189 protein-coding genes, 3 pseudogenes and 2 riboswitches (2 of these 194 cut by a window edge) are annotated in these 230,686 nt (G+C 71.1%); of the genes and pseudogenes, 115 read left to right on the forward strand and 77 right to left on the reverse strand.

The genetic code is table 11. The features are described 5' to 3' along the window. Positions 1 to 5,471, reverse strand: partial view of a LamG-like jellyroll fold domain-containing protein gene (locus tag K7G59_RS04170; protein ID WP_225830438.1) — the 5' portion only. Its footprint begins 691 nt before the window's first position; the window shows 5,471 of its 6,162 coding nt (coding positions 1-5,471); its start codon is at positions 5,469 to 5,471; its stop codon lies beyond the left edge, outside the window. 411 nt (positions 5,472 to 5,882) lie between these two features. Between K7G59_RS04170 and K7G59_RS34935 the strand changes: the two genes are divergently transcribed. From K7G59_RS34935 to K7G59_RS04190, 4 genes are all read left to right on the forward strand, one after another. Then, positions 5,883 to 12,524 (forward strand): RHS repeat-associated core domain-containing protein, encoded by a 6,642-nt coding sequence (locus K7G59_RS34935; protein WP_308294990.1) that lies wholly within the window; start codon positions 5,883 to 5,885, stop codon positions 12,522 to 12,524. A 1-nt stretch (position 12,525) separates the two neighbouring features. Beyond that, positions 12,526 to 13,236 carry a hypothetical protein gene (locus K7G59_RS04180; protein WP_225830439.1) on the forward strand — a complete coding sequence of 237 codons (711 nt, stop codon included), beginning with the start codon at positions 12,526 to 12,528 and terminating at the stop codon, positions 13,234 to 13,236. A gap of 64 nt (positions 13,237 to 13,300) precedes the next feature. After that, positions 13,301 to 13,444: riboswitch (cobalamin riboswitch) on the forward strand. A gap of 36 nt (positions 13,445 to 13,480) precedes the next feature. Continuing rightward, positions 13,481 to 13,702: a CbtB-domain containing protein gene (locus tag K7G59_RS04185; protein ID WP_225830440.1), complete on the forward strand. Its 222-nt coding sequence runs from the start codon at positions 13,481 to 13,483 to the stop codon at positions 13,700 to 13,702. 20 nt (positions 13,703 to 13,722) lie between these two features. Further along, complete coding sequence (locus K7G59_RS04190; protein WP_225830441.1) at positions 13,723 to 14,475, forward strand: CbtA family protein; 753 nt, start codon at positions 13,723 to 13,725, stop codon at positions 14,473 to 14,475. A 127-nt stretch (positions 14,476 to 14,602) separates the two neighbouring features. Here K7G59_RS04190 and K7G59_RS04195 read toward each other — a convergent pair whose 3' ends face one another. The 3 genes from K7G59_RS04195 to K7G59_RS04205 form a co-directional block, all read right to left on the reverse strand. Further along, complete coding sequence (locus K7G59_RS04195; RefSeq protein WP_225830442.1) at positions 14,603 to 15,184, reverse strand: histidine phosphatase family protein; 582 nt, start codon at positions 15,182 to 15,184, stop codon at positions 14,603 to 14,605. Between the two features lie 118 nt (positions 15,185 to 15,302). Then, positions 15,303 to 16,106: a helix-turn-helix domain-containing protein gene (locus K7G59_RS04200; RefSeq protein WP_225830443.1), complete on the reverse strand. Its 804-nt coding sequence runs from the start codon at positions 16,104 to 16,106 to the stop codon at positions 15,303 to 15,305. Positions 16,107 to 16,338: 232 nt separating this feature from the next. Then, entirely contained in the window at positions 16,339 to 17,043 is a 705-nt protein-coding gene (locus K7G59_RS04205) for an SDR family oxidoreductase (protein WP_308294991.1), read from the reverse strand. A gap of 146 nt (positions 17,044 to 17,189) precedes the next feature. Here K7G59_RS04205 and K7G59_RS04210 point away from each other — a divergent pair, with 146 nt between their 5' ends. Next, positions 17,190 to 17,666: a MarR family winged helix-turn-helix transcriptional regulator gene (locus K7G59_RS04210; protein WP_225830444.1), complete on the forward strand. Its 477-nt coding sequence runs from the start codon at positions 17,190 to 17,192 to the stop codon at positions 17,664 to 17,666. Between the two features lie 10 nt (positions 17,667 to 17,676). Here the strand turns inward: K7G59_RS04210 and tsaA are convergent, their stop codons facing one another. After that, positions 17,677 to 18,150 carry a tRNA (N6-threonylcarbamoyladenosine(37)-N6)-methyltransferase TrmO gene (gene tsaA / locus K7G59_RS04215; RefSeq protein ID WP_225830445.1) on the reverse strand — a complete coding sequence of 158 codons (474 nt, stop codon included), beginning with the start codon at positions 18,148 to 18,150 and terminating at the stop codon, positions 17,677 to 17,679. A 130-nt stretch (positions 18,151 to 18,280) separates the two neighbouring features. Here tsaA and K7G59_RS04220 point away from each other — a divergent pair, with 130 nt between their 5' ends. After that, complete coding sequence (locus tag K7G59_RS04220; protein WP_225830446.1) at positions 18,281 to 19,258, forward strand: FAD-dependent oxidoreductase; 978 nt, start codon at positions 18,281 to 18,283, stop codon at positions 19,256 to 19,258. Positions 19,259 to 19,495: 237 nt separating this feature from the next. On the opposite strand, the gene K7G59_RS04225 is transcribed toward K7G59_RS04220, so the two are convergent. Then, complete coding sequence (locus tag K7G59_RS04225) at positions 19,496 to 20,533, reverse strand: 3-oxoacyl-[acyl-carrier-protein] synthase III C-terminal domain-containing protein (protein ID WP_225830447.1); 1,038 nt, start codon at positions 20,531 to 20,533, stop codon at positions 19,496 to 19,498. Between the two features lie 361 nt (positions 20,534 to 20,894). On the opposite strand from K7G59_RS04225, the gene K7G59_RS04230 reads away from it, so the two are divergent. Genes K7G59_RS04230 through K7G59_RS04240 form a run of 3 tightly spaced genes read left to right on the forward strand, consistent with a single transcriptional unit; the run spans position 20,895 to position 23,541 of the window. Then, positions 20,895 to 21,980 (forward strand): energy-coupling factor ABC transporter permease, encoded by a 1,086-nt coding sequence (locus K7G59_RS04230; RefSeq protein ID WP_225830448.1) that lies wholly within the window; start codon positions 20,895 to 20,897, stop codon positions 21,978 to 21,980. Positions 21,981 to 21,982: 2 nt separating this feature from the next. After that, positions 21,983 to 22,744 (forward strand): cobalt ECF transporter T component CbiQ, encoded by a 762-nt coding sequence (cbiQ, locus tag K7G59_RS04235; RefSeq protein ID WP_225830449.1) that lies wholly within the window; start codon positions 21,983 to 21,985, stop codon positions 22,742 to 22,744. Continuing rightward, a complete protein-coding gene (locus K7G59_RS04240) occupies positions 22,732 to 23,541 on the forward strand; it encodes an energy-coupling factor ABC transporter ATP-binding protein (RefSeq protein WP_225830450.1) in 810 nt (269 codons plus the stop codon). The genes cbiQ and K7G59_RS04240 overlap by 13 nt, the downstream gene beginning before the upstream one ends. Here the strand turns inward: K7G59_RS04240 and K7G59_RS04245 are convergent. After that, positions 23,527 to 24,000: a MarR family winged helix-turn-helix transcriptional regulator gene (locus tag K7G59_RS04245; protein ID WP_225830451.1), complete on the reverse strand. Its 474-nt coding sequence runs from the start codon at positions 23,998 to 24,000 to the stop codon at positions 23,527 to 23,529. The two genes, K7G59_RS04240 and K7G59_RS04245, sit on opposite strands and share 15 nt — an antisense overlap. Before the next feature lie 296 nt (positions 24,001 to 24,296). Here K7G59_RS04245 and K7G59_RS04250 point away from each other — a divergent pair, with 296 nt between their 5' ends. Genes K7G59_RS04250 through K7G59_RS04260 form a run of 3 tightly spaced genes read left to right on the forward strand, consistent with a single transcriptional unit; the run spans position 24,297 to position 26,917 of the window. Further along, positions 24,297 to 24,914, forward strand: coding sequence for an aldehyde dehydrogenase family protein (locus K7G59_RS04250; RefSeq protein ID WP_225830452.1), 618 nt, complete (start codon positions 24,297 to 24,299; stop codon positions 24,912 to 24,914). 54 nt (positions 24,915 to 24,968) lie between these two features. After that, entirely contained in the window at positions 24,969 to 26,267 is a 1,299-nt protein-coding gene (locus tag K7G59_RS04255) for an MFS transporter (RefSeq protein WP_225830453.1), read from the forward strand. Beyond that, positions 26,264 to 26,917 carry a class I SAM-dependent methyltransferase gene (locus K7G59_RS04260; RefSeq protein WP_225830454.1) on the forward strand — a complete coding sequence of 218 codons (654 nt, stop codon included), beginning with the start codon at positions 26,264 to 26,266 and terminating at the stop codon, positions 26,915 to 26,917. Before K7G59_RS04255 ends, K7G59_RS04260 begins: the two co-directional genes overlap by 4 nt. Positions 26,918 to 26,976: 59 nt before the next feature. Here K7G59_RS04260 and K7G59_RS04265 read toward each other — a convergent pair whose 3' ends face one another. Further along, positions 26,977 to 27,450 carry a MarR family winged helix-turn-helix transcriptional regulator gene (locus tag K7G59_RS04265; RefSeq protein ID WP_225830455.1) on the reverse strand — a complete coding sequence of 158 codons (474 nt, stop codon included), beginning with the start codon at positions 27,448 to 27,450 and terminating at the stop codon, positions 26,977 to 26,979. Positions 27,451 to 27,636: 186 nt separating this feature from the next. Here K7G59_RS04265 and K7G59_RS04270 point away from each other — a divergent pair, with 186 nt between their 5' ends. The 11 genes from K7G59_RS04270 to K7G59_RS04320 all read left to right on the forward strand — a co-directional run bounded on the left by K7G59_RS04270 (position 27,637) and on the right by K7G59_RS04320 (position 37,529). Then, positions 27,637 to 28,848 (forward strand): Glu/Leu/Phe/Val dehydrogenase dimerization domain-containing protein, encoded by a 1,212-nt coding sequence (locus K7G59_RS04270; protein WP_225830748.1) that lies wholly within the window; start codon positions 27,637 to 27,639, stop codon positions 28,846 to 28,848. Continuing rightward, on the forward strand, positions 28,845 to 30,293 hold the full coding sequence (locus tag K7G59_RS04275; protein WP_225830456.1) for an adenylosuccinate lyase family protein: 1,449 nt from the start codon (positions 28,845 to 28,847) through the stop codon (positions 30,291 to 30,293). The genes K7G59_RS04270 and K7G59_RS04275 overlap by 4 nt, the downstream gene beginning before the upstream one ends. After that, positions 30,290 to 30,874 (forward strand): hypothetical protein, encoded by a 585-nt coding sequence (locus K7G59_RS04280; protein ID WP_225830457.1) that lies wholly within the window; start codon positions 30,290 to 30,292, stop codon positions 30,872 to 30,874. Before K7G59_RS04275 ends, K7G59_RS04280 begins: the two co-directional genes overlap by 4 nt. A gap of 117 nt (positions 30,875 to 30,991) precedes the next feature. After that, complete coding sequence (locus K7G59_RS04285) at positions 30,992 to 31,699, forward strand: FmdE family protein (RefSeq protein WP_225830458.1); 708 nt, start codon at positions 30,992 to 30,994, stop codon at positions 31,697 to 31,699. Positions 31,700 to 31,729: 30 nt separating this feature from the next. Beyond that, positions 31,730 to 32,638 carry an NmrA family NAD(P)-binding protein gene (locus K7G59_RS04290; protein ID WP_225830459.1) on the forward strand — a complete coding sequence of 303 codons (909 nt, stop codon included), beginning with the start codon at positions 31,730 to 31,732 and terminating at the stop codon, positions 32,636 to 32,638. Continuing rightward, a complete protein-coding gene (locus K7G59_RS04295) occupies positions 32,635 to 33,171 on the forward strand; it encodes a DUF2231 domain-containing protein (RefSeq protein WP_225830460.1) in 537 nt (178 codons plus the stop codon). Before K7G59_RS04290 ends, K7G59_RS04295 begins: the two co-directional genes overlap by 4 nt. A 12-nt stretch (positions 33,172 to 33,183) precedes the next feature. Then, the gene (locus K7G59_RS04300) at positions 33,184 to 33,465 is read left to right on the forward strand and encodes a MoaD/ThiS family protein (RefSeq protein WP_225830461.1); all 282 of its coding nucleotides are present in this window, start codon (positions 33,184 to 33,186) and stop codon (positions 33,463 to 33,465) included. A gap of 1,039 nt (positions 33,466 to 34,504) precedes the next feature. Further along, positions 34,505 to 35,725 carry a Glu/Leu/Phe/Val dehydrogenase dimerization domain-containing protein gene (locus K7G59_RS04305; RefSeq protein WP_225830462.1) on the forward strand — a complete coding sequence of 407 codons (1,221 nt, stop codon included), beginning with the start codon at positions 34,505 to 34,507 and terminating at the stop codon, positions 35,723 to 35,725. Then, the gene (locus tag K7G59_RS04310) at positions 35,722 to 36,264 is read left to right on the forward strand and encodes a hypothetical protein (protein ID WP_225830463.1); all 543 of its coding nucleotides are present in this window, start codon (positions 35,722 to 35,724) and stop codon (positions 36,262 to 36,264) included. The genes K7G59_RS04305 and K7G59_RS04310 overlap by 4 nt, the downstream gene beginning before the upstream one ends. Positions 36,265 to 36,267: 3 nt before the next feature. After that, complete coding sequence (locus tag K7G59_RS04315; protein ID WP_225830464.1) at positions 36,268 to 36,843, forward strand: hypothetical protein; 576 nt, start codon at positions 36,268 to 36,270, stop codon at positions 36,841 to 36,843. 20 nt (positions 36,844 to 36,863) lie between these two features. Next, positions 36,864 to 37,529: an FmdE family protein gene (locus tag K7G59_RS04320; RefSeq protein WP_225830465.1), complete on the forward strand. Its 666-nt coding sequence runs from the start codon at positions 36,864 to 36,866 to the stop codon at positions 37,527 to 37,529. A gap of 87 nt (positions 37,530 to 37,616) precedes the next feature. Here K7G59_RS04320 and meaB read toward each other — a convergent pair whose 3' ends face one another. From meaB to K7G59_RS04340, 4 genes are all read right to left on the reverse strand, one after another. Further along, positions 37,617 to 38,606, reverse strand: coding sequence for a methylmalonyl Co-A mutase-associated GTPase MeaB (meaB, locus tag K7G59_RS04325; RefSeq protein WP_225830466.1), 990 nt, complete (start codon positions 38,604 to 38,606; stop codon positions 37,617 to 37,619). Positions 38,607 to 38,613: 7 nt separating this feature from the next. After that, entirely contained in the window at positions 38,614 to 40,788 is a 2,175-nt protein-coding gene (scpA, locus tag K7G59_RS04330) for a methylmalonyl-CoA mutase (protein WP_225830467.1), read from the reverse strand. Further along, the gene (locus K7G59_RS04335; protein ID WP_225830468.1) at positions 40,788 to 42,593 is read right to left on the reverse strand and encodes a methylmalonyl-CoA mutase family protein; all 1,806 of its coding nucleotides are present in this window, start codon (positions 42,591 to 42,593) and stop codon (positions 40,788 to 40,790) included. Before K7G59_RS04335 ends, scpA begins: the two co-directional genes overlap by 1 nt. Before the next feature lie 85 nt (positions 42,594 to 42,678). Then, entirely contained in the window at positions 42,679 to 43,179 is a 501-nt protein-coding gene (locus K7G59_RS04340; RefSeq protein ID WP_225830469.1) for a MarR family winged helix-turn-helix transcriptional regulator, read from the reverse strand. Between the two features lie 112 nt (positions 43,180 to 43,291). On the opposite strand from K7G59_RS04340, the gene K7G59_RS04345 reads away from it, so the two are divergent. After that, on the forward strand, positions 43,292 to 43,807 hold the full coding sequence (locus K7G59_RS04345; RefSeq protein WP_225830470.1) for a YceI family protein: 516 nt from the start codon (positions 43,292 to 43,294) through the stop codon (positions 43,805 to 43,807). Between the two features lie 4 nt (positions 43,808 to 43,811). Here the strand turns inward: K7G59_RS04345 and K7G59_RS04350 are convergent, their stop codons facing one another. Continuing rightward, on the reverse strand, positions 43,812 to 45,491 hold the full coding sequence (locus K7G59_RS04350; protein ID WP_225830471.1) for a hypothetical protein: 1,680 nt from the start codon (positions 45,489 to 45,491) through the stop codon (positions 43,812 to 43,814). A gap of 350 nt (positions 45,492 to 45,841) precedes the next feature. Here K7G59_RS04350 and K7G59_RS04355 point away from each other — a divergent pair, with 350 nt between their 5' ends. The 15 genes from K7G59_RS04355 to K7G59_RS04425 all read left to right on the forward strand — a co-directional run bounded on the left by K7G59_RS04355 (position 45,842) and on the right by K7G59_RS04425 (position 61,981). Continuing rightward, positions 45,842 to 46,231: a cell division protein SepF gene (locus K7G59_RS04355; protein WP_225830472.1), complete on the forward strand. Its 390-nt coding sequence runs from the start codon at positions 45,842 to 45,844 to the stop codon at positions 46,229 to 46,231. Between the two features lie 305 nt (positions 46,232 to 46,536). After that, complete coding sequence (locus K7G59_RS04360) at positions 46,537 to 47,751, forward strand: ATP-binding protein (protein ID WP_225830473.1); 1,215 nt, start codon at positions 46,537 to 46,539, stop codon at positions 47,749 to 47,751. Continuing rightward, positions 47,748 to 48,083 (forward strand): nucleotide pyrophosphohydrolase, encoded by a 336-nt coding sequence (locus tag K7G59_RS04365; protein ID WP_225830474.1) that lies wholly within the window; start codon positions 47,748 to 47,750, stop codon positions 48,081 to 48,083. The genes K7G59_RS04360 and K7G59_RS04365 overlap by 4 nt, the downstream gene beginning before the upstream one ends. A 190-nt stretch (positions 48,084 to 48,273) precedes the next feature. Beyond that, positions 48,274 to 48,744 carry a DUF6099 family protein gene (locus K7G59_RS04370; RefSeq protein WP_225830475.1) on the forward strand — a complete coding sequence of 157 codons (471 nt, stop codon included), beginning with the start codon at positions 48,274 to 48,276 and terminating at the stop codon, positions 48,742 to 48,744. 271 nt (positions 48,745 to 49,015) lie between these two features. Further along, on the forward strand, positions 49,016 to 49,939 hold the full coding sequence (locus K7G59_RS04375; protein ID WP_225830476.1) for an LLM class F420-dependent oxidoreductase: 924 nt from the start codon (positions 49,016 to 49,018) through the stop codon (positions 49,937 to 49,939). A gap of 310 nt (positions 49,940 to 50,249) precedes the next feature. Then, complete coding sequence (locus tag K7G59_RS04380) at positions 50,250 to 50,774, forward strand: CbrC family protein (RefSeq protein WP_225830477.1); 525 nt, start codon at positions 50,250 to 50,252, stop codon at positions 50,772 to 50,774. A 67-nt stretch (positions 50,775 to 50,841) separates the two neighbouring features. Then, a complete protein-coding gene (locus K7G59_RS04385) occupies positions 50,842 to 52,350 on the forward strand; it encodes a 3' terminal RNA ribose 2'-O-methyltransferase Hen1 (protein ID WP_225830478.1) in 1,509 nt (502 codons plus the stop codon). After that, positions 52,347 to 54,911 (forward strand): polynucleotide kinase-phosphatase, encoded by a 2,565-nt coding sequence (locus tag K7G59_RS04390; protein ID WP_225830479.1) that lies wholly within the window; start codon positions 52,347 to 52,349, stop codon positions 54,909 to 54,911. Before K7G59_RS04385 ends, K7G59_RS04390 begins: the two co-directional genes overlap by 4 nt. Positions 54,912 to 55,024: 113 nt before the next feature. After that, the gene (locus tag K7G59_RS04395; protein WP_225830480.1) at positions 55,025 to 56,248 is read left to right on the forward strand and encodes an arginine deiminase; all 1,224 of its coding nucleotides are present in this window, start codon (positions 55,025 to 55,027) and stop codon (positions 56,246 to 56,248) included. 148 nt (positions 56,249 to 56,396) lie between these two features. After that, a complete protein-coding gene (argF, locus tag K7G59_RS04400; RefSeq protein ID WP_225830481.1) occupies positions 56,397 to 57,425 on the forward strand; it encodes an ornithine carbamoyltransferase in 1,029 nt (342 codons plus the stop codon). Positions 57,426 to 57,534: 109 nt separating this feature from the next. Then, entirely contained in the window at positions 57,535 to 58,992 is a 1,458-nt protein-coding gene (locus tag K7G59_RS04405) for an amino acid permease (RefSeq protein WP_225830482.1), read from the forward strand. A 505-nt stretch (positions 58,993 to 59,497) separates the two neighbouring features. Beyond that, positions 59,498 to 59,734: a hypothetical protein gene (locus tag K7G59_RS04410; RefSeq protein ID WP_225830483.1), complete on the forward strand. Its 237-nt coding sequence runs from the start codon at positions 59,498 to 59,500 to the stop codon at positions 59,732 to 59,734. 61 nt (positions 59,735 to 59,795) lie between these two features. Beyond that, a complete protein-coding gene (locus tag K7G59_RS04415; protein ID WP_225830484.1) occupies positions 59,796 to 60,344 on the forward strand; it encodes a SigE family RNA polymerase sigma factor in 549 nt (182 codons plus the stop codon). Next, positions 60,341 to 61,033: a hypothetical protein gene (locus tag K7G59_RS04420; protein WP_225830485.1), complete on the forward strand. Its 693-nt coding sequence runs from the start codon at positions 60,341 to 60,343 to the stop codon at positions 61,031 to 61,033. Before K7G59_RS04415 ends, K7G59_RS04420 begins: the two co-directional genes overlap by 4 nt. 198 nt (positions 61,034 to 61,231) lie before the next feature. After that, complete coding sequence (locus K7G59_RS04425) at positions 61,232 to 61,981, forward strand: transposase family protein (protein WP_225830486.1); 750 nt, start codon at positions 61,232 to 61,234, stop codon at positions 61,979 to 61,981. A gap of 23 nt (positions 61,982 to 62,004) precedes the next feature. Here K7G59_RS04425 and K7G59_RS04430 read toward each other — a convergent pair whose 3' ends face one another. After that, positions 62,005 to 62,655, reverse strand: a complete 651-nt coding sequence (locus K7G59_RS04430) for a hypothetical protein (RefSeq protein WP_225830487.1) — start codon at positions 62,653 to 62,655, stop codon at positions 62,005 to 62,007. Between K7G59_RS04430 and K7G59_RS04435 the strand changes: the two genes are divergently transcribed. The 3 genes and pseudogenes from K7G59_RS04435 to K7G59_RS04440 all read left to right on the forward strand — a co-directional run bounded on the left by K7G59_RS04435 (position 62,645) and on the right by K7G59_RS04440 (position 64,616). Then, complete coding sequence (locus tag K7G59_RS04435) at positions 62,645 to 62,863, forward strand: hypothetical protein (protein WP_225830488.1); 219 nt, start codon at positions 62,645 to 62,647, stop codon at positions 62,861 to 62,863. The two genes, K7G59_RS04430 and K7G59_RS04435, sit on opposite strands and share 11 nt — an antisense overlap. Before the next feature lie 432 nt (positions 62,864 to 63,295). Beyond that, positions 63,296 to 63,631, forward strand: a pseudogene (locus tag K7G59_RS35245) (IS5/IS1182 family transposase); the annotation flags it as partial. After that, positions 63,615 to 64,616, forward strand: coding sequence for a LuxR C-terminal-related transcriptional regulator (locus K7G59_RS04440; protein ID WP_225830489.1), 1,002 nt, complete (start codon positions 63,615 to 63,617; stop codon positions 64,614 to 64,616). The pseudogene K7G59_RS35245 and the gene K7G59_RS04440, both read left to right, overlap by 17 nt. A 321-nt stretch (positions 64,617 to 64,937) precedes the next feature. Here the strand turns inward: K7G59_RS04440 and K7G59_RS04445 are convergent, their stop codons facing one another. After that, positions 64,938 to 65,390, reverse strand: coding sequence for an ATP-binding protein (locus tag K7G59_RS04445; protein WP_225830490.1), 453 nt, complete (start codon positions 65,388 to 65,390; stop codon positions 64,938 to 64,940). Between the two features lie 242 nt (positions 65,391 to 65,632). Here K7G59_RS04445 and K7G59_RS04450 point away from each other — a divergent pair, with 242 nt between their 5' ends. Beyond that, positions 65,633 to 66,460, forward strand: coding sequence for an enoyl-CoA hydratase family protein (locus tag K7G59_RS04450; RefSeq protein WP_225830491.1), 828 nt, complete (start codon positions 65,633 to 65,635; stop codon positions 66,458 to 66,460). Position 66,461: 1 nt separating this feature from the next. Beyond that, positions 66,462 to 68,783, forward strand: coding sequence for a bifunctional salicylyl-CoA 5-hydroxylase/oxidoreductase (locus K7G59_RS04455; protein WP_225830492.1), 2,322 nt, complete (start codon positions 66,462 to 66,464; stop codon positions 68,781 to 68,783). Between the two features lie 466 nt (positions 68,784 to 69,249). Here K7G59_RS04455 and K7G59_RS04460 read toward each other — a convergent pair whose 3' ends face one another. Both K7G59_RS04460 and K7G59_RS04465 read right to left on the reverse strand, forming a co-directional pair. Beyond that, positions 69,250 to 70,062 (reverse strand): PaaX family transcriptional regulator C-terminal domain-containing protein, encoded by an 813-nt coding sequence (locus tag K7G59_RS04460; RefSeq protein ID WP_225830493.1) that lies wholly within the window; start codon positions 70,060 to 70,062, stop codon positions 69,250 to 69,252. After that, on the reverse strand, positions 70,059 to 71,669 hold the full coding sequence (locus K7G59_RS04465; RefSeq protein ID WP_225830494.1) for an AMP-binding protein: 1,611 nt from the start codon (positions 71,667 to 71,669) through the stop codon (positions 70,059 to 70,061). The genes K7G59_RS04460 and K7G59_RS04465 overlap by 4 nt, the downstream gene beginning before the upstream one ends. A gap of 176 nt (positions 71,670 to 71,845) precedes the next feature. Between K7G59_RS04465 and K7G59_RS04470 the strand changes: the two genes are divergently transcribed. Both K7G59_RS04470 and K7G59_RS04475 read left to right on the forward strand, forming a co-directional pair. After that, entirely contained in the window at positions 71,846 to 72,988 is a 1,143-nt protein-coding gene (locus tag K7G59_RS04470; RefSeq protein WP_225830495.1) for an acyl-CoA dehydrogenase family protein, read from the forward strand. Further along, positions 72,985 to 73,407 (forward strand): RidA family protein, encoded by a 423-nt coding sequence (locus K7G59_RS04475; protein ID WP_225830496.1) that lies wholly within the window; start codon positions 72,985 to 72,987, stop codon positions 73,405 to 73,407. The genes K7G59_RS04470 and K7G59_RS04475 overlap by 4 nt, the downstream gene beginning before the upstream one ends. Before the next feature lie 119 nt (positions 73,408 to 73,526). Here K7G59_RS04475 and K7G59_RS04480 read toward each other — a convergent pair whose 3' ends face one another. Next, on the reverse strand, positions 73,527 to 74,261 hold the full coding sequence (locus tag K7G59_RS04480) for a GntR family transcriptional regulator (protein ID WP_225830497.1): 735 nt from the start codon (positions 74,259 to 74,261) through the stop codon (positions 73,527 to 73,529). Between the two features lie 232 nt (positions 74,262 to 74,493). Here K7G59_RS04480 and K7G59_RS04485 point away from each other — a divergent pair, with 232 nt between their 5' ends. The 6 genes and pseudogenes from K7G59_RS04485 (at position 74,494) to K7G59_RS04510 (ending at position 80,535) form a co-directional block, all read left to right on the forward strand. After that, positions 74,494 to 75,777: an extracellular solute-binding protein gene (locus K7G59_RS04485; protein WP_225830498.1), complete on the forward strand. Its 1,284-nt coding sequence runs from the start codon at positions 74,494 to 74,496 to the stop codon at positions 75,775 to 75,777. Between the two features lie 59 nt (positions 75,778 to 75,836). Next, positions 75,837 to 76,835, forward strand: coding sequence for a carbohydrate ABC transporter permease (locus K7G59_RS04490; RefSeq protein WP_225830499.1), 999 nt, complete (start codon positions 75,837 to 75,839; stop codon positions 76,833 to 76,835). Next, positions 76,832 to 77,662, forward strand: coding sequence for a carbohydrate ABC transporter permease (locus K7G59_RS04495; RefSeq protein WP_225830500.1), 831 nt, complete (start codon positions 76,832 to 76,834; stop codon positions 77,660 to 77,662). The genes K7G59_RS04490 and K7G59_RS04495 overlap by 4 nt, the downstream gene beginning before the upstream one ends. Positions 77,663 to 77,669: 7 nt before the next feature. Next, positions 77,670 to 79,190 (forward strand): glycoside hydrolase family 3 protein, encoded by a 1,521-nt coding sequence (locus tag K7G59_RS04500; protein WP_225830501.1) that lies wholly within the window; start codon positions 77,670 to 77,672, stop codon positions 79,188 to 79,190. Between the two features lie 326 nt (positions 79,191 to 79,516). Further along, positions 79,517 to 79,879 (forward strand): hypothetical protein, encoded by a 363-nt coding sequence (locus K7G59_RS04505; RefSeq protein ID WP_225830502.1) that lies wholly within the window; start codon positions 79,517 to 79,519, stop codon positions 79,877 to 79,879. Continuing rightward, positions 79,876 to 80,535 (forward strand): annotated as a pseudogene (locus K7G59_RS04510) (nucleotidyl transferase AbiEii/AbiGii toxin family protein). Before K7G59_RS04505 ends, K7G59_RS04510 begins: the two are co-directional and overlap by 4 nt. A 32-nt stretch (positions 80,536 to 80,567) precedes the next feature. Here the strand turns inward: K7G59_RS04510 and K7G59_RS04515 are convergent. Next, the gene (locus K7G59_RS04515) at positions 80,568 to 81,020 is read right to left on the reverse strand and encodes an ATP-binding protein (protein WP_225830503.1); all 453 of its coding nucleotides are present in this window, start codon (positions 81,018 to 81,020) and stop codon (positions 80,568 to 80,570) included. A gap of 173 nt (positions 81,021 to 81,193) precedes the next feature. Between K7G59_RS04515 and K7G59_RS04520 the strand changes: the two genes are divergently transcribed. Both K7G59_RS04520 and K7G59_RS04525 read left to right on the forward strand, forming a co-directional pair. Continuing rightward, a complete protein-coding gene (locus tag K7G59_RS04520; RefSeq protein WP_225830504.1) occupies positions 81,194 to 82,099 on the forward strand; it encodes a helix-turn-helix transcriptional regulator in 906 nt (301 codons plus the stop codon). Next, positions 82,096 to 82,287 (forward strand): DUF397 domain-containing protein, encoded by a 192-nt coding sequence (locus tag K7G59_RS04525; protein WP_225830505.1) that lies wholly within the window; start codon positions 82,096 to 82,098, stop codon positions 82,285 to 82,287. Before K7G59_RS04520 ends, K7G59_RS04525 begins: the two co-directional genes overlap by 4 nt. Before the next feature lie 88 nt (positions 82,288 to 82,375). Here the strand turns inward: K7G59_RS04525 and K7G59_RS04530 are convergent, their stop codons facing one another. Further along, a complete protein-coding gene (locus K7G59_RS04530) occupies positions 82,376 to 82,948 on the reverse strand; it encodes a hypothetical protein (protein WP_225830506.1) in 573 nt (190 codons plus the stop codon). Positions 82,949 to 83,330: 382 nt separating this feature from the next. Here K7G59_RS04530 and K7G59_RS04535 point away from each other — a divergent pair, with 382 nt between their 5' ends. Beyond that, entirely contained in the window at positions 83,331 to 84,206 is an 876-nt protein-coding gene (locus tag K7G59_RS04535) for a PhzF family phenazine biosynthesis protein (protein WP_225830507.1), read from the forward strand. A gap of 118 nt (positions 84,207 to 84,324) precedes the next feature. Here the strand turns inward: K7G59_RS04535 and K7G59_RS04540 are convergent, their stop codons facing one another. After that, positions 84,325 to 85,374, reverse strand: coding sequence for a LacI family DNA-binding transcriptional regulator (locus K7G59_RS04540; RefSeq protein WP_225830508.1), 1,050 nt, complete (start codon positions 85,372 to 85,374; stop codon positions 84,325 to 84,327). A gap of 417 nt (positions 85,375 to 85,791) precedes the next feature. After that, a complete protein-coding gene (locus K7G59_RS04545) occupies positions 85,792 to 86,712 on the reverse strand; it encodes a LysR family transcriptional regulator (RefSeq protein WP_225830509.1) in 921 nt (306 codons plus the stop codon). Positions 86,713 to 86,969: 257 nt separating this feature from the next. Here K7G59_RS04545 and K7G59_RS04550 point away from each other — a divergent pair, with 257 nt between their 5' ends. The 3 genes from K7G59_RS04550 to K7G59_RS04560 all read left to right on the forward strand — a co-directional run bounded on the left by K7G59_RS04550 (position 86,970) and on the right by K7G59_RS04560 (position 89,833). After that, positions 86,970 to 87,728, forward strand: a complete 759-nt coding sequence (locus tag K7G59_RS04550) for a gamma-glutamyl-gamma-aminobutyrate hydrolase family protein (protein WP_225830510.1) — start codon at positions 86,970 to 86,972, stop codon at positions 87,726 to 87,728. 346 nt (positions 87,729 to 88,074) lie between these two features. Then, positions 88,075 to 89,331 (forward strand): SLC13 family permease, encoded by a 1,257-nt coding sequence (locus K7G59_RS04555; protein WP_225830749.1) that lies wholly within the window; start codon positions 88,075 to 88,077, stop codon positions 89,329 to 89,331. 4 nt (positions 89,332 to 89,335) lie between these two features. Then, positions 89,336 to 89,833 carry a universal stress protein gene (locus K7G59_RS04560; RefSeq protein WP_225830511.1) on the forward strand — a complete coding sequence of 166 codons (498 nt, stop codon included), beginning with the start codon at positions 89,336 to 89,338 and terminating at the stop codon, positions 89,831 to 89,833. A 106-nt stretch (positions 89,834 to 89,939) separates the two neighbouring features. Here the strand turns inward: K7G59_RS04560 and K7G59_RS04565 are convergent, their stop codons facing one another. Then, on the reverse strand, positions 89,940 to 90,293 hold the full coding sequence (locus K7G59_RS04565; RefSeq protein WP_225830512.1) for a hypothetical protein: 354 nt from the start codon (positions 90,291 to 90,293) through the stop codon (positions 89,940 to 89,942). A 24-nt stretch (positions 90,294 to 90,317) separates the two neighbouring features. Continuing rightward, positions 90,318 to 90,845 carry a TetR/AcrR family transcriptional regulator gene (locus K7G59_RS04570; protein ID WP_225830513.1) on the reverse strand — a complete coding sequence of 176 codons (528 nt, stop codon included), beginning with the start codon at positions 90,843 to 90,845 and terminating at the stop codon, positions 90,318 to 90,320. A gap of 119 nt (positions 90,846 to 90,964) precedes the next feature. Between K7G59_RS04570 and K7G59_RS04575 the strand changes: the two genes are divergently transcribed. From K7G59_RS04575 to K7G59_RS04590, 4 genes are all read left to right on the forward strand, one after another. Further along, on the forward strand, positions 90,965 to 91,648 hold the full coding sequence (locus K7G59_RS04575; protein WP_225830514.1) for a flavin reductase family protein: 684 nt from the start codon (positions 90,965 to 90,967) through the stop codon (positions 91,646 to 91,648). Continuing rightward, positions 91,645 to 92,445 carry an alpha/beta fold hydrolase gene (locus K7G59_RS04580; RefSeq protein ID WP_225830515.1) on the forward strand — a complete coding sequence of 267 codons (801 nt, stop codon included), beginning with the start codon at positions 91,645 to 91,647 and terminating at the stop codon, positions 92,443 to 92,445. The genes K7G59_RS04575 and K7G59_RS04580 overlap by 4 nt, the downstream gene beginning before the upstream one ends. Before the next feature lie 282 nt (positions 92,446 to 92,727). Next, positions 92,728 to 92,850: riboswitch (cobalamin riboswitch) on the forward strand. A gap of 60 nt (positions 92,851 to 92,910) precedes the next feature. Beyond that, positions 92,911 to 93,309 carry a hypothetical protein gene (locus K7G59_RS04585; protein WP_374114189.1) on the forward strand — a complete coding sequence of 133 codons (399 nt, stop codon included), beginning with the start codon at positions 92,911 to 92,913 and terminating at the stop codon, positions 93,307 to 93,309. 121 nt (positions 93,310 to 93,430) lie between these two features. Continuing rightward, complete coding sequence (locus K7G59_RS04590; protein ID WP_225830516.1) at positions 93,431 to 94,513, forward strand: enoyl-CoA hydratase/isomerase family protein; 1,083 nt, start codon at positions 93,431 to 93,433, stop codon at positions 94,511 to 94,513. Positions 94,514 to 94,553: 40 nt separating this feature from the next. Here the strand turns inward: K7G59_RS04590 and K7G59_RS04595 are convergent, their stop codons facing one another. The 4 genes from K7G59_RS04595 to K7G59_RS04610 form a co-directional block, all read right to left on the reverse strand. Then, positions 94,554 to 97,421 (reverse strand): AfsR/SARP family transcriptional regulator, encoded by a 2,868-nt coding sequence (locus K7G59_RS04595; protein WP_225830517.1) that lies wholly within the window; start codon positions 97,419 to 97,421, stop codon positions 94,554 to 94,556. A 192-nt stretch (positions 97,422 to 97,613) separates the two neighbouring features. Then, positions 97,614 to 98,024 (reverse strand): SRPBCC domain-containing protein, encoded by a 411-nt coding sequence (locus K7G59_RS04600; RefSeq protein WP_225830518.1) that lies wholly within the window; start codon positions 98,022 to 98,024, stop codon positions 97,614 to 97,616. 180 nt (positions 98,025 to 98,204) lie between these two features. Continuing rightward, positions 98,205 to 102,425, reverse strand: a complete 4,221-nt coding sequence (locus K7G59_RS04605; RefSeq protein ID WP_225830519.1) for a bifunctional nitrate reductase/sulfite reductase flavoprotein subunit alpha — start codon at positions 102,423 to 102,425, stop codon at positions 98,205 to 98,207. 663 nt (positions 102,426 to 103,088) lie between these two features. After that, complete coding sequence (locus K7G59_RS04610; protein ID WP_225830520.1) at positions 103,089 to 104,618, reverse strand: UDP-N-acetylglucosamine 1-carboxyvinyltransferase; 1,530 nt, start codon at positions 104,616 to 104,618, stop codon at positions 103,089 to 103,091. A gap of 275 nt (positions 104,619 to 104,893) precedes the next feature. Here K7G59_RS04610 and acnA point away from each other — a divergent pair, with 275 nt between their 5' ends. Next, positions 104,894 to 107,611, forward strand: a complete 2,718-nt coding sequence (gene acnA / locus K7G59_RS04615) for an aconitate hydratase AcnA (RefSeq protein WP_308294992.1) — start codon at positions 104,894 to 104,896, stop codon at positions 107,609 to 107,611. 58 nt (positions 107,612 to 107,669) lie between these two features. Here acnA and K7G59_RS04620 read toward each other — a convergent pair whose 3' ends face one another. Both K7G59_RS04620 and K7G59_RS04625 read right to left on the reverse strand, forming a co-directional pair. Next, positions 107,670 to 110,375 (reverse strand): SpoIIE family protein phosphatase, encoded by a 2,706-nt coding sequence (locus K7G59_RS04620; RefSeq protein WP_225830522.1) that lies wholly within the window; start codon positions 110,373 to 110,375, stop codon positions 107,670 to 107,672. 756 nt (positions 110,376 to 111,131) lie between these two features. Then, a complete protein-coding gene (locus tag K7G59_RS04625) occupies positions 111,132 to 114,872 on the reverse strand; it encodes a GH92 family glycosyl hydrolase (RefSeq protein WP_225830751.1) in 3,741 nt (1,246 codons plus the stop codon). A 412-nt stretch (positions 114,873 to 115,284) separates the two neighbouring features. On the opposite strand from K7G59_RS04625, the gene ngcE reads away from it, so the two are divergent. The 9 genes from ngcE to K7G59_RS04670 all read left to right on the forward strand — a co-directional run bounded on the left by ngcE (position 115,285) and on the right by K7G59_RS04670 (position 127,348). After that, positions 115,285 to 116,730, forward strand: coding sequence for an N-acetylglucosamine/diacetylchitobiose ABC transporter substrate-binding protein (gene ngcE / locus K7G59_RS04630; protein ID WP_225830523.1), 1,446 nt, complete (start codon positions 115,285 to 115,287; stop codon positions 116,728 to 116,730). A 29-nt stretch (positions 116,731 to 116,759) separates the two neighbouring features. Further along, positions 116,760 to 117,686: a carbohydrate ABC transporter permease gene (locus K7G59_RS04635; RefSeq protein ID WP_225830524.1), complete on the forward strand. Its 927-nt coding sequence runs from the start codon at positions 116,760 to 116,762 to the stop codon at positions 117,684 to 117,686. 5 nt (positions 117,687 to 117,691) lie between these two features. Continuing rightward, entirely contained in the window at positions 117,692 to 118,615 is a 924-nt protein-coding gene (locus K7G59_RS04640) for a carbohydrate ABC transporter permease (protein ID WP_225830525.1), read from the forward strand. Positions 118,616 to 118,861: 246 nt separating this feature from the next. Then, the gene (locus tag K7G59_RS04645) at positions 118,862 to 120,073 is read left to right on the forward strand and encodes an ROK family transcriptional regulator (protein ID WP_225830526.1); all 1,212 of its coding nucleotides are present in this window, start codon (positions 118,862 to 118,864) and stop codon (positions 120,071 to 120,073) included. Between the two features lie 134 nt (positions 120,074 to 120,207). Next, on the forward strand, positions 120,208 to 121,308 hold the full coding sequence (locus tag K7G59_RS04650; protein ID WP_225830752.1) for a substrate-binding domain-containing protein: 1,101 nt from the start codon (positions 120,208 to 120,210) through the stop codon (positions 121,306 to 121,308). 190 nt (positions 121,309 to 121,498) lie between these two features. Continuing rightward, a complete protein-coding gene (locus K7G59_RS04655) occupies positions 121,499 to 122,290 on the forward strand; it encodes an ATP-binding cassette domain-containing protein (RefSeq protein WP_225830527.1) in 792 nt (263 codons plus the stop codon). Then, positions 122,287 to 123,591 carry a sugar ABC transporter permease gene (locus K7G59_RS04660; protein ID WP_225830528.1) on the forward strand — a complete coding sequence of 435 codons (1,305 nt, stop codon included), beginning with the start codon at positions 122,287 to 122,289 and terminating at the stop codon, positions 123,589 to 123,591. Before K7G59_RS04655 ends, K7G59_RS04660 begins: the two co-directional genes overlap by 4 nt. A 145-nt stretch (positions 123,592 to 123,736) precedes the next feature. Further along, positions 123,737 to 125,677: a 1-deoxy-D-xylulose-5-phosphate synthase gene (gene dxs / locus K7G59_RS04665; protein WP_225830529.1), complete on the forward strand. Its 1,941-nt coding sequence runs from the start codon at positions 123,737 to 123,739 to the stop codon at positions 125,675 to 125,677. 162 nt (positions 125,678 to 125,839) lie between these two features. Further along, positions 125,840 to 127,348 carry an amino acid permease gene (locus K7G59_RS04670; RefSeq protein ID WP_225830530.1) on the forward strand — a complete coding sequence of 503 codons (1,509 nt, stop codon included), beginning with the start codon at positions 125,840 to 125,842 and terminating at the stop codon, positions 127,346 to 127,348. Between the two features lie 141 nt (positions 127,349 to 127,489). Here K7G59_RS04670 and K7G59_RS04675 read toward each other — a convergent pair whose 3' ends face one another. Then, on the reverse strand, positions 127,490 to 127,903 hold the full coding sequence (locus K7G59_RS04675; protein WP_225830531.1) for an NTP pyrophosphohydrolase: 414 nt from the start codon (positions 127,901 to 127,903) through the stop codon (positions 127,490 to 127,492). Between the two features lie 12 nt (positions 127,904 to 127,915). After that, a complete protein-coding gene (locus K7G59_RS04680; protein WP_225830532.1) occupies positions 127,916 to 128,884 on the reverse strand; it encodes a hypothetical protein in 969 nt (322 codons plus the stop codon). Positions 128,885 to 128,904: 20 nt separating this feature from the next. On the opposite strand from K7G59_RS04680, the gene K7G59_RS04685 reads away from it, so the two are divergent. From K7G59_RS04685 to K7G59_RS04710, 6 genes are all read left to right on the forward strand, one after another. Beyond that, a complete protein-coding gene (locus tag K7G59_RS04685) occupies positions 128,905 to 130,125 on the forward strand; it encodes a CapA family protein (protein WP_225830533.1) in 1,221 nt (406 codons plus the stop codon). A 271-nt stretch (positions 130,126 to 130,396) separates the two neighbouring features. Beyond that, positions 130,397 to 132,715 (forward strand): HAMP domain-containing protein, encoded by a 2,319-nt coding sequence (locus K7G59_RS04690; protein ID WP_225830534.1) that lies wholly within the window; start codon positions 130,397 to 130,399, stop codon positions 132,713 to 132,715. Positions 132,716 to 132,721: 6 nt separating this feature from the next. Continuing rightward, positions 132,722 to 134,473 (forward strand): poly-gamma-glutamate synthase PgsB, encoded by a 1,752-nt coding sequence (pgsB, locus tag K7G59_RS04695; RefSeq protein ID WP_225830535.1) that lies wholly within the window; start codon positions 132,722 to 132,724, stop codon positions 134,471 to 134,473. Continuing rightward, positions 134,470 to 134,952 (forward strand): poly-gamma-glutamate biosynthesis protein PgsC/CapC, encoded by a 483-nt coding sequence (locus K7G59_RS04700; protein WP_225830536.1) that lies wholly within the window; start codon positions 134,470 to 134,472, stop codon positions 134,950 to 134,952. The genes pgsB and K7G59_RS04700 overlap by 4 nt, the downstream gene beginning before the upstream one ends. Before the next feature lie 36 nt (positions 134,953 to 134,988). Next, on the forward strand, positions 134,989 to 136,044 hold the full coding sequence (locus K7G59_RS04705; RefSeq protein WP_225830537.1) for an NlpC/P60 family protein: 1,056 nt from the start codon (positions 134,989 to 134,991) through the stop codon (positions 136,042 to 136,044). Positions 136,045 to 136,100: 56 nt separating this feature from the next. Then, a complete protein-coding gene (locus tag K7G59_RS04710) occupies positions 136,101 to 137,117 on the forward strand; it encodes a hypothetical protein (protein WP_225830538.1) in 1,017 nt (338 codons plus the stop codon). A gap of 263 nt (positions 137,118 to 137,380) precedes the next feature. Here K7G59_RS04710 and K7G59_RS04715 read toward each other — a convergent pair whose 3' ends face one another. The 5 genes from K7G59_RS04715 to K7G59_RS04735 form a co-directional block, all read right to left on the reverse strand. Next, entirely contained in the window at positions 137,381 to 139,510 is a 2,130-nt protein-coding gene (locus K7G59_RS04715; protein WP_225830539.1) for a 3-hydroxyacyl-CoA dehydrogenase NAD-binding domain-containing protein, read from the reverse strand. Next, a complete protein-coding gene (locus tag K7G59_RS04720) occupies positions 139,507 to 140,724 on the reverse strand; it encodes an acetyl-CoA C-acyltransferase (protein WP_225830540.1) in 1,218 nt (405 codons plus the stop codon). The genes K7G59_RS04715 and K7G59_RS04720 overlap by 4 nt, the downstream gene beginning before the upstream one ends. A gap of 262 nt (positions 140,725 to 140,986) precedes the next feature. After that, positions 140,987 to 142,276: a ribonuclease D gene (locus K7G59_RS04725; RefSeq protein WP_225830541.1), complete on the reverse strand. Its 1,290-nt coding sequence runs from the start codon at positions 142,274 to 142,276 to the stop codon at positions 140,987 to 140,989. A 311-nt stretch (positions 142,277 to 142,587) separates the two neighbouring features. Continuing rightward, on the reverse strand, positions 142,588 to 143,247 hold the full coding sequence (locus tag K7G59_RS04730) for a response regulator transcription factor (protein ID WP_181808392.1): 660 nt from the start codon (positions 143,245 to 143,247) through the stop codon (positions 142,588 to 142,590). Between the two features lie 260 nt (positions 143,248 to 143,507). Continuing rightward, positions 143,508 to 144,218, reverse strand: coding sequence for a DUF3000 domain-containing protein (locus tag K7G59_RS04735; RefSeq protein ID WP_225830542.1), 711 nt, complete (start codon positions 144,216 to 144,218; stop codon positions 143,508 to 143,510). A gap of 98 nt (positions 144,219 to 144,316) precedes the next feature. Here K7G59_RS04735 and hemE point away from each other — a divergent pair, with 98 nt between their 5' ends. Continuing rightward, the gene (gene hemE, locus K7G59_RS04740; RefSeq protein ID WP_225830543.1) at positions 144,317 to 145,384 is read left to right on the forward strand and encodes a uroporphyrinogen decarboxylase; all 1,068 of its coding nucleotides are present in this window, start codon (positions 144,317 to 144,319) and stop codon (positions 145,382 to 145,384) included. Position 145,385: 1 nt separating this feature from the next. On the opposite strand, the gene K7G59_RS04745 is transcribed toward hemE, so the two are convergent. Genes K7G59_RS04745 through K7G59_RS04755 form a run of 3 tightly spaced genes read right to left on the reverse strand, consistent with a single transcriptional unit; the run spans position 145,386 to position 148,684 of the window. Then, the gene (locus K7G59_RS04745) at positions 145,386 to 146,210 is read right to left on the reverse strand and encodes a rhomboid family intramembrane serine protease (protein ID WP_225830544.1); all 825 of its coding nucleotides are present in this window, start codon (positions 146,208 to 146,210) and stop codon (positions 145,386 to 145,388) included. A 25-nt stretch (positions 146,211 to 146,235) separates the two neighbouring features. After that, positions 146,236 to 147,630: an FAD-dependent oxidoreductase gene (locus K7G59_RS04750; protein WP_225830545.1), complete on the reverse strand. Its 1,395-nt coding sequence runs from the start codon at positions 147,628 to 147,630 to the stop codon at positions 146,236 to 146,238. Between the two features lie 37 nt (positions 147,631 to 147,667). After that, the gene (locus tag K7G59_RS04755) at positions 147,668 to 148,684 is read right to left on the reverse strand and encodes a DUF4349 domain-containing protein (protein WP_225830546.1); all 1,017 of its coding nucleotides are present in this window, start codon (positions 148,682 to 148,684) and stop codon (positions 147,668 to 147,670) included. Positions 148,685 to 148,842: 158 nt separating this feature from the next. Between K7G59_RS04755 and hemG the strand changes: the two genes are divergently transcribed. After that, positions 148,843 to 150,306 (forward strand): protoporphyrinogen oxidase, encoded by a 1,464-nt coding sequence (gene hemG / locus K7G59_RS04760; RefSeq protein WP_225830547.1) that lies wholly within the window; start codon positions 148,843 to 148,845, stop codon positions 150,304 to 150,306. Positions 150,307 to 150,311: 5 nt separating this feature from the next. Continuing rightward, positions 150,312 to 151,043: a hydrogen peroxide-dependent heme synthase gene (hemQ, locus tag K7G59_RS04765; RefSeq protein ID WP_225830548.1), complete on the forward strand. Its 732-nt coding sequence runs from the start codon at positions 150,312 to 150,314 to the stop codon at positions 151,041 to 151,043. Positions 151,044 to 151,063: 20 nt separating this feature from the next. On the opposite strand, the gene K7G59_RS04770 is transcribed toward hemQ, so the two are convergent. The 5 genes from K7G59_RS04770 to K7G59_RS04790 all read right to left on the reverse strand — a co-directional run bounded on the left by K7G59_RS04770 (position 151,064) and on the right by K7G59_RS04790 (position 156,845). Then, on the reverse strand, positions 151,064 to 152,728 hold the full coding sequence (locus K7G59_RS04770; protein ID WP_225830549.1) for an alpha/beta hydrolase: 1,665 nt from the start codon (positions 152,726 to 152,728) through the stop codon (positions 151,064 to 151,066). Positions 152,729 to 152,902: 174 nt separating this feature from the next. Then, on the reverse strand, positions 152,903 to 153,688 hold the full coding sequence (locus tag K7G59_RS04775; protein ID WP_225830550.1) for a TIGR04222 domain-containing membrane protein: 786 nt from the start codon (positions 153,686 to 153,688) through the stop codon (positions 152,903 to 152,905). Positions 153,689 to 153,784: 96 nt separating this feature from the next. Then, entirely contained in the window at positions 153,785 to 154,519 is a 735-nt protein-coding gene (locus K7G59_RS04780; protein ID WP_225830551.1) for a DUF4142 domain-containing protein, read from the reverse strand. A 99-nt stretch (positions 154,520 to 154,618) separates the two neighbouring features. Beyond that, positions 154,619 to 156,007: a DUF692 domain-containing protein gene (locus K7G59_RS04785; RefSeq protein WP_225830552.1), complete on the reverse strand. Its 1,389-nt coding sequence runs from the start codon at positions 156,005 to 156,007 to the stop codon at positions 154,619 to 154,621. A gap of 121 nt (positions 156,008 to 156,128) precedes the next feature. Next, on the reverse strand, positions 156,129 to 156,845 hold the full coding sequence (locus K7G59_RS04790; protein ID WP_225830553.1) for a peptidyl-tRNA hydrolase: 717 nt from the start codon (positions 156,843 to 156,845) through the stop codon (positions 156,129 to 156,131). Between the two features lie 68 nt (positions 156,846 to 156,913). Here K7G59_RS04790 and K7G59_RS04795 point away from each other — a divergent pair, with 68 nt between their 5' ends. Next, positions 156,914 to 157,867 (forward strand): ATP-binding cassette domain-containing protein, encoded by a 954-nt coding sequence (locus K7G59_RS04795; protein ID WP_225830554.1) that lies wholly within the window; start codon positions 156,914 to 156,916, stop codon positions 157,865 to 157,867. Continuing rightward, complete coding sequence (locus K7G59_RS04800; RefSeq protein ID WP_225830555.1) at positions 157,864 to 158,472, forward strand: ABC transporter; 609 nt, start codon at positions 157,864 to 157,866, stop codon at positions 158,470 to 158,472. Before K7G59_RS04795 ends, K7G59_RS04800 begins: the two co-directional genes overlap by 4 nt. A gap of 17 nt (positions 158,473 to 158,489) precedes the next feature. Here the strand turns inward: K7G59_RS04800 and K7G59_RS04805 are convergent, their stop codons facing one another. The 8 genes from K7G59_RS04805 to zapE form a co-directional block, all read right to left on the reverse strand. Beyond that, positions 158,490 to 159,344, reverse strand: a complete 855-nt coding sequence (locus tag K7G59_RS04805; RefSeq protein ID WP_225830556.1) for a polysaccharide deacetylase family protein — start codon at positions 159,342 to 159,344, stop codon at positions 158,490 to 158,492. A 90-nt stretch (positions 159,345 to 159,434) separates the two neighbouring features. Further along, entirely contained in the window at positions 159,435 to 160,292 is an 858-nt protein-coding gene (locus K7G59_RS04810) for a PPK2 family polyphosphate kinase (RefSeq protein WP_225830557.1), read from the reverse strand. Beyond that, on the reverse strand, positions 160,289 to 160,912 hold the full coding sequence (locus K7G59_RS04815) for a YbhB/YbcL family Raf kinase inhibitor-like protein (RefSeq protein WP_225830558.1): 624 nt from the start codon (positions 160,910 to 160,912) through the stop codon (positions 160,289 to 160,291). The genes K7G59_RS04810 and K7G59_RS04815 overlap by 4 nt, the downstream gene beginning before the upstream one ends. After that, positions 160,887 to 161,861, reverse strand: coding sequence for a slipin family protein (locus K7G59_RS04820; protein WP_225830559.1), 975 nt, complete (start codon positions 161,859 to 161,861; stop codon positions 160,887 to 160,889). Before K7G59_RS04820 ends, K7G59_RS04815 begins: the two co-directional genes overlap by 26 nt. 10 nt (positions 161,862 to 161,871) lie before the next feature. Then, positions 161,872 to 163,389 carry a SulP family inorganic anion transporter gene (locus tag K7G59_RS04825; RefSeq protein ID WP_225830560.1) on the reverse strand — a complete coding sequence of 506 codons (1,518 nt, stop codon included), beginning with the start codon at positions 163,387 to 163,389 and terminating at the stop codon, positions 161,872 to 161,874. 29 nt (positions 163,390 to 163,418) lie between these two features. Beyond that, positions 163,419 to 163,997: a carbonic anhydrase gene (locus tag K7G59_RS04830; RefSeq protein ID WP_225830561.1), complete on the reverse strand. Its 579-nt coding sequence runs from the start codon at positions 163,995 to 163,997 to the stop codon at positions 163,419 to 163,421. A gap of 85 nt (positions 163,998 to 164,082) precedes the next feature. Further along, positions 164,083 to 164,478: a hypothetical protein gene (locus K7G59_RS04835; protein ID WP_225830562.1), complete on the reverse strand. Its 396-nt coding sequence runs from the start codon at positions 164,476 to 164,478 to the stop codon at positions 164,083 to 164,085. A 203-nt stretch (positions 164,479 to 164,681) separates the two neighbouring features. Next, complete coding sequence (gene zapE / locus K7G59_RS04840; protein WP_225830563.1) at positions 164,682 to 165,794, reverse strand: cell division protein ZapE; 1,113 nt, start codon at positions 165,792 to 165,794, stop codon at positions 164,682 to 164,684. 37 nt (positions 165,795 to 165,831) lie between these two features. On the opposite strand from zapE, the gene K7G59_RS04845 reads away from it, so the two are divergent. The 7 genes from K7G59_RS04845 (at position 165,832) to K7G59_RS04875 (ending at position 173,550) form a co-directional block, all read left to right on the forward strand. After that, on the forward strand, positions 165,832 to 166,653 hold the full coding sequence (locus K7G59_RS04845; protein WP_225830564.1) for a pyrimidine reductase family protein: 822 nt from the start codon (positions 165,832 to 165,834) through the stop codon (positions 166,651 to 166,653). 80 nt (positions 166,654 to 166,733) lie between these two features. After that, on the forward strand, positions 166,734 to 167,204 hold the full coding sequence (locus K7G59_RS04850) for an indole-3-glycerol phosphate synthase (protein ID WP_225830565.1): 471 nt from the start codon (positions 166,734 to 166,736) through the stop codon (positions 167,202 to 167,204). A 46-nt stretch (positions 167,205 to 167,250) separates the two neighbouring features. Continuing rightward, positions 167,251 to 167,799, forward strand: a complete 549-nt coding sequence (locus tag K7G59_RS04855; protein WP_225830566.1) for a GNAT family N-acetyltransferase — start codon at positions 167,251 to 167,253, stop codon at positions 167,797 to 167,799. Positions 167,800 to 167,902: 103 nt separating this feature from the next. Further along, the gene (gene murC, locus K7G59_RS04860) at positions 167,903 to 169,294 is read left to right on the forward strand and encodes a UDP-N-acetylmuramate--L-alanine ligase (protein ID WP_225830567.1); all 1,392 of its coding nucleotides are present in this window, start codon (positions 167,903 to 167,905) and stop codon (positions 169,292 to 169,294) included. Between the two features lie 14 nt (positions 169,295 to 169,308). Continuing rightward, a complete protein-coding gene (msrB, locus tag K7G59_RS04865; RefSeq protein WP_225830568.1) occupies positions 169,309 to 169,716 on the forward strand; it encodes a peptide-methionine (R)-S-oxide reductase MsrB in 408 nt (135 codons plus the stop codon). 131 nt (positions 169,717 to 169,847) lie between these two features. Then, positions 169,848 to 170,501: an SLATT domain-containing protein gene (locus tag K7G59_RS04870; RefSeq protein WP_225830569.1), complete on the forward strand. Its 654-nt coding sequence runs from the start codon at positions 169,848 to 169,850 to the stop codon at positions 170,499 to 170,501. A 652-nt stretch (positions 170,502 to 171,153) separates the two neighbouring features. After that, on the forward strand, positions 171,154 to 173,550 hold the full coding sequence (locus tag K7G59_RS04875; protein ID WP_225830570.1) for a hypothetical protein: 2,397 nt from the start codon (positions 171,154 to 171,156) through the stop codon (positions 173,548 to 173,550). Between the two features lie 13 nt (positions 173,551 to 173,563). Here K7G59_RS04875 and K7G59_RS04880 read toward each other — a convergent pair whose 3' ends face one another. After that, the gene (locus K7G59_RS04880) at positions 173,564 to 174,886 is read right to left on the reverse strand and encodes a hypothetical protein (protein ID WP_225830571.1); all 1,323 of its coding nucleotides are present in this window, start codon (positions 174,884 to 174,886) and stop codon (positions 173,564 to 173,566) included. A 639-nt stretch (positions 174,887 to 175,525) separates the two neighbouring features. Between K7G59_RS04880 and K7G59_RS04885 the strand changes: the two genes are divergently transcribed. The 4 genes from K7G59_RS04885 to K7G59_RS04900 all read left to right on the forward strand — a co-directional run bounded on the left by K7G59_RS04885 (position 175,526) and on the right by K7G59_RS04900 (position 179,000). Further along, positions 175,526 to 176,650 carry an ABC transporter ATP-binding protein gene (locus tag K7G59_RS04885; RefSeq protein ID WP_225830572.1) on the forward strand — a complete coding sequence of 375 codons (1,125 nt, stop codon included), beginning with the start codon at positions 175,526 to 175,528 and terminating at the stop codon, positions 176,648 to 176,650. After that, complete coding sequence (locus K7G59_RS04890) at positions 176,647 to 177,300, forward strand: ABC transporter permease (protein WP_225830573.1); 654 nt, start codon at positions 176,647 to 176,649, stop codon at positions 177,298 to 177,300. The genes K7G59_RS04885 and K7G59_RS04890 overlap by 4 nt, the downstream gene beginning before the upstream one ends. Then, positions 177,297 to 177,965, forward strand: coding sequence for an ABC transporter permease (locus K7G59_RS04895; RefSeq protein WP_225830574.1), 669 nt, complete (start codon positions 177,297 to 177,299; stop codon positions 177,963 to 177,965). The genes K7G59_RS04890 and K7G59_RS04895 overlap by 4 nt, the downstream gene beginning before the upstream one ends. A gap of 114 nt (positions 177,966 to 178,079) precedes the next feature. After that, positions 178,080 to 179,000 (forward strand): ABC transporter substrate-binding protein, encoded by a 921-nt coding sequence (locus tag K7G59_RS04900; RefSeq protein ID WP_225830575.1) that lies wholly within the window; start codon positions 178,080 to 178,082, stop codon positions 178,998 to 179,000. A gap of 203 nt (positions 179,001 to 179,203) precedes the next feature. Here K7G59_RS04900 and K7G59_RS04905 read toward each other — a convergent pair whose 3' ends face one another. Next, positions 179,204 to 179,671, reverse strand: coding sequence for a DUF6114 domain-containing protein (locus K7G59_RS04905; RefSeq protein ID WP_225830576.1), 468 nt, complete (start codon positions 179,669 to 179,671; stop codon positions 179,204 to 179,206). Positions 179,672 to 179,674: 3 nt separating this feature from the next. Continuing rightward, the gene (locus K7G59_RS04910; protein WP_225830577.1) at positions 179,675 to 180,376 is read right to left on the reverse strand and encodes a DUF6230 family protein; all 702 of its coding nucleotides are present in this window, start codon (positions 180,374 to 180,376) and stop codon (positions 179,675 to 179,677) included. A gap of 593 nt (positions 180,377 to 180,969) precedes the next feature. On the opposite strand from K7G59_RS04910, the gene K7G59_RS04915 reads away from it, so the two are divergent. The 3 genes from K7G59_RS04915 (at position 180,970) to K7G59_RS04925 (ending at position 183,918) form a co-directional block, all read left to right on the forward strand. Then, positions 180,970 to 181,620 carry a Tat pathway signal sequence domain protein gene (locus K7G59_RS04915; RefSeq protein WP_225830578.1) on the forward strand — a complete coding sequence of 217 codons (651 nt, stop codon included), beginning with the start codon at positions 180,970 to 180,972 and terminating at the stop codon, positions 181,618 to 181,620. A 429-nt stretch (positions 181,621 to 182,049) separates the two neighbouring features. Continuing rightward, positions 182,050 to 182,697 carry a ScbR family autoregulator-binding transcription factor gene (locus tag K7G59_RS04920; RefSeq protein ID WP_225830579.1) on the forward strand — a complete coding sequence of 216 codons (648 nt, stop codon included), beginning with the start codon at positions 182,050 to 182,052 and terminating at the stop codon, positions 182,695 to 182,697. A gap of 21 nt (positions 182,698 to 182,718) precedes the next feature. After that, complete coding sequence (locus tag K7G59_RS04925) at positions 182,719 to 183,918, forward strand: damage-control phosphatase ARMT1 family protein (protein ID WP_225830580.1); 1,200 nt, start codon at positions 182,719 to 182,721, stop codon at positions 183,916 to 183,918. Here the strand turns inward: K7G59_RS04925 and K7G59_RS04930 are convergent. Further along, the gene (locus K7G59_RS04930) at positions 183,895 to 185,157 is read right to left on the reverse strand and encodes a cytochrome P450 (protein ID WP_225830581.1); all 1,263 of its coding nucleotides are present in this window, start codon (positions 185,155 to 185,157) and stop codon (positions 183,895 to 183,897) included. The genes K7G59_RS04925 and K7G59_RS04930 overlap by 24 nt on opposite strands. Further along, positions 185,154 to 185,963 (reverse strand): alpha/beta fold hydrolase, encoded by an 810-nt coding sequence (locus tag K7G59_RS04935; protein WP_225830582.1) that lies wholly within the window; start codon positions 185,961 to 185,963, stop codon positions 185,154 to 185,156. The genes K7G59_RS04930 and K7G59_RS04935 overlap by 4 nt, the downstream gene beginning before the upstream one ends. A 186-nt stretch (positions 185,964 to 186,149) precedes the next feature. On the opposite strand from K7G59_RS04935, the gene cyc2 reads away from it, so the two are divergent. Then, on the forward strand, positions 186,150 to 188,312 hold the full coding sequence (cyc2, locus tag K7G59_RS04940) for a germacradienol/geosmin synthase Cyc2 (protein ID WP_225830583.1): 2,163 nt from the start codon (positions 186,150 to 186,152) through the stop codon (positions 188,310 to 188,312). 66 nt (positions 188,313 to 188,378) lie between these two features. Here cyc2 and K7G59_RS04945 read toward each other — a convergent pair whose 3' ends face one another. Then, positions 188,379 to 189,101: a hypothetical protein gene (locus K7G59_RS04945; protein ID WP_225830584.1), complete on the reverse strand. Its 723-nt coding sequence runs from the start codon at positions 189,099 to 189,101 to the stop codon at positions 188,379 to 188,381. A gap of 94 nt (positions 189,102 to 189,195) precedes the next feature. Between K7G59_RS04945 and K7G59_RS04950 the strand changes: the two genes are divergently transcribed. From K7G59_RS04950 to K7G59_RS04965, 4 genes are all read left to right on the forward strand, one after another. Then, a complete protein-coding gene (locus tag K7G59_RS04950; RefSeq protein ID WP_225830585.1) occupies positions 189,196 to 190,062 on the forward strand; it encodes a LysR family transcriptional regulator in 867 nt (288 codons plus the stop codon). A gap of 120 nt (positions 190,063 to 190,182) precedes the next feature. Continuing rightward, entirely contained in the window at positions 190,183 to 190,737 is a 555-nt protein-coding gene (locus K7G59_RS04955) for a PDZ domain-containing protein (protein ID WP_225830586.1), read from the forward strand. Between the two features lie 156 nt (positions 190,738 to 190,893). After that, positions 190,894 to 192,021: an aminopeptidase P family protein gene (locus K7G59_RS04960; protein WP_225830587.1), complete on the forward strand. Its 1,128-nt coding sequence runs from the start codon at positions 190,894 to 190,896 to the stop codon at positions 192,019 to 192,021. A 70-nt stretch (positions 192,022 to 192,091) separates the two neighbouring features. After that, the gene (locus K7G59_RS04965; protein ID WP_225830588.1) at positions 192,092 to 193,021 is read left to right on the forward strand and encodes a phosphotransferase; all 930 of its coding nucleotides are present in this window, start codon (positions 192,092 to 192,094) and stop codon (positions 193,019 to 193,021) included. Between the two features lie 90 nt (positions 193,022 to 193,111). Here K7G59_RS04965 and treZ read toward each other — a convergent pair whose 3' ends face one another. Beyond that, a complete protein-coding gene (gene treZ, locus K7G59_RS04970; protein WP_225830589.1) occupies positions 193,112 to 194,857 on the reverse strand; it encodes a malto-oligosyltrehalose trehalohydrolase in 1,746 nt (581 codons plus the stop codon). A gap of 176 nt (positions 194,858 to 195,033) precedes the next feature. On the opposite strand from treZ, the gene K7G59_RS04975 reads away from it, so the two are divergent. After that, positions 195,034 to 195,588 (forward strand): DUF1707 and FHA domain-containing protein, encoded by a 555-nt coding sequence (locus K7G59_RS04975; protein WP_225830590.1) that lies wholly within the window; start codon positions 195,034 to 195,036, stop codon positions 195,586 to 195,588. Positions 195,589 to 195,661: 73 nt separating this feature from the next. Further along, positions 195,662 to 196,075 (forward strand): SSI family serine proteinase inhibitor, encoded by a 414-nt coding sequence (locus K7G59_RS04980; protein WP_225830591.1) that lies wholly within the window; start codon positions 195,662 to 195,664, stop codon positions 196,073 to 196,075. 143 nt (positions 196,076 to 196,218) lie between these two features. Here K7G59_RS04980 and K7G59_RS04985 read toward each other — a convergent pair whose 3' ends face one another. Beyond that, positions 196,219 to 197,469 carry a M14 family zinc carboxypeptidase gene (locus tag K7G59_RS04985; RefSeq protein WP_225830592.1) on the reverse strand — a complete coding sequence of 417 codons (1,251 nt, stop codon included), beginning with the start codon at positions 197,467 to 197,469 and terminating at the stop codon, positions 196,219 to 196,221. Positions 197,470 to 197,611: 142 nt separating this feature from the next. After that, positions 197,612 to 199,015 carry a dihydrolipoyl dehydrogenase gene (gene lpdA, locus K7G59_RS04990; protein WP_374114190.1) on the reverse strand — a complete coding sequence of 468 codons (1,404 nt, stop codon included), beginning with the start codon at positions 199,013 to 199,015 and terminating at the stop codon, positions 197,612 to 197,614. Between the two features lie 144 nt (positions 199,016 to 199,159). On the opposite strand from lpdA, the gene K7G59_RS04995 reads away from it, so the two are divergent. Continuing rightward, a complete protein-coding gene (locus K7G59_RS04995) occupies positions 199,160 to 200,089 on the forward strand; it encodes a LysR family transcriptional regulator (RefSeq protein WP_225830594.1) in 930 nt (309 codons plus the stop codon). 56 nt (positions 200,090 to 200,145) lie between these two features. On the opposite strand, the gene K7G59_RS05000 is transcribed toward K7G59_RS04995, so the two are convergent. From K7G59_RS05000 to K7G59_RS05020, 5 genes are all read right to left on the reverse strand, one after another. After that, positions 200,146 to 201,261 (reverse strand): glycosyltransferase, encoded by a 1,116-nt coding sequence (locus K7G59_RS05000; RefSeq protein WP_225830595.1) that lies wholly within the window; start codon positions 201,259 to 201,261, stop codon positions 200,146 to 200,148. A 457-nt stretch (positions 201,262 to 201,718) separates the two neighbouring features. After that, positions 201,719 to 202,537 carry an N-acetyltransferase gene (locus K7G59_RS05005; RefSeq protein ID WP_225830596.1) on the reverse strand — a complete coding sequence of 273 codons (819 nt, stop codon included), beginning with the start codon at positions 202,535 to 202,537 and terminating at the stop codon, positions 201,719 to 201,721. Positions 202,538 to 202,613: 76 nt separating this feature from the next. Further along, positions 202,614 to 203,942 carry an MATE family efflux transporter gene (locus tag K7G59_RS05010; RefSeq protein WP_225830597.1) on the reverse strand — a complete coding sequence of 443 codons (1,329 nt, stop codon included), beginning with the start codon at positions 203,940 to 203,942 and terminating at the stop codon, positions 202,614 to 202,616. 30 nt (positions 203,943 to 203,972) lie between these two features. Then, entirely contained in the window at positions 203,973 to 204,941 is a 969-nt protein-coding gene (locus tag K7G59_RS05015; RefSeq protein ID WP_225830598.1) for a dimethylarginine dimethylaminohydrolase family protein, read from the reverse strand. Between the two features lie 20 nt (positions 204,942 to 204,961). Continuing rightward, positions 204,962 to 205,711 carry a phosphatidylserine decarboxylase gene (locus K7G59_RS05020; protein ID WP_225830599.1) on the reverse strand — a complete coding sequence of 250 codons (750 nt, stop codon included), beginning with the start codon at positions 205,709 to 205,711 and terminating at the stop codon, positions 204,962 to 204,964. Between the two features lie 472 nt (positions 205,712 to 206,183). On the opposite strand from K7G59_RS05020, the gene K7G59_RS05025 reads away from it, so the two are divergent. Next, positions 206,184 to 206,681 carry an ATP-binding protein gene (locus K7G59_RS05025; protein WP_225830753.1) on the forward strand — a complete coding sequence of 166 codons (498 nt, stop codon included), beginning with the start codon at positions 206,184 to 206,186 and terminating at the stop codon, positions 206,679 to 206,681. Between the two features lie 177 nt (positions 206,682 to 206,858). Here K7G59_RS05025 and treY read toward each other — a convergent pair whose 3' ends face one another. Together treY and glgX are read right to left on the reverse strand one after the other, a co-directional pair. Then, a complete protein-coding gene (gene treY / locus K7G59_RS05030) occupies positions 206,859 to 209,228 on the reverse strand; it encodes a malto-oligosyltrehalose synthase (RefSeq protein ID WP_225830600.1) in 2,370 nt (789 codons plus the stop codon). Positions 209,229 to 209,359: 131 nt separating this feature from the next. Further along, positions 209,360 to 211,468 carry a glycogen debranching protein GlgX gene (gene glgX, locus K7G59_RS05035; RefSeq protein WP_225830601.1) on the reverse strand — a complete coding sequence of 703 codons (2,109 nt, stop codon included), beginning with the start codon at positions 211,466 to 211,468 and terminating at the stop codon, positions 209,360 to 209,362. 312 nt (positions 211,469 to 211,780) lie between these two features. On the opposite strand from glgX, the gene K7G59_RS05040 reads away from it, so the two are divergent. From K7G59_RS05040 to K7G59_RS05060, 5 genes and pseudogenes are all read left to right on the forward strand, one after another. Beyond that, positions 211,781 to 212,593, forward strand: coding sequence for a Tat pathway signal sequence domain protein (locus K7G59_RS05040; protein ID WP_225830602.1), 813 nt, complete (start codon positions 211,781 to 211,783; stop codon positions 212,591 to 212,593). Between the two features lie 157 nt (positions 212,594 to 212,750). Beyond that, entirely contained in the window at positions 212,751 to 214,070 is a 1,320-nt protein-coding gene (locus tag K7G59_RS05045) for a copper amine oxidase (RefSeq protein ID WP_225830603.1), read from the forward strand. A gap of 112 nt (positions 214,071 to 214,182) precedes the next feature. Beyond that, positions 214,183 to 215,421: an SAV2148 family HEPN domain-containing protein gene (locus K7G59_RS05050; protein WP_225830604.1), complete on the forward strand. Its 1,239-nt coding sequence runs from the start codon at positions 214,183 to 214,185 to the stop codon at positions 215,419 to 215,421. 102 nt (positions 215,422 to 215,523) lie between these two features. Next, positions 215,524 to 215,787 (forward strand): annotated as a pseudogene (locus K7G59_RS05055) (3'-5' exonuclease); the annotation flags it as partial. Between the two features lie 74 nt (positions 215,788 to 215,861). After that, on the forward strand, positions 215,862 to 216,575 hold the full coding sequence (locus K7G59_RS05060) for a 3'-5' exonuclease (protein WP_225830605.1): 714 nt from the start codon (positions 215,862 to 215,864) through the stop codon (positions 216,573 to 216,575). A 95-nt stretch (positions 216,576 to 216,670) separates the two neighbouring features. Here the strand turns inward: K7G59_RS05060 and K7G59_RS05065 are convergent, their stop codons facing one another. From K7G59_RS05065 to K7G59_RS05075, 3 genes are all read right to left on the reverse strand, one after another. Next, positions 216,671 to 218,674, reverse strand: a complete 2,004-nt coding sequence (locus K7G59_RS05065) for a hypothetical protein (protein WP_225830606.1) — start codon at positions 218,672 to 218,674, stop codon at positions 216,671 to 216,673. Between the two features lie 230 nt (positions 218,675 to 218,904). Beyond that, positions 218,905 to 219,768, reverse strand: coding sequence for a phosphotransferase enzyme family protein (locus K7G59_RS05070; RefSeq protein ID WP_225830607.1), 864 nt, complete (start codon positions 219,766 to 219,768; stop codon positions 218,905 to 218,907). A 154-nt stretch (positions 219,769 to 219,922) separates the two neighbouring features. After that, positions 219,923 to 222,169, reverse strand: coding sequence for an MMPL family transporter (locus K7G59_RS05075; RefSeq protein ID WP_225830608.1), 2,247 nt, complete (start codon positions 222,167 to 222,169; stop codon positions 219,923 to 219,925). 387 nt (positions 222,170 to 222,556) lie between these two features. On the opposite strand from K7G59_RS05075, the gene K7G59_RS05080 reads away from it, so the two are divergent. The 4 genes from K7G59_RS05080 (at position 222,557) to K7G59_RS05095 (ending at position 225,933) form a co-directional block, all read left to right on the forward strand. Continuing rightward, the gene (locus tag K7G59_RS05080; protein ID WP_225830609.1) at positions 222,557 to 223,117 is read left to right on the forward strand and encodes a DUF1697 domain-containing protein; all 561 of its coding nucleotides are present in this window, start codon (positions 222,557 to 222,559) and stop codon (positions 223,115 to 223,117) included. A gap of 64 nt (positions 223,118 to 223,181) precedes the next feature. Then, positions 223,182 to 224,234, forward strand: a complete 1,053-nt coding sequence (locus K7G59_RS05085) for a ketopantoate reductase family protein (RefSeq protein WP_225830610.1) — start codon at positions 223,182 to 223,184, stop codon at positions 224,232 to 224,234. Positions 224,235 to 224,432: 198 nt separating this feature from the next. Next, positions 224,433 to 225,113, forward strand: coding sequence for a DsbA family protein (locus K7G59_RS05090; RefSeq protein ID WP_225830611.1), 681 nt, complete (start codon positions 224,433 to 224,435; stop codon positions 225,111 to 225,113). A 511-nt stretch (positions 225,114 to 225,624) separates the two neighbouring features. Continuing rightward, positions 225,625 to 225,933, forward strand: a complete 309-nt coding sequence (locus K7G59_RS05095) for a hypothetical protein (protein WP_225830612.1) — start codon at positions 225,625 to 225,627, stop codon at positions 225,931 to 225,933. Positions 225,934 to 225,978: 45 nt separating this feature from the next. Here the strand turns inward: K7G59_RS05095 and K7G59_RS05100 are convergent, their stop codons facing one another. From K7G59_RS05100 to K7G59_RS05125, 5 genes are all read right to left on the reverse strand, one after another. Next, positions 225,979 to 226,728 carry a sirohydrochlorin chelatase gene (locus K7G59_RS05100; protein WP_225830613.1) on the reverse strand — a complete coding sequence of 250 codons (750 nt, stop codon included), beginning with the start codon at positions 226,726 to 226,728 and terminating at the stop codon, positions 225,979 to 225,981. Positions 226,729 to 226,734: 6 nt separating this feature from the next. Beyond that, complete coding sequence (locus tag K7G59_RS05105; protein ID WP_225830614.1) at positions 226,735 to 227,661, reverse strand: ABC transporter permease; 927 nt, start codon at positions 227,659 to 227,661, stop codon at positions 226,735 to 226,737. After that, positions 227,648 to 228,427, reverse strand: a complete 780-nt coding sequence (locus K7G59_RS05110; RefSeq protein WP_225830615.1) for an ABC transporter ATP-binding protein — start codon at positions 228,425 to 228,427, stop codon at positions 227,648 to 227,650. The genes K7G59_RS05105 and K7G59_RS05110 overlap by 14 nt, the downstream gene beginning before the upstream one ends. A gap of 35 nt (positions 228,428 to 228,462) precedes the next feature. After that, complete coding sequence (locus K7G59_RS05115) at positions 228,463 to 229,575, reverse strand: aliphatic sulfonate ABC transporter substrate-binding protein (RefSeq protein ID WP_225830616.1); 1,113 nt, start codon at positions 229,573 to 229,575, stop codon at positions 228,463 to 228,465. A gap of 220 nt (positions 229,576 to 229,795) precedes the next feature. After that, positions 229,796 to 230,686, reverse strand: partial view of a sulfate adenylyltransferase subunit 1 gene (locus K7G59_RS05125; protein ID WP_225830618.1) — the 3' portion only. 444 nt of this gene lie beyond the right edge of the window; the window shows 891 of its 1,335 coding nt (coding positions 445-1,335); the start codon falls outside the window, past its right edge; it ends in the stop codon at positions 229,796 to 229,798.

Below are 230,686 nucleotides of genomic sequence, written 5' to 3' on the forward strand. Positions count from 1 at the left end.
TCCGCCTCGCTCGCCGTCATCGCGTACGGGTAGACCTGTACGTCCGACACGGAGCCGGGGAAGGGGTTGTACGGCGTGGTCGCGTCGGGGGTGTTGACGCAGCCGCCGATGGTCAGCGGCAGGGAGGAGTCGTACTGCGGCGTGAGGTTGGTGGTGGTCCCCATCAGGGTGCCGTTCTGGTAGATCGACATCACGCCCGTGCCGGAGTCACCGTCGACGGGTGCCGTGTAGGTGACCAGGAGGTGGGTCCAGGTGCCCACGGTCCCCGTGCCGTAGTCCCCTTCGGCGGTGGGCCATTGGGCGTTGTCGTCGTTGGTGGTCGTGGTCTGGAACATCCAGCCCTTGTTGCCGCTGTCGTAGCCGATGTAGAACGCCTGGTGGTGGCTGGTTCCCTGGCAGACGGCCGTCGCGTTGCTCGTCGGCGAGTCGAGCTTCACCCAGGCGGAGACGGTGTAGTCCCCGAGGGTGTTGACGGCTGTGTGATCGCTCTTGAGGAAACCGGTGCCGCCGTCGAAGGACGTGGCGCCCGCGGGGGCGTTGACCGCGTCCGGTCCGGCCGCGTTGAAGGTCGCCCCGCCGACCGCGGTGAATGGGTTGTCCCCGCGCTGGTCGGTGCCGTCGGCGGCCAGGTCCCACTCGTTGTCGGGGGTGTCGCCGCCGGTGGCGAGCGGGACGATCAGGTTCGGCGCGATGCTGACGACCTGGGTGTTGGTGTCGTTGAGATACCGGGCGGCCAGGTCGGCGTAGTACGCGTCGGACGGGTTGCCGTTGTAGAGGTCGGCCGCCTTCACGGTCGAGGAGGTGGCCGTGCCGTCGGTCGAGACCGCCGCGGCGAAGTCGATCACCTGGGACGGGAAGTTGCTGAGCAGATAGCCGTTCACCTGCTCGCGCGCCGCCTCCTGCGTCGCCGTGCCCGGGTGGGCGGCGGTGAACGGCGCGATGGTGGCGAGGTAGACGGTGATGTTGGCGTTCTGCGTGACGGGCTGCCCGTTGATGTAGGTCTGCCCGTCGTCGGTGTAGTAGGAGCTGAGCTGGCTGTTGAGCGAGGCCAGTCCGTTCTCCACCTTCGTGGCACAGGTGTTGGCGTCACTGGTGCAGTTCAGCAGGTCGGTGGCGCCGGTGGAGACGAGGACGGTGCGCACGTTGCCCTGGGCCAGCACGTTGCGGTCCAGCGGGTTCAGCGCATTGGTGGGGTAGCCGCTGTTGGTGATCTGCGGCAGCAGGTTGTTGCTGAGGCTCCAGCTGTTGGTGCCGGCGTTGAGTACGCCGTAGTCCACGGTGCCGTCCCCATTGGGGTCGTCGACGACCGCGCTGGTGATGGCGTCGCTGAGGTGGTGCTTGCCGTCGCCGCTCGCGGTGTCCCCGTTGATGCTCTGGTCGCCGTAGAGGACCAGCGAGCCGGTGGGGGCGGAGGCGGGCGTGGTGACGTCGATGCCGGACAGGTACGGCAGACCGTTGTACGTCGTCTGCGTGAAGTTGGTGGCCGCGGTGTCACCGGTGCGGTTGGCGGCGTCGCTGACCCATACCGGGGTCTGCGCCGACGCGTGACCGGGCATGGCGGACACCGAGCCGTGCACCTGCACGCTGACCAGCGCGGTCGCCTGCTGTGCGACGGCCAGCGTCACCGGGTCGCTGGTGACGTCGCCGCCCGCCGGGACGGTGACGGAGACGGCGCCGCCGTTGAAGGTCAGCGGGACCGGTGCCGCGGCCGTCGTCGCGCCGCCCGCGGTGCCGTCCTGAAGGGCGACGGAGGCCGCGTCGAAGGTCACCGGCGTGGTGCCCATGGCGTTGGACAGATGGATGCGGACGCCGTTGCCGTCGTCGGTGCCGATGCTGACGTGCGCCGGGATGCGCAGCGTCTGCCCGTTGACGGTGGCGGTGCTGCCGCTGGACAGCTGCACCTTGGCGGTGTCCTGGACGGAGGACCAGGTGCCGACCCAGTGCTTGGCGCTCGTTCCGCTGCCGGTGGCGGTCAGCGGCCGTACTCCCATTCCGAGGATGTGCAGGGAGGGCTGGCCGGACTGGACACCATTGGTGAACAGGGGCAGGGTGACGCTGCTGATCACCGATCCCGGGCAGACCAGCGGGACGCTGAAGGCGTAGACCTTGACGCCGCCGCTGGGGCTGGTCTGGGTGTTGTTGCTGTGGTTCTGGTGGACCAGGGTCACCGCTGCCGCGGAGGCGGCCCCGCTGCTCCAGTCGGGCACGGTGTCCAGCTGGTAGGACTGGTCGGCAGGGGCGCCGTTGGGATCCAGACAGTTGTTCTTGGCGTAGGTGATGGTGCCGGTGGCTCCCTTGGCCGCGCCGCCGGTGGCGAAGCCGAGGAACACCACGGCATCACCGGTGTTCACCACGCCGCTGTCCGGCACGGTGACGGTCTGACCGGAGGCGAGCATGTTGTCGTAGGTGCCGGTACCGAACTTCGGCAGCGCGATGCCGGTGCCGTCGACGGTCACCGTCTTGCCGCTCTGCCAGCCCGCCGTGCTCAGGTCGCCGGAGTTGATGCTGTTGCCGGAGCCGTCGGCGTCGGACGGGCTGGTCGTGGTGGAGAAGGTGCTGGTGGCGGTGTTGTTCAGGCAACTGTCGGTGCTGTTGATCGCGCAGTTCAGCGCCGGGGCGAGCCGCAGCACGTCGATGCCCGCCTGGTAGCCGGTGGAAGCGGGGTTCTTGCCGGTCAAAGTGAGGGTCAGCGTGTGCGCGCCCTGCTTGAGGGTGAGCAGCCGGCCGTTCGCGTCCTTGGGCATGCCGAGGTTCACGAACCGCGTGGTGACATAGGAGTTGTAGGCGTCGAAGCCGCTGAGCAGGGTGGACTCGGTGGGCTTGCCCGCGTCCAGGACCAGGCGGTAGATGCCGTAGTCCTTGGCCTTGGTCAGGTTGACCCCGAAGCTCCAGGGGCCGTCCTTCGGGATGTCGAAGCCGAAGGTGGCGCTGTCACCGGCGGCGACCTTGGTGGTGCTGCTCTTGTCGGCGAGCATGGCCTGGTAGCCGTCGGCGAACTCGTAACCGCTGTAGGCGGGCTGGCTGATCAGCTGCCCGCCGGTGCTGGTCGTGGTCGCCTTGGGCACCACGGTGGTGGTGCTGTCCGCGTTGGTGGCCGTCCAGCCGCTGATCATCTTGTCGCCGTAGGCGTACGTCGGCGTGCTGGTGCCGGCGTAGAACGCGTAGGACGTCTGGGTGAGGGACGTCGAACCGGCCTGGTCCACGGACTTGGCGTACAGGGTGTGCGGTCCCGCCTTCGCGGGAGCGAAGGCGGGGGAGGCGCTGCCGTTGATGACCGAGGTTCCGGTGCCGGAGGCGTTGTCGGAGCTGACGTAGTACACATGGCCGGGCACGATCGCCGTGGACGTCGTCCAGTGCGTGACGCTGCTGGTGTAGACCGTGTTGCCGAGCGTGCCGTCCAGCGAGAAGAGGTAGCCGGTGATGTTGTTGGTGCGGTTGTTGCTCAGCGTGAAGGTGCCCTTGTCGCCGAACGCGGCACCGATCTGCTTCGCCGGGAACTGACTGGAGGTCACCGTCGGCGCGGGTGGCGCACTGGTGTCGACCGTGAAGGTCTGGGTCTTGGTCCAGATGCCAGAGCCGGGACCGACCCAGTAGCCGGCCGCGTTCTGGGCGGTGGCCCTCCAGGTGTAGGTGCCGTCCGGCAGGCTCGGGGTGGTCCAGTCGCTGCCGTTGGTGTTGTACCGGGCGCGCTTCTGGGAGTCCAGGTTGGGCCCGAAGCCCTGACCGACCAGGGTCCCCGAGGAGTTGAAGACGTTGTAGTCGATACGCACCAGCTCACTGCCGCCGGCCAGGTCCGGGTCGACGGCGCGCGCGGACAGCGTCGGGGTGTGGGTGGTGGTCATCGTCTTGCCCATGCTCACCGTGGACGGCTTGAGGGCGGGGTCGCCGGTGCCGTCCTTGAGCTTGGGCCGGAAGCTGTAGGTGACCGACATGGTGGCGCCGCCACCGTACGCGAACTGCTTCCACTGCGTCGCGTCGTTCATGTCGGGCGACTGGACCATCAGCGTCATGCTCTTCCAGCCGCCTGATGCCGCGCTCTTCGCCCGGGAGGTCACGTCGAACGCCAGTGACGGCGGGCTGACCCAGGAGTTGCGGCCGTCGGTGACCGGGCAGGTGCCGGCCTCGTGGCTGACGGGGTTGGTACCGAGAGAGCCGGTGCGTCCACCGGGCTCGTGGCCCCAGTACAGGGAGGAGGAGCTCCATCCCGCGGGCCGGTCGGTGCCGTAGACGGCGGCCGGGGTGTCCGCGCAGGAAGCGGCGGAGAGCTGCTTCACGTAGAACGAGGCGTGGATGATCTCGGCGCCCCGGATGCCGCTGGTGTTGATCTGGTAGTAGGTGCGGGCTCGTTCGCCGTTGCCGGGGTAGTAGTTGTCCCACCCCTCGCGCGCGTTGGTCGCGCCCGTGGTGGACGTCGAGTTGTAGACGTTCCAGCCGTTGTCGGAGATCCGCGCCCAGTCCAGCTGGGACGGGTTGCCGCTCCACTCCGGGTCCACGTAGACCGGGTAGGCGGTGCTCTTTGCGGTGAGCAACTTCTTGTCCAGGCCCAGAAGTTGCCTGCCGCCCTTCAGGCTCACCCGCACCTGCGCGCGGTGCCCGCCGACCTTGCCCGCCGCCTTGTGCTCGGCCCGGGCGGCCGAGACGGTCCTGGTGTGGCCCGGGGTTGTGCCGCCGGCCCGGTGACCGGCGCTGTCCCACATCAGCGCGGTGTCGCTGTGGAACACCGTCCTGCCCGTGAGCTTGTCCGTGGCCTGCGCACCACCGTCACGGGTGGGGCTCAGCCTGACGTTGGCCGACGTGGTGTCGAACGCCAGGCGCTGCAGGCGCGGATCGGCCGCCGCCTTCGCTGACTTGACCACGAGAATCGAGGAGTAACCGGAGGCGTCCGCGGTCAGCTGGAGATCGACCTGGGGCAGCACGTCGGGGTAGGTGGCGGTGTCACCGGAGATCACGGGCTTCGGCAGTGCTCCCGGCCAGGCGAAGCCCAGCCGGTGCGCGCCGCTGCGCATCGTGACGAGTGCGCCGGAGCCGCCGCCGGAGAAGGTCACGTCCGTGACGGCGGCCTTGGGCGCCCAGGTCCCGTCCGCCCGCCGCGTCAGCGTGGTGTCGATCGGCACCCACTTCCCGTGCTGCAGGGTGCGCTGGGGCATGGAGGACTGGGTGCGGGTGAAGGTGCCGTCCGGGTTGGCCACCACCAGCGTCCCCGTGTCGGTGAGCTGGTCGACGGTCACCGGCTTGCCGGTCGCCTTCGCGCGGGCGGAGGCCGACTCCGTCGGGTTGAGGCGCCGGGCGGCCGACTGGGAAGACGTGCTGTGCGCCCCCGCCCGAGACGATCGGGCGGGGGCGGCCTGCGCCGCGTGGGCCGTCGCCGTGGCGGTCAGGGACCCGGCGGCCAGGGCCGCGACCACGGCGACGGCGATGGGTCTGGACGCGGGACGTCTGGACGCACGTATGGGTGCGCGAAAGGCGGACATCGAGGTTGGGATTCCTTTGCGGGTCTCAGGCGGTCCCCCCGTGGGCCCGCAGCGCTGTGCATTCTGGAGGGCGGTTTTGATCAGGTCCATGGCAATGCGATCGCCAACTGCCTTGAGGACGGCCGTTTTTGAGCGATGCGTGTCAAGTTGCCCTTCGGCCAAGGTGATTTCTTTGTGATTCTTCTGCGAAGTCTTTACCGAGAGGGGTCAGGTGAAGCCCTAGCGTGACCCCTGCGGGGGGCCTGGTCGATCTGTGCTCCCCTTCTTGACGTGCACTCAACAACAGCGGGTTCCTCCGGTGGTCTGGGTGCTTCTCTTGCGGAGGGGGTCGCACACATGGTGCGAAGAACGGGGCGGAGACGCCGTTGGGGGGCTGGGCACTCCCGATACCTGCGTCACCGTACGGCGCTCGTGACGGCCGGAACCCTGCTGCTGACGGGGCTGCTTCCCGTCCAGCTGGCCACCGCGGCGTCCGCGAAGCACCATGTGCCGGCTCCGCAGGTTCCGCACGACAAGCACATCCCGTTCACCCGCGCCACGCCTCACAAGGGCCACGCGCACAAGGCGTTCAAGCACTACGACCCCACCGCGCACGTGAAGCTGCCCCGGCCGGGCAGTGCCGAGGTCGTCCTGCCTGTCGCCCCCGCCTCCGCGCGGCTGACCGCCAAGGCGATCCAGGTACGTGCCGGAAGTACTCCGGTGCTGCTCGCTGCCGGCGCTGCCGCCCAGCCCCAGGCGGGGGCGGTCACCGGATCGCAGCGCGTGCGGGTGACCGTGCTGGACCAGAAGGCCGCGCGCGCCGCCGGTGTCCACGGTGTCCTGTTCACGCTGCGGCGCACCAGCCCGGGAGGCGGGAAGGTCGCCGTGCAGGTGGACGACTCGTCGTTCCGCTACGCCTTCGGCGGTGACTTCGCCTCCCGCCTGCACTTGGTCCAGCTGCCGCAATGCGCCCTGCACACGCCTCAGCTGGCGAAGTGTCAGAAGCGGTCACCAGTGCGCGCCACGCCCAGTGCGCCGCTGTCCGCCCAGGTCTCCGTGCCGGGGATGCCGACGGGCGTGGCTTCCGCTCGCTCGGCGAAGACTGGTCCCATGCTTGTCATGGCCGCAACATCGGGTACCTCGGGCTCAGCCGGCGACTACTCCGCGACGAGCCTCTCCCCGGGCGGCTCCTGGTCGGCCTCCGGGAACACCGGGGCGTTCACGTACACGTACCCGATCACGGTCCCCGCTGCGATCGGCGGCTCGGCGCCGAAGGTGGACCTGTCGTACGACTCCTCCAGCCAGGACGCGCGCACGGAGGGGACGAACAACCAGTCGTCATGGCTGGGTGACGGCTGGTCCTCGACGGAGAGCTACATCGAGCGCACGTACAAGGCGTGCAAGGACGACTCGTCCTCGGGCGCGCCCGCCAACGACGGGGACCAGTGCTGGGCGGGGCAGATCCTGACCCTGTCGCTGAACGGCAAGTCCACGCGGATCGTCTACGACGACACCACCAAGACCTTCCACCCGGCCCAGGACGACTCCACCACGAAGATCGAGGACCTGACCGGGGCCACGAACGGCACCGACAACAAGGAGTACTTCAAGGTCACCCAGGGCGGTGTGCAGTACTTCTTCGGCTACAACCGGCTGCCGGGCTGGGTCAGCGGCAAGGACGAGACGAAGTCGGTGTGGACCGTGCCGGTCTACCACGCCCACGGCGGGGTCGCGGCGTGCCCGGACAGCACGGACTTCGCCGCCACCTCGTGCACGCTGGGGTACCGGTTCAACCTGGACTACGCGGTGGACCTGCACGGCAACGCCACCGCCTGGTACTACACCCCGGAGACGGGCTACTACGGCGCGGACATGAAGGACACCGCGGTCTCCTACATCCGCGGCGGCACCCTCTCCCGTATCGACTACGGCATGACCTCGTCGAGCATCTACTCCGGGACCGCCCCCGAGCAGATCGTCTTCGACACTGCCGAGCGCTGCATCCCGGGCACCCCGACGGGCAACACCTGCGCGGACAGCCAGTTCACGGCCGCCAACGCGGCGTACTGGCCGGACGTGCCGATCGACCTGAACTGCACCTCGGGATCGAGCTGCACCAACCATGCGCCGAGTTTCTGGTCCCGCAAGCGCCTGACCGCCATCACCACGCAGATCCAGACCGGCGGGGTCACCAAGCAGGTCGACAAGTACAGCTTCACCCAGTCCTTCCCCGACGGCGGCGACCACGCCCCCACGCTGTGGCTGGACTCGGTGCAGCGCACCGGCCTGGACACCCTGGGCGGCGCCTCCGGCAGCTCCTCGACGCCGGCGGTGAGCTTCGACCCGCCGCTGCAGCTGCCGAACCGGGTCGGCACGATCCCGCAGATGCCGCTGATGTACCACGACCGGATCCAGACGGTCACCAGCGAGACCGGCGCGGAGGTGACGGTCACCTACGACCGGCCCGACTGCTCCAGTGCCCCGGCCAGCGATCCCAACGACCCGACGGACGCGGCGGCCAAGACCTTCGCCTCCACCAACACCCTGTCCTGCTTCCCGGTGTACTGGACGCCCTACGGCCAGCCGTCGCCGTGGATGGACTGGTTCTACAAGTACAAGGTCACCTCGGTCGTCACCACGGACCCGCACAACTCCTACCAGGACGGCACCCAGCCCAAGCTGGAGACCGACTACAGCTACAAGGGCACCCCGGGCTGGCACTACGACGACAACGAGGTCGTCAAGGCGAAGAACCGCACCTGGGGCCAGTTCCGGGGCTATCCGGAGGTCGATGTCACCACCGGTGACCCCAGCGTCTTCCACTACACCGACGGCACCAAGGTCTACGACCAGAAGACGCTGACGAAGACGTACTACTTCCTGGGCATGAACGGTGACACCCTGCCCGACGGCAAGACCCGCTCGGTGCCCAACCTCACCAGCCAGGACGGCACCACATCGGTCGCGGACGACAACGCACTGGCCGGCCAGACCTTCGAGACCGACACCTACACCGGTGCCGGCGGCAGCCTGAACAAGGCGGCCGTCACCGTCCCCACGATCATCGGCCCCACGGCCACCCGCGGCCGCAGCGGCCTGCCGGACCTGACGGCGCAGATGGTCCGCTCCGCCAAGACGCTCACCCGTCAGGCCGTGTCGTACGGCTGGCGCAAGACGGAGACCGACACCTTCTACGAGACGACGCTGGGCAAGCCGACGACCGGTATGCCCGTGCAGGTCGACGACCGTGGTGAGAGTGCCGACAGCAACAACGTCGCCAAGTGCACGTACACCCGCTACCTGTCGAACCCCGACCTGTCGCTGACCCTGTCCGCCGAGACCATCACCACGGCCCAGGACTGCTCCAGCGCCGGAGCGACCCCCAGCGGGACGCTGCTCTCGGACAGCCGCACCTCCTACGACGGCCACGCCTTCGGATACGACGGCGACGGCCGGCAGAACCCCGCCCTGCCCACGAAGGGCGACGCCACCCTGGTGCAGGCCGCGTCGGCGGCGAGCGGCGCGAGCGCGACCTCGTTCATCGACCAGGCCGCCACCAGCTACGACTCCTACGGCCGTGTCACGAAGGCCACCCGCACCCCGGGCTCCACCTCCCCGGACGGCAAGAGCCTGTCCCAGAGCGTCTTCACCTCCTACAGCCCGGTCAGCGGCGAACTGCCCACGAGCACCACGACCGTCACCCAGGTCACCCCGGGCACGGACTGCTCCACGGTCACCGTGTCCTCCAAGGACTGCCGGCTCGCCACCTCGGCCCAGGACCCGGCCCGGGCCCTGCCCACCGCCAAGACCGACGCGGCCGGCCTGCTCACCTCGCTCACCTATGACGCCCTCGGCCGCCTGACCGCGGTCTGGCTGCCCAACGAGATCAAGGCCAACAGCGCACCGGCGAACACGACCTACACCTACAGCCTGTCCCAGACCGCGCCCTCGGTCGTGACCACCAACACCCTGCTGGACAACGGCAGTCGCAAGACCAGCGAGACGCTGTACGACGCGATGCTGCGCACCCTGCAGACGCAGACCACCGCCGAGAACGGCACGGCCACCGTCTCGGACACGCAGTACGACTCACACGGCTGGACGGTCGCCACCAACAACGCCCACAACGTCTCGGGCAGCCCCGGCAGCAAGCTGGTCTCGGTCTCCCAGGTGTCCATCCCGGACACCACCGTCACCGACCACGACGGACTGGGACGCGCCGACCTGCTCACCGAGGAGCACAACGGCGTCAGGACCTGGGCCACGACCACCGCCTACGCCGGGGACCGGACCACCGTCCTGCCGGCCAAGGGCGGGGTGCCCACCACCACGGTCACCGACGCCCGCGGCCAGACCACGGAACTCGACCAGTACACCGCGCCGCCCACCCTGAGCGGGTCCGCCGCGTCCGGCTTCACCGCCTCCGGCGGCACCACCTCGGCCACCACCTACGGCTACAACGCCGCCGGACAGCGCAGCCGGGTGACCGGTCCCGACAAGACCGAGTGGACTTTCGGCTACGACCTGCTCGGCCGCAAGACCTCACAGACCGACCCCGACGCGGGCGGCAGCAGCTACGGCTACGACGACGCCGGCAACATGGTCTCCACCACGGACGCCAAGAAGGTCGAGCTCGACTACACCTACGACCTGCTCGGCCGCAAGCTCACCGCCACGGACAAGGCCAAGGCCAACTTCCAGTTCGCGTCCTGGACCTACGACACCCTGCGGATCGGCCTGCCGACCTCCTCCACCCGTTACGTCCAGGGCGTCACCGGCGGCTACACGGTCGCCACCACCGGCTACACCACCCTCGGCAAGCCCACCGGCACGAAGATCACCCTGCCCACGTCGGAGGCACCGCTGCCGTCGACGTACACCACGACCTACACGTACTCGGTGAACACCCAGACGCTGGCCACGCAGAGCGACCCGCGCACCCAGGGCCTGCTGAACGAGACCATCACCTACGGCCACGACGCGCTGGGCAACCCGACCACCACGAGCAGCAGCATCAACACCTACGTGGGGGCCACCGTCCTCACCAACTACGGTGAGCCGTCGCAGGTCACCATGGGGGCGTCGACCAACCCGGCCTGGGTCACCTACAGCTATGACGACCAGACGCGCCGGCTGACCGACCGCGTGATCAGCCGCACGCAGGCGCCCGGCCCGACGGTCGACGAGACCAAGTACACCTACGACGCATCCGGCAACCCCACGTCCACCACCGACCAGCAGTCGGAGACCGGTAACACGGTCACCGACCAGCAGTGCTACGGCTACGACACGCTGGACCGGCTCACCGGCGCCTGGACGGCCAACGACAACTGCGCCGCCAACCCGCCGACCTCGGCCACGCTGACCAGCACGGCCGGCTCGTACTGGCAGTCGTTCAGCTACGACGCCATCGGCAACCGCAAGCAGAGCGTCGACCACGCCATCGGCGGCTCGGGCACGACCTCCACCACCACCTACACCGACGGCTGCGCCGCCAACTGCAACTCCACCGGCGCGCAGCCGCACACCCTGACCGCCACCACGGGCGGCACCAACCCGACGGCGTTCGGCTACGACGAGGACGGCAACCTGCACACCCGGACCCCCACCAGCGGCCCGGGCCAGACCCTGACCTGGGACGACGAGGGCCATCTGGCGCAGGTGGACGTCGCCGGCTCCAGCCCGTCGACCACCAAGTACCTGTACGACGCCGACGGCAACCAGCTCATCCGCCGTGACCCCGGCCAGAGCACGCTCTTCGCCGGCGACACCGAGATCGTCGTCAACACCAGCGTCAGCCCCAACGTGCTGCTGGGTGCCGTGCGCACCTACGTCCACGGCGGTGGCGCCGGTGTGCCCATGGCGGTCCGCTCAAGCCTGGCCGGTGGCGGGCTGAAGTACCTCTTCGGTGACCCGCACGGCACGGCGACCCTGTCCATGGACGCCACCACCCAGCAGGTGGCCCGGCAGCAGTACACCCCCTACGGTCAGCCACGGGCCAGTGCGAACACCACCGCCTGGCCCGACCCCACCCACTCCTACCTCGGTAAACCCCAGGACACGAGCACCGGTTACACCGACGTCGGCGCCCGCAAGTACGACCCTTCCCTGGGCAGCTTCATCAGCGTCGACCCCGTCTTCGAGGCCGACAAGCCGCAGGAACTGGGCGGCTACACCTACTCCGCCGACAACCCGGTCACGAACAGCGACCCCACCGGCCTGGAGAGCTGCTACCCGGTGTACTGCGGCGGGGACCACGGCACGTACGGCAACCTGCCCCCGATCCCGCCGAGCGGCAGCGGCAGCGGCGATGGCAGCGGCAGCGGTGGCGGCGGTAACGGTGGTGGCGGCCACGGCGGCGGTGGCGGCGGCTGCGACTCCGCCTGCCAAGCGGCCCTGGAAGCGCTGCAGCACCACGTCTGGAAGGACGACTCGAACGAGAAGCTGGTGCACTCGTCGCTCGCGGTCCAGCTCAAGGCGTACGTCATGGCCATCGCGGGCAACACGCACCCCTGCCAGGCGGGCGCGAGCGTCGCGTCCGGCACCATGGCCGCCTGTGACTATCTGGGCGGCAACTCACCCCAGCTGAGCTGGCAGGATCTGCTCAAGCTCTGGGCGGGTGGCAAGGGCGCGAACGTCCCGTTCGACGCCGGCAGCCCGCTCACCCAGCAGCTGGCGACGGACAAGCACAACGTGGGCATCATGCGGAGGCTGAAGGAGAAACTGGAAGCCGACGACTACACCTCCGACATCAATGCGCTCGGCGGTCAGGACGACTACGTCGACGGCAAGAACCTCGGGGAGAAGCTCCTCAACTTCCCGAAGGACATGACCGGTATGGCGACCAACGGCCGCCACGGCACGGAGACTCCCGACGCCTTCACCGGCGGCTACGACGTGGTGTACCAGGTGGTCAACGAAAACCGCAGCAGTCGCAGTTTCACGGTGGCGTTCGCGGCCTTCAACGACACCGGGACCGCGTCCCTGATCCACTTCGGGATGCCGGACGTCAAGCAGGGCTACGGCGGTGCCAGTGTGTACCAGACCTATTACTGGACCGTGGAGGTGCACTGAGATGACGCAGCGCCTCAGCGCAGTGCCGGGCGCCCGGAGCGACCGGGTCTGGCGTCCGGCCCGCTGGGCGCTGCTCCTGGTCCTGCTGCTGTCGTTCGTCACCACGCTGCTGCGCGTCGTACCGGCCTCCGGTTCGACGCGCGCGCTGGTGGCGGACATCAAGGCCGGCCGCACGCACGCGGTGCGCATGGACGCCGAGGGTACGGACGTCACGGTGCGCTGGAGCACCGGCCCGTTCAGCGAACATTCCTACGTCTACCGGCCGGCCGGCTTCGTCGCGGGCACCGACGAGGCCGCCCGCGACTTCACGGCGACCGTGACCCGGGCGGCGGGCGCGTCGGCGCAGCGGATCCGGTTCAGTGACTTCGACGCCGGCTACGGCGCCGGAGGCCTGACCCTGCTGGTGCCCGTCGCCTACGTCCTGCTCACGCCGTGGACGTGGCTCAGGCTCCTGGCGATCCTCACGGGGGCGGTCGTCCTGGCCCGCATGCTCACCGCACGCCGGCACCGCCTGGCCGACGGCCCCGCCTGGGCCCTGGCCGGGCTCGTCACCGGCGCGGGCCTGCTGGCCTACCTGTGGGCCGAGTCCGGGGCCGAGGAACCGGCTGCCGGGACCCCCCGCTGGTGGCGTGCCTGGCCGGCCGCGCTGGCCACCGGAGCGGGCATGGGGGTGCTCGGCGCCGTCGTCCTGCTCGCGGCGGGCCGCCTGTGACCCCCTGCCGCTCGTTCGCGGCAAGGAGAAGAAGATCACGTCCGCGGCTGCGCTCTTGGCCATGCACGCGTCACGCGGTACGGTCTGTCCGATATCGACGACGGTACGACGGAAGCCGGTGGGAATCCGGCACGGTCGCGCCACTGTGTGCGAGGCGGCCCTCGGGCGGCTCGCGAGTCAGACCCGTGACTGTCGTCCTGTGCACCACCGAGAGGGGACGCGAGCTCCCCAAGGAGGTTCTGCCATGGCGCAGACCGTCGCCCAGCCGACCACCACCACCCCCGATGTCCCCGCCACGCTGCCGCTGAAGGCCATCGCCCCCTGGGCGGTCTTCTTCGGCGTCCTGATGCTCGTCCTGCTGTACTTCGTCGGCGCCGAACAGGGCGCCTCCTCCGTGTTCAACGGCACGGAGGTCCACGAGTGGGTGCACGACGCCCGTCACCTGCTCGGATTCCCCTGCCACTGACGCGGAGGGGCACAGCACCCATGAACTCCGCAACAGTGAGGAATCTCCTCGTGCGGGGCATGCTCGCCGGCCTTGCGGCCGGCGGGCTCGCCCTGCTCGTCGCCTACTTCCTCGGTGAGCCGGACATCGACAGGGCGATCGCCTACGAAGACGCCCACTCCCACGGGCACGAGATGGAGGTCGTCTCCCGCTCCCTGCAGTCCACCGCGGGCCTCGCCACCGGAGTCCTGGTCTACGGGGTGGCCTTCGGCGGCATCGCCGCGCTCGCCTTCTGCTTCGCGCTCGGCCGTGTCGGCTCCTTCTCCCCGCGGGCGACCGCGCTGCTGCTGTCCGGCTGCGCGCTGCTCGCGGTGTACGTCGTCCCGTTCCTGAAGTACCCGGCAGGCCCGCCCTCGGTCGGTGACCCCGACACCATCGGCAAGCGGACGAGCCTGTACTTCCTGATGATGCTGCTCAGCGTGCTCCTCGCGATCGCCGCCGTGATCTTCGGCAAACGGCTCGCGCCCTCGCTGGGCACCTGGTACGCCACCGTCGCGGCGGTCACCGCCTACGTCCTCGTGACCGGGCTGGCCTTCGCCTTCCTGCCCGCCGTCAACGAGGTGCCGAAGGACTTCTCCGCCACCCTGCTGTGGCGGTTCCGGCTCTCCGCCCTGGCCGTCCAGACCACCCTGTGGGCGGGCTTCGGCCTGCTCTTCGGCGAGCTGGCCCAGCGGCTGCTGCCGACCGGGCCCGCGGCCTGCGCTGCGGAGCGGCCGGTTCCCGCCGCGCACTGATCGCCCGCGCACTGATGGGCCGCGGTCTCATCGCCCGCGGTCTGATTGCCGGCGGTGCAACCACGGGCAGGCAGGGCCCTTGAGGAAAGCGCCGGCTTTCGAGGGCCCTGCAGCCCGGTTGCGGGCTTCATCGAGCCGGCAGGGTCCCGAGTGCTTGTCCCAGGCGCAGGTTCCACCGGCCGGACCGACCGGTGATCTCGCTCGCCGTGAGCGGCGGTACGTCGATGCGCCAGAACGACGACCCCGGCGCGCCCAGGAGGTTCACCACCACCGCGCGCACCACCTCCGGCTCGACCACGGCCACCGTCCGCCCGTCGGCCCGGCCGCAGGTCTCCAGCCATCGTGCGACGCGTTCGCACAGGTCCCGCACCGACTCCCCGCCGTGCGGCGCGGCGCCCGGGTCGGCCAGCCAGCGGGCCACCGCTTCCGGTTCGGCGGCGCCGACCTCCTCCAGCGTCCGGCCCCGCCACCGGCCCACGTCCAGACCAGCGGGTCCCGGTTCCGCCGAGGCGCCGAGACCGAGCGCCGAGGCCGTCTCCCGGCAGCGGACGGTGGGGGAGACGAGGACGCGTCCGGCGGCGGGCAACCGCCCTGCCGCCGCTGCCGCCTGCGCCGCCGCGCCGTCGTCGAGCGAGTCTCCGTCGTCGAACCGGGCCCGCCGCAGGGACGGGGTGGTCGCCGGAGAGATGAGGGTGACGCGGCTGGTCACGCGGGCGGTGCTCCTGTCTCGCTGTTTCGCTGCGGTACGACTGTGCTCGTACCGTACGGCCGCGGCGACCGGGTACTCCAGGGGCCCCCGGGTTTCGGGACGGGCCGTGGGGTGTCTCTCAGGCGCTGCTCGGCACGGCGGGCGCGCGCCGGCCCGCGGGATGGAACACCGGCAGCAGAGCGCCTTTGACCCCCGGGACGGCCGACAGTATGGGCGGCCGGGTCCAGTCGAAGGGCCGCAGGGACAGGTCCACGGTGACCTGGGCTCCGGCCGTGATCCGCAGCGGGCCGGCCATGTCGACCAGCAGCGGCGGCTCGGTGTGCGCCTCACCCGGCCACGCCGCCGCCGAGTGGGCCACGGCATGCAGGTACCACGTGCCGGGCGGCACGTCGCACATCCGGAACTCGTCCGTGGCGAACGCGGCGGCGACGGGCCGGCCCTGCATGATGGGGCTGCTGAACAGCCCCAGGTACACGGCGGACAGGGGCCGTTGCTGGGTGCGGACGGTGCCGGTGAGCGAGGCGGTCGCGGCGGCCGTGGTCGTCTCCGGCGGTCGGTCCGCCCCGGCGTGGGCCTGCGAACCGTGCATCGTCTCCGCCTCCGCGCAGTCGAGCTGGCGGTACTGGGTGGGGGAGACTCCGACGGACTCGCTGAAACGCCGGGAGAACGTGCCGGTGCTGGCATAGCCCACGCGGACGGATATCTCCGCCACGTTGAGCGTCGTGGTGAGCAGCAGCCGCTGCGCTTCGTACAGCCTTACGGCACTTAAGAAACGCCCCGGGGTCACACCGGTGACACGGCTGAAGAGGCGCAGGAAGTAGAACTTGCTCATCATGGCCGAACGCGCCAGGTCGTCCAGGCTCAGTGGTTCGTGGAAGCGCTCGCGGATGGTCATCACGGATCGCTGAACCAGATATTCCATATATCCCCCCGTATGGAAAAGAGGCGGAGGGAGCTCCCCCTCCCCTCGCCTCATGTGGCGGCAGGGCCCGTCCAGCGATAACCGAGCATGCAGCATTCGGTTCACGCTGTCTTCTTCGTGGTTGCTCAGTCGTGCCATGAATGGGTCAAGGGGCGTATCCGACCGGCGCGCGGCGCGGGTTCTAGGCCCCCGCTCCTGCGGACCTCATGCCCCCGGCCCGTAGGGCCCTGTGTCAGCGGGTCGGAATGACACCGCCGTCCACGCGGAGCACCTGCCCGGTGATGTAGCGGGCTTCCGGGGAGGCGAGGAAGCGGACGGTCTGCGCGATGTCCTCGGAATGTCCGACCCGGCCCACCAGGGTTTCCTCCAGACGGACCTTCCGGAATCCCTCGGTACGGGTGCCGCCGAGGAACTCGGTGTCCTCGATGCAGCCGGGGGCGACCACGTTGCAGGTGATGCCGCGCGGGCCCAGCTGCCGGGCGAGGGCGGTGTTCCAGCTGCTCATGGCCGCCTTGGCCGTGCCGTGCGAGCCCGCGCCACGGTCGGCGGCGAAGGAGTTGATGTCCACGATCGCGGCGCCGCGCACGAGCAGTCCGCCGACGGCCGCCGTGGTGAGCACGGCACCCATCAGGTTGGACTCCATGTCGGCGCGCCGGCTGTCGGCCAGGGCCCGCAGTCCGCGTGGCGGCGTGGCGCCCAGGCCCCGGTTCACGCCCGCGTTGTTCACCAGCACGTGGAGTTCGCCCGGAAACTGCCCGGCAATGGCCTGGAGTTGCTCCACATCGGTGATGTCGCAGGGCAGGGCGGTCACCTGGGATCCCGGCTCCTTGGCCGTCCGCTGCAGGACCTCCGCGCGCCGGCCGGTGATGAACACCCGGTCGCCGCAGGCCGCGAAGGCCGCCGCCGCCTTGCCTATGCCTGTTCCACCGTCGGTCACCAGAACGATCCCGGGTCATCTCCGCACTCCTCATGGGGGTCGCCCTTGGCCCGAGCGCGCTCAGTTGATACACTGATTGTCAATTGTGCTGACGAGTTGGAGTATGTCGGCCACTCGATAGCGACGTCAAGGGATGGTGTGAAGAAATGGCGACGCAGAGTGACGCCGCGGCCGGCGCGGCCTCGAGCCAGGACCCACCCTTCCTGGTGACGCTACCCGACTCCGTGAAGGAGTCCTACCCCTTCCTGTTGCGCAAGGCGTCCCAGCGGATCACCGAGCGCGCCCACGAGGCGCTCGTTCCCTTCGGCCTGACACTGCGCCACTACGGCGTGCTGAACCTCGTCGGCCTGGAGGAGGGACAGATCCAGCGAGTCGTGGGCGCCCGGCTGGGCATCGACCGCACGACGGTCGTGGGGCTCGCGGACGACCTCGAGGACGCGGGCCTGCTGGAGCGCCGCCGCGGCCCTGACCGGCGTTCCTTCGCGCTGTATCTGACCGAGCGGGGAGTGGCCCAGCTGTGGCAGCTGCGGCGCCTGATCGACCTGGTGCAGGAGGAGTTCCTCGCTCCGCTGTCGGAGGACGAACGCGAGGAACTGCGCGGGCTGTTGTTGCGCGTGCTCTAGCCGCGCCAGGTCACCCCTGCTCCCCGGAGGGCGGTGTGTCGGAGCCGTGCGAGTACGGCTTGATGTCGAGCACCGGGGTGCCGTCGACAAGGTCGACGCCTTCGAAGTCCAGTGCCGCGGCGTGCACTTCGCGGATCCGTACGAGGCTCAGGCCGATGCGGTTGTGGCGGTTCGGTGTGCGCGTGGAGTAGACCCCCGTGGTGCGCCCGGTGCCCGCCCAGCCCCGTGGTGTCAGCTTCAGCGGGGCCGCCTCCTGGTCCGTCTGGCTGTGCAACCAGCTGAGCAGCCAGACGTGTTGCCCACTGAACAGCCCCTCCAGCCCCCCGGCGAACCGTTCGAAGACGACGACCCGGCCCCGGCTGCCGTAGGCCATGGTGGCCTGTGGCGGTGCTTCCTGCGGCCGTTGGAAGTCCGTCGTGACATAGCCGATCGGTGACACGGACATGGTCATGTCGGTGTCGGGGTGTACGGGCGCGTTCTTCACCAGGCCTCCTTGCGGTACGTCCGGCCCCTGCCGACCGGCGTAGATGATGCCTCGAAGCTAATTGACAGACGACTGACAATCAAGAACGCTGACCTATTCGGGTGACATCGAGGACGAGAGGTGTAGTTGCGTGACAGAGCGAACCGAAGCGCTGGTCATCGGCGCCGGAGTGGCCGGGCTGACCACCGCGGTGTGCCTGGCGGAACAGGGCCGCGCGGTACGGGTCCTGGCCGAACGGCCGCCTCGCGAGACCACCTCGGCGGTGGCCGGCGCCATCATCGGCGGACCCCTGGTCTCCGACGAGGCGGAGGCGACGGCCAAGTTCTCGCCGGTCGACGTCACCGGCGCCTGGCAGCGGGCCAGCCTGACCGAGTTCACCGCCCTGGCCGACCGGCCCGGCACCGGCGTCCACACCGCCCGCGGGCGACTGGTCAACCAGAACGCCGACGGCGGACGGCAGTTGGCGGAGAGCCTGCCCGGCTTCGAGGTCTGCGACGAGAAGGAGAGCGCCGGCTTCGCAGTTGCGTGCTGGGCCACGATGCCGATCATCGACATGCCGGTCTACCTCGACCACCTGGCCGAGCGCGTCCGGGCGGCCGGCGGCAGTGTCGAGACCGGTACGGTGACGTCGCTGGCCGAGGCCGCCGCCCAGGCACCGCTCGTCGTCAACTGCGCCGGTGTCGGTGCCCGCGCCCTGGCCGAGGACCCCACGGTGGTCCCGGTGCGCGGCCAGCACGTCATCGTGGAGAACCCCGGCGTGGAGGAGTTCTTCTACGAGCAGAACGCCGGCGGGAAGGCCACGAGCTTCTTCCCGCACGGCTCCCGCCTGGTGCTCGGCGGCACCGCCACCCGCGAGGACTGGAGCCTGGAGCCCGATCCGGCCCAGACGCAGGAGATACTCAGCCGCTGCATCGCCGTCGAGCCGCGGATCGAGGGGGCCCGGATCACGGGCGTCGAGGTCGGCCTGCGCGCGTCGCGCAAGCAGCTCCGGCTCGAGGCGGAGACCGTCGGCGGCTCCCGGATCATCCACAACTACGGCCATGGCGGCATCGCCGTCGGCCTGTCCTGGGGCTGTGCACGCGTCGTCCTGGACCTGGCGGCCGGATGAAATTCCCGGGCTGACCGAAGACCGAAACCGGTGCCGGCCCCCTTCCCGGGAGGCCGGCACCGGCCGTTGTGCGCATGGTTGCGCGGGTTTCTCAGGAAACCGGAATTCGGCGCTTCAGGTTCCGTTTCCGGCTCTGTTGCGAATTCCGTCTTTCTCCGGCCGGCCGTGAGGCGCCCAGGCCCCTCGATGCCGGTCCGGGGCAACCGTCAGCACGCTGACGATCCGGCGGCCGCTCCCTCACCCGACCGCCCGCACGGCGATGCACGACCAGCTGAAGCCGCCGCCCAGGCTCAGCAGGAGGGCGATGTCGCCTTCCTCCAGCCGCTTGTCGGCGTACAGGTCGGCGAGGTTGGCCGCCGAGTCCCCGGCACCGAGGTGCCCGGTGCCGCCGCCCAGGGCGAGGATCTCGGTCCGGCCCAGCCCGAGCCGGTCCATCGCGGGCCGGAAGAACTCCTCCAGCGTGGAGCTGCCGAGCCGGGGCAGGGTGAGGAAGCGCAGCCGCGGCTCCTCGGGCGTGAGGCCCGCGTCGGCGATCGCCGCCCGTACGGCCTCCCCCACGGCCTCGGTCATCGTCGCGGCGAACCGCTCCTTGCCGCCGGAGGCCACGAAGGCGCGCTTGGTGCGGCGCACGTCCAGCGGCAGGGTGCGCGGTGCCGGGCTGAATGCGGCCTCGTCCCGGTGCATGATCTCGTACTCGGAGCGGGCGACGGTCGCCACCGAGAGCAGTTCGTAGGGACCCTCGTGGCGGTCGACCAGCAGGGCGGTCCCGGAATCGCCGTAGGCGGTCTCGTAGTCGCCCTGCCAGCGGTCGAAGTCGGGGGCGAGGAAGCGGTCGGCGGTGGTCACCGCGCAGCGCTCGACGCGGGGATCGGCGATCATCCGCGCCACCGCGGTCTCCAGCGCCGCCGCGCCGCCGTTGCACATCTGCTGCACGCCGAGGGCGAGCGCTCTGGAAGCGCCCATGTGGTGGGCGACGTAGCTGGCCGGCGACCAGAAGTCGTGGCCCTGGTGGCAGATCCAGGCGTGGGCGACCAGGTCGACACTCGCACCGTCCCAGCCTGCCGCGTCGAGCGCGTCCCGGGCGGCGCGGACCGCCATCTCGGGCGGGGCGAGGTCGAGGCTCTCCGTGAGCTCGCGGTACCCGAGGCGGGTGGCCGTCTCCCCGTCGACCCGCCCGGCCGCCAGGGCGGCCTCGGCGGTGTCGCGACGGGCCGGCAACCAGAGGCTCGCAGCCGCGATCCGCAGGGGGTCGGCCAGGGGAGGTGACAAGCGCACGGGCCCTCCATGTGCGAAGTATCATCAGTAGTGCAGATAATCAGCTACAGTCTGTTACAGGCGTGGAGTACGAGTCAAGGGAGCGCCGGAGCGGGCCCCGTGCGCCCCTCGGGCACCGGGGTGAGTCTTGAGGAATGCTGGAGAGACCTCCTGCAAAGACCGGAGGTTGGCGTCTTCCCGTCATTCTTCGGGCGACCTGCGGAATCCGTGATCCTCTACTGCATCGCTCCGTCAGCTGCGTACGTGAATCGTCTGCCTCATTGACTTACCTGTAACTAGTCAGCTCTTGCGACCAATTCGCAATCAGGTGCACCATCGGACGCCAGACGATGCGGACGAGCCGCAGGAAACGGAGCTGTCCATGCATGTTCCGGACGGATTCATCGATCCCCCCGTCTCGGCCGCCGCCGGAGTGATCGCGGCGAGTGCCGTCGCCGTCTCGCTGCGCGGCGCACAGCGCGAACTGGACGAGCGGACCGCCCCGTTGGCCGGGCTCGTGGCGGCGTTCATCTTCGCCGTGCAGATGCTCAACTTCCCGGTGGCGGCAGGCACCAGCGGCCACCTGCTCGGCGGGGCGCTGGCCGCGATACTCGTCGGCCCCTACACAGGCGTCCTCTGCGTCTGTGTCGTCCTGCTCATGCAGGGCGTGCTCTTCGCGGACGGCGGCCTGACCGCCCTCGGCGTGAACATCACGGACATGGCGCTGACGACGACCGTGGTGTCGTACTTCGTCTTCCGCGCCCTGGTGCAGGTGCTGCCGCGCTCGCGCCGGTCCCTCGTGGTGGCGACCTTCACCGGGGCGCTGATCTCGGTGCCGGCCGCGGCGGTCGTCTTCACCCTCTTCTACGCCGTCGGCGGCACGACGGACGTGTCGATCGGCAAGGTCGCCGTGGCGATGATCGGCGTCCACGTCCTGATCGGCATCGGTGAGGCCGTGATCACCGCCCTCACGGTGTCCGCCGTCGTCGCCGTGCGGCCCGACCTGGTGTACGGGGCGCGCGGCCTGAACCAGCCGTTGAAGCTGCGGGTGGCCGGCCAGTTGGTGGACGCCGCCCCGACCGCCGCGACCGCGGGGACGTCGCGCTCGCGCCGCGCCGTGTGGGGCGCCGGACTTGCGGCGGCATTCGTTCTCGCGGGCTTCGTCAGCTACTACGCCTCCACCAACCCCGACGGCCTGATGAAGGTCGCCCAGGACAACGGCATCGACAAGAACACCAAGAAGCACGCCACCGCGGACTCCCCGCTCGCCGGCTACGGCGTCAAGGACGTGACCGACGGCCGCGTCTCCAAGGGCCTCGCGGGCGTGATCGGCGTCGGCGTGACCCTGGTCGCCGGCAGCACCGTCTTCTGGGTCGTGCGCCGCCGCCGGAGGGCGGGGACAGACCCGGTGAACATCGAGTCCGCGGTCGAGGCGTCCGCCGCGGCCGTCGCGGAAGAGAGGTCCTGACCATGGGTGCGGGTCACGCACACCGGCTCTACCGGCACGCCCATTCCCCGGTGCACGCCCTGCCGTCGCACGCGAAGCTGACCGCCGTCTTCAGCTTCGTGGTCGTGGTGGTCGCCACGCCACGGGAGGCGATGTGGGCGTTCGGCCTGTACGCGCTGCTGCTCGCCGTGGTGGCGCAACGGGCCCGGATACCGGCCGGCTTCCTGCTCAAACGCCTGCTGATCGAGGTCCCGTTCGTGACCTTCGCCGTGCTCATGCCCTTCGTCTCGGAGGGCCACCGCGTGCACGTGCTGGGCATGTCACTGAGCGAGAGCGGGCTGTGGGGCGCGTGGAACGTGCTGGCCAAGGGGACGCTCGGGGTCGCCGCATCGGTCCTGCTCGCCTCCACCACCGAACTGCGTGAACTGCTGCTCGGGCTCCAGCGGCTCCGGCTGCCCTCGATGCTCGTGCAGATCGCCTCGTTCATGATCCGCTACTCGGACGTGATAACCGACGAGATGCGGCGGATGAAGGTTGCCCGGGAGTCGCGCGGATTCGAGGCGAACGGCGTGCAGCACTGGGGCGTCCTCGCCAAGTCCGCGGGCGCCCTGTTCATCCGCTCCTACGAGAGGGGGGAGCGGGTGCACCTGGCGATGGTCAGCCGCGGATACGCCGGGTCGATCCCGGTCATCGACGAGGCCGTCGCCTCCCGGGCGCAGTGGACCTACGCCCTCGCCCTGCCCCTCGCCGCCCTTGCCATATGTCTCACGGGATGGACGCTGTGACCGAATCGCTCGTACCGCCGACGTCGCCCACGCCGCCCTCGCTGGAGGTCGACGGCCTCGCCTTCGCCTATCCGGACGGGCATCAGGCGCTGTTCGGTGTGAACCTGACCATCCACCGCGGGGAGCGGGTGGCGTTGCTGGGCCCGAACGGCGCCGGCAAGACCACGCTCGTCCTGCACCTGAACGGCATCCTCACCGGCGGCGCGGGGACGGTGAAGGTCGCCGGACTGCCCGTCAGCCGGCAGAACATGGCGGAGATCCGGCGCCGCGTCGGCATCGTCTTCCAGGATCCCGACGACCAGCTGTTCATGCCGACCGTCCGCGACGACGTGGCCTTCGGCCCGGCCGCCGCCGGACTGCGGGGTGCCGAGCTGGACGCGCGGGTGCGCAAGGCGCTGGCGCTGGTCGGCATGGAGGAGTTCGCCGACCGGCCGCCGCACCACCTGTCGTTCGGTCAGCGGCGCCGGGTCGCCGTCGCGACGGTGCTCGCGATGGAACCGGAGATCCTGGTGCTGGACGAGCCCTCGTCCAACCTCGACCCGGCCTCGCGCCGCGAACTCGCCGATATTCTGCGCTCGTTGGACGTGACCCTGTTCATGGTCACGCACGACCTGCCGTACGCGCTGGAGCTGTGTCCCCGGTCGGTGATCCTCACCCAGGGCGCCATCACCGTCGACGGCAAGACCCACGACCTGCTCAGCGACGCGGATCTGATGGCTGCCCACCGCCTGGAGCTGCCCTACGGCTTCGTCCCGGCGCCGGTCGCCGCTGCGGGGGGAGTGTCACAGCAGCCGTAGCAGCAGGGAACGCAGCGCCGCTCGCTCCCGCTCGTCGAGCGGGGCGAGGAAGTCCTCCTGCGCCAGCTCGACCAGCCGGCGCAGCTGGCGCAGTTGGGCCGCCCCGGCGGGGGTGAGGTACAGCTCGTAGGCGCGCCGGTCCGTGCCGCGGCGGCGCTCCAGCAGCCCCGCTCTCTCCAGGTCGTCGGTGATCGTCACGATCGAGGTGCGGTCGATCCCGAGCCGTGCCCCGACGGTCCGCTGGATCTGACCCTCCTCCATGCCGACCAGGTTGAGCACGCCGAAGTGGCGCAGGGTGAGGTTGAACGCGCCCAGCGACTCGTGCGCCAGATCCGAGATGCGCTGTGCCCCCTGCCCGAGCAGGAAGGGGAACGAGGTCCTCATCGCCTCGGGGAGGTCCGTCCCGGACGGGCCGTCCGCCGTTGCCGTGCCCTTCCCGGCATCGCGCTTCGTAGTCATGTCGTGCATTCCCTGGACCTTGACGCTCTTGCGGCAATCCTACAACTCCCGATTACGTCAGTGATGCTGATGATCGCGCGATGACGGGCGTCGCGCGCAGCGTACCCGCCGCCCTGACGACCTGGCGGCCTGCACCTTCCGGTCCTACTTCCCCGGCACCGTGGTCGAGACTCCCTGGAGGACAGGGCGCGGACCTTCGCGGACGTCGGGGCCCGGGTCGCCGCCGAGCGCCCCGCCGGGGTCGGGCACATGCTCGCTCCCGGCGAGATCTCCGGGGTCTGGCTGGCCGCGGCGATGTGCTCGCGGTCATCGCGCCCAGCAACAACCCGGCACCCCACACCCAGTGGCTCACCGCGCCGGCGTGCGGATACGCGCTCGTGGTGCGCCCGGGCAGCCGCGACCCGTTCACCCCCGCCCGGATGATCGAGGCGCTGCTCGCGGCCGGGGTGGAGCCCTCCCTCTCCCTGCTGACTGGCGACCACGCCACCGGCGACGCGCTGGTGGAGGCGGCCGACTTCAGCCCGGTCTTCGGCGGCGACGCGGCGGCGCGGGGACGCGCAGGTACGGCAACGACCGCCGGGGTCAACCTGCGCGGACCCGGGCCGCTCCGAGCTGCTGCACAGCGGGCCGTCACCGATGAGGTGCTCGACGTGGTGCGCGACTCGGTCGGGTACGACGGGGGCACGCGTCGCACCGACGCCACCGCGGTGTTCACCGACGCCGATCCCCGCGCGTTCGCCGAGGCCGTGGCCGAGCGACTGGCCCGGCTGACCCCGGCCCTGCCGGAACGGGACGAGGCGGGCCCGCCGGTGCTGCTGGCGGAGGCCGTCGCCGTGCGCGAGCATCCGGCGAGCCGGCGACCGTCAAGACCTGCCTTCGGCGACGGTCACCTTCCTGATGGACAGCTATACTGACTGTCAGTTGTGCTTACTGACTGCAGACTTCGGCATCCCTGGGAGGGAAGAACCGTGAAACGCTCCGTGCCGCCCGCCGACGGCAGCCACGCGCGTCGGGACGCGCCGCCCCCGGCTCCCAAGCAGGGCCAGGGGGTCGTGCGCGTGCTCACCGACCGGAACTTCGGTCCGTACCTGGTGGGCAATCTGGCCTCGAACTGCGGGTCCTGGTTCCAGAACATCGCGCAGGCCCTGCTCCTCTACCGCCTCACGCACTCGACGATGCTGGTAGCGGTGGCGAACTTCGCCCAGTTCGCGGGCGTACTGATCCTCGCCCCCTGGGCGGGCCGGGTGGCGGACCGCTTCGACCGACGCAAGCTGCTGCTCGTCGTCCAGGTGGCGTCGCTGGTCGTGGCGCTGACGCTCACGCTGGTGGCCTACGCCGGCGGGGACGACGTCCCGGTGATCATGGGGGCCGCACTGCTCCTCGGGCTGGGGACCGCCTTCGCCACGCCCTCGATGCAGGCGCTGGTGCCGGGCCTGATCCGGCGCGAGGACATGCCCACGGCGGTCGCCATGAACACCGTCACGTTCACCCTGGCCCGCTCGGTGGGGCCGGTGCTCGGCGCCCTGGTCGTGGCGAACTGGGGCATCCCGGCCGCGTTCGCCGTCAACGCGTCCAGCTACGTGATCCTCATCCTCGCCCTGCTTGTCGTCCGGCCGCGTTCGACCGGCCCGCGCCCTGCGACGGGGCGCTCGACGCTCCGGGCGACCTGGCGGTCGCTGCGGACGGACCAGACGGTGGTTCTGCTGTTGGCCGTGGTCGCCTGCGTCGCGATCTCCGGCGACCCCGTCAACACGCTCACCCCCGCCCTCGCCACCCAGGTCTTCCACCTGCGCGACACCACGGTCGGCATACTCATCGGGGCATTCGGTCTGGGGTCCGTGGTGGCGGCGTTCGTCAGGCAGCCCGACGACATCCGTCGCCTGGCAGCGCTCATGACGGTGATGGGCGCGGCGACGATAGCCGTCGGCCTCTCCGTCGACCTGGCGATGGCACTCGTGGCCTTCTTCGTGGCGGGCTTCGGCTTCCTCTCGACGCAGACCGCCGCCACTGTGCGCCTGCAGATGCGAGTGAGCGAGGCCGAACGGGGCCGGGCGATGGCCCTGTGGAGCATGGCCTGGCTCGGCACTCGGCCGCTCGCCAGCCTGGTCGACGGGGCGATCGCGAGCATGGCGGGCGTGCGCGCCGCAGCCGCCGCCATGGCGCTGCCCGTGCTCCTCGGCAGCGTGCTGGTGCTGGCCGTCTTCCGGCGGCCGACGCCCTCGGCCACCATCGAGCCCGCCTCTCTCGGACAGGAGGAGCGACTGTGAACGACGGCTCATCACAGGGCGGCGACGTGCCCGACGACTCACGTGTGCGTTGGACCCGCCGCTATGCCGGCGACGTGCCGGAGTGGATGCTCGTCCCCCATCCGGTGGTGATCGGCGAACTGAACGAGCTCGACCCGTCGGCACATCCGGCCGACGCCGCCCTCGACCTGGGGGCGGGCGCGGGCCGGCACGCCCTCTGGCTGGCGGCCCGCGGCTGGCGGGTCACCGCCGTGGACTTCGTCGTCGACGCGCTGCACGTTGCCGAGCGACGCGCCCGTGCGAGCGGACTGCGCATCCGGGCGGTCGAGGCGGACTTGGCCCGCTACCGCCCGCAGCCGGCCAGCGTGGGTCTGGCACTCGCCGCCTTCGTCCATCCCGAGCCGGAGGCACGGCGCGAGATGCTGACCCACGCGGCGCGGGCACTGGCCCCCGAGGGGGTTCTGGTCCTGGTCGGCTACCACCCGGACGCGGTGGGCCGGGGCTACGGCGGTCCGAACCGGCGCGCCTGCGCCTACGACCCGGAGGAGCTGCGTGGCGAACTGGTCGGCCTGCGGATCGACCGGTGCGAGCGCGTCGGCCACCCGGCGACCCGGTCGGACGGCCATCCGGGGAGCGTGGGCCTGACGGTCGTGCGCGCCGCACGGGACTGACCGACCGCGCGTGGCGGTACCCGTCGGAGCCCTGGACGTCCAGGACCCGACGGGTGTCGTCACTCGTCCTGCGCGCCGCCGTCGTCCACCAGGTGCATCAGCAGGCTGCGCAGCGTGGCCGCCTCGTCCGCCGAGAGCGGCCCCAGGAATGCCTGGTGGACCTGCGCGAGTGAGTTCCGGGCCTGGTCGATCAAGACCTGCCCCCGGTCGGTCAGGTGCAGGGCGAAGGTCCGCCGGTCCGAGCCGCGCCGACGCTCGATCAGCTCCGCCCGCTCGAGGTCGTCGACGAGCGAGACGATGGTCGTCCGGTCGATCCGCAGCTTGCCGCCCACCACACGCTGGTTCAGGCCCGGCTCCGTGGCGACGACGCTCAGGATGCCGAACTGGCGCAGCGTGATCCCCAGCCGAGCCAGCCTGGCCTCGGCCATCTCAGTCACCCTCTGCGACGCCTTGCGCAGGAGGAAAGCGTGCCAGACCTGCAGTTCCTCGAAGAGGGGCTGGCTCCGCTGGTCGGACTCTTCATGGATCGTCATCAACTATCGCCTCCGGTTTACCGACCCCAGCCTAAGCGGCGCGGTGGGCCGGACAGCCCCTTGACGCCAACCGTCCGCACATGCTCAACTTCGACAGTCGATTTGACTATCGCCTCAGCGGATTATCCACCTCACGGTTGGTTCCGTTATTGCTATGTGTCAGCAGGGGGATGCTTCGTGAAAGTCATGGAGTACTACGACCCGAAAGAGCGATGTAGAGGCTGGCTTGTCTACGACGGTGTCGGGGCCCGCCTGGCTGCCGGCGGCTGCCGGATGGACGCGGACCTCACGCAGGACACTTTGAAAGCCCTCGCCCAGCGGATGACGCTCAAACAGCGGGTCCTGGGCCTCAACGTCGACGGTGCGACGTGTGGCATCGCCTACGACCCCCGTGGCCCCCACCGCCGTGAAGTCCTGCACCGCTTCATGGCCTTCCTCCGGGACGAGCTGCGCACCCGCTTCAGCATGGGCTGCGACATGGGCACTCGTTTCGGGGAACTCGAAGAGATCGCCCTGGAGTTGGGCATCGGCTCGCCCAAGGCGGCGATCCAGGCGGCCCAGGGCATCCCCGCGGACGAGTTCCGCAGGCGGATGGACCTGCTGCGGGTCCCGGTGGGCGTCCTGACCCTGGGCCGGCGCCGGGCCGGGCACGTCGTCGGCCACGCCGCCCTCCAGGCGGCCCAGCAGGCCGACCTGGATCCGGCCACCATGAGCGTGACCCTCCAGGGCTTCGGCAACCTCGGCCGGGCCGCGGCGCTGGCGCTGCTGGACGCGGACGTGCGGGTGACCGCGGTCGGCGACGCGTTCGGCTCGATCGTGGACCCGCACGGGCTCGACCTCGGCCGGATGCTGGAGATCGAGCAGCAGCGCCCCGTGCACACCCTGCTGCCGAGCGCGATGCGCCTGCCCCGCGGCGGCGTCCTCGACCTGCCGACCGACGTCCTGATCCTCGCCGCCGGCGAGGACGCCCTCACCCCGCAGCAGGCCGCCGTCCTGCCGGCCAAGGCCGTGGTCGTCGGCGCGAACTGCGGGCTGAGCCCGAACGTCGAGCAACTGCTCCACGACCGCGGCGTGCTGGTGGTCCCCGGCTTCATCGGCGGCATCGGCGGCTCGGCCTCCATGGAGGCGCTCTTCGGCCCGGTCCGAACGCCCACCGCCCCAGAGGTCCTCGACGGCGTCGCCGCGATGACCAGGGAGCTGGTCCACGACGTCCTCGACGCCAGCAGGACCCGCGGCATCAGCCCTCGTCAGGTTGCCTTCGACATCGCCGCCTGCGCCGTGACCGACCCCGGCGCCCCACCCTACGGCAAGAGCCCGTACCGCCTCCGCGGACCCGCTCCGCGCGGCCGCCGCAACGCGCCGGCCGTCCTCCTCCAGACTTCGAAGGGCACGGCATGAGCATCGCCGCAACGAATCCGGATCCGAGCGCCTCCCACACACCGTCCGAGGAGGCCGCGGACTGCACCCACCGCCGAAGCCACATCACCGACTCGCACTTCTACGGACACCGCTACAGCACCCCGGAGAGCCACCGGATCTTCTGCGACCAGTGTCGCTACCAGCGCTGGCTCGACGTCGAGGCGGCGCTTGCCCTGAGCCAGGGCGAGCTCGGCATCATCCCGGCCGAGGCCGCACAGAAGATCGCCGCCGCCGCCCGGGTGGAGCTCCTGGACCTGGAGGCGCTGCGTGCGGACATCCGCCGCACCGGCCACTCCCTGGTCGCCTTCCTGCGCGCCTTCCAGGCAGCCTGCCCGGACGGCTCCGGGGAGTACGTCCACTACGGCACCACCACCCAGGACATCCAGGACACCGCCCAGGCCCTGGAGATGCGCGACGTCCTGGACCAGATGGAGAAGCAACTGCGGCTCCTGGCAGGCCAGTTAGTCAATCTCGCCGAATCCACCGCGAACACCGTCTCGCTGGCGCGCACCCACGCACAGCCGGCCCTGCCGATGGGATTCGGCGTCAAGGTCGCCGGCTGGCTCGACGAGATCACCCGCCACCTGGAGCGCATCGACCAGATGCGCCCCCGGGTCCTGGCCGCCCAGCTGTTCGGCGCGGTGGGGACCATGGCCGGGCTGGGCGACCAGGCCCTGCCTCTGCTCGACTCCTTCGCCGCCCGCCTCGGCTTGACGGCGCCGGCCGTCTCCTGGCACGTCTCCCGGGACCGCGTCGTCGAGTTCGTGGTCACGATCGCCATGGTCGCGGGCACCATGGGGCGCATCGGCGACGAGGTGCGCCTGCTCTCCCGCCCGGAGTTCGGCGAGCTCGAACTGGGCTGGCGGCACGGCCAGGTCGGCAGCAGCACGATGCCGCACAAGCGCAATCCCGAGGCGTGCGAACAGGCCGTGGTGATGGCGCAGCTGACGGCGGCCCAGGTCGCCAACGCGCTGGCCTGCCTCGGCGGCGACAACGAGCGTGACTCCCGCACCCTGCGCCTGGAGTGGGCCTGCGTCCCGGACGCCTCGCACTACGCCCTCTCCGCCTGCTCCATCGTCGAGCACATCCTCTCCGAGCTCGGGGTGTGCGAGGAGCGGCTGCGCGACAACGTGGCAGGGGTGGCCGAGCAGATCGCCACCGAGAAGCTGATGCTGGCCCTCGGCCGGCACCTCGGCAAGCAGACCGCGCACGAGCACGTCTACGAGTTGTCGCAGCGGGCCCGCCAGGAGGGCTCCTCACTGCGCGCGCTGGTGGAGGACGACCCGCAGACCGCCGGCCTGCTGAGCAAGGCGGAGCTCGACACCGTCTTCGACCCCTCCGCCTACCTGGGCCGATCGGCCGAGCTCACCGCCCGCGCTGTCGCCCACACCCGCGAGCTGCTCGGCGAGGAGGGCGCGCGGTGACCTCCGCGGCCCTCGACCTGACCGCCGCCGACCTCTCGCAGGTCACCGAGATCGTGCTGGCCCGGTCGCTCTGGACGCACATCGTCGCGCACGCCGTCCGCAAGCTGACGGGCTACTACCTGGAGGGCGAGTACCAGGAGCGCAAGGCCTTCGGCATGCTGGCCGGGCGCCAGACCGGCACCCGGCTGCAGGTCACCGCCGTCTTCCCGCTGCTGAGCAACCTGCGCCACGACAGCGATCACCGCGGCGACATGGACCAGGCCGTCCAGGCCCACGCGATCCCCTCCGAGACCCCGCTCGACCAGCGGGGCTGGATGGCGGACCCGCGGGAGCTGTTCCAACTGGAGCGCGCCTGCCGCGGAACGGACTGGGTCATCTTCGGCAACTACCACACGCACCGCGTGCCCTGGCCGCACGACCCGGTCCGCGACAGTTGCACGGACCTGGACCGGGTGCTGGCCACCGGCTCCGGCCAGTGGACCTTCATCCTGTCCGCCGTCGATCTGCACACCCCCCGGTTGCGGGCCTTCTTCGAGGGCGACAACGGGCGCGAAGCCCCCATCAGCATCCTGCCGGGCTGACGCACGTCCGGCCGGCGGGCGTCCCAGCCTGCATCCGTGAACTGCACGGTGGCGCCCGCGCGCCATGGTGCCCGCACGCCATCACCAGCGCACGACCTCAGGGAGGAACACCACGTCATGGATCGCAAGGCCGCTTTCGAGGACGTCATCCGCTTCCACCAGCACTCGTGTCCGGGAGCCGCGTTCGGCGTCCGCGTTGCCGAGGCGGCGCTGTCGGAGCTCGGTATCGAGACGCCGACCAGCTCGCTGGTGCTGCGCAGCGAGACCGACACGTGCGCTGTCGACGCCCTACAGGTGCTGACCGGCTGCACCTTCGGCAAGCGCAACCTCATCCACGAGGACGCCGGCCAGAACGTCTTCACCTTCTGGGAGCGCAACGGCACGCAGGGCGTGCGCATCCGTGCCGTCCCGGACAGCGTCGTCTACCGCAGCGAGGAAATCTGGGCGCTGGCCAACCGCATCGAGGAGGGCACCGCCAGCGTCGAGGACGAGGCCGCGTTCGCGACCGCGCAGACCGACCGGATCGACGCGATCCTGAACGCCCCGGTCGAGGAGATCCTCGTCATCGAGAAGATCGAGACCGAGGCCCCCCGGCCCAAGCCGCTCGCCCCGGTCGACCTGTGCCAGAAGTGCGGCGAGCCGACCAGTGTGGAGACCCTTCACGACCACCGCGGCCAGATGGTCTGCCCGGCCTGCCACCTCGCCGCCCACGGCGGAGTACTGCCGGCCGACCACGCGGACCACGGGCACCACCCGAAGAGCCACCGACACCAGCACGGCGACCACGGCCACAACCACGGCCACCAGCACAGCCACCAAGCCTGAGCCCCGCGGACCCGCAGGAGAGCGACCCCTATGTCCATATTCATCGTCGGAGCCTCCGGCAACATCGGCCAACGCGTAGTGCGCGCGCTCATCGCGCGCGGAGTCTCGGTGACCGCCCTGGTACGGGACGCCGAGGGGGAGCTGCCCCCGGACAGCGCGCTTGCGCACCCCGAGGTCCGGCTCGTCCGCGGTGACCTGCGCGACACCGCCCCGCTGCGCGCCGCCGCGCGGGGCAGCGAGTCGATGTTCGTGCTGACCCCGCACAACCCCGAGCAGATCCAGCTCCAGAACGCCGCGGCCGACCTGGCCGCGGACGTGGGCGCCCACGTGGTCAAGGTCTCCTCCTGGGGGCCCGCCGTCCACGAGGACAGCCCGGTCCCCGGTGCGCGGCGGCACTGGATCACCCAGCAGCACATCATCAGCCGAGGGCTGCCACACACCTTCCTGTGTCCGAACTACTTCATGCAGGTCCTCATCAACCGCTACGCGGGCGAGGTCCGGCGCAGCGGCGTCCTGGTCAGCCCAGCGGGCCTGCGCGGCATCAGCATGGTCGACGCGCAGGACGTGGCCGACGTCGCCGCGTGCGTGCTGACCGAGCCGGAGAAGCACGACGGTCGCACCTACACCCTGAGTGGTCCCGCGGCGGTCACCTACCCGGAGATCGCCGCTCAGCTCTCCGCCCTCCTCGGACGCGAGGTGCGGTACCACGACCAGACGGAGGAGGAGTTCGCCACCTGGATGGCCTCCGAGAACCGGCTGGACTGGGAGACGGACCACGCGGCAGCGATCTTCCGCCTCTACCGCGAGGGAATCGGTGAGCAGGTCACCGACCACGTGCGGAGCGTCACGGGGCACGCCCCGCGGACCTTGACGGATTTCCTCGACAACAACCTGCACCACTTTCTCACGCCCGACCCGAAGGAGGTCCCCGCGTCATGACCGGGACTGTCAAGGAACAGAGCATCTCTCGCACCCACCCGGCCTGGAGCCCGATCCACCCGCCTATCGCCCACGTCGCGGTGGGCGCCTACACGACGGCAACCGTCTGCGACATCCTCTCCGTCGCCGGCACCGGGGGGGACGGCACCGCACACGACCTCTTCCGAGCCGGGACCTTCTCCCTGATGATCGCCACCGGCGCTCTCTTCCTGGCGGTGATCGCGGGGTTCTACGAGCGGAGCCGGATGACCGCGCCGGGCAGCGCGGCTCGTGCGGGCTCCAACATCCATGCCGCCATCATGAGCGTGCTCGGCGCCGTCGCCATCGTCGACATCGTCATCCGCCGACACGCTGCGGACGACGCGGTGCACACCCCCACCCGCAATCTGATCCTCACCCTGGTCCTCTTCGTCCTGCTCTTCGTCGGCGGTCGACTCGGTGGCCGTCTCGTCTACAAGCTCGGCGTGGCAACGGCCGTGGCGACCGCCCCGGCTCCTCCGGCAGAAGAGAGCCGTCTTACCCCGAACCCCTGAGTGGAGGCATCCGTGAGCGTCACGGTCCACATCCCGACCATCCTGCGTTCCCTGACGGCCGGATCGGCCGACGTCGTGGTCTCCCCTCAGGAGGCGACCGTGCAGGGAACGATCGACGCGCTGGAGACCGCGCACCCAGGAATCCGCGCCCGCCTGCTGGACGAGTCCGGCACGGTGCGACGGTTCGTCAACCTGTATGTGGGCGATGAGGACATCCGCTCCTGCGGCGGACTGGCGGCGGCGGTGCCCGCCGGCGGCGACATCTCCATCATCCCCGCGGTCGCCGGCGGGTAGACGGTGAACGCTGCCACCCGGATCACCGCCTCCAGACCGGGTGGCCGCTCTCGACCCGTGGGCCGCGTGTCCACGGGGTTCGCGCCGCCGGAGGCATCCTCCTCGACCTGCGCAGCCGGCACGAGGAGGACGGCGGCGGCCTCACGCAGTCCCTCATCCGCACCGGCGTCACCTGGTCGACGCCGCGACTGCGCGGGCATGTCCGCCGGGAGTTCCCCGAGGACGAGTTCCTGACCGTCACCTCCGAAAGCTCGGCGCCCATCCCGGCGCGCCGCACCTGGGTGGCCACCCGCTCGATGGCGCGGAGCGCTTCGGCCGGTTCGGCGATCCGCAATGGTCCGTTGATACCGCACCGCGCTGAGACGGACGACGAGGCCGCTCTCCCCGCCGACTACCACCGGATCCTGGCGAGAAGACCGGCTCCAGGTGGCGGGCCCTGCCCGCGGGGAGGATCGCCGGCATCGTGCCGGCGGTGCCGCGCTGTGACCAGCGGCCCGGCGACCTGGCAGGCGGCAACGGGATACACCCGCCACGAGTCGATGGAGGCGCGCGCGGCTACGGCGCGCCGGGCGCCGTACGGTGCGCCCCCAGGAGACGGCCGTCCCGGCCCGACGGGCGGCGGGCACGCACACGGAGCCGCGACCGCGAGGCGGGAGCCGCAGTCGCGGCTCCCGCCTTTCGCGTGTTCGGGCCGCGTCGGGCCGCCGTACGGACGACTTGTTGCACAGGGCTCGCAATTGCCAGTAATCGTCAGTACGAGTGACGATTATTGATCCGTGAAATAACTGGCGTGACCGGGGGAGCGTGGTGCTCGGTCCTTGTCGCGACCGCGGTATCCCATCTTGCTCTCTCTCGTCCTGACGTTGAGATTCGCGCAGGTCGGCGGTTAGGTGTAAGTCAGCCGACCGGTTGGGTCTTGACGGTGCGTCGGACCTCACGGGATGCTCGGCCGCACAAATCAGTAGTGCCGATGGTCAGTTTCACTGTCTACGTGTGGTGGGGCTAAGCGCCACTGCCGATTCATGCCAACGGGGGCATCATGGTCCGAGTCATCGAGTACCGCGATCCTGTCGAGAACTGTCCCGGCTTCCTCGTCTACGACGAGACCTCCTGCCGACTGGCCGCCGGCGGCTGCCGGATGCAGTCCGGTCTCACCGCCGACACCCTGCGCACCCTCTCGGCCCGCATGACGCTGAAGCAGCGGGTGCTGGGCATCAACGTCGACGGCGCCAAGTGCGGCATCGACTACGACCCCGCCGGCCCCGCACGCGAGGCCGTGCTGGGCCGCTTCCTGGAGTTCCTGCGGGACGAGCTGACCTCCCGCTACAGCATGGGCGCCGACATCGGCACCCGCTTCGAGGAACTGGACCGGCTCGCCGCACTGACGGGTGTCGGCTCCGTGAAGTACGCGGTCAGCGTCGCCCAGCAGCTCGCGGAGCCGGAGTTCTACGCGAGGATGGCGCTCCTCGACGCCCCGGTCGGCCTGCTGACGGTCGGTCAGCGGCGTGCCGGGCACGCGCTCGCCCACGCGGCCCTGGCCGCCGCCGAGCACGCCGGACACCCCGTCGCCGGACTGACCTGCAACCTTCAGGGCTTCGGCAACCTGGGCCGGGCCGCGGCCCTCGCCCTGGCCGAACAGGGCGTGCGGGTCACCGCCGTCGCCGACGAGTACGGCTGCATCGTCGACCCGCGCGGCCTCGACCTCGACAGGATGCTGTCGGCGGACCTGCGCCGCCCGGTGCCTGGACTGCTGGACAGCGCGCTGCGACTGCCGAGCGAGGCGCTGTTCGACGTACCAGCCGACGTGCTGATCCTGGCCGGCGGCTCGGACGTGATCTCCGTCGATCAGGCCGGACTGCTGCCCGTCCCGGTGGTCGCGGTCGGCGCCAACTGCGGTCTCGGCGCCGAGTCCGAGCGGCGGCTCGCCGAGCGCGGCGTGGTCGTGGTGCCGGACTTCATCGGCGGGATCGGCGGATCGGCGTCGATGGAGGCGCTGTTCGGCCCCGACCGGACCCCGGAGCCGGAGCAGGTGCTCGACACCGTCGTCGGCATGATGCACGAACTCGTCGGAGACATCCTGGTGGGCGCCCGCGACCGTGGCCTGATGCCGCGCGAGGTCGCTCTGTCCATCGCCCGGTCGGCGCCCGTGTCCCCCGAGGAACGGCCGTACGGCCACAGCCCGTATCGCACGACCGGCCCGGCGCACGGCAACCGTGTGGCGCTGCGTACTGCCGCCCGCACGTACAAGGAGAACAGATGAACGCGCAGGCCGATTCCGCCGGGTCGACCCGGCTGTCCGGCACGGCGGCCGAGGACTGCTCGCACGAGCGGAGCAACCTCAGCGACTCCGCCTCCTACGGCCACCGCTACAGCACCACCGCCGGCCACCGGATCTCCTGCGACCACTGCCGCTACCAGCGCCGGCCCGACGTCGAGGCGGCGCCGGCCCTGAGCCAGGCGGACCTCGAGCGCCTGAAGGCGGACCCCGACCGGGTGCGGGACAACACGCGTGTGGTCGCCGACCAGATCGCCACCGAGAAGCTGATCCTCGCCATCGGCACCCACCTCGGCAAGCAGAGCGCGCACGAGTACGTCTACGCAATGGCCCAGAGCGCAGGGGAGTCCGGTCAGTCGCTGCGCGACCCGGTGATCCGGGACGGATACGCGGGCGCCTCCCTGGACACCGCCGAGCTGGACCGGATCTTCGACCCCGCCCACTACCTCGGCCAGCCCCAGGTCCTGGTCGCGCTCGCCGCGAAGCGGGCACGGGCCTGGCTGCCGGCCACCGAAGAGGAGTGAGCCATGGACCTCGCAGAGGCCAAGGAGATCATCTTTCCCCGGACGCTGTACGCGAGCGTGATCGCCCACGCGGTGCGCAAGTTCACCGACCACTACCTGGAGGGCGAGACGCGGGAACACAAGGCGTTCGGCATGCTCGCCGGAAGCGTCACGGGCCCGAGCATCGCCGTCCGCGCGGTCTACCCGCTGATCACCAACCTGCGCCACGAGGGCGGCACCCAGGGCGAGATGGACGAGATCGTCGGCGCCCACGCGATCCCGTCCCAGACCCCCAACGCGCAGCGCGGCTGGGTCGCCGACCCGCGCGAGCTGATGGACATAGAGCGCGCCTGCGACGACACCGACTGGGTGGTCTTCGGCAACTACCACACCCACCGCGTGCCATGGGACCACGACCCGCTGCGCGACACCTGCACCGAACTGGACCGCGTCCTGGCACGCGAGACCAGCCAGTGGACCTTCATCCTCTCGGCCGTGGACCTGCACCGGCCCAGGCTGCGTGCCTTCTTCGAGGGCGACAACTCCCGCGAGGCGGCCGTCCGTGTGCTGCCCGCGGTCCCCGCGACCACCACCCCGTGACCCCAGCAAGGAGTTCGTACATGAACCGCAAGCAGTCCTACGACGACGTCGTCGCCTTCCACGGGCACGAGTGTCCCGGTGCCGCCTTCGGGGTCAGGGTCGCCGAGGTGGCCCTCGCCCGCCTGGGCGCGTCCGCCGACGGCCTGGTGGCCGTGGCCGAGAACGACACCTGCGCGCTCGACGCCATCCAGGTCCTGACCGACTGCACCTTCGGCAAGCGGACCCTCATCCACCAGGACAACGGCCGCAACGTCTACACCTTCTGGGACAGGACCGCCGGGAAGGGCGTGCGGATCCGCGCCAAGGCGGACAGCGTCGTCTACCGCTCCGAGGAGATCTGGGAGCTGGCGGAGAAGGTCGAGGACGGCAGCGCCACCCAGGCCGAGCAGGAGCGGTTCGCCGTGCTGCAGGCCGAGCGGGTCGGCAAGCTCCTCGAACTGCCCGAGGAGGATTTCCTGTCGGTGGACGAGATCGAGGCCGAGGTGCCGGCCACCAAGCGGGTCGCCCGCGTGGACCTCTGCGTGGAGTGCGGCGAACCCACCAGCGTGGAGACCCTGCACGAGCACCGGGGCCGCATGCTCTGCCCGGCCTGCCACCTCGACGCGCACGGCGGCACCCTGCCCGCGAACCACGGCGACCACGGCCACCACCCGCACAGCCACGCCCACCAGCACCACAAGCACTGAGCGGCCCGAGGCCTCACCGACCAGGCCGCCGCACCCCTCGGACAGGGGGTGCGGCGGCCTGGTGCGGCTGCCGGGCACCGGCAACGCTCAGCCGGCCGTGCCCCCGAACGCCTCCAGGATGCGTTCGGCCGCCAGGGTCGCCGTCAACGAGCCGTCCCTGACCTGCCGTTCGAGCAGGGGCGCGGCCTCGCGCACCGCCGGGTGGGCGTGCAGACGGCCGAGCAGTTCGTCACGGACCATCGCCCAGGTCCAGTCGACCTGCTGGTCGCGCCGCTTGGCGGCCAGCCGCCCGGTGGAGTCCAGCAGCGTGCGGTGCTGCTCCAGCCGGTCCCACACCACATCCAGACCCGCCGACTCACGGGCACTGCAGCTGAGTACCGGCGGGGACCAGAACGCGTCCCTGCCGTGCATCAGCCGCAGGGCGCCCGCCAGCTCACGGGCGGCGGCCTTCGCGTCCCGCTCGTGTGGACCGTCCGCCTTGTTGACGGCGATCACGTCCGCGAGTTCCAGGACGCCCTTCTTGATGCCCTGCAACTGGTCGCCGGTGCGGGCCAGGGTCAGCATCAGGAACGAGTCGACCATGTCGGCGACCGCGGTCTCCGACTGGCCCACGCCGACGGTCTCCACCAGGATCACGTCGTAGCCCGCCGCCTCCATCACCACCATCGACTCCCGGGTGGCCTTCGCGACCCCGCCCAGCGTGCCCGCACTGGGGGAGGGGCGGACGAAGGCCGCCGGGTCGACCGCGAGACGCTCCATCCGGGTCTTGTCGCCCAGGATGGAGCCGCCGGTGCGGGTCGAGGACGGGTCCACGGCAAGGACGGCGACCCGGTGCCCCAGCGAGGTCAGCATGGTGCCGAACGCGTCGATGAACGTCGACTTGCCGACACCCGGCACTCCGCTCACGCCGATCCGCCGGGCCCGGCCGCTGTGCGGCAGCAGCCGCGTCAGCAGCTCCTGCGCCAGCGCCCGGTGCTGCGGCCGGGTGGACTCGACGAGCGTGATGGCGCGGGCCACGACGGCCCGCCTGCCGTCGAGCACACCCTTGACGTACGTGTCGAGATCGATCGCTGCCATCGCGGCTCTACAGCTCGTGGCCCAGGTCGGCCGACAGCCGCTTGACCAGGTCGTAGGCCGCGTCGGGGATCACCGTCCCGGGCAGGAACACCTCCGCCGCGCCCATCTCCAGCAGCGTCGGCACGTCCTGCGGCGGGATCACCCCGCCGACCACGATCATGATGTCCTCGCGGCCCTCCTCGGCGAGCTTCTCGCGCAGCGCCGGGACGAGCGTGAGGTGCCCGGCGGCCAGCGAGGACACCCCGACCACGTGCACGTCCGCCTCGACGGCCTGGCGGGCGACCTCCTCCGGGGTCTGGAACAGCGGGCCGACGTCGACGTCGAAACCGAGGTCGGCGAAGCCGGTCGCGATCACCTTCTGGCCGCGGTCGTGGCCGTCCTGGCCCATCTTCGCGACCAGGATGCGCGGCCTGCGGCCCTCGGCCTCCTCGAAGGCGTCCACCAGGGCGCGGGTGCGCTCCACGGACGGGGACTGGCCTGTTTCGTTGCGGTACACGCCGGAGATCGTACGGATCTGGCTCGCGTGCCGGCCGTACACCTTCTCCAGAGCGTCCGAGATCTCGCCGACCGTGGCCTTGGCACGGGCCGCTCGCACGGCCAGCTCCAGCAGGTTCTCCTTGCCGGCGGCGGCCCGGGTGAGCGCGTCCAGCGCGTCCTGGCAGGCCCGTTCGTCCCGCTCCTCGCGCAGCCGCCGCAGCTTGTCGATCTGCTGGGCGCGCACGGCGGAGTTGTCGACCTTGAGGACCTCGATCTGCTCGTCGCTGTCGACCCGGTACTTGTTCACGCCGATCACCGGCTGGCGCCCGGAGTCGATGCGGGCCTGGGTGCGGGCCGCCGCCTCCTCCACGCGCAGCTTCGGGATGCCCGCGTCGATGGCCTGCGCCATGCCGCCCGCCTGCTCGACCTCCTGGATGTGCGCCCATGCCTTGCGCGCGAGGTCGTACGTCAGCCGCTCCACGTACGCGCTGCCGCCCCACGGGTCGATGACCCGCGTGGTGCCCGACTCCTGCTGGATGAGCAGCTGGGTGTTGCGGGCGATGCGCGCCGAGAAGTCGGTCGGCAGGGCGAGCGCCTCGTCGAGCGCGTTGGTGTGCAGCGACTGGGTGTGGCCCTGGGTCGCCGCCATGGCCTCCACACACGTGCGCGTGACGTTGTTGAACACGTCCTGCGCGGTCAGCGACCAGCCCGAGGTCTGCGAATGGGTGCGCAGCGACAGCGACTTGGTGTTCTTCGGCTCGAACTGGCCGACCAGCTTCGCCCACAGGAGCCTGGCGGCCCGCAGCTTGGCGACCTCCATGAAGAAGTTCATGCCGATCGCCCAGAAGAACGACAGCCGGGGCGCGAACGCGTCCACGTCCAGGCCGGCCTCCTGCCCCGCCCGCAGGTACTCCACGCCGTCCGCGAGCGTGTACGCCAGCTCCAGGTCGGCGGTGGCACCGGCCTCCTGGATGTGGTAGCCCGAGATGGAGATGGAGTTGTAGCGGGGCATCCGCTGCGAGGTGTACGCGAAGATGTCGGAGATGATCCGCATCGACGGCTTCGGCGGATAGATGTAGGTGTTGCGGACCATGAACTCCTTCAGAATGTCGTTCTGAATGGTCCCGGCCAGCTTCTCGGGCGGTACGCCCTGTTCCTCCGCCGCCACGATGTACAGCGCCAGCACCGGCAGCACGGCGCCGTTCATCGTCATCGACACCGTCATCCTGTCGAGGGGAATCCCGTCGAACAGCTGCCGCATGTCGTAGATCGAGTCGATCGCCACGCCCGCCATGCCGACGTCACCGGTCACCCGCGGGTGGTCGGAGTCGTAACCCCGGTGCGTGGGCAGGTCGAAGGCGACCGACAGGCCCTTCTGGCCGGCCGCCAGGTTGCGCCGGTAGAACGCGTTGGACTCCTCGGCGGTGGAGAAGCCCGCGTACTGGCGGATCGTCCAGGGCTGGTTGACGTACATCGTCGGGTACGGGCCGCGCAGGTACGGCGCGATGCCCGGGTAGGTGCCCAGGAAGTCCAGGCCCTCCAGGTCACGCCCCGTGTACAGCGGCTTGACCCCGATGCCCTCCGGGGTCTCCCACAGCTGCTCCTCGGCGCCGGTCGCCCGCTTGACGGCGTCACGCCACTCGGCGTCACTGCCGCCGGCGACCGGCGTCCCCAGCTCGATGCCGGAGAAGTCGGGGATTCCCATCAGGACACTCCCATGCGGTCAAGGGTCGCGGACAGCACGGCCACGGCGTCGCAGCCCGCGAAGACGTACGAGTCGACGCCGGCGTAGTCACCCCGGCCCGCGAGGAACACGTGCCGGGCGCCGGCGGCGCGCAGCGACTCGGCGGCCTGCCCGGCCTGCTCGGCGTAGAGCGCGTCACTGGAGCACAGCACGGCCTCGGTGGCGCCGCTGTCCGCGAAGCCGCCCTCGGTGACCGGCTCGATGCCGCCCGCCTGGAAGAGGTTGGCGGCGAACGTCGCGCGCGCGGTGTGCGCGGCGGCCGGACCGATCGTCGCGAGGAAGATCCGGGGGCGGGCCCCGGTCGCCGCGAGGTGCGCGTCCGAGCGGGCCCGCAGCTCCTCGTACGCCTCGTCCCGGCGCACCCGCGGCAGCCCGCCGGACGGCGGCTCGGGCGCGGGCTCGCGCCTCACCGGCTTCTCGGCCAGCAGCGGGAACTCGCTGACACCGGTGACCGGTTCGCTGCGCTTGGCGAGCCGCTTGGACCGCTGCGCCCACGTGGTCGCCAGGTCCGTGCGCAGCCGGCCGGAGCGCAGGACGGCCGCCTGGCCGCCGTCGCGCTCGATCGTCCGGAAGAAGTCCCAGGCGGCACGGGCGAGTTCGTCGGTGAGTCGCTCCACGTACCAGGAGCCGCCCGCCGGGTCGATGACCCGGCCCAGGTGGGACTCCTCCAGCAGGATCGTGGAGGTGTTGCGCGCGATGCGGCGGGCGAACGCGTCCGGCAGACCGAGCGCGTGGTCGAACGGCAGCACGGTGACGGAGTCGGCGCCGCCGACCCCGGCCGCGAGCGTCGCGACCGTCGTGCGCAGCATGTTCACCCACGGGTCGCGGCGGCTCATCATCACCGGCGAGGTCACCGCGTGCTGCACCTGCGCGCCCGCGCCCGGTGCCCCGGACACCTCGGCGACCCGCGCCCACAGCCGGCGCGCGGCACGCAGCTTGGCGACGGTCAGGAACTGGTCGGCGGTGGCCGCGTACCGGAACTCCAGCTGCCCGGCGGCCTGCTCCACCGAGAGCCCCGCCTCGGTCAGCTCGCGCAGATAGGCCACGCCGGTGGCGAGCGAGGCGCCCAGCTCCTGCGCGGCCGAGCCGCCCGCCTCGTGGTACGGCAGCGCGTCCACGGTCAGGGCGCGCAGACCCGGGTAGCTCTCGGCGCAGCGCGCGGCCAGCGCGGCGAAGGGCGCGAAGTCCAGCGCGGTGCCGGTACGGGCCTCGTACCCGAGCGGGTCGCCGCCCAGAGTGCCGCGCGCGGCCTTCGCGTCGACGCCGCGCTCCGCGTACAGGGCGAGCAGAGCCTCGGCGGCGGCCTCGGTGTCGCGGCCCGCGTCCAGGGCGACGGGCGCCAGGTCGAGGTAGACGCCCTCCAGTGCCCGGCCCAGCGACTCGACGGGGATGCCGCCCTCGCCGAGGACCAGCCACAGCGAGGTGACGCCGTTCTCCAGATCGGTCAGCACGGCGTTCTCCGCGAGGGCCGCGTGCCGCTGCCGTACGTCCCAGCCGCCCGCGGTGTTCCCCTCGGGCCGGCTGCCGCGTACGAACGGGGCGAAGCCCGGCAGACCGGGGTCGGGCGCGGCGTCGCGCGCGGTGTACAGAGGCCGGGTGCGCAGCCCGTCCTCCAGCGTCGTGGACAGGGCGTCCTCAACTGCCTCGCCCGAGACTTCCTTGCCCGACTTGCGCAGCACACCCTCGACCAGGCGTTGCCACTGCTCGTGTGTCGCGTCAGGGAACTCGGCGGCCAGTGAGAGCCCGTCGTCAGGCAGGACCGTCATGGCTCGGATGCTAGGCCAGGGCGCTCAACCGAGTGCACCGCGAAGGCTGTGACCTTTCCCTCCTTGTGCCTGTGAGCCGCGCCTCTCAGGCGGCGAACGGCTCTTTCGCGAGGTCCGGTACGAGCGCGCACAGGGCCGCGCGTTGCTCGGGACCCATGGAGTCGGCGAGGGCCTGCCGCACGGTCCGGGCGAGCAGCACGGAGGTCTCCCGCAGCCGTTCGCGCGCGGCTTCGGTCAGCCCGACCTCCACGCCCCGCTTGTCGCCGCGTACGGACCGGCGGGTGACCAGGCCGGCGTGCTGGAGGCAGGCGATCTGATAGGTCAGCCGGGTCTTGGGGCGGCCGAGCAGCTGGGCGACGTGGGTCATGCGCAGCCCGCCGGGGGGCTGCTCGGCCAGCAGGCACAGGATCAGGAACTCGTCGTGCGAGACGCCGAGGGTCTCCTTCACGACCGAGCGCAGCTGCTGTTCGACCGTGCTTGTGGCGGCCAGCCATAGCATCCATGCCCGTAGCTCGTTGGGCAGCAGTTCGGTGCCCGTGGAAGGAAATGCGGGCTGGTCGGCGGGTTGCGTGTGGGGGGCGGACATGTGACGAGTCTAAACGCGTTGTCCATTTTTGAATGATCGGCTTGTTCGCCCTCGGGCGCAGCCGATAGCGTCTGAGATCATCCAAATTTGCACGACTGACAGGAGGCCGACGATGACCGTCGCCGTGGAAACAGGTCTCTGGCAGCTCGACCCCGCCGCGTCCACCGTGGCGGTGCGGCACAAGCACATGTGGGGCCTGGTCGCCGTCAAGGGCGTCTTCACCACCGTCGGCGGCCAGGGTGAGGTGAAGCCCGACGGCTCCGTCACCGGCACCGTGACCCTGGACGCGACCTCCCTGGACACCAAGAACGACAAGCGCGACGCCCACCTGCGCTCGGCCGACTTCTTCGACGCTGAGAACCACCCCGAGATCACCTTCACGCTGCACGGCGCGGACGTCCAGGGCGACAGCGCCCGTGTCACCGGTGAACTGACCGCGCGCGGCATCACCAAGCCGCTGACCTTCACCGCCCGGCTGACCGGCGTGGACGCGCAGGCTGTCACCGTGGAGGCGGAGGCCAAGGTGGACCGCGAGGACTACGGCATGACGTTCAACCAGCTGGGCATGATCACCCGCGTGAGCACGGTGACGGTCAAGCTGCGGTTCACCCGCGCGCAGGCCTCCTGAGAGGTCAGCCCCCGATCTCACTCCTGAGCACGTCTCGTGTCGAGAGGGTCTGCGGGTCCGCCGTGAAGGCGCGCAGGCGGAAGCGGGCGCTCTTCTTGCCGGGCAGGGGGAACCGGCCGAAGGGCGCCCGGAGTTCCACGGTCGCCGTGGCGTGCGCCGGGATCGTGGCGGGGCCGCGGAGGAGGGACCAGTACCGGCTCATGCCCTGGCCCGTCGTGAACATGTAGTGCGGGGTGAGCGCGTCGCCGCCCGTGTTGGTCACCCGCAGGGTCAGCGTGGCCAGCGACTGCGCCGACGTCCGCCGCACCGCTGTGAGGTCCATCCGCAGCGGCGGCCTGCCGGACACCGCCAGCACCGCGCTCACCAGCGAGGGCAGCAGGAGCAGGACGACGGCGCAGGCCGGCGTGGTCCGGCGGCGCGGGCCGGTCAGCCACCGCGGCCGGGGCTGCCAGGCGCGCGTGAACTCCGACAACGGCACGGTGACCGCCGCCGCCAGCCACAGCGGGGTCATCATCAGGTAGTAGCCGTCCTGGGAGCGGGTCGCCAGGAAGAAGGCGCACCAGGGCAGCACGGTCGCCGCCGGACCCAGCCGCCGTACGAACAGCACGAACAGCGCCAGCAGCGCGGCGGCGAGCAGCACGCTCGCGTGGCCGTACCAGTCGAGCCGGTCGCTGCCGTGCGTGAAGTACAGGGAGACGGTCACCAGGCCCTGGCCGTGCAGCACCGCGCCCTGCGTCAGCGGCAGGACGATCCCGCCGAGCCAGGGGCCGGGCTCGTGCACGGCGAAGTACGCGTTGATCAGCAGCCAGGCCGTGACGGCGACCCCGAGGATCCGCAGCACCACGACTCCGGCCGCCCGCGCACCCAGCTCGCCGCGCCGCACGGCGTAGATCCCGGCCAGCAGGAACGGCGTGACGAACCAAGGAAGTTGCTGCGCCGCGCACGCCGCTCCGAGGCACGCGGCCCGCGCGATCCCGGCCGCGCCGAGCCGGCCACGGGCGCCGAGCCGCGGCCAGTACACGACCACCGGGACCAGCAGGGCCAGGCCGATGATCGCCGGGTAGCCCTGGCGGGCGTAGCTCGGCAGGAAGCCGAAGCCCAGGCAGACCATCGTCGCCGCCGAGCGCCAGGGTGCGGGCAGCAGCCGCCACAGCAGGACCGCACCCGCGATCAGCGCGAGCGTGGCCGCCGCCGTCGCCGGGGCGCCGCCGTGACCCACCCACAGCAGCGGTGCGGTCAGCAGCGGGGTCAGCGGGGGATAGCCGTAGGTGAAGTCGTACCCGCCGTCCGTCGTCGCCGTCAGCGCGACGTTCCTGCCCTGGAAGAGCCACGGCCAGGGGTGCCCGTACATCGGGTGCCCGTGCACCAGTTCCCGCGCGGCCTGCGTGGTGAGCGTCGCCTCGTCGCCACCGGCGTGGTTCAGCGCCCAGTTGCACAGGGCGAGGGCCACCGCGGTCGCCAGCACCACCACGTCGAGCCGGGCCAGCGAACGCGCCCGGCGCACCGAGAGGGCGAGGACGCCGGTCACCAGGATCGACGCGTAGCAGACGGAGATGACCGCCGCGAGGACCAGCTGGTGCGAGGCCGCCTGCGTCCACAGTGAGCGGGTCCCGATGAAGAGGCTCACGTCGGCGAGGAGGGTCAGCACACGGTGCCACTGCGCGGGGCTTGCCGGGGTGTCCATGAGGGCTCCCCCGGGGGCTCCCGGGACGGCGGACACCGCCGACCGAGTCCGCCGACCGGGTGCCACCTGCTCGCTTTCTGCCAAGTGCACAGCAACGGACGCTAACGGTGACCGGTGAACGACACGACGAGGCACGTGAAGAGTCGGGTGTGAGGGCGGTAAGAAACGGGCGTATTCGTACATGTGGCGAACCGTGCGGTGCGGGTGGGGGTGATGGCGGGGCGGGATTCGGGAGGGAGCAGATGCCGCCGGTTCGGTCGCGCTTCGTGTCGTTGTTGGGCCGAACGGGTGACTTGGCGTAAGAATTGGCTGGTGCAAGCATTGATTGCGAGTCAGGTCAGGGGGAGCCGGTGAGCCGTTACGACGTCACCGATGAACAGTGGGAAGGGCTCGCCCAGGTCGTGCCGCTGCGGGGCCGGGACGCATGGCCCTCGGCGGTGAACCACCGCTCGCTGCCGGACGCCGAGACCGAGACCCGTCGCCGTTTCGTGGTCCTGCGGGTCAACGTCTTCGCGGACGCCCGCGAGGTCGCCGAGACCCTGATGGCGGGCGCGCCCGTCCTGCTCGACCTCTCCGGTGCGGAGGGTGACGTCGCCAAGCGCGTCCTCGACTTCAGCACGGGCGTCGTCTTCGGCCTGGGCAGCGGGATGCACCGGGTCGACCGCAATGTGTTCCTGCTGACGCCCCCGGGCACCGAGGTCAGCGGGCTGATGGAAGGCGCGGGAGTCCCCGTGGAGTGAGCCCGCGGGCGGCTGCCCACGATCCGCCACCCGGGGCCGCGCCGACCGGTCCGCCGGTCGGTGACCTCGGGGATCCCTCGATCGGAAGAGCGGGTGGGGCAGCTCCTCCCCGTACAGGGTGTGCCGCAGCAGGCCGGCGCCGTACTGCGCGGGCGCCAGGTCTGTCGGTCTGTCACCGCGGCGGTCCGCCGGTCACATACCCCGGCCGGTCCCCGCGATCCGTCACCCCGGCCGGTCGCCCGATCGTGGGAAGGTCCCGAGGGAAAAACGGTTCACCTGGTCGGCGGAGGCCTAGCGTCCGGGGTATGGCCGTGTCTTCCGTGTCCGCGGGATGTTTCTCGTCGCCGGGGTCCGCAGGGTCCGGGGTCCAGGGCTCCGCGGGACCCCCGTCGCCCCGTGAACCCCTCGATGTGCGGGCGCGGATCACCGAGTTGCGGCTGTCGGCCTTCGCCGGGCACCGGCGGGCCATGTTTCCGCTGGGTCCGGTGACCCTGTTCGCGGGGCCCAGCGGTTCGGGGAAGACGACCGCGCTCGGTGCGTACGAGGCGCTCGCCCGGCTCGGTGGCGGGGCCTCGCTCGCCGAGGTGTTCCCCGAGCCGGTCGCCTGCGTGCCGGAGGGCGCGCGTGCCGATGCCGAGGGGCGGCGCGGCTTCCGGATCGGGTGTACGGCCGAGGGTTCCGAAGGACCGGTCCGGCTCGACGTCGCCGTACAGGCCGAGCCCCAGCTGCGGATCGTGGGGGAGCGGCTCACCGGCGGCGGAGTCGTCCTGCTGGAGACCGCCCTGCGTGACCCGGGCCGCCGGAGCGTCCAGGCCGCCTGGCACACCGCGGGCTCCTCCCCGGTGACCCGGGCCCCGCTCCCCGACGACCGGCTCGGCACCGCCCTGCTGCCGCTGCGCGTGGCAGGCAAGACGGATGGACAGCGGCAGGTGCTGGCCGCCGCCGAGCAGATGGTCGTCGCCCTGCGCTCCGTCTTCCGCTGCGACCCGCGCCCCGACTCCATGCGCGCCCCCGTCCCCGCCGGCACCGGACGGCTCCTGCCCGGCTGCGACAACCTCGCCGATGTGCTGTGGCGCACCCGGTCGGAGTGCGGCCGGCGCCACGCCCAGCTGGTCGGGGCGCTGCACGCGGGCTGTGCCGGCCCGGTGGCCGACCTGCTCGCCGAGCCGCTGGCCGACGGCGCCGTGCGGGCGCTGCTCGACCGGGGCGACGGCACCCGCACGGAGCTGGCCCGGCTCGGCGACGGCGAACTGCGCTATCTCGCGCTGACCCTCGTGCTCCTGACCGGGCCCGGCGTGCTGGAGGTGGACGCGCCGGGCGAGGTGCCCGACGCCCTGCGGACCCTCACCGTGCTCGCCGACGGCTTCGACCGTGCCCTCGACAGCTCCCAGCGCCGGGAACTGCTGGGTACGGCGGCCCGGATGGGCGAACGCGGGCACATCCGCTGTGCGGCCGCGGTGAGCGACGCCTCATGGGCCGCCGGAGTCCAGGGCGTCACGGTGGTACACCTGACCCCGTGACCGAACACCCTGACCTGGCCGGACTCCAGCGCAGGCTGGCCGAGTTCGCCGCCGCGCGCCACTGGCAGCGCTACCACACCCCGAAGAACCTGGTCGCCGCGCTCAGCGTGGAGGCCTCCGAACTGGTCGAGATCTTCCAGTGGCTGACGCCGGAGGAGTCGGCCCGGGTGATGGACGACCCCGACACCGCGCACCACGTCACGGACGAGGTCGCGGACGTGCTCGCCTATCTGCTCCAGCTCTGCGAGGTACTCGGCATCGACCCGCTGGCCGCCCTCTCCGCCAAGATCGACCGCAACGAACGCCGCTTTCCCCTGCCGGGGACGGAGTGATCCCAACCGACGGACGGAGAGGTTCCGTTATCACTCTCCGGAGTCAAATTCCCCGTTGAATCCGAATTGTTGTCCAGAGATTTCCGTCTTGCTCTAGCTTTTCGCACCATTGACCCTCACTCTGGGTAGTGGAAGCAGGGAAGTTCGTGAGGACGTGCGGCAGAGCGCGGCGGACGGACGGGGGCAAGGCATGGATGCGGTGCGGCTCATCGGAACGAGCAGGCGGGCCCTGGCGGGCGGCGCCGAAGCGCCCGAGATCATGACGGAGGTGTGGCAGGCGCAGGCCCTCGCCCAGGCGATCGGCAGCCGTCTCGCGGTGTCCGGTCCGCCCGAGCTGCGCGGCGAGGCCCTGGGCCTGACCGAGCTGGCGGGTCGCGGCTGCGGTGCCCTGGACCCACCGGAACTCGATGCGGGCGACCTGCGCGCCGCCCAGCTCACCGAGCTGGACGACGCCCGCGAGACCCTGCACTGCCTCGACGGCCTGCTCGGCGAGGTCGGCATGGCCCTCGTCGGCATGGCCAGCGCCGCGGCCGACCAGGCGACGTACTGGCAGTGCATGGAGGCCATCGACGCGGCGGACGAGTCCCGGGACCGGGTCCTGGAGATGCTGCGCAAACTGGCGGCGCGCGAAGAGGCGTTGTCTGAGCGGGAGTTGGGGTGAGGCCCGGCGCTCTCCGGGCCGAGGAACGGCTTTAGCCGATCCGGGGCCGGCATTCAGGCGGTTGTGCCCCTCCTGGGCCTACCCCTCCGGCCCCTCCGGCACCGCCGGGCGACCGCAGGTCCGTGTCCGCGTCGAGGGCGACCACCACCGCGGCCGGTCACCGTCCCACGGCACCCCGCGCCCGCGGCGGCCGACTTTCACCCGACCGTGGACGGCCGCACCCGGCGCCACCAGCGCGGTTGACGCAGTGATCGGCATGCACGATGGATGGATGGACCTTCGAATCTTCACCGAGCCCCAGCAAGGGGCCACGTACGACACCCTGCTCACCGTGGCGAAGGCCACCGAGGAACTCGGATTCAACGGGTTCTTCCGTTCCGACCACTACGTCAGCATGGGCAATGTCAGTGGCCTCCCCGGCCCCACGGACGCCTGGATCACCCTGGCGGGCCTCGCCCGCGAGACCAGGCGCATCCGCCTCGGCACCCTCATGACCGCCGGCACCTTCCGTCTGCCCGGCGTACTCGCCATCCAGGTCGCCCAGGTCGACCAGATGTCCGGCGGACGTGTGGAGCTGGGCCTGGGCGCGGGCTGGTTCGAGGAGGAGCACAAGGCCTACGGCATCCCCTTCCCCAAGGAGAGGTTCGCCCGGCTGGAGGAGCAGCTCGCGATCATCACCGGGCTGTGGGCGACCGAGGCGGGCAAGACCTTCGACTTCCACGGCACCTACTACGACCTCACGGACTCACCCGCCCTGCCCAAGCCGGTCCAGCGCAAGGTCCCGGTGCTCATCGGCGGCCACGGCACGACCCGCACCCCACGGCTCGCGGCCCGCTACGCCGACGAGTTCAACATCCCCTTCGCCTCGATCGCGGACAGCGAGCGGCAGTTCGCCCGGGTACGCGCCGCCGCCCAGGAGGCGGGCCGTGACGCGGACGAGCTGATCTGCTCCAACGCGCTCGTGGTCTGCGTCGGAAGGGACGGCCACGAGGTCGCCCGGCGCGCCGCCGCGATCGGCCGCGACGTGGACGAACTGAAGGCCAACGGCCTGGCGGGTTCCCCCGCAGAAGTCGTCGACAAGATCGGCCGGTACGCCGAGATCGGCTCCCGGCGCATCTACCTCCAGGTCCTCGACCTGCACGACCTGGACCAGCTGGAACTGATCTCCGCCCAGATCCAGCCCCAGCTGCCCTAGCCCGCCCCGACCCTGCCCCGCCTGGCCCCGGCCCGTGGCCCGCACCTGCCCGGCCCCCGCCCCGCGGCCCGCTCGCGTGCCCGGCCCCCTCGCCGCTGTCACCGACGCGGGGGCCGGGACTCGCGCGGGCTACGGTGGGGCGAGAACGTGACGAAGGGCAGGGGCGGCGATCGTGACGAGTGAGGCCGACAGGCGGCACCCTGGGCCGCAACCGCGGCAGGGCGCCGTCGCCGTCCCGTCTGCCGAACCGGCCGGCCGGGCGGACCGACCGGCCCTCGACCAGCGCCCCGGACAACGTCGCCGGCCGCCCGTGCTCCCGCCGTTCCCGTACCACCCGGACCCCGTGGCCACCGGCTCGGTGGTCGCCGCCGACGAGCCGTGCGGGTGCTGCGGGCACGACCAGGGCTGGATCTACACCGGCCCCGTCTACGGCCAGGACATACCCGAGGGGCGCCTGTGCCCGTACTGCATCGCCGCCGGCACCGCGGCCGAGCGCCACGGTGCGTTCTTCAACGAGGTCGAGGCCCGCCAGGTCCCGGACGCGGTGGCCACGCGCATCTGCGAGCGCACACCGGGCTTCGCCACCTGGCAGGACTGGGCCTGGCCGGTGCACTGCGGCGACGGCACGGCGTTCCTCGGCGTGGCCGGGGCCAGGGAACTCGCCGCCTACCCGGACGCGGTCGGACAACTGCGCAGGGAGTGCGCCGAGTGGGCCTGGGATGCCGCCGCGACCGAGGACTTCCTCGCGGCCCTGGACAAGGACGGCCAGCCGACCGCCTTCCTCTTCCGCTGCCGCGTCTGCGGCGCCCACCTGGCCCGGGCGGACTTCACCTGATCGCCGATGGGTGCCCGCCGGGAAAAACCGGTGGTCGCTGCGTGCGCGGCCAGGAAGACTCGTCGGTGTGTTCCTGACGATCTCCACGCGCGGCGATGCCGCCAGCCCGGCCACCGACCTCGGGCACCTGCTGCACAAGCACCCCGGGAAGGCACAGCGTTTCTCCACCTCCTGCGGGGCCGCGCACGTCTTCTACCCCGAGGCGGACGACCACCGCTGCACGGCCGCGCTGCTGCTGGAGGTCGACACTCTCGCGCTGGTCCGGCGCGCCAAGGGCAAGGGCCGCGGCGGCGCACCCGACGGGGCTCTCGCGCAGTACGTCAACGACCGTCCCTACGCGGCCTCCTCACTGCTCGCGGTCGCACTGAGCACCGTGTTCTCCAGCGCCATGCGCGGGGTGTGCAACGCCCGCCCGGAGCGGGCCGCGGCACCGCTTCCGCTGCGCGTCGAGGTGCCGGCGCTACCCGCCCGCGGCGGGCAGGACCTCGTTCGACGGCTCTTCGAACCCCTCGGCTGGCTCGTCACCGCCGAACCGGTGGCGCTGGACGCCCAGTTCCCGGAGTGGGGTGACTCGCGCTACGTCGGACTCGTACTGGAATCCGACACGCTGACCCTGGCGGAGGCCCTGCGACAGCTGTACGTCCTGCTCCCCGTACTCGACGACGCCAAGCACTACTGGGTCACCGCCGAGGAGGTCGACAAGCTGCTGCGCGCCGGTGAGGGCTGGCTGCCCGCCCACCCCGAACAGAAGCTGATCACCAGCCGCTACCTGTCGCGTCGTTGGTCGCTGACCCGGCAGGCGATGGAGCGGCTCGAGCTGGTGCGCCTGGCCGAGGCCGACGACAGCGAGGTCGAGGAGATCGACAACGCCGTCGAGACGGAGAGCGAGGAGGAGGAGAAGCCGACCCCGCTCGCCGTGCAGCGCCGGGAGGCGATCCTCGCCGCGCTGCGCGACAGCGGTGCCACCCGCGTGCTCGATCTCGGCTGCGGACAGGGCCAGTTGGTGCAGGAGCTGATCAAGGACGTCCGGTACACCGAGATCGTCGGCGTCGACGTCTCCGTACGGGCCCTCACCATCGCCTCCCGGCGGCTGAAGCTGGACCGCATGGGTGAGCGGCAGGCCGCCCGCGTCAAGCTCTTCCAGGGCTCCCTCGCCTACACCGACAGCCGGCTCAAGGGGTACGACGCCGCTGTGCTGAGCGAGGTCATCGAGCACCTCGACCTGCCCCGGCTGCCCGCACTGGAGTACGCCGTGTTCGGTTCGGCCCGCCCGCGGACGGTCGTCGTGACGACCCCGAACGTCGAGTACAACGTCCGCTGGGAGAGCCTCCCGGCCGGGCACGTGCGGCACGGCGACCACCGCTTCGAGTGGACTCGCGAGGAGTTCCGGGCCTGGGCGGGGACGGTGGCCGGGCGGCACGGCTACGACCTCGAGTTCAGGCCCGTCGGACCCGAGGACCCCGAGGTCGGACCGCCGACCCAGATGGCCGTGTTCACGACGAAGACCGACCCGAACGACACGACCGTCACGAACGACACGAACGACACGAACGAGAAGGAGGCGAAGGCGGCATGACCGAGACGCGTACGGGGCGGGTCCTTCCCGTCACCGACCTCTCCCTCGTCGTCCTCGTCGGCGCCTCCGGCTCCGGCAAGTCCACCTTCGCGCGCAGGCACTTCAAGCCGACCGAGGTGATCTCCTCGGACTTCTGCCGCGGTCTCGTCAGCGACGACGAGAACGACCAGAGCGCCACCCGGGACGCCTTCGACGTACTGCACTACATCGCCGGCAAGCGACTGGCCGCAGGCCGGCGCATCGTCGTGGACGCCACCAGCGTGCAGCAGGACAGCCGACGGCAGCTGATCGACCTGGCCCGCAGGCACGACGTGCTGCCCATCGCCATCGTCCTCGACGTGCCCGAGGAGGTGTGCGCCGAGCGCAACGCGGCCCGCACCGACCGGGCCGACATGCCCCGCCGGGTCATCCAGCGGCACATACGCGAACTCCGCCGTTCGCTGCGCCACCTGGAGCGCGAGGGCTTCCGCAAGGTGCACGTCCTGCGCGGAGTGGAGGAGGTCGAGCAGGCGACGGTCGTCACCGAGAAGCGCTTCAACGACCTGACACACCTCACCGGTCCCTTCGACATCATCGGTGACATCCACGGCTGCTCCGTCGAACTCGAGGCGCTGCTCGCCAAGCTGGGTTACGTGGACGGTGTGCACCCCGAGGGCCGCACGGCCGTGTTCGTCGGCGACCTCGTCGACCGCGGCCCGGACACCCCGGGCGTGCTGCGCCGGGTGATGTCGATGGCCGCGGCGGGCAACGCCCTGTGCGTGCCCGGCAACCACGAGAACAAGTACGGCCGTTACCTCAAGGGTCGCAAGGTCCAGCACACCCACGGGCTCGCCGAGACCATCGCGCAGATGGAGGGCGAGAGCGAGGAGTTCAGGGCGCGGGTACGCACATTCCTGGAGGGGCTGGTCAGTCACTACGTCCTCGACGGCGGACGGCTCGTCGTCTGCCACGCCGGTCTGCCCGAGAAGTACCACGGCCGCACCTCCGGCCGGGTCCGCTCGCACGCCCTGTACGGCGAAACCACGGGCGAGACCGACGAGTTCGGGCTGCCCGTGCGCTACCCGTGGGCGGAGGACTACCGAGGACGCGCGGCCGTGGTCTACGGCCACACCCCGGTCCCCGAGGCCACATGGCTGAACAACACCATCTGCCTGGACACCGGCGCCGTCTTCGGCGGCAAGCTGACCGCGTTGCGGTGGCCGGAGCGGGAGCTGGTCGACGTACCGGCCGAGCGGGTCTGGTACGAGCCGGTGAAGCCGCTGCGCGCCGAGGCGCCCGGCGGACACGACGGCCGGCCGCTGGACCTCGCCGACGTGCACGGCCGCCGCGGCGTCGAGACCCGGCACGCCGGCCGGGTCGCGATCCGCGAGGAGAACGCGGCGGCGGCCCTGGAGGTCATGAGCCGCTTCGCGGTCGACCCGCGCCTGCTGCCGTACCTGCCGCCGACCATGGCACCGACGGCGACCTCGCGGGCCGATGCCCGCGGCGGAGCCGCTGACGGACACTTCCTGGAGCACCCGGCCGAGGCCTTCGCCCAGTACGCCGAGGACGGGGTGGCGCGGGTGGTGTGCGAGGAGAAGCACATGGGCTCGCGGGCCGTGGCCCTGGTGTGCCGGGACGCGCGGGCGGCACGCGAGCGGTTCGGGGCGGACGGGGTCACGGGGTCGCTGTACACCCGTACCGGCCGGCCGTTCTTCGACGACGGGAAGGTGACCGAGGAGATCCTCGGCCGTCTTCGCTCGGCAGTCACCGAAGCGGGACTGTGGACGGAACTCGACACGGACTGGCTCCTGCTGGACGCCGAGCTGATGCCCTGGTCGCTGAAGGCCTCCGGCCTGCTGCGCAACCAGTACGCCGCCGTGGGTGCCGCGTCCGGCGCGGTGTTCCCGGGCGCGCTGGCCGCCCTGGAGCAGGCCGCCGGCCGCGGTGTCGAGGTGGCCGGGCTGCTGGACCGGCAGCGCGGACGCGCCGCGGACGCCGCCGCGTTCACCGACGCCTACCGGCGCTACTGCTGGGTCACCGACGGCCTGGACGGCGTACGCCTCGCGCCGTTCCAGCTTCTGGCCGCGCGCGGACGGAGCCTCGCCGCGCTGCCGCACGACGAACAACTCGCCCTGATCGACCGGCTCGTGGAGCACGACGGCACCGGACTGCTGCAGACCACCCGCCGCCTGTACGTCGACACCGGTGACCCGGAGTCGGTCCGGGCCGGGGTCGACTGGTGGCTGGAGCTGACCGGGCTCGGTGGTGAGGGCATGGTCGTCAAGCCGCTCGGGGCGCTGGTGCGCGGCCGCGACGGCCGGCTGGTGCAGCCCGGCATCAAGTGCCGGGGCCGTGAGTACCTGCGGATCATCTACGGTCCCGAGTACACCCGTCCGGACAACCTCGCCCGGCTGCGGCAGCGGTTGCTGAACCACAAGCGGTCGCTGGCGATCCGCGAATACGCCCTCGGTCTGGAGGCCCTGGACCGGCTCGCCGACGGGGAGCCGCTGTGGCGGGTGCACGAGGCGGTGTTCGGCGTGCTGGCGCTGGAGTCGGAGCCGGTCGACCCCAGGCTGTGAGACGCCGTGCCGGGGGCCGCCACTTCTTGTTCTCGTCCTGCCGACGAAAACAAGAAGTGGCGGAAACGGTCGAGTAGAGCGTGAACACGGGCAGGGGCGGCCAGGATGGAGGCATGGCATATCACGTCGACTCCGAGGCCGGTCGGCTGCGCCGCGTGATCCTGCACCGGCCCGACCTGGAGCTCAAAAGGCTCACCCCCAGCAACAAGGACGCCCTTCTCTTCGACGACGTGCTCTGGGTCCGCCGGGCACGCGCCGAACACGACGGGTTCGCCGACGTCCTGCGTGACCGCGGGGTCGCCGTCCACCTCTTCGGCGACCTGCTCACCGAGACCCTGGCCCTGCCCGACGCCAGGGCGCTCGTCCTCGACCGGGTCTTCGACGAGAAGGAGTACGGTCCTCTCGCCACCGACCATCTGCGGGCCGCCTTCGAGCGGCTCTCCCCGCGCGATCTTGCCGAGGCCCTGGTCGGCGGCATGACCAAGCGGGAGTTCCTGGCCGCACACGCCGAGCCGACCTCGGTGCGCTTCCACGCCATGGAGCTGGACGACTTCCTGCTGCGCCCGCTGCCCAACCACCTCTTCACCCGTGACACCTCGGCGTGGATCTACGACGGCGTCTCCATCAACGCGATGCGTCTGCCCGCGCGGCAGCGGGAGACCGTGCACTTCGAGGCGATCTACCGGCATCACCCGCTGTTCCGTGACGAACCGTTCCACGTGTGGTCCCAGGGGCAGGCCGACTACCCCTCCACCATCGAGGGCGGCGACGTCCTGGTGATCGGCAACGGCGCCGTGCTCATCGGCATGAGCGAGCGCACCACCCCGCAGGCCGTGGAGATGCTGGCGCACAAACTGTTCGCGGCGGGCTCCGCGCACACGATCGTGGCGCTCGACCTGCCCAAGCGGCGCGCCTTCATGCACCTCGACACCGTGATGACCATGGTCGACGGCGACACCTTCACGCAGTACGCCGGGCTCGGCATGCTGCGTTCGTACACCATCGAACCGGGCGCGAGCGAACGGGAGTTGAAGGTCACCGACCATCCGCCGGAGCACATGCACCGGGCGATCGCCGCCGCCCTCGGCCTCGGTGAGATCCGGGTGCTGACCGCCACGCAGGACGTGCACGCGGCCGAGCGTGAGCAGTGGGACGACGGCTGCAACGTCCTCGCCGTCGAGCCCGGAGTCGTCGTCGCCTACGAACGGAACTCGACCACCAACACGCATCTGCGCAAGCAGGGCATCGAGGTGATCGAGATCCCGGGCAGCGAGCTGGGGCGGGGGCGCGGCGGGCCACGCTGCATGAGCTGTCCCGTGGAGCGGGACGCCGTATAGGTCTGTCGCGGGTGCCGTCGCCGTGCAGGTGCCGTAGCCGTATACCTGTCGTATAGATGGTGCAGGGCCGCATAAGTCTCTGTATAGAAATGTGAGGCGTCGTATACACTTCCAGTGTCCTCTGTTCTCGTACCTCTGGAGCGCCCCCATGGCGACAGTCCCGACCGCCCTCGCCGGCCGCCACTTCCTCAAGGAACTGGACTTCACCGCGGAGGAGTTCCGAGGGCTGGTCACGCTTGCCGCCGAGCTGAAGGCGGCCAAGAAGGCCGGGACGGAGACGCAGTACCTCACCGGCAAGAACATCGCGCTCGTCTTCGAGAAGACCTCGACGCGCACCCGTTGCGCGTTCGAGGTCGCCGCCGCCGACCAGGGCGCGCACACGACGTACCTGGACCCGGCCGGCTCGCAGATCGGGCACAAGGAGTCGGTCAAGGACACGGCCCGGGTGCTCGGCCGGATGTTCGACGCCATCGAGTACCGCGGGCGCGGCCAGGGCGTCGTCGAGGCGCTCGCCGCGCACGCCGGGGTTCCGGTCTACAACGGCCTCACCGACGAGTGGCACCCCACCCAGATGCTCGCCGACGTGCTCACCATGACCGAGCACAGCGACCTGCCGCTGACCGATATCGCCTTCGCCTACCTGGGCGACGCCCGCTACAACATGGGCAACTCCTACCTCGTCACCGGGGCCCTGCTCGGCATGGACGTCCGTATCGTCGCGCCCCGCCCGCTGTGGCCGGACGACGCGATCGTTCAGGCGGCCCGGCAGCTGGCCGAGGCGTCCGGCGCCCGGATCACGCTCACGGACGACGTGAAGGAGGGTGTGCGCGGCGCCCACTTCGTCGCCACCGACGTCTGGGTCTCCATGGGCGAGCCGAAGCAGGTGTGGGACGAGCGCATAGCGCTGCTCGGCCCGTACGCGGTGACCATGGAGGTGCTCCGGGCCACCGGTCACGACGACGTGAAGTTCCTGCACTGCCTGCCGGCCTTCCACGACCTCGGCACCGACGTCGCCCGCGAGATCCACGCGCGGCACGGCCTGACCGAGCTGGAGGTCACCGACGAGGTCTTCGAGTCCGAGCACTCCGTGGTCTTCGACGAGGCGGAGAACCGGATGCACACGATCAAGGCGGTCCTGGTGGCCACCCTGGCGGGTGCGTCACACAGCGTTGCCTGACATGCCTCATCAGGCATTATCCTGACCCGCGGCCCGGCATGACCCCTGCCACGGCCGTCGCCGCGACCGGACCGGTCGCCCTGCACCACCAGAAACGAGCACCACCCGCATGCCCGCTCCCCGCATCAAATCCCCGCACCTGCTGGTCGCCGAATCGGGCGCCGACCGGGAGGGGCACGGCCTGAAGCGCACGATGGGCCTCTTCCAGCTCATCTGTTTCGGCGTCGGCGCCATCGTCGGCACCGGCATCTTCGTGGGCCTGTCCGACTCGGTCGCCCAGGCCGGTCCGGCCGTCGTCGTCTCCTTCATCCTCGCCGCGCTCACCTGCGTCTTCACCGCCTTCTCCTTCGCGGAGCTGGGCGGCGCGATCCCGGTCTCCGGCTCCTCGTACTCCTTCGCCTACGCCGGCCTGGGCGAGTCCACCGCCTTCCTGGTCGGCTGGTGCCTGCTGCTGGAGTACGGCATCTCCATCTCGGCCGTCGCGGTCGGCTGGAGCCAGTACGTCAACGAGCTGCTGCACAGCCTCACCGGCTGGCAGCTCCCGGCCGCGCTGTCCGCGGGTCCCGGCGACGGCGGGATCCTCAACCTGCCCGCCGTGATCGTCATCGCGATGGCCTCGGTGCTGCTGGTGCGCGGGGTGCGGGAGAGTGCGCGGGCGACGGCCGCCATGGCCGCGGTCAAGCTCGTCATCCTGCTCGCCTTCTGCGTGATCGGCTACAGCGCCTTCAAGGACGGCAACCTCACCCCGTTCTCCCCGGCCGGCCTCGGCGGCATCGGCGCGGGCACCACCGCCGCGTTCTTCTCCTACATCGGCTTCGACGCGATCACCACGGCCGGCGAGGAGGCGAAGAACCCGCGCCGGGACATCCCCGTGGCGATCATGGTCTGCATGGGCCTGGTCACCCTGCTGTACTGCGCGGTCGCGGTCGCCGCGATCGGCGCCATCGGCGGCGACCAGGTCGCCGGCCGGCCCGCCGCGCTGTCGTACGTCGTCAACAAGGTGACCGGCTCGGCCGTCGGTGGCGGTGTGATCGCCTTCGGCGCGGTCGTCGCCATCGCCTCCGTCGTCCTCGCCGTGATGTACGGCCAGACCCGCATCCTGATGTCGATGTCCCGGGACGGCCTGATCCCGCGCGTCTTCGAGAAGGTGAACCCCAGGACGTCCACGCCGGTCGCCGGCACGCTGATCGTCGCGGTCGTCTTCGCGCTCCCGGCGGCCTTCGCCTCGCTGGACGCGGTGATGAACCTGTGCACCATCGGTACGCTCGCCATCATGGCCGTCGTCAACATCACGGTCATCGCCCTGCGCCGTCGCGAGCCGGCCCTGACCCGCAGCTTCCGGGTGCCGCTCTACCCCGTCGGCCCGGTGCTCGGCGTCGGCTTCTGCCTGTACCTGATGTACGAGACCGGGTGGCAGACCTGGGTCCAGTTCGCGGCGTTCCTCGTGGTGGGCCTCGTCGTCTACGTCGCCTACGGGCGCCGGCACTCCACGCTGGCCAAGGCGTCCGGGGACGCCGCCCCCGAGGTCACGCCGGACGCCGCTGAGCGGGAACCACTGGAAGTCTGAACCACGCCGCCTTGCCCGAGACGGACCCTGTTCCATATCGGTTCGAGCCGCACCACGCGGCTACGCAGGCAGGTGGTTGTGGGATCAGCCATGAAGCTTGGCCGGGGAACGGACGGGGGCGCAGCCTGGTTGAGGCCGGTGACCGGCCTCAACCAGGCTGCGCTTTCTCGCTCACTGAGCTGTTTCAGAGTGGCCACTGATCGGGTGACGCTGGTGGTGTGCGCAACGCACGAGGCTCCCGTGCCGTTGGGGGAGGTGTTCGAAGTCTCAACCCACAGGCACAGGAGCCGCGTTGGTTCCGTATTCTGCTGCACTCGACCTGCCCCATGCCCTGGTCGAGTGGGTCCATGCTCATCACTGTTTGAGATCTTGAATGCCTGAGAAGTGGGCCCCCTGCCCACCGCGCTGGTACACACTGCACAAGTAGGACCGGTGCCGTGAGTGAGCGGCTCCCTCGATGACGCGCTGGAATGCAGGTCCGCATCCCACGGATGATCCTGAAGACATGGCCGGACCGATACCCGTGATCGTGCATCCGCCGTCAGCCACGGGTGGCCGCAGGGTGCGCGTGGACGGCGAGATCCTCGGCCTGGCCCACAACGTGGCCGACGTCGCGGAGTTCCTCCGCCGAGCGGGGCTGGAGATCGACCCGGCGGAGGTGGCGAAGTCGCCGTGGATCGACTGGCGGGGAGGGGGGGGAGGAGCACTGGGGCCCGGAGACGCGACGGTCGAGAAAGTCTGACCGGCAGGGCAGTCGAACTCCCTTCTGTACCCGTCTTTACAGGGGAACGAGGGAGGGCGCATTGAACGCCGACGAGGAACGCCAGTTCCGCGAGTTCGTGGCGGCGCGGTCGAGATCGCTGCTGCACACGGCCTACCTGCTGACCGGGGACTGGGAGCAGGGCCGGGACCTGCTCCAGACCGCGCTTGCCTCCACGGCTCGGCGTTGGTCGAAGCTGCGCGACCGGGAACAGCCGGAGATCTATGTCCGCCGGGCTCTCTACCACGCCCAGGTGGATCGCTTCCGGCTCCTCAGCTGGGGGCGGGAAACGGTCACGGACACCGTGCCGGACCAGCCGTCCGGGCAGGTCGCCGACTGGGCCGACACCGTGGTCCAGCGGCAGGACATCATGGCCGCGCTGCGGCGGCTGCCCAAGCGCCAGCGTGCGGTGATCGTCCTGCGCTACTTCGAGGACCGGCCGGACAACGAGATCGCCGCGATTCTGGGCGTCGCCCAGGGGACGGTCCGCAGCCAGACCCACAAGGCCCTCGCCTCTCTCCGCACCACCCTGGCCGAGGCAGGGCCGTCGGCCGCCTTCTCCATCGCCGCCGGAAGGGGCGCCATCACATGAACGACTCGACCGAACACCCGCTGCACGATGCCTTGCACGCCCATGTCCGGGAGAGCGGCAGTGACGCCGCCGGTGCCCATCTGGTCGGCCTGGCCGACGGCGCGTTGCGGGTCGCCCGGCGGCGGCAGTGGCTGGCCCGCGCCGGCGTCGGCGTCGTCGCAGCCGCCGTGGTCGCCACCGCCTGGGTGGCCGTCGCTGACGGCGCGACCCCGCGTGCGCACGTGGTTCAGCCCGCCACAGGGGGCGGCACCGGGAAGGCGACCCCGGTCTCCCTCCTGCCGGTCACCTCGTCCGTGGAGCGCGCCTGCACCCAGGGCAGCGACGGCTACACCGTGCACGCGACCGCGACCCAACCGGCGTTCTGCGTCCACACCGACCGGGCCAAGGGCATGACCGACGTCCGCGTCACGTCCGCGAAGGCCGGGAAAAGCACCATCGACGGCACCTGGCAGGTCGAGGTGACCCTCAGCCCCGCCGACCGGACCCGTTTCGCCGCCCTCACCGGCTCCATCGCGGCGGCCCCGGTCCCGCGCAACGAATTCGCCATCGTCATCGACGGCAAGCTCTGGGGCAACCCCTACGTGACCTCCTCGATCACCGGCGGCCGTTTCGAAATCGTCGGGGCCTACGTCGGGGATCTCAGCAGCGCCACCGCCCACGATCTCGCCCACCGGCTGAATCCCAGGTGAGTGGTCGACTCCCGCTACGGCGTTGGCACAGCGAAAAGGCCCCCGCCTGCGGGAAATCCGCAGGCGGGGGCCTTGATCAGTGAGTTTCTTCGAGTTGGTCATCGTTCCGGTGATGGCGTGTGAAGCGCGCAACGAGCGAGGCCCTCGGGCTGTTGATCGAGATGTCTGACGTCTCAACCACACTGCTCGGGAGCCTCCTTGGTCATCCATCCTGCCGCACTCGACCTGCCGCATGCGCTCGTGGAGTGGGTCACCATGCTCATCGTCACCCGTGAGGGCGACCGCCGATGCAAGCTGCGCCCGTCTCAGCGAGCGATGGTGGCACTGGTGTACCTGCGCGAACACACCACTCTGGCGAAGATCGCCGCCGGGTTCGGGATCTGCGAGTCCACCGCCCACGCCTACACCAGCGCGGTCGTCCACCTGCTTGCCGAACGAGCACCGGGTCTGCTCAAAGTTCCGCGTGAGAGCGACGCGGACTTCGTCCTGCTGGACGGCACGCTCGCCGAGTGCGACCGGGTCGGCGACGGAAGGGGCGACTACTCCCACAAACACCGGCGCCACGGCGTGAATGTGCAGGTCGTCACCGACCCCGGCGGCCAGCTGCTGTGGCTATCACCCGCCCTGCCGGGCCGAACCCACGACCTGACCGCCGCCCGGACCCACCGGATCATCCGGATCCGCGAGCGCCAGGGCGTTCCCATCCTGGCCGATCTCGCCTACCAGGGTGCCGGCCCATGGCTGACCACCGGTATCAAGCGCAAGCCCCTGCAGGAACTCTCTCCCACCGAAAAGACCCTCAACCGGGCACTTGCCGCTGCACGAGCGCCGGTCGAGCGTGGCGTCGCCCGCCTGAAGTCCTGGCGCATCTTCTGCCGGTCCCGATGCAGCCCGAATCGAATGACGTCAATCGCCAAGGCCATCCTCACACTGGAGCGGCAACGCTGAAGAGGCTCACTGCGCCGGGTCGCTCAGACGATGGTCTGAAGGTGCACGGTGCCGTCGGGCAGGCCCGCGGACTGGACTGCGAAGATGCTGCCGTTGGCGTCGATCTCAGTGGCGGATGCCTGCCAGGTCCCGGAGGCGCTGCGGGCGCGGTCCCACACGCCCGAGCCGGGCACCACCGCGTCGACGGTCATGCTTCCGTCGGCAAGCGCGGCTGCGGTCACCGCGGTGATGCCGCCGTTGGTGTCGAGGTGGGTGGAGCCCTGCCAGTTGCCCGCCGCGGTACGGACACGGTCCCAGACCCCCGAGCCGGGCACGACGGCCTCGATGTGCTGGGTGCCGTCGGGCAGCGCCGCCGTTGCCAGCGCGGTGACGCCTCCGTTGCTGTCGATCTGCGTCGCGGAGGTCTGCCACGCACCGGAGGCACTGCGCACGCGTTCCCAGATGCCGGAGCCGGGCACGAGGGTCTCCAGGTGCAGGGTTCCGTCGGTCAGACCCGCTGCAGCGACCCGGGTGATGGACGGGTTGTCGTCGATCTTTGTGGCTGCCGTCCAGGTGCCGCTGGTATTCCGTGTGCGGTCCCACACGCCCGCGTTCTTCACCACCACGTCGACATGGAGCGTGCCGTCCTTCAGTGCGGCGGCGGTCACGGCGATGATGTTGTCGTTGTCGTCCATTTTCACGGCGCTCGCTGCCCAGATGCCGGAGGCGCTGCGCACCCGCTCCCAGACCCCTGAGCCGGGGACCACGGTGAAGGTGTGCAGGGTGCCGTCGGGCAGCGCGGCGGAGGCGACGGCGGTGATGGCGTTGTTGTCGTCGATCTCGGTGGCGCTGCCGCCCCAGGTGCCGGCGGATCCGCGCGTCCGTTCCCAGACGGTGCCGTGAGGGACGGTGGAGGCGGTCGGGGCGACGTCGAGGTAGGCCGCCGCTGTCGCGCCTGCGCTGCAGACTGCTGACCGCTCGCGCCACCGACGAGCTCACGGCACTCACCACCTTGGTGCCCAAGCCGAAGCCCGAGCCGAAGACGCAGCCGAAGCCTGATTCCAAGCAGACCAGGCCCGTAGAACCGGCCAGGGCGACCACGCCCGCCAAGTCGCTCAGCCGATACACCCCCCGCCGCATAGCCCGTGCGGTCAAAAGGCGTCTGACTCCTTGAGCAAGGTCGCAGGCTCCGGTCGACAGGCGTGTCCAGCATCTTCTGAAGAGCTACCCGGATCGTCATCCGGCTGCAGGCAGAGGCGGACACCCAGGGCTTGATCACCTGGGCGGTCGACGCCGACTCGACGGTGTGCCCGGGCCCACCAGCACGCCGCCGGAGTGGTGAAAGGACATCCTTGTCGAGGAGTTGGCCCAGCCGTGGGAGGCGTGTGTCGAAAGGACGCCGTCATCCTGCTCGGGATGGACCGGCCGAGAAAGCGGGCTGCAGGGGCTGGTGCTCGGCATGGCTGACCTTCGTCGCCAGGCCTACCTGATCCATCCGCGGCATGACCTGTCGCACTGGGGCTGTTGTTCCGGTGTCGACCGTTCCGCTGTCACCCGGGCCGTTGCTGAGATCTGTACGCTGCTGGTCCAGCGGGGCTGCGCGGTTTCCGACCGGCCGGGCTGCGACTGAAGAAGCCGGCGGACGTGTTCGCAAGTGCTTGCTCTGCTGGGAATCGACGCCATGACTGAAGCGGTCTATCGCGCCCTGCTGGCCCATCCCGCCGACGATGTCACAGCCCTGGCCAGGCGCCTGACCACCACCGACGACCAGGTACGGCACGCCCTGGACAGGCTCAGTGAGCTCTCCCTCGTCCGCCCGTCCCACGAGGCACCCGGTCAGCTGCACCCCGTCAGCCCGGAGGTCGGCCTGGAACTCCTCTTGGCCCAGCAGCAGGTCGAGTTAGCGGCCCAACAGCAGCGCATCGAGGCATCCCGGGCCGCCGCCGCACAGCTCATCGCCGAGCATGCAGCCCTGCACCCTCACGCGGGCCCAGGAGTGGAGCAGTTGGAGGGTCTCGACCAGATCCGCGACCGGCTCGCCCAGCTCACCCGCCAGGTGCGCAACGAACTCATGACACTGGCCCCTGACGGAGCCCACCGGCCGGACAGCATCGAGGCGGCCAAACCGCTCAACAGCCAGCTGCTCAGCCGTGGCATCCGCATGCGCACCATCTACCTGGACAGTATCCGCAACAGCCCGCACACCGTGGCCTACGCGAACTGGCTTGGCGAGCGAGGCGCAGAAGTGCGCACCACACCCACCCTCCCCACTCGCTTGATCATCATTGACCGCGAACGGGCCGTCATTCCCGTGGACAGCGACGACTCCGGCGCCGCCGCAATCGTGCTGACCAGCCCCGGCACGCTCACCGCGCTCTGCGCCCTCTTCGAGGGCCTTTGGCGCGACGCCAAACGCCTCAGCGACTTACCCCGGCAGAGCCCCGACAGCATCACCGACACCGAAGCCGTTGCGCTGAAACTGCTCGCCGGTGGCTACACCGACGAAGCCATCGCCAAGCGCCTCGGCGTCTCAGCCCGCACCGCCCGAAGAATCGCCACCGGCCTCATGCAGCGCCTCGGCGCTCGCAGCCGCTTCGAGGCCGGTGTTCGCGCCGCACAGCGCAACTGGATCGGCGAGCCCGGAAAAGCGACCTGACCAGTGCACGCTGGAGTGAGTCGGTCTCAGATCGCAGGGCTGGCGCAGAGGCTCTGCATTCCGGGGGTGGCTTGATCGGAAATGCCCGCTTGGAGCGCCGATTGTGACGGGAATGCGAAGACATCACGGATGGTGTCGGCGTGTCGGACGTTTCCCAGTCGGCTGCCGCGACCACATGACGGCGCCCTTGCCGCTGCTCCCTGGAACTCTGATGAACTCGGACCTTCGTCGGCGGTGCGGGGGTGCTGCTACGCAGGCACGGAGCCTACGGGCGCCGGCACTCCACGCTGGCCAAGGCGTCCGGGGACGCCGCCCCCGAGGTCACGCCGGACGCCGCTGAGCGGGAACCACCGGGAGTCTGAACCACACCGCCTTGCCCGACGGGGTGGGGCGGTGGCCGCAGGACGAGCTGAGGGCGCGGATCAGCAGCAGACCGCGTCCGCCCTCCTGCCAGACATCGGGCTCCTCGAGCACGGTGCGGGTGAGATGCCCGGGCGGCGCCGGGTCGGGGTCGTGCACCTCGACCCGGCAGCCGGTCGGCAGCAGCTCCACCACCAGCTCGATCGGGCCCCGGCCGTCGGTGTGCTCCACCGCGTTGGCCACCAGCTCCGCCGTGAGCAGCTCCGCGGTGTCGCTGTCGGCGGCATGCTCGACCTCGGCCAGGGCCGTGCGCACCAGGGCGCGTGCCGCGGGTACCGCTGCCGTGGTGTGCGGCAGGGCGATACGCCAGGAGGCCGGTTCGGCGGCGGGTTCGTACAAGGCGAGTCCGTTCATGGAGCAGGGCTGTCCTGCTGTTGAATACAGGAATGGTACGGGCCCGGCCACGGCCGCCGTCGACGGGCTTCGCCCGGCTGTTACGGCGCTGTCGATGATCGGTGACGCGTATGACGGGACTCGGTCATATCAGGGCGGTACCTGGTGCCCGTGTCGCGCACTCATGACGACGGTCACAAACAGGTGATAACTTCATGAGGTAGTGCAACGTACGGCACCGCCCCCCTAGGAGGCCGCACGTCATGAGTCCCTTCACCGGCTCCGCCGCCCGCACCTGCGACTGGGAGCACCTGCGGGTCAAGCTCTCCGACGGGGTCGCCACCGTCACCCTCGCCCGCCCCGACAAGCTCAACGCCCTCACCTTCGGGGCCTACGCCGACCTGCGCGACCTGCTCGCCGAGCTGTCCCGGGAGCGCGCGGTGCGCGCCCTGGTGCTGGCCGGCGAGGGGCGGGGCTTCTGCTCCGGCGGCGACGTCGAAGAGATCATCGGTGCCACGCTGTCCATGGACACCGCCGAGCTGCTCGACTTCAACCGGATGACCGGGCAGGTGGTGCGGGCGGTACGGGAATGCCCGTTCCCGGTGATCGCCGCCGTGCACGGGGTCGCGGCGGGCGCGGGCGCCGTGCTGGCCCTGGCGGCCGACTTCCGGGTGGCCGACCCCACCGCCCGCTTCGCCTTCCTCTTCACCCGCGTCGGCCTGTCCGGCGGTGACATGGGTGCGGCCTATCTGCTGCCCCGGGTCGTCGGCCTCGGCCACGCCACCCGGCTGCTGATGCTGGGCGCGCCGGTGCGCGCCGCCGAGGCGGAGCGGATCGGCCTGATCAGCGAGCTGACGGAGGAGGGCCGGGCCGACGAGGCCGCCCTGATCCTGGCCCGCCGCCTGGCCGACGGCCCGGCCCTGGCCCACGCCCAGACGAAGGCGCTGCTCACGGCCGAACTGGACATGCCGCTCGCGGCAGCGGTGGAACTGGACGCGGCCACCCAGGCCCTGCTGATGAACGGCGAGGACTACCGGGAGTTCCACGCGGCGTTCCTGCAGAAGCGCCCGCCGAAGTGGCGCGGGAGGTGACATGAAGGTCGCGGTCATCGGCGGCGGCCCCGGTGGTCTCTACGCCGCCGCCCTGCTCAAGCGCCTCGACCCGGCCCGGGAGATCACCGTCTGGGAACGCAACGCGCCGGACGTGACCTTCGGCTTCGGCGTGGTCCTCTCCGACGAGACCCTGGGCGGCATCGAACACGCCGACCCCGTTGTCTACGCCGCCCTGCAGAAGGAGTTCGTCCGCTGGGACGACATCGACATCGTGCACCGGGGCGTCCGGCACACCTCCGGCGGCCACGGATTCGCCGCACTCGGCAGGAAACGGCTCCTGGAGGTCCTGCACGAACGCTGCCGCGACCTCGGTGTGGACCTCCGCTTCCGCACCGAGGCGCCGCACCCGGACCGGCTGACCGCGACGCACGACCTCGTCATCGCCGCCGATGGTGTGCACAGCACCACCCGGGACGCCTACGCCCCTGTGTTCCGCCCCCATGTGGCCGAACACCACTGCCGGTATATATGGCTCGCCGCCGACTTCCCCTTCGACGCCTTCCGCTTCGAGATCGCCGAGACCGAGCACGGCGTGATGCAGCTGCACGGCTACCCTTACGCCCGCCCGTCTCCCGACCACCACCCCTCAACGAGGCCCTCCGGGCCGCCGAACCAATTCGGCGCCTCCACCGTGATCGTCGAGATGCGCGAGGAGGTGTGGCGGGCGGCCGGGTTCGCGGAACTCGAGGAGCAGGAGTCCGTCGAACGCTGCGCCAAGATCTTCGCCGACGCGCTCGGCGGACGCCCCCTGCGCTCCAACAGGTCGGCCTGGACCACCTTCCGCACGGTCGTCAACGAACGCTGGTCGCACGACAGGGTCGTCCTCCTCGGCGACGCCGCCCACACCGCGCACTTCTCCATCGGCTCCGGCACCAAACTGGCCGTGGAGGACGCGCTGGCCCTCGCCGCGTGCCTACGCGAACAGCCCACTGTGCAAGGGGCGTTGGCCGCCTACGAGGAGGAGCGCAAGCCCGTCGTCGCCTCCACCCAGCGGGCCGCCCGCGCCAGCCTGGAGTGGTTCGAGAACCTGGACCGCTACCTCGGCCAGCCGCCCCGCCAGTTCGCGTTCAACCTGCTCACCCGCAGCCGTCGCGTCACCCACGACAACCTGCGGCTGCGCGACGCCCGCTTCACCGCGTCCGTCGAGCGCGAGTTCGGCTGCCCACCCGGCACGCCCCCGATGTTCACCCCGTTCCGGCTGCGCGGTCTGACCCTGCGCAACCGGGTCGTCGTCTCACCCATGGACATGTACAGCGCCGTCGACGGCGTCCCGGGCGACTTCCACCTCGTCCACCTCGGCGCCCGCGCGCTCGGCGGGGCCGCTCTGGTGATGACCGAGATGGTGTGCGTGAGCGCAGAAGGCCGCATCACACCCGGCTGCGCCGGCCTCTACACCGGCCGGCAGGGCGAGGCCTGGCGCCGGATCACCGACTTCGTGCACCGCCAGGCACCCGGCACCGCGATCGGCGTGCAGCTCGGCCACTGCGGGCGCAAGGGTTCCACCCGGCTGATGTGGGAGGGCATGGACGAGCCGCTGCCCGAGGGCAACTGGCCGCTGGTGGCCGCCTCCCCGCTGCCGTACAAGCCGGGCAGCCAGATGCCGCACCAGCTCTCCCGCGCCGGGCTCACCGACATCCGCGAGCAGTTCACGGCCGCCGCCTGCCGGGCCGCCCGCGCCGGCTTCGACCTGCTCGAACTGCACTGCGCGCACGGCTACCTGCTCTCCGGTTTCCTGTCCCCGCTGACCAACCGGCGCACCGACGCCTACGGCGGCACGCTGGAAAAGCGGCTCCGGTTCCCGCTGGAGGTCTTCGACGCGGTGCGCGCGGTGTGGCCCGAGGAGCGGCCGATGACCGTGCGCATCTCCGCCACCGACTGGGCCGAGGGCGGTACCACGGCAGCGGACGCCGTGGTCGTCGCACGGGCCTTCGCCGCGCACGGTGCCGACGCGATCGACGTGTCCACCGGGCAGGTGGTGGCCGAGGAGCGGCCGGAGTTCGGGCGGTCGTACCAGACGCCGTTCGCCGACCGCATCCGGCACGAGGTCCGCGTCCCGGTGATCGCGGTCGGCGCGATCTCCTCCTGGGACGACGTCAACTCCCTGATCCTGGCGGGACGAACGGACCTGTGCGCGCTCGCCCGCCCGCACCTGTACGACCCGCACTGGACCCTGCACGCAGCCGCGGAGCAGGGCTACGACGGACCGGGTGTGGTGTGGCCCGCCCCCTACCGGGCGGGCAGCAGACGCCCGCAGACGGGCCGCACGGACGCGCCGAAGCCCCGTCTCACGCTCGGCACATGAGACCGACGGCGCGCCCGCCGGATTCAGGATCCGGCCGCGTCTGCCGCCTGCCCTGTCGCCGCGGCCGGGCGGTGGTCGGCGGCGGTCGGCGGCGGTCGGCGCGGTGCCGGCGCGCGGCCGTGCCCCGTGCGCGCGGCTCGGGTGGGGGCGCAGCCGCGTCCGCTGTCCGCCCGTTGTCTCCGCCGGGCAGGGCCGCCTGGACGGCTCGGACGGCGGGTGCGGTGCACTGCTCCGGTCGTCCGGACGACGGCTGCCCGCCGTGGCCCGCCTGGGCTCTGGGCACGGCGTGGCCATCCGGTTGCGGTGCCGGCGCCTGCCTGGCTGCCCGCTGCCTCCGCCGGGCACAGACGGACCGGCGTCCGGCGGAGCGCTCCGGTCGTCCGGACGACGGCTGCCCGCCGTGACCCGCGCGGGTGACGGGCACGGCGCGGCGATCCTGCTGCGCTGCCGGTGAAGGGCCGACCCCTCACACCCCGGCGAACCGCGCCCCCGCGTCCCGCAGCCGCTCGTGCAGCGCCCGGAACACCTCCGCCGAGCGGACTCCGGGCCAGTCGGCGGGCAGCAGGGCGGTGGGCAGGCCGGGGTCGGTGTAGGGAAGGTGGCGCCAGGAGTCCAGCGCGAGGAGGTAGTCGCGGTAGGCCTCCTCGGCCGGGGTGTCCTCCCGGTGCTGCCAGGAGTCCAGGACGGGCTCATGGGCGTCGAGGAAGTCCTCGTGTTCCTTGGCGATCGCGGCGAGGTCCCACCAGCGGGCGACCGCCTCGGCGGTGGGGGCGAAGCCCAGATGCTCGCCGCGGAAGAAGTCCACGTACGGGTCGAGACGCAGCCGGCACAGGGTGTGCCGGGTCTCCTCGTACAGTCGTGCCGGGGCGATCCACACCCCTGGGGCCGCCGTGCCGAAGCCCAGGCCCGCCAGCCGGGAGCGCAGCACATGCCGCTTCTGCCGCTCCGACTCGGGCACGGAGAAGACCGCGAGCACCCACCCCGCGTCCTCGCACGGCGCCGCGGCGTAGATGCGCCGGTCGCCGTCCTCCAGCAACTGCAGCGCCTCCGGCGACAGTTCGTACCCTGCGGCGCCGCTGTCGGTGCGGGCCGGCAGCAGCAGGCCGCGCCGTTTGAGCCGGGACACCGAGGAGCGGACGGACGGCGCGTCCACGCCGGCCGCGGCCAGGAGCCGGATCAGCTCGGCGACGGGTACCGGGCCGGGCATGAAGCGGCCGTACGCGCCGTAGAGCGTGACGATGAGGGACCTGGGGGCGTGCTGCTCGGACACGTTGATCATTTTAAGTCGTCGGTATCACTGCCGGTCACATCGCTGCGCAGCCGGAAACGCTGGAGCTTGCCGGTGGCGGTGCGCGGGAGCGCGTCGAGGAAGACGAACTCGCGCGGGCATTTGTAGGGCGCCAGCTCGCCCTTGAGGAAGGCGCGCAGCGCCGCCGGGTCGCGCCGGGCGCCGTCCCGGAGCACCGTGTAGGCCACGGCCACCTGACCGCGGGCCTCGTCCGGGCGGCCGACGACCGCCGTCTCGACCACGTCCGGGTGGCGCAGCAGCGCGTCCTCCACCTCCGGTCCGGCGATGTTGTACCCGGCCGAGATGATCATGTCGTCGGCGCGGGCCACATAGCGGAAGTAGCCGTCGGCATCGCGGACGTAGGTGTCGCCGGTGACGTTCCAGCCGCCCCGCACGTACTCGCGCTGCCGTGCGTCGGCGAGGTAGCGGCAGCCGACCGGCCCGCGCACGGCCAGCAGGCCGGGCTCCCCGTCGGGCACCGGCGCGCCGTCCGCGTCCTGGATCCGCGCCTGCCAGCCCGGCACCGGCACACCTGTGGTGCCCGGCCTGATGTGTTCGTCGGCGGCGGATATGAAGATGTGCAGCAGCTCGGTCGCGCCGATGCCGTTGATGACACGCAGGCCCGTGCGCTCGTGCCAGGCCCGCCAGGTGGCCGCGGGCAGGTTCTCCCCCGCCGACACACAGCGGCGCAGGGACGACAGGTCGTACCCGTCCAGCTCGTCCAGCATCGCTCGGTAGGCGGTCGGCGCGGTGAACAGGACCGAGACGCGGTGCTCGGCGACCGCGGGCAGCAGGTGCCGGGGACCGGCCTGTTCCAGGAGCAGGGCGCTGGCGCCGGCCCGCATCGGAAAGATCACCAGGCCGCCGAGCCCGAAGGTGAAACCCAGCGGGGGACTGCCGGCGAAGATGTCGTCCCTATGGGGGCGCAGCACATGTCTGGAGAAGGTGTCCGCTATCGCCAGTACATCCCGGTGGAAGTGCATGCACCCTTTCGGGTGCCCCGTGGTGCCGGAGGTGAACGCGATCAGCGCGACGTCGTCGGCGGCGGTGTCGACGGCTTCGAAGGGGGTGCCGGGTGCCGGGCGGCGCAGCAGGTCGTCCGGGGCCTCACCGCCGTAGGCCGTGATGCGCAGCCCCGGGACCTGAGCCTTCGCCAGGTCGTCCACCACCCGGACGTCGCACAGCGCGTGCCGCACCTGGGCGATCTCGCAGATCGTCGCCAGTTCGTGCGGGCGTTGCTGGGCGAGCACGGTGACCGCGACCGCGCCCGCCTTCAGCACGGCCAGCCAGCAGGCGGCCAGCCACGGGCCGGTGGGGCCGCGCAGCAGGACCCGGTTGCCGGGGACGACACCCAGGGAGCCGGTGAGGACGTGGGCCAGCCGGTCGACATGCCCGCGCAGCTCGCCGTACGTCCACACCGCCCTGCCGGGGGTGCGGAAGACCGGGCGGTCCGGGTCGGCGTGGCCGAGGAGTTCCTCGGCGCAGTTCAGCCGGTCGGGGTACCGCAGGTCCGGCAGGTCGAAGCGCAGCTCGGGCCACTCGTCCGGCGGCGGTAGGTGGTCGCGCGCGAAGGTGTCGACGTGGGCCGAGACGTGCATGGCGGTTCGCCCCCTTGCCGTGACAAGCGTCGAGACGGGCGTCCTGGTGAGCACGGGCGTCCTGGTGGGCTCGCCGTTCGAGCGTATCGTGTCGGTGACGGCAGTCAACTGTGCGCGATAACCTCGAGGGTGACGCGGAGGCGTCACGGTGACCCGCCCCGGAGGGATGGCCGACAGTGCCCGCATTCTCGCTGGAACCGGAACAGAGCGCCTGGTGTGCCGAACTGCGCACCCTGGCCGCAGAACGGCTCCGCCCGCTCGCCGACCAGGGAGAACCGGGCCGCGTCAACCGGGCCCTGCTCGCCGGACTCGGCCGACTGGGTCTGCTGGCCCGGCTGTTCACCTCGGGCGCGCTCGACCTGTGCCTGATGCGGGAGTCCCTCGCGCAGGGCTGCACCGAGGCCGAGACGGCGCTCGCCCTGCAGGGCCTGGGCGCCCATCCGGTGCACGCCCACGGCAGCGCCGCCCAGCGGGAGCGCTGGCTGCCCCGGGTCGCCGACGGCAGCGCCGTCGCCGCCTTCGCGCTGAGCGAGCCGGACGCCGGGTCGGACGCGGCCGCGCTGGCGCTCGCCGCCGAGCCGGACGGCAGCGGCTGGCGGCTCACCGGCGCCAAGCGGTGGATCTCCAACGCCCCCGAGGCCGACTTCTACACCGTCTTCGCGCGCACCACGCCCGGTGCCGGCGCCCGCGGCGTGACCGCCTTCCTCGTCCCCGCCGACCGGCCCGGACTCACCGGCCGCGCGCTGGAGATGCTCTGCCCGCACCCCATCGGTGCCCTCGACTTCGACGCCGTCCCGGTCACCGCCGACGACATGCTCGGCGAGGCCGACCGCGGCTTCGCCGTCGCCATGGGCACCCTCAACCTCTTCCGGCCCAGCGTCGGCGCCTTCGCGGTCGGCATGGCCCAGGCCGCGCTCACGGCGACGATCGCGCACACCCGCGAACGGCACGCGTTCGGCGGCCCGTTGATGGACCTCCAGGCCGTCTCCCACCAGGTCGCCGAGATGGCGCTGCGTACCGAGGCGGCCCGGCTGATGGTGTACGCGGCGGCGACCGCCTACGACACCGGCGCGCCCGGGGTCCCCGGGCGGGCGGCGATGGCCAAGCTGCTGGCCACCGAGACCGCGCAGTACGTCGTCGACACTGCCGTCCAGCTGCACGGCGCCCGCGCCCTGAGCCGCGGCCACCTTCTCGAACACCTCTACCGCGAGGTGCGTGCCCCGCGCATCTACGAAGGTGCGAGCGAGGTCCAACGGGGGATCATCGCCAAAGAGTTGTACACGTCGTACGCCACGACACCCGACCGGGAGGCCAGGTGACCACCGAGCGCGCCCATTCGCCCGAGCTGTCGCGCGTCAACCCGCCCGCCCTCTCGCGGCCCACCGGCTTCTCCCACGCCGTCGTCGCGACCGGCTCCCGGCTGGTGTTCCTGGCCGGCCAGACCGCCCTCGACGCCGACGGCAAGATCACCGGCGACACGCTGCCCGAGCAGTTCGAGCGGGCGCTCCGCAACCTGCTGGCCGCCCTGCGCGCGGCCGGCGGCACACCCGCCGACCTCGCCCGCGTCACCGTGTACGCCACCGACGTCGCCGACTACCGCGACTGTGCCCGTGAACTGGGCGGCGTCTGGCGTCGGCTGGCGGGGCGCGACTATCCGGCGATGGCGGTCGTGGAAGTCGTACGACTGTGGGACGAACAGGCCCTGGTGGAACTCGACGGCTTCGCCGTGCTGCCCTGACGGTCTGATCCGACGCGTCGGCGAGGGAGCGACGGTCACCCCCCCGGCTGCGGCCGGCCGGTACCGGTGGTGGCCCCTGCCCCGCGAGACGGGAGGCGCCCCGTGCCCGCCCGCCTGCTTCAGTCCCGGGCGGGGCGGCGCAGCGTGGCCACGAACTTGTAGCGCGAGCCCCGGTAGACCGCGCGCACCCACTCCACCGGCGTGCCCTCGGTGTCCCGTGAGTGCCGGGACAGCAGCAGCATCGGCAGCCCCACGTCGGTGGCGAGGAACTGGGCCTCGCGCGGGGTCGCCAGCGAGGTCTCGATGGTCTCGTCCGCCTCGGCGAGACGGACGCCGTACACCTCGGCGAGGGCCGTGTACAGCGAGGGGCAGGTCGCCAGCGAGCGGCGCAGGCCGGGGAAGCGGCGCGCGGACAGGTGGGTCGTCTCGATGGCCATGGGTGCGCCGCCGGCGAGCCGCAGCCGCTCGATGCGCAGGACGCGTTCGCCGACGCCGATACCGAGCAGGCCCGACAGCCGCCGGCCGGCCGGGATCTCCCCGATGTCCAGCACCCGCGAGGCGGGTGTGAGGCCCTGGGCCCGCATGTCCTCGGTGTGCGAGGTCAGCTGGAGGGTCCGGTACAGCTTGGGCTGGGAGACGAAGGTGCCCTTGCCCTGGATCCGGTCCAGGCGTCCTTCGCCGACGAGTTCCTGCAGCGCCTGCCGGACGGTGGTGCGCGAGGTGCCGAAGCGGACCGCGAGCAGACGTTCCGCGGGTACGGCCGCGCCGGGCTGCAGCGCCTCGGTGATCTGCAGGAGCTGCTGCTTGATCCGGTAGTACTTCGGCACGCGCGCGGTGCTGACGTCGGTGGTCATGCCTGCCTTCCTGGGTCGGCGAAAAGGGGCGAACGCGCTCCGGTGACTTTCTCGTAACGGCCGGGACCGGCTTGAGGAACCACCCTTGACACTCCAAAAGGTCTAGGCCAAGCTCCACCGTACTGGTCTACACCATTAGTGGCCAGGTCCCGAGCCCTACGTGCAACAGCGACGTGCGCAGGTCAACCGCCGAGGGCGTGGGGGGTCAGTGGCATCCCTTGAGGAGGGTGGCGTGAAGCGCAAGCTCGCAGCCGCGATCGTGATCGCAGGCATGATGGTCTCCGTCGCGGCGTGTGGCGGGGACGACAAGGGCAACGACAGCGGCAAGAACGCGGGGCCGGACAGCTTCAAGGGGCAGACGCTGACGGTCTGGACGATGGACGGCTCGGCGCCGCCGCAGTGGACCAAGGACGTCCGGGCCGCCTTCGAGAAGAAGACCGGCGCGAAGCTGAAGTTCGAGATCCAGAAGTGGGACGGGATCCAGCAGAAGATCACCACCGCCCTCTCGGAGTCCAACCCGCCGGACGTCATCGAGATCGGCAACACCCAGACCCCGGCCTACGCGGCCACCGGAGGTCTCGCCGAACTCGGCGACCTCAAGCGGCAGATCGGCGCCGACTGGACGCCGTCCGTCTCCCGGTCCTCCGTCTACGAGGGCAAGCAGTACGCCGCGCCCTGGTACTTCGCCAACCGCGTCGTCATCTACAACAAGAAGATCTGGGCCAAGGCCGGCATCAAGGGCACCCCGAAGACCCGCGACGAGTTCTTCAAGGACCTCGACACCATCGGCAAGAAGACCGACGCCGAGCCGCTCTACCTGCCCGGCCAGAACTGGTACTTCTTCGACGGCCTGACCGTCGGCCAGGGCGCCGACCTGGTGAAGAAGGACGGCGACAGGTACGTCTCCAACCTCGCCGACCCCAAGGTCTCCGCGGCCATGGAGATCTACAAGAAGTACGCCTCCTACTCCAAGGCCCCGAAGGACAAGGACGAGGCCACCCCGCAGCAGGCGACGGTCTTCGCCAAGGGGAAGACCGGCGCGTTCATCGGCATGGGCTGGGAGGCCGCCACCGCCGTCCAGGCCAACAAGGCCATCGAGAAGGACCTCGGCTACTTCACCATCCCGGGCGCCACCGCCGACAAGCCCGAGGGCGTCTTCCTCGGCGGCTCCAACCTCGCCGTCGCCCAGGGCAGCGAGAAGCAGGCCCTCGCCGAGGAGTTCCTGAAGATCGCCCTGTCCGACCGGTTCGAGGGAGAACTGGCCGAGCTCAGCGGCAACGTCCCGAACAAGAAGTCCCTGGAGACCAGCCTCAAGGGCAACGCCGCCGCCGAGGCCGCGGCCCCCGGCGCCGCGGTCGGCGGCACGACCCCGCTGATCCCCGAGTGGGCCGCGGTGGAGAACACCCCGAACCCGATCAAGTCCTACATGACCGCTGTCCTGAACGGTAAGTCCCCGGCGGACGCGGCGAAGCAGGTCGAGGGCGAGATCAACAAGCGCCTGGCCCAGCAGAACTGATGACCCGCGCCGGGGGTGCCGGACCACGGCACCCCCGGCCACGGAAGAGACGGCAACTCATGTCAGTGCAGACCGAAGGCACGGACACGGCCGGGGCGCCCGCTGTCCGCAAGACCCGGGTACCGGCGTCAGGAAGAGGTGAGGACGCCGTGTCCAGGGCCTCGGCCGGCCGCCGCCCCGCCGCCCCCTACCTGCTCCTGCTGCCCGCGCTGCTGGCCACCCTGATCCTGCTCGGCTGGCCGCTGGTGAAGAACGGCATGCTGTCGCTGCAGAACCTCAACCCGCGCCAGCTCATCCAGCACCTCACCGAGTGGAACGGCGTCGACAACTACAAAGAGGTCCTGACCGGTTCGGACTTCTGGAAGGTCGTCGAGCGCTCGGTGTTCTTCACCGCCGCCAACGTGGTCCTGATCATGCTGCTCGGCACCCTGACCGGCCTGCTGCTGGCCCGCCTCGGCAAGAAGATGCGGCTGCTGCTCCTGCTGGGCCTCGTCCTCGCCTGGGCCATGCCCGTCATCGCGGCCACCACCGTCTACCAGTGGCTGTTCGCCCAGCGCTTCGGCGTCGTCAACTGGGCACTGGACAGGCTCGGCTGGCACTCCATGGCCGACCACAACTGGCTCGCCACCCAGTTCTCCACCTTCTCGGTGATCACCCTGCTGATCGTCTGGCAGTCGATCCCCTTCGTGGCGATCAACCTGTACGCGGCCACCACCACGATCCCCAGGGAGCTGTACGAGGCCGCCTCGCTCGACGGCGCAGGCGCCTGGAAGAGCTTCACCTCGGTGACCCTGCCCTTCCTGCGGCCCTTCCTGTACGCCACGACCTTCCTCGAGGTCATCTGGGTCTTCAAGGCGTTCCCGCAGGTCTTCGCGCTGAACGAGGGCGGCCCCGACCGCCTCACCGAGACCCTGCCGGTCTACGCCTACGTCGAGGGCGTCGGCAACCAGCACTTCGGCGTCGGCGCGGCGATCTCGTTCCTGACCATCCTGGTCCTGCTCGTCATCACCTCGTACTACCTGCGCATGGTGCTCAAGCAAGAGGAGGACGAGCTGTGAAGCGCTCACTCTTCGGACGTATCTGGCCGGGCGCGACCGCCGTCGTCCTCTTCGCCGGCTTCGCGTTCCCCGTCTACTGGATGATCGCCACGGCCTTCAAGCCCACCGGCGACATCGTCACCGACAATCCCGTCTGGTTCCCCACCGACGTCACTCTCAGCCACTTCAAGAAGGCGGTCGACGCCGACCACTTCTGGACCCTGGTCGCCAACTCCGTCACCGTCACCGTCTGTTCGGTGCTGCTGTCCCTCGTCATCGCCCTGTTCGCCGCCTTTGCCCTGGCCCGGATGCGGTTCCGGGGCCGGCGCGGCTTCATCGTGACCTTCATGCTGGCGCAGATGGCGCCCTGGGAAGTCATGATCATCGCCATCTACATGCTGGTCCGCGACAACGACATGCTCGACAGCCTGGTCCCGCTCACCGTCTTCTACACGATGATGGTCCTGCCCCTGACCATCCTGACGCTGCGCGGCTACGTGGCCGCAGTGCCGAAGGAACTGGAGGAGTCCGCGATGGTCGACGGGTGCACCCGCACCCAGGCCTTCGTCAAGGTGATCTTCCCGCTGCTGGCGCCCGGCCTGATGGCCACCTCGCTGTTCGGCTTCATCACCGCCTGGAACGAGTTCCCGCTCGTCCTGATCCTCAACAAGGACATCGAGAAGCAGACCCTGCCGCTGTGGCTCTCCCAGTTCCAGACCGCCTTCGGCGACGACTGGGGCGCCACGATGGCCGCCTCGTCCCTGTTCGCACTGCCCATCCTGATCCTGTTCATCTTCCTGCAACGCAGGGCGGTCAGCGGTCTGACCGACGGCGCCGTGAAGGGATGACGTCTCCATGACAGCACCGACAACACTCGCCACCACCGCATCCGACAGCGGCTCCGCCGCGGGCGACACCCTCACCCGCGACGCCCTCGCGGTGCTGCAGCCGGGATTCGACGGCACCACCGCCCCCGACTGGGTGCGCCGCCGTCTCGGCGAAGGGCTCGCCTCCGTCGCCCTGTTCGGCCGGAACGTCGTCACCGAGGAGCAGGTCACCGCGCTGACGGCCCAGTTGCGCGCCGAACGCGAGGACCTGCTGGTGGCCATCGACGAGGAGAGCGGCGACGTCACCCGCCTGGAGGTGCGCACCGGCTCCTCCTTCCCCGGCAGCCACGCCCTCGGCGCCGTCGACGACCCCGGCCTCACCCGGGGCGTGGCCCGCGAGCTGGGCCGGCGCCTCGCCGCCTGCGGTGTCAACTTCGACTGGGCGCCCTCCGCCGACGTCAACGCCAACCCCGACAACCCCGTCATCGGGGTCCGCTCCTTCGGCGCGGGCACCGAGCTGGTGGCCCGGCACACCGCCGCCTGGATCGAGGGCCTGCAGTCCACCGGCGTCGCCGCCTGCACCAAGCACTTCCCGGGCCACGGCGACACGGGCGTCGACTCCCACCACGCCCTCCCGCGCATCGACGTCGACGCGGACACCCTGCACGCCCGCGAACTGGCCCCCTTCCGTGCCGCCATCGAGGCCGGCACCCGAGCGGTCATGAGCGCGCACATCCTCGTACCCGCCCTCGACCCGGACCGCCCCGGCACCCTCTCCCGCCGGGTGCTCACCGAACTGCTGCGCGGCGAACTCGGCTACCAGGGCCTGATCGTCACCGACGGCATGGAGATGCGCGCCGTCTCCGCCGCCTACGGCCTGGAGCGCGGCGCGGTCCTCGCGATCGCGGCCGGCGCCGATGCCATCTGCGTGGGCGGCGGCCTGTGCGACGAGGCCACGGTCCTCGGGCTCCGGGACGCGCTCGTGACCGCCGTACGCACCGGCGATCTGCCCGAGGAACGGCTGGCCGACGCCGCCGCCCGGGTGCGCGGCCTCGCCGCCTGGACCGCCGCGGCCCGCACCGCCACCGGGACGGTGCCCCCCGAGCCGGAGATCGGCCTGACGGCGGCCCGCCGCGCCCTGCGGGTCACCCGCACCGCAGCCGCCGAGCCGGTCGACGGGCCGGTGTACGTCGCCCGGTTCGACCCGGCACCCAACATCGCCGTCGGCGCCGAGACCCCGTGGGGCGTGGCCGCCGAGCTGCAGCGACTGCTGCCCGGCACCACCGCGGGTTCCTTCACCGGGGCCCGGGCGGGCGCCGCGGCCCTGGCGGCGGCGGACGGCCGCCGGATCGTCGCCGTCGTCCGCGACGAACACCGCCACGACTGGATGCGCGCCGCCCTCGACACCCTGCTCGCCGCCCGCCCCGACACGATCGTGGTCGAAATGGGCCTGCCCCAGGCCCCGCCGCGCGGCGCCCTGCACATCGCCACCCACGGCGCGGCCCGCGTGTGCGGTACCGCTGCCGCGGAGGCCGTCCTCACCGGCTGACCCGGCACCCCCCGGCCGGCCGCCCGCCTCACCGTGCGGGCGGCCGGCCGTATGCGGGGTATCCGCGTCCAGACGCGACGGGTGGTCGACGACGACGTTGCCGTCGGGGCCCCGGCCCACTTCTTCCGTTCCCCGCCCCGGTCACGCTTCGCCGACCGGTGCTGTCAGCACCGCGCGGACCGTCTTGCCGCTGGGCGGGTAGGGGACGGTGTCCCAGTGGTCGGCCAGCGGGCGACGGCCCCCGGCCGGGTCGCGCCCGCAGGGGCAGAGCAGGCCGGGAGCCGGAATCCGCCATGCCGCCGCCTCCTACCGGCGATACTGGACGCATGGACGCGACGACCACCGCCCCCCGCGCCGAGGTGTTGAGGGACCGCTACCGCAGCCGGCTGCCCGAGCGCCTGCAGGAGCTGGTCGGCCCCGTCGAGGGCACCGTCGAGCTGCCGCTGCACATCGTCTGGTCCGGGCGGACGGGCTACAGTCTGGACCGCCCGAAGTCCCGCATGACGCTCTACCGGACGGTTCTTGCCGAGGGCCTGCGCGAGGACCTGGCGGCATTCCTTCACCACCGGCTGCTGGCCGAGCAGTGGCCCGTTCTCCGCCGCCTGGTGAGCCCCTACGTCCGCGAGGTCTGGGAGGACGCCTTCCCCGAACTGACCCGCACCGCTCCGGCCGACACGACCACCGCGTGAAACTCACCCCGCTCCACGAGCGTCTCCTCGCCGACATCCTCGACCTCGGCTCCCCCTATCCCCTGGTCCTCACCGGCGGATACGCCGTGCAGGCCCATGGCCTGGTCGAACGCTTCAGCCGCGACCTCGACGTCGCCACGGAGAACCCTGCCCCGATGGAGGAGATCGTCGCCTCTCTCACCACCGGCCTCGCCGCGCGCGGCTGGCGGACCACGCACGTCCAGACCGACCCGCTCAGCGGTCGGTTCCTCGTCACCGACCCGGACACGGGCGAGGAGTGAGAGGTCGACGTCCTCAAGGAGGCGTTCTGGGCCCCGCCTGCCCAGACTCCCTACGGCCCTGTCCTCTCCCTCGACGACGTGATCGGTACCAAGGTCCGCGCACTTGCCGAGCGCGGCACCGTCCGCGACCTCATCGACGTCCGGGCGGCCTCCCGCCACCGCTCCACCGCCGACCTCGAATCCCTCGGCCGCCGCCGCGCCCCCGAGGAGTTCAGTCTCGAGGACCTCCGCGACCGACTCACCGGCGCGGACTGGTACGAGGACGAGGACTACGCCGCGTACGGGCTCGCCTCCCGGCAGATCGAGGAGCTCAAGACGTGGGCGCTGGAGTGGGCGGAGGACCTGGGGGCACGCATCCACGACGAGAACGCCTGACACCGAGCCGTAACCCCCTCCGCGCGGTCTGATCACACGCCGGCCGGTGGTGTCCGGAGCTCGGCCCGGACGGTCTTGCCGCTGGGCGGGTAGGGGACGGTGTCCCAGTGGTCGGCCAGAGCGGCGACGAGCGCCAGGCCGCGCCCGCCGGGGCGGAGCGGGTCGGATTCGGCGCCCGCCGGAAGAGGCCACGGGTAGACGTCCCCGCGGGCGTCGCTGACCTCCACGCGCAGGCGGCCGGCCCCCGGGGCGAAGACGAGCGTCAGCCGGAAACAGCGGCCCGGCACGCGGCCGTGGAAGACGGCGTTGGCGGCAAGCTCCGCAACGACGATCTCGGCACGCTCCGTGAGGCTCTGTGGAGCGCCCCAGGACCGCAGCTCTGCGACGCCGAGGAGTCGGGCGAGCCGGGCGCCGCGCCGCGTGGAGGACAGCAGCTGCGTGAATGTGCAGGTGTGAGGGCTTAGTTGGGGAGACGCTTGGTTCATGGGGCCAGCGTGGCGGCCGGATGCCGGTGGTTGCGAGCGTGGCACCCCGTACGCGGAGTGAGCGTACGGGCACATGGGGTGGACAGTACGCCGGGGATTCCGTCACGCTGAGTTGTGAGTGGCGGGGCGGCGTACGGGGCTGTCGCGGTGCGGTACGAAGAGAGGGGCGGCGTATGGGCAACGTCGATGGGGACGCGGCCGGGGCCGAGCGCGAAGCCGGAGATGCCGGCGCAGACGTCCGGGCGGCTCCGGCGGGGGAGTGGGAGCGGGAGCCCCATCCGTCGGACAGTCTGCGCACGTTCGGCGCGGTCGTCCAGGCCCTGCGCGAACACGCGGGGCTCAGCCGCGCCGAGCTGGCCGCCCTGGTCCAGTACTCCAAACACACCGTGGAGTCGGTGGAGTTGGGCCGCCGGATGCCGGACGAGGCGTTCGTGGAGCGCGCGGAGCAAGCCCTCGGCAACACCGGTGCGCTGCGGAAGGCCGCCCGCCATCTCACCCGGGGGGAGGCGGGCCTCGCGGCGTGGTTCCGGCGGTGGGCGCGGCTGGAGCGGGAAGCGGTGAGCCTGTGCACGTACGAGTGCCGGCTGGTGCCGGGGTTGCTGCAGTCGCAGGCGTATGCGCGGGCGGTGTTCGAGGGCACGATCCCGCTGCGGACCGACGCGGAGATGGAAGTGCAGCTCGCCGCCAGGATGGAACGGCAGAAGATGATGCGGGAGCGGCCGACCGTGCCGTTCAGCTTCATCGTCGAGGAGCACGTGTTCCGGCGGCGGTTCGGGGGCGCGGAGGCGATGCGTGAGCTGCTGGACCATGTCCTGGAGCGGAGTGCTCCGCGGAATGTGACGCTTCAGGTGGTGCCGTTGGAATCCGGGCTTCACGCGTGCCTGGATGGGCCGATGCGGATCCTGGAAACTCCTGCGGGACAGCGGCTCGGGTACTCCGAGGGCCAGAAGAACGGGCGGCTGATCTCCGACCCGAAACAGGTGAGTGCACTCTGCCAGCGCTATGAAACACTGCGCTCGCAGGCCCTGAGCCCCGACGAATCCCGGGCCCTGCTGGAGCGACTGCGAGGAGAGCTATGAGCAGCGGTACGACGGAACTCGCCTGGTTCAAGTCCAGCTACAGCGGCAGTGAGGGCGACGACTGCGTGGAGGTGGCGATCGCCGAACAGGCCGTCCACGTAAGGGACTCCAAGGACCTGACCCGCCCGGCCTTCGCGGTGGGCCGCGAAGGCTGGGGACAGTTCGTGCGGTTCGCGTCGGAGTGCTGAGGAGGCAGTGATCGCACCCGGTCGGGCCGTGACATGAGAAGGACCGCACGGCCCAGGTGAGTTGAGAGGCTGATCTGGGCCAGTGCGATCAGGCGGTGCGCCCCCGCACACGGCGGATCGGCCGCACGATCAGCCACAGCACCGATCCGACCAGGATGAGCAGGCCGGCGACCAGCAACGCGGCGCCGATCCAGAGCAGCCCCGCGATCTTCACGCCCACGGTCACATGACCGGCGAGCCTGCGCGACCCGTCGGGCTTCATGGCGACCGCCGCCACCTCGCCCGGCTGCACGGTCCACTTCAGTGTCTGGGCACCCTTTCCGCTGGCCTTGGCCATCCATACGTCGGCCTGATCCGGCAGCGTCCTGGGCGCGCCGCCCGGGTGCACGGTCTGGCGGTCGCCCTTGGAGTCCGAGTCGTGGATGGTGGTGTACTGGACGCCGTCCAGGTACTGGCGGAGCCTGGCCTCGTCGGTGACGCCGATGAACACCGTGTCGGCACTGTTGTCGGGCTTGAAGGTGATCCGGAGGCCTTCCTGCAGGCCCGCCATCGCTTTGTCGGGATTCCAGCTGTCGGTGGCCATGGCGTAGGTGTCGGTGCGGTGCGCGTACCGGCCGGTGCCCACGTCGATGTAGCCGTCGTCCTGGGTGGCCATGGCCATGGCAGTGCCACCCAGGCCGGCGAGTGTCAGGGCCACAAGGGACAGGACTGTCCCGACCACGACGGCAACGACCCGCCCCCTCGTCCAGCCGGCGGACCTGCCGCGTGAGTTCGTCTCTTCTGGTGAAGCACCGGCACCCTGGTAGGTCACAGAACCCTCCTCGATCTTGTCGCCCAAGTGTCGGACGTCGGGAGCACTTTGCATAGAAGAGCGATGCAGGACGACGCACAGATCCCCGCTTCCCCCGTTCGGCCCGCTCGATGGACGGCAGTCGGGTGAAGACCCTTTGGCCTCAGAGGCCGTCGGCAAGCTGCTGCGGCTCCTGCGGTGCGGCTGCCCCTACGGAACGGAATAGCCGCGGGCCGGCCCCGGTTGCCGTGACATGACGACTCATGCGCCGCGGCCCGAGGTGCTGCGATACACCGCCTTCTCCAGCACCCCCGACGGCGGAAACCCCGCCGGCGTTGTCCTGGACGCCACCGCCCTGGACGACAGCGACATGCTGGCCATCGCCGCCGACCTCGGATACTCGGAGTCCGCGTTCCTGTCCGCGCCCCCGGAGGGCCTCGGCGGCGAGGAGGGACAGGCGTACACCATCCGCTACTTCAGCCCCAAGGCCGAGGTGCCGTTCTGCGGGCACGCCACCGTCGCGACCGCCGTCGCGCTCGCCGAGCGGACAGGCCCGGGGAAGCTGGTGTTCGCGACGCGCGCCGGCACCGTGCCGGTGGAGGTGACCGAGGCGGGCGGGACGCTCAGGGCCACACTCACCAGTGTCGAGCCGCACATCGAGGAGATCGCCGACGCCGACCTCGGGGAGGCGCTCGCCGCGCTCGGCTGGCCCGCCGCCGATCTCGACCCGGCCTTCCCGCCCCGTATCGCGTTCGCCGGCGCCCGCCACCTCGTTCTCGCGGCGGCGACGCGCGAGCGCCTCGCGGATCTCGCATACGACTTCGCGCGCCTCGAAGCCCTGATGCACCGCTTGGACCTGACCACGGTCCAGTTGGTGTGGCGGGAGTCGGCCACCGTGTTCCACGTCCGTGACCCGTTCCCCGTCGGCGGCGTCGTCGAGGACCCGGCAACCGGCGCCGCTGCTGCCGCGTTCGGCGCGTACGCCCGTGAGTTCGCCCTGGTCCCCGAGGAAGCCGCTCTCACCTTGCACCAGGGTGAGGACCTGGGCCGCCCCGGCGAGCTCACGGTGACGCTGCGCGCGGGTGACCCGCGCGTCCGTGTCAGCGGCGCAGGAACTCGCATCAGCTGAGAGCCCGCGCAGGTGGGCGGGCCGGACAGCTCGTGCGGCGGTTTCCCGGCCCACCCAGTTGCGCCACGTGGACTCCTGTCCGTGGCGAAGGCCGGTCAGACGACCTGGAAGGGCCTGCTCACGCCGTAGCGCGTCGGACCAGGCGGGTCGGGATGACCAGGGAGGACGGCGGGCGGCCGGCGCTGTCCCCCTCCGCCCGCCGGTCGAGGCTGCGCAGCAGCAGCCGTACCATCAGCCGGCCCATCTCCTCGATGTCCTGGCGGACGGTGGTCAGCGGCGGGTCGGTCAGCTCGGCCACGTTGGCCATGTCGTCGAAGCCGACGACCGCCACGTCCTGCGGCACTCGGCGTCCGCGCTCCCGCAGGACGCGCAGGGCACCCGAGGCCATCAGGTCGGAGGCGACGAAGACGGCGTCCAGGTCGGGGGCGCGGTCCAGCAGCGTGGCCATCGCCTGTGCGCCGCCTGCCTCGGTGAAGTCGCCTTCGACGATGAGCCGGGGGTCGGCGTCCATGAGCATGTCGTGGTAGCCGTCGAGCCGGTCGACGGAGGCCGTCTGGTCCATCGGCCCGGTGATGGTCGCGATGTGGCCGCGTCCCAGCGAGATGAGATGGCGCACGGCCTCGCGAGCGCCACCGCGGTTGTCCGAGTCGACGTACAAGAGGCTGCGGTCCGATTCCGCTCCCGGCCACCCGGGACGGCCGCCGAAGACGGTCGGAATCCCCAGTCGGCGCGTGATGTCCGGCAGGGGATCCTCGTTGTGCAGGGAGAACAGCACGGCGCCGTCGACGTGACCCCCGGCGAGGTAGCGGCCCACCCTGTCGTAGTCGGCCGCCCCCTCCGTCAGCAGCAGGACCAGCTGGTGGTCGTTGCCGGCCAGCTCCCGGCTGATACCGAGGAGCTGCTGGGCGAAGAAGGGGTTGGTGAAGACCTTGGTCTCCGGCTCCGCGGCGATGACGGCGATCGCCCCGGTGCGCCGGGTGACCAGGGTGCGGGCCGCTTGGTTCGGCACGTACCCCAGTTCCTCGACGGCGCGGCGGACCTTCTCCACCAGAGCCTCGCGCACCCCGCTGCCCCCGTTGACGACCCGGGAGACGGTGGCCCGGGAGACACCGGCCCGTTCGGCGACGGCTTCCAGAGTGGGGCGGCGCGCGGAGGTCTGGTCGGACAAGGAACGCTCCTCTCGGGGACGGGAACAGCGTAGCTTCCCGGTGACCGGATGCGAGCGCGTGGGAAGAGAGCGCTCTCATGGCTGTGCGGCGGTGCAGACGGTGTCGCACGCGCAGGCCGCGTGACGGAACATCAATTCCCTTGCCGAGTAGGGGTCGAGAGGCGATACGTACGTGGCTGAGGGGAGGCGTTCGCCAACCGCGCGAAGTGTTGACAGGTGCGGAAGCTGTCCCTGGCCTCCCCCGTTTTGAGAGCGCTCTCACAGAGAGCCGTGAGGGTGCGGAGCACCGGTGACGGCAGCTGCGACCGGGTGGAGACCTGCCGGTACTTCGCGACGGACCCGGTGGCGGGCTGGGAGCACCCTGCCCTACAAGTAGCCGACACAGCTGAGGGCCTGGACCCCCTGGCGTTCAGGCCCTCAGATGTGTCCCGCGTCCGGCCGCGCCCGGGCCTGATCGGCGAGCATCCGTTCCAGGACCAGCAACGCTTCCGGGGCGTGCCGCGTATCAAGACGAACGGTGTAGATGAATCGGTTCAGTTCCGGGTTCGCCAAGGGCCGGGCGACGACCTCGGTCATGTTCCGGGGGAGGGCCATCCTGGGCAGTACCGCCACGCACAGACCCGCGGCGACGAACCCCAGGACGGTGTTGAAGTCGTCGCCCTCGTACTCCAGGCGCGCCTCGAAGCGCGAGGTCTTGGCCATCTGGGCCAGGAGGTCCAGCCGGAGGGCGGCTTCCGGAGCGGCGATCCAGGTCTCCGAGGCCAGGTCGGCCAGGTCGATGACCTGCCGGCCGGCCAGCGGGTGTCCGGCAGGCAGCACCGCCATCACCGGGTCGTGCGCCACCAGAGTGCGGCGCAGGGACCGGGGCGGTGGCAGGGGGATGAAGTCGTAGTCGTAGGTCAGTGCCAGGTCCATGTCCCCGCGTTTGACCCGGTTGTGGCTGGCCTCCGGTTCCAGCTGCGAGAGACTGACCTGGACGTCCGGGTAAGCGGTGTGCAACTGTGCCAGTGCGTTGGGGACGAGGCCGCCGGCAGCGGACGCGAACGCGCCGAGCCGGATCCGCCCGGAGGTGCCGGCGCGCATGGCGTCGAGCTCGGTGGACGCCGCCGCCAGAGCCGAGCGTACGCCCTGTTCGGCGTCGAGGAGGACCTGGCCGGCCGGTGTCACCCGCACCGGACGACGCTCCAGCAGCCGCAGCCCGGCGCGGCGTTCCAGCTCCGCTACCTGCTGTGACACCGCGGGTGCACTGTAGCCCAGCTCCCGCGCGGCGGCGCTGAAGGACCCGTGGCGCACCACGGCTTCGAGGGTGGCGAGCAGCCGGGGGTCGAGCGTTTGCATGGAGTTAAGCCTCGCTTATCTACCGCGAAGAAATCATTTCTTGTGCTTAAGGGTGCACGGCGCCAGGATTCTTGCCGAACGGCCGGGGTGGTGACTCCCTCCCGCCCTGGCCGTGGCCGATCCCCTTCCCCGCACAGCAGGCGCATCCGTGCGCCTGCTGTACCGCGCGCCGGCCTTTGCCGCGCCCGGTGCGCTGCTGTGCCACCGGAAGGAGTCACAGGCCGACGATCGACCTTCGAACTTCGAAAGGGGGGACGTTGCGCACACCGCTCATCGGCCTCACCACCTACCTCACGGAAGCCCGATGGGGAGAGTGGGACCTGCCTGCCGCGGTCCTGCCCGCCGCCTACGTGCGAAGTGTCCAGGCCGCAGGCGGCCGGGCTCTCCTTCTGCCTCCGGACGCGCCCGAGGCCGCTCCCGATGTCGTGGCCCGCCTGGACGCGGTCGTCCTGACGGGCGGCGAGGACCTGGACCCCGGGCTGTACGGAGCCGAGCCGCATCCGTGCACGGGAGCACCGGTGCCCGAACGCGACCGGTGGGAGTGGGCCGTACTGACCGCCGCCCTGGAACGCGACATGCCCGTGCTCGGCGTGTGCAGGGGCATGCAGCTGATGAACGTCCAGGCGGGCGGCACCCTCATCCAGCACCTGCCCGAGAAAGTCGGGCATCAGGCCCACAACCTACGGCTGGGGTTCTTCAGCCGGCACACGGTCGCCACGGTGCCCGGCACCCGCCTGGGTGCGCTCCTGCCCGGGACACGGCCGGTTCCCACGCACCACCATCAGGCGGTGGATCTGCCGGGGGCGGGTCTCGTCGTGGCCGCCCGTGCCGAGGACGGCACCGTGGAGGCCATCGAGAGCAACCGGCACCGCTTCGCGCTGGGCGTCCAATGGCATCCTGAGATGGATACGGGCCACGCGATCGTCGAGGCGCTCGTGGCCGCAGCCGGCTCGCCCCAGGCCGGCGCGCCGACCCGTGTGAGGCAGGCAGACATGCAGCGCACCGGCTCCGCCTAGGCGCCTGCGCCGCTCGGCATCCCGCCCACTCGCGACACCACCGGCCGCCCGTCGACCACCGTCCAGGCGTTCCCCAGCAGGGCGATGTGGGGGGTGCGTTCGCAGCCGGCCGGCCACGAGGCCGTTCGTGGCTGTGCCGTAGCGGCGTCAGCTGTCGTCGTCGGCCGGTGGGTGTGGCACGAGCGGACGGAAACATGCACCCTCGGCCGGTTTTCCGTGTCGGGTCCGCTGCTCCACGAGGAGCCAGACCGCTGCGCCGTACGCGGAACGCGGGTCTGTCTGCACGGAGAGCGGACAACGGCGATGCAGACTTGGGTCTCCACTCCCGCTCAGGAAGGCACCGGCCCTGAATGCCCCGCTCGCGGAGACACTCTCCGCCACCCTCCTCGTGGCAGTCCTTGTCTGCGCGGTGATCCGCCCCTGGGGCTGGCCGGAGGCCGCCGTCGCGGTCCCCGCCGCCGGAGTGGTCATCGCCGTCGGCGCGATCTCCCTGCACCACACGGCGGACGAGGCCGCCCGGCTGGGACCGGTCGTCGGCTTCCTCGCCGCCGTCCTGGTCCTGGCCCAGCTGTGCGACGACGAGGGCCTGTTCCACGCCTGCGGCACCTGGATGGCCCGCACGGCCGCGGGCAGCTCGCACCGGTTGCTGGTCCTGGTGTTCGCGGTCGCCTCGCTGATCACGGCGGTGCTGAGCCTGGACGCCACGGTGGTCCTGCTGACGCCGGTGGTGTTCGCCACCACCGCCCGGCTCGGCGCCCGCGCCAAACCACATGTGTACGCCTGCACCCACCTGTCGAACACCGCGTCGCTGCTGCTGCCGGTCTCCAACCTCACCAACCTGCTGGCATTCGCCGCCAGCGGACTGAGCTTCACCCGCTTCGCCGCCCTGATGGCGCTGCCCTGGCTGGTGGCCATCGGTGCCGAGTACCTGGTGATCCGCCGGTTCTTCGCCACCGACCTGGACGCCGGGGCTCAGGCACCCCCCTCACCCGAGCCGCGCGAGGTACCGGCATTCGCCCTGGCCACGGTGGCCTGCACCCTGGCCGGTTTCGTGGTGACCTCCGCGCTCGGGATCAACCCGGCGTGGGCGGCAGCCGCGGGCGCGGCCGTGCTGGCCGGACGTGCCCTTGCCCAGCGCCGCACCACCCCCAGGGCGATCGTGCGAGCCGCGGCGCTGCCGTTCTGCGCGTTCGTCCTGGCCATGGGCATCGTGGTCCGTGCGGTCGTCGACAACGGCCTCGCCGACGCGCTCGGGCACATCCTGCCCGACGGCACCGGCCTGCCCGCACTGCTGGGCATCGCGGCCCTGGCCGCCGTACTGGCCAACATCATCAACAACCTGCCCGCCGTGCTGGTCCTCCTGCCGCTGACCGCCCCCGTCGGGCCCGGCGCCGTCCTGGCGGTGCTGCTCGGGGTGAACATCGGCCCCAACCTCACCTACGCCGGATCCCTGGCCACCCTGCTGTGGCGGCGTATCGTGCGGGAACACGACAGTGACGTGGACCTGGGCGAGTTCACCCGGCTCGGGGCTCTCGCCGTGCCCGCCGCCTTGCTGCTCGCCGTGGTGGCACTGTGGACCTCGCTCCACGTGATCGGAGGCTGAACCCGTGACCGTCATCGCCTGGATCGTCGAAGGAACCTGGGCCGCCTGCGTCGACGCCGCCCGCACCCACGCCCCCGAGGGCACCGACATCGTGCTGCTCCATGTCGCCGGACCCGACGTACCCGGCGCTGCCCACGGTGCCTACGCCGGACTGCTGGGCCGGGCACGCCCCGACCGCGACCCCGGCACGGTCGTGGAACGCCTCGCCGCCGCGGCCGGCGAACACCTCCTGGACGCCGCGGCCGAGAGGCTGGGACGCCCCTGCACCCGCGTCGAGCGGCACGGCCGCATCGAGCGGGAAGTCGTGGCCGCCGCGGAAGGCGCCGACCTGCTCATCCTCGCCCGCGACGGCGACCGCTCCCACCTCGGGCCACGCAGCCTAGGCCCCGCCAGCCGCTTCATCGTCGACCACGCCCCCTGCCCCGTCCTGCTCATCTGGCCGGAGACCGCACCCGGCACGCACACCATCCCGCCGCCGCCCCACCCCCCGCACCATCGGTAGCGGGTCGACCCGTCGCAGGCACCGTGCGGGCCGTGGGAGCCATGGAGGCCGTGGAGGCCGTGGGACCGACAGCGCGGCGGCGACGGGCTCGGCCGCCGGTGCGGGATCAGTGGGGCAGGGCGTCTTCCACGAGCGCCACCGTCGCGCGGGGATCGGGGACCTGGACCACGAGGCGGGCGTATCGCTCGTCGGACAACTGGATGACCACTGCCTTGGCCGGGTCTTGAACGTCCCAGAAGACCCGTTCGCCATCGACGTGGAAGGTGCCGGCGGTGATGACGCCCGGGACATAGGTGCCCAGGGACCGGAGTCCCTTGGGCTCCCTGACGATCCCGGGATCAGCCGTGGCACCCCGCACGTGGGCCAGAGGGATCGTCAGGCGGCTCTTGAGCGCCCAGAGTCTGTCCAGCCCCTCGATCTCCACGATCAGGTTGCCGTCGTCGATGCTGACGTGTGCCATGGTGTTTCCTTCGCTGTGAGAGTGTCAGGGTCGGCCGAGACGCTGGGCCAGGGCGGCGCCGGCCCGGGTGGTGCCCGCGTCGGTCGTGCCGGACCTGGCCCGTGCGCGCAGCCCGATGAGCAGTGCGGTGGCCGCCGCGGGAACGGCGTCGGCGTCACCGTTCCCGGCCGCCTGGTCCAGCGCGGTGAACGCCTCGCCGACCAGTCGGGCCACCTCGGCGTCCACGGGTGCGCGCTCGACCGCGGCCAGCAGGACCAGATCGAGTGCCGTTCCGGTGACCGCGTCGGCGAGGACCTCGTGCGTCCCTTCCGCGTGGCCGCCCGCTGCGGTGACACGCTCCACCAGGCCGGCCACCTCGTGGTCCACGGACCACTTCAGCGCGGCCAGGTAGAGCCCGCGTTTGCTGCCGAATGTCTTGTACAGGCTGTTGCGGTGCACACCGAGGTGTGACACCAGGTCGTCGACGGATGTGCCGTCGTAGGTCCGGGTCGAGAAGAGTCTCGCCGCCGACCGGATCACGTCAGCCTCATCGAATGCCCTCGGTCGTCCCATGGAAGGACCGTACAGAGTTCAGGAATGGTCAGTCAAGAACGATCGTTCCTTAACTTCGTCCTGGACGCGGCGGGAACGGTTCGGCACTTGCCGAAATGACCCGTCCCTACGCTCGGATCATGAAGATCATCGAGCCCCTCGTCCGGCCCGGTTCCGACATCGATCCCTGTGTCTCCATAGAGCCGAGCGTTCTGTACTTCGGCACTCCCGTGGTGCTCCTGTCCACCGAGAACCCGGACGCCTCCGTCAACCTGGCCCCGATTTCCTCCGCCTGGGCCCTGGGGCAGGTGGTCGTCCTCGGCCTGGGCCGGGACGGTCAGACCGCGCACAACCTCACCGCCCGCCCCGAACTCGTGATCAACGTCGCCGGCCCCGGTCAGTGGCAGGCCGTCGAACGCCTGGCACCGCTCACCGGCCGCCACCCCGTCCCCTCGACCAAGCACGAGGGCTGCCGCTTCGAGAAGGACAAGTTCGGCGCGGCGGGGCTGAGCAGCCGCCCGTCCCACACGGTCCGCCCGCCACGGGTCGACGGATGCCCGCTCCAACTCGAGGCGCGTGCCGAGCGCGTCCGGCCGGACGCCTCCGGTGAGTTCGTCATCGTCGAGGCCCACGTGCTGAAGGTGCACGCCGATCCCCGTATCGTCGTCCCCGGTACCGATCACATCGACCCGGCCCTGTGGAGCCCGCTCATCTATAACTTCCGGCACTATTTCGGCCTCGGCCCGGAACTCGGCCACTCCTACCGCTCCGCCACACCGCGTGACGTCGACGCGCCCGGCACGGACCCAGGAGCGCACACATGACGGCGCCGTACGTCCACCACTACGGTGCGGCTGGAGGACCCGCACTGCTCGCCCTGCACGGGATCAAGGGGCACGGCGCTCGCTGGCGGCGCATGGCCGAGACGTCCTTGGGCGACTTCTCGGTCATCGCGCCGGACCTGCGCGGGCACGGACGCTCCGACCACGCCCCGCCGTGGGACACCGAAGCCCATGTGGCGGACATGCTCGCCGTGCTGGACGCCCGTCACCTCGATCGTGTGGATCTGCTCGGGCACTCGTTCGGAGGGCTGATCGCGCTGCGGCTGGCCCACGCGGCCCCCGAACGCGTCGGCCGGATCGTCCTGCTCGACCCCTCGGTCGGACTGCCCGCCGCGCAGATGCACGAGCAGGCCCGCCGGACGCTGAGTCCCGGCTTCTTCGCGGACCCGGAACAAGCGCGCGCGGAGCGCAGGTCGGCCTGGCCGGCCGTCTCCGCCGCCACCGTGGAAGAGGAGGTCGCCGAGCACCTCGTACAGCGCGACGACGGGACATGGCAGTGGCGCTTCGAGCCCGCGGCCGTCGTGACGGCGTGTTCCGAGATGGCGGGAGCGGCCGTCACTCCGCCCGCCGCCGTGCCCACGCTCCTCGTCGTTGCCCGCCGGTCGGGCTTCGTCCGCCCGGAGTACGTCCGGGCCTGCCGGGCGACGCTGGGGGAGCGCCTGACGGTGGCAGAGCTGGATGCGGGCCACATGCTGTATCTCGAACGCCCCGAGGAGACCGGTGAGCTGATCCGCCGCTTCCTGGCGTATCCGCGCGAGGGGACCGCACGGCGGCGATGACCGAGGCGCCCTTCCCGGAGCGCCGCGGGATCCCCGCCCGGCAGCGGGACGTCGCCGCGGCGGTCTGCCGCAAGCCCGTGAAGGCCAGTGCCTTCGCCCTCGCCCGGCGGCTGGTGAAGGAGCGCGTCCGTGAACACGGGTGGGTCCGTCCCCGGCGGCGGGGACGGACCCACCCGGCCGTCTGCCGTCCGGTGCGCCCGCTCACGGCGTCCGGCGGTGCCGCCGGTGACGGTGTGGCGCCGGGATGGAATGATGACCGGCGACATAAGGCGACGGCGGTCCGAGGAAGCCGGTGTGAATCCGGCGCGGTCCCGCCACTGTGACCGGTGAGCGAGTTCCGGAACGCCACCGCCCCGACCGGGCTGGGAAGGCGGGACGAGCGACGACCCGGGAGCCAGGAGACTCACGCGGTCGCCTCCTCGAGCAACACCGGGGCGGATCTCCCCGGGAGGGGAGTGGTGCGGCGTGCCCGAGAGGCCGACGCAAGAGGTATCCGGCGCGTCTGCGGGGTGGAACGGTTCGGCACCGTCCCGGGTCGTCGTGTGCCGGGACTGCTGCTGCGGCAGTCCCAAGGTGACCGGGATCGACCACGCGGCGCAGACCGCGCGTCTGCGGGCGGAGGTCCCGGTGCGGATCTCGGACTGCCTCGACGTGTGCGACCAGGCCAACGTCATCGTCGTACAGCCCTCCGCCGCGGCTCGGGCCGCGGGTGCGCGGCCGGTCTGGCTGGGGCTCGTCAACGACGCGGACGCGACCGAGGACATCCTCACCTGGGTGCGTGCGGGCGGCCCGGGCGCCGCTCCACAGCCGGACATCCTGGACCTGTACGCCTTCACGCCGCCGCGGCGGCGTGCGGAGCGGTGAGGCCCGCACCGTAAGGAAGCGGCCGGACCTCACCCCGGCCACCGTCCCACCACATCATCCCGGAAGGAACCGACGAGATCATGCGCGTCATCGTGGCCCTCGGCCGGACGGAGGCGTTCGGATGACCGGCACCGAAGAACCCGTGCTGTTCCACACCGCCGGACGGGCCGCCCACATCACGCTCAACCGGCCGAAGGCCATCAACGCCCTCAACCACGACATGGTGCGCCGCATCGACGAGGCCCTGACCGCGTGGGAGCACAACCCGTCGGTGGAGACCGTGGTCGTCTCCGGGGCGGGGGAGCGGGGCCTGTGCGCGGGCGGGGACATCCGTGCCATACACGACGACGCCCGCGACGGGGACGGCTCCGCCTCGGCCGCGTTCTGGCGCGACGAGTACCACCTCAACGCCCGTATCGCTCGCTACCCGAAGCCGTACGTCGCCCTCATGGACGGCATCGTGATGGGCGGCGGCGTCGGCATCTCCGCGCACGGCAGCGTCCGGATCGTCACCGAACGGTCGCGGATCGCCATGCCGGAGACCGGCATCGGCTTCGTCCCCGACGTCGGCGGCACCCACCTGCTCGCCCTCACCCCGGGCGAACTCGGCACCCACCTCGCGCTGACGGGCGCCCAGATCGGCGCGGGTGACGCTCTGCTGTGCGGTCTCGCCGACCACTACGTACCGTCCGCTGCCCTCGGTGCCTTCGTCGAGGACCTCGCTGACATGCCCGTACGGGATGCTCTCGTGCGCCATGCACAGCCCCCGCCACCAGGGCAGTTGGCCGAGTGGCAGGACTGGATCGACGCCTGCTACGCCGCCGGGACGGTGGAGGAGATCGTCCGTCGGCTGCTCGACCACGGCTGCCCGGACGCGAAAGAGACGGCCGAGACCCTGTTCAGCAAGTCGCCCACCGCTCTCAAAGTGACCCTGGCCGCGCAGCGCCGTGCCCGGCATCTGGGCACGCTGGAGCGGGTCCTCGACCAGGAGTACCGCGTCTCCTGCGCCGCCCTGAGCACGCCCGACCTGGTGGAGGGCATCCGCGCCCAGGTCATCGACAAGGACCGCAACCCACGCTGGTCCCCCGCGACCCTCGCCGAGGTCACCGACGCCCACGTGGAACGCTTCTTCGCCCCGCTGGGTCACCGCGAACTGGGGCTTGCCGGGCCCGGGAGCACCACCCCGGAGGCGGCGCGGCAGTGATCGCGCCGGAAGGGAGCACCCACGTGACCAGGCTGGGCTCTCAGACCCGGCCGCCGGTCGTGCAGGCCCCGTCCAGTGCGGCGAGACCGGCCCGGCTCTCCTTGGCGCGCTTGGGCAGGGAGTGCAGGAGAGACAGGTCGAGGCAGGTCTGCCAGCAGCGGCGGGCGGCCTCCCACTCCCCGAAGTGATGGTGGGCGCGGGCGGTTTCCGCGAGGCAGTCCGCCGCGCCGCCGTGATCTCCGAGCTCGCGACGGATGGCCAGCGCTTCGCCGAGCGCCGCGAACGCCTCGTCCCGCAGGCCGAGTTCCTTGAGCGCGGAACCGTAGTGCGTCAGGGCCGTGGCGAGCGGCGTGGGCCGTGCCTCCTTCCGCAGCAGCGGGATGCGCAGGCGATGCTGCTCCACGGCACCCTGGTAGTCCCCGGCCAGCTCCAGCGCGTCAGCGATTCTGCCGCGTACGAGAGCCTCGCTGGCCGGGCTGTCAGCCCCGCGGTACAGCTCCTGCGAGCGCAGTGCGTACGCGAGCCCCTCCTTCGCCCGTCCGGCCTGTACGTGGAGTGCCGCCATGTTGCCCGTGATCGACGCCTGGGCCGTGACGTCCCCCGCCCGCTCGAAGAGGTCGAGGGCGATCCGCAGGTTCTCCAGGCACTCGTCGTTGCGGTAGGCCATGCCGTGCGCGACGGCGATACGGCGGTACAGCCAGGCCTGTCCCACGGTGTCGTCATGGTCCACGGCGATCGCCAGGGCGGCCTTGAGACAGGTGTCCCATTCCCCTGTCCACCAGTACGTGTCCGCGTACCCGAACAGCCCCACGGCCAGCCGCCAGGCCACGTCGGAGCGGCCGAGAGCACCGGCCTGGGATATCGCGTGCCGGATGACGGGCAGCTCCCGCACGTACCACTGCAGCGCGTCGTGAGCATCCGTGAAGTCCGCTACGGGTTCGTCCGGTTGGTCGTCCAGCGGCGGGGGCGGCTGGGTCTCACCGACGGTCACCCACGAGGCCTTCCTCACCGCCGCCACGTACCAGGACAGCAACCGCACCGTGGCGTCTGCCCGTTCCTGCGCGGTCATCTCCGCACAGGCCCGCTCGGCGGCGTACTCGCCCAGCAGATCGTGCAGGCCGTACCGGTCCGGCGCAGGGCTCTGCACGAGGTGGACATCGGTCAGGAGGTCCAGCAGCCGGGCGGTCTCCCGCACGGGGAGGCCGAGCAGCGCCGCCGCCGACTGCGAGGTCAGCTCATGGCCGGGCCACAAGCCCAGCAGACAGAACGCCCGGGCGGCAGCCCGCTCCTGGGGTTTCTCACTCTCGCGCATGGCGACGTAGCTCATCGCGAAGGCCGCGTGGACGTCGAGACCGCCCACGCTGAGTTCGTGCAGACGGCCGGAACCCGACGACAGACGCTGCGCGAGCACGGCGAGCGGCCACGTCGGCCGGGAAGCCAGCCGGCCACCGACCACGCGCAACGCCAGCGGCAGCCCGCCGCACAGAGCCAGGATCTCGGCCGCGGCAGCCGGTTCCTCGAGCACACGCCGGGTTCCGCACAGTGCCGCCAGGAGCATCTCCTGATCGCAGGCACCCAGGGGCGACAGCGGGACGAGCACGGCATCCGGCAGATCGGCCAGGGTGTGACGGCTGGTGACCAGGACGGCACAGCTTCCGCTGCCGGGCAACAGCGGCAGGATCTGAGCGGCATCCCGGGCGTTGTCCAGTACGAGCAGCATCCGGCGTTCCGCCATGACGGTACGGAACAGCGCCGCGCAGTCGTCCGTGTCGTCGGGGAGCGATTCCGTACACATTCCGAGATCCGACAGGAACCGTGCGAGCAGACTGCGAGGGCTGCGCAGGCTGCCCGGACCGAAGCCGCGCAGGTCGGCGTACAGCTGCCCGTCCGGGAACTCGTCGCGCAGCCGGTGCGCCACATGGACGGCCAGGGCTGTCTTGCCGACACCCGCCATACCGGAGACGACGACCGTCGAAGGACCGCGGCCGGGCGGCTGGTTCTGGACGTCCGTGCGCGGGCGCAGCAGCGCGGTGAGTGCCGCGATCTCCGCCTCCCGGCCGGTGAAACAACCGGCCACCGCGGGAAGCTGGCGCAGGGGCCGGCGCCCCGGCCCGGAAAGGGACGCGGATGCCGGCTCCGCCGGGGCCTGAGCGCCGTCACCGGCGAGCACCATCTGGTGCGTCGCCCGGACAGCCTCGGACGGCTCGACGCCCAGCTCCTCCACCAGGTTCCGGCGCAGACGGATGTACGCCTGCAGCGCCTCCGCCTGCCGCTCGGAACGGAACAGGGCCAGCATCAACTGCCGGTGGAAAGCCTCCCGTAGCGGGTGCTCCAAGACCAACAGGCTCAGTTGCGGGATCAGTTCATGGTGCCGGCCAAGAGCGAGGGCCGCGTCGAACCCCCACTCCAGCACCTGAAGCCGCGTTTCGAGCAGTTGCTGCACCACCTGCCCCTGCGCCGCGGCATCCGCGAACTCTTCGAGATCCGCCAGCGGTCGGCCCCGCCACAGCGCCAGGGCGGCGTCGCTGTGCCGGGCCACCGTGTCCCAGTCCTCGTCCAGATGTGCCCGGCGCGCGGCGCCCGCACGAGCCTCGAAGACCTCGGCGTCCAACTCGCCCTCGCCGACGTGGAGCCGGTACCCGGGAGGCGCCGCCGTGAGCCGCGGGGGCTCATCACCGAGGAACGCCAACTCTCGTCGCAGCCGCGCTATGTGGTTGAACAGCGAGGCGTCGGCGCTCGCCGGAGGAGTCGGCCCCCACAGAGCCTCCTTCAGGCTCTCCTTCGACACCGTCCGGTTGGCCTGAAGCAGCAGCGCAGCAAGGAGAACACGGACCTTGTGACCCCTCACCGGTCGGCTCTGCGCCCCGTCGTGGACCATCAGCGGCCCCAGCAGCCCGAATACCGGCATCACACCCCCTCGGCTTTCGGCCATCCTAAGACGGCGCGTGCCCTCACCCTCCGGCGAAACGCCAGTGCGAAGAAGGCGCGGCTGTGTCCGGAGCCGGCGTACGACTCGGGTCACCCAGGCGCGCGGCACCTCCCGTACCGTGGCCCGTTCGCATCAGCCGGCCCCGCCAGGACCATCAGGCCGCCTGGTCCGTCACGCGGTCTCGCCCAGGACGGTGTCGAGGCGGTCCAGGACGTGCGGCCAGCCCTTGCCCATGCCGTCGTACGCCTGTCGGCCCATCGGGGAGTCGAGGTCGAAGCCCGCGTGGGTCAGGACGAGGCGGGTGCCCTCGCCCTCCGGGCGCAGCGTCCACGTGATGGTGGTGTCGAGTGAGCCCTCGGCGAATCGGTAGGCCAGCAGTCGCTGCTCCTCCACCTCGGTCACCTCGCAGGGCCGGCTGCCGAAGCTGCCCATGTCGAGGGTGAAGCGGTGCCCGACGACGGGCTCGATGTCGCCGGCGGCCCACCAGCGGGCGTGCACGCCGGGGTCGGTCAGGGCCCTCCAGACCGCCGCCGGGGGGTGGGGCAGGAACTTCTCGCAGATGATCGTGTCGTTCTCGGTCATGTCTCGGCCAGCCGTGTCGGTTCGAGGTGGTGGAAGCGGTGCCGGCCGCGTGGCTCCTCGCGCACCGGTCGGGCCGTACGGAGCACCGCCAGCGTGGGCATGACGCCAGTATGCGTCGGAGAACTCCGACGCATCCGCGACGCTGCCGGCTTCGCATGCCGCTGCTTGCGGCCGGCAGCGTCAGTACACGTCCCGGACGTACCGTTTCTCCGCGGACATCCGCCTCACATACGCGGTGGCCTCGTCGCCGTCCATACAGCCATGCGTGGCGACGATGTCCTTGAGCGCCTGGTCGACGTCCTTGGCCATGCGCCCCGCGTCGCCGCAGACGTAGAAGTGCGCGCCGTCCTGGAGCCACTGCCACAGGCGGGCGCCGTTCTCACGCATCCGGTCCTGGACGTAGACCTTGTTGCGCTGGTCGCGTGAGAAGGCGAGGTCGAGGCGGTCGAGGTGGCCGGATGCCCGGTGTGCCTCCAGGTCCTGGCGGTAGTAGAAGTCGGTGGCTCGGCGCTGTTCGCCGAAGAAGAGCCAGTTGGGGCCGGTGTGGCCGCGGGCCCGGCGGTCTTCGAGAAAGCCGATGAAGGGCGCCACGCCGGTTCCCGGGCCGACCATGATCATGGGCGTGGCCGGGTCGGCGGGTGGGCGGAAGTGCGCTGAGCGCTGGACGAAGACCTGGACGGGTCCGTCGTCGGCGCTGTCCGCGAGGTAGGTGGAGCACACACCCTTGCGGTCCCGGCCGAGGTCGTTGGTGTAGCGGACGACGGAGACGGTGAGGCGTACCTCGCTGGGGTGGGCGAGCGGGCTGGAGGAGATGGAGTACAGGCGGGGCTGGAGGCGCTTGAGTACGCAGGTCCAGTCCGCGGCCGGGGCACGGACAGGGAACTCGGCGACGACGTCGGCGGCCTGGCGGCCCCAGCTCCACCGGGCGAGCGTCTCCTTGTTGTCCGGGCGCAGCAGCCGTTTGAGGTCGTGGTTGCCGGTCCGCTCGGTCACGAACCTGAGCAGGTCGGCGGTGACGCGCGAGATGTCCAGACGGGTGCGCAGCGCTTCTTCGAGGGGCAGGGGCGCACCGTCGCCGAGGTCCACGGGTTCGTCGGGGTCGAGTCCGGTGAGCGCGAGCCACTCGGCGACGAGTCCGGCGCTGTTGGTCGGCCATATGCCCAGGGCGTCGCCGGCGTCGTAGGCGAGTTCGCCGCCGCGGGTGTCGAAGGCGAACTGCCGTACCTCTTTCTCGGAGCCGGGCAGGCTCAGCAGCCTGTTGCCGATCAGCAGGGTGGCGAACGGCGACGCCTTGCTGTAGCCGGCCGGTGCCGAAGCGGGCGGCGCTGCGGTGTCGGGTGGTGCGGTGGCCGCGACGGCTGCGAGGGCGGGTTCGGGTGCTGTCGCCCCCACCGGGCCCGATTGCCCAGGCTGCCGGTCGTCGGCCCTGGTCAGGGCGGCGGCCACCTGGCCGAGCCACTGCTCGGCGGTCTCCTCGAAGTCGGGTTCGCAGTCGGTGCGGGGCAGGAGGCGGGTGGCGCCGAGGGCTTCGAGGCGTGCGTCGAGCCGGCGGCCGTGGCCGCAGAAGTCGTCGTAGCTGGAGTCGCCGAAGGCGAGGACCGCATACCGGAGCCCCTCCAGCCGTGGGGTGTCCGGGGCGGACAGGGCCTGCCAGAAGTCGACGCCGTTGTCCGGGGCCTCGCCGTCGCCGAAGGTGCTTGTGACCACCAGTACGTCGGTGCCGGTGGTGAGACGGGCGGGGGCCGCGTCGGCCATGGGCAGCAGTTCGGGGGTGAGTCCCGCCCGGGTGAGGTGTGCCGCGGTGTGCGCGGCGAACTCCTCGGCGGTGCCGGTCTGCGAGGCCCACAGGATCACCAGACGGCGGGCCGGTTCCGCCGTGTCGGTGGACGGCGCTCCCGTGCGGGAGAACATGCCGGCGAGGATGCCGTCGACCCACAGGGCGTGGTCACGGTCGAAGGGCGCGTCGGGCGGCAGGGCGGGGACGCGTCCGTCGGGCGGGGCCAGGACGAGGCCGGCGAGATAACCGGAGAGATAGTGGCGCTCGGCCTCCGCCAGCCGCGCCGGGGCGAGGTCGGTGATGCCGAACAGCCTGGCGAGCGCGTGGACGGGCGTGCCCGGCGGGACTGCTGACGTACCGGCTCCCGGTACGGCTCCGGGGGCGGGTGTCACGGGCGTGGTCTGCGGTTCGATGCCCGGGCGGGCCGCCGGGACGGGGGCCGCGGTCCTGGCGAGAGCGACGGCGCAGGCCTTGAGTTCGGGCTGGAAGGAGATCGGGTCGACAGTGTTGTTGGTGACGGCGTTGATGCTGAGGTATTCGCCGAACAGGTCGTTCCAGTGGAAGGGGGCGAAGCAGGTGCCGGGCAGGACCCGGTCGGTGACGACGGCGGGCAGTACGGCACGCCCGCGGCGGGAGGCGACCTCCAGGTGGTCGCCCTCGGCAACGCCCAGAGCCCTGGCGTCCTCGGGATGGACCTCCACGAACGGGCCGGGGTTCAGCTTGGTGAGCTTGGCGACCTTTCCGGTCTTCGTCATCGTGTGCCACTGGTGCTGGAGCCGCCCGGTGTTCAGGACGAACGGATAGTCGTCGTCGGGCAGTTCGGTCGCCGGCAGGTGCGGGCGGGCGAAGAACCGGGCGCGTCCGCTCGCGGTGGGGAAGGCCAGGCGGGGGCGGTTGCCGTCCTCGCGTTCCAGCAGGGTCTGGCTGACGCCGTCGTTGAGGTAGCGGATCGGGTTGCGGCCCGGGCCGCCGGCGGCCGGTGCCGGCCACTGGACGGGTGCGGCGCGCAGCCGTTCGTAGCTCACGCCGCGCAGGTCCCAGCCGGTCTTGGGGTTCCACGCCTGCTTGAGTTCCTCGAAGACCTCCTCGGACGAGCGGTACGTGAACGCGTCGGCGAAGCCCATCTCGCAGGCCACCCGGGCGATCAACTGCCAGTCGGGCAGCGCCTGCCCCGGCGGGTCGACGACCCCTTGGACGAGGGTGAGGTTCCGCTCGGAGTTCACCATGATGCCGTCGGACTCCGCCCACAGCGTCGCGGGCAGGACGACGTCGGCGTACGCGTTCGTCTCGGTCTCCCGGAACACGTCCTGGGTGATGACGAGTTCGGCGGCTTCCAGACCGGCGATGACGGTCTTGCGGTCGGCGACCGAGGCGACCGGATTGGTGCAGATGATCCAGCACGCCTTGATGTCGCCGGTGCCCATCTGCTGGAACATCTCGACCGTGCCGCGTCCGACGTCGGTGCGCAGCGAGCCGGCGGGGATGTTCCACAGGTTCTCGATGAAGGCACGCTCGTCATCGACCAGGACCGAGCGCTGGCCGGGCAGACCGGGCCCCATGTAGCCCATCTCGCGCCCGCCCATGGCGTTGGGCTGGCCGGTCAGCGAGAAGGGGCCGGATCCCGGGCGGCAGATGGCGCCGGTCGCCAGGTGCAGGTTGACCAGCGCGTTGGTGTTCCAGGTGCCGTGGGTGGACTGATTCAGGCCCATGGTCCAGCAGCTCATCCACGCGCCGGCCTCACCGATCCACTGCGCGGCCTGCCGGAGGTCGCTCTCGGGGATGCCGGTGATCTCCGCGACCTTCTCTGGCGGGTAGTCCGCGAGGAAGGCGGGCATCTCCTCCCAGCCCTCGGTGAACTCGCTGATGAACTCCTCGTCGGTGTGGCCGTTCGCGACCAGCAGGTGCAGCAGGCCGTTGAGAAGGGCCAGGTCGGTGCCCGGCCTGATCTGCAGGAACAGGTCGGCCTTGTCCGCGGTGGCGGTGCGGCGCGGGTCGACGGTGATCAGCTTGGCGCCCGCCGACTTCACCCGGTCCATCATGCGCAGGAACAGGATCGGGTGGCAGTCGGCCATGTTGGCGCCGATGACGAAGAAGACGTCCGCACGGTCGAAGTCCTCGTAGGACCCGGGCGGCCCGTCCGCGCCCAGCGACAGCTTGTAACCGGAACCGGCGGACGCCATGCACAGCCGGGAGTTCGACTCGATCTGGTTGGTGCGTACGAAGCCCTTGGCCAGCTTGTTCGCCAGATACTGTGCCTCCAGCGACATCTGCCCGGACACGTAGAAGGACAGCGCGTCGGGCCCGTGCTCGTCCAGGATCGCGCGCAGGCGGGCGGCGACCGCCGTGATGGCCTCGTCCGTATCGGTCTCGACCGGCTCCGCGTCGCGCTCGGCGCGAACCAACGCCTTGGTCATACGTCCGGGCGCGGCCATCATGTCCGCGCTCGTCGCCCCCTTGGTGCACAGGCGGCCGGCGTTGGCGGGATGCGCCTTGTCACCGGACGCCTTCACCGCACGACGCCGGCCGTCGGCGGAGTTCCGCGCCACGTCGAGGACGATCCCGCAGCCGACCCCGCAGTACGAGCAGACCGTGCGGACACTGCCGTCCGCCGAGCCAGAAACCACCGAAATCCCACCCCGCCGTGCACGTACCGTCCCTGGCCGGGACTGGCCCGCCGGCGGCGGGGCACTCCCACGATCAGCACCGTAGGAAGACCGAATTTCCGCCCCGTGACGCCGCGAGAACGCCCGCGGTTACGCCCCCCGCACATGCCACCACGGCGACATGTGAGTCGAACCGGCCGAACCGGACCGTACGACCGCCCGGCCGGAGCCGCGGCGGCACCGGGCCGCCGAGGCGTGCGGCCCAGACCTCTGCCGCGGACCTCCCCCGAAGCACAGTGTGATCACCTCGCCTGGACTACTGCTCGTGCAGGTCATGAGGGTGGGTCGTGGCGCAGGCCGTTTCGACAGCACAGGGAGGAGTGCGCGGCGGTGCCGGTCGCGCTGCCATGGGATGACCCGAGTCCTCCCGGGACACCGGTCGAGGTCAAGCGCCGGTGGCCGAGGACCTGCAGCCTCCTGGTGACGGGACGTGAACGGGCGCGGGGCGACGCCGCCATCGTCGCGATCCTCGCAAAGCGATGACCGGACGCTGTCGCTCATGGAGCGCGGCCCGGAGGAGCCCACCGGGGGCGCAAAGTCGCAGAGAGGTCCCACGGATGCCGCCGCACCCCTTCCTGACCCGATTCAACGCAGGTCAGACAGGGTGCGGCCAGCATCCGCTCATCAAATGTCCCGGAAGGTCTCGATCTGCGCCCCGATCGAGTTCAGGCGCTCGGCGAGGTCCTCGTAACCCCGGTTGATGACGTACACGTTGCGCAGCACCGACGTGCCCTCGGCCGCCATCATCGCCAGGAGGACGACGACCGCGGGGCGCAGGGCCGGCGGGCACATCATCTCGGCGGCGCGCCAGCGGGTGGGGCCCTCGACCAGGACGCGGTGCGGGTCGAGGAGCTGCAGGCGCCCGCCGAGGCGGTTGAGGTCCGTGAGGTAGATCGCGCGGTTGTCGTACACCCAGTCGTGGATGAGCGTCTTGCCCTGCGCGACCGCGGCGATGGCCGCGAAGAACGGGACGTTGTCGATGTTCAGGCCCGGGAACGGCATGGGGTGGATCTTGTCGATCGGGGCCTCCAGCTTGGAGGGCCGGACCGTGAGGTCCACCAGGCGGGTACGGCCGTTGTCCGCGAAGTACTCGGGGCTGCGGTCGTGGTCGAGGCCCATCTCCTCCAGGACCGCCAGCTCGATCTCCAGGAACTCGATCGGCACCCGGCGCACCGTCAGCTCCGACTCGGTCACCACCGCGGCGGCCAGCAGGCTCATCGCCTCCACCGGGTCCTCGGAGGGGCAGTAGTCGACGTCGACGTCGATGTTCGGTACGCCGTGCACGGTCAGCGTGGTGGTGCCGACGCCCTGGACCTTGACGCCGAGCGCCTCCAGGAAGAAGCACAGGTCCTGGACCATGTAGTTGGAGGAGGCGTTGCGGATGACCGTGACGCCGTCGTGCCGGGCGGCGGCCAGCAGCGCGTTCTCGGTCACCGTGTCGCCGCGCTCGGTCAGTACGATCGGCCGGTCGGGGCGGACGGTGCGGTCCACCCGGGCGTGGTACTGGCCCTCGGTGGCGGCGACCTCCAGGCCGAACCGGCGCAGCGCGATCATGTGCGGCTCGATGGTGCGGGTGCCGAGGTCGCAGCCGCCGGCGTACGGCAGCTTGAAGGCGTCCATGCGGTGCAGCAGCGGACCGAGGAACATGATGATGGAGCGGGTGCGGACGGCGGCCTCCGCGTCGATCGCCGCCATCTCCAGCTCGGCGGGCGGCACCAGTTCCAGGTCGACGCCGTTGTTGATCCAGCGGGTGCGCACGCCGATGGAGTTGAGCACCTCCAGCAGGCGGTACACCTCCTCGATCCGCGCCACCCGGCGCAGCACCGTGCGTCCCTTGTTCAGCAGCGAAGCGCACAGCAGGGCCACACAGGCGTTCTTGCTGGTCTTCACGTCGATGGCACCGGACAGGCGACGGCCGCCCACGACTCGCAGATGCATCGGGCCCGCGTATCCCAGCGAGACGATCTCGCTGTCCAGGGCCTCACCGATTCGCGCGATCATCTCAAGGCTGATGTTCTGGTTGCCGCGCTCGATGCGGTTGACCGCGCTCTGACTGGTGCCGAGCGCCTCCGCGAGCTGCGTCTGTGTCCAGCCACGGTGTTGCCGCGCGTCACGGATGAGCTTGCCGATGCGTACGAGGTAGTCGTCTGCCATGAGGTTGAGGCTATCTCAGATATGAGATGGTGCCTGTTGGGGGGGTCCATTCGGGTGATGTCACGCGACATGAAAAAAGCGAAGGCTCGAACCGGCCGGGCATGACCATCCAGCGCCCATGTACTAGTGTTATCTCGACATCGAGATATCTGCCGAGGCGCACCGTGGCCGCCACTCGGTAAGGGTGCCCTAACTTAGCCTTGCCTCAGCGGTTCGGCCGGGTCGGTGTGGCGGCAGGATGCGGTGGTACGCGCACATCAATGAAGGAGACTGTCGTGTCGGCGAACAGCTTCGACGCCCGCAGCACGCTGCAGGTGGGCGACGAGTCGTACGAGATCTTCCGGCTGGACAAGGTGGAGGGCTCGGCCCGGCTGCCGTACAGCCTCAAGGTCCTGCTGGAGAACCTGCTCCGCACGGAGGACGGCGCGAACATCACCGCCGACCACATCCGCGCCCTCGGCACCTGGGACTCGCAGGCACAGCCGTCCCAGGAGATCCAGTTCACGCCGGCCCGCGTGATCATGCAGGACTTCACCGGCGTCCCCTGCGTCGTGGACCTCGCGACCATGCGTGAGGCCGTCAAGGAGCTGGGCGGCGACCCGGCGAAGATCAACCCGCTGGCGCCGGCCGAGCTGGTCATCGACCACTCCGTCATCGCCGACAAGTTCGGCACCAACGACGCCTTCAAGCAGAACGTCGAGCTGGAGTACGGCCGCAACAAGGAGCGCTACCAGTTCCTGCGCTGGGGCCAGACCGCCTTCGACGAGTTCAAGGTCGTCCCGCCGGGCACCGGCATCGTCCACCAGGTGAACATCGAGCACCTGGCCCGTGTCGTGATGGTCCGCGACGGCAAGGCCTACCCGGACACCCTGGTCGGCACCGACTCGCACACCACGATGGTCAACGGCCTCGGCGTCCTCGGCTGGGGCGTCGGCGGCATCGAGGCCGAGGCCGCCATGCTCGGCCAGCCGGTCTCCATGCTCATCCCGCGCGTCGTCGGCTTCAAGCTCACCGGTGAGCTGCGGCCCGGCACCACCGCCACCGACCTCGTGCTCACCATCACCGAGATGCTCCGCAAGCACGGCGTCGTCGGCAAGTTCGTCGAGTTCTACGGCGAGGGTGTGGCCGCCACCTCCCTGGCCAACCGCGCCACCATCGGCAACATGTCGCCCGAGTTCGGCTCCACCGCCGCGATCTTCCCGATCGACGACGAGACCCTGAACTACCTGCGCCTGACCGGCCGCTCCGAGCAGCAGGTCGCGCTCGTCGAGGCGTACGCCAAGGAGCAGGGCCTCTGGCTGGACCCGAAGGCCGAGCCGGACTTCTCCGAGAAGCTCGAGCTGGACCTGTCCACGGTCGTCCCGTCCATCGCCGGCCCGAAGCGCCCGCAGGACCGTATCGTCCTGGCCGACGCCGCCGAGCAGTTCAAGCTGGACGTCCGCAACTACGTCGACGACATCGACGAGGCGGGCAAGGAGTCCTTCCCGGCCTCCGACGCCCCGGCCGTCCACCCCAACGGCTTCCCGTCCAACCCGGTTCCGGTCACCGCCGCCGACGGCACGACCTACGAGCTGGACCACGGTGCGGTGACGGTCGCGGCCATCACCTCCTGCACCAACACCTCCAACCCGTACGTCATGATCGGCGCCGCCCTCGTCGCCAAGAAGGCGGTCGAGAAGGGCCTGACCCGCAAGCCGTGGGTCAAGTCCACCCTCGCCCCGGGTTCGAAGGTCGTCACCGACTACTTCGAGCGCGCCGGCCTCACCCCGTACCTGGACAAGCTGGGCTTCAACCTGGTCGGCTACGGCTGCACCACGTGCATCGGCAACTCCGGCCCGCTGCCGGAGGAGGTCTCCAAGGCCGTCAACGAACACGACCTCGCCGTCGTCTCGGTGCTCTCCGGCAACCGCAACTTCGAGGGCCGGATCAACCCCGACGTCAAGATGAACTACCTGGCGTCCCCGCCGCTGGTCGTCGCGTACGCCATCGCGGGCTCCATGAAGGTGGACATCACCAAGGACGCCCTGGGCACCGACCAGGACGGCAACCCGGTCTTCCTCAAGGACATCTGGCCGACCGAGGCCGAGGTCAACGAGGTCGTCGCCAACGCCATCGGCGAGGACATGTTCGCCAAGTCCTACAGCGACGTCTTCGCGGGCGACGCCCAGTGGCAGTCCCTGCCCGTCCCGACCGGCAACACCTTCGAGTGGGACGCCGAGTCGACCTACGTCCGCAAGCCCCCGTACTTCGAGGGCATGGGCATGGAGCCGGCCCCCGTCGAGGACATCACCGGCGCCCGTGTGCTCGCCAAGCTCGGCGACTCGGTCACCACCGACCACATCTCCCCGGCCGGTGCGATCAAGGCCGACACCCCGGCCGGCAAGTACCTCACCGAGCACGGTGTGGAGCGTCGTGACTTCAACTCCTACGGCTCCCGCCGTGGCAACCACGAGGTCATGATCCGCGGCACGTTCGCCAACATCCGCCTGCGCAACCAGATCGCGCCGGGCACCGAGGGCGGCTACACCCGCGACTTCACGCAGGAGGGCGGCCCGGTCTCCTTCATCTACGACGCCTCCCAGAACTACCAGGCGGCCGGTGTGCCGCTGGTCGTCCTGGCCGGCAAGGAGTACGGCTCCGGCTCGTCCCGCGACTGGGCGGCCAAGGGCACCGCGCTGCTCGGCGTCAAGGCCGTCATCGCCGAGTCCTACGAGCGCATCCACCGCTCGAACCTCATCGGCATGGGCGTGCTCCCGCTGCAGTTCCCGGAGGGCGCCAACGCCGAGTCCCTCGGCCTGACCGGCGAGGAGACCTTCTCCATCTCCGGCGTCACCGAGCTGAACGAGGGCACCACGCCGCGCACGGTCAAGGTCAGCACCGACAGCGGCGTCGAGTTCGACGCGGTCGTCCGCATCGACACCCCCGGCGAGGCCGACTACTACCGCAACGGCGGCATCATGCAGTACGTGCTGCGCAGCCTGATCCGCAAGTAAGCGGTACGGCACAGCGGACCAGGGCCGCATCCCCGGCGACGGGGATGCGGCCCTGCTGCTACAGCACGGACAGCTCAGGGGGCGGGAACCCGGGGAACCGGGGCAGCGCCACCTCCGCCCAGATCACCTTGCCCTGGGGGATGTACCGGGTGCCCCAGCGCTCGGTCATCTGCGAGACCAGGAACAGGCCCCGCCCCCCCTCGTCCGTCGTCGCGGCGTAGCGCAGGTGCGGCGAGGTGCTGCTGCCGTCGGCCACCTCGCAGATCAGTGTGCGGTCACGGATCAGCCGTACATGGATCGGCTCGGTGCCGTACCGGATGGCGTTGGTGATCAGCTCGCTCAGCACGAGTTCCATGCCGAAGCCCAGCTCGGACAGGTCCCACCGCTCCAGTTGGTCGGACACGGCGGCGCGCATCCCCGACACGGAGGCCGGGTCCCGCGGCACGTCCCAGTCCGCCACGTCCCCGGCCGGCAGCGCCCGGGTACGCGCGATGAGCAGGGCCACGTCGTCCCTGGGACGCTCGGGCAGCAACTCCTCCAGCACCGCCTGGCAGCCCTCCTCCGGCGACCGCTCGGGGTGCCCCGCCAGCGCCCGGCGCAGCAGCTCCATGCCCTCGTCCAGGTCACGCCTGCGGTCCTCGATGAGCCCGTCGGTGTACAGCACGAGCTGGGTTCCCTCGGCGAGCTCCAGCTCGGCCGTCTGGAACGGCATGCCGCCCAGGCCCAGCGGCGGCCCGGCCGGCAGGTCCGGGAAGGTGACGCTGCCGTCGGGGGACACCAGCGCCGGTGCCAGGTGGCCCGCGCGTGCCATGACGCAGCGGCGCGTCACGGGGTCGTAGATCGCGTACAGACAGGTGGCGCCCACGACGGCCCCGGCCGTGTCCGCGGAGCTCTCGTCCTGGTCGATGCGGCTCACCAGGTCGTCCAGATGCACGAGCAGCTCGTCGGGCGGCAGGTCGAGCGTGGTGAAGTTGTGCACCGCGGTACGCAGCCGGCCCATCGTCGCGGCGGCGTGCAGGCCGTGCCCGACCACGTCCCCGACGGCCAGCGCCACCCGGCTCCCCGGCAGCGGGATGACGTCGAACCAGTCCCCGCTCACGCCCGACTGGGCGGGCAGGTAGCGGTAGGCGACCTCCAGGGCGCTCTGCTCGGGCAGCGCCCGCGGCAGCAGGCTGCGCTGCAGGGTGACCGCGAGCGCGTGCTCGCGGGTGTACCGGCGGGCGTTGTCGATGCTGACCGCGGCACGGGCCACCAGCTCCTCCGCCAGCGACAGCTCCTCCTTGTCGAAGGCGTCCCGTTTGGAACGCCAGAAGTTGACCACGCCCAGCGCGACGCCGCTGGCCTGGATCGGGACGGCGACGAGCGAATGGATGCCGTACTCGACGATCTGCTGGGCGCGCTCGGGGTCCTGCACCTGCCAGTCCGGCGCGGCCGACAGGTCGGTCACCAGCTGGGTCCGGCCCGCGCCGTAGCCGCGCGCCTGCGGGGTGGAGGGCAGGAAGTGGATCAGCCGGCCCTTCTCGTAGAGGGGGTGGTCGTCCCGGACGCCGCCCACGGCCACCCGCCGCAGGTCCGTCGCCGTGGGGGCCGGCTCGTCCCCGTGCAGCACGGCGTCGGCCACGTCCACGGTGACGAAGTCGGCGAAACGCCCGACGACGAGCTGCACCAGCTCGTCGGCGGTGCGGACCACGTCGAGGGTGGTGCCGATGCCGAGCCCCGCATCGTACAGCAGCTCAAGACGCTCCCGTGCGGCCTCCGCCCGGCCGGAGACCGCCTGGAGCTCGGTGGAGTCGCGCAGGGTCACCACGGTGCCCCTGGGGCCTCCCGTCTGGTCCGTGGGCCGCTGGTTGACCGCCAGCAGCCGGCCGCCGGCGAAGTGCACCTCGTCGTTGGCCTCGCGGCCGGAGACGAGCAGCTCCGCCATCTCCGGCGCGAGGTCCGACAGCTCCGTCAGGTGCCGCCCCTCGGCCTCGGGGGACAGCTCCAGCAGCCGCCGGGCCTCGTCGTTGACCAGCAGCAGCTGCCCGTCCTCATCGACGATCAGCACCCCTTCGCGCACCGAGTGCAGCACCGTGTCGTGGTGCTCGTAGATACGGCTCATCTCCTCCGGGCCCAGGCTGCGGGTCTGCCGCCGCAGCCGCCTGCCCACCAGCGCCGTCCCCCCGGTCGACACCACGAGGGCTCCGGCCCCGGCGCCCAGGATGATCGGCAGTTGCTTGTTCACTTCGCCGGTGACGTTCTTGACCTTCAGCCCGGCGGAGACGAGGGCGATGACCTTGCCGTGGGGGTCGCGGACGGGCACGGTCGCCTGTACCTCTTGGCCGAGGGGGCCGTGGACGCTCTCGGTGTAGACCTTTCCCGCCAGTGACGGTCCGATCGTGCCCACGAACCGCTTGCCGATCTTGCTCGGGAGGGGGTGGGTGTAACGGATGCCCTTGGTGTCCATCACCACGATGAAGTCGACGCCCGCACTCGTGCGGCCCGCCTCGGTGAGCGGTTGGAGCACCTTGGACGGCTCGGGGGCGTGCAGCGCCGCGATGACGCCCGGAGAGTGCGCGAAGGTCTGCGCGACGGCGACGGACCGGCGCTTCGCCTCCGTACTGTTGTCACGTTCCGACTGCAGGACGAGGGCGAAGACGGCGCCGACCACGAGCACCACGACGAGTGCCAGATGCAGGACGAAGACCTGTCCGGCGACACTGCGCGGGCTCCTGCCGATCGAGCGTCGAACGATATGCCTGAGTCGGGCGAAAGTGTCCGACATGCAATATTTGTAGCACCGTGGTTCGCGGGTGACTACGGCTGGACCGATCGATGGACCTCATGTCCGGCTCGGCCGACGTGATGTCGATAACGATGTCAGGCTGCTGCGGCCAGCCCGGCCGGGTGATCCGGGGCGCCCGTCGGCGTCGGGCGCGGTCATCCGTGGTACCACCGCGTCATGCGTCTGCCGCCGGGACGCCGGCGGCCACGTCGGTTCGTGCCCGGCACCGGCCGGGTGGACGTCACGGTCGGCATCTCCTGCGCCGGCCGGGCCCCCGCCGAGGGCCGACCGGGCGGCCGCGAACCCGCTGGACCGCTGCTTCGACACCGTCCGGGCCACCGCCCGCCGCGCCTGACGCGCCCGGCGACCGACCGCCGACAGTCGCCCGGCAGAACGGCAGAACGGCAGAACGGCAGAACGGCAGAACGGCAGAACGGCAGAACGGCAGAACGGCAGAACGGCAGAACGGCAGAACGGCAGAACGGCAGAACGGCGGGACCTGGGACCGCCGGCGGCACGACGCGAGCGGCACGCACGTCACTGAACGGCGCCCCCGCCCCGACCGCCCTGGCCGTCACCAGGCCCGCGAACCGCAATGCCGTGGGCGCCGGCCGGGACCGGTGAAGGGCCTGCGTCTGCGCCGCCAGGCCCTTCACCGCCCCGGACGGCAGGGCCGTCCGGAGCGTCCGGCTGCCGGAGAACCCCGGCCTGCAGGTGTTCACGGCGGCCACGAGCACTGAGCCGCCCGGTCAGCCGTCAGGCCAGCAGCTCCACCTCCGCCAGCGTCGCCCGGCCGTCCAGCACCAGGCGGTACCTGGTGTACGTACCGGGCGCCGCGATCGTGAACGCGCGGGTCTGACGGTTCCAGGTGAACGTTTCGCCGGTGCGGTGGTCCAGCGTCTGCCAGTCCTTGCCGTCCGTGGAGCCCTGCAGGGTCCACCCGGTCGGCGCCTGCGTGCGGTCGGCCGGCGAGGTCAGCGTGTACTGGACGGCCTTGGCGGCGTCCTCGACCGGCAGGTCCACCGAGGAGAGCGTCGCGTCCGTCGCCGACGTGTTGTCGAACAGGGCGCCCTCACCCGTCAGGACGTCCCGGCGCGGGTGCGGCACCTTGTCGTCCTGGGTGATGGAGACCGGGGCCGCGTTCTTGCCCGTGCCCCAGGACGAGGGCTTGGGACCCATGGAGAACTCCAGCTCACCGCCATGGGACAGCAGCGAGTGGGGAAGCGAGGTCGACGTCCACGGCCGGCCGTTGAACGTCACGCCCTGCACGTACACGTTCTTCGCGCTGTTCTTCGGCGCCTTGACGACCAGGTCCCGGCCGTTCTCCAGATGCACGGTGACCTGCTTGAACAGCGGGGAGCCGATGGAGTAGTCGCCGCTGCCCATCACCAGCGGGTAGAAGCCGAGCGCGGAGAAGAGGTACCAGGCGGACTGCTCGCCGTTGTCCTCGTCGCCGTGGTACCCCTGCCCGATCTCGCTGCCGACATACAGCCGGGACAAGGCCTCGCGCACGTACCGCTGCGCCTTCCACGGCCGGCCGGCCGCGTCGTACATGTAGATCACGTGGTGCGCGACCTGGTTGGAGTGGCCGTACATGCCCATCCGCACGTCCCGGGCCTCGGTCATCTCGTGGATGACACCGCCGTAGGAGCCGACGAGGTCCGGGGAGGCCGTCTCGGGCGTCGTGAAGTACGCGTCCAGCTTGTCCGCCAGGCCCGCCCGGCCGCCGTACAGATTGGCCAGACCCCGGCTGTCCTGCGGGGCCGTGAAGGCATAGCCCCAGCCGTTGGTCTCCGTGTAGTCGTAACCCCACACGCGCGGGTCGTACTGTGTGGAGTCCACCCGCCAGTCGCCCTCGGCGGTGCGGCCGACGAAGAAGCCCGCCCTGGCGTCGAAGAGGTTCACATAGTCCCGGGCGCGGTTGAGGAAGTACTCGGACTCGTCCTTGTAGTGCTGCTCGCCCGTCTTCCGGTACAGCGCCTCGCCCATCCGGGCGATGCCGTAGTCGTTGACGTAGCCCTCCATGGCCCACGACAGGCCCTCGTGCGTGTCGGTGCTGGTGTAACCGAGGAAGGGCGAGGTGCTCATCCCCTTGCGGCCCACGCCCGACGCCGGCGGCACGACCGTGGCGTTCTTCAGCGCCGCCTCGTAGGCAGCCCTGGCGTCGAACTTCACGTCCTTGACGTAGGCGTCGGCGAACGCGACGTCCGAGGAGGTGCCGGTCATCAGGTCGGCGTAACCGGGGGAGGACCACCGGGAGGTCCAGCCACCGTCCTTGTACTGCTGCACGAACCCGTCGACCATCTCACCCGCCTGAGCGGGCGTCAGGAAGGAGTACGCCGGCCATGTGGTCCGGTAGGTGTCCCAGAAGCCGTTGTTGACGTACACCTTGCCGTCCACGATCTTCGCGCCCGTGTGCGTCGGCGTGTCCGGACCCTGCATGGGGGAGAAGGGCGAGGCGTACCGGTACTTCTCCCCGGCCTTCTCGAATCCGGAGTTCGGGTACAGGTACAGCCGGTACATGCTCGAGTAGAGCGTGGTCAGCTGGTCCGCGCTCGCGCCCTGCACCTCGACCTTGCCGAGGAGCTTGTCCCAGGCCCGCTGGGCCCGCTCCCTGACCGTGTCGAAGGAGGTGCCGTCCGGGATCTCCTGGCGCAGGTTGTCCCGTGCCTGATCGACGCTGATCAAGGAGGTCGCCAGGCGCAGGGTGACCGTGCGGTCCGCGCCCGCGTCGAAGCGCAGGTAGCCCTTGACCCCGCTCGATCCGCCGTCCGTCACCGGACGGTCGAACGCGCCGTACACGAACAGCCGGGTCGCCCCCGTCGACAGGCCCGACTTCACGTCCGAGTAGCCGGTGACGGTCCCGTGCTCCTTGTCCAGGGTCAGCCCTGCCTGCTCGGTGACGTTGTCGAACAGCACGCTCGCGTCCGCGCCCGGGTAGGTGAAACGCAGGACGGCCGCGTGGTCCGTCGGTGTCATCTCCGCCTTCAGGCCGTTCTCGAACCGCACCCCGTAGTAGTACGGCCGCGCGGTCTCGTTCTCGTGCCGGAAGGGCAGCGCACGCGCCGTGCGGCCGGTGTCCGGGGTGCCGGCCACCGCCGACGGCATCACCTGGAAGGTCTGCCGGTCGCCCATCCACGGGCTGGGCTCGTGGCTCGCGCTGAACGCCTGGATCGTGGGCAGGTTGTCGTCGTTGTTCGCTCTTGCGTACTCGTACAGCCAGCTCAGCGACGAGGCGTTGGTCACCGGCGTCCAGAAGTTGAACCCATGGGGCAGCGCGGTCGCCGGGAAGTTGTTGCCGCGCGAGAAACTGCCGCTGGAGTTGGCGCCGCGGGTGGTCAGCGCGTAGTCGGACAGATGTGCCTTCGGAGCCTGCGGCGCGACGGGCGCGATCGCCACGTCGTCGATCCAGCCACGGAACTTCGCCGGTCCGCTCGGGGAGTCGTAGCCCACGAGGATCCGGTCGACGGTCCTGCCGGCCGCCACCGAGCCGATGCGCGAGACCACGTTGTTCCACTGGTTGACGTACAGCGCCTTCGACTCGCCCTGGCCGCGCGGCGACAGCGGGAAGCCGTGCTGGTCCATGGCGCCCAGGCCGCTGAGCAGGGTGCCGTCGGTGAAGGCCAGGTCGACGGAGACGTCGGTGGCGTCGTAGTCGCGGTCGCCGTCGGCCATCGACGGGAAGATGCGGTACGACAGCTGGGTGTCGCCCTCGACCTTCACGTTCACGTCGAAGACCTTGTTGTACGAGTACGCCCGCCCGCTCGCCGTGTGCCGGCCGGCGTAGCGCAGTGCCCGCCTTCCGGTGTAGCCGGCCCGTGCCTTGGCCGTCGGGGAGCCGCTCGGGCCCCGGTCGACCAGGGACAGCATGTCCGGCGGCACCGGATCGCCCGTGCCGCCGGTGGAGAACTGGATGTCGGCGATCTGCAGGATGCCCGCGCCGTTGTTCTGCGTCACATCCAGCCGGAAGTGCTGGTACTCGGCCGGCTGGGGGAGGTCGTAGGACTTCGTCTGGAAGCGCTCGGTGAAGTTCTCGCCGGAACGGGTGTCGACGGTCTTCCAGTCGTGGCCGTCGCTGGAGCCCTGCAGCGTCCAGTCCCTCGGGTCGCGCGTGTCGAAGTCGTTGGCCGAGGTGAGCGCGTACGTCGCCAGCTTGACCGGCTTGTCCAGGTCGAACTCCAGCCAGCCGGTGGGCTGGAAGGTCAGCCACTTGGTGCTGGACTCCCCGTCGACCAGGTTCTCCTTCACCTCACCGGAGCCCGTGTTCTCGCCGCTCGCCCGGACGTCGGTGACATGATCGGTCACATTGCCCGGAATGCCGGTGCGGTAGCCGCCGTCGACGCCCGAGGCGCGCTTGGCGCCGTCCGGTCCGGTGTCGACGGTGTTCAGCCAGTCCGGCGCCGGATCGTTCACCTCGAACGAGGAGGTGAACTCCCGGTCGGCGGCCGGTGCCCTCTGGGGCAGTGCGACCGCCGCGCCCTGCGTCCCGACGGCCATGACAAAGGCGGCCGTGAGGACGACCGCCGGACCGTGTCTGAACCGAGTCTTGCGTTGTCTCTTGTGCTGCATCTACGGCTTACCCTCCTGCGCCGACTTCGGACAACGTTGTCAACTTCACGCGCAGGAATCAGTAGGTGGTCAAGTGGCCACGGGTGTCAAGGGTGTTGAATGTGGCATTCAGGCGCTGATGGCGGGAATTCTCCGCACCAGGTCCATACCGGGCGCTCGCATTTCCACCAGGTCTCAACTCGGAAAAGACCGATCGCGAACCTTGTATTCGATCTTGCTCCGTCGACCGGAAGTGGACTATACCTGTCGGCGTTTCCTGTACGACCCTGCACTACCCGACCGCGGTGCCGGCCAGGATCCGGTTCACCGCCTGAGTCCTGGAGAAGGCGAGGACTTGAGCATGGGATCCACTGCGCACCACGGTGGCGAGGGTGTCGGCCGCCGCGATCTGATCAAGCGTTCGGCCGCGCTCGGTCTGGTGGCGGCCCCCGGAATGGGCCTGCTGTCCGCCTGCGCGAGCAGCGGCGGCGACGGACAGAAGAAGGCGAAGGCGGGCAAGAAGACCGCAAAGAACCCGCTCGGTGTCAATGAGACGGCCGGGATGGAATTCGTCCTTTTCGACGGCGGCTTCGGCAAGGAGTACGCCGAGGACGCGGTCAAGGTCTACGAGAAGGACTTCCCCAAGGCCAAGGTGAAGTTCTCCGCCACCCAGAAGATCCAGTCCACCCTCCAGCCCCGTTTCAACCAGGGCACCCCGCCGGACCTCATCGACAACTCCGGCGCCGAGCAGATGGACATGGGTGTGCTCGTCGGCAAGAACCAGCTCGCGGACCTCACCGCGCTGCTGGACGCCCCGTCGTACGACGACCCGGCCAAGAAGGTCCGTGACACGCTGCGCCCCGGCATCGTGGAAATGGGCCAGTTCGACGGCAAGCCCGTCTGGATCCTGTACTACGCCTACACGGTGTACGGCGTCTGGTACTCCCAGAAGGCCCTCGACTCGCTGGACGAGCAGTACCCGCAGACCTGGGACGCGATGCTCAAGGTCTGCGAGAAGGCCAAGAAGAAGGGCATGGCCGGCTGGACCTACGCGGGCAAGTACCCGTACTACCTCCCCTTCTCGCTGTACCCGATGATCGGCAAGGTCGGCGGGCGGGAGGTGCTCGACGCCATCGACAACCTGGAGCCGAACGCCTGGAAGCACCCGGCGGTCAAGGCCTGTTTCGAGGCGTACTACGAGCTGTACAAGAAGGGCTACGTCCTCAGGGGCACCCCCGGCCTGGACCACATCCAGTCGCAGACCGCCTGGGCCCAGGGCAAGGCGCTGTTCATCCCGAACGGCTCCTGGGTGGAGAACGAGTCGGCCAATGTCATCCCGGCCGACTTCGACCTCGCCGTCTCCGCACCCTCCGGCATCGACGCCTCGGACAAGATGCCGTTCGGCACCATCTGGGCCTCCGGCGGCGAGCCGTTCATCGTGCCGGCCAAGGCCGCGAACCCCGAGGGCGGCATGGAACAGCTGCGCATCATGCTCTCGGAGGCGTCCTCGAAGAACTTCACCGCCAAGGTGAAGTCGCTGACCGCGTACAACGGCGGCACCACCGGAATCACCCTCACGCCGGGTCTGAAGTCCGGTGTGGCGGCGCTGGAGAAGGCCGGGTCCAACGTGGTGAATCCGCGTATTCAGGACTGGTACGTCCAGCTCCAGAAGGAGAAGATCGGTGTGTCCGGTCTCGGCGAGATGATGGCCGGCCGGCTCACCCCGGCGGAGGCCGTCAAGAGGATCCAGGGATTTGCCGACGAGGCCGCCAAGGATTCCTCCGTCAAGCACTACAAGCACCAGTAATCCAGCACCCTGACAGCACCGGAGTGGCGATGCAGCACGGCAAGTACCGGTTCATCGTGGGGTTTCTGGCGTTGCCCCTGGGACTGTACGCGCTCTTCGTGGTGTGGCCGTTCGTCCAGTCCATCTACTACTCGTTCACGGACTGGACCGGCCTGAGCCCCGACTTCAAGATGGTCGGCTTCGACAACTACAAGAGGATGTTCCACGACGACATCTTCTGGAAGTCGTTGCAGCACAGTCTGCTCTTCGCTCTGGTGCTGCCACTGGTGACACTGAGTCTGGCGCTTTTCTTCGCCTTCATGATCAATGTGGGCGGACGGCGGAGGAGGGGCGGCCCCGTGATCTCGGGGGTCCGGGGCTCGTCCTTCTACAAAATCGTCTATTTCTTCCCGCAGGTGCTCTCGATCGCGATCGTCGCGCTCCTGTTCCAGTACGCGTACAACCCCGACAGCGGCGCGGTCAACTCGTTCCTGCGCGGCATCGGCCTCGACAGCGTCCAGCCGCTGTGGCTGGGCGACCCGAAGTTCGCGCTGTGGTGCGTCATGGCGGTGCTCGTGTGGTCCACGGTCGGTTTCTTCGTGGTCCTCTTCTCGGCCGGCATGGCCTCCATCCCGGCCGAGCTGTACGAGGCGGCCCTGCTGGACGGCGCGAACCGGCTCACCACGTTCTTCCGCCTCACCCTGCCGCTGCTGTGGGACACCGTGCAGTCCGGCTGGGTCTACATGGGCATCATGGCGCTCGGCGCCGAGTCGTTCGCGGTCGTCCAGATCATGACGACCGGACCGGGCGGGCCCGACTACTCGACCAGCGTGATGGTCCTGTACGTGTACCAGAAGGCGTTCCGGGACGGCCAGGCCGCCTACGCCACCACCATCGGCGTCGCCCTGCTCGTGGTCACGCTCGCGTTCGCGGCGATCGTGATGCGGCTGGGCCGTCGCGAGCGGCTGGAGTTCTAGAAGCGATGAAGACGACCGAGCCCCCCGCCCCGCTGCCTGCCGAGTCCGGCACGAGCGTCGCCAAGGTGGACGTGCTCCCGGCGGAACCTCGAAAGCCCAGGAAAGAGGGCACCGTCCTCAACGCCTTCTCCCACGGCATCCTGGTCATCTGGGCGGTCATGGTGGTCATGCCGCTGCTGTGGGCGGTGATGACCTCCTTCAAGGACGACCGCTCCATCTTCACCTCGCCCTGGGCCCTGCCGCACCATCTCCACTTCGAGAACTGGTCGCGGGCGTGGACCGACGCCAACATGAGCGACTACTTCCTCAACACCGTCCTGGTGGTGGGCGGTTCGCTCATCGGCACCCTGGTCCTCGGCTCGATGGCCGCCTATGTCCTGGCCCGCTTCGACTTCCCGGGCAACCGGTTCATCTACTACCTCTTCATCGGCGGCATGAGCTTCCCGATCATGCTGGCGCTGGTCCCGCTGTTCTACGTCGTGAACAACATGGGGCTGCTGAACACGATCCACGGGCTGATCCTGGTCTACATCGCGTACTCGCTGCCGTTCACGGTCTTCTTCCTGACGGCGTTCTTCCGTACGCTGCCCACGTCGGTGGCGGAGGCGGCCTTCGTCGACGGTGCCTCACACACCCGTACGTTCTTCCAGATCATGCTCCCGATGGCCAAGCCCGGCCTGATCAGCGTGGGGATCTTCAACTTCCTGGGCCAGTGGAACCAGTACATGCTGCCCACGGTCCTGAACACCGACACCGACAAGAAGGTCCTCACCCAGGGCCTGGTCCAGCTCGCGGCCAGCCAGGGCTACAAGGGCGACTGGTCCGGCCTCTTCGCCGGGCTGGTCATGGCCATGCTCCCGGTGCTGGCGGCGTACATCGTCTTCCAGCGCCAGGTCGTCGCGGGCCTGACGGCGGGCGCGCTCAAGTAGCCCCCTTCGGGTCACAACTCGATCACGATCCGACGCCACCCTGTTCCAGGGTGGCGTCGACGTGTCTGGGGGGTGTACGCGGCGAAGAAGGGAAGTGACAGCGATTTCCGTCAAGTACTTGACTGCGGGAACCCGTACAGCCGAGCTTGGAGTTCATAACTTGTAAGTGGCCTGGTTCCATAGATGTGACCTGGCCCACGGGCGGCGCTGGGGCTGCCCGGCTGATGTTCGGGAGTGGATGAGTCGATGGAGACTCCGGGGTCGCAGTCGTCGCTGCACCGAGCCAACCTGGAACGAGTCGTGCGGGCCGTACGGCTGGCAGGCTCGCTCACCCAGGCGGAGATCGCGCGGACGACCGGCCTGTCAGCCGCGACGGTCTCCAACATCGTGCGCGAACTGAAGGACGGCGGGACCGTCGAGGTCACGCCCACCTCGGCGGGCGGGCGGCGGGCGCGCAGCGTCAGCCTGAGCGGCGACGCCGGGATTGTCATCGGCGTCGACTTCGGCCACACCCACCTGCGGGTCGCGGTCGGCAACCTCGCCCACCAGGTGCTGGCGGAGGAGGCCGAGCCGCTGGACGTCGACGCCTCTTCCACCCAGGGTTTCGACCGGGCGGAGGAGCTGGTCAACCGCCTGATCGCGGCCACCGGGGTCAACCGCTCGAAGGTCGTCTGCGTGGGGCTCGGCGTGCCCGGTCCGATCGACGTCGAGTCCGGGACCCTCGGCTCCACCACGATCCTGCCGGGCTGGGGCGGCACCAAGCCCGCCGAGGAACTGCGCGAGCGCCTCGGTGTGCCCGTGTACGTGGACAACGACGCCAACCTCGGTGCCCTCGGCGAGCTGGTCTGGGGCAGCGGCAAGGGGGTGCGTGATCTTGCCTACATCAAGGTCGCGAGCGGTGTCGGCGCCGGCCTGGTGATCAACGGGGCGATCTACCGCGGGCCGGGAGGCACCGCGGGCGAAATAGGGCATATTACCCTTGACGAGTCCGGCCCGGTCTGCCGTTGCGGCAACCGTGGCTGCCTGGAGACGTTCACGGCCGCGCGTTATGTGCTCCCGCTGCTCCAGCCCAGCCACGGCACCGACCTGACGATGGAAGGCGTCGTTCGGCTGGCCAGGGACGGGGACCCGGGCTGTCGTCGGGTGATCGCCGACGTCGGCCGCCACATCGGCAGTGGAGTGGCCAATCTCTGCAATCTGCTGAACCCGAGCCGGGTGGTCCTCGGTGGCGATCTCGCCGAGGCCGGTGAGTTGGTGCTCGGGCCGATCAGGGAGTCCGTCGGTCGCTACGCCATCCCCAGCGCGGCGCGTCAACTGTCCGTTCTTCCAGGGGCACTTGGAGGTCGCGCGGAGGTGCTCGGGGCGCTCGCCCTCGCCCTGAGCGAGATGGGCGACTCGACCCTTTTGGAGGGATCTGTCGCTGGAGCGTTGCCCGCCGCTACCCCCGCCTTCACTTAGAGAACGCATGGCACCGTTGCCATCTCGTTAAGGATTTACTTCTTGACGTCGCACGTGTGGCCGAGTTGACTTCCAGCCACCTCGGCCGCAACGACGCGGCCTCGTCAGGGAGGTTTCATCAAGTGAACGCACGTATGCGTCGTGCCGCCGTTGCCGTTGCTGCTGGTGCCATGGCCGTCTCGCTGGCTGCCTGTGGCAGCGCCAAGGAGTCGAAGGGCAGCAGCTCTTCCTCCGAGTCGGCCAAGAAGGGCGACGACATCAAGGTCGGTCTGCTCCTTCCGGAGAACAAGACCGCGCGCTACGAGAAGTTCGACAGGCCGCTGATCGAGAAGAAGATCAAGGAGCTGACGAACGGCAAGGCGACGATCCAGTACAACAACGCCCGCCAGGACGCGAACCTGCAGGCCCAGCAGGTCGACACCATGATCACCAACAAGGTGGACGTGCTGATCCTGGACGCGGTGGACGCCAAGGCCATCCAGAACTCCGTACAGAAGGCCAAGGACGCCGGCATCAAGGTCGTCGCCTACGACCGCCTCGCCGAGGGCCCGATCAGCGCCTACACCTCGTTCGACAACGAGGAGGTCGGCAAGACCCAGGGCGAGGCCCTGCTGAAGGCGCTGGGGAGCAAGGCCACCAAGTCCTCCAAGATCGTCATGGTCAACGGCTCGGTCACCGACCCGAACGCCGCCCTGTTCAAGAAGGGCGCGCACTCCGTCCTCGACGGCAAGGTCACCGTCGCCAAGGAGTACGACACCAAGGAGTGGTCGCCGGACAACGCCAACTCCGAGATGGAGGCGGCTATCTCCGCGGTCGGCAAGGACAAGATCGCGGGCGTCTACTCCGCCAACGACGGCATGGCCGGCGGTATCATCACCGCCCTGAACGCCGCGGGCGTCAAGGTCCCGGTCACCGGCCAGGACGCCGAGCTGGCCGGTGTGCAGCGCATCGTCGCCGGTGAGCAGTACATGAGCGTCTACAAGCCGTACGCCCCCGAGGCCGAGGCCGCCGCCGAGATGGCCGTCGCGCTCGCCCAGGGCAAGTCGCTGGACTCGATCGCCAAGGACAAGGTCTCCTCCGGCTCCGCCACGGACGTCCCGTCGGTCCTGGTCCCGGTCACCTCCCTGACCAAGGACAACATCAAGGACACCGTCATCAAGGACGGCGTCTACACCGTCGCCGAGATCTGCACGGGCAAGTACAAGGACGCCTGCGACAAGCTCGGCCTCAAGTAAGCGGTCCCCGTCCGTGCCTCGTCCCGGCATTCGTCCTTGAACGCCGGTACGGGGACTTCGGAACGGCCGCGCACAGCTCCTCCGGCGCCCCGCGCCATCACACAGCCCCGCAAGCTCGGTGCGGGGTGCCGGACGGAACTCTTCCCCCAAACTTCTGCACAACCTCCCGCCGGGTCAGGCGGCGAAGGAGATGGTTCACGTGTCCGCTACGCCCGTGCTGGCGTTGCGCGGGGTCTCCAAGCGGTTCGGTGCCGTTCAGGCGCTCACCGACGTAGAGCTTGAGGTCCACGCCGGTGAGGTGGTCGCCCTGGTGGGCGACAACGGTGCCGGAAAGTCCACGCTGGTCAAGACGATCGCCGGCGTGCACCCCATCGATGAGGGTGTCATCGAATGGGACGGCAAGCCCGTATCGATCAGCAGGCCGCACGACGCCCAGGCCCTGGGTATCGCGACGGTCTACCAGGACCTCGCGCTGTGCGACAACATCGACGTCGTCGGCAACCTGTTCCTCGGCCGTGAGCTGAGGAAGTGGGGCGTCCTGGACGAGGTCGAGATGGAGCGCCGCTCCCGCGAGCTGCTCACCACGCTGTCCATCCGCATCCCGAGCGTCCGTATCCCGATCGCCTCGCTCTCCGGCGGCCAGCGCCAGACCGTGGCCATCGCCCGCTCGATGCTCGGCGATCCCAAGCTGGTCATCCTGGACGAGCCCACCGCCGCCCTCGGCGTCGAGCAGACCGCCCAGGTCCTCGACCTCGTCGAGCGCCTGCGCGAGCGCGGCCACGCCGTCATTCTCATCAGCCACAACATGGCGGACGTGAAGGCGGTGGCCGACAAGGTCGCCGTCCTGCGCCTCGGCCGCAACAACGGCGTCTTCGAGGTCAAGGCGACCTCGCAGGAGGAGATCATCTCCGCCATCACCGGCGCCACCGACAACGCCGTGACCCGCCGTGCGGCGCGCACGAACGGGGAGGTTTCCAAGTGAGCATCGACAAGACCTCCGCGTCTTCGGCGGCCCCGCAGGACGCGCACGCCGTGGAGAACCCCGAGGCCCCGGCCGCCGCGGTCACCGCGGTCGACCCGCGCCTGCTGGTCCAGGAAGAGGGCCTGCTCGGCTACTGGCACGAGTTCAAGCGCAAGATGAAGGCCGGTGAGCTGGGCTCCCTGCCGGTCATCCTGGGCCTCGCGATCATCTGCGTCATCTTCCAGGTCCTGAACTCCGAGTTCCTCTCCGCGGAGAACATCAACAACATCACGGTCACGATGGTCGGCACGGGGATGATCTCCGTCGGCATCGTCTTCGTGCTGCTGCTCGGCGAGATCGACCTGTCGGTCGGCTCGGTCAGCGGCGCGGGCAGCGCGCTCGCGGCCGTCCTCACGGTCAACCAGGGCTGGCCCGAGTGGGTGGCCGTGCTGGTCGCCATCGCCGCCGGTGCCGCCATCGGCGCCCTGCACGGCTTCTTCTTCGCGGTGCTCGGCGCGCCCGCCTTCGCCGTGACCCTGGCCGGTCTGCTGTTCTGGCTCGGCTTCATGCTGAAGGTGCTGGGCCCGGACGGCACGATCAACCTCGACCCGGACGGTCTGATCGGCAAGCTGACCACGTACACCTTCACGGACGTGGCCGCCGCCTACGGTCTGGCCATCGCCGTGGTCGCGCTGTTCTTCGTCAGCTCCTTCCTCGGCAACCGGCGCCGGGAGGCCGCGGGCGTCCCCTTCCGGCCGCTCAGCGACACGGTCCTGCGCACCGCTCTGCTGGCCGTGGTCTCCTTCGCCGGCGCCTACATGTACAACCAGTACAAGGGCCTGCCCCTGGCCACCGTGATCTTCCTGGCGTTCCTGGTGGGCACCGACTTCGTCCTGCGGCGCACCTCCTACGGCCGCAAGATCTTCGCGCTCGGCGGCAGCGTCGAGGCCTCGCGGCGTGCGGGCATCAACGTCACCGCCGTGCGGATCTCCGTGTTCGCCATCTCCGGCGGCTTCGCGGCGATCGGCGGCCTGTTCCTGGCCTCCAAGATCGCCTCGGCCAACCAGAGCGCCGGTACGGGTGACCTGCTGATGAACGCGATCGCCGCCGCCGTGATCGGTGGTACGTCGCTGTTCGGCGGGCGGGGCCGCACGTGGAACGCGCTGCTCGGTGTGCTGGTGATCGTGTCGATCCAGTACGGTCTGCAGCTGGAGTCCATCGCGGAGCCGGTGAAGTACATGATCACCGCCGCGGTTCTGCTGACCACGGTGGTCATCGACTCCATCACGCGCAAGACCCAGAAGACCGCCGGTCGCGCCTAGCGCCTCCAGGCGTCAGCGACTCCAGGCGGGTGACAGTGCCCGGCGCCCTGAAGGTGCCGGGCGCTGTCGTGTCCCGCTGAGCCCGAAGATTAAACTCGACGGGCCCGGCAACAGCTCGATCAGCTCTACTTGCAAGGAGGCACGGGTGCCGCTGCTGACCCGCATCACGGGACCGCGCGATCTGGACCGGCTCACCCTGGAGGAGCTGGACCAGCTGGCCGGGGAGATCCGGACCTTCCTCGTCGACGCGGTCTCCAAGACCGGCGGCCACCTCGGCCCCAACCTCGGTGTCGTGGAGCTGACCATCGCCCTGCACCGGGTGTTCGACTCGCCCAGGGACAAGGTGCTGTGGGACACCGGCCACCAGTCCTATGTGCACAAGCTGCTCACGGGCCGGCAGGACTTCTCGAAGCTGAAGAGGAAGGGCGGCCTGTCCGGCTACCCCTCGCAGGCCGAGTCCGAGCACGACGTGATCGAGAACAGCCACGCCTCCACGGTGCTCGGCTGGGCGGACGGCATCGCCAAGGCCAACCAGCTGAAGAAGCGGGACAGCCACGTCGTCGCCGTCATCGGTGACGGTGCGCTGACCGGCGGCATGGCCTGGGAGGCGCTCAACAACATCGCCGACGCCAAGGACCGCCCGCTGGTCATCGTCGTCAACGACAACGAGCGGTCGTACGCCCCGACCATCGGCGGTCTCGCCAACCACCTCGCCACCCTGCGCACCACCGACGGCTACGAGCGCTTCCTCGCCCGCACCAGGGAGGTGCTGGAGCGCACCCCGGTCGTCGGCAGGCCGCTGTACGAGACGCTGCACGGCGCGAAGAAGGGGCTGAAGGACTTCATCGCCCCGCAGGGCATGTTCGAGGACCTGGGCCTGAAGTACGTCGGCCCGATCGACGGCCACGACATCGAGGCACTGGAGTCGGCGCTGGCGCGGGCCAAGAGGTTCGGCGGTCCGGTCATCGTGCACTGCCTCACGGAGAAGGGCCGCGGCTACCAGCCCGCCCTCCAGGACGAGGCCGACCGCTTCCACGGCATCGGCCCCATCCACCCCGACACCGGCCTGCCGGTCAAGGCCACGGGCGCCGACTGGACCTCCGTCTTCGGCGAAGAGATGGTCCGGCTCGGCAGGGAACGCGACGACATCGTGGCGATCACCGCGGCCATGCTCCAGCCGGTCGGCCTGAAGGAGTTCGCGGACACCTTCCCCGACCGCATCTACGACGTCGGCATCGCCGAGCAGCACGGCGCCGTCTCCGCCGCGGGCCTCGCGTACGGCGGGCTGCACCCGGTCTTCGCCGTGTACGCCACCTTCCTCAACCGCGCCTTCGACCAGGTCCTCATGGACGTGGCCTTGCACAAGTGCGGGGTGACCTTCGTGCTGGACCGGGCCGGGATCACCGGCACCGACGGCGCCTCGCACAACGGCATGTGGGACATGTCCATCCTGCAGGTCGTGCCGGGGCTGCGGCTGGCCGCGCCGCGTGACGCCGATCAGGTGCGCGCGCAGCTGCGCGAGGCGGTCGAGGTGAAGGACGCGCCGACCGTGGTGCGCTTCTCCAAGGGCGCCGTCGGCCCCGCCGTACCGGCCGTGGGCCGCGTCGGCGGCATGGACGTGCTGCGCGAGCCCGGCACCGACCGGCCGGACGTGCTGCTGGTCTCCGTGGGTGCCCTCGCCCCGATGTGCCTGGAGATCGCCGGACTGCTCGACAAGCAGGGCATCTCCACCACCGTAGTCGACCCCCGCTGGGTCAAGCCCGTCGACGAGGCCATGGCCCCGCTGGCGGACCGGCACCGGGTCGTCGTCACCGTCGAGGACAACGGCCGGGTCGGCGGTGTCGGCTCCGCGATCGCGCAGGCCCTGCGGGACGCGGGCGTGGACGTGCCGCTGCGCGACTTCGGCATCCCGCCGCGCTTCCTCGACCACGCCTCCCGCGCCGAGGTGATGGCCGAGATCGGGCTGACCGCGCCGGACATCGCCCGCCAGGTCACCGGGCTGGTCGCCAGGCTGGACGGCCGGTTCGACCGTACGGCCGACGCGGTGGACTCCGGTGTGGAGTCCGTGGAGCCCGCCCGCGACTAGGAAACCGACGGGAAACCGCTCGTCTCCGGGCCGGTTGCGCCACTCCCAGCGGTGGCGGAACCGGCCCGTGTGCGTGAACCTGCCTGTGCCGGGGCAGACGCGACCCCGGCCCTCTCGATCAGTCGAGCCAAGTCGAGGACGACAAGCGTGGGAGGTAGGCACGTGAGCAGCACGCTCTTCAGGACGAAGAACGTCGAGCAGTCCATCCGGGACACCGAGGAACCCGAGCACTCGCTCAAGAAGTCTCTCTCCGCGCTCGATCTGACCGTCTTCGGCGTCGGTGTCATCATCGGCACCGGCATCTTCGTCCTCACCGGGCAGGTGGCCAAGAACAACGCCGGTCCGGCGGTGTCCCTGGCCTTCGTGGCGGCCGGCGTGGTCTGCGGGCTCGCCGCCCTGTGCTACGCCGAGTTCGCCTCCACGGTCCCCGTGGCGGGCTCCGCGTACACGTTCTCGTACGCCTCCCTGGGCGAACTGCCCGCCTGGATCATCGGCTGGGACCTGGTCCTGGAGTTCGCACTGGGCACGGCGGTGGTGGCGGTCGGCTGGTCCGGCTACATCCGCTCGCTGCTGGACAACGCGGGCTGGCACCTGCCGGACTACCTGGGCAGTCGGGACACCGCTCACGGCTTCGGCTTCGACATCCTCGCCGCCGCCCTGGTACTGGTGCTCACCGGCGTCCTCGTCCTCGGCATGAAGCTGTCCGCCCGGATCACCTCCCTCGTCGTCGCCATCAAGCTGGCCGTCGTACTCATCGTGATCGTCGCCGGTGCCTTCTTCGTCAACGGCGACAACTACAAGCCCTTCGTCCCCCCGTCCCAGGCGGTACCGGCGGGCGGCAGCCTCAAGGCCCCGCTCATCCAGCTGATGTTCGGCTGGGCGCCCGCCAACTTCGGCGTGATGGGCATCTTCACCGCCGCCTCGGTGGTGTTCTTCGCGTTCATCGGCTTCGACATCGTCGCCACGGCCGCCGAGGAGACCCGCAATCCGCAGCGCGACATGCCGCGCGGCATCCTCGGCTCGCTGTTCATCTGCACCGTGCTCTACGTCGCCGTCTCCATCGTCGTCACCGGCATGCAGAAGTACACCAAGCTGTCGGTGGAGGCGCCGCTCGCCGACGCGTTCAAGGCGAACGGGCACCCCTGGTACGCCGGCGTGATCAGCTTCGGCGCCGCCGTGGGCCTGACCACCGTCTGCATGATCCTTCTTCTCGGCCAGACCCGGGTGTTCTTCGCGATGAGTCGCGACGGGCTGCTGCCCCGGTTCTTCTCGCGCGTCCACCCGCGCTTTCGGACCCCGCACCGGCCGACCATCCTGCTCGGCGTGATCATCGCGATCGTGGCCGGCTTCACCAGCCTGAGCGCACTGGCGGAACTGGTGAACATCGGCACGCTGTTCGCGTTCGTCGTCGTCGCCTTCAGCGTCGTCATCCTGCGCAGGACCCGTCCCGACCTGCCCCGCGCCTTCCGCACCCCGTGGGTTCCGGTCGTCCCGGTCCTGTCCGTGTGCGCCTCGCTGTGGCTGATGCTCAACCTGCCCGCCGAGACCTGGATCCGGTTCGGCGTGTGGATGGTCATCGGCTTCGCCGTCTACTTCCTCTACGGCCGCACCCACAGCCGCCTCGCCCAGCGCGAGCAGGCCGTGCGCCCGCCCGCCGGGAACGTCCCATGACCGCACGGACCGTCTCCCCGGCCTGCTGACCGCGCACCGGCTCGCAGGCGGCGGTCACGACGGACCGCGGGACGGGGAGAGGTACGCCGTCGCGGGCGCCTGGCCGGTGTACGCCGGGGTGCCGAGGGAGTGGGGGAGGGCTCAGTCCAGCAGCACGCGGGGGCCGGTGACCCGGGCGCCCAGTTCCGTGACCCGCCGCCGCAGCTCACGGTCGGCGGTCACCACCACGCAGGGGCGGTCGCCCGCCGCCGCCGTGAGTTCCACGATGAGGTCGTCGCCGCTGCCGGGCGCCTCCTCGACACGCACCCCGGGGACGGAGCGGACGCCCCGGGCCGCGCCCTCGACCACCAGCACCAGCTCCAACGGCCCGGCCAGCCCCGCGGTCCCGGACCGGGCGAACGGCACCAGCCGGTCGCGCAGGCGTTCGGCGGCGCCGCGGCGGTCGCGCCACCAGCCGTCGGGCACGGATCCGACGACGTTCGCGCCGTCCACGACGAGCAGCGGCAGCGCAGTGGCCGCCGGAACGCCGTCCGGGATCCCTGTGTCGTCCGCCATGCCCACAGGTTGTCACACGCCGGAGTACCAGCGGCGGGTGAGCCCGCTGATGACCGCGGCGGCGCGTTCGGCGGTCGGACCGTCGATGCGCACCTCGTTGGCGAACTCCACGTGCAGGAACGGCACATGAGCGGCGTCGGCGGCCCGGCCCTGCATGTTCTCCTTGCCCTCCAGGGGGCAGGCGCGCACCCAGGCCCGGCACACGTGGAACCCGCTTCTGCCCAGGGCGTCGGCCAGCCTGCGGCCGTCCGCGCGGCCCGTCGACCCGGCGCCGGTGGAGGCGACCACGTCGTACTGGGGGGCGGAGGAGAAGGCGAAGCCGTGCAACTGGATCCCGGGCATCCCGCGGCGGATCAGCTCGGCGCAGATGGCGTGGAAAACGGTGTCCCGGCGGTGCGCCACGTCTGCGGAATTTCCGATTCCGGCTTTGCGATGTGCTCCCGCGATCACCAGGACGCCGCCGGGCGAGCCGCGCAGGACCCGTACGCCCAGCTGCTCGGTGCCCTCGTCGAAGACGGGGTGCGGGACCTGTACCGACCAGCGCGGACGGTGCTCCAGGTCCATGTAGACCCGGCCCCAGCCGCGCGGTGCCACGGCGTCGTCGGTGCGGTCGGCCACTTCGGTGAAGCGGCGCCCGGAGACTCGGTCGACGACGGTGCGGACCGTGAAGTCCCGCTGGGAAAGCAACCGTTCCGCTTGCTTGCGGCGGCCGTCGATGAGGAGGCCGACCGCATCGGCGACGGCCTCGCGGTCGGCCCGGCCGGGTGGCCGGTAGCCGTGGCCCGGACCGAACCGGCTGGTGTAGTCCGCCACCTCGCGGGCCAGGTCGACCTGTTGGGCCCCCTTGCCGCCCGGGTGGGCCGCGCCGTCCGTGCCGGTGTCCCGGCCCGCGCGGAGCACGGCGGTCAGCCCGGCGGCAAGTCCGGCGATGACCAGCAGAATTGTTGCGATCGTTATGATTCGCGAGCGAGTGGCTCTCATGGCTGTATCAAGATATCCCGGTGACCAGACGTCTTAGCCGCACCCTGCTGACCCTGCTGCCTCCGCTCTCCCTCGTCGCCGCCGTCGCCGGCTGCGGCCTGCTCCCGGGCGACGGGGGTGACCAGGGCGGCGGGCGTTCGTTCACCGTCGCGGCGGCCGGGGACATCCTGATGCACCCCGAACTCGTCGACCAGGCCCGCAAGGACGCCAAGCGCACCGGCCAGGGCGTGGACGGGCTCGACTTCGGGCCGATGATGGCCGGCGTCAAGCCGCTCATCAGCAAGGCCGACCTGGCCATCTGCCACCAGGAGCCGGTGATGGGCGACCCGAAGGGCCCGTTCGAGGGCTTCCCCGACTTCGCGGTGCCGCCGCAGACCGCGAAGACGATCAAGGATCTCGGCTACGACACCTGCTCCACCGCCTCGAACCACACCCTCGACCACGGGTACGAGGGTGTGAAGCGCACCCTGGACGCGCTGGACGCCGCCGGGGTGAAGCACACCGGCTCCTTCCGCACCCAGAAGGAGGGGCTGACCCCGCTGATCCTGGACGTCAAGGGCGTCAAGGTCGCGCAGATATCCTTCGCGTACGGCTTCAACGAGCCGCACGCCATGCCGAAGGACAAGCCGTGGCTCGCCAACCAGCAGAGCCTGCGCGCGATCCAGGCCGCCGAGCAGCGGGCCCGCAAGGCCGGCGCCGAGGTGGTCATCCTCTCCCTGCACTGGGGGCACGAGCACGACCCCAGCCCCACCGCCACGCAGCTCTCCTTCGCCCGGCAGCTCGCCGAGCACACCGGCATCAACCTGGTCATCGGCCACCACGCGCACGTCGTCCAGCCGATGGAGAAGGTCGACGGCCGCCTGTGGGTCGCCTACGGCATGGGCAACCAGATCGCCCGGCACGAGCAGCCGACGGGGCTGACCGAGGAGGGTGTGATCGGCTGGTTCACCTTCACCGAGCACGGCAAGGGCCACTGGGAGGTCCAGCCGCGCTTCGAACCGACGATGCTGCAGATCCCGCCGGACGCCGTCAACGCCACCGACGGCAACAAGGCCGTCTACACCGACGACGACGCACGCGACTACCGTCTGCTGGACGTGCCGGTCGCGCTCCGCGACGACAAGGACCTCACCGACCGCCAGCGGGCTCGGCTGAGGCTCGCGTTCGAGCGCACCGAGGGCACGATGCTCAACCGCGGCGCGGCCAAGGACGGCCTGAAGCCGCTGACGCCGCTGCCCTGACGGCGGGTACGTCTGCCCCGGTTCGAGCACCTAAACGCGAATGTCGTGCAGATCACACAGGTAGGTAGGCAACTTTATGAGCCACTTACACATCTGAGTGCTGCGAGTGCACCTGCCGCTACAGGTGTACGCAGCGCGGACATATGTCCGAATAGTTGAACAATCGTCCCTGAATCCCTGTGCGGAACTGACCGGCCGCACACCCTGAGAGGACCCTCCCTTGGCGTCATCGCCCCCGGCGCGGCAGCACCGAGCCCGCCGACGAGCCGACATGTCGCTGATCGGAGGCATCCGACCGCCGATCGCGGTGCTGTCGGTGCTTCTGCTGTCGCTCGCCGGTATCACGGCGCTCGTGCTGGGTCGCGTCGACAACGCCGGTGTGCCGAAGGCGGTGCTGACCTCCCAGCAGCACTTCGCGGAGGACGGCGCGATCGCGCTGCGTGCCTCCATCGACGAGTCCGTCACCGACCTCACCCGCTCCGCCGCGCTGTTCAGCGCGGGCCAGCCGGTCACCGGTGACGCCGTCCTCGACAAGCTCGGCAGCAGCTACCAGAAGTGGATGGGTACCGCGGTCGTCGAGATCCGCACCGGCAAGCTGGTCGCGGCCCGCGGCGAGACCGTGCCGCTCACCTCGGTGAACACCGCCACCCTCGGGGACGAGGGCGGGCTCTCCCCGCGCCTGGTCAAGCTGAAGAACGGCGAGACCCGGCTGCTGTCCTTCGCGCTGCTGACCTGGCCGGGCAGGCCGCAGCTGCTGCTGGTGGCCTCCAGCACCCTGAAGGCGCCTGGTATCAGCCTCGGCCCGTTCCGCTCCATCGCCGTGGTCGACGCCGACGGCTCGGTCCTCAGCAGCGACGGCATCCCCGAGCCCGAGCAGACGCGCAACAGGGCCGACCGCGTGGACGCCAAGGCCTCCCGCAAGCAGCTCAAGGCGTTCGCCGAGATCGCCGCCCGCAAGGCCAAGAAGGACCCGCGCACCACCAAGGAACCCGGCATGGGCGGGTACCAGGGCGTCAGCGGCAGCCTGCTGGGCGGGCACGTGCTCAGCGACCGCTCCGTCGCCGGATACGCCGCCCTCGCCGCCCCGGAGCCGGGCGAGACCACCACCGCCTCCGGGCTCGGCCTGTCCGTGGTGGCCATGGTCAAGGTGGCCGAGGACCCGGACCGCCCCGGTTCCCCGGTGTTCGGCGTCCTCGCGGCCGGCGCGCTCCTCGTCGTCGGCGGCATCGCCGTGGCCGTGCTGCTCGGCACGGTGCAGCGCCCGCTGATCCGGCTGTTCCTGGAGTCCCGCCGGCTCACCCGCGGTGACCTGAACCGGCCTGTCACCGTTCCCGGCTACGGCGAGACGCGCCGCGTCGGCACCGCCCTGGAACAGCTGCGGCGCCAGCTGCTCGGCGAGAGCCCCGAGCAGACCGGTCCCACGCCGCGCCAGAGCGGGCTGCGCCGGGTGGGCACCCCGGCCGTGCTGGCCGTCTGCGCCGTCCTGCTGATGGCCTGGTCGGCACCGCTGATGCTGATGGTCAACCGCGCCGACAGCACGGCCGTCGTACCGCAGCAGCTCGTCAGCGACCAGCGTGAACGCACCGACACCCTCAGCGACCGGGTGCGCCGCGGGCTCAACGAGGGCAGCGCCGACCTGGAGTCGGTGGCGTCCCTGATCGGCAACAAGACCGAACCGGACGCCATGGACAAGGTCCTGGAGCGCACCCTCAACGAGAACCACCGCTACCGCTCGCTCTACGTCGTCGACTCCTCCGGCGAGATCCTGACCCGGGAGGGCAAGGAGCCCAAGGTGATCCGGTCCCACCGGGTCTCCAGCAGCCCGATCCGGCTGCTCGGCCGCGGCGGCAAGGAGCCCGTCGTCGTCGGCAACGCCGAGATCCCCGGCCGGGGCGGCGCCCAGCTCGTCGGCGAGTTCCGCGTCGAGTTCTTCAACGCGCTGCTGACCCGGCCCGGCCTGGGCGTGGTCCGCCTCGTCGACAACCGCGGCGGGATCATCGCGGGCAACACCGGTTTCCTCGCCTTCCACTCGCTGCCCGACGGCCATCTCAAGGACCTGGTCGCGGCCAGCGGCCAGCGGCTCGGGAAGAAGGCCCGTGCCAACGGCGTGCTCTACCGCGAGCACGGGGTACGGATCGCCGCCGCCGCCCCGTTCAACGGCGGTGGCGCCGCCGAGTCCCTCGGCTGGTCCGTGGTCAGCTGGCAGCCCGCCAACCGGCTCGCCATCCCCGAGTACGACGCCCAGAACCGCACCGTGCTCGCCGGGCTGCTCGGCGCCGCCGCGGCCGTCGCCTGCCTGGGCTGGCTGCACATCGTGGTGGCCCGGCCGCTGCGCGCGCTGGCCGGCCGGGCCGAGGCGCTGGCCGGCGGCGACCGCAAGACGGTCCTGTTCCCGCAGCACCACGACGAGGTCGGCGCGGTCACCCGCTCGCTGGAACTCATCCGCCAGCAGCTGCAGGACCAGCGCCGGCAGCAGCCACGCCGCACCCCGCCCCCGGCGTCCGCGCCCCCGGCGTCCGGCCCCCAGGCGTCCGGCCCCCAGATCTCCGCGCCCCAGCAGTACACGCCCGAGCAGTACACAAGGAACTGATCACCCGTGCTCTTCCTCTACACCGTGCTGCTGGTGTGCTGCGCGATCCTGCTCGTCGCAGGCGTCGTGGAGCAGCGGCGGCACTTCACCAACCTGGACCACATACCCACCCGGGTGCTGATCAACGGCATCCGCGGCAAGTCCTCCATCACCCGGCTGTGCGCGGGCGCGCTGCGCGGCGGCGGGCTGGTGACCGTCGCCAAGACGACCGGCACCGCGGCCCGGTTCATCCACCCGGACGCCACCGAGGAACCGGTCTACCGCAAGTTCGGCATCGCCAACGTGGTCGAGCAGATCGGCATCGTGCGGCGCGCCGCCGCCTACAAGCCGGACGCGCTCGTCATCGAGTGCATGGCGGTCATGCCGGCCCTGCAGGAGATCAACCAGTCCAAGCTGATCCGCTCCACGATCGGCGTGCTGTGCAACGTCCGTGAGGACCACCTCGCCGAGATGGGCCCCACCCTCGACGACGTGGCCCGCTCACTGAGCCGCTCGATGCCCGAGGACGGCATCTGCGTCACCGCCGAGAAGGACCGCTTCCACATCCTCCAGGAGGAGGCGGACTCCCGGAACTGCCGGCTCATCTACGCCGACCCCGAGACGGTCACCGACGAGGAGCTGCGCGGCTTCAGCTGGTTCACCTTCAAGGAGAACGTGGCCATCGCCCTCACCGTCGCCGAACTCCTCGGCGTCGACCGGGAGACGGCCCTGCAGGGCATGTACGAGGCCCCGCCGGACCCCGGTGTCCTCTCCGTCGAGCGCTACCAGACGCACGAGGGCAAGAAGCTGCGCTTCGCCAACGTCTTCGCGGCCAACGACCCCGAGTCGACGCTGATGAACATCAACCAGCTGCTCGACCTCGGCGCCATCCACCGCCCGCTCAACGTGGTCATCAACTGCCGCCCCGACCGCGTCGAGCGCAACGGGCAGATGGGCGAGATCATCCCCGACCTCGATCCGGAGCGCGTCTTCGTCATCGGCCACCCGGCCAAGTCCGCCATCGACGCCATCCCGGCCGAGTTCCGCTCGCGCGCCGTAGACCTCGGTGGCGACAAGCGTGACCCCGAGGAATTCATGGGCAAGATGCTGGACATGCTCGGCCCGGACTCCTCGATGGTCGCGATCGGCAACATCCACGGCCAGGGCGAGATCCTGCTGGAGCACCTCGCCGAACTCCCGGCGGACGACAGCGCCGAGGAGCCCGCCGCCGCGGCCCCGGCCGGCCGCGCGGCCACGTCGCCCGCCGTGGTCGAGCACGTCGAGACCATGCAGCTGTACGCCCCCCGGATCGACCCCTACCAGGGCTACCCGGAGGCGTACGAATCGCGCTACAGCCAGCAGCCGTACACCGCGCAGCAGCCCTACGTCCCGCAGATCCCCGTGCAGCGTGCCGCCGAGCACCCGCACCCGGGCGACGACTGGCCGCAGCAGCACCCGAACGACGACTGGCCGCAGCACGGCCGGCAGGGGCACGACGACTGGCCGCAGCACGATCAGCGGGGCCAGGACGACTGGCCGCAGCACGATCAGCGGGGCCAGGACGACTGGCCGCAGCACGATCAGCGGGGCCAGGACGACTGGCCGCAGCGGCACCAGGACGCCGCCGCGCCGCACGCTCCCGCCGTCCCGCAGGCGGACCGGGACCAGGGCCACGCGGCCGGACCGCCCCAGTTCCGCGGGCTGTTCGAGCCCCGCATCTACCCCCAGCCTTCCGCCGACGACAGCCAGCAGTGGCACAGCCCAGGAGAACAGCGTTGATCCCCTCCGTCCTCACCCCCGAGATCGCCGCGATCGGTATCGGCCTGGGTCTGATGTTCTCGCTGATGTGCTACCTGACGACCAATCTGTCGCCGGGAGGCATGATCACGCCGGGCTGGCTCGCGCTCACCCTCATCGAGGACCTCCAGCGGGCCGCCCTGGTGGTCGGCGTGACCGTGCTGACCTACCTCGCCACCCTGCTGATGCAGAAGTTCGTGATCCTGTACGGCAAGCGGCTGTTCGCGGCCGTCGTGCTCAGCGGCGTGCTCATCCAGGCCACCGTGATCATCGTGCTGCAGATGGAGTTCCCGCTGCTGTACGCCAACCAGACGCTCGGTTTCATCGTCCCGGGCCTGATCGGCTACCAGCTGGTCCGCCAGCCCAAGGGCGCCACCCTGCTGTCCGTCGGATCGGTCACCCTGGCCACCTACGTGGTCCTGACCGCCGGCATCCTGCTGGGCGCCCTGCCCTCCGCCTGAGCCCGTCTGTTCCCGACGTATTCTGGAGCCCCCACCATGCCGAAGCGCAAAGGCCGCCCCGTCGTCCACACGGCGACGGTCCTGGCGCTGCTCGCGGGCAGCGCGTACTTCACCATCGAACTGCGCAAGGACGCAGAGGCCAAGGCCCCTGCCGCCCAGACGGTCACCGACAACGCCCTGCAGAACTCGGGCAAGGCGACCGGCAAGCAGACCTGGGAGCGACTGAACGACCCGGCCCGCTCGGTGCTGCGCGACGGCAAGGGCGCGGTCATCGCCACCTTCACCGACGGCGCCCGCACCGCCACCCTCAAGGGCCCGTCGCGCACCTTCAGCGAGCCCGCCAACACCAGCACCAAGGTCGTCACGGACGACTGGATCCGCCTCATGCCGGAACCCTGGACCAAGGGCGCCGAGAACCAGCAGTGGTTCAAGGACTGGTTCAAGCAGTACTACGGCAGCCAGGAGGACGACATCTTCGCGATCGCCTTCCAGTACGTGCAGGGCGCCCCGGTCAAGAAGGACTCGGCGGGCGTGCCGTACGCGGGTGACGCGGTCTTCGGCCCGTTCAAGCCGGACGGCGTGGACCGCCTGGAGCAGAACGACTTCTACGACTACCTCGGCATCCCGTACACCTTCCGCAACGGCGTCACGATGTATCCGCGCAAGGAGCGCTACCGGGCGCTGGACTGCTCCGGCTTCATCCGGATGGTGTTCGGCTACCGCGCCCGCTACCCGCTGATGCCCACCAACGACGCCGGTGACGGTCTCCCGCGCACCGCCAACGGCATGGCCCGTTCCAAGGCCGGCGTCGACATCATCAAGCTCCAGGGGCCCGCTCCCTGGTACACCCGCCCGAAGAACACCGACATGCTGCAGCCGGGCGACCTGCTGTTCTTCAAGATGGACCACCGCACCGGCGACCACATCGACCACTCCGCCCTGTACCTGGGCCTGGACACCGAGGGCCACAAGGTCTTCATCTCCAGCCGCAAGGAGCAGAACGGCCCCACGATCGGCGACAAGGGCGGTGTCTCCCGCATCGACGGCGACGGCTTCTACGCCGAGCTGTTCCGCAGCGCCAAGCGGCTGTGACCGGTCGGGCGGGGGCCGGGCCACGGCACGTACCGGGCGCGGCATAGAGTGAACCGGTGAACGGCAACTGGCTCCTGCGCGGCCGAGACGGCCGGCTCAGTGTCTACCAGCTGTCGGGCGAGTCCGTCCGGTGCCGGGCGGAGCGCGCCTGTGGCGGCCCCTGGACCGAACCGCGCCAGGTGGGCGGCGATCAGCGGCTCCACCCCGTGCTCGCGGTCGGGCAGGGCCTGGACGGCTACGCCCATCTGGTCTCCTGGCGGCCCACGGCCAAGGGGGAGTCGGGGCTGGTGCACTCCACCCACTTCCGTCCCCGCCTCGCCGCCCTGGACTGGGCACCGATCGGCCACCCGGACAAGAAGGGCGACCGCGCGGGCACGCCCGCCGTGGCCGTCGACGCCCAGGGCCGCGCCCACGTCTTCGTCCGCAACAACGACGGCGGGGTGAGCCTGCTCGCCCAGAAGGAGAAGGGCGGCTGGGAGCCCTGGCGGGACCTGAAGGGCAAGGAGGTCCAGGACGGCCTCGCCGCGGTGACGCAGGAGTCCGGCCGGGTCGACCTGTACGCGGCCACCCCGGCCGGCATCCTCTACTGGCACCAGGAGGAACCCGGCGCCCAGCCGGTCCTCCAGGAAGCCCTGGAGGCCCCGGTCCGCCCCGGCACCCTGCACGCGCTGGCGACATCCCCCGAGAGCACGACCGTCTTCTACACCGACACCTCGGGCGACCTGTGCACCTGGCGCCCCGGCAGCGCCCCGGCCACCCTCCTCGCCTCGGCGGGCCCCGGTCCGGTCGCCGCGGTCCGCTGCGACCTGGACGGCCACGACTGCACCCTGCTGGCCCAGCGCAGCGCGAGCGGCCGGGTGGCCTTCGCCGCCTACCCCACGGAACTCGAGTCGGCCGGCGCGTGGTGGACCGAGTCGGGCCCCCTGCTCCCGCTGGATGCGACGGTGGCCCTGGCCACGGACGAGGACGACCGCGTGGTGGCGGCCACGCTGTCCCCCTCCACCGGCCAACTCCTCCTGACCCGCCGCAAGGACGAGCCGGGGCTGGCACTGCAGGCGTGGCGCCAGATGTGAAGCGGTGCCACAGAGCTGAACGCAACAGGCTTTGCTCTCAAGCGCGTTCGGCGGGGTGCGGCGAGGAAGCTCCGGTGAACCACGAGGGCCTCGTCGATACCCGGCAACGCGTCCTCGCCCCGTCCGTGTGACACGGGTGCTCCACGCCGGCTCACCGGCCGCCGGCCTCACCGTGCACTCCCTGAACGCCGGGCCCTGACAACGCCGCTGCCCGGCACACCGGTCGGTGTGCCGGGCAGCGTACGGCCGTACGGTGCGTGCTGTCAGGCCGGGACGCTGGCCACGCCCGGGGCCAGGAACTTCTTGGCGTTCATACGCTCCGAGACGCCCTCGCGGTCCAGGTACGGCGTGATGCCGCCCAGGTGGAAGGGCCAGCCGGCGCCCGTGATCAGGCAGAGGTCGATGTCCTGGGCCTCGGCGACGACGCCCTCGTCGAGCATCAGGCCGATCTCCTGGGCCACCGCGTCCAGGACGCGGGCGCGGACCTGCTCCTCGGTCAGGACGGTGTCGCCCTGCTTGAGCAGCGCGGCGACCTCCGGGTCCAGCTCCGGCTTGCCGCTGTCGTAGACGTAGAAGCCGCGCTTGCCCGCCTCCACGACCGCCTTGAGGTTCGGGGAGACCTTGAAGCGGTCCGGGAAGGCCCGGTTGAGGGTCTCCGAGACGTGCAGGCCGATCGCCGGGCCGACCAGCTCCAGGAGGACGAGCGGGGACATCGGCAGGCCCAGGGGCTCCACCGCCTTCTCCGCCGCCTCGACCGGGGTTCCCTCGTCGATGACGTTCTGGATCTCGCCCATGAAGCGGGTCAGGATGCGGTTGACGACGAACGCCGGGGCGTCCTTGACCAGAACCGCGGTCTTCTTCAGCTTCTTGGCGACGGCGAACGCGGTCGCGAGCGAGGCGTCGTCCGTCTTCTCGCCGCGGACGATCTCCAGCAGCGGCAGGACCGCGACCGGGTTGAAGAAGTGGAAGCCGACGACCCGCTCGGGGTGCTTCAGCTTCGAGGCCATCTCCGACACGGAGAGCGAGGAGGTGTTGGTGGCGAGGATCGCGTGCGCCGGGGCGACCGCCTCGACCTCGGCGAACACCTGCTGCTTGACGCTGATCTCCTCGAACACGGCCTCGATGACGAAGTCCGCGTCCGCGAAGCCCTCGGCCTTGTCCAGGACACCGGTCACCAGCGCCTTGAGGCGGTTGGCCTTGTCCTGGTTGATCCGGCCCTTGCCGAGCAGCTTGTCGATCTCGGCGTGGACGTAACCCACACCCTTGTCGACGCGCTCCTGGTCGATGTCGGTCAGGACGACCGGCACCTCCAGGCGGCGCAGGAAGAGCAGGGCGAGCTGGGAGGCCATCAGGCCCGCGCCCACCACGCCGACCTTGGTGACCGGACGCGCCAGGTTCTTGTCCGGGGCGCCGGCCGGGCGCTTGCCGCGCTTCTGCACCAGGTTGAAGGCGTAGATGCCGGAGCGCAGTTCACCGCCCATGATCAGGTCGGCGAGGGCCTGGTCCTCGGCGTCGTAACCCTGCTGCAGGTCGCCGTTCTTGGCGGCGGCGATGATGTCCAGGGCGCGGTAGGCGGCCGGGGCCGCGCCGTGCACCTTGGAGTCGGCGATGAACCGGCCCTTGGCGACGGCCTGATCCCAGGCCTCACCGCGGTCGATCACCGGACGCTCGACCTCGATCTCGCCCTTGAGGACGTTCGCCGTCCAGATCAGCGACTGCTCCAGGAAGTCGGCACCCTCGAAGAGGGCGTCGGCGATGCCCAGTTCGAAGACCTGCTTGCCCTTGAGCTGCTTGTTCTGGTTCAGGCTGTTCTCGATGATCACCGAGACGGCCTTGTCCGCGCCGATCAGGTTCGGCAGGATCGTGCAGCCGCCCCAGCCCGGGACCAGGCCCAGGAAGACCTCGGGCAGCGAGAAGGCGGGCAGCGCCTTCGACACCGTGCGGTAGGTGCAGTGCAGGCCGACCTCGACGCCGCCGCCCATGGCCGCGCCGTTGTAGTAGGCGAAGGTCGGGACCGCGAGGGCCGCCAGGCGCTTGAAGACCTCGTGGCCGCCCTTGCCGATGGCGAGCGCGTCCTCGTGCCTCTTCAGCAGCTCGACGCCCTTGAGGTCGGCGCCGACGGCGAAGATGAACGGCTTGCCGGTGATGCCGACGCCGACGATCGCGCCCTCGGCCGCCTCCTTCTCCACCTGGTCGATCGCGGTGTTGAGGTTCGCGAGCGAGGCGGGGCCGAAGGTGGTCGGCTTGGTGTGGTCGAAGCCGTTGTCCAGCGTGATGAGCGCAAAGCGCCCGGCGCCGAACGGCAGGTCGAGGTGGCGGACGTGCGCGGACGTCACGACCTCGTCGGGGAACAGCTCGGCCGCACCCTTCAGAAGCTCAGCGGTGGTGCTCACTTGTCCCCCTCGAAGTGCGGGTTCTCCCAGATGACCGTCGCGCCCATGCCGAAGCCGACGCACATGGTGGTCAGGCCGTAGCGGACGTGGCGCTGCTCCTCGAACTGGCGGGCCAGCTGCGTCATCAGGCGGACGCCGGAGGAGGCCAGCGGGTGGCCGTAGGCGATGGCGCCGCCGTACTGGTTGACGCGCTCGTCGTCGTCCGCGATGCCGTAGTGCTCCAGGAAGGCCAGGACCTGGACGGCGAACGCCTCGTTGATCTCGAACAGACCGATGTCGGAGATGGACAGGCCCGCCTTGGCGAGGGCCTTCTCCGTGGCCGGGATCGGGCCGTAGCCCATGACCTCCGGCTCGACGCCCGCGAAGGCGTACGAGACGAGGCGCATCTTGACCGGCAGGCCGTTCTCGCGGGCGAAGTCCTCGCTCGCGATGATCGAGGCGGTGGCGCCGTCGTTCAGACCGGCCGCGTTGCCGGCGGTGACCCGGCCGTGCACGCGGAACGGCGTCTTGAGGCCCTGCAGGTTCTCCAGGGTCGTACCCGGGCGCATCGGCTCGTCGGCGGTGACCAGGCCCCAGCCGGTCTCGCCGGCCTCGGGGTTGGTGCGGCGCACCGAGATCGGCACCAGGTCCTGCTGGATCTTGCCGTTGGCGTACGCCTTGGCGGCCTTCTCCTGCGAGCGCACCGCGTACTCGTCCGCGCGCAGCTTGGTGATCTGCGGGTAGCGGTCGTGCAGGTTCTCCGCGGTCATGCCCATGAACAGGGCGGACTCGTCGACGAGCTTCTCGGAGACGAAGCGCGGGTTGGGGTCCACGCCCTCGCCCATCGGGTGGCGGCCCATGTGCTCGACGCCGCCGGCGATGACGGCGTCGTAGGCGCCGAAGGCGATCGAACCGGCGGTGGTCGTCACGGCGGTCAGCGCACCGGCGCACATGCGGTCGATCGAGTAGCCCGGGACGGACTGCGGCAGCCCGGCGAGGATGCCGGCCGTGCGGCCGAGGGTCAGGCCCTGGTCGCCGATCTGCGTGGTCGCGGCGATGGCGACCTCGTCGATCTTCTTCGGGTCCAGGCCGGGGTTGCGGCGCAGCAGCTCCCGGATCGCCTTCACGACAAGGTCGTCGGCGCGGGTCTCGTGGTAGATGCCCTTCGGGCCCGCCTTGCCGAACGGGGTGCGGACGCCGTCGACGAAGACGACGTCCCTGACGGTACGAGGCACGATGGCTCTCCTCCAGGGTGCGGGATGGCACTGCTGCGTTGCGCTGAGCGCGCGCTCAGGGCCCATGCTACTTATGAGTAACGTAGCTGCACAGTCCTGCCGGGGCGAGCGGTGAACGTCACACCGGCGATCCTGGGTCTCTGGGCGGACAGCGCACCGGCAGGCGCGTCGCATGCCCTCCCGGATCTTGGCGTGATCTCGACGTTCCTGTTCCACTTCCCCGGCCCTCGGACGGCCTCGGGGAGAGCGCCGAGCGGGTGGGCTAGGCGCCCTTCGCCGACAGCGCCTTCACCAGCACCGGCGTCACCAGCTCGACCTGCCACGCCCGCGCCCCGTAGCCGGCGAGCGCGGACTCCACGGCCGCCGCGCCGGCGGACGCGGGCGGCTCCCAGCAGACCCGGCGCACCGTGTCCGGGGAGATCAGGTTCTCCTGGGGCATGTTGAGCTGCTCGGCCAGGGCGGACACCCCGGCCCGGGCGGCCGTCAACCGGGCCGCGGCGGCGGGGTCCTTGTCGGCCCAGGCCCGCGGCGGCGGCGGACCGGCGACGGGCTGGCCCGGCTGCGGCAGCGCGCTCTCGGGCAGGGCCTTCGCCCGGTCCACCGCGTCCTGCCAGTGCTCCAGCTGCCGGCGCCCCACCCGGTGGCCGAACCCGTTCAGAACGGCCAGCGCGTGCACATTGCCCGGCAGAGCGAGCGCGGCCTCGACGATCGCCGCGTCGGACAGCACCTTGCCCGGCGACACGTCCCTGCGCCGGGCGATCCGGTCCCGCGTCTCCCACAGCTCCCGGACGACAGCGAGCTGCCGGCGCCTGCGCACCTTGTGCATCCCGGACGTACGGCGCCAGGGATCCTTCCTCGGCTCGGCGGGCGGCGCGGCCGCGATCGCGTCGAACTCCTGCAGGGCCCACTCCAGCTTGCCCTGGCGGTCCAGCTCCTTCTCCAGGGCGTCCCGCAGGTCGACGAGCAGTTCGACGTCCAGGGTGGCGTAACGCAGCCAGGGCTCGGGCAGTGGCCGGGTCGACCAGTCGACGGCGGAGTGGCCCTTCTCCAACACGAAGCCGAGGACGTTCTCGACCATGGCGCCGAGGCCGACCCGCGGGAAGCCGGCCAGCCGGCCGGCCAGCTCGGTGTCGAACAGGCGGGTGGGCACCATGCCTATCTCGCGCAGGCAGGGCAGGTCCTGGGTGGCCGCGTGCAGCACCCACTCCACGCCGGACAGCGCCTCACCGAAACCGGCCAGGTCGGAGCAGGCGACGGGGTCGATCAGGGCGCTTCCGGCGCCCTCCCGGCGCAGCTGCACGAGATAGGCGCGCTGGCCGTAGCGGTATCCGGAGGCGCGCTCGGCGTCCACGGCGACGGGGCCGGAGCCCGCGGCGAAGGCGGAGATCACCTCGACGAGGGCGGCCTCGTCGGCGATCACGGGCGGAATGCCCTCGCGGGGTTCGAGCAACGGTGTCGGCGCCCCCGTCACAGAAGATCCGGCGTCGTCCGGAGGAGTGCCTCCGGGCGTGCGCAGGGAGCTGTCTGCTGCGGTGTCTTGGGCGTCGGTCACCTGTCAAGGGTATCGGTGTGTGCACGGCGCCCGTCGACGGAACGTTCCGTCGACGGGCGTCCGAGGGGCGTAAACCAGTCAGCCCGGTCAGGCTCCCGGTTCACATGGGTGAACGGGTGCGGCCGGTTCCGGGGGGCGTGCGAGGGGTGTTTCCGGGTTGTGCAGGCGGGGTCTTCCAGGGCGTGTTCAGGGGGGTTTCAGGGATCTTTCCAGGGGGCTTGCGGGGGCTTGCGGGGGCTTGCGGGGGTCGTTCGGGAGGCGTGCGGGCTCGTTCGGGAATCGTTCGGGAATCGTTCGAGGGCTGTACGGCGTCAGTGGATGATCCCGGTGCGCAGGGCCACGGCCACCATGCCGGCCCGGTCGCCGGTGCCGAGCTTGCGGGCGATCCGGGCCAGGTGGCTCTTCACCGTGAGCGCGGACAGGCCCATGGAGACGCCGATCGCCTTGTTCGACTGGCCCTCCGCGACGAGTCGCAGCACCTCGACCTCGCGTCCGGACAGTTCGCGGTAGCCGCCCGGGTGGCTCGGGGCACCCGGGGGGCGGCGGTGCATCCGGGCGGCGGCACCGATGGGTGCGGCACCGGGTCGGGTGGGGAGCCCGATGTTGGTCCGGGTGCCGGTGACGACGTAGCCCTTGACCCCGCCGGCCAGGGCGTTGCGGACGGCGCCGATGTCGTCGGCCGCGGAGAGCGCCAGGCCGTTGGGCCAGCCGGCGGCGCGGGTCTCGGACAGCAGGGTCAGGCCGGAGCCGTCGGGCAGGTGGACGTCGGCGACGCAGATGTCACGGGGGTTGCCGATGCGGGGACGAGCCTCCGCGATGGACGAGGCTTCGATGACATCGCGCACGCCGAGCGCCCACAGGTGGCGGGTGACGGTGGAACGGACGCGCGGGTCGGCCACGACCACCATGGCGGTCGGCTTGTTCGGGCGGTAGGCGACCAGGCTTGCGGGTTGCTCAAGGAGAACGGACACCAGGCCTCCTGGGTGGGGGGACGGGGCCGGCTTGTGGGGATGAAGCCGGGACGAACCGTGCTTTCAAGGTCACAGTCGTCTTCGGCAGCAAACTCGTCCGCCTTTAGAGAGTGATCACGATCTAGTGAGTAACAATCTGCGCAATTCGGACACGCGATCGATCATCCGAAGATCGAGTCGGCTCGGGCCGGTGTCATTCCAGTGCAGAAAGTGGCCGTATCGACAAAGAGATGGTCAACAGGGGTGTTTCGGGCGCCGTGTCACCGGGACTGCGGACCCCGGGACTGCGGACCCCGGGGCTGCGGACCCCGGCGCTGCGGCAGCGTCACCACCGACGCGTCGCCCGGAGAGGCCGGCGGCAGTCCTGCGACCTGTGCCAGCAGATCGCACCAGGACGCCAGGTGGGCCGCGGTGTCCGGCACCCCGCCCGGGCCTTCGCGCGGCGTCCAGGAGGCGCGGATCTCGATCTGCGAGGCGGGCGGGCGCTCGGCCAGCCCACCGAAGTAGTGCGAGCCCGCGCGCGTGACCGTTCCGCTCGGCTCGCCGTAACGCAGCCCCCGCGACTGGAACGCCCCGGTCAGCCACGACCAGCACACCTCGGGCAGCAGCGGATCGGCCGCCATCTCCGGCTCCAGCTCCGCCCGCACCAGCGTCACCATCCGGAACGTGCCGCGCCAGGCCTCGTGCCCGGCCGGGTCGTGCAGCAGCACCAGCCGCCCGTCGGCCAGCTCCTGCTCACCGTCGACCACGACCGCCTCCAGCGCGTACGCGTACGGGGCGAGCCGCTGTGGGGCCGGCGACGGCTCCACCTCCACCTGCGGCCGCAGCCGCGCGGAGCGCAGTGCCTCCACCGCGGCCCGGTACGCCGGCGGCAGCGCATCACCCTCCCGCCCGTCCTCCGCGTCCTTCGCGTCCTTCGCGTCGTCCATTCCGTCAGCGCCGTCCGACAGTCGTCCCTGAGCCGCAGCCATGCGGGGAAGAGTAAGGGGAACGCGGCCTTCGCGCAGGGAGGGACACCCCACGAGGGCTGCGGCACTTCTCCGCCGCGGGCCGTGCGAGACTTGCCGTCGTGAGTGCCAACGGAAGCCCCACGGGCAAGCAGCCGACAGCGACGTACGACAGCGCGTTCCTCCGGGCATGCCGACGCGAACCCGTGCCGCACACCCCCGTGTGGTTCATGCGCCAGGCCGGCCGCTCCCTGCCCGAGTACCGCAAGGTGCGCGAGGGCATCCCCATGCTCGAGTCCTGCATGCGGCCCGAGCTGGTCACCGAGATCACGCTCCAGCCGGTGCGCCGTCACAACGTGGACGCGGCCATCTACTTCAGCGACATCGTCGTACCGCTCAAGGCCATCGGTATCGACCTCGACATCAAGCCCGGCGTCGGCCCGGTCGTCGAGCAGCCGGTCCGCACCCGAGCCGACCTCGCCCGGCTGCGCGACCTCACCCCCGAGGACGTCCCCTACATCACCGAGGCCATCGGTCTGCTCACCCGCGAGCTGGGCCCGACCCCGCTGATCGGGTTCGCGGGCGCCCCGTTCACCCTCGCGAGCTACCTGGTCGAGGGCGGCCCGTCGCGTACGTACGAGAACGCCAAGGCGATGATGTACGGCGACCCCGAGCTGTGGGCCGACCTGCTGGACCGTCTCGCCGACATCACGGCCGCCTTCCTGAAGGTGCAGATCGAGGCGGGCGCGAGCGCGGTCCAGCTGTTCGACTCCTGGGTCGGCTCACTCGCCCCGGCCGACTACCGGCGCTCGGTCATGCCCGCCTCCGCGAAGGTCTTCGACGCCGTCGCCGGATACGGTGTCCCGCGCATCCACTTCGGCGTCGGCACCGGCGAACTGCTCAAGCTCATGGGCGAGGCCGGTGCGGACGTCGTCGGCGTCGACTGGCGCGTCCCGCTGGACGAGGCCCACCGCCGCGTCGGCCCCGGCAAGGCGCTCCAGGGAAACCTGGACCCGACCGTCCTGTTCACCGACAAGGACACCGTCGAGACCAAGGCCCGCGAGGTGCTGGACGCGGCCGCCGGTCTCGAGGGCCACGTCTTCAACCTCGGGCACGGCGTCATGCCGAACACCGACCCGGAGGCGCTCACCCGGCTCGTGGACTACGTCCACGCCCGGACCGCCCGCTGACTCACCATGAGTGACGGGGCCGCGCCCGTCTGCCGAAGAGCAGGCCGCGCGGCTCCGGCGGGGGCGGGGTGCCCGGCTTGAGCGGCCAGGCGATCAGCATGCCGGTGACAAAGCCGACCACGTGCGCCGCGTAGGCCACGGTTCCCGCGCCGAAGACGCCGTGACCGGCTGAGTACACCGCCTGCAGCCCGAACCAGAAGCCCAGCACCAGCCAGGCGGGCAGCCGCAGCGGCAGGAAGACCAGGAACGGGACGAGGACCCACACCCGCGCCCTCGGGTACAGCACCAGATAGGCGCCGAGGACTCCGGCGATCGCGCCGGACGCGCCGATCAGCGGGGTTCCCGAGTCGTCGTTGAGCAGCGCGTACCCGTACCCGGCCGCGTAACCGCAGACGACGTAGAAGAGGAAGTAGCGGATGTGGCCCATCCGGTCCTCGACGTTGTTGCCGAAGATCAGCAGGAAGAGCATGTTCCCGAGCAGGTGCAGCCAGCTGCCGTGCAGGAACATCGCGGTGAAGACCGACAGCGGCGGGGACTTGTGGTAGCCGGGCGGGGACACGACACAGCCCGCGCCGTGCGGCCCCACACCCACGTCGCCGGTCGGCACCAGGCGCGGCATCCGCTGGTGGATCAGTTCCCTCGGAACCGCCGCGTAGTGGTCCGTGAAGGCCCGCAGATGGCACAGCTGCGCCAGATCGCTGCCGCCGGCCACCGAACCCGCCATGCCCGGCGTGGAGAGGAACACGAGCACGTTGGCGGCGATGAGGGCGTACGTCACCCAGGGGGTGCGGCGCGCCGGGTTCACGTCATGGACGGGGATCACCACACAGGAAGAGTGCCCCGGACCGGGCCTAGGAAGCCCGCACCTTCGCCGTCGCCTTTCTCGCCGCCGCCAGGACCGGGTCCCACACCGGGGAGAAGGGCGGGGCGTAGCCCAGGTCCAGGGCCGTCATCTGCTCCACCGTCATCCCGGCGGTCAGCGCCACCGCCGCGACGTCGACCCGCTTCGCGGCGCCCTCCCGCCCCACGATCTGGACGCCCAGCAGGCGTCCCGTACGGCGCTCGGCGAGCATCTTGACGGTCATGGGGGAGGCGCCGGGGTAGTAACCGGCGCGGCTGGTCGACTCGATGGTGACCGTCTCGAACGCCAGGCCCACCCGGTGGGCGTCCTTCTCGCGCAGCCCGGTGCGGGCGATCTCCAGCTCGCAGACCTTGCTCACGGCCGTGCCGACCACACCCGGGAAGGTCGCGTAGCCACCGCCGGCGTTGCTGCCGATGACCTGGCCGTGCTTGTTGGCGTGGGTACCGAGCGGGACGTACTGCTCCTGACCCGAGACCAGGTTGAGGACCTCGACGCAGTCGCCGCCCGCCCAGATGTCCTCGTGGCCGCGCACGCGCATCGCCAGGTCGGTGAGCAGGCCCCCGTGGAAGCCGAGGGGAAGGCCCGCGGCGCCCGCGAGGGTGGTCTCGGGGCGGACGCCGATGCCCAGGATCACCACGTCCGCCGGGAACTGCGCGTCCTGCGTGGCGACCGCGCGGACCCGGCCGTCCTGTCCGCTGAGCACCTTGGTGACCTCGGCGTCGTTCACCATCGTGATGCCCATCCCCTCCATGGCCCGGTGCACCAGACGGCCCATGTCGGGGTCGAGTGTCGACATGGGCTCCTCGCCGCGGTTGACGACCGTCACCTCGAAACCGCGGTTGATCAGCGCCTCGGCCATCTCGACACCGATGTAGCCCGCCCCGACGACCACCGCCCTGCGGCCACGCGTGCGTGCCAGCGACTCGAGCAGGGCCTGGCCGTCCTCCAGGGTCTGCACCCCGTGCACGCCGGGGGTGTCCACTCCGGGCATGTCCGGGCGGACCGGGCGGGCGCCGGTGGCGATGACGAGCTTGTCGTACGGCGTCCACGACTCGGTGCCGGAATCGACGTCGCGTGCGCGTACCCGCCGACGCTCCACGTCGATCTCGGTGACCTCGGTGCGCAGCCGCAGATCGATCCCGCGTGCGCGGTGCTCCTGCGGGGTGCGCGCGATCAGCCGGTCGCGTCCGGGGACGTCCCCGCCCACCCAGTACGGGATCCCGCACGCCGAGAACGAGGTGAAGCGCCCGCGTTCGAAGGCTACGATCTCCAGCTCCCGGGGCCCCTTCAGCCGGCGCGCCTGGGACGCCGCGGACATGCCCGCGGCGTCACCGCCGATGACGACCAGTCGTTCCGTCCCGCCCCGCCCAGCGCTCATGCTCATGCGAACACGCTACGGGGCGGGGAGGTCTCGGTCCCCGTCAGGTCCCGTCACGTCCGGTCGAAGCGTCCGGCACGGGGCGGGCGTGCGGCAGCGGCCCCGGTGCGGTCGTCGCGGACGCGGGGTGCGGACGGCGCGGCAGCCGGGGGCGTACGACGCGCCGCCACACCAGCGCGAGCAGGGTCGCGAGCGCCGCGAACGGCAGGGCGGCGCCGAGGGCGAGGGCGAGCCAGCGCAGCATCGCGACGAACACGTGCCAGCCGCCCGACAGGGCGTCCACGAAGCCCGGCGAGTCGTCCTCGGCCGCCTTCCGCACGGGCGTCTCGGACAGCGACAGCGTGATCGTGGCCAGGCTCGTGCGGTCCTTCAGGGACGCCTGCCGGGCCAGCAGCGACTCCAGGTCGGCTTCCCGGGCGCTCAGCTCTCCCTCCAGGGTGACGACGTCGCTCAGTTTGTCCGCCTGGTTCATCAGCGCACGGATCCGGGCCACGCTGGCCCGCTGCGACCTGATGCGGCTGTCGACGTCCACGACCTGGTCGGTGACGTCCACCGCCTTCGCGGTGCGCTCCACGAGCTTGCCGGTGCCCTGGAGATCGGCGAGCACGCCGTCGTACCTCTCCGTGGGCACGCGCAGCACGACCCGGGTGTGCTCGTGGCCGTCGGCGTCCCGGCTGGTCGTCTCCTCGCCGACGTAGCCACCAGCGGTCTCGGCGCTCGTTCGCACCTGCTCCAGGGCTTTGGGCACGTGCTTGACCTCGATGGTCAGGGACGCGGTACGGATGATCGCGCTCGGCGCGAGCTTCGGCGCCTTACGGACGGCCTTGGCGTCGTCCGCCGTGGCACCCGCCGCCTTCGCGCCGTCCGCGGGGCCGAAGCCCGCGCCGCTCCCGGCACCGCCGCGGGCGACGCCGCCCGCGGCGGCCTTGTCGGCGGAGCTGCCGCCGGAGCCGCTCGCGCTGCACCCGGCGAGCGCCAGGGAGACGGTGAGCAGGACCGCGGCCAGGGCCGGGACGGGGCGTGCGGAACGTGGTCGGTGCGGGCGGTGCGGTGTGCGCATGGCGTTACCCCCGAGGGTGCTGGACCGGATGACGCTTCTTCGACGCCGGGACCGGCCGGAACGTTGGCGGGGTGCGGTTCCGATGAGGTCACGGTCCGGACTCGGCACGGACACCGGGCCGGGGCGGGAGCGTCAGCGGGGTCTGAGAGAGTGGGGACATGAACGCAACGGGTACGCCCGCAGGGCATGTCGTCGTCATCGGAGCAGGAATCGCCGGACTGGCCGCCGCCCACCGCCTGCTGGGGCGCGGCGCGCGCGTGACCGTGCTGGAGGCCTCCGACCGGGTCGGCGGCAAGCTGCTGCCCGGCGAGATCGCGGGCGTGCGGGTCGACCTGGGCGCCGAGTCGATGCTCGCCCGCCGCCCCGAGGCGGTGTCCCTCGCCCGCGAGGTCGGTCTGGCCGGCCGGCTCCAGCCTCCGGCCACCGCGACCGCCTCGATCTGGACCCGCGGCGCCCTGCGCCCCATGCCCAAGGGCCATGTGATGGGCGTCCCCGGCACCGCCGCCGCCCTGGCCGGTGTCCTGTCCGAGGAGGGCCTGGGCCGCGTCGAGCGTGACGCCGAGCTGCCCCGCACCGAGGTCGGCGACGACGTGGCGGTGGGGCAGTACGTGGCGGACCGGCTCGGCCGCGAGGTCGTCGACCGCCTGGTCGAGCCGCTGCTCGGCGGGGTGTACGCGGGCGACGCGTACCGCATCTCGATGCGCTCGGCAGTCCCCCAGCTCTTCCAGGCGGCCCGCACGCACGACTCCCTCACGGCGGCTGTCCGTGACATCCAGGCCGCGGCGGCGGCGAACCAGCAGACCGGGCCGGTGTTCATGGGCCTCGAGGGCGGTGTGGGCACGCTGCCGCTCGCGGTCGCCGACGCGGTGCGGGCGCGTGGCGGCGAGATCCGCACCGGGACGCCGGTGACCGGGCTGCGCCGCGAGACGTCCGGCGGCTGGCGGGTCGTCGTGGGCGAGCACGGGGAGCAGCCGCTGCACGCCGACGCGGTGATCGTCGCCGTGCCCGCCCCGGCCGCCGCACGCCTGCTGCGCGCCGAGTCCCCGAAGGCCGCCGCCGAGCTGGACACCGTCGAGTACGCCTCCATGGCGCTGATCACTCTCGCCTACCGCCGCGCCGACCTCTCGCTGCCCGAGGGCAGCGGCTTCCTGGTCCCGCCGGTCGACGGACACACGATCAAGGCGTCGACGTTCGCCTCCCAGAAGTGGGGCTGGATCGCCGACGAGGACCCGGACGTCGTCGTGCTGCGCACCTCGGTCGGGCGGTACGGCGAGACGGAGGTGCTCCAGCGCCAGGACGCCGATCTGGTCGCCGTCTCCCGGCACGACCTGCGCGAGGCCACCGGCCTGGACGCCGTTCCCCTGGAGACCCGCGTCACCCGCTGGACCGACGGCCTGCCCCAGTACCCCGTCGGCCACCACGCGCGCGTGGCCCGCATCCGCGAGCACATCGCCGAGCTGCCCGGCCTCGCGGTGTGCGGCGCGCAGTACGACGGTGTCGGCATCCCGGCGTGCATCGCGAGCGCGTACGCCGCGGTCGACCAGCTGGGCGGCGACCTGCGGGGGGTCGAGGAGCTGACGGCCAACCCGGTGCAGAGCCTGCACGGCGGAGCGGGAGAATAGGGACCATGAGTGACGACGCCACCACCACCGAGGCCGGCAGGATCCCGAACAAGGGCAAGCTGGCCAAGGACCTCAACGAGGTCATCCGCTACACCCTGTGGTCGGTCTTCAAGCTGAAGGACGTGCTGCCCGAGGACCGCACGGGGTACGCCGACGAGGTCCAGGAGCTGTTCGACCAGCTCGCCGCCAAGGACGTGACGATCCGCGGCACCTACGACGTCTCCGGCCTGCGTGCCGATGCCGATCTCATGATCTGGTGGCACGCCGAGACCAGCGACCAGCTGCAGGAGGCGTACAACCTCTTCCGCCGCACGAAGCTGGGCCGCGCCCTGGAGCCCGTGTGGTCGAACATGGCCCTGCACCGCCCCGCCGAGTTCAACCGCTCGCACATCCCGGCGTTCCTCGCCGACGAGACACCGCGTGACTACGTGAGCGTCTACCCCTTCGTGCGCTCCTACGACTGGTACCTCCTGCCGGACGAGGACCGCCGCCGCATGCTCGCCGACCACGGCAAGATGGCCCGCGGCTACCCGGACGTGCGCGCCAACACGGTCGCCTCGTTCTCGCTCGGCGACTACGAGTGGATCCTGGCCTTCGAGGCCGACGAGCTGTACCGCATCGTCGACCTCATGCGCCACCTGCGTGCCTCCGAGGCCCGTATGCACGTCCGCGAGGAGATCCCGTTCTTCACGGGTCGCCGCAAGAGCGTCGCGGACCTGGTGGCAGGCCTGGCCTGACGGGGACAGGCCCCAAGCGCCTAGTCCCGGTCGGCCTTGCCCTTCAGGGCGTCCCGGGGGGACTCCTCCCGCTGCCCCTCGACACGGTCGGCCGGGATGTCCGGCTCCGGTTCCGGGCGGCCCGCGCAGGACGCGTGCCGCCCGGGGGTCCGGCCCCTGAGCAGGTACGTCTCCAGGTGCGTGTCGACGCACTTGTTGGGGCCGCCCCCGATGCCGTGCGTCCCCGCGTCCCGCTCGGTGACCAGCACCGAGCCCGCCAACCGCCGGTTCATCTCCAGCGCGCCCTCGTACGGCGTCGCCGCGTCCCGCTCGGCCGCCAGGATCAGCACCGGCGGCAGCTCACCCGACCCGGTCCGCACATCGAGCGGCTGCTGCCGGCGCGCCGGCCAGTAGGCGCACGGCAGGTTCATCCACGCGTTGTCCCACGTCTCGAACGGCGCTCTGCGCGCGAGGCGCGTGTTGTCGCGGTCCCACACCTTCCAGTCCGTCGGCCACGGCGCGTCGTTGCACTCGACGGCCGTGTAGACGGCGGCCCCGTTCTCCGCCCCGGCGGCCGTCCCCGGGCTCGGCGCGGCCAGCCGGACCAGCGGCTCGGCGTCGCCCTTCAGATAGGCCGACAGCGCGGCGGCCCGGCTCGGCCAGAAGTCGTCGTCGTACCCGGCGGTCAGGAACGCGGCCTGCAGCTGGCCCGGTCCCACCTTGCCGCCCGCCGCCTTCGAGGCCAGCCGGTCCCGTGCGGTGTCGTAGCTGCGCTGCACCTTCGCGGGCGTGGAGCCGAGCCCGTAGACGTCGTCGTGCCGGGCCATCCACTCGCGGAAGTCCGCCCAGCGGTCCTCGAACGCGGCCGACTGGTCGAGATTGTCGCGGTACCAGATCTTCGTCGGGTCCGGGTTCACCGGTGAGTCCAGCACCATCCGCCGTACGTGCGAGGGGAACATGACCGCGTACAGCGCCCCGAAGTAGGTGCCGTACGACGCCCCCATGAACGTCAGCCGGTCCTCGCCCAGGGCGGCCCGCAGGACGTCCAGGTCACGGGCGTTGTTGAGGGAGTTGTAGAACGCGAGCCCGCTGCCGGAGCGCCGGGCGCAGCCGCTCGCGTACGCCTTGGCCTGGGCGATGCGCCGCCGTTTGAACGCCTCCGAAGGGTGCTCGGGCGACTCGGTGGGCGCCTTGAGGAAGCGCTCGGGGTCCTCGCAGGACAGCGGGGCCGAACGGCCGACCCCGCGCGGGGCGTAGCCGACCAGGTCGTAGGCGGCGGCGAGTTGCTTCCACTCCGGCGTCGCGCCGGTGAGCGGGAAATACATGCCGGAGGCGCCGGGGCCGCCCGGGTTGTAGACGAGGGCGCCCTGCCGGGGCACCTTGCGCTTGCTGTTGCGCGGGTCGCGTTGCGTGGCCCGGATCCGGCTGACGGTCAGCTTGATCTTCTTGCCGTCGGGGTGCGCGTAGTCCAGCGGGACACTCACCGCCCCGCATGCGAGGTTGCCCGGCATGTCCAGTGCGGAGCACCTGCCGAAGTCGATGCCGGCCGCGCGGGCGCGGGCCGCGGCCACCGCGGTGCCGCGCAGCTCGGCCGCGCCCGCCGCCCCCGGAACCCCGGCAACGCCGGGCGCGCTGCCCGCGGGGGCCGCGGCCAGCGTGGTGAGCAGCAAGGACCCGGCGGCCGAGTACAGGGCGGCAGCTCTCATCGCGTATCCCTTCGGTGCGCGGCGGCGATGGCACGGCTGCCACGGCCCGGCGACGACAAGAGGGATGTTTCGTTCGGTCGGACGTGAAGGCAAGCACCGCATGCCGGTGTCGGAGGCAATGCCCCCAATGCCTGCGACGCGCCCTGTGTGCCCGGTGCGGCCCCGGTGGGCTCCTCACTCCTGCCGGGAACGGTCCCGGTGGGCGAAGGCCGCCCGCAGCTCCGGCTCGCCGACCGCGCGGACGCCCCGCACGGCGACACGGGTGAGGAACGAGCGGTCGTCGCCGTCGCCGGACGCCCTGCGGGGCAGGGCGTCCAGCAGCCGCTGCCCGGCCGGGGAGGCCCAGCGGGAGTAAGGGTGCGCCTCCATCCGGGCCAGGGCCAGACAGCTCAGGGCGAGCGTGAGCGGGAGGGCGAACCACAGGGCGATCAGGAAGTGCGGCGTCCCGGTCTGGACGGGCAGCAGCAGCGCAGCGCCGCCCAGCGCGAGCACGGCCAGCGCGGCGGCGCGCACCCGGCGCACCGCGGCCGCGACAGTCGTACCGGCGCCCTCGGGCACCGCGAGCCCGGAGCGCACCAGGGCGTCGCCGAGCCGGCGTACGGCCTCGGCGCCGGCGGCGGCGCTCCGCACCGGCTCGATCCGGCACTGCCCCTCGGGCCCGATCGCACCTATGACGGACCGCTCCATCTCGTCACGCCCCCGCGGGTCCACCACCGTGGCCCAGCCGGTGTGCGCGAGCAGCAGCCGCCGCTGCCGTGCCATGGAGACCAGGGTCAGATCGGCGACCCGCGCGGGACCGCCGGAGAGGAACGCCGCCTCGTACAACGTCAGATCGCGCTCGCGGCCCGCCGCGGTGACGTCCGCGTCCGCGGCTGCCGAACGAACCGCGGCCAGACACAGCCGACTTGCCGCGGTACCGACGAAAGCCCAGGCCATGAGCAGGAAAAGGACCCAGAACATGACGTGTTTCTATGCCAGGGCCGCGCGAAGCGCCATGCCTTGTTCACGATCCGGACAGACTGTGGCCGAGATATGACGGTGTGTTTCCCGCGCAGGTCAGGGCTGCGGGGAGGACACCGGGTTCGGCGTGGGCGTGACCGGGGCCGCGGCGCCCGGGGCGACCGCCGGCGGGACCGGCACCGGGGACGGCGAGGCGGCCAGGCCCCGCGCCAGCGCGCCGAAGTCGACGTAGCCCGTCGACTCCAGGACCCTGATGTGATCCAGCACGGTCGAGACGGCGTCGTCGGCGAGGTCGCGGACCAGTGAGTTCTGGGTGCCCGCCCGGACTTGGGCGACCAGCGGGAACACCCGGCCGTGTGCGAGCCGCAGCGTCGCCGCGAACTGCCGGTCGAAGTCCTGCCCCTGAATGGCGTTCAGGGTGGCGAGCCACTGCTTCTGCTGCGCGTCGGGCTCATCGGGCAGCGGCACGCCGAGCCGGGTGGCGGCCGTCCGGGTGTGCGCGTCGAGCGAGGTGTGCCCGTCGACCAGATGCTGCCCGGCCGTGCGCACCGCCTGCGTGGTCCCCTTCCGCTGGGCCAGCTCCCCGGCGGGCAGCTCCCACAGCCCCGCCAGCCGCACCTTGGTGAGGAAGTTCCGGTCCTGCGCGGACAAGGGGCCGTACGGCGTCGTCACCGTCTGCGCGTTCAGCGCACCGGCACCGCCTGTTGCCTGCCGCCCGCCGTACGACCACAGCGGGTAGAGCAGTGCGGCGGCCGTCGCGGAGAGGGCCACGAGGATGAGCCCGGTGCCGCTGAACATGCCTCGGCCCTGGACAGGGGGTCGCGGTCGCATGGAGCGGGATATTACTGGCCGGTTCTCCAGGTCCCCAGGGCAGCTGCCCCAGTGCCGTCGGCTCCGAGCGCGCGCGCAGGTCAGTCCCCGGCCCCGGCCTCAGTGCGGGGTACGCGCGAACGCGCTGCGCGCCACCTGTGCCGCCCGGGTGAGCCGCGACCGTGGTGCCGGGCCTGCCCGGTCCAGCCACCACGCGCGCAGCGCCCGCCGGGCCGCCGTGTCCGCCGGCTCGCCCACCGCCAGCAGGTGCCCCGCGAAGTCCAGCGCGTCCCGGCGGTAGCCCCCCGTCATCGCCCGTTCGCGTGCGTACCCGAGGAAGGACTCGCGATACCCCTCCCCGAGGATCACCGGGAGTTCGGGGGCCACTTTGGCCACCACGTCGGCCCGTTTCACGGCCAGCGCCCTTGCCTGCACGCGCATCCGCACCCGGTCGAAGCCCTCCGGCACCGGCGCTCCCGCCACCAGCGAAGAGAGCACGGCGGCCTGGGCGACGCCGAGGCGCTGCCGGCCGGCTTCCGGCCGGGCGAGCACGGCGACGCCCCCGGCGCGGGCCGCCGCGGCCACCGGGGGAGCCGCCGTGCCCGTCGCGCCGTTTCCGGTGGTCCCGCCGTTCGCGCTGCCGGCGCGCGTCGTGCTCGTCGGCCGCCGCTCCGCACGTGCCGCACGGCCGGCCACCACCGCACCCCGAATCGCCTTCAGCTCCCTTTCCAGCTCCGCCGGTCCGGGGAAGTTCTCGTCCCGCTCCAGCAGGACGCCGGGCGGCGCCACCCGCGCGGCAAGGTCGCTCAGGATGCCGAGCACCTGCTGCGGCACGGGATGCGCGTGACTGTCGTGCCACACCCCGTCGCGTTCGAAGCCGCCCGCGACATGGACGTACGCGATCGCCTCCAGCGGCAGCGCGGCGAGCGCCTCGGCCGGATCCTCGCCCCGGTTGACGTGGTTGGTGTGCAGGTTGGCCACGTCGAGCAGGAGCCGTACCCCGGTCCGTTCGACCAGTTCGGCGAGGAACTGCCCCTCGGTCAGTTCCTCCCCGGGCCAGGAGAACAGCGCGGCGATGTTCTCCAGGGCCAGCGGCACGGGCAGCGCGTCCTGAGCGATCCGGACGTTCTCGCACAGCACGTCGAGCGCCTCCCGGGTGCGCGGCACCGGCAGCAGGTGCCCTGCTTCCAGCCGCGGGGACGCGGTGAGCGCGCCGCCCGCCCGGACGAACGCGATGTGCTCGGTGACCAGCGGCGCGTCGAGCGCCTCCGCCCGTCTCGCCAGCGCGTCCAGCCGCCCCGCGTCGGGCCGGTCGGCGCCGCCGAGCCCGAGACAGACGCCGTGCGGGACGACGCTCACGCCGCGTTCGCGCAGCCGCAGCAGCGACTCGGGGAGGTGGCCGGGGCAGATGTTCTCCGCCACGACCTCCACCCAGTCGATGCCCGGCAGGAGCTCCACGGTGTCCGCGATCTCCGGCCGCCAGCCGATCCCCGTGCCCAGTCGCCGCATGGCTCGTCCCCCTCCTGCGAGTGACGGGGGTATGGCCCCGCCGGGCGGCCCCCAACCACCGCCCGACCGCGTTCAGAGCAACATTTGAGGTTCACGGCCCCGCGTCCTGCGCTCGGACCTCCTACCGCAGCGCCGGGTGATCGGCGACGACCGTGCAGGAACCCGGAGCGATCTCCGTGAAGCCGGCGTCGCGCACCACCGGGAGCTCGCTGCCGGTCAGTTCGGCCCACACGACGGGCCCGGCGGTACGCACGGCCAGCGGGAAGCCCGCCTCCCGCCAGGCGGTGCGCTCGGCCCCGGACAGGGCCCACCAGGCCAGCTGGGCACCGTGCCCGGCCTGGGCCATCGCCTTGCCCGCCGACATCCCCAGCTCCGGGTTGAGCCACAGCACGGCCTGCGCCGGACCGGTGTCGACCGGCGGCTCCGGGTCGTCCAGCTCGGTGCCCGACACCTGTAGCTTGGCCAGTTCCTTCGGCCAGCCGTCCAGCGGCACCGGTGGGAAGACCCGCACCTCGGCGGACTTGCCGTGCACCGTGATTCCCGGCAGTGCCTCGGCCCGCCGCCACTCCGCGCCCCGGGCGCGCCGTACGACCTTCCGGATCCGGGCGTCCTCCCAGCCGCGCACGGCATCGGCCCACTCCCCGTCGCCGAGGGCACGCTCGTCGCTGAGCAGGGTGAGGACGGAACGCGCGGCGGTCTCCAGCGCGTCCGTACGGGAGGGCGGGGCACCTCGCTCGATACGGACGACGAGGGGCAGCACGAACTGGGGTGCCTCGTCGCGAGAGGTACGCCGGGCCTGGAAAGGACTGTCATCGGGAGAACTCGACACTGCGCTCACACCAGTCAACCCTAAAGGGGCCCGGAGCCGTGCCAATCAGCCGCTCCGGCCGGACGAAAGCACCCCCCATGCCCTGTGATCTACGACTGGCCGGTGTCGGCCACCGCTACGGCCTGCGCGGGCCCTGGGTCCTGCGTGGCGTCGACCTGACCGTGGCGGCCGGCACCCTCACCCGTATCGAAGGAGCGAACGGCACCGGAAAGTCCACCCTCCTGCGTCTCGTCGCCCGCCTGGACGTCCCCACGGAGGGCCGTGTCTCGGGCCGTCCCCGCACCGCCTACGTCCCCGAGCGCTTCCCCGCGGCGCTGCCCTTCACCGCCCTCGGCTACCTCACCCACCTCGGCACGGTGCACGGCCTGTCCCGCCGGAACGCGGAGCGCGCCGCCGGCGACTGGCTGGACCGCTTCGGCGCCGCCGCCCACGCCGGCACCCCCATGACCCGTCTGTCCAAGGGCAGCGCTCAGAAGGTCGCGGTTTCCCAGGCGCTGCTCGCCGGGCCGGAGCTGCTGGTGCTGGACGAGGCGTGGACCGGCCTGGACGAGGCCGCGCGGGCCGAGCTGGAGCGGGCGGTGGCCGAACGGATCGCCGACGGGGGCGCCGTGGTGTTCGTGGACCACGACCCGCGCCGCCTGGCCGGGGCGCCCGGCGCGACGTACACCGTCGCCGACGGCAGCCTCGATCTTCCTGCCGGAAAAGAGAGTTCAGCCGCCGTCGGTCCGCACGTCCGGATCGTCGCACAGGGGCCGGCGGGCGGACGGCTGCCCGCCGACGCCGCGCGGGTGGTCACCTCGGCCGAGGAGACCACCCCCGGCACCTACCGCCTCGCCGTCCCCGCCACCCACTCGGACGTCCTGCTGCGCACCCTGCTGACGGCCCGCCCGCCCTGGCACGTGGTGAGCGTCGGACCGGCCGCCCCCGCCCCGTTCCCGAGCCCCGTCGATCCCGGAAGCCGCCCACGACCGCACTCCTGCGCTACGAGGCCGATCTGCTGCTGCGCTCCCAGCGCTGGCTGCCTCCGGTGATCCTTTACGTCGTCTTCCTGGCGATCGGTGTGCAGAGCGGCCAGCCCGTCCTCGACTCGCTCGGCTACACCGCCGCCGGGCTGCTGCCGGTGGCCGCCTGGCTGGTGCGGATCTGTGTCACGGGCGAACCGCCCGCCGCCCGCGCCTGCGTCGCCGCCGCGCGCGGCCCCGCCCGTGCCCACCTGGCCTGCCTGCTGACCGCGCTGACCGCCGCAGTCCTGCTCGGCGTGGCGGCGACGCTCGTCGTGACACTGATCAGCGATCCGGCGAGCAACGGCCACCGTACGCACATCCCGCCGCTGCGCGCCGGCGTGGCCGGGCTGCTCGCCACTGTGACCTGCGCGCTGCTCGGCTCGGCCGTCGGTGCGCTCACCAACCGGCCGCTGCTGCGCTCCACCGGCCGCTCGGTGCCCGCGATGCTGCTGGCCGCACTGCTGTCGGTGGTGGTCGCGGGCTCTCCGGCGCAGGCCGCGGTCAGCGACCTGGTCACCGGCTCGCAGTCCGGCCGGGTGCCGGTTGGGCTGTTGCCGCCGGCCGGGGCGGCGCTGTTCACCGCGGCGGCCTTCGCGGTGTCCGGCGCGCTCACCGCCCGCCGCTCGCCCTGACCCGCGGTGGGGCACGGTCACCGGTGGCGGCCGGTCTCGCCGATCAGCTCGGACACCTTCACGAACCGGTAGCCCCGCTTGCGCAGCTCCGGCACGACCGTGCGGACGACCTCCGGGGTGGTCGGGGCGGCGCTGTGGGTGCAGTGCATGACGACGACCGACCCCGGCTTCACCCCCTCCAGCACCTGCCGGGCCACGGCGTCGGCGTCGGTGGCGAACGCGTCGCCGCTCACCACGTCCCACTGCACCGCGGTGACGCCGAGCCCGCTGAGCGCGCGCAGCGCCTGCCGGTCGTAACAGCCCCCGGGGAAGCGGAAGTACGGCAGCGGGTTCGGCACGCCCGCCCTACGCAGGGAGGTGTACGCCCGCTCGACGTCCGCCCGCATCCGGTCCGCGGAGACCGTCGGCAGGCCGTAGCAGTTCTCGGTGAACGCGTAGTGGCTGTAGGAGTGATTGGCGATCTCGAACTGCGGATCGTGGCCGAGGCTGCGCGCCTCGACCGGGTACTGCTCGGCCCAGCGGCCGGTCATGAACACCGTCGCCGGGACCTTCAGCGCGTGCAGGGCGCCGATGAGGTCCGGGTTGTCGAAATGCTCGCCGGCCGCGGCGCGCGGACCCTGGTCGGCTGTCATGTCGGCGTCGAAGGTCAGTGCGACGGTCTTGCCCAGGGTGCGCGGGCCGTGCTCGAACACCGGGGTCAGACCGCCCGGACCCGGCGCGAGGACGGGGGGCCGCGCGGCGGAGGGAGAGGCGGAGACAGGGGGCCTGGCCGGTGCGGGCCGGGCGCCGCCGGGCGTGCCCGCGGTGCCGCAGGCGGCGAGAGTGGCGCCCAGGGCGCAGACGGCGGTGATACGGCGTACTCGTGGGATCACCGTACGAACGTAGAGCGGAAGATGAACTTATATGGAGATATGGCCCGTGGCGCGGCGATGTCGTCACCCGCGCGGCGGGTGGTCCGGACCTCACGTCTCCCGCAGCAGCCGCTCCCGGCACTCCGCCACGTCGAAGTCCCCCTTCGGGTACTGCGGATCGAGGGCGACCAGATGCTCCAGCAGCAGGCGGCTGACCGCCCAGTTCCGGTACCACTTGCGGTCCGCCGGGACCAGGTACCAGGGTGCCTCGGGCGTCGCGCAACGCTCCAGGGCGATCTCGTACGCCTCCTGGTAGGCGGGCCACAGTGCACGGTCGTCGATGTCGCCGGGGCTGAACTTCCAGCGCTTGTCAGGGCGGTCGAGGCGGCGCAGCAGGCGCCGCCGCTGCTCCTCGTAGGAGAGGTGCAGGAAGCACTTGACCAGGGTGACCCCGTCCTCGGCGAGAGACCGCTCGAAGTCGTTGATCAGGCCGTAGCGGCTGCCGATCACGGCGGGCGGGGCGAGGTGGCGGACGCGGGCGGCGAGGACGTCCTCGTAGTGGGAGCGGTCGAAGATGCCGATCTCACCGGGCTCGGGCAGCGCGCGCCGCACGCGCCAGAGGAAGTCGTGCCGCCGCTCCTCCTCGGTGGGGGCCTTGAAGGCCCTGACCCGGCAGCCGGTGGGGTTGAGGTACCCGATGACGTTCTTGACCGTGCCGCCCTTGCCGCTGGTGTCCAGGCCCTGCAGCACCAGCAGCACACGGCGCCGGTCGCCCGCGGTGCCCGCCGCCCACAGGCGCTCCTGCAGACCGGCGAGCCGCTTGCCCAGGTCGGCGGTGGCCGCGAGGCCGGCCTTCTTGCTGCCCGGGGCGCCGGGGGTGGCTCGCGCGTCATAGGTGGTCAGGTCAATGCCCTCGCCGAGCGGGAGGCGCAGGGCCTCCCGGAGATACCCTTCGGTCTCCCTCCTCACGGATGCCCCTTCCCTCCGGATCCGCTCTGGCGTTCGTAGCGCCCGGTCAGGGCTCCGGTCGCCAGGGTGTGACCGGTCAGGGACCGCAGGAGGCCGGTGGCGGTGGTGTCCGGGGGCAGCGACGGGCGGCGGTCGGTGGCGTACACCGTCAGGACGTAGCGGTGCGGGTGGTCGCCGCGGGGCGGGCAGGGGCCGCCGTAGCCCGTTCTGCCGAAGTCGTTGCGGCCATCCACCGCGCCCTCGGGGTGCTCTGCGGCGGCCAGGTGCGTGGTGTGCGGGCCGATGTCCCAGGCCAGCCAGTGCGTGAACGTGCCGTGCGGGGCGTCCGGGTCCTGCAGCAGCAGGGCCAGGGACGCGGTGCCCGTGGGCACGCCGGAGAGGTCGAGCGGGGGAGAGACGTCCGCGCCGTCGCACGTGTAGCGGCCCGGGATCGCGCCGCCGTCGGCGTAGGCGGGGCTCGTCACCGTGATCCGCTGGGTGGCGCTACGGGCGGGGGCGGACGCCGAACCGCCGTCCCCGCCCGTACCGCACCCGCAGACCGCGGCCAGGGCGACCGCGAGCACCGCCGCCGTGCCGCTGCGCGGGGGCCGCCCGTCAGCCCTGCCCCGGGAGCCACTCACGCTCGACGTCCGGCGCGGGCTGTTCGGAGCCTTCCGGTACGTCCGGGAAGGCCTGCGGCCCAGGATCTTCCGGTACGTCCGGGAAGGCCTGCGGCCCAGGATCTTCCGGTACGGCCTGACGGTGCCCCTCCGTCACGGCCTTCTGCCGGGCGTCCGGTGCGGGCTGCTGGTGGCCGTCGGGTGCCGGCTGCCGGTTGCCCCTCTCCAGGAAGTGCAGCAGCTCCACCGGGATGGGCAGGACCAGGGTGGAGTTCTTCTCGGCCGACACCGCCATCACTGTCTGCAGCAGCCGCAGCTGGAGCGCGGCCGGTGTGTCGGACATCTGCTGGGCGGCCTCGGCGAGCTTCTTGGAAGCCTGCAGTTCGGCGTCCGCGTTGATGATCCGCGCCCGGCGCTCCCGGTCGGCCTCGGCCTGGCGGGCCATGGACCGCTTCATCGTGTCCGGCAGGGACACGTCCTTGATCTCCACCCGGTCGACCTGGATGCCCCAGCCCACCGCCGGGCTGTCGATCATCAGCTCCAGGCCCTGGTTGAGCTTCTCGCGGTTGGAGAGCAGATCGTCCAGATCGCTCTTGCCGATGATCGACCGCAGCGACGTCTGCGCCATCTGCGAGACCGCGAACTTGTAGTCCTCGACCGTCACCAGCGCGCTCGCCGCGTCGACCACCCTGAAGTAGACGACCGCGTCCACGCGCACGGTGACGTTGTCGCGGGTGATGCCCTCCTGGGCGGGGATCGGCATCGTCACGATCTGCATGTTGACCTTGTGCAGCCGGTCCACGAACGGGACGATCAGCGTCAGACCGGGCGCACGTACGTCACCCGCGACCCGGCCGAGGCGGAACAGCACGCCCCGTTCGTACTGCTTGACGACCCGCGCCGCCATCGCCAGGTACACCATGCCGACGGCCCCTGCCCCCGCGATGGCGCCCAGCAGCTCCTGGAGCATGATGACCTCCTCACCGAGAGGTCTGCTTTTTGTCCGTTGTTGTCACGATAGTTCCGGCCCGGGGTAGAGGCCATGCGGGCCCGGACGTATCCAGCTCGTGCCGGTCCGCCCAGTTCTGCAGTGCCGTGCGGCACGCGTGGTCCAGGTGGTGCAGGCCGGACAGGTCGAGGCGGACCGGACGGTCTCGGGGCAGGGACTCCAGACTGTCGAGGATCTTCGGCAGTCGCAGGAAGGTGGCGTTGCCGGACAGGTACACCTCGATCGGCCCCGCGCCCTTGTCGATGATCTCGAGGCGCAGGTGCGAGGCCTCCCAGGCGGTCTTGACCACCGCGAGCGCCAGCCCGATCAGCACACCCTCGAACATGCTGACGGCCACGATCGACACGGCCGTGACCGTCAGCACCAGCGCCTCGCCCCGGTGCTCGCGCCACAGCACGGCCAGTGCCCGGACGGGGACCAGCTTGGCGCCGGAGTGGATCAGGATGCCCGCGAGCGCCGGGAGCGGGATGTAGCCGAGCGCGTCCGGCAGCAGCGCGGCGAACAGCAGCAGCCAGAGGCCGTGCAGCACCCGGGACGCCTTCGTACGGGCGCCCGCCTGGACATTGGCGGCGCTGCGCACGATCACCGCGGTCATCGGCAGTGCGCCGAGCAGCCCGCACACCGTGTTGCCCACGCCCTGTGCGACCAGTTCCCTGTCGTACTCGGTGCGTGGACCGGAGTGCAGCCGGTCCACGGCCGCCGCGCTGAACAGCGACTCGGCGGACGCGATCAGCGTGAACGCGGCGATCGTGCCGAGCACCCCGGGCCCGGCCGACTCGGTGAACGCGCTCAGTGGTGGCGGCTGGACCGCGTCCAGCAGCCCCCGCACCTCGACGGTGGCCACCGGCAGGTCCGAGGTCGCTACGACCAGCGTGGCGAGGCCGACCGCGGCGAGCGGACCGGGTACGGTCCGCAGCTTCGCCGGGGCGTGCTTCCACAGCATCAGGACCGCGACCGTGCCCGCGCAGAGCGTGAGCGAGGCGAGCCCGGTCCCGTCACCGAGGGCGTCGAGCAACCCGCGGGGCAGACCGGTCACCTTGTCCAGGCCCGAGCGGGGAGCCTTGGCTGCCATGGCCGGATACAGCTGTCCGGCTATCAGCACCAGACCGATGCCTGCCAGCATGCCCTCGACCACCGAGACCGAGATGGCCCGGAAGTACCGGCCCAGTCTCAGGGCGCCCATGAGGATCTGGAGCACACCGGTGGCGAGCACGATCACGCCGAGCACCGGCAGGCCGAACTCCTGAACCGCCTCGAACACGAGCACGGTCAGCCCGGCCGCAGGCCCCGACACCTGCAGGCTGCTGCCGCGCAACAGCCCCGTGACGACACCGCCCACGATGCCGGTGACCAGTCCCAGCTCCGCCGGGACACCGGAGGCGACGGCCACGCCCACGCACAGCGGCAGCGCGACCAGGAAGACCACGAGGGAGGCCGCGAAGTCCTGCCGCAGATGAGGAAAGCGGGACGTACGGAATAAACGGGACATACGGGTGCTGGGATTGGGCATCGGCGCGCTCACAGTGCCTCGAAGGTGTCGGTCTGCGGGCGGTGCGCCCGTACGGCGCCGGTGTGCACCTCGTAGTACCAGGCGTGCAAGGTCAGCCGGCCCGCGGTCAGCCCGCGCTCGACACACGGGTACGAGCGAAGCCGCAGCAACTGCGTCAGGACGTGGCTGCGCACGCCCTCGGCGACCTCCGGGTCCTCGGCCGCACCGGCCGGGCGCGGGGTGGCCTGGGCCAGCCAGTCGCGCACGGCGGGCACGGCGGTCAGATCGTCGCCGCGCACCAGCGCGCCGACCGCGCCGCAGTGGGAGTGCCCGCAGACGACGACGTCCCGGACACCGAGCACCTCCACGGCGTACTCGATGGTGGCGGCCTCGCTCGTGGGGTGCTGCGAGACGTACGGCGGGACGATGTTGCCCGCGGTGCGCAGCTCGAACAGCTGGCCGGGGCGGGCGCCGGTGATCAGGGCCGGGACGACCCGGGAATCGGAGCAGGTGATGAACAGCACCTGCGGAGACTGGCCTTCGGCGAGCTCGGCGAACTCCTCAGGGCGTTGTCCGAAGGTACGGGCGTTGTCGATGAGGGGCTGCATGGTATGTGGGTTCCTCCTGGCGCGCCTTCCCGGCGCGTCGGGCCTGCACGACGTTCGTGGGGGACCGTGGGGGAGAGCTTGACCCTCAGCAGCGGAAGACCTGAAGCGCTGCCGGGGAGTGGGTTCTGGAGGATCTCGTGGCGCCGTGACCGGGGCCGCCGGACCCGGCCGGCGGATGCGGACCGGCCGGCGGCCGGGCGGACGACGGGCGCTCCTGTGCCCAGCCGGAACCGGAACCGCGCTGCCGGTCACGGGTGTGCCGGGTACCCACGGGCTCGACCGGGTGGGACGGGGCGCGGAAGGCGTCCGCCGTGTCCCGCAGCGGCTTCGTCGGGGGCGTTGTCACGGGCCCGCCCTTGGCCCTCGCATGACTGAGCGTGTGTGCGGATGTGAAGGATCCCGTGGGTGCGAAGAACCCGAGGGTGAGCAGGGTGGCCGCGAGCAGGGTGAGGACGGTACGGGCCGTCGTGCCTCGGAACATGCGCCCCCCTTCGGGAAGTCCACGCTTCTCGTCCGCGCCAAGCGTTGGTCAATGGATGGTCAAGAAACACATTAACCCCGCAAAGTCATTTGCGGGGTCAATCACACGTCATGTGCGTGAAAGAGCGTGGAAAGTGCGGGTGGGCGGCGTGAATCCGCTCCTTGACGGTGGCCGGGTGGCCGGGTGGCCGGGTGGCCGGGTGGCTAGGAGCGGACGAGCCCCTTCGCGTCCCGGGCCAGGGCGGTGAGCCGGGATATCGCGCGGAAGTACTTCTTGCGGTATCCGCCGTTCAGCATCTCCTCGCTGAACAGCTGGTCGAACGGCAGCCCGGAGGCCAGCACCGGGACCTCGCGGTCGTACAGCCGGTCCGCCAGCACCACCAGCCGCAGCGCCGTCGACTGGTCCGGGACCGGGCGCACGTCGGTCAGGCACACCGCCGTCAGCCCGTCGGTCAGGGCGCCGTACCGGCTGGGGTGCACCCGGGCCAGATGCTCCAGCAGGTGCGGGAAGTCGTCCAGCGAGGCGCCCGCGGTGGCGTACGCCGCCTTCGCCACCTGCTCGTCGGAGTACGGCGCCGGTGCCTCGGGCAGGCCGCGGTGACGGTAGTCCTCGCCGTCGATGCGCAGGGTGCGGAAGTGGGCGGACAGGCCCTGGATCTCGCGCAGGAAGTCGGCGGCGGCGAACCGGCCCTCGCCGAGCTTGCCGGGCAGCGTGTTGGAGGTGGCGGCGAGCGCCACACCCGCCTCGACCAGCTTGCCCAGCAGCGTGGAGACGAGGACGGTGTCGCCCGGGTCGTCCAGCTCGAACTCGTCGATGCACAGCAGGCGGTGGCCGCTCAGCGTCTGCACGGTCTGCTGGAAGCCGAGCGCGCCGACCAGGTTGGTCAGCTCCACGAAGGTGCCGAACGCCTTGAGCGCGGGCTCGGCCGGGGTGGCGTGCCAGAGGGAGGCGAGGAGGTGGGTCTTGCCGACGCCGTAGCCGCCGTCGAGGTAGACGCCGCGCGGGCCGGCCGGTGACTTGGCGGCCTTCGCCCTGCCGAAGCCGAACAGGCCCTTCCTGCCGGGCTTGCCGGCACCGGAGGCGTGCGCGCCGCCGAGCCCGGAGGCGAAACCCTCCAGCGTCCCGACGGCCTCGGTCTGGCTGGGCTGGTTCGGGTCCGGGATGTAGGTGGCGAAGCGCACCGAGTCGAAGCGCGGCGGCGGCACCATCTCGGCGACCAGACGATCCGCGGGGACGTACGGCTCACGGGCGCACAGGGACAGCGGGCCCGCTTCGATCGCAGGACTGGAACCGGGGGCGGAGGTGGAGGACGACACGGTCATCCATGCTAAGCGCCGTGTCAGACTGCACGACATGCGACGCCTGTTCCCTGTGACCGACGAAACAGCAGCCCAGACCCCGGGCGGGGGTCCCGGCTCCGGCGGGGCTCCCGGTGCGCTCGTGGACCGTGAGTGGAGCCTCGCCGAACTGGCGGCGGTCTACGCCTACCCGCGGCCCGAGCCGGGCGCCCCGCGGCCGTGGCTGCGGGCCAACATGGTCTCCACCCTGGACGGCGCCGCCCAGCACGAGGGTCGTTCCCAGCCCATCTCCAGCGCCGCCGACATGCGGATCTTCGGCACGCTGCGGGCGCTCGCGGACGTCGTCGTGGCCGGTGCGGAAACGGTACGGCAGGAGGGGTACCGCCCGGCACGCGCACGGGAGGAGTTCGCTGACGTCCGCAAGGCCGCCGGGCAGCAGCCCGCCCCGGCGATCGCGGTCATCAGCGCGAGCCTGGACCTGGACTACTCCCTCCCGCTGTTCACCTCGGCCCTGGTGCCCACGCTGATTCTCACCGGCGCCGGGGCGGCCCCGGACCGCGTGGCCGCCGCCGAGCGGGCCGGCGCCCGGGTGGTGATCGCCGGGGACGGTACGGGCGTCGACCCCGCACGCGCGGTACGCGCTCTCGCCGACCTCGGTCACACGCGGCTGCTCACCGAGGGCGGGCCGCGGCTGCTCGGCCAGTTCGTGGCCGCCGGGGTGCTGGACGAGCTGTGCCTGACCGTCTCGCCCATGCTCACGGCAGGGGACGCCCAGCGCATCGCCGGAGGTCCCCCGGTCGCCGTGCCGCGCCGCTTCGAACTCGTGTCCCTCCTGGAAGAGGACGGATTTCTGTTCAGTCGTTACCGCCGGTCCTGAAAACAGCGGAATCCGCCGCTCCTGGGCAGGATGGTTTCCGCAGGGCCTGAGTGGGCCCACGGAGGAGAAAGAGGCGCCTGGTGTTCACAAGCGTTCTGATGATCGAAAAGGCCCTGTCGTCCGTCGACGTGGATTTCGTCACGACCCTGCACGCGGAGGAGCCGGTCACCTTCCACGTGCTCCTCCAGCCGCGCGGAGACCAGGACCGCCTGCTGCGGGCCATCGACGACATCGCGCTCGGCGAGCTCGACGACGCCGTCCGCGAGGCCACGGGCCCGGACGGGGAGACGGTGAAGGGGGCCGCCGAGAAGGCGCTGGAGGTCTCCGTGCGGGCGCTGCGGGCCGCCGGGAGCCAGGCGGAGGGCAGACTCGTCGAGCACCATCCGCTGGACGCGCTGAAGGACCTGGTGGCCGAGGTGGGGGCGGACGAGGTGATCGTGCTGACCGCTCCGCACTATGTGGAGGAGTTCTTCCACCGGGACTGGGCCTCTCGGGCACGGCACAAGGTGGGGGTGCCGGTGCTGAAGCTCTTCGCGCACGGGGAGGAGTAGGCCGTCTCTTCCGGACCACTCGCACGGGGTGCGATACGTTGCCGCCATGACTGGACTCGGACCCGTCGCCTGGCCCCCTGCCCCGACGAGGACCGAACGGCTCGTGCTCCGCGAGTCCGAGGCCCGGGACCGTGCGGCGTTCATCGAGCTGTTCGCCTCGCCGGAGGTGGGCACCTACACCGGTGGCCCTCGACCGCGTGACGAGCTCGAGCGCGCGGTGCCCGAGGTGCCCGGGCGGCGCCCTGGCTGTTTCGTGATCGATCTCGACGGCGAGATGATCGGCATGGTCACACTCGACCGACGCGACGCAGAGCGTCCGGGGCACGTCCGTCCGGATGCCGGGGAGGCCGAGCTCGGTTACATGTTCCTGCCGGAAGCGTGGGGACGCGGGTACGCCGCCGAGGCGTGCGCAGCGGCACTCGACTGGTTCGCCGACGTACTCCCCGGCGAGCCGGTGGTGCTGTGCACCCAGACCGCCAACCACCGCGCGATGCGCCTCGCGGCGAAGCTCGGGTTCACCGAACGGGAGCGGTTCGAGGAGTACGGCGCCGAGCAGTGGTTCGGCGTCTGGTCCTCGGTCACGCCGTCCGGTTGAGCCGGCCGTCGCGCCGTTCCCCGCGCCCCTTGCGAAGCGTCCCGTGTTCCAGCGCATAGGCTAGGCATGCTCAGCTCGCACCGTCATCCTGGGAGAAGAACGCATGGCACCCGGCCTTCCTGCCGCCATGGACCGACCGCACTTCATCGGCATCGGGGGCGCCGGGATGTCGGGCATCGCCAAGATCCTCGCGCAGCGCGGTGCCGAGGTGGCCGGCTCCGACGCCAAGGACTCGGCGACCGCCGAGGCGCTGCGGGCGCTGGGCGCCACCGTGCACATCGGCCACGCCGCCGAGCACCTCGCCGACGACGCGAGCTGTGTCGTCGTGTCGTCGGCGATCCGCCCGGACAACCCGGAACTGGTCCGCGCCGCCGAGCGGGGCATCCCGGTGGTGCACCGCTCCGACGCGCTCGCCGCCCTGATGGAGGGGCTGCGTCCGATCGCCGTGGCCGGTACCCACGGCAAGACCACGACCACCTCCATGCTGGCGGTCTCCCTCGGTGAGCTGGGCCTGAAGCCGTCGTACGCCATCGGCGGCGATCTGGACGCGCCCGGCTCCAACGCGCTGCACGGCGAGGGCGACATCTTCGTCGCCGAGGCGGACGAATCCGACCGCAGCTTCCACACGTACGCGCCCGAGGTCGCCATCGTCCTCAACGTCGAGCTGGACCACCACGCCAACTACGCCTCGATGGACGAGATCTACGAGTCCTTCGAGACCTTCGCCGGGAAGATCGTCCCCGGCGGCACGCTGGTGATCTCCGCCGACCACGAGGGCGCCCGTGAGCTGACCCGGCGGCTGGCCGGGCAGCAGGTGCGGACGGTGACCTACGGCGAGGCCGAGGACGCGGACGTACGGGTCCTCGCGATCGTCCCGCAGGGGCTGAAGAGCCAGGTCACCGTGGTGCTGGACGGGCAGGAGCTGACCTTCGGGGTGTCCGTGCCCGGCCGCCACTACGCGCTCAACGCCGTCGCCGCGCTCACCGCCGGCGCCGCCCTCGGCATCCCGGCCGCCGAACTGGCGCCCGCGCTGGCCGCCTACACCGGCGTCAAGCGGCGGCTCCAGCTCAAGGGCGAGGCGGCCGGCGTCCAGGTGATCGACTCCTACGCCCACCACCCCACGGAGATGACCGCCGACCTGGAGGCCATGCGGGCCGCCGCCGGTGACTCGCGGATCCTCGTCGTCTTCCAGCCGCACCTGTTCTCCCGCACCCAGGAGCTGGGCAAGGAGATGGGCCAGGCCCTGGCGCTCGCCGACGCCTCCGTCGTGCTCGACATCTACCCGGCCCGCGAGGACCCGATCCCGGGCGTCACCAGCGCACTGATCATCGATGCCGCGCGGGCCGCCGGGGCCGTCGTGACCGCCGTGCACGACAAGACGGAGATCCCCGCGGTGATCGCGGGAATGACCAGGCCCGGCGACCTCGTTCTCACCATGGGCGCGGGCGACGTGACCGACCTGGGCCCGCTGATCCTGGACCGCCTGTCGCAGTGAAGGGGCTGAGGCTCATGTCGTACGACGTCGAGAAGCCGGACGAGCAGTGGCGGGCGGAGCTGACCCCGGCGGAGTACGCCGTACTGCGCCAGGCCGCCACCGAGCCGGCCTTCACCGGTGAGTACACGGACACCAGGACCAAGGGTGTGTACTCCTGCCGGGCCTGCGGCGCCGAACTGTTCACCTCAGAGACCAAGTTCGCCTCGCACTGCGGCTGGCCGTCCTTCTACGACCCCAAGAACACCGACGCCGTGGAGCTGGTCGAGGACCGCTCGCACGGGATGGTGCGCACCGAGGTCCGCTGCGCCCGCTGCGGCTCCCATCTCGGGCACGTGTTCGAGGGCGAGGGATATCCGACCCCGACCGACCAGCGGTACTGCATCAACTCGATCTCGTTGCGGCTGGCGCCCGACGGCGACTGACGGGGCGTCCGTCCGGGGTCCGCGGCCCGTGCTGCAGGGCACGGCGCCCGCGGTCCTGCCGGTCCTGCCGGTCCCGCGTCTCGGCTACCCTCGTACCCTTCGTACCTGAAGACCCGTCTGAGGAGGGCCAGTTGAGGGGGAGTGCAGGGGCCGTCCAGCCGGACGGGGGGAAGGCTCGCGGGCGGGACCTGCGGAGCCGGGAGTTTCCGGTGCTCACCACGGGAACACCGCTGGAGCGGCAGGAGTCGGTGCGGGCGCTGCGCGCCTGGGCCGAACGGGAAGCCGAGGACGCCATCGAGTGGTACCTCGAGGACAAGCGGCTCAACCGGCTCGGATCCCGTGTCATCCGGGGCCTGATGATCGTGCTCGCCACGACCGGCACGGTCATCCCGCTGGCCGGCGCGGCCACGGGGGCGGAGGTCCAGAGCTGGGGCTATGTGTTCCTGGCCGCAGCCGCCGGCTGCAAGGGCTTCGACTACTTCTTCGGCCTCTCCACGGCCTGGATGCGCGACGTCACGGCGGCGCAGGCGCTGCGCGGCGAGTTGAACGAGTTCCGGCTGGCCTGGTCGGCCGAACTGCTCCGCGATGTCACCGGCGAGCCCGAACAGGCGGTGATCGCGCGCAGACTGACACTGATCGGCGGCTTCGTCGGCAGGGTCCGCGCGCACCTGGAGTCCGAGACCGCGGACTGGGCGGCGGAGTTCCGGGCCGGGTTGCAGCAGGTGCAGGACCAGGCGGTGGCGCTGCCGGCGCCGCGCGCGACCGGTACGACGGCGGAGCGCTGACCGCTCGGTTCCCGCACTCGTCCCCCTGGCCGACTGCGCCCGTCGCTCCACTCCGGTCCGCTCCGGTCCGGTTGGGTCCGGTCCGGTCCGGTCTGGTCCGGTCTGGTCCGCTTCGGTCTGGTCCGGTCCGGTCTGGTCCGGTCTGGTCCGCTTCGGTCTGGTCCGCTCCGGTCCGCTCCGCGCCACCGCTGGTTCCCGAGGAAGTGCCGTGCCGTGTGCCCCCCGCTCGGCAACCGCCCGCCCGCTGGAACGGGTGCTGCACTCGCCGGCCGACCCCGCCTCACTGCTGCCGTGGCCCGGCTCCGTCCGGCTGTGGGCGACGAGACCGGCCCCGGGCCGGCCGCCGGCGCCGAGGACCATGCGCGGCCCGACCCGTGACGGACGGGCCGTGACGTGTGCCGCCGACGGAACGGAGACGAGGAGGACAACTGCGCGGGGTTCTCGGGCCGGCAGGCCGGCGACGGTCTTTCGGGTACGAGGCGATCGGCCGGGACGCCGAGCCGCTGCCCGACGCCCGGTGGGCCGCCGTGGCGGCCCCGTGGACCCGTCCCGCCTGGCCTGAAATCCCCCTTTCTTTCCCGGAGTCGCTGCCTTCCGGCACGGATGATCTCTACCGTGGTGGCAGCGGAGGCGGTGACGAGGAGGGAGTGACGTGGCGGCGGAGATCGCGGCCCTGGCCGGAGTGGGCGCGGCCAGTGTGGTGCAACTGGTCGTCAACGAGGGATTCGCCTGGACCAAGGAGCGGATCCGGAGCCTGTTGCGCACCGGCGAAGCCGCGGGCGAGCAGGACCCCGGTCAGGGCGGGAGCGAGGGCGCGCGTGAAGCCGAAGTGGACCGGCTCCTCGGGGAGCTGGCGGACGCCCAGCACAGGGGTGACGCCGACGCGCTCGACGCTGCCGAGGAGGCGCTGACCGCCTGGTTGCAGGAACTGCTGGCCCGCCACCCGCAGGCTGAGCCCCGACTGCGTGCCCTCACCGGCCCGTTCACCGGACACCGGCCCGCGGCCACCGTCTCGTCCGCCTTCCTCCACTACGTCAACAACGAGCCCGCCTTCCAGCGGATGGACGCCCACTGGGCCCGCTGCCGCGAGGCCGCCGCCGTCACCGTCTTCTTTCTCAGCGGTCTGCCGGGCGTCGGCAAACGCACCACCGCCCGCCGCTGGCTGCACACGCACGCGGACGTCTTCACCGACGAGCCGCTGCACGCCGACCTCGCCGTCACCGAGCCCGCCCGGCGCGCCGACCCGGCCGCCGTCCTGGAACGCTGGCTCGACCAGCTCGGCGTCCGCCGCGAGGAGCGGCCCGCCGACGTGGCGGACAAGGCCGACCTGGTACGGCGCACCGTGCGCGAACGCGGGCGCCCCTTCGCCGTACTGCTGGAGAACGTCACCACCACCGCCCAGCTCAGGCCGCTGCTGCCCGACTCACCGCACGCCGTCGTCCTGATCACCGGGCAGACCGAACCCCCCGGCCTGCACCAGGTGCTGGACGCCGAAGCCGTCCGGCTCGGACCGCTCACCGAGCAGCACGCCCTGGAGCTGCTGTGCCGGGTCAGCCGCAGCACCGAGGACCCGGAGACCTTCCGGCCCCTGCTGTCGTACGTCGGCGGGCTGCCGCTCGCGCTGCGGCTGCTCGCCGGGCATCTGCGCACCCCCGGCCCCGGCGGCGTGGCGGACGTCCTGGAGCAGCTCACCGACCGGGCCGGACGCCAGGAGCTGCTGCGTCCCGCGGACGACTCCCTCACCCGCGCCTTCGACCTGGGCTACGCCGGCCTCGACGCGGGAGCGGCCCGCCTGTACCGGAGCCTCGGCCTGCACCCCCGGGTGGAGGTCCAGCTCGACGCGGTCTACGCGCTGCTGCCAGAGCGCGATCCCGCCGCCGTCCGCCGTGACCTGCGCGCGCTGCTCGTCGCCGGCCTGGTCGAACGCTGGGGTGTGGACGCCTATCTGCTGCACCCCTACGTCCACGACCACGCCGCCGAACGCGCCGAGCGGGAGGACCCGGAGGCGGAGCGCGCCGCGACCGAGGGCCGGATCGTCACCCACTACCGGGACCTCGCCGAGCGCGCGGAGGCCGCCCTGTCCGGCCGCTGGCGCCATGACCCCATGGGCAGCTACGCCGCCCGCCAGCGGCCCGCCCCGGGCGCCGACCCGGAACGGGACCTGGTCCGCCGCCGGGCCGCCCTGCTGGCCGCCGTGCATCTGGCCGCCCGCACAGGACGGCACGAGGACGCCTGGCGGCTGTGCCAGGGGCTGTGGACCGTCCAGTTGCGCACCGGCAGCCACGCCGAGTGGATCGAATCGCGCCGGATCGGCTGGGAGAGCGCACGAACGTCCGGCGACCGGATGGCCGAGGCGCGGATGCGGTTCGAGTGGGGCTTCGGGCACCTGGACAGGTGGAGCGTGGCCGAGGGCGACCCGGCCCGCGCCCGCGAGCACCTCACGGAGGCACTGCGGCTGACCGGTCTCGACGCGACCGGCGTGGACGGCCCGGCTACGGCGGCCCAGGCCGAGGGGGACCCGGGCGAGGGGGAGCGGCGCACCGCCTCCAGCGCGCTGGAGGCACTCGGCCTGCTGGAGCTGAAGCTGCGCCGGCCCGAGCTCGCCCTCGACCGCTTCGACCAGGCCCTCGCCGCGCTCGGCGGCCTCCCGCACCCGCGGGGCCGCGCGCTGCTCGACCTGCACCGGAGCCGGGCGCTGAGCGCGCTCAACCGCCACAACGACGCCGAGCGGACTCTCGCCCGGGCCCGCGCCGAGTTCGACCGGCTGGGGGACTCCTTCAATCTCGGCAAGACCTGGCTGCGATACGCGGAGGACCGCCACGCCTGCGGCCAACCCGCAGCCGCCCTGGAGGCGTCGGGCCGGGCGGCCGACTGCCTGCGTTCCGCCGGGAACGACTACTTCCAGGCGGTGGCCCTGCTCCTGAAAGGCGACATCCTGCGCGAGCTGGGCCGCCCCGCCGGCGCGGAGTGGACGGCCGCCCGTGACCTCTTCGAACAAGCCGGCAGCAGCCGTGCGGAGGAGGCGCGGGCCCGGCTGGCCGCCGAGTAGGCCCGGCACGGCGTCAGCCGGTGCCGGGTGTCCCTTCGGGCGAGGTGAGTTCGAGCAGCCCCGGCTCCATGCCGCTGCCCGCCCGCACCCGCAGCCGGATACGGCCGCCCGTCCGGGGCGCCGCCGTCACCCAGGCGTGCGCGGCGGAGGCGGCCGAGGCGAACGACGCCCATGCGGGCCGCCGCAGCCAGCGGCAGCGCAGGGGCGTTCCGCCGGCGGGCAGCAGCAGGCAGCCGGCGTCCGGCTCCTCCACGGCCACCAGCGCGGCGCCGGGGAAACGGGCCGCGAGAGCGGCCCGGGACAGCGCGTCCGGCCCGGCGAGCCGACCCAGCGGGACCAGCAGGACGTCGGCGGAACGGGGCCAGCGGACGTCGGGATCGTCCGGGTCGGCGGTGAGCCGGGCCCCGGCCAGATGCCGGTCCTGGGCGCGCTGATGGACGGCCGGGTAGCGGTGCAGGGTGACCGTCGCCGCCGGGCCGTCGGCGTGCTCCACGACGTTCGCGGTGACGAACTTCGCCTCCTCGTAGGGCAGGTGCCGCAGCGGCCGGGGCGTCGTGGGGACCGGGATCGGACGGGTGGTGGCCGGGTGGCCGGGCTCAGGCAGAGCGAGCCGGCCGTAGAACAGCCGGCGCAACAGGGCGGCGGCACGGCCGGGTTCGGAGGTCACCTCGCGGGCCACCTCGGCCAGGGCGCGGTCGTACGGCTGGCTTTCGGCGGCGGACCGGAGCTGGGCGAGGAGCGGGCGCGTACGGTCGAGGCGGGGCAGGAGACGGCCGAGACGGTCCATGGGGGAGCCGGCGGCGACCGTGGCGTCCTCGAACGCGCCCAGTACGCATGGAATTCCGAGGGACACTCCATAGAACGTCACCGACCCGTGGTCGCCGACGAGACAGTCGGCGGCGCACAGGGCCGCTTTCCAGGTCTCCGTCTCCGGAACGGGCAGCAGCAGCCCGGAATCGACGTAGGGAGCCAGCCAGTTCTGCCATTGCCAGACGCTGTGCCGGTGCCAGGCGTTGGGGTGGATGGCGGCCAGTACGCGGAACTCGTCCGAGGGCAGTTCCGCGAGCGCGCGCCGGATCAGGTCGGTGTGCGGGGTGCCGAGCGCGGAGCCCTGGCCCCAGGTGGAGGAGACGACGAGGAGACGCTGGCCCGGTCGCAGGCCGAGGGCGCGGCGGTAGGTTTCACGGAAGGGCAGCCCGGCGGCGAGCTGGTCGGCGCACGGGTCACCGGCGACGACGGCACGGGGCAGCGCCTGCGGGCAGCCTGCGGCCAGCCGCGCCAGCTGCTCGGTGTGGGACAGCACGACGGCCGTCGGCACGACCTCTCCGCCGTGCACCAGCCACTCCTCGGTCAGCCCGAAAGCCCCGGCTCCCGGCTCCCGGCTCCCGGCTCCCGGCTCCCGGCTCCCGGCTCCCGGCTCCCGGCCTGATCTTCTTATTGTAGCCAGCGCCGTGCGGCGTACCGATCAAAGGGAAACGAAGCTCGTGCAGACTTCCGCCCCGATTGGTGGCGATGGCGAGGTCGAAATCCTGGGTGACCGCCTCGGGCCACGGCACGTGTTTCATCCCACGGGATTCCAGGAATTCCCGTACTCCCGAATCCAGCGCCGATGACTGTGTGCAGGAGAACACGACCTCGACCCTGCCGTCCCCCTCGAACAGCGCCAGTAGGTCCAGCAGCCGCGTCGCGGAGGTGATGTTGTGCACCACCCCGAGCACGCGCCGCTCGGCGACCACGGTGTCCCACACCTGCCCCTGTGCCAAGACCACCCCTTGCGAACACCGCCCACGGACCTCGTGCCACACGATATGGCGCCGAGGTCACCGCCGTCCGCCCGGCCCTGGAGATCGCCCTCGGCTTCCACCGCGCCGTACACGACGACCGGGAGCGAGCGGCCGTCTGCCTCGAGCACTCTCCGTCTAGACTCGGCGGGCAACGGCTCAGGCGCTGCCAACTCCGAAGGGTATTCGGCGTTTTGATACGGATAGATGCAGTCACGAAGCGGTACCCGGACGGCACTGTGGCGGTCGACGGGCTGTCGCTGGAGATACCGGACCGTGCCGTCACCGTCCTCGTCGGACCCTCCGGCTGCGGCAAGACCACGACCCTGCGGATGATCAACCGGATGATCGAGCCGACCGAGGGCAGCATCCTCCTCGACGGCGCGGACATCCGGCAGCAGCCGGTCAACTCACTGCGCCGGTCCATGGGTTACGTCATCCAGAACGCCGGCCTCTTCCAGCACCGCACCATCCTCGACAACATCGCCACCGTGCCCCGCCTGCTCGGCTGGAGCAAGCAGAGGGCACGCGCCCGTGCCGCGGAGCTGATGGAGCGGGTCGGGCTCGACCCCGCGCTCGCCAAGCGGTACCCGTACCAGCTCTCGGGCGGCCAGCAGCAGCGCGTCGGCGTGGCCCGCGCGCTCGCCGCGGATCCTCCCATCCTGCTGATGGACGAGCCGTTCTCCGCCGTCGACCCGGTGGTGCGCAAGGGACTGCAGGACGAACTCCTCCGGATCCAGGAGGAGTTGGGCAAGACCATCGTCTTCGTCACGCACGACATCGACGAGGCGATCAAGCTGGGCACGATGGTCGCCGTGCTGCGCACCGGCGGCAGGCTCGCCCAGTTCGCGCCGCCCGCGGAACTGCTCAGCGCACCCGCCGACACCTTCGTGGAGGACTTCCTCGGCGCTGACCGCGGCATCCGCCGGCTGTCCTTCTTCCCGTCCACCGGGCTGGAGCTGGAGACCGCACCGGTGGTCGCCGCCGACGCGACGGCCGACCGGTTCACCGCTCACGCCACCGCCCCCTACCTCCTCGTCACGGACCCCGAAGGCAGGCCGCTCGGCTGGGGCGAGCCGGACCGGCTCGCCGCCGGGGAGACCGGCCGCGAGCAACTGCTCCCCTGTGGGCGGCCGTTCGTGCCCGGCACCGACTCACTGCGCACCGCACTCGACGGGGCGGTGCTCTCGCCGACCGGCTGGGCCGTGGCCGTCGACGACACCGGGCGCGCCGTCGGCGTCGTCTCCCAGCAGGCCATCGGCGAGGCGATCCGCGCCGCCCACGAGGCCGGCCGGACGGACCCGAAGGCCGTCGGATGAACGGCTTCTTCGACCTGCCGAGCGATCTCCAGTACACCTACGTCGGCCTGATCGGCCTGCATCTGCGCGAGGCCCTGCTGCCGGTGCTGGCCGGACTGCTCCTGTCGCTGCCGGTGGCCCAGCTGTGCGTGCGGTTCCGCTGGCTCTACCCGCCCGTCCTCGGCGTCACCACCGTGCTCTACGCCATCCCGTCGCTGGCCTTCTTCGTCGTCCTCATCGACTACACCGGCCAGTCCGAGACCACGGTGATGATCCCGCTCGGCGTGTACAGCCTCGTCGTGCTGGTCCCGGCGATCGTGGACGGCGTCCGCTCGGTGCCGCCGGAGACCCTGGCCGCGGCCCAGGCCATGGGCTTCGGAGCCGTACGGCGCTATCTCCAGGTGCAGTTGCCCATCGCCGTACCCGCGATCATCGCGGGACTGAGGGTGGCGACCGTGTCGAGCATCTCCCTCGTCAGCGTCGGCATGCTCATCGGCAACCAGGGCGCCCTCGGCAACATGCTCTACGACGCGAACATCTACCACCGGCCCGCGCTCGCCGTGAACTCCGTGCTGACCACAGCGGTCCTGGCGATCCTCGCCGACGCCGTGCTGGTCCTCGTCCGCAGGCTGCTGACCCCGTGGATGCCGAGGAAGGGTGCCGTCCGGTGAACATTCTGAGTCTCGCGCACGCCTTCTTCGGCGACAGTGCCCACTGGCACGGCTCCGACGGCATCCCCGCCCGGGTCACCGAGCACGTCCTGTACTCCCTGGAGGCGCTCGCGATCGCCGCCGCGATCGGACTGCCCGTAGGCCTGGTCACCGGGCACTACGGGCGCGGCGGCAACGCCCTGGCGCTGATCGCCACCGCCGGTCGCGCGCTGCCCAGCTTCGGGCTGCTGGTGCTGATGTTCATCTGGATCGGGTTCGGCCTGCTGCCCGTGATGATCCCGCTGGTCGTGCTCGCCGTACCACCGGTCCTGGTCACCACCTACGAGGCGATCCGCTCCCTCGACCCGTCCCCGGTGGACGCGGCCCGGGGCATGGGCATGACCGAGCCGCGGATCCTGTTGCAGGTGGAGGTACCGGTCGCGCTCCCGCTGATCCTCGGCGGCCTGCGCACGGCGGCCGTCCAGATCGTCTCCACCGCCACCATCGCCGCCTACGTCAGCCTCGGCGGCCTTGGCCGGTTCATCATCGACGGCCTGTATCAGAGGGACCACGCGAAGGTCATCGGCGGTGCCGTCCTGGTCGCCGGACTGGCGCTCGCGACGCTCGCGGTCTTCTGGGCGGTCTCCCGGGCCGCGGTCTCACCGGGGGTGCGTAGGAGCCGCTGACGCCGCGGTCGGCTCGCAGCCGCCCTTTCGCCGCGCTCAACCCTCCCTCGACAGACGCCAATTGATGAGCTGATCCCCTTGACTGACAAAGAAGCGCCTGGCTTGGATCAGCAGGTGACTACCACCACGCACATCAGCAGGTCCATCCGGAGGAACCGAGGCGCGGCGGCCGTCGCCCTCGTCGCGGCGACGGCCCTGCTGGCGGGCTGTTCCCAGAAGAGCGACGGCGGTGTCGTCGTCGGGTCCAACAACTTCACCGAGAGCATCCTGCTCGCGGACATCTACGGCGAGGCCCTCAAAGCCCAGGGAATCAAGGTCACCTACAAGCCGAACATCGGCAGCCGCGAGACCACTTACGGGCTGCTGAAGAACGGTTCCGTCTCGGTCCTGCCCGAGTACAACGGCGCCCTGCTGGCCTACCTCGACCCGAAGGCCGCCCCCACGAGCGTGGAGGCGACCACCGCCGCCATCAAGGCCCGGCTGGACGCCAAGCTGAGCGTGCTGGAGCCCTCGCCCGCGCAGGACAAGGACTCCGTCACCGTCAACGCGGACACCGCGCAGAAGTACCACCTCACCGCCACCTCCTCCATCGCCGACCTCAAGGGCGTCGCCAAGGACCTGGTCATCGGCGCCTCGCCGGAGTTCCAGACCCGGCAGCAGGGCCTGAAGGGCCTCAAGTCCGTCTACGGCCTCGACTTCAAGTCCTTCAAGGCGCTCGACGCGGGTGGCCCGCTCACCGAGGCGGCGCTGACGAAGAACGCCGTGCAGGTCGCCGACATCTTCACCACGGACCCGACCATCGCCAAGGAGAGGTTCGTCGTCCTGCGGGACCCGAAGAACCTGTTCGGCTTCGAGAACGTCCAGCCGCTGGTCCACAAGGGCGACCTGCCGAAGAAGGGGGTCGACGCACTGAACGCGGTCTCGGCCAAGCTCGACACGGCGACCCTGCTGAGGCTCGACACCCAGGTGCAGTCCCAGCACAAGGACCCGCTGGACGTCGCGAAGGCCTGGCTGACCTCCGCCGGCCTCGACTGACACCGACGGCGGCCGGGCCGGCCGCGACGCCTGGACGACCGGCGCCGACGACGGGACGGCCGGCCGCGACGACGGGACGACCGGCCCCGGCAGCCGCTACGGCCGGCCCCGCCGGCGGCCGGAGTGGCTCATCGGGCTCCGCGGCAGGGACGGAGCCCGGCGAGCGAGGACGGCGGCGGGAGGGGGCGACATGGCCACAGGTTTCAGGAGCCCCCGGCCGCCGGGGCCTGGGACAGGTCCGCCGGTCCTCCGCGTGTGGCCGCCGCGCGTGCCCGCCTGCGGCGCTGCCGACGGCTCACGCGGGGTTCCTGGTCGGGCAGCCACCCGAAGGCCAGGCAGCTGCCGGTGACGCCGAGCAGCAGGCCGAGGAAGAAGCCGCCCAGGTTCGAAGTGATCCAGGTGCCCAGGGACAGCAGGACGCCGGTGATGGAGTAGAAGAGCCGCTGGGCGGGGTTGAAGAGGATCAGCAGGCCCAGCAGCAGCATGAGGCCCGGCAGCAGATAGCCGGCCAGGCCCTGCATCCCGATGTGCATCACGACCCGCATCGAGGCCTTCTCGGTGAACAGGATCTCGCCGCCGCCCAGGGCCAGCAGCAGCCCGCCCCAGAACGGCCGTCGGGCCCGCCACCCGCGGAAGGCCTGCCTGGGTCCCTGACGTGGAGGCACCGGCATGGCTCAGCAACCCGAGTCGCCGAAACGGAGCTTGAGCCCCGGAAGCTTGAACACCCCTGCGGTCGTCGCGTAGTTGGTCTGCCGAAGGTTGCCGATGTGCACGGTGTCGGCCTGCTGGCTGAAGACGCCGATCGGGCCCTTGGCGTTCGCCTTGTCCAGCGTGCTGGCGTCGTTGCCGATCTCGATGTTGTTGAACGCGGCGTCGCCCGACAGCTCCGTCGAGTCGGTGGTCAGGTCACTCGCGGTCACCTTCCGGTCGCCGCCGCCCGCGGTGATCAGCAGGTGGGTGCCGCCGAGGTCGACGCTCTGGCACAACTTGGTGAGCGTGGCCTTCTTGATCGCGGAGGTGACGACGAGCACCTGCCCGCCGGTGTCCCCGGCGTTGGGGCTGCCGTCCGCCATGTTGTCGAGTCCGCCGAACTGCTCGAAGCCGGTGCCGTCGAGGTCCGTCGCGGTGACCGTGAACGGCATGCCGGAGATCGCGAACTGCACACCGAGCGCGCCCTGCGCGGTGAGGACGGCGAGGCCCGCGGCGACGAGCGTGGCGGGCACCGCCATCACCGCGGCCCGGCGTGCCCGGACCCGCCCGCGTCTGTCGCCGGCGGCCGGCTGGGACTCGCAGGCTCCTGACGCTTCGGACGAGGCATCGGTACCAGGGTTCTCGGGGGTGTTGCCGGCGGACGGGAGGTCCGAGGACGAGGCCATGTCTGCTCCCAGGGGCATAGGTCAATGCGGGTTGGGTTCCAGTGGCGCGGTGTCCTGGCGCGGACAGCGGCTGTCGCGCACCCCCTCCTCGCAACTCCCGGTGGATGCAGGGCGGTTCAGGTTACGCGACAGTAGCCTTCCAGGAAGTTACCGCCGGTTACTTTGAGGGGTCAAGGGAGGTGTGGAAAAAGGGTGCCGGATGTGTGCGCACGGCGCCGCCTTGCATCAACTCCCTTTTGATGCCTTGACGTTGATGGTTGAGCAGGTCTACAACTCTCCGTGTTTCCCGGATCCGTGGCGCCGGATCCGGCGAGCGGCACCGGCCGCTTTTCCCGGCCCTCTTCGGACAACCGCTCCGCATCATCACGGCCTCGGCAGGTCGCCGGCTCCGTCTCCTGCCCGGCCGCCCCTTCACGCCCGGCCCTGCCGTCGGCCCTCCTCCCGGAGGGCTGCGGCGGGTGTCGGGTCCGCCGCCGCCGCTCCCGTCGCGTACGGAGAAGGCGCCACGGGCCGGCGGTGACGGCATCGCACGCAAGCCCGCCACCCCCCACTCGCTTCACTGTCCCCACCGAGAAGAGAAGAGAGGCACCCGCATGCGTACGCGTTCCTTACTCGTGCTCGCCGCCACCGCCGGCGCGCTCGCCCTCACCGTGACCGCCCCCGCCTCGGCGGCGAGCGCCGTCCTCACCACCGGGAGCACCGGCGGCACCGCCGTCGCGGTCGGCGCCACCGTGACCGCGCCGCTGGCGAGCGGCACCGCGGCCACGTTCTACTCCAGCACCACCGGCACCAGTGGCATCAAGTGCACCAAGTCCCAGTTCACCGCGACCGTCACTGACAACCCGCCGGCGCCCGGCACCGCCAGCGAGTCGGTCACCGCGCACACCTTCGACCCCACCACGTGCACGAGCAACGTCTCCGGCGTGACCGGCGTCAACGGCATCACGATCGACCACCTGCCCTACAACGCGACGGTCTCCTCCGGCGGAACCCTGCAGGTCCTGCCGCCCAGCGGCTCCACCATCCAGTCCACGGTCTCGCTGCGCACCCTGCTGGGCAGCGTCACCTGCGTCTACCAGGCGGCGAGCCTGAACGGCACCGCCGACAACACCGACGGCAGCATCACCTTCACCAACCAGCAGTTCACCAAGATCTCCGGTTCGTCGCTGTGCTTCGCCAGTGCCTACTTCAGCGGCAAATACGCCCCCGTCACCACCGGCGGCAACCAGGTCTACGTCAACTGAGCGCCGTAGCGGCGGCCTTCGGCTCCTGAGTGGTCAGAACGCCACGCCGGACACGAGTGCTTCGTGTCCGGCGTCCTGCTGCACGGGCCCTTGAAGGACTCACATAAAACCGACTGGTAAGTCTGGTTCTCGAGCGCTCGTGGGTCGTGCGGGGAGTGGCTCCTGCGCCCCGCGTCGAAGCATCACCGGCGCCCGGGCTTGCCGTCCCGGGTCTTCCGGAATTGATCAACTGATCAAGGCCAGGCGGCTTCTTGTGCCGTTTGGTTGCCGATCTTTGTCCGTCGCCGGGGGTCGCGCGCGCCCACGGCGTGCGACCCGTCACGTATTCCTGCGCCGGGATCCCCGTTGCCGTGTGGTGAGTTATCGTATGCAGGGGGTTAAAAAAAACCGCATGTCCCGTCGGTTCATGTCGCAAGGAGGGGTCCGACCATGGCGAGGCAGTTGCGCGCTGAGCAGACCCGGGCAACGATCATCACGGCCGCCGCCGATCTGTTCGACCGGCACGGCTACGAATCCACCAGCCTGAGCGACATCGTCGACCACGCGAAGATCACCAAGGGCGCCCTGTACTTCCACTTCGCAGCCAAGGAGGACCTGGCCCGCGCCATCCTCGAGCTGCACGCCCAGGCCGGCCTGCGCGTGGTGGCCGACGTCGAGGGCCGTTGCTGCTCCTCGCTCGAGGCCCTGATGCGCACCACGTTCGGCATCGCCCGGCTCGCCGTGGACGACCCGGTGCTGCGCGCCGGACTCCGTCTGGCGGCGGCGGAGATCGCCGTGAAACCGCACGGGGCGCACCCCTTCGCCGAGTGGCTGCAATTCGCCACACAGAAGATCAAGGCCGCCGTCAAGGAGGCCGACGTGCACTCCGACGTCGACGCCGGCGCCGTCGCCCACTCCCTCGTCTGCTTCTTCATCGGCACCCGCGTCGCCGGCCGCACCGTCGAGCCGATCGCCCGGCTGCCCCGCCGGCTGGCCGAGATGTGGCACCTGCTGGTCCGCGGAGTGGTCCCGGTGCCCCGCCGCCCGCGCTATCTGGCGCTCGCCACGCAGCTGGAGCGGGAGACCAGGGCGGCCTGATCCGCGCGGTACGGTGACGGCATGCCCGACGGCCCCCTCGCTCCCGTGATCCTCGGCGACGAACCCGGCTCCTTCCCGTACCGCGTGCTGGCCGAGCGGCACCCCGCGATCATCCGGCGGGTGAGGGACGCCTTCCCCTACGGCCCCGGCCAGCGCGGTGCGCTCGACGCGCTCCTGGAAAGCTGCACCGACGGCGTGATCGAACCCCTGTCCGAGGACGCCCCTGACCGGGACCGCTGGCGCGCCTGGGGCCTGGACGGCTACGTGGGGTGGTCCTGGTTCGATGTGCCCTGGCTGTGGTCCGAGAGCTACTTCTACCGCCGGCTGCTGGACGCCGTCGGCTACTTCTGGCCGGGCGCCTGGCAGGGCATCGACCCCTTCCGCCCGTTCAAACACGCCGAACTCGACGCCCCGGAGACCGGCGAGGAACTCGCCGCGCTCGACGGTCTGCGGGACCGGCCGGAGGAGGAGCGGGCGCGGGCCCTGCTGCACGGCTCGCTGTGGGGCAACCGCGCGGACCTCGGTTTCCGGCTCTCCGCCGCCGGAGCCGAGGCGGCGGAGCCGGCCCCCGCGCTGGTCGCCGACGACAGCGACACCCTGTGGTCGCTGCTGCCGCCCACCGGCACCGGCACGCTCTGCCTCGTCGCGGACAACGCGGGACCGGAACTCGTCCCCGACCTGCTGATGGTCGCGCACCTCCTCGCCGCGGGGCGGATCGCGCGCGCCGTGCTGCACGTCAAGCCGTACCCGTACTACGTCTCCGACGCCACGACCGCCGACGTGATCGACGCCGTTCACCGGGTCCGTGCCGCGCCGGGCGCCGCCGCCGAGTACGGGCACGCGCTCTGGGCGGCGATGGCCGACGGCCGCCTCACCGTGCGTGCCCACCCCTTCTCGTGCGCCCCGCTGCCGTACGCCGAGATGCCGGACGACCTGCGCTCCGATTTCGCCGCGGCCGACCTCACCCTCGTCAAGGGCGACCTCAACTACCGTCGGCTGGTCGGCGACCGGATGTGGCCGCCGACCACCCCTTTCCAGGAGGCGACCGCGTACTTCCCGGGCCCGGTCGCCGCCCTGCGCACCCTGAAGTCCGATGTCGTGACCGGCCTGTCCGAGCCCACCGAGGCCGCCCTGGTCGCCGCTGAGGGGCAGCGCTGGCGCACGGCGGGCACGCACGCGCTGATCCAGGTGCGCCCGTCAGACGACGTACACCGGCAGTGACTTGAGGCCGTTGATGAAGTTCGACACCAGCCGTCCGGGCGGTCCGGCGAGCCGCGGGGCGGGCAGCACGCGCAGCGCCTCCTCGTAGAGCAGCCGCAGTTGCAGCCGGGCGAAGTGCGCGCCCAGGCAGACATGCGGGCCGTCCCCGAACGAGACGTGCGGGTTCGGCGAGCGGGCGAGGTCGAGCCGGCCGGGGCCGGTGAACACGCGCTCGTCCCGGTTGGCGGAGGCATGGAACACCACGACCTTGTCACCCGCCCGGATCTGCTGCCCGGCCAGCTCGGTGTCCCGCTCGGCCGTCCGGCGGAAGGTCAGCACCGGTGGATGCCAGCGCAGCAGTTCGTCGACCGCGGACTGCATCCCGACCTTGCCGGCGCGCAGCAGCTCGTACGACTCCGGGTGCTCCGCCAGCGCCAGCAGCCCACCGGGTGCCGCGCTGCGCACGGTGTCGTTTCCGGCGACGGTGAGCAGGAAGAAGAACATCTCCAGCTCGGCCTGGGTGAGTTCGGCGTCATGGGCGAGGGTCGTCAGGATGTCGTCTGCGGGATACCGCCGTTTGAACGCAGCCAGCTGTCCGGCGTACGCGAACATGTCCCGCAGCATCGCCGGGGAGCGCGGATCGACCAACTCTCCCGCCCCGTCCAGCACCGCGGGCCCGGCCTCGTCCGGATCCTGGTAGCCGATGACCCGCTGCGTCCAGTGCAGCAGCAGCCGCCGGTCGCGGGCCGGAACACCCAGCAGGTCGGTCAGGTTGAGCAGCGCGTACTCGTCGGTGACGGCCGCCACCAGGTCGGCCGTGCCGTCCCCGGCGCGTGCCTGCGCGAGCGCCCCCGCCAGCAGGGTGCGCGCCCGCTGTCGCGCGACGTCCGCGAACCGCTCGATGCGGCCCGGTGTGAACGCCCGGCTGACCAGCCGCCGCAACCGCCCGTGCTGCGGTGGGTCCTGGTTGAGCATCATGCTCCGGATGAAGGGCAGATCCTCCGGATCGGGGTCCCGGATCTGGGTCGCGCCCAGGTACGAGGAGTACCCCGACGCGTCCTTGAGCACCCGTACGACGTCGGCGTGCCGGGTCACCGCCCAGAACCCGGGCCCGGCCGGCCAGCCCAGCACCTCCGGCTCCTCCTGCCAGGCCACCGGATGGTGGTCGCGCAGCAGGCGGTAGTCGGCGTACGGCACCCCGGCCGCGTACCGGCGCGGGTCGAAGACGTCCGGCACCGGCGGGGCCTCGCGCACGCTCACGCCGCCCCGCCCTCGGCCGCCCCGCCTGCCCCGTCCGTCACGTCCGCGCGCAGGAAGTCCTCCACGCCGCGGATCAGCTCCAGCGGAGTCTCGTCCATGGCGTAGTGCCCCGCGCCGGCCAGCGCGGCGAGCTGCGCGCGCGGGTACCAGGACATCCAGGTCTCCCGCATGACCGCAGGCGACAGCGCCGGGTCCAGTTCACCGGCCACGGCCAGCGCCGGCACCTCGCTGCCCACGACGTCGGCGTGGAAGTCCTCGGCCGCCCAGGAGTCGAGCCAGGCCCGGAACGCCTTGGCGTCACTGCGTGCCAGCGAGCGGGCCACCATCCGGTCGAGCCAGGCGGCCGGCCGCCGGTTCCCGGTGGTGAAGTCGATGATCGCGCGCCGGTTCTCCGGCCGGTGCGCCGCGTCCGTGAACAGCGCTGCCTGCTCACCGGCCAGCGTCATCCCCGAGGCGGGCACGGGAGAGACACCCACGATCCGACGCAGCCGGTCCGGGGCGAGGCACAGCAGCCGCTGCGCCACCGCCCCGCCCATGGAGTGCCCGATCACCGAGAACCGCTCCCAGCCCAGGCGGTCGGCCAGCTCCACCAGGTCCGCCGCCGCCTCGGCGGTGGTGAAGGAGCCGGTCGCGTCCCGGGCCTCCCCGTAGCCGCGCAGGTCGACCAGCGCGTAGGTGAAAGCGGTGCGGTCGAGGTCCGGCAGTACGGCGGCGTAGGCGGTCCGGTCGGCGAACCAGCCGTGCACGGCGAACACCTTGTGGGAGCCGTCGCCGTGCACCTCATGGGGCAGCACGAAGGAGGTCATGCGCTTACGTTGGCCCGCGCGCCGGGACTCGGCAAGAGCGCGGACGACGACTCGTCCGCGCCGTCCCTGTCCGTCAACTCCACCTGCCCATGCGGGGAGTTCCCCGTTCCGCAGCCGGTTCACGCGATGGTGTGGTCATGTGCCGTGCCGCGGATGGGGGCCAGAGGGCCCGGGTAAGGCCCCGCCATGACGCAGCCGTTCGAACTCCCGCACTTCTACATGCCGTATCCCGCGCGGCTCAACCCGCACCTGGAGGAGGCACGCGCCCACTCGACGGCGTGGGCGCGCGAGATGGGCATGCTGGAGGGCTCCGGGATCTGGGACCAGGCCGACCTCGAAGCGCACGACTACGGACTCCTGTGCTCCTACACCCACCCCGACTGCGACGGACCCGCGCTCTCGCTGATCACCGACTGGTACGTGTGGGTGTTCTTCTTCGACGACCACTTCCTGGACATGTTCAAGCGCACCCAGGACCGCGCCGCGGGCAAGGCCCACCTCGACCGCCTCCCGCTGTTCATGCCGCTGGACCTGGCAACCCCCGTGCCGGAGCCGGAGAACCCGGTGGAGGCGGGCCTGAAGGACCTGTGGCAGCGCACGGTTCCGGCGATGTCCGTGGACTGGCGCCGGCGGTTCTCCGTCGCCACCGAGCACCTGCTCAACGAGTCCATGTGGGAGCTGTCCAACATCAACGAGGGGCGGATCGCCAACCCGGTCGAGTACATCGAGATGCGCCGCAAGGTGGGCGGCGCCCCCTGGTCGGCGGGGCTCGTGGAGTACGCGACCGCCGAGGTGCCCGCCGCCGTCGCCGGGACCCGGCCGCTCAGGGTGCTCATGGAGACGTTCTCCGACGCCGTCCACCTGCGCAACGACCTCTTCTCCTACCAGCGCGAGGTCGAGGACGAGGGCGAGAACAGCAACGGCGTGCTGGTCCTGGAGAAGTTCTTCGGCTGCACCACCCAGGAGGCCGCGGACACCGTCAACGACATCCTCACCTCCAGGCTGCACCAGTTCGAGCACACCGCGCTGACCGAAGTGCCCGCCGTCGCCCTCGAGAAGGGCCTGCACCCGGCCGAGGCCGCGGCGATCGCCGCCTACGCCAAGGGACTGCAGGACTGGCAGTCCGGCGGCCACGAATGGCACATGCGTTCCAGCCGCTATATGAACAAGGGCGCCCGCGCGGACTCGCCCTGGCAGATCCCGAGCGGCCCGGGCCTGTCCGCCGCCGACGTCGGCGCGGTGCTCGCCGCAGCCGCGCAGGAACGTCTGCGTGCCCACTCCCACGTGCCGTTCCGGAAAGTCGGCCCCTCCCGGCTGCCCGACTTCCACATGCCCTTCAGGCTGGAGCTGAGCCCGCACCTCGACGACGCCCGGGCGAACCTCCTGGCCTGGACCCGCCGGACGGGCATCCTCCAGGAGGGCGTCTGGGACGAGGACAAGCTCGCCGCCTACGACCTCCCGCTCTGCTCCGCCGGCCTGGACCCGGACGCCACCCCGGAGGCCCTCGACCTCAGCGCGCAGTGGCTCGCCTGGGGGACGTACGGCGACGACTACTACCCGCTGGTCCACGGCCACCGGCGCGACCTCGCCGCCGCCCGGCTGACCACGGCACGGCTCTCCCGGTGCATGCCCGTCGAGGGCGAACCGGCCCTCGTCCCGGCCAACGCCATGGAACGCGGACTGATCGACCTGTGGGCCCGCACGACCGCCGCGATGACCACCGGCCGGCGGCGCACCCTGAAGGCGGCCGTGGACACCATGACCGAGAGCTGGGTGTGGGAACTCTCCAACCAGTTGCAGAACCGCATCCCCGACCCCGTCGACTACCTGGAGATGCGCCGCTCGACCTTCGGCTCCGACCTCACCCTGAGCCTGTGCCGGATGGGCCAGGGCCCCGCGATCCCGCCGGAGGTCTACCGCAGCGGGCCGGTGCGCTCCCTGGAGAACGCCGCGATCGACTACGCCTGCCTGCTCAACGACATCTTCTCGTACCAGAAGGAGATCGAGTACGAGGGCGAGATCCACAACGCCGTCCTCGTCGTGCAGAACTTCTTCGGCGTGGACTACCCGGACGCACTCGCCGTCGTCCACGACCTGACGACACAGCGCATGCAGCAGTTCGAACACGTCGTCGCGCACGAACTGCCGGTTCTGTACGACGACCTCGAGCTGCCGGCCGAGGCACGCGCCGCCATGGCCGCCTACATCGCCGACCTGCAGAACTGGATGGCGGGCATCCTGAACTGGCACCGCAGCGTCGACCGGTACAAGGCCGAGTGGCTCGGCCGCCGCGCGCACGGCTTCCTGCCCGCCCGCACGCCCGCCGTCCTGGTGCCGGCACTCGGCTGACCGGGCTTTGCCCGTCCGTACGGGGTTTCGGACACCTCCCGGGCGGCAGAGGGCAGTGCGGCGGGGTCACACGGGCTGAACCGCCCGCGAGCCCGCATGTCCGGCCGCGGCCCGTGCCAGCGCCCGTACGACGGGGTGCGGGCGCGAGCCGTCGCCGGCCAGCTCCGGCTGGAACAGCGTGGCCAGGAAGAAGGGGTGGTCCGGGAGTTCGGCGACCCGGACCTGCCCGTCCTCGTCGTGCCCGGAGAAGCGCAGGCCCGCCGCGCGCAGCGTGTCGAGGTGCCGGGAGGGGCCGTACGCGCAGACGTACCGCTCGACCGTGCGCGCCGAGCCGATCACGGACTGGGCCAGCGAACCCGGCTCCAGGACCACCGGGGCCTCGTGGCCGGCCAGTGAACAGGCGAGCGCCTCGATGAGCGGGTCCTCGGCGCCGGGGTCGGTCTCGGCGTGCGCCGCCCGGGTCAGCCCGCACACGTTCCGGGCGTACTCCAGCAGCGCGTACTGGAAGCCGCCGCACGTGCCCAGGAACGGGATGCCCTCCTGCCGCGCGGTGCGCACGGCCGCGAGGACCCCTGCCTCGCTGCGGTACGGACTGCCCGGCAGCACCCACACCGCGTCGAAGCCGCGCACCGCGCCCTCGGCCTCCGCGTCCTCGGACGGGATCCAGTAGGCGTCCAGGACGAGACGGTCACGTTCGGCGAGTGCGTCCAGCAGCAGCGGGATCCGGGTGTGCGAAACGACGTTCGGGGAGCGGTCCCCGACCAGGGCGAGGGTGGCGGTGTTCGTCATGACCGTCATCCTTCGCGAGCCCACGCGTTCACGTCCAACGATGATTCCTGCTCCATCGATAAGCACTGCTGATGGACATGGGATCCTCGTCCGCATGGATCCGCACCTGCTGCGCACGTACGTCACCGTCGCCCGCCTCGCCTCCTTCTCGGAGGCCGCGCGGGAGCTCGGCTACACCCAGTCCGCGGTGTCCCAGCACATCGCCGCACTGGAACAGGACCTGGGCGCGCCGCTGCTGACCCGGCGGCCGGTCGCACCCACGGCGGCCGGAGCAAGGCTCCTGGAGTACGCGGGACCGCTGCTGCTGCGCCTGGACGCGGCCCGCGCCGACATCGTCCGCCTGGCCGCCACACCGGCCCACGGCCTTACCCTGGCCACCACCGCGACCGCGTTCGCCGCGCACCTCCTCGCCGCCCTCCCGCCGGCCGGGGTGAGCCTGTGCGTCCTCGCCCGCGACGAGATCCCGGCCGCCGTCGCCACCGGCACCGCCGACCTCGCAGCCGTCGACGGGCTGGCCGCGCCGAGCGATCCGCTGCGGCTGCCCGACGTGGCACCGCTGACCACGCACGCTCTCGCCGAGGAACCCGTCAGCGTGCTGCTGCCCGCCGGACACCCCCTCGCCGGCCGGCCCGGCCTGCGCCTCGGCGACCTCGCCGACGCCCGGTGGCTCGACGCCCCCGACGCGGCCTTCCCGCTCGCCCACCTGCGCTCCGTCAACGGCGGCGGCACCTTCCGTCCCGCACTGCGCTACGAGGGCACCGACATCCGCACCCTCACCGCCCTCGCCGCGGCCGGGCACGGCCTCACCCTGCTGCCACGCACCCTGGCCACCGGCGTCCCGGGCACGGTCGCCGTCCCGCTCACCGCGCCACGTGTGGTGCACCGCACGGAACTCCTGTACGGCGGCACGCCCGCCGGAGCCGCGGCCGAGCTGGTGCGCCGGCTGGTCGACGCCGACTGAGTCCGTCGCCCTGGCCCCCCGCCATGACTACCCTGCGCCCGCCTCCGGCCATTCTCACTCGTTCGTGTCTCGTCACGGTCCGGCGCCGCGGGTAGAGCACCAGCCGGAGGTGGGCGAACCATGGAACACACCGCGTCGGGTCCCGAGCCCATGCCCGGCCAGGTCAACGGCCAGGCCGACGCCGCCGGCCCCACCCGGCGCCCGCAGGCGGAAAGCCGACGCGGCCGGCGGCTCAGGACCCTGCTGCTCGGCCTGTTCACCGGCACCGTCCTGGTGCTCTGCGGCGTCGGCCTCGGCACCGTCGGCACCGTCGGCGCCACGGTGACCGGGCTCGGCAGGCTCGCCGAACTGCGCCACCACATGACACCACATGCCACCGCGACGGCCTCCGGCCCCGCCCCGGCCGTGCCCACGGCCACGCTCGGCCTGGAGGCCGTCGACGCGGAGAAGGACGGCGCCCTGGTGGTGGGGGTCCATGTGCCCGGCCCCGGCTACACGGCGGGTCTGGTCCGCGGGGACGTCCTGCTGCAGTTCGGCACCACGCGCGTCGACACGGCCGCCGATCTCGCCCGAGCCGTCGCCCGCGCCCGCCCTGGCACGGGGGTGACCCTCACCGTCCTCCACCACAGCGGGGGCTACCAGCAGTTGACGGTGGTTCCGGCGGCCGTGGTCTGAGGGAGGCGACGGTGCGGCGCGGTGCGACCGGGGACTGTCGGGCAGCCCGGCCGATCTCGCGGAAGCCCCTTGCCCCTGCGACACCGCGTTGGTCACCCTCCGCCTCACGCGCCATGATGACCCCATGCCGTTTGCGACCCGCGCTCGGAGGCCCGGATGACCGGTAACGCGCCCGCGCCCTTCACCACCGACGACTACCGGGCCCGCATGGAGCGGGCCGCGCGCGCCGCGGCCGACGCCGGCCTCGCGGGCCTGCTCGTGGCGCCGGGGCCGGACATGGTCTGGCTGACCGGCTACACGCCCACCGCCGTCACCGAACGGCTCACCGCGCTGGTCCTCACACCCGGGCACGACCCTGTCCTCGTCGTGCCCACCCTGGAAGCCCCGGACGCCGAGCAGGCGGCCGGCGCGCCCGCGCTCACCCTGCGCGACTGGACCGACGGCCAGGACCCCTACGCCGTCACCGCCGCCCTTCTCGACGGTGACGGCCGGTTCGGCATCAGCGACAACACCTGGGCCATGCACCTGCTCGGTCTCCAGCGGGCCCTGCCCGGCACCTCCTACGCCGCTCTCACCGACGCCCTGCCCATGCTGCGCGCCGTGAAGGACACCGCCGAACTGGAACTGTTGGCAGCCGCCGGAGCGGCTGCCGACGCGGCGTTCGAGGAGATCCGGAAGGTCCGCTTCGCCGGGCGCCGCGAGTCCGACGTCGGTCACGACCTCGCCGGCCTGCTGCGCCGCTTCGGGCACTCCCAGGTCGACTTCACCATCGTCGGCTCGGGCCCCAACGGCGCCAACCCGCACCACGAGGTCGGCGACCGCGTCATCCGGCACGGTGACATGGTCGTCCTCGACTTCGGCGGCCTCAAGGACGGCTACGGCTCCGACACCACCCGCACGGTGCACGTCGGCGAGCCGACCGAGGAGGAGCGCACCGTCCACGACATCGTGCGCGCCGCCCAGGAGGAGGGTTTTCGCGCGGTACGGCCGGGCGTCGCCTGCCAGGAGGTCGACCGCGCCGCCCGCGCGGTGATCGACGACGCCGGATACGGGGAGTACTTCATCCATCGCACCGGGCACGGCATCGGCGTCACCACGCACGAGCCGCCGTACATGATCGAGGGCGAGGAGCAGCCCCTCGTGCCCGGCATGTGCTTCTCCGTGGAGCCCGGCATCTACCTGCCCGGCCGCTTCGGGGTGCGCATCGAGGACATCGTCACCGTGACCGAGGACGGCGGACGCCGGTTGAACAACACCAGCCGTGAGATGGTCATAGTGGAGTGAGCAGCCACGAAGAGCCCGAAGAGGCTCAAACCCACCTCGAACACATCCCGGAACGGCAAACGCGCGACCCATGACCCAGCCACCGACCCCCACCGCGGACACCGTCCGCAGACTGGTCCGCCCGCTGCTCAAGGAGAGCGGCACACAGGGGCCCGACGTGCGGCCCGTCACCGCGGGCCGCGCGTACACCTGGTGGGTCGGCTCCCGCCATGTACTGCGCCTCGCCCCCGACCGCGAGGCCGCCGTGCTCCGCCGCCGCGAACTGCGCCTGCGCGAGGTGGTGCGCCCGCACGTGCCCGTCGCCGTCCCGATCAGCGTCGCGCACGGCGACTGGGCGCCCGGTCTCGCCTACACCCTCGACATCGTGGTGCCCGGCGGCACGGCCGACCAGCACGACGTCTCCGCCGTCGGCGAGGCCGACCTCGCGGGCCTGCTCACCGGGCTGCGCGTGGTGCCCGCACGGCAGGCCGAGGCGCTCGGCGTGCCGCGCACCGCCCCGCGCTCCCTGGAGGCGCTGCGCAGGATGGCCGTGCACGCGGCCGAACGGCTCGCCGCTGCCGACGAGTTCGACCCGGCCCGGCTGCACCAGCTCACCCCGCCCGGCGCGGCCCAGCTGGCCGCCCAGCCCGGCACCGCCGTCCTCACCCACCACGGGCTGACCGGCGAGCACGTGGTGGTCAGCGCCGACGGGCGGGTGCGCGGCGTCCTGGACTGGACCGCGGCGTCCCTGGGCGACCCGGCCGAGGACATCGCCGGGCTCGCCGTCGCCGTCGGCTCCCCGGCCGCCGTCCGTGCCGCCACCCTGGCCGGCTACGGCGCCCGCCCCTGCCTGCGCGGTCTGTGGCTCGCCCGCTGCGACACCGTCATCCGCCTCACCGACCACCTCGAAGGCCGTGCGGGCGGCTCCCCGGCCCTGCTGCGGACCCAGCTGGGGCGGGCGTGGGAGCCGATCCTGCTGGAGCGGGTGAGCGGACTCGAGGACGACGGAACGGAGCCGTAGGCACCGCGCAGGTGAGCCTTCCGTGCCCGCGCACCTCCGTGTCTCAGCGCCTCCGTGTCTCAGCCATGTGCGCTCCAGCGCCTGCGCGCCTCACGGCTGGAGCAGCACCACGCACGACTCCCCGGGCATCCGGAGCAGCCCGTCCGGGCCCGGCGTTGTCACCGGGTCCCAGGCGGCGAGCACCTCCACCCGGCCGGTGCCCAGCGGGATCACGGCGGGCTCCTTGCCCAGGTTCACCGCCACCCGGACGTCCCCACGGCGCAGGGCCAGCCAGCGGGCCTCCTCGTCGTACGCCACCTTCGTGTCGGAGAGGTCGGGATCGGTGAGGTCCGGCTGCGTCCGGCGCAGCGCGAGCAGTTGCCGGTACCAGGCCAGCACGCGCGCATGGGGCTCGGCCTCCGGCTCCGACCAGTCCAGGCAGGAACGGTCCCGGGTCGCCGGGTCCTGCGGATCGGGTACGTCCTCCTCGGCCCAGCCGTGTGCCGCGAACTCCCGCCGCCTGCCCCGGCGTACCGCGTCGGCCAGCTCCGGGTCCGTGTGATCGGTGAAGAACTGCCACGGCGTGCCCGCCGCCCACTCCTCGCCCATGAACAGCATCGGCGTGAACGGCGCGGTCAGCGTGAGCGTGGCCGCGCAGGCCAGCAGGCCGGGGGAGAGCAGCGCGGAAAGCCGGTCGCCCTGGGCCCGGTTGCCGATCTGGTCGTGGGTCTGCGCATAGCCGAGCAGCCGGTGCCCGGCCACCCGGGCGCGGTCCAGCGGGCGGCCGTGGCGACGGCCCCGGAAGCTGGAGTACGTGCCGTCGTGGAAGTAGCCGCCGGTGAGTGTCCTGGCGAGCGCGGCGAGCGGGGCGTGCGCGAAGTCGGCGTAGTAGCCCTGGGACTCGCCGGTCAGGGCGGCGTGCAGGGCATGGTGGAAGTCGTCGTTCCACTGCGCGTGCAGGCCGAGCCCGTGCTCCGCGCGCGGGGTGATGTACCGCGGGTCGTTCAGGTCGGACTCGGCGATCAGGAAGAGCGGTCGTCCCAGCTCCTCGGCGAGGCCGTCCACGGCCGCCGACAGCTCCTCCAGGAAGTGGCACGCGCGTGTGTCGTGCAGCGCGTGCACCGCGTCGAGCCGCAGCCCGTCGAGCCGGTAGTCCCGCAGCCACGCCAGCGCGCTGTCCACGAGATAGGCGCGCACCTCGTCGGAGCCGGGCGCGTCCAGGTTCACCGCCGCGCCCCAGGGCGTGTGGTGGGTGTCGGTGAAGTACGGCCCGAACGCGGGCAGATGGTTGCCCGACGGACCCAGGTGGTTGTGCACGACGTCCAGGACGACGCCCAGGCCGAGTTCGTGTGCCCGGTCGACGAACCGTTTCAGTGCCTCGGGACCGCCGTACGGTTCGTGCACCGCCCACGGCGACACCCCGTCGTACCCCCACCCGTGCCGCCCCGGGAACGGGCACAGCGGCATCAACTCCACGTGGGTGATGCCGAGTTCCGCGAGGTGCCCGAGACGGGCGGCAGCCGCGTCCAGGGTGCCCTCGCGGGTGTACGTGCCCACATGCAGCTCGTAGAGCACCGCGCCCGGCAGCGGGCGCCCCGGCCACGCCGTACGCCACGCGTACCGCCCGTGGTCCACGACCGCGCTCGGACCGTCCGGTCCGTCCGGCTGGCGGCGCGAGCGCGGGTCGGGCAGCACCGGGCCGTCGTCCAGCGCGAACCCGTACCGGGTGCCGTCCCGTGCCTCCGCCTCACCCGTCCACCAGCCGCTGCGCTCCGGGTCGCGCTCCAATGCGCACCTGACGCCTTCGCACTGGAGTGTCACTCGCTCTGCCTTCGGTGCCCACACCTCGAACTGCACGGACGGTTCCCCTTCGTCTGCCCACCGTGATGTCAAGCCCGTCCATCGTGCCGCGAACACGATCAGTGCGCTTTCGAATTCCGCTCCTTTCCCAGCGGGTGTCGCGGACGTACGCGCGCGTGGCCCCCTTTTCCCTTTTCTGGACACCCGGGGTTCACTGACCGACAATCACCTGCGTGACGTCGTCCTTCGAGTTCTCCACGTACCCCGCGCGGCTGTCCGACGCGGAGCGGGACAAGGCGCTGCAGCTGCTGCGTGACGGCGTCGCCATGGGCCGGCTGTCGCACGACACGTTCGTGCGCCGCATGGAACTGGCCCTCGCGGCCCGCCGCGCCGACGAACTCGCCGCCCTCACCGCCGACCTGCCCCGGGAGGGGAACCGTGTCTCGCGCGCGGTCTTCGGCGCCGTCGAGGCCGTGTCCGGGTTCACCGTACGGCTGCGCCGGGCCTGGCAGGCCGAACGGCTGCCCAAGCTGCTGCTGCCCCGCCAGGCGGGCGCCCAGTCGCTGCGCATCGGCCGTGACCCCGCCAGCGGGCTGCGGCTGAACCACGAGACCGTCTCCCGCGTGCATGCCGAGCTCAGCCTCCAGGGCGGCCTGTGGGTGCTCAAGGACCTCGGCTCCACCAATGGCACCACCGTCAACGGTCGCCGGGTGATCGGCGCCGTCGTCGTGCGCGAGGGCGATCAGGTCGGCTTCGGGCGGATGGCGTTCCGGCTCGCCGCGAGCTGATACCCGTTCGAGGGCGGGTCCCGTTCGGGTGAGTCGGATGGGGAACGCCCGCCGCCGTGCCGATGCAACGGACATGACGTACATCACCAGAGCGACAGCGGCGGCCGGTGCCCTGCTGGCCGCCGTATCCCTCCTCGCCACGCAACCGGCCCGGGCGGCGGCCCACGACGGCTTCCCGCGCAACTGGCTCCACCTCACCGTCACCCGGGGGGACGCACACTCCGGCGACACGCGCCGCACCCTGCTGCTGTGCGACCCGCCGCTGGGCCACGCGCAGGCGGCCCAGGCGTGCGCCGAACTCGCGGCGGCCGACGGCGACATCACCCGCATCCCCCCCAAACACGTCTTCTGCCCGATGATCTACGCCCCCGTGACCGCCCGCGCGCGCGGGCAGTGGAACGGACGGCACGTCGTCTACCAGGAGACGTTCTCCAACCGGTGCGTCATGAACGGGCGGACGGGGTCGGTCTTCGCCCTGGACGACTGACCGGAGGGCCGGCCGGACGACTGACCGGAGGGCCGGCCGGACGGTTGACGGGCCGACCGGTCGGCTGACGGGGCTTGGCCGGACGGTTGACGGGCCGATCGGACGGCTGGCGGGGTGGCCGGGCGGGCGTGGGTCGCGGTGGTTCACGCCCCCCGGTCACGTGCGTGCCGCGCCGCGACCAGCACCGTCCGGGCCTGATGCTCCACCTGGTGCTGCAACGGCACCCAGCGGGCCCGGAAACGCTCCGCGAAGGCGTCGCACCACAGGGCGACGAGCTGCTCCAGTCCGGGGGCGGCCCGGTCGTCCGCCGCCCGCAGCACCCGCAGCAGCATCGCCGCCGCCCGCAGCGGCAGCCGTCGCCCGAATGCGTCGACACTGCCGATGTGGGCCATCGTCGTGCCCGCCGGCGGTGTGCGGATCCAGTCCTGAGCCAGGCCCGGGACGAGGTCCAGCGCCCACCGGGTGGCCCGCAGCAGCGGCCCGTCCGCGCCCTCCAGCCGGGGCTGCGCCTCGGCGAGGATCCGCTCGACCTTCAGTGCGTCCTGCAGCAGCCGCTGCGCCAGGCGCCGCATCGCCGGCGCCGGGGCCGGATGCGGCGCCGGGTCGTCCACCAGGTCGCTGGCCCACATGGGCACCTCCACGACGGCGGTCAGACCGCCGTACCGGTGTGCGTGGTACCAGGTGCTGTGCCGGGCGTCGTCCGGCATGCTCGGGTAGGCGACGCCGGACTCGGGCCCGGGCATCACATGCACCCCGGGGCCGGAGGCGGGCCAGCCCGCGGCGTCCGACGCGCCCGTCTCCACCGGAATGTGCAGCTGCGCCGCCGACTTGGCGAACGGCTCGACCAGCCCCGGCAGCTCCTTCGTCAACTGCACCCAGCTGCCGCCGAGTTCGGTGCCATGCAGCGTCACCTGCAGATACGGGCGCAGTTCGTCGATGACCCCGGTCAGCGCCCGCGTCTCGGGCGGCAGCCGGTCCGGCGGCAGCACCGAGGGTGACCACTCCGGCTGTTCCGCGCCCGTCGGCCGGTAGAAGCCGTGGTGGTAGTCGAGCAGGCTGCGCGGCGCCGGGGTCACATGCAGGCTCGCCCCGTCCGGGTCGGCGCAGAGCAGGAAGTGCCACGAGGTGTCCGCCCGCAACTGCCGCTCGGCCAGTACCCTTTCGGCGAGCACCCGGAGCGTGGAGCCGCCGGTCGGCTCATTGGCGTGGGCGCCCGCCACCACCAGCACCGCCCGCCTGGCGTGTCCGACGGACAGCAGGTGCAGGGGGCGGCCGGCCCGGGAGGCGCCCACCTGTCTGAGGGAGCACAGGCCGGAGTCCCGAGCAGCCAACGCCCGTGCACAGGCAACGAGTTCGGCAACACTGGGGTAGCGCAGCTCCGGCAGGAGACTCACCCCCGACCAGTCCGCCCGGCTTCGCCCTCCCAGTGCCGCACGGCATGGGTGAACTGTCAAGCACATCGCGGGGAAGGCGCTCGGGGCCCTGGCGCCCCGGTGCACCGGCACGGCGGCCGGACCCGCCGCTGTGTGCCTGGGTTCACTGCTGGTGCAGCCCGCGTCCCGCCAGGGTCAGGAACACCTCGCCCACCGCCTCCGACAGCGTCGGGTGCGCGTGCACATGCCGGGCCACGTCCGTCGGCTGGGCGTCCCAGCCGACGATCAGCTGGCCCTCCGCGATCATCTCCGACACGTGCGGGCCCACCAGGTGCAGGCCGAGCACCTGCCCGCCACCGGCCTCGGCGACAACCTTCACCATGCCGCCCTGCCCGTGCACCATCCCCTTGGCGACGGCGGTCAGCGGCATCGTGTTGACGTCGACCGCGTTCCCGCGCGCGCGTGCCTCCGCCTCGCTCAGACCCACCGACGCCGTCTGCGGCGACGAGTACGTCACCCGGGGCACCGCCGCGTAGTCGACCGGCACCGACGGCAGCCCGGCCAGCGTCTCCGCCACCAGCAGACCCTCGGCGAACGAGGCGTGGGCCAGCCCGAGGGACGGCGGCGGCAGCAGATCGCCCACCACGTGGACGCCCGGCACGGCGGTCTCCAGCCGGTCCCAGCGCGCCGGTACGACGAAGCCCCGCTCGTCCGTGGTCAGGCCCGCCGCGGCCAGGCCGAGGCCCTCGGTCACCGGCGCGCGGCCCACGGCCACCAGCAGCCGCTCCGCCTCCACCGCCCGGGTCTCACCCCGTGAGGTGCGCACACGCGCGCGGACGCTGTTCTCCCGCACCTCCGCGTCCAGCAGCCGCGCGCCCGTCTGCACGTCGATCCCGCGCTTCTTCAGGCCGCGCGTCAGATGACGGCTCACATCGGCGTCCTCCAGCGGCACGATCCGGTCGGCGGCCTCCACCAGGGTGACCTCGGCGCCCATGGAACGGTGGAAGGAGGCGTACTCGACGCCGATCGCGCCGCCGCCGAGCACCAGAACAGACGCTGGGAGCCCCGGTGCGAACAGCGCGTCGTCACTGGTCACCACCCGGCGACCGTCCGGTGCGAGCCCCGGGAGCGTACGCGGGCGCGAACCGGTCGCGAGGACGATCCCACGGCGCGCGGTGAAGTCGTCCCCGCCCTCCACCCGCACTGTGCGCGCCCCGGTCAGCCGCGCGCTGCCGCGCACCACCCGCACACCCGCGTGCGCGAGATGCGCCTGCACTCCCTTGTGGTTGCGCGCCACGATGTCGTCACGGGTGGCCACCAGAGCCGCCCAGTCGACCGAGTCCAGCGTGGCCTTCACCCCCCAGCGCTCGCGCGCCTCCGCGACGCCGTCCACGAGTTCGGCGGCGTGCAGCATCGCCTTGCTCGGAATACAGCCCCGGTGCAGGCACGTTCCGCCGATCTTGTCGCGCTCCACGAGTACGACATCGAGGCCGAGGGACGCGGCGCGCAGCGCGGTGCTGTACCCGCCCGTGCCGCCGCCGATCACGATGACGTCCGCTGTGTCCATGGTCATGTCCCCACCTTCCGCCCGCCCCTTGTCATGAGTCCAAGGCAATGTTCTTGTGGAATCCATGCAGACTCTTCATGAGGTGTGGCGGACGAAGGGGATGCCGGGGATGCAGAGGCAGGAGCGGCCGGGGAGGGCGCGGAGTTGAGCCTGCGGCAGATGGAGTATTTCCTGATGGTCGTCCAGGAGGCGTCCTTCACGCGCGCGGCGGACGCCCTGCACGTCACCCAGCCCGCCCTCTCGCACCAGATCAAGGCCCTGGAGAAATCGGTCGGCGGCGCCCTGCTGGAGCGCCGGCCGCGCGGGGTGCGCCTCACCCCCATGGGCCGAGCCTTCCTGCCGCACGCCGAACTCGCCGTCCGCAGCGCCACCCGGGCCCACCGCGCGGCCCGCGCCGCCGCCGGTGCCGAGGGCGGCGAACTGCACGTCGCCGCCCTGCACTCCATCGCCGTCGGCGCCCTGCCCGATGTCTTCGCCCGCTGGCGCACGACCCACCCCCGGGTCCTGCTGCGGCTGCACGAGTACGCCACCGCCGAGGCCCTGGAGGAAGCCGTGGAGCGCGGCACCGCCGACCTCGCCGTCGGCCCGGCGCCCGCCGACCCGCCCGGCACCGTCGTCCCGGTCGGGGAGGAGGAACTGGTCCTTGTGGTGCCGTTCGACGACCGGCTCGCGGGCCGTGCGACGGTGACACTCCCGGAACTCGCCGACCGCGCCTGGATCCGCTGCGCCATGGAACCCGTCGTCCACGGCGAGCGCTTCCTCGACTGGGCCTGCGGCAAGGCCGGGTTCAGACCCCGCACCGCCGTGTGGACCGAGCACACCTCCACCGCCGTGCGCATGGCCGCCGCCGGGGTCGGGGTGTGCACCGCGCCCGCCCACCTCGTGCGCGGCGCGGTCGGCGAGGACTGCGTGGTACTCACTCCCGACCCGCCCTGGAAGCGCCCCCTGAGCGTCTATGCGCGCGTGCCGCCCACCGGAGCCGCCGAGGCCTTCGTGGACCTCCTGCGCGCCGTCTGGCCGACCCTCGGCGCGTCAACGACATGCCCGTACCCGGACGCCGAGCTGACCGCCTGAGCCGTGTCTCTGATGAGCTGAGCGGGCGTCGCCTGTCGACCGGAAGGTGCGACCGCTCAGGGAGCCAGACGCCTTTTGACGCTGCGGGCTATGCGCCGGGGAGTGAGTCGGCTGAGCGTCTTGAACCGCATGGCCGCCTTGGCCGGTTGCGCGGGCTGGGCCTGCTTCGGCTCGGGCTTCGGCTTGGGCACCAAGGTGGTGAGTGCCGTGAGCTCGTCGGTGGCGCGAGCGGTCAGCAGTCTGCAGCGCAGGCGCGACAGCGGCGGCAGCGCGGCGATGAGCTCGTCGGGCATGTGCTTGCTGATCAGCTCGCCGGCGAGTTTCACGTACAACTCGCGGGTCTCTTCGGGCTGTGTGGCGAACCGGCCCGCGAAGCGTCCGAGGATCTCCCGGGTGAGCCAGCGATTGAGCAGCTTGTTCCGTTTCTCGCCGGGCGGGACATGGGCTGCGACCAGGTCCAGCACGTTGCCGACGTTGCCGAAGAACGAGGCGGGTTCCGGGAGCTGTTGGGTGAGGTGCGGGAAGTCGTCGCGGCGGACCAGGTAGTAGCAGTCGTAGTCGGCGACCACAGACACGGACCGGGCGGCGAAGTAGGCGCCCATGATGAACATCTGCTCCTCGGCAAGGCGGACGCCTTCGGCGAAGCGCAGGTTGTGTTCCATGACCATGGAGCGGCGGAATAACTTGTGGGCCGTGAGGGTCCACACGCCGTTCGTGGTGAAAAGGTCGCCGCCCTCGACATTCCGCTTGAACGCAACGGTGGGGGCGGTGCGGCCCACGCCTGCGATCCTGCCGAGTACGACGTCGGAGTCGTTGCGGTCAGCGGCGGCGACCATGCGCTCCAGGGCCTCGGTGCCCAGGTAGTCGTCGGGATCGGCGAAGAACAGGAACTCCCCCGAAGCCAGGGCGATGGCTCGGTTGCGAGGCCCTCCAGGGGCACCGGAGTTCTCCTGGTGCACGACGCGTATGACCTGCGGGTGGCGAGCCGCCCACTCATCGAGGAGCGCCCCGCTTCCGTCGGTGGAGCCGTCGTCGACCACCACCACCTCGACCGAGTCCAGGCCGATGCTCTGCCCGGTGATCGACTCCAGGCACTCGGGCAGGTGATCAACGGCGTTGTACACGGGAATGATGACGGAAACCCGGGGACACCGGTGCGACGCAACGGTCATGCAGGTACTCCTGATGATGAAGACTCGAACAGATCAGCCACTATGAACAGAAGGAAGTTGAAGGCACTCGGTTGCCTCGATTCATGAGTTATCTCTGATCGCTGATCTGTTCTGCGGTTTGTCCGTAATGCCCTTGAGCGGTGCAGACGGGCCGTCGCGTGACGCCGGCTGTCAGGGCAGCGGATCGCGTGGATGCTCGGGCTGTGACCGGTCGTGGTGCGACCCCGTCGACCGCAGCCTGCTCTGCCATCGCCAGATCGCCGGAGAAGGTGGTCTTTCATCCGTGCTCAAGGTGGGGTCAAGCCCCCCCGTACAGCCGCCCCTCCGTGAGACGGGCCCGACGGAGTGCCGGCCAGAGTGCGTGCATGATGTCCCGGTAGGTGCGATGGGACTGGCCCGGTGGAAGCCGCGATGCCGGTGTCAGGGAAGAGACGCGCGTAGATGGCGGGTGCGTTCTTCATCGGACTTCGGGGCGGTCGTCATCGTCGGCCCGGTCGTCTTCCCCGGGCGTGAGGGGATGCCGCATCCAGACACCCGGGTCCTCGTAGCGTCCTATGTCGCGCTCCCGGTCTATGTCCACCGGCTGCTGCGCGCCGGGCACGACGTACAAGCCGCTCTCAGGGAAGCTCATACCGGTCCACTCCTCCCACTGGGCGACGGTTCCGGTGCTGATCGCCGTGGTGGGGGCGACGCACAGGATGTGAGCGCCCAACTGCCAGTGGACCCGTATCCACGGGTCGAAAGGAGAGCCGTCGGGCCGCTTCCAGTGCATGTACCGCTCCATGGGCGTCAGCGGGTAGCGGTGCTTGAGAATGGGGCCGACGGGTGCGACCAGAGACTCGAGCCCATGCCGAGCAGCGAGCGAACGCATCGCTCGAACCAGAAGGGAACTGAGACCCTGGTTCCGCTGCTCCGGCATGACCATGGCTGCCAGAGCGGAGAGCGTAGTGGTCTTACGGCCATGACGAACGGCGTTCAATCCCCGCTCGATGATTTCATCGAGGGTTGAGGGCAGGTCTTTCACGGTGCCGTTCCAGATGAAGGGGACGGTGTGTCCGGCCGCAACAACGGTGTCGTGTGGATGGCACAGCAGTAGCTGATAATCCGCGAAGACATCGAAAAGTGAGTCCCAGTAGTCCCAAGGGGCTCCGTCGAGGAACTTGTCCCAGGACCTCTCGTGCAGAAGTTCCACCTGATCCTCAAGTTCTGGGCGCTGGCTGAGCGTGAACAGTTCGACGGACTGCTGCTTGGTACGTGTCACCGCTTCGCGTTCCATGCTCACGACCTCCTCTCTGCGGCAGATCTTCGAGGCGCGCGCTGGACGACCTCATGGTCCCGAGCGCGTGGCGGCCTCACAGTCTGTGCCTCCGCCACGCGCCTGCGTGTATGCGGCCGTAGGAGGCCGCCAGGGTGAACACGGCCGCGAGACCGAGCGTCGCCCAGACGTAGGTCAGGCCGAGTCCGAGGACGGCCTCGGCCAGGTAGGCGGCTCCGATCATGATTCCGCTCGCGATGAACTCGATCAGTGATCCGATGGCCGTGTCCGCGGTGCCGAAAACGGCGGCGGACCACATTTCGGCCGGGACCATGACCAGCATCACCAAGGAGACGATCCGAAGCGGTGCGGAAGCGGCCGCGATGGTCGCCTGATCGCCGGTGAACAATGAAAGTGCTGCACCGGGCCAGAGGGCGCCGAACAGGGCGAGTGGAAGGGTGATCGCGTACGCACTCGTCACCAGTGTGTGCAACAGGGCCGACATGCTGCCTGCTCTGCCACGCCCTATCAAATTGCTCACGAGGGAAAAGGCGGCCTCGCTGAAGGCGACAGCCGGAATGATCAGCAGGCCGTAGCAGGCGAACACCATGCTCGATGCAGCGAGCGCGTCCTCACCGATCCGCGCCACGATCAGGAGGAAACCCACCCAGCGCAGCGTTTCGATCAGGAAGTGCCCGCTGATCGGCCAGCCGAGGCGCAGCAGCCGAGCCGCCGAGACACCACCGATGACGCGAGGACGGATCAACGTCCACCCGCCGACCCCGATCTGACGCCTGGCACGGTGAGCGAAGAAGACGAGTGTGCTTGCCTCCGCCACGGCGAAACCGATGCCGGCGCCTTCCATGCCGAGGCGCGGCGCACCGGCGCGGCCGAACACCAGAAGGTAGGTGACGGCGAGGTTGACACAGAACACGAGGGCCGTGGCGGCCACGAGAATGCGGGTGCGCCCGATGCCCACGTACAACGAGCTGTAAGCGAAGTTCAGGGCGAAGAACACGACGCCGAACACCCCGTACCGAAAGAAGTCCGCCATGGCCGCGGCGACGGCCGCGGAGTCGATGATCCGGTCGGCGTATGCCTCGGTTCCCAGACGCAGGAAGAGTCCGATGCCGATCACCGTCGGAAGCACCAGGCGAATCGTACGGTCGAACGTCGCAGCAACTTCGTCCTCACGCTGCTGACCGGTTCTCCGGGCGACGGCGATCTGCATCGCTCCGATCAGGCCGATCGCCGGGACGACGGCGACCTCGATCAGCGAATCGACAAATCCGATGGCCGCCAGCTCGGCCGAGCCGATCCGTCCGAGGAACGCCGTGTCGGTGAACTGGATGGCCGCGTCGCCGATCTCGGCGCAGAGGATCGGCGCGGTCATCGTGCGTACCACCCGCCCGAATTCCGGTGCCACAGCCCTTCCGTTCCCGCCTTCAGGTCTGGTTCACAGCAGTGTGAATTCGTACGAGTACCGGTTCAGGTGCATGACCATGCAGGACAGCAGCGCCCCGCCCTTGTGGTACTCGGAAAGATTCAGGTAGCTCACTTCCATCGCATGCTCTGCGGCGATGTCCTCGAGCTTACGGTTCTTGCGCAGCTCGAGCTGGTAGTCCTCGGTCCCCGCCTTCAGCTCGTGGATGTGAGATGAGTTCACGATGGTGTTGGCACACCTCACCGAGTTGCAGATGCCGGCGAAGCAGTGATCGTAGGAGACATCGATGATGTTGGTGCGTTTTTCAAGCTCGGCGACTTCCTCGCGCTCGAACAACTCTGTACAGACCAGTGTGTCCTCCCGGGTGATCGGGAAAATGGTGCAGTCGACATGGTAGAGGTACGGGTCCTTTTCGCGGACTTTGACGACATCCATGTCGAATACCTGTTCCATCCAGCTGTAGGTCTCCGGCTCGGAGCGCTGGCCGTATCCTCCGGCGTAGACGTTGCCGTGCAGGTGCTTGAGCTCGGCTTCCCCTTCGAATTTGTGCGGGGCGACATGCGTCTCGTACCCGAAAAGTTCGAAGAACCGTACGCCGACCTCGGTTTCGTCCCGCCGGGGCTCCGATGCGAAATTGGACACCACTACGGGCGTGCGTTCCAGGTGGGTCAGCACGATTCCGAGATTTCCTGTGAAGACCAGATCCTGCAGCCCATCGATCCGGGGGGTCGGGAGGATGCAGACGAGCGCATCACCGGCCAGGAAACGGTACAGGTCGAGGAACTGGGCCATCGCCCTGCGCATGTCGGGCACCCGGTCCTGGGGCCGCAGCTCCTCCATCCACACGTTGTTGGCGGCTTCGGTGGAGTAGGAGAAAGGGGCGTTGAGGAGAAATGCGGGACGCTCCAGTTGCGTTGGGTTGCGCGGCTGGTACTGGGGATGGTCAGCCGGAGCTCCGGTGTCGATGATGGTGGACTGCATCGCTGCTCCTGGGCAAGTGGCTAACGCGATGGGACGGCCCCCTTCCTCCTCTTCCTCTCCTTGATTTCGATGACCGTGTCGATCCCTGCCTCGACATGGCAGTGAACGGGCTGTGTCGGCAGAAATTCCCACAATGGTGAGAGCGGTACGATGAGATCCACCTGAGAGCCGTAGCGGATCTGCGAGAATCGCCTTCCCTGGGCGACTGGCCAGTTCTGGCGCAGCCCGAAGGGAGTAATGGAGTCGACATCATAGTCGGCGACCTGGAGGATGAAATAAGACTGCCCGAGCTGCAGCGAGTCGATACGGTTCACGACGCGCTGATTCTGGTGGAGGTAGTCTGCTTCGTCGAGCGATATCCGAAGGTCGTCGATAATGCTCTTCTCGACGCCGAGCATGGGACGGTTCGTCGTATCTACCGCATCGAGCAGCCAGTACGACAGACGCCCCGGATAACTTATGCGGTTCACGTGCACGTCGAAGAACGTCATGAAAATGCCGACGACGATGCTCCGGCTGTCGTAGCAGGGGTCGCGCAGGGCCTCGCGCAGCGAGTAGGGGCGCCCTTTGATGTCGACAAGACTCTCGTCGGGCCCCACCTCGTCCTGATAGAGGATCACCCCGTCCGCCGGCGCGAGGAAGTAGCTGATATCCGAATAGACTGGACGTACTGGGTCGCGGAAGAAATTATGCGACGAGAGCCAGCTCACCGGCTTGTCTCTGAACTGGGCGACGTCGCTCTCTATCCATTCTCGCAATTCCTTGGACATGTGGACCACACACACAGAGGTCTTCAGAGGCTGAGACAAACAGTGAGACTATGTGGAGTTCTCCCGTTCAGGCTACAACTCCCCAGGGCTTGGCCACAGGACAGGGCTTCGGTAAAGCGTCATGATGTCCTGTTCATGATCACGAGATCCTGGGCAGGGCGAGCGGCCGGCGGGCGTCCCGGGCGTTGTGATGTTGGCGCTCCCCGCGAGGCGAAGGGGGATGCCGATGGCGAGGCTGCGGCAGGTGGCCATGGCGCGAGGCGCGGTTCCGGTCCCGTGCCGGGCGCCTCGGTCAGCAGCCGGCGTACGACGTCCACGGCCCCGGCCTCCTCGGGTGCGGCAAAGGCGGGCCTGGCTTCCTCGGCGGCCTGCGCGTGACGACGGCGGAGGCGTCGCCGGAGGCCCCACCGCCCCCATTGCGCCCTTGCCGTCGGCTGTCCACGAAGACCTTGCCGAAGGCCACATCTTCGAGATGCGCTTCACCTCCTCCCCGCGCGGAGCCCGCCTCGCCCGAAGGCTGGCCGCCGTACGGCTGGACGCATGGGGTGTCCCGTACGGCACCGGACCGCACGACGACATCCTGCTGATCGTGGCCGAGCTGACCTCGAACGCGGTCCGGCACGGTCGCGTCGCCGGCCGGGACTTCCACTTCCGTCTCCACGTCGTACCCGGCTCCGGGACCGTCCGCGTCGAGGTCACCGACACCCGCGCCGAGCGCCTCCCCAGGCGCCCCGCCGATCCCGCGGCCACCGGCACCGAGGAGACGGGCTGGGGGCTGCTCCTCGTGTCCCACCTGGCCGCCCGCTGGGATTGGAACCTGCGCCCGGACGGGCCGGGCAAGACGGTCTGGGCGGCGTACGCGCTCGTCCGAACTGGTCCGGCGGTACGCCGACTTCCCTCTCGGCGGAGTCGACTCCTAGGTGATCGCCGCGGCCGAACGCTTGGGAGTGGACCGCGGCGCGACGCTTGACCGCCGTCACTTCGGCGTCGTCCGCCCAATACACGCATCGGCACTCACCCTCCTGCCCTGACGGCAACCGGACCCGACAGCAACCCGCAACCACGGACGTCGACAGCGCACGGCCTCGCCGGGTGCGGCGGCGCGTCGGTGGTGGACGGTCGCCGACGGCCTCATGCAGCCCGCCCGTCAGGCATCCGTGACCCGCTCCAGCAACGCCACCGGCAGCCGCTCGAAAAGGTCCGCCACGCGCGCGTTCCCCGTGAACTCCCTCCCCGGCGTCAGCGTGTCCGTCCACCGCCCCGGCGGCAGCGACAGCCGTGTGTCCCGCCAGCCGCCTGACTCCGCGAGGCGCAGGGACAGGCGGGTGACGGCTGTGACCACCTCACTGGAGCGCACGAAGGCCGTGCAGTGCCGTGCCGCCGGGCCGTCGGCGGGCAGGGGTGCGTAGGTCGCCGTCGCGCCGAAGGCGGCGGGGCGGCGGGCGCGCAGGCGCAGTGCCGCAGTCGTCAGCGCGTCCTTCTCGCCGGGCGATGGGGGCGGAAACGCCACCGGCCGCCGGTTGTCGGGGTCGACCAGGGCGCGGTACTCGCCCTCCGTGCCCTGGTAGACGTCCGGCACGCCCGGCATCGTCAGCTGCACCAGCGCGGTGCCCAGGACGTTCGCCCGGATGTGCGGTTCCAGAGTCTTCCGGAACGCCGCCACCCGCTCACCGGGCGGCCCGCACGGCCCCGCCGCCACGAAGGCCGCCACCGCGTCCTCGTACGGCGGCTCCTGCTCGGTCCAGCTGGTGTACATGCCCGCCTCGCGCACATGCTTCAGCAGCGCCTCCCGCACCCGTTCCTCCTCGGCGGGACCGAGCCCGAACACCGTCTGCCACGCCGCCCAGGCCAACTGCCCGTCCGGCACGCCCTCCTCGGCCAGGGTCACCTCCGCCAGCAGTTGCGCCCAGCGGCCGGGGCACTCGGTGAGCACGGCCAGGGCGGCCCGCACGTCGGCGCTGCGCTTGGTGTCGTGTGTGGAGACGACCGTGCCGGTGAGCGGCCAGTCGCGCTGCACGCGCCCGCAGTACGCGTGGAACCCCTCCGGTGACACGCCCGGGCGGCCCGGATCGCCGCCCACCTCGGTCGCCGACAGCAGCGGCACGTAACGGTAGAAGGCGGTGTCCTCCACCGACTTGGCCCGCAGTGCCGACGCGGTCTGCGCGAACCGGGCGCGGAAGTCGTCCCGGGCGGCCCGGTCCTCCTCCGGTCCCGTGCCGGGCGCCTCGGTCAGCAGCCGGCGTACGACGTCCACGGCCCCGGCCTCCTCGGGTACGGCAAAGGCGGGCCTGGCTTCCTCGGCGGCCTGAGCGGTGACGACGGCGGAGGCGTCGCCGGAGGCGTACGGCCGGTACACGCGCAGTCGCACCAGCAGCTCTTCCAGTGCCGTGCGCAGCGCCCAGGGCGCCCGGTCGCGCAGCGTGAGGTCCGGTGAGGCGGCGCACAGCCGGGCCGCCACCCGGGTGAGCCGGTCCGTCTCCGTGGCCAGCTCGTGTCTGAGCACCTCGTAGGCCGCGCGCCGCGCCGTGGACTCCCAGTCTCCGCCGCGGTCCGTCTGCGGGGCGGCGAACCTCCGGTACGCGGCGAGCAGTTCACCGGCCCCGTCCGGGTCGGTGAACAGTCCGTCGACGTGGCGCAGGGCGTCGTAGCCGGTGGTGCCCGCGACGGGCCAGGAGGCCGGCAGGTGTTCGCCGGAGGAGAGGATCTTCTCCACGACCGTCCAGCATCCGCCGGTCGCCTCGTGCAGCCGCGCCAGGTAGCCGTCGGGGTCGGCGAGCCCGTCGGGGTGGTCGACGCGCAGTCCGTCCACCACGCCGTCCGCCAGCAGCTGGAGGATCTTGGCGTGGGTCGCGGCGAACACCTCGGGGTCCTCCACCCGTACCCCGATCAGCTGCGAGATGCTGAAGAAACGCCGGTAGTTCAGCTCGGTCCGGGCCAGCCGCCACCACACCGGGCGGTACCACTGCGCGTCCAGCAGCCGGGGCAGCGGCAGGTCCTCGGTGCCGGCGCGGAGCGGGAAGGCGTGGTCGTGGTAGCGCAGGACGTCCCCGTCGACCACCAGGTGTTCCAGCTCCGAGCCGAGCGGACCGCCGAGCACGGGCAGCAGCACGCGCCCGTCCTGCGCCTCCCAGTCGATGTCGAACCAGCGGGCGTACGGAGACCCGGGGCCCTCTCGCAGCACCTCCCACAGCGCGGGGTTGTACCGGGGTGCCATCGCCATGTGGTTGGGCACGATGTCCAGCACCAGGCCCAGGCCGTGCTCGTGCGCGGTGTGCGCCAGCGCCCGCAGCCCTTCCTCGCCGCCCAGTTCCTCGCGTACGCGCGCGTGGTCGACGACGTCGTAGCCGTGGGCGGAGCCGGGGACGGCCTCCAGCACGGGGGACAGGTGCAGGTGCGAGACGCCGAGCGACGCCACGTACGGTACGGCCGCCGCCGCGGCGGCGAACGGGAACACGGGCTGGAGCTGCAGCCGGTAGGTGGCCGTGGGCACCCCCGGTCCGGGTCGCGCAGAAGTCATGAAAGGGTACGTACCCAGCCCGCCTGCTTTCGTGTCATCACCCCGTGCACGGTCCCCCGTGAGCGGCTCGCCGGCCCCGCCTGCCTCCCGGGGTTCACCCGCCCGGCGTACGCTCTCGGCGGCGCGGCCCCCTACGCCGGGCGCTGCAGCACCGTGAGGCTGCGGTCCGGCAGGGTGATCCGGTCACCCGCCCCGACCTTCGCTCCCCACCCAGGCGGCACCCCCTCGGGGCGGGCCGTGTCGACGACCACCTGCCACTGGCGGCCGTGGTCGACCGGCACCGCAAAGTCCAGCAGGCCGGGGGAGGCGTTGAACATCAGCAGGAAGGAGTCGTCGGTGACGCGCTCCCCGCGCGGGCCCGGTTCGGAGATCGCGTTGCCGTTCAGGAACACCGTGAGCGCGGACGCCCGCGCCGAGTCCCAGTCCCGCTGGGTCATCTCGCGGCCCTCGGGGGTGAACCAGGCGATGTCGGACAGCTCGTCGTGGATGCCCTCCACCGGCCGCCCGTGGAAGAAGCGGCGCCTGCGGAGGACCGGGTGGTCCCGGCGCAGCCGGACCATCGCGCGTGTGAACTCCAGCAGCTCGCCGGGGGCCTCCGGCCAGCTGAGCCACGACACCTCGTTGTCCTGGCAATAGGCGTTGTTGTTGCCGCCCTGGGTGCGTGCGAACTCGTCGCCGTGACTGATCATCGGCACGCCCTGGGACAGCATCAGCGTGGCGACGAAGTTGCGCATCTGCCGGGCGCGCAGCGCGAGCACGTGCGAGTCGTCGGTCTCACCCTCCACCCCGCAGTTCCAAGACCGGTTGTGACTCTCGCCGTCCCGGTTGTCCTCGCCGTTGGCCTGGTTGTGCTTGTGGTCGTACGAGACGAGGTCGCGCAGGGTGAAACCGTCGTGGCAGGTGACGAAGTTGATGGAGGCGAGCGGGCGGCGTCCGTCGTCCTGGTAGAGGTCGGAGGAGCCCGTCAGGCGGGACGCGAACTCCGCGAGGGTGCGCGGTTCGCCCCGCCACAGGTCCCGTACCGTGTCGCGGTACTTGCCGTTCCACTCGGTCCACAGCGGCGGGAAGTTCCCCACCTGGTAGCCGCCCTCGCCCACGTCCCAGGGCTCGGCGATCAGTTTCACCTGGGAGACCACCGGGTCCTGCTGCACCAGGTCGAAGAACGAGGACAGCCGGTCCACCTCGTGGAACTGCCGGGCGAGGGTGGCCGCGAGGTCGAAGCGGAAGCCGTCGACGTGCATCTCGGTGACCCAGTACCGCAGCGAGTCCATGATCAGCTGCAGGACGTGCGGGGACCGCATGAGCAGCGAGTTCCCGGTGCCCGTGGTGTCCATGTAGTAGCGGGGATCGCCCGCGAGCCGGTAGTACGACGGGTTGTCGAGGCCCCTGAAGGACAGCGTCGGGCCCAGGTGGTTGCCCTCGGCGGTGTGGTTGTAGACGACGTCCAGGATGACCTCGATGCCGGCCTCGTGCAGTGCCCGGACCGCCGACTTGAACTCCAGGACCTGCTGACCGCGGTCGCCCCAGGAGGCGTACGCGTTGTGCGGGGCGAAGAAGCCGATGGTGTTGTAGCCCCAGTAGTTGCTCAGGCCCATGTCGACCAGGCGGTGATCGTCCACGAACTGGTGAACGGGCATCAGTTCGAGCGCTGTCACGCCCAGTTCGGTCAGGTGTTCCAGGACCGCCGGATGTGCGAGCGCCGCGTACGTGCCGCGCAGCTCCTCCGGCAGCCCCGGGTGACGCATGGTCAGACCCTTGACGTGGGCCTCGTAGATCACCGTGTGGTGGTACGCGGTACGCGGGGGCCGGTCGTCGCCCCAGTCGAAGTACGGGTTGATCACCACGGAGGTCATGGTGTGCGGCGCCGAGTCCAGGTCGTTGCGCCGCTCCGGCGCGCCGAAGTGGTAGCCGTACACCTCCTCTCCCCACCGCACGGCACCGCTGATCGCCTTCGCGTACGGGTCGAGCAGCAGCTTCGCGGAGTTGCAGCGCAGCCCGCGCGGGGGGTCGTACGGGCCGTGCACCCGGTACCCGTAGCGCTGGCCGGGCATCACGCCCGGCATGTACGCGTGCCGCACGAAGGCGTCACTCTCGCGCAGCTCCACGGCCGTCTCCGAGCCGTCGTCGCGCAGCAGACACAGTTCTACTCGGTCCGCGGCCTCCGTGAAGACCGCGAAATTGGTTCCGGCGCCGTCGTAGGTGGCGCCGAGCGGATACGCCTCGCCAGGCCAGACCTGCATGGACACGACTCTCGCAGGTCTGCCGTTCCGCCGGGGCGGCGTCGGCCGCGAGTCTCCCCGAAAGTTGTCCGTCACCGCTAAGGCCGTGCTTGCGTACGACGGTACGGTGCCCGCGGGCCTCGTAATCCTTGCGGTCCCCGGAAGCCCCCGGCTACCGGGAGTTCCCCGACCTCCCGGAAACGGGGGAACCTCCCGCGGCTCGCGTCCCTCTTACCGGCCGACCAGTGCGCACGGACCACTTGTGGACCAGCCGTGTGCCGAACCAGTGGGGCAACACGTACTCCCGGGGACCGAGGGGAGTAGGGGGAAGATGTGCGCGAGATAGTGCACCGCCATCTGGGCAAGATGGTGGCCGGTGCGGCCCTGGCGGTGGCGGGGACCGCCGCGATGGTCGCGATCACCCTGCCGGGGACGGCGGGAGCGGACGACACGGGAGGGGGCAGGAACGGCACCCAGGCCGCGCGAGGAGCGGACCAGGGGCCGGATGCGGTCCGGCCGGGCGTGGTGGAGCAGGCGCCCGCCGAGGCGAAGAAGGGCACGGGCCTGGACCCGCTGACCGACGACGAGATCCGGCGGGTCGACACGATCGCGCTGGGCGGGCAGCTGCTCCGCACGGGCCAGAACGTCACCGGTGGCCGCGGTCCGCAGCGGCTCAGCGCCGACCTCGCCGACCCCGAGGCCGACGAAGTGGACGACCCGCACGCACCGCGCCGCGCGGACGTGACCTTCTACGACTACCGCGACGACTCGCTCGTCACCAAGACGGTCGACCTGGACACCGGAAAGGTCGAGTCGACCCAGGTCAGCCACGGCGTCCAGCCGCCGCTGAGCCCCGCCGAGAACACCGAGGCGGCCCGGCTCCTGATCGCCGACCTGGTCGGTACGGGCCTCAAGGCGGACTACAAGGACGCCACCGGACACGAGCTGACCTCCCCGAACCAGCTGGCGCTGGGCGGCGCGGTCTACCGGGCCACACCGGGCGGGCAGCCCGCCGTGCTCGACAAGTGCGGCGAGCACCGCTGCGCGCGCCTGTTCGTGAAGGTCAAGAACGGCCCGTGGATCGACACCCGCTGGTACGTCGTGGACCTGAGCGCCCGCAAGGCCGCGAAGCTCGAACGGCCCTGAACTCACGGGCCCTGAACCTATGACGGCCCTGAACCTACGACGGCCCTGAGTCGACGACCGTCCTGAGTCGATGACCGTCCTGAGTCGGCGACCGTCCTGAGTCGCGACCGACAAGACCTTTCCCGTTTTCCTTTTGCATGAGGGAGTTACCTTCGCCATGCGCGCAAACAGACTGAGCCGCGCCCGCGGCCGTGCGGTCGTCGGCCTCGGTGTGGCCGCCCTGGCCGCCGGGTTCACCGCCGGCGCGGGCCCGGCCACCGCCCAGCCCGGGACCGCCCCCGCGGCCACCACCGCCACACCCGCCTGCAGCACCGCCTACCGGATCGAGCAGAAGCTCTCCACCGGAACCACCTGGCGGATGTGCTGGCGCTACGACAGCAAGGCCGGCCTCGTCCTGGAGAACATCTCCTACCAGCCCAAGGGCGAGTCCAAGCCGATCAAGGTCCTCAACAGCGCCCGCCTCGCCCAGATCGACGTCCCCTACGACGACGGCAGCGTCGAGTGGGACGACCTCACCGGCCAGGGCTTCGCGTACGGCCTGGACAACCTCACCCCGAGCGAATGCCCCGGCGGCACCATCAAGACCGTCCGGGTGCCCGACTCCGGGTCGGGGCACAACGTCAAGGGCCTGTGCACGACCACGCGTTCGCGCGGCCACGCCTACCGCAGGCTGGACGACGACACGAACAAGGTCTACCAGGCGCAGGGCAAGGACCTGCTCGTCTACACGGTCAACAAGGTCGGCTGGTACGAGTACATCACCGAGTGGCGGTTCCAGGACGACGGCCTGATCAACATGAACGCCGGCGCCACCGGCAGCCTTTCCCCTTCCGACTACGACGCGGGCGACGGACGCGGCTGGCCCCTCGGCAAGGGCGCCCACGCCTATGCCACCAGCCACAGCCACAACATCTTCTGGCGGCTGGACTTCGGCCTCGACGGCTCCTCCAAGACGAAGATCGAGCAGTACGACTCCGCGGTCACCCCGCCGTCGGGACGCCGCCAGGCCCCCTCCACCAGGACCACGCACACCAGGGTCACCAAGGAACTGGCGGGCGACTACAAGGCCTACCGCTGGTGGCGCGTGGTCAGCGCGACCGGCAAGAACAAGGACGGGCACGCCCGTTCGTACGAGATCGTCCCTGGAGCCACCACCAAGTACCCGGGCCGCGGTTTCACCAAGCATGATGTGTACTTCACCGACTACAACAAGTGCGAGCTGTTCGCCAGCAACAACCCCACCTGCGCCCAGGGTCACCCGGTCTCCGTCGACAAGTGGGTCAACGGCCAGACGCTGACGCACCCGGTGGTCTGGATGAACGTGGGCTTCCACCACATAGCCCGGGACGAGGACCAGCAGCCCATGCCCGTCCACTGGCAGGGCTTCGCCATCGCCCCGAGGGACGTCACGGCTATGAATCCGCTCACTCCGGACGCGCTCGCATGGCAGAACGGCCACTGGCGATCGCGTAGTTGAGCTGCGGCCGGGAAACCGACCTGTCCATCCGGCTGCATCGCCGACCGCTCCCGGAGTACCCTTCCTTGATCGTTGGGACGGGGAAGGACCGGGGGCGGAAGGCGGTGCACGGGTGGGCTCGGGAGGGCTGGAACTGCCCCCTGGTGGCGAGGGTCACGAGGGGAACTCCCCAGACGTCCCGCCCGGCGCGGTGTCCCTGGCCCGCCCGATGGACGCCGGGTCCATCGGGCCGGAACTGGACTGGGGCGCCGATGCCTGGCTCGAGGTGCGCACCCGCGCGCAGCGGGCCGGCCGCGCCTACATCTGGCTGAACCTCGTCGAACAGCGGCTGCGTGCGGTCGTGGCCGCTGTCCTGCGCCCCATCTACGAACCCGTCCACGGGGACGAGTGGGTGACCGCCGCGGCCGGGCCGGCCGGTCAGGAGTGGGTGCAGCGCGCGGTCGCCGTACGGGAAGTGAGCCGCCGCAAGGGCTACTTGCTGGACCCGGCCGACGACAACGTGCTGAGCTTCCTCACCCTGCCCCAGCTGCGCGAGCTGATGGTGCAGCACTGGCCGTGCTTCGAGCCGTACTTCGACGAACGCCGGGACCTCGAACTCGCCCTGGACGAGCTGGAGGTGACCCGTAACGTCGTCTCCCGCAACCGGGCCCTGTCCGAGGCCGTCCTGAACCAGGCCGAACGTGCCTCGGCCAGACTGCTGGAGATGCTTGGCGCGGGCGGCGACGTCCCCTCCGCGCGCCGGCTGCCCGTCGACGCCGTCGAGGACCTCGTCGGCGACCGGTACGCCGACGTCGTCGCCGTGCACTCCGACCGGGTACGGCTGCTGCGCCGCTTCCCGGCCGAGGAGATCTTCGGCGGCGCGCGCCGCCTGGATGCCATCGGCATCGGCCTCAACCTGCTCGTGCAGAACTTCTCCGGCCGCCGTCTGGTCCGCCTCGCCGAGGCCGGGTGCAGGGTGCGGCTGCTCTTCCTGAACCCCGCCTCCAGCGCGGTCAAGCGCCGCGAGCGCGAACTCGGGATGAAACGGGGTGAACTGGGCCGCTCGGTGGAGATGAACATCCTGCACATGCGCCGGGTGCGGTCCCGGCTGCGCGATCCGGGGGCCTTCGAGATCCAGGTCTACGACGAGACGCCCCGCTTCTCCGCCTACCTGGTGGACGGCGACGGCGCCGACGGCGTCGCGGTGGTGCAGTCCTATCTGCGCGGGGCGCGCGGGATGGAGTCGCCGGTGCTGGTGCTGCGCAACGGCAGTCACTTGGTCAAACCGGACGACGTCGAGGAAGCCGGACTCCTCCCGACATACCGTGAGGAATTCGAGCTGGCTTGGGCTGATTCGCGCCCGGTGTCCTGAACTGTCCAGCCGGCTAAGCGGAACGTGCCCCTCGGATTGTCAGTGCCGCGTGCGAAGGTGGACGCCACTGGGGGAAAGCACCACCAAGAAGGGGGGCCGCCCATGGGCTGGCACCGGGAGCCGCTGATCGGCTTCGACCCGGAGACGACCGGGACAGGTCCGCATGAGGCGCGTATCGCCACCGGCAGGGTGATCGAGGTCAGGGCCGGTGAGCCCACAGGCCGCCGGGAACGGCCGGCGGATCCGGGCGAGGAGATCCCGGCCGACGCCGTGGCCGTGCACGGCATCAGCGACGAACGCGCTGCCGCCGAGGGCGGACCGGCGCACCAGGTCGCCGACGCCGTCGCGGATATACGGGTCGCCTACGACGCCGTCCTTTCTCCGCACGCCCGGATGGCGCCTCAGACGGCTCACGTCGTGCGGATGAACGGGGCCCTGCGATGACCTGGATCAGCGAGCCCTTGGTGGCCTTTGACCTTGAGACCACCGGAACCGACATCGAGTCGGACCGGATCGTCACCGCGGCAGTGGTGGCGGTGGAGCCCGAGGGGCGCGTTTCGCAGGAGTGGACGTGGCTGCTCGACCCAGGGGTGGCCATCCCGGAGGAGGCGACAGCGATCCACGGCATATCCACGGATCGTGCCCGCGCAGAGGGGATGCCGGCTGCGCACGCGATCGACGAGATAACGGCGACCCTCGCCGACGCACTTCAGTCGGGGACCCCGCTCGTGGTGATGAACGCACGTTACGACCTGTCGCTGCTGGATCGTGAGTGTCGACGTCACGGGATCGAACCGCTGGTCGAGCGGTTGCGAGGGACGCCCGCGCCGGTCATTGACCCGTTGGTCCTGGACAAGCACGCGGACCGGTACAGGAAGGGCAGGAGGACCCTCCAAGCCCTCTGCGAGCACTACGGCGTTACGCTCCACGAGGCGCACACCGCTGTCGCGGACGCGCTGGCCGCGGCGCGTGCCGCACGGAGAATGGGAGCCAAACACTCGACCATAGGGTCGATTGCGCTGGCTGACCTTCACGACCTCCAGGTCCGGGCGGCGGCGGAGCAGGCGGTGTCCCTGCAGAGTTACCTCCGACGCACCTCGAATCCCGAGGCGATCGTCGAGCAGGCTTGGCCTGTCGTGCCGTACAGAGGCTGATCCCTGCCGGTCTGCAAACTCCTGAGAGGCCGTGGCGTTGCATGGTCGGTCCCAGATAGAGCTGAGACAACGCATGCATGCGGTGGAACTGGGCTTCAGATGGTCGGTGCGGGAGGTTCTCCACATCCGGCGAGCAGCTCTTCAATGGCTGAGCGGATCGACTCGTCCTGGACAAAACCCCGCCAGCCGCCGCTGTTGCGGAGTCGCTGATCACGGGTCAGCGCGGCGAGCAAGAGCGGGACAGCGGGCCGGCCCGCACTGCCGGTCTGGGCCAGGTAGCGTACGGCGGGGAGCATCACCGGGAGGAAAGAGCCCTTGGCCAGACCCTGCACAGCAGCAGTCAATACCGGGGCGGTGGTATCGGCATCGCCCGTCACGGCCCAGAGTGCGTGAGCCGCTTCGATACGGGTCCAGGGATCGTTGTCGGTGGTCAGGGACCGGAGTTGCTTCGCGTAGCAGGCAGCATGCGGGCCGAGGTCGGCGAGCATCCGCAGGACGGGCCGTGGAATGCTCGCACCGGTAGCGACTTCGCCGAGTGCTTCCACGGCTGGTGCGGCCTCGCCGCCGACCTTCCAGTAGGCCCAAGCTGCAAGTTCCGCGTGCGCTCCGCGGGTGCTCGACCGGGCCAGCAGCAGATCTTGCGCGCGGTTCGCCGCCGCTCCGATCCCTGCAAGCGCCCGCGCTGCCGCGGCCCAGGCCCGGTCGTCCTCCAGGAGGCCAAGCAGTTGCGGAACCGCTGCCTTCGCAGCTGGGCCCCAGCCGGCGAGCACCTGGCAGAGCTGGTTGAGCACACGGTTGTCGGTCGCGGTTTCGAGCTGTGCACCGATGACGGGCACGAGCGGCTCAGCATGATCGAGAAGCTGGCCCAGGACCTCATGGAGTGTCGGGAGCACGGCATAGTGCCAGCCAGCGGTCACGGGGTAGCCGGCGGAGCTCGAAGCGAAGCCCGACCGCGTATCGGCCATCACCTCGATCAGGGCTGGTACGCAGCGTGGATCGTTCATCCGGGCCAGCGTCCACAGTGCGGCCTCTGCGACGGTCTCCCCTTTCCGGGTCGCACGGGATGCTGTGTCGCCGAGCAGGACGGCAGCCTCGTCGGCATGGGCCGCGGCGGCCGTACCGAGGCATGCCAGTAGCTCAGTCGCTCGGAATCGGACCTCGGGAGAGGGATCGTCCAACCGGACAGAGAGAGCAGGAAGGAGTGCAGCGCTCGCCGAGCGCCATTCCGCCAGCAGCCCGCCTGCCTGGGCAAGGGCGCCGATTCGCTGGTCGACATCGGGATGGTCCTTCAGAAGACCGAGGGCGAAGGTGATGGACGGCCCAGTGAGCAGTGCCGCAGTCCAGCGGTGAACGCCCCCGACGCCGGCTTCGACGGTGCTGGTGTGGCGCCACAACTCGACGCTCGGGTCACGGACTTCTTCCAGCAGCAGGTCGATCCGTCGTGCGGGAAGGTTCGGGTCGGCCGTGGCCAGCGCGTGCGTTGCCGCCAGACGGATCTGCGTTTGCGGGGCGTCAAGGAGTCCGTGGAGCCACCCCAGGACCGCGGCGGCCTGTGGGCCGACGGGTTCGCGGTGGGCCGCCTGGCCGAGCGCGAGAACCAAGTCGAGACAGGTCGCCGGATCGGTCTCCGCTTGCCAGCACTGCACAAGCGCTGACAGTACGAGTTCACCGGGACTGTCACAGACACCAAGTACGTGGGCTGCGCCCCGGCGGATCTCCGGGGCGGGATCGGTGAGCAGGCCGAGTACATCCGGCAGAACCTGCTCCCATGCCGGCTGCCAGCCGGGATCCAGGAGCTTCCCGGCGACCTGTCCCGCCTCGGCGGCCAGCCTCGACACCAGTTCGAGCATCACGCGACGACACGAGAGCAACGCATCCGGGCTCGCCGCCAGCCGTACCAGAAAGGGCAGCGCGGCCGGGGCCGCTGAACAGATCCAGCCGCCCTGGTGGAAAAGGTGATCGAGGAGCTCGAGGGCCGCGTCGTCGACATCCTCCTGGACCGGTCCTGCGCACCGGCGCAACAGGGCAGGCACGTCCTTGGCAGATCCGTGGTTGTGTTTCAGAGCCGCCCAGTCAACCGCGCCCAACCCCTTCCACATGCTCGCGACCTTACCGCTCGGCGCGCAGACGACGAGAGCTTGGCCGTGGCGTGGAGGCGGCGCTCCGACTGCTGTGGCCTTGAGACGGATCCGGCCCGTCCGGCGGACGAGCTGGGGTAGGCAGGGCTGTGATGATCAGCCGACTCCGCGTTCCGGGTCAGCCTGGCGGCAGGTGGCGAGGTCGCCGCGTCAGCGCCGGGCCGCGAACCCTCCCGGCCTCGGATCCGGCCTCAGAACGAATGCCACCGCACCGTCTCGTCTCCGTTCCGCAAGGACGCCACCCGGCGCTCGAACTCGGCCAGCGCCTTCGGACTGCTCGGCGTGTGCTGCGCGACCCACGCGCAACTGGCCGTCTCGCGAGCCCCGCGGAGCACCCCGCAGCCCTCCCACTCGCGCACGTCCCACCCGTAGGCGTCGGTGAACGCGTCGTAGGCCGCGGCGGACAGGCCGTACCGGTCCCGGGACAGGGCCATGACCACCAGGTCGTGCTCGCGCAGGTCGGCGGAGAAGGTCTCCAGGTCGACCAGCACCGGCCCCTGTGGGCCGACGTGCACATTGCGCGGCAGCGCGTCCCCGTGGATGGGCCCCGGTGCCAGACGGGGCGTCAGCGCGGCGATGGCAGCCGCGAAGCCGTCCCGGCGCGCCCGCAGATACGCCGCGTCCTGCGGGTCGATCGCCTCGCCCGCGAGCCGCAGCCAGCGCTCCACCCCGGCCAGCAGCTCACGGGGCGGCAGTGCGAAGGAAGGGGCGGGCAGCGCGTGCACGATCCGCAGCAGCTCGGCCAGGTCCCGGGGTCCGGCCGGCCGTACCGGATCGGGCAGCCGGTGCCAGACGGTCACCGGGTGCCCCTCCACGAGCAGCGGCTTCGGCTCGGCCGCCCGCACCGCCGGCACGCCCTTCTCCGCCAGCCAGCCGGCGATGTCCAGTTCGCGCCGGGCCCGCTCCAGCAGCTCGGCGTCGCGGCCCACCTTCACCACCAGGTCTCCGGCGGCGAACACCGCGTTCTCACCGAGGGCGAGCAGCCGAGCGTCCCCGGTCCGGCCCGGCAGCAGCCCCGCCGCGGCCAGTACGTCCCGCGCCCGAGCCTCGTCCATCGTCCGCCTCCGTGCCCTCGTCCCGTGCCGTGCGTGCCCCGACCGTCTCCGGTCCACGGCTTCTGGTCAGTCTCGCATTCGCACAGGCCGGACCGTGGAAAAGGGCCTGTCGGCACCGTGCGGTGCCAACAGGCCCAGGGAAGGCGCCGACGCATCAGACCGTCAGTCGCTCGCCCTCCCCGTGGACCGGTGCCGTAGCCGCCTCGGACGACTCGTCGTGGGTGAGGTCCGGCAGGCGGTTCAGCCACTTCGGCAGGTACCAGTTGCGCTCGCCGAGCAGCGCCATCACGGCCGGCAGCAGCACACCGCGGATGATGGTCGCGTCGATGAGGACCGCGGCGGCCAGACCCACGCCCATCTGCTTCATGGACTGCATGGACAGCGTGCCGAAGATCGCGAACACGGCGACCATGATGACGGCGGCACTGGTGACCACGCCCGCCGTGGTGACCACGCCGTGCTGGATCGCGTCCTTGGTGCTGCGACCACGCATCCGGGCCTCGCGGATCCGGGAGACCACGAACACGTGGTAGTCCATGGACAGCCCGAACAGGATCACGAAGAGGAACAGCGGCAGCCAGGTCACGACCGCGCCGACACCCTCAGCGCCCACCAGCGAGGCGCCCCAGCCGTGCTGGAAGACGGCGACGAGGATGCCGTAGGCGGCGCCCACCGACAGCAGGTTGAGCACGATCGACGTGATCGCGACCGTCAGCGAGCGGAACGACAGCAGCATCAGCAGGAAGGCGAAGACGATCACGAACACGAAGACCGGGATGACGGAGCCGAGCAACTGGTCGTTGAAGTCGTGGTTGCCGGCGACCTGCCCGGTGACCGGCGCGTCGAGGCCGGCGACCTTGCCGAGGGTGGCGGGCCTGACCTCGTCGCGCAGCTTCTCCAGGCTCTTGACCGCCCGGTCCATGTCCGAGCCGCCGACCAGCGGCACGTCCACCACGGCCACGTTCTGCGCGTCGTGCAGCTTGATGTCGACCGGGCCGCGCGAGGCACCCGACGCGATCGCCTGCCGCTTGAAGTCGGCGAGCGCCTGCCGCACCTCGGGCGCGTTGATGTCCTTGGCCCGCACGACGACCTGGGCCGGCTCGCTGCCGCCCGGGAAGGCGTCGTTGACCCGGTTGTACGTCGCCACGATCGGCAACGAGTTGCCGAACTCCTGGTCCAGCGTGAGCTGCTGGGTCTTCATGCCCAGCGCGGGCGCGGCGACCGCGAGCAGCGCACCGCCGGCCACGAGCGTGGAGACCAGCGGCTTGGCCAGCACCGCCCGCAGCACGGCGGTCCAGAACCGGCTCTCGCTGTTCGCGTCGGAGCGACGCCGGCGGCGGAGGAAGGGGATACGCCCCTTCTCGACGCGCTCGCCGAGCAGCGACAGCAGCGCGGGCAGCACCGTCACCGAGCCGACCATGGCGACGGCGACCACCATCAGCGAGGCCAGGCCCATCGCCTCGAACTCGGCGAGCCCGGTGAACAGCATGCCCGCCATCGCCACGCACACCGTGACACCGGAGACGACGACCGCCCGGCCGCTGGTGGCGGCGGCGATCCGCAGCGCGGTGCCCGCGTCCCGCCCGGCGGCCCGCTCCTCGCGCTCGCGACGCAGATAGAACAGGCAGTAGTCGACGCCGACCGCCATACCGACCAGCAGCATCACGGAGTTGGCGGTGTCGCTCATCGCCTGGACGTGGCTGACGATGCCCATCAGACCCATCGTCGCCATGATGGCGGTGATCGCGAGGGCCACCGGCAGCAGAGCGGCCACCAGCGCGCCGAACGCGATCAGCAGGATGCCGAGCGCCACCGGCACCGCCGAGTACTCGGCCTTCTGGAAGTCGTTGCCGTAGGCGTCCTTGTACTGCTTGCCCATGCTGGCGCCGCCGATCTCCTCGATCCGCAGCGATTCGTGCTTCTTCTGCACCCCGGAGACGGCGTCCAGCACCGGCCCGACCCGGTCGGCGGCCGTCTTCGCGTCGCCCCGCACATCGAACTGGACGAGCGCGCTGCGCCCGTCCCGGGAGATGGAGTGCGTGTCGTAGGGCGACGTCACCGAGGTGACCTTGCCGGTGGCGTCGACGGCCTTGACGATCTCGGTGACGGCGGACCGGAACTCGCCGCTCTCGGCGGTCGTCGAGCCGTCCTTGGACTGGATGATGACGGTCTCCGAGGCCGCGTCCTTGATCCCCGCGTCGTCGAGGATCTTCGCGGCGGTGTGCGTCTCTCCCTTGAGCTGGTCGCCCTCGTCCACGTCGACCCGCCCGGCCGCCTGGCCGAGCCCCATGGCCAGGACCACGAACAGCACCCATATGCCGACGGCGGCCCAGCGGTGCCGAGCGCTCCAGCCGCCGGCGCGGGCGGCAAGACCACGCGCCCGCACCTCTGTGTTCCCCATGTCGGGTGTGCCCCCTCGTGTGCGGTGACGGCCCCCTGCCGCCACGTTTCTCGCTCTCCTACGACGGTATGGGCCGGATAAGGATGTGACGTCGTACTCCCCGGTGAAATGAGCCTCCGCGCTCTCGTCGCTGGGTATGACCGTGGCCCCTTACACCTATCTGCGGTTGTCGGGGGCGGTCTCGGGGACGAAGCCAGGGGTGTCCGTTCCGTCATCAAGATCCACTTTGTGGATGGCGAAACCTTGTTGAACAAGTCACAGGTGCGTGAAGAGGTTGATCCGGCGCCGATGTTCGGCCAGAGTTTCGCGCAGCCCGGCGCACCACGCGGGCCCTGCGGCCGTCGTGCCCGCCCCCACGGGGCACGACGGCCGCTCTATGGTGTGCGGATGACGACCTATGCGGCGCTGCTGCGCGGAATCAACGTCGGCGGCAGCAGAAGGCTCCCGATGGCCGACCTGCGCACCCTCATGAGCAGTCTCGAGCTCGACGGCGTACGGACCCATCTGCAGAGCGGGCAGGCCGTCTTCACCACCGAACGGGGCGACGAGCAGTGCCTGGCGGACGAGTTGGGCCGGGCGATCGAGGCACGGTTCGGCTTCGCGGTCGACGTGATCGTACGCGGCCACGCCTATCTGAAAGCCGTGGCCGAAAACTGCCCCTTTCCGGCCGTCGAACTGGAGGCCAGGCAACTGCACGTCACCTACTTCTCCGCACCCGTCACCCCGGACCGCTACGCAGAGATCGACCAGGCCGCCTACCTCCCCGAGGAGTTCCGTCTCGGAGACCGCTGCCTGTACCTCTACGCCCCCGAAGGCCTCGGCCGCTCCAAGCTCGCCGAAGTGCTGTCCCGGCCGCGCAGCACCCGGGGGCTCGTCGCCACCAGCCGGAACTGGAACACCGTGCTCAAACTGGTGGAGCTGACCCGGCAGCCGGCTCAGGGCGCCTGACGGGGCCCGCCGGCCGGCGGATTCCGGGGCCGGGGGCCTGCGCCCGTGTGCGAGGCTCTGCCCCATGCGCTACATCATCATCGGGGCGGGGGCGGTGGGTGGCACCGTCGGCGGGCGGCTGGCCCAGGCCGGGCACGAGGTCGTGCTCGTCGCGCGGGGCCGGCACCGGGCGGCGCTCGACGATCACGGGCTGCGGCTGCGGGTGCCGGAGGGCGAGCTGACGTACCGGCTGCCCGTCGTCGACGGACCGGGGCCGCTCGGCGCGCTGCGCCCCGACGACGTCCTCATGCTGGCCGTGAAGACCCAGGACACCGTTGCCGCCCTGGAGACCTGGGCCGACGTGCCCGTGACGGACGGCGGCCCGGCCCCGGGCTCACCCTCCGGCCCGGCAGGGACGCGGGCCTGGGAGCGGCTGCCCCTGGTCTGCCTGCAGAACGGCGTGGAGAGCGGACGGCTGGCGCTGCGCCGCTTCCGCCGCGTGTACGGCGTCTGCGTCTGGCTGCCCTCGACATTCGTGGAGCCCGGCGTCGTCTGCGCCGCCGGTACCCCGCTCACCGGCGTCCTGCACCTCGGCCGGCTCCCGCACGGCACCGACGGCACCGCCCACCGGATCGCCGCGGACCTGGAGGCCTCCCGCTTCGAGGCGCCGGTCGTGCCGGACGTCGCCCGCTGGCAGTACGCCAAGCTGCTGGGGAACCTCGGCAACGCCCTCGAGGCGGTGAGCGGGCCCGTCACCGGCGAGGCGGCACGGGAGCTGTACGCGCGCGTGCGGGCCGAGGGCGAGGCCGTGCTCGACGCCGCCGGGATCGCCCGCGCGAGCGCGGAGGAACAGCAGGCGGCGCGCGGCGACAAGGTGACCCTGGTGCCGCTCGACGGTGCCCAGCGCGGTGGCGGCTCCTCCTGGCAGTCACTCGCCCGGGGCACCGGCACCATCGAGGCGGACTACCTCAACGGCGAGATCGTTCTGCTCGGGCGCCTGTACGGCGTACCGACCCCGCTGAACGAACTGCTCCAGCAACTCGCCGACCGGTTCGCGCGGGAGGGCAGGGCCGCGGGCTCCCTGCCGGTCGCCGAGCTGGTCCGCATGGCCGGCCCGGCCGTCCGGCAAGGCGGTTGACCTCCGGCGGGCACGTCGAGTGGGGCACGTCGAGTGGGGCACGTCGAGTGGGGCATGTCGAGTCGGGCACGTCGAGTGGGGCACGTCGAGTGGGGCACGTCGCGTGGGGCACGTCGAGTGGGGCACGTCGAGTGGAGCAGTGAAACAGTTGTCGATTGGGCCGGGATCTTGCGCCACTGTCGCACTAACGTCGTCACCATGACGACGCAGTACCCCACGCCTTCCGAGACCGGCCGCACGGCGGCCGGCACGACCACCCGTACGACCGAAGCGGGTTCGACCCGGGTCGACTTCTACTTCGACGCCGCCTGCCCCTTCGCCTGGATCACCTCCCGCTGGATCCTGGAGGTCGAGCGGGAGCGCCCGCTCGACCTCCGCTTCCGGCCCATGAGCCTGTTCCTGCACAACATCGGCAACGAACTCCCCGACTGGTACCGGGACCTGGTGGACCGCTCGATCGGCCCGGTGCGCGTCGCGGTGGCCGCCGCCGAACGGCACGGCGACAAGGTGCTGCGCGATCTGTACACCGCGTTCGGGACGCGGATCCACGAGCGGGAGATCAAGGACTTCGACGTGGTGATCGCCGAGTCCCTCGCCGAACTCGGGCTCGACGCCGACCTGGCGGACGCCGCCCACGACCCGTCGTACGACGACGCGGTCCGCCGCAGCCACGAGGCAGGCTTCGAGCCCGACTCGGACGGGTACGTCGGTACGCCCACGATCCATGTCGACGGCACGGTGTGGTTCGGACCCGTCCTGCGGGCCATCCCGCGCGGTACCGAGGCCGTCGAACTCTTCGACAGCTTCCGGGTGCTGGCCCGCCAGCCCGACTTCTTCGAACTCAAGCGCACCCGCACCGGAGCCCTCCGCTTCGACTGACAACGCTTCGGCCGAGCGGATACCGGCCGGCTGATCCCGGCTGGTCCCGCGTCGGCCGGACCGCCCCTGAGCGACGAGGGACCGGCCGATGAACAACCCTCCGGAGCGCCGGCCCGTCCCCGCGTGTGACACGGACGCCGGGCACGACGCAGAACCAGGAGCCGGCCGCGGTACCGGCGCCACAGGGGAGCGCCGGGACCGCGGCCGGCCCTTTTCCGCACCTGCGGCCCGGCGGATCGGTGGGCGTCTGCCGAACTCCGGGACAAACCCCCTCGGTTGTCCCTAGGGTGTAGCGCGCGGAACGGCCAGAGGGGGCTGAGGAGCGTGCGGTCGACGGGCGTGGACCGCCCAGCTGGGCGGCAGTTTCCGGCCGCTTCCGCACGGCCGCGACGCACGGTTCACCGACCACAGCGCCTGCGACAACCCCCCACCGGTCGTGCGCGCCCGCACCCACGACCTCGGTGATCCGGCGGCCCCGGCCACCCCCTGGAGCAGGAGTGAGAAACAGGACATGAGCGCATACAGCTACGGGCCCGCCCATGGCCCCGGAGGCTATGGCGACCGCGCACACGGCGGCCTCGATCCGGAGGGACTCGTAGAGCTCGCGGAACACTTCTTGCAGACCCTGCGCGCCGAATACCCGGGGCTCGCCGGTTACGGGGAGATCATCAAGGGCGAGCTGGAACTGGCCGCCGAGGACGGCGGGCCGCCCAACCGCGGCCGTATCCGCAACGCGCTGGAGGTCGTCTGCATCAGCGCCTTGGCCGGCACCGGCAGTCTCGGCTACGTCCAGCAGTTCACGCACCTGCTGGACCTGTGACCCGGCGGGCCGCTGCGCCGTCCGGGGGGAGCGGCCCGCGGCCCGTCAGGCGCCGAGCGCCGCCCGCACCGGAACAGCCGCCTCGTCGTAGCGTTCCAGCAGTACCCGGGCCACCTCGGGCGCCGCGCCGAGCACCTCCGCGAGGACGTCCGCACCGGCCGCGCCGCGGGCGATGCGGTCCGGCAGGAAGCCCGGGGCGAGCACATACGGCGCGACCGCGACCCGCTCGCAGCCGCGAGCGCGCAGCTCCCGCACCGCGTCCTCGGTACGCGGAAGGCAAGCGGAGGCGAACGCAGGCCGCACGGCGCACCAACCGGTGTGCCACCACTCCCGCGCGATATCAGCGATCACTGCGATCGCCTCCGGGTCTGAGGACCCCGCCGAGGCCAGCACGACCCCGGTCGAGGACTTGTCGGCAGGCGTCAACCCTGCCTCGTACAGGCGCCTCTCCAGGCCGGACAGCAGCAGCGGGGACGGGCCGAGCACGTCCGCCTGCCGGATCCGCAGCCGCGCCGGCGCCTCCCGCAGCACGGCCGGGATGTCGGCCTTGGCGTGGAACGCCCGCGTGAGCAGCAGCGGCAGGGCGACGACGTCCCGCACGCCGTCCGCCGCCAGCGACTCCAGCACCCCCTGCACCGAAGGGACGTTGAAGTCCAGGAAGCCGGTCTCCACGCGCAGCCCGGGGCGCAGCGCCCGCACCCGCTCCACCAGGGCGTGCACGGTCGCCGCGTGCCGCGGATCGCGGCTGCCATGGGCGATCACGACGAGGACGGGGCGAACCGGTCTGCCGTACATGGCGCCTCAGCTCTTCACCAGCAGGCCGCGGCTGCGCAGGACCCAGCGCTCCAGCGGGCTGAAGATCAGCAGGTCGATGGCGATGCCGACGAACAGGATCAGGAAGATCGCCTCGAACACCATGGACATGGAGCTGGCATTGCGGCCGTTCTCCAGCAGCGCGCCCAGGCCGACGCCGAGGTCCGGCGAGGACGCGATGATCTCCGCCGCCATCAGTGAACGCCAGGAGAAGGCCCAGCCCTGCTTCAGGCCCGCCAGATAACCGGGCAGCGCGGCCGGCAGGACGATGTGCCAGGCGCCCTTCAGGCCCGAGGCGCCCATCGTGCGGCCCGCCCGCAGGAACAGCGGCGGCACCTGGTCGATGCCGGAGACCAGCCCGTTGGCGATGGAGGGCACGGCACCGAGCAGGATCACCGCGTACATCATCGAGTTGTTCAGGCCCAGCCAGATCACCGCCGGCGGCACCCATGCCACCGACGGCAGCGACTGCAGGCCGGACAGCACCGGGCCGATGGCCGCGCGCACGAACTTCACCCGGGCCACCAGCAGTCCCAGCGGGGTGCCGATGGCCAGCGCGAACAGGAAGCCGAGCAGGCCGCGCGAGACGCTGGTCCAGATGTAGTCGAACAGCGTGCCCTCGAGCCAGGAGTTCCTGAACTCGCCCGCCACGTCGGCAGGGGAGGGCAGCTTCGTCGGATCGTCGACGATCTTGAACGTGATCAGCGCCTGCCACCCTGCCAGTACCACCACGGTGGCCACGAGCGGCGGCAGGATCTTGTTGGCGAAAGTCTGCCGGAACGAGGTCCGGGACGGGCCGGCGACGGCACTCTCCAGGGCGTCCAGGCCCGCTTCGAGACCACCGGTCGGCTGGTTGCCCGCGGCCCGTGCCGCGCCGGTGTCGGTGAGGCCCGTCTTCGTCTCACTGCTGGCCATGACGGCGGATCTCCCCACGCAGTACTTCGGTGATCTCAAGGGACAGTTCGGCCACCGGGGCGTCCTCGATGCGCCGCGGCTGCGGAATGTCCACCTGCCACTCGCGGGCCACCCGGCCCGGCCGCGAGGACAGCAGCACGACACGCTGCGCGAGCCGCACCGCCTCGCGCACGTTGTGCGTGACGAACAGCACCGACAGGCCCGTCTCGGCCCAGATCCGGGTCAGTTCGTCGTGCAGCAGGTCACGGGTGATCGCGTCCAGTGCCGCGAACGGCTCGTCCATCAGCAGCAGCTGGCTGTCCTGGGCGAGGGCACGGGCCATGGCGACACGCTGGCGCATACCGCCGGACAGCTCGTGCACCCGCTTGCCGTACGAGCCGCGCAGCCGGACGAGTTCGAGCAGCTCCTCGGCCCTGCCGCGCCGCTCGTTCTTCGCGACGCCCCGCAGCTTCAGGGCGAGTTCGATGTTCTTGCCCGCGGTCAGCCACGGGAACAGGGCGTGCTCCTGGAACATCAGAGCCGGACGCCCGTTGGTCGTGATGCTGCCGGCGGAGGGCTTGTCCAGCCCCGCCACCAGGTTCAGCAAGGTCGACTTGCCGCAGCCCGAGGCCCCCAGGAGGGTGACGAACTCGCCCGGCGCGACATCGAGGCTGATGTCGTCCAGGACGAGCTGCGTGCCGCCCGGTCCTGCGAATGACTTCGAGACGCGCTGGATGCGTGCCGCCTGTGCGATGGCCTGATCGGCCGTGGCGAAGGTCGTGGCCATGGTCGTCACCTCCTGAGAACTCTTGGCTACGGGGCTTACTTGGCGACGCCGAGACCGGCGTCGCTGACGGCTGGCACGCCCTCGGCCTTGAGGACCTTGTTCAGGAGGGTGAGGTCGTAGATGCCGTCCAGCTCGGGGTGCTCCAGCAGACCGGCCTTCACCGCGTGCCGCGCCTCGGTGTCGAGGGTCGCGGCCAGCGGGTCGTCGGTGATCCGCAGGGACTTCCACGCCGGGTCCAGGACGTTCGCCGGCAGCTCCTTGCCGGAGTCGATGCCGAGCTGCCGGTTGGCCGCGGCCTTCGCCTCGTCCGGGTGGGCGTTGATCCACTTGTTGGTCTCGACGGAGGCTCTCAACACCGCCTCGACGGCCTTCGGGTGCTCCTTGAGGAAGCTCTGCCGCACGATGATGTTCGTGATCACGAACTTCTTGTCGGGCCACAGCGAGGACTCGTCCAGCAGCACCCTGCCGCCCTCGGCGACCAGCTTCGACGCGGTCGGCTCCGGCACCCACGCGCCGTCGACCGAACCGGACCGGTAGGCGTCGGGGATCACCTTGTTGTCGGTCCGTACGACCGACACGTCACCCTTGCCGCTCTGCGAGTCGACCTTCCAGCCCTGATCCGCCACCCAGTTGAGGAACGCGACGTCCTGCGTGTTGCCGAGCTGCGGGGTCGCGATCCTCCTGCCCTTGACGTCCTCGACAGACCTGATCTTCTTCGGGTCGACGACCAGCTTCACCCCGCCGGACGCCGAACCGCCGATGATGCGCAGGTTCCTGCCGCCGGACTTGGTGTAACCGTTGATCGCCGGGGACGGGCCGATCCAGCCGATGTCGATGGAGCCCGAGTTCAGTGCCTCGATCTCGGACGGGCCGGCGTTGAAGACCTGGTACTCGGCCCGCGTGGCGCCCAGTTCCTTCTGGAAGAAGCCCTTCTGGTTGCCGACCAGTGCGGTGGCGTGCGTCAGGTTCCCGAAGTACCCGATCCTGACGTGGTCGAGCCCGTCGGTCTTCTCGGCCCCGGCGGCGATCTTGACGTGGTCCTTGTCGTCGGCCCTGGAGCCGTAGCCGCACGCGGCCAGGGCGAGCAGGGGCAGCGCGGCGATCACGGCTGCGCCGCGACGGACGAGGGTGGAGCGGGTGGCAGGCACGGGAGGGTTTCCTCTCGTTGGCCCGGCGGTCACGCCCTGTCAGGTCGTGGCCGGGAGTTCGGCAGTGGTTCTTCGTCGCTTCCGGTACGGGGCGCGCATGCGGTGCGCGTACGTCAGTGCCCGCATCGGGCGACTCCGCCCTGCCCGCTGCCGAGGGCGCCGCTGCCGACACGGCCGCCCTCCTTCGCGAACGTCGAGTAGAAATCCGGAGCGTTCACGATCAGAAGTCCCAACCGTCTTCGTCCGCCGGGTTTTTGACCGGCTCGGGCGAGGCGAAGGACTCGCCGACCATGCCGGCGGTGAGCGTGGTGCCGTCGGCGGGGTCGATCAGGATGAAGGAGCCGGTGCGGCGCGAGTCGGCGTAGGAGTCGACCGGCAGCGGTTCGGCGGTACGGATCTGCACCCGGCCGATGTCGTTGGCGACGAGCTGTCCCGGGTGCGGGTGCAGGGACAGGTCGTCGAGCGTGAGCCGGGACGGGATGTCCCGGACGATCGCCTTCACCGTGCGGGTGCCGTGCTTGAGCAGCACCCGGTGCCCGACGGTCAGCGGCTGGTCGGCGACGTGGCAGACGGTCGCCTCCACGTCCTGCGTGGTGGGCGGCGCGTCCTTCGTCGGCACGATCAGATCGCCGCGCGAGACGTCGATGTCGTCCTGAAGCAGGACGGTCACCGACTGCGCCGTCCAGGCCACGTCGACGGGCTTTCCCAGCAGGTCGATGGCCGAGATGCGCGTGGTCCGCCCGGACGGCAGGATCGTGACCTCCTCGCCGACCCGGAAGGAGCCGGCCGCGATCTGGCCCGCGTAGCCCCGGTAGTCGGGGTGCTCGGCGGTCTGCGGCCGGATCACGTACTGCACGGGCAGCCGGTTGTGGCAGTGCGCGAGGTCATGGGTGACCGGCACGGTCTCCAGGTGCTCCAGGACCGTCGGGCCGCCGTACCAGTCCATGTTCGCGGACGGCTCCACCACGTTGTCACCGGCCAGCGCCGAGATCGGGATCGCGGTGACCTCCGGCACGCCCAGCTCGGTGGCGTACGCAGTGAACTCCTCGGCGATCGCGGCGAACACCGACTCCTGGTAGTCGGCCAGGTCCATCTTGTTGACGGCCAGCAC

The organism is Streptomyces sp. NK08204 (assembly GCF_020400585.1).
Taxonomy (GTDB): Bacteria; Actinomycetota; Actinomycetes; order Streptomycetales; family Streptomycetaceae; genus Streptomyces.

What these genes read in the sequence shown, in the direction of transcription:
- K7G59_RS05000 (WP_225830595.1), bottom strand. Translation starts at nt 201,261, where the DNA reads ATGACCGTTGCGTCGCACCGGTGTCCCCGGGTTTCCGTCATCATTCCC.
- K7G59_RS04340 (WP_225830469.1), bottom strand. Translation starts at nt 43,179, where the DNA reads ATGTCCGCCCCCCACACGCAACCCGCCGACCAGCCCGCATTTCCTTCC.
- K7G59_RS04915 (WP_225830578.1), top strand. Translation starts at nt 180,970, where the DNA reads ATGCGTACGCGTTCCTTACTCGTGCTCGCCGCCACCGCCGGCGCGCTC.
- K7G59_RS05110 (WP_225830615.1), bottom strand. Translation starts at nt 228,427, where the DNA reads ATGGCCACGACCTTCGCCACGGCCGATCAGGCCATCGCACAGGCGGCA.
- K7G59_RS05080 (WP_225830609.1), top strand. Translation starts at nt 222,557, where the DNA reads ATGACGACCTATGCGGCGCTGCTGCGCGGAATCAACGTCGGCGGCAGC.
- K7G59_RS04515 (WP_225830503.1), bottom strand. Translation starts at nt 81,020, where the DNA reads ATGAACCAAGCGTCTCCCCAACTAAGCCCTCACACCTGCACATTCACG.
- K7G59_RS04535 (WP_225830507.1), top strand. Translation starts at nt 83,331, where the DNA reads ATGACGACTCATGCGCCGCGGCCCGAGGTGCTGCGATACACCGCCTTC.
- K7G59_RS05105 (WP_225830614.1), bottom strand. Translation starts at nt 227,661, where the DNA reads ATGGCCAGCAGTGAGACGAAGACGGGCCTCACCGACACCGGCGCGGCA.
- K7G59_RS04450 (WP_225830491.1), top strand. Translation starts at nt 65,633, where the DNA reads ATGAGTCCCTTCACCGGCTCCGCCGCCCGCACCTGCGACTGGGAGCAC.
- K7G59_RS04530 (WP_225830506.1), bottom strand. Translation starts at nt 82,948, where the DNA reads ATGGCCATGGCCACCCAGGACGACGGCTACATCGACGTGGGCACCGGC.
- K7G59_RS04395 (WP_225830480.1), top strand. Translation starts at nt 55,025, where the DNA reads ATGGCATATCACGTCGACTCCGAGGCCGGTCGGCTGCGCCGCGTGATC.
- K7G59_RS04635 (WP_225830524.1), top strand. Translation starts at nt 116,760, where the DNA reads ATGCAGCACGGCAAGTACCGGTTCATCGTGGGGTTTCTGGCGTTGCCC.
- K7G59_RS04455 (WP_225830492.1), top strand. Translation starts at nt 66,462, where the DNA reads ATGAAGGTCGCGGTCATCGGCGGCGGCCCCGGTGGTCTCTACGCCGCC.
- K7G59_RS04825 (WP_225830560.1), bottom strand. Translation starts at nt 163,389, where the DNA reads ATGTCCCGTTTATTCCGTACGTCCCGCTTTCCTCATCTGCGGCAGGAC.
- K7G59_RS04750 (WP_225830545.1), bottom strand. Translation starts at nt 147,630, where the DNA reads ATGAGCATGAGCGCTGGGCGGGGCGGGACGGAACGACTGGTCGTCATC.
- K7G59_RS04360 (WP_225830473.1), top strand. Translation starts at nt 46,537, where the DNA reads ATGGCCGTGTCTTCCGTGTCCGCGGGATGTTTCTCGTCGCCGGGGTCC.
- meaB (WP_225830466.1), bottom strand. Translation starts at nt 38,606, where the DNA reads ATGGCAGCGATCGATCTCGACACGTACGTCAAGGGTGTGCTCGACGGC.
- K7G59_RS04200 (WP_225830443.1), bottom strand. Translation starts at nt 16,106, where the DNA reads ATGGAATATCTGGTTCAGCGATCCGTGATGACCATCCGCGAGCGCTTC.
- K7G59_RS05075 (WP_225830608.1), bottom strand. Translation starts at nt 222,169, where the DNA reads ATGGGGAACACAGAGGTGCGGGCGCGTGGTCTTGCCGCCCGCGCCGGC.
- K7G59_RS04275 (WP_225830456.1), top strand. Translation starts at nt 28,845, where the DNA reads ATGAGCATCGCCGCAACGAATCCGGATCCGAGCGCCTCCCACACACCG.
- K7G59_RS04780 (WP_225830551.1), bottom strand. Translation starts at nt 154,519, where the DNA reads ATGCGACCGCGACCCCCTGTCCAGGGCCGAGGCATGTTCAGCGGCACC.
- K7G59_RS04320 (WP_225830465.1), top strand. Translation starts at nt 36,864, where the DNA reads ATGAACCGCAAGCAGTCCTACGACGACGTCGTCGCCTTCCACGGGCAC.
- K7G59_RS04845 (WP_225830564.1), top strand. Translation starts at nt 165,832, where the DNA reads ATGCGACGCCTGTTCCCTGTGACCGACGAAACAGCAGCCCAGACCCCG.
- murC (WP_225830567.1), top strand. Translation starts at nt 167,903, where the DNA reads ATGGCACCCGGCCTTCCTGCCGCCATGGACCGACCGCACTTCATCGGC.
- K7G59_RS04430 (WP_225830487.1), bottom strand. Translation starts at nt 62,655, where the DNA reads ATGGACGACAACGACAACATCATCGCCGTGACCGCCGCCGCACTGAAG.
- K7G59_RS04645 (WP_225830526.1), top strand. Translation starts at nt 118,862, where the DNA reads ATGGAGACTCCGGGGTCGCAGTCGTCGCTGCACCGAGCCAACCTGGAA.
- K7G59_RS04640 (WP_225830525.1), top strand. Translation starts at nt 117,692, where the DNA reads ATGAAGACGACCGAGCCCCCCGCCCCGCTGCCTGCCGAGTCCGGCACG.
- K7G59_RS04945 (WP_225830584.1), bottom strand. Translation starts at nt 189,101, where the DNA reads ATGACGAACACCGCCACCCTCGCCCTGGTCGGGGACCGCTCCCCGAAC.
- K7G59_RS04910 (WP_225830577.1), bottom strand. Translation starts at nt 180,376, where the DNA reads ATGGCCTCGTCCTCGGACCTCCCGTCCGCCGGCAACACCCCCGAGAAC.
- K7G59_RS04500 (WP_225830501.1), top strand. Translation starts at nt 77,670, where the DNA reads ATGACAGCACCGACAACACTCGCCACCACCGCATCCGACAGCGGCTCC.
- K7G59_RS04465 (WP_225830494.1), bottom strand. Translation starts at nt 71,669, where the DNA reads ATGCACGTCTCGGCCCACGTCGACACCTTCGCGCGCGACCACCTACCG.
- K7G59_RS04565 (WP_225830512.1), bottom strand. Translation starts at nt 90,293, where the DNA reads ATGGCACACGTCAGCATCGACGACGGCAACCTGATCGTGGAGATCGAG.
- K7G59_RS04445 (WP_225830490.1), bottom strand. Translation starts at nt 65,390, where the DNA reads ATGAACGGACTCGCCTTGTACGAACCCGCCGCCGAACCGGCCTCCTGG.
- K7G59_RS05100 (WP_225830613.1), bottom strand. Translation starts at nt 226,728, where the DNA reads ATGTACGGCAGACCGGTTCGCCCCGTCCTCGTCGTGATCGCCCATGGC.
- K7G59_RS05020 (WP_225830599.1), bottom strand. Translation starts at nt 205,711, where the DNA reads ATGTCCAAGGAATTGCGAGAATGGATAGAGAGCGACGTCGCCCAGTTC.
- K7G59_RS04650 (WP_225830752.1), top strand. Translation starts at nt 120,208, where the DNA reads ATGCGTCGTGCCGCCGTTGCCGTTGCTGCTGGTGCCATGGCCGTCTCG.
- K7G59_RS04180 (WP_225830439.1), top strand. Translation starts at nt 12,526, where the DNA reads ATGACGCAGCGCCTCAGCGCAGTGCCGGGCGCCCGGAGCGACCGGGTC.
- K7G59_RS04405 (WP_225830482.1), top strand. Translation starts at nt 57,535, where the DNA reads ATGCCCGCTCCCCGCATCAAATCCCCGCACCTGCTGGTCGCCGAATCG.
- K7G59_RS04920 (WP_225830579.1), top strand. Translation starts at nt 182,050, where the DNA reads ATGGCGAGGCAGTTGCGCGCTGAGCAGACCCGGGCAACGATCATCACG.
- K7G59_RS04610 (WP_225830520.1), bottom strand. Translation starts at nt 104,618, where the DNA reads ATGGCAGACGACTACCTCGTACGCATCGGCAAGCTCATCCGTGACGCG.
- K7G59_RS04675 (WP_225830531.1), bottom strand. Translation starts at nt 127,903, where the DNA reads ATGGCGGACGACACAGGGATCCCGGACGGCGTTCCGGCGGCCACTGCG.
- K7G59_RS04545 (WP_225830509.1), bottom strand. Translation starts at nt 86,712, where the DNA reads ATGCAAACGCTCGACCCCCGGCTGCTCGCCACCCTCGAAGCCGTGGTG.
- glgX (WP_225830601.1), bottom strand. Translation starts at nt 211,468, where the DNA reads ATGCAGGTCTGGCCTGGCGAGGCGTATCCGCTCGGCGCCACCTACGAC.
- K7G59_RS04835 (WP_225830562.1), bottom strand. Translation starts at nt 164,478, where the DNA reads ATGTTCCGAGGCACGACGGCCCGTACCGTCCTCACCCTGCTCGCGGCC.
- K7G59_RS05090 (WP_225830611.1), top strand. Translation starts at nt 224,433, where the DNA reads ATGACGACGCAGTACCCCACGCCTTCCGAGACCGGCCGCACGGCGGCC.
- K7G59_RS04310 (WP_225830463.1), top strand. Translation starts at nt 35,722, where the DNA reads ATGAACGCGCAGGCCGATTCCGCCGGGTCGACCCGGCTGTCCGGCACG.
- lpdA (WP_374114190.1), bottom strand. Translation starts at nt 199,015, where the DNA reads ATGGACACAGCGGACGTCATCGTGATCGGCGGCGGCACGGGCGGGTAC.
- K7G59_RS04305 (WP_225830462.1), top strand. Translation starts at nt 34,505, where the DNA reads ATGGTCCGAGTCATCGAGTACCGCGATCCTGTCGAGAACTGTCCCGGC.
- K7G59_RS04520 (WP_225830504.1), top strand. Translation starts at nt 81,194, where the DNA reads ATGGGCAACGTCGATGGGGACGCGGCCGGGGCCGAGCGCGAAGCCGGA.
- K7G59_RS04655 (WP_225830527.1), top strand. Translation starts at nt 121,499, where the DNA reads ATGGTTCACGTGTCCGCTACGCCCGTGCTGGCGTTGCGCGGGGTCTCC.
- K7G59_RS04335 (WP_225830468.1), bottom strand. Translation starts at nt 42,593, where the DNA reads ATGACGGTCCTGCCTGACGACGGGCTCTCACTGGCCGCCGAGTTCCCT.
- K7G59_RS04690 (WP_225830534.1), top strand. Translation starts at nt 130,397, where the DNA reads ATGTCGCTGATCGGAGGCATCCGACCGCCGATCGCGGTGCTGTCGGTG.
- treY (WP_225830600.1), bottom strand. Translation starts at nt 209,228, where the DNA reads ATGACTTCTGCGCGACCCGGACCGGGGGTGCCCACGGCCACCTACCGG.
- K7G59_RS04770 (WP_225830549.1), bottom strand. Translation starts at nt 152,728, where the DNA reads ATGAGAGCTGCCGCCCTGTACTCGGCCGCCGGGTCCTTGCTGCTCACC.
- K7G59_RS04420 (WP_225830485.1), top strand. Translation starts at nt 60,341, where the DNA reads ATGAACGACTCGACCGAACACCCGCTGCACGATGCCTTGCACGCCCAT.
- K7G59_RS05060 (WP_225830605.1), top strand. Translation starts at nt 215,862, where the DNA reads ATGACCTGGATCAGCGAGCCCTTGGTGGCCTTTGACCTTGAGACCACC.
- hemG (WP_225830547.1), top strand. Translation starts at nt 148,843, where the DNA reads ATGAACGCAACGGGTACGCCCGCAGGGCATGTCGTCGTCATCGGAGCA.
- K7G59_RS04370 (WP_225830475.1), top strand. Translation starts at nt 48,274, where the DNA reads ATGGATGCGGTGCGGCTCATCGGAACGAGCAGGCGGGCCCTGGCGGGC.
- K7G59_RS04620 (WP_225830522.1), bottom strand. Translation starts at nt 110,375, where the DNA reads ATGTCGGACACTTTCGCCCGACTCAGGCATATCGTTCGACGCTCGATC.
- K7G59_RS04375 (WP_225830476.1), top strand. Translation starts at nt 49,016, where the DNA reads ATGGACCTTCGAATCTTCACCGAGCCCCAGCAAGGGGCCACGTACGAC.
- K7G59_RS04410 (WP_225830483.1), top strand. Translation starts at nt 59,498, where the DNA reads ATGGCCGGACCGATACCCGTGATCGTGCATCCGCCGTCAGCCACGGGT.
- scpA (WP_225830467.1), bottom strand. Translation starts at nt 40,788, where the DNA reads ATGGGAATCCCCGACTTCTCCGGCATCGAGCTGGGGACGCCGGTCGCC.
- K7G59_RS04190 (WP_225830441.1), top strand. Translation starts at nt 13,723, where the DNA reads ATGAACTCCGCAACAGTGAGGAATCTCCTCGTGCGGGGCATGCTCGCC.
- K7G59_RS04185 (WP_225830440.1), top strand. Translation starts at nt 13,481, where the DNA reads ATGGCGCAGACCGTCGCCCAGCCGACCACCACCACCCCCGATGTCCCC.
- K7G59_RS04755 (WP_225830546.1), bottom strand. Translation starts at nt 148,684, where the DNA reads ATGCGCACACCGCACCGCCCGCACCGACCACGTTCCGCACGCCCCGTC.
- K7G59_RS04935 (WP_225830582.1), bottom strand. Translation starts at nt 185,963, where the DNA reads ATGACCTCCTTCGTGCTGCCCCATGAGGTGCACGGCGACGGCTCCCAC.
- K7G59_RS04580 (WP_225830515.1), top strand. Translation starts at nt 91,645, where the DNA reads ATGACGGCGCCGTACGTCCACCACTACGGTGCGGCTGGAGGACCCGCA.
- K7G59_RS04505 (WP_225830502.1), top strand. Translation starts at nt 79,517, where the DNA reads ATGGACGCGACGACCACCGCCCCCCGCGCCGAGGTGTTGAGGGACCGC.
- K7G59_RS04240 (WP_225830450.1), top strand. Translation starts at nt 22,732, where the DNA reads ATGGACGCTGTGACCGAATCGCTCGTACCGCCGACGTCGCCCACGCCG.
- K7G59_RS04245 (WP_225830451.1), bottom strand. Translation starts at nt 24,000, where the DNA reads ATGACTACGAAGCGCGATGCCGGGAAGGGCACGGCAACGGCGGACGGC.
- K7G59_RS05015 (WP_225830598.1), bottom strand. Translation starts at nt 204,941, where the DNA reads ATGCAGTCCACCATCATCGACACCGGAGCTCCGGCTGACCATCCCCAG.
- K7G59_RS04285 (WP_225830458.1), top strand. Translation starts at nt 30,992, where the DNA reads ATGGATCGCAAGGCCGCTTTCGAGGACGTCATCCGCTTCCACCAGCAC.
- K7G59_RS04590 (WP_225830516.1), top strand. Translation starts at nt 93,431, where the DNA reads ATGACCGGCACCGAAGAACCCGTGCTGTTCCACACCGCCGGACGGGCC.
- ngcE (WP_225830523.1), top strand. Translation starts at nt 115,285, where the DNA reads ATGGGATCCACTGCGCACCACGGTGGCGAGGGTGTCGGCCGCCGCGAT.
- K7G59_RS04960 (WP_225830587.1), top strand. Translation starts at nt 190,894, where the DNA reads ATGACCGGTAACGCGCCCGCGCCCTTCACCACCGACGACTACCGGGCC.
- K7G59_RS05045 (WP_225830603.1), top strand. Translation starts at nt 212,751, where the DNA reads ATGCGCGCAAACAGACTGAGCCGCGCCCGCGGCCGTGCGGTCGTCGGC.
- K7G59_RS04350 (WP_225830471.1), bottom strand. Translation starts at nt 45,491, where the DNA reads ATGGACACCCCGGCAAGCCCCGCGCAGTGGCACCGTGTGCTGACCCTC.
- K7G59_RS04625 (WP_225830751.1), bottom strand. Translation starts at nt 114,872, where the DNA reads ATGGCCGTCGGGACGCAGGGCGCGGCGGTCGCACTGCCCCAGAGGGCA.
- K7G59_RS05070 (WP_225830607.1), bottom strand. Translation starts at nt 219,768, where the DNA reads ATGGACGAGGCTCGGGCGCGGGACGTACTGGCCGCGGCGGGGCTGCTG.
- K7G59_RS04230 (WP_225830448.1), top strand. Translation starts at nt 20,895, where the DNA reads ATGCATGTTCCGGACGGATTCATCGATCCCCCCGTCTCGGCCGCCGCC.
- K7G59_RS04820 (WP_225830559.1), bottom strand. Translation starts at nt 161,861, where the DNA reads ATGCTCCAGGAGCTGCTGGGCGCCATCGCGGGGGCAGGGGCCGTCGGC.
- K7G59_RS04705 (WP_225830537.1), top strand. Translation starts at nt 134,989, where the DNA reads ATGCCGAAGCGCAAAGGCCGCCCCGTCGTCCACACGGCGACGGTCCTG.
- K7G59_RS04965 (WP_225830588.1), top strand. Translation starts at nt 192,092, where the DNA reads ATGACCCAGCCACCGACCCCCACCGCGGACACCGTCCGCAGACTGGTC.
- K7G59_RS04950 (WP_225830585.1), top strand. Translation starts at nt 189,196, where the DNA reads ATGGATCCGCACCTGCTGCGCACGTACGTCACCGTCGCCCGCCTCGCC.
- K7G59_RS04785 (WP_225830552.1), bottom strand. Translation starts at nt 156,007, where the DNA reads ATGCGGCGACTGGGCACGGGGATCGGCTGGCGGCCGGAGATCGCGGAC.
- K7G59_RS04315 (WP_225830464.1), top strand. Translation starts at nt 36,268, where the DNA reads ATGGACCTCGCAGAGGCCAAGGAGATCATCTTTCCCCGGACGCTGTAC.
- K7G59_RS05025 (WP_225830753.1), top strand. Translation starts at nt 206,184, where the DNA reads ATGCGCTTCACCTCCTCCCCGCGCGGAGCCCGCCTCGCCCGAAGGCTG.
- K7G59_RS04905 (WP_225830576.1), bottom strand. Translation starts at nt 179,671, where the DNA reads ATGCCGGTGCCTCCACGTCAGGGACCCAGGCAGGCCTTCCGCGGGTGG.
- K7G59_RS05065 (WP_225830606.1), bottom strand. Translation starts at nt 218,674, where the DNA reads ATGTGGAAGGGGTTGGGCGCGGTTGACTGGGCGGCTCTGAAACACAAC.
- K7G59_RS04490 (WP_225830499.1), top strand. Translation starts at nt 75,837, where the DNA reads ATGTCAGTGCAGACCGAAGGCACGGACACGGCCGGGGCGCCCGCTGTC.
- K7G59_RS04955 (WP_225830586.1), top strand. Translation starts at nt 190,183, where the DNA reads ATGGAACACACCGCGTCGGGTCCCGAGCCCATGCCCGGCCAGGTCAAC.
- K7G59_RS04210 (WP_225830444.1), top strand. Translation starts at nt 17,190, where the DNA reads ATGGCGACGCAGAGTGACGCCGCGGCCGGCGCGGCCTCGAGCCAGGAC.
- hemQ (WP_225830548.1), top strand. Translation starts at nt 150,312, where the DNA reads ATGAGTGACGACGCCACCACCACCGAGGCCGGCAGGATCCCGAACAAG.
- K7G59_RS04290 (WP_225830459.1), top strand. Translation starts at nt 31,730, where the DNA reads ATGTCCATATTCATCGTCGGAGCCTCCGGCAACATCGGCCAACGCGTA.
- argF (WP_225830481.1), top strand. Translation starts at nt 56,397, where the DNA reads ATGGCGACAGTCCCGACCGCCCTCGCCGGCCGCCACTTCCTCAAGGAA.
- K7G59_RS04775 (WP_225830550.1), bottom strand. Translation starts at nt 153,688, where the DNA reads ATGTTCTGGGTCCTTTTCCTGCTCATGGCCTGGGCTTTCGTCGGTACC.
- K7G59_RS05095 (WP_225830612.1), top strand. Translation starts at nt 225,625, where the DNA reads ATGAGCGCATACAGCTACGGGCCCGCCCATGGCCCCGGAGGCTATGGC.
- K7G59_RS04890 (WP_225830573.1), top strand. Translation starts at nt 176,647, where the DNA reads ATGAACGGCTTCTTCGACCTGCCGAGCGATCTCCAGTACACCTACGTC.
- K7G59_RS04830 (WP_225830561.1), bottom strand. Translation starts at nt 163,997, where the DNA reads ATGCAGCCCCTCATCGACAACGCCCGTACCTTCGGACAACGCCCTGAG.
- K7G59_RS04735 (WP_225830542.1), bottom strand. Translation starts at nt 144,218, where the DNA reads ATGGCTGCGGCTCAGGGACGACTGTCGGACGGCGCTGACGGAATGGAC.
- K7G59_RS05005 (WP_225830596.1), bottom strand. Translation starts at nt 202,537, where the DNA reads ATGGAACGCGAAGCGGTGACACGTACCAAGCAGCAGTCCGTCGAACTG.
- K7G59_RS04795 (WP_225830554.1), top strand. Translation starts at nt 156,914, where the DNA reads ATGCCCTGTGATCTACGACTGGCCGGTGTCGGCCACCGCTACGGCCTG.
- K7G59_RS04575 (WP_225830514.1), top strand. Translation starts at nt 90,965, where the DNA reads ATGAAGATCATCGAGCCCCTCGTCCGGCCCGGTTCCGACATCGATCCC.
- K7G59_RS04595 (WP_225830517.1), bottom strand. Translation starts at nt 97,421, where the DNA reads ATGCCGGTATTCGGGCTGCTGGGGCCGCTGATGGTCCACGACGGGGCG.
- K7G59_RS04525 (WP_225830505.1), top strand. Translation starts at nt 82,096, where the DNA reads ATGAGCAGCGGTACGACGGAACTCGCCTGGTTCAAGTCCAGCTACAGC.
- K7G59_RS04295 (WP_225830460.1), top strand. Translation starts at nt 32,635, where the DNA reads ATGACCGGGACTGTCAAGGAACAGAGCATCTCTCGCACCCACCCGGCC.
- K7G59_RS04265 (WP_225830455.1), bottom strand. Translation starts at nt 27,450, where the DNA reads ATGACGATCCATGAAGAGTCCGACCAGCGGAGCCAGCCCCTCTTCGAG.
- K7G59_RS04480 (WP_225830497.1), bottom strand. Translation starts at nt 74,261, where the DNA reads ATGACCACCGACGTCAGCACCGCGCGCGTGCCGAAGTACTACCGGATC.
- K7G59_RS04460 (WP_225830493.1), bottom strand. Translation starts at nt 70,062, where the DNA reads ATGATCAACGTGTCCGAGCAGCACGCCCCCAGGTCCCTCATCGTCACG.
- K7G59_RS05085 (WP_225830610.1), top strand. Translation starts at nt 223,182, where the DNA reads ATGCGCTACATCATCATCGGGGCGGGGGCGGTGGGTGGCACCGTCGGC.
- K7G59_RS04600 (WP_225830518.1), bottom strand. Translation starts at nt 98,024, where the DNA reads ATGACCGAGAACGACACGATCATCTGCGAGAAGTTCCTGCCCCACCCC.
- K7G59_RS04345 (WP_225830470.1), top strand. Translation starts at nt 43,292, where the DNA reads ATGACCGTCGCCGTGGAAACAGGTCTCTGGCAGCTCGACCCCGCCGCG.
- K7G59_RS04855 (WP_225830566.1), top strand. Translation starts at nt 167,251, where the DNA reads ATGACTGGACTCGGACCCGTCGCCTGGCCCCCTGCCCCGACGAGGACC.
- cbiQ (WP_225830449.1), top strand. Translation starts at nt 21,983, where the DNA reads ATGGGTGCGGGTCACGCACACCGGCTCTACCGGCACGCCCATTCCCCG.
- K7G59_RS04680 (WP_225830532.1), bottom strand. Translation starts at nt 128,884, where the DNA reads ATGAGAGCCACTCGCTCGCGAATCATAACGATCGCAACAATTCTGCTG.
- K7G59_RS04980 (WP_225830591.1), top strand. Translation starts at nt 195,662, where the DNA reads ATGACGTACATCACCAGAGCGACAGCGGCGGCCGGTGCCCTGCTGGCC.
- msrB (WP_225830568.1), top strand. Translation starts at nt 169,309, where the DNA reads ATGTCGTACGACGTCGAGAAGCCGGACGAGCAGTGGCGGGCGGAGCTG.
- K7G59_RS04390 (WP_225830479.1), top strand. Translation starts at nt 52,347, where the DNA reads ATGACCGAGACGCGTACGGGGCGGGTCCTTCCCGTCACCGACCTCTCC.
- cyc2 (WP_225830583.1), top strand. Translation starts at nt 186,150, where the DNA reads ATGACGCAGCCGTTCGAACTCCCGCACTTCTACATGCCGTATCCCGCG.
- K7G59_RS04925 (WP_225830580.1), top strand. Translation starts at nt 182,719, where the DNA reads ATGCCCGACGGCCCCCTCGCTCCCGTGATCCTCGGCGACGAACCCGGC.
- K7G59_RS04570 (WP_225830513.1), bottom strand. Translation starts at nt 90,845, where the DNA reads ATGGGACGACCGAGGGCATTCGATGAGGCTGACGTGATCCGGTCGGCG.
- K7G59_RS04270 (WP_225830748.1), top strand. Translation starts at nt 27,637, where the DNA reads ATGGAGTACTACGACCCGAAAGAGCGATGTAGAGGCTGGCTTGTCTAC.